The sequence below is a fragment of the Necropsobacter rosorum genome, assembly GCF_964241405.1.
Classification (GTDB): domain Bacteria; phylum Pseudomonadota; class Gammaproteobacteria; order Enterobacterales; family Pasteurellaceae; genus Necropsobacter; species Necropsobacter rosorum.
In genome coordinates, this window is sequence record NZ_CAXSXF010000004.1 from 1 (window position 1) to 187,020 (window position 187,020).

Annotated in this window: 188 protein-coding genes, 9 tRNA genes, 2 pseudogenes and 2 riboswitches; of the genes and pseudogenes, 56 read left to right on the top strand and 143 right to left on the bottom strand. The window is 47.4% G+C overall.

Annotation, left to right across the window (positions count from 1 at the left end; translation table 11 throughout):
* Positions 1 to 161: 161 nt before the first annotated feature.
* From murI to gmk, 5 genes are all read right to left on the bottom strand, one after another.
* Complete coding sequence (gene murI / locus ACESOH_RS08185; RefSeq protein ID WP_373100687.1) at positions 162 to 974, bottom strand: glutamate racemase; 813 nt, start codon at positions 972 to 974, stop codon at positions 162 to 164.
* 57 nt (positions 975 to 1,031) lie between these two features.
* Positions 1,032 to 3,113 carry an ATP-dependent DNA helicase RecG gene (gene recG, locus ACESOH_RS08190; protein WP_373100688.1) on the bottom strand — a complete coding sequence of 694 codons (2,082 nt, stop codon included), beginning with the start codon at positions 3,111 to 3,113 and terminating at the stop codon, positions 1,032 to 1,034.
* A complete protein-coding gene (gene spoT, locus ACESOH_RS08195) occupies positions 3,114 to 5,237 on the bottom strand; it encodes a bifunctional GTP diphosphokinase/guanosine-3',5'-bis pyrophosphate 3'-pyrophosphohydrolase (RefSeq protein ID WP_032093699.1) in 2,124 nt (707 codons plus the stop codon).
* 76 nt (positions 5,238 to 5,313) lie between these two features.
* The gene (gene rpoZ / locus ACESOH_RS08200; protein WP_373100689.1) at positions 5,314 to 5,580 is read right to left on the bottom strand and encodes a DNA-directed RNA polymerase subunit omega; all 267 of its coding nucleotides are present in this window, start codon (positions 5,578 to 5,580) and stop codon (positions 5,314 to 5,316) included.
* A 65-nt stretch (positions 5,581 to 5,645) separates the two neighbouring features.
* Positions 5,646 to 6,272, bottom strand: a complete 627-nt coding sequence (gmk, locus tag ACESOH_RS08205; RefSeq protein WP_032093697.1) for a guanylate kinase — start codon at positions 6,270 to 6,272, stop codon at positions 5,646 to 5,648.
* A gap of 313 nt (positions 6,273 to 6,585) precedes the next feature.
* Here gmk and gap point away from each other — a divergent pair, with 313 nt between their 5' ends.
* The 4 genes from gap (at position 6,586) to nrdG (ending at position 12,821) form a co-directional block, all read left to right on the top strand.
* Positions 6,586 to 7,590: a type I glyceraldehyde-3-phosphate dehydrogenase gene (gap, locus tag ACESOH_RS08210; protein ID WP_032093696.1), complete on the top strand. Its 1,005-nt coding sequence runs from the start codon at positions 6,586 to 6,588 to the stop codon at positions 7,588 to 7,590.
* Positions 7,591 to 7,895: 305 nt separating this feature from the next.
* Positions 7,896 to 9,692: an AMP-dependent synthetase/ligase gene (locus tag ACESOH_RS08215; RefSeq protein WP_373100690.1), complete on the top strand. Its 1,797-nt coding sequence runs from the start codon at positions 7,896 to 7,898 to the stop codon at positions 9,690 to 9,692.
* Positions 9,693 to 9,959: 267 nt separating this feature from the next.
* The gene (gene nrdD, locus ACESOH_RS08220) at positions 9,960 to 12,083 is read left to right on the top strand and encodes an anaerobic ribonucleoside-triphosphate reductase (protein ID WP_373100691.1); all 2,124 of its coding nucleotides are present in this window, start codon (positions 9,960 to 9,962) and stop codon (positions 12,081 to 12,083) included.
* 249 nt (positions 12,084 to 12,332) lie between these two features.
* The gene (nrdG, locus tag ACESOH_RS08225; protein WP_373100692.1) at positions 12,333 to 12,821 is read left to right on the top strand and encodes an anaerobic ribonucleoside-triphosphate reductase-activating protein; all 489 of its coding nucleotides are present in this window, start codon (positions 12,333 to 12,335) and stop codon (positions 12,819 to 12,821) included.
* On the opposite strand, the gene ACESOH_RS08230 is transcribed toward nrdG, so the two are convergent.
* The 3 genes from ACESOH_RS08230 to ACESOH_RS08240 are packed head-to-tail and all read right to left on the bottom strand — an operon-like array spanning position 12,810 to position 14,778.
* On the bottom strand, positions 12,810 to 13,598 hold the full coding sequence (locus tag ACESOH_RS08230) for a TatD family hydrolase (protein ID WP_373100906.1): 789 nt from the start codon (positions 13,596 to 13,598) through the stop codon (positions 12,810 to 12,812). The genes nrdG and ACESOH_RS08230 overlap by 12 nt on opposite strands.
* Positions 13,599 to 13,600: 2 nt before the next feature.
* Positions 13,601 to 14,221 (bottom strand): NUDIX hydrolase N-terminal domain-containing protein, encoded by a 621-nt coding sequence (locus ACESOH_RS08235; protein ID WP_373100693.1) that lies wholly within the window; start codon positions 14,219 to 14,221, stop codon positions 13,601 to 13,603.
* A gap of 44 nt (positions 14,222 to 14,265) precedes the next feature.
* Positions 14,266 to 14,778, bottom strand: coding sequence for a peptidylprolyl isomerase (locus ACESOH_RS08240; protein WP_032093691.1), 513 nt, complete (start codon positions 14,776 to 14,778; stop codon positions 14,266 to 14,268).
* Positions 14,779 to 14,905: 127 nt separating this feature from the next.
* Here ACESOH_RS08240 and cysS point away from each other — a divergent pair, with 127 nt between their 5' ends.
* Positions 14,906 to 16,285 (top strand): cysteine--tRNA ligase, encoded by a 1,380-nt coding sequence (cysS, locus tag ACESOH_RS08245; protein ID WP_373100694.1) that lies wholly within the window; start codon positions 14,906 to 14,908, stop codon positions 16,283 to 16,285.
* A gap of 42 nt (positions 16,286 to 16,327) precedes the next feature.
* Here the strand turns inward: cysS and recC are convergent, their stop codons facing one another.
* The 20 genes from recC to ACESOH_RS08345 all read right to left on the bottom strand — a co-directional run bounded on the left by recC (position 16,328) and on the right by ACESOH_RS08345 (position 30,825).
* On the bottom strand, positions 16,328 to 19,738 hold the full coding sequence (recC, locus tag ACESOH_RS08250) for an exodeoxyribonuclease V subunit gamma (RefSeq protein ID WP_373100695.1): 3,411 nt from the start codon (positions 19,736 to 19,738) through the stop codon (positions 16,328 to 16,330).
* Between the two features lie 12 nt (positions 19,739 to 19,750).
* Positions 19,751 to 20,056, bottom strand: a complete 306-nt coding sequence (locus tag ACESOH_RS08255) for a DUF5374 domain-containing protein (protein ID WP_373100696.1) — start codon at positions 20,054 to 20,056, stop codon at positions 19,751 to 19,753.
* On the bottom strand, positions 20,037 to 20,714 hold the full coding sequence (locus ACESOH_RS08260) for a DUF2572 family protein (protein ID WP_373100697.1): 678 nt from the start codon (positions 20,712 to 20,714) through the stop codon (positions 20,037 to 20,039). Before ACESOH_RS08260 ends, ACESOH_RS08255 begins: the two co-directional genes overlap by 20 nt.
* Positions 20,714 to 21,433, bottom strand: a complete 720-nt coding sequence (locus ACESOH_RS08265) for a hypothetical protein (RefSeq protein WP_373100698.1) — start codon at positions 21,431 to 21,433, stop codon at positions 20,714 to 20,716. The genes ACESOH_RS08260 and ACESOH_RS08265 overlap by 1 nt, the downstream gene beginning before the upstream one ends.
* A gap of 3 nt (positions 21,434 to 21,436) precedes the next feature.
* The gene (locus ACESOH_RS08270) at positions 21,437 to 21,961 is read right to left on the bottom strand and encodes a prepilin-type N-terminal cleavage/methylation domain-containing protein (RefSeq protein WP_373100699.1); all 525 of its coding nucleotides are present in this window, start codon (positions 21,959 to 21,961) and stop codon (positions 21,437 to 21,439) included.
* A 177-nt stretch (positions 21,962 to 22,138) separates the two neighbouring features.
* Positions 22,139 to 22,213 (bottom strand) — tRNA-Lys (locus ACESOH_RS08275).
* Between the two features lie 32 nt (positions 22,214 to 22,245).
* Positions 22,246 to 22,321 (bottom strand) — tRNA-Lys (locus ACESOH_RS08280).
* A 31-nt stretch (positions 22,322 to 22,352) separates the two neighbouring features.
* A tRNA-Lys gene (locus ACESOH_RS08285) sits at positions 22,353 to 22,428 on the bottom strand.
* 31 nt (positions 22,429 to 22,459) lie between these two features.
* Positions 22,460 to 22,535 (bottom strand) — tRNA-Lys (locus tag ACESOH_RS08290).
* Positions 22,536 to 22,566: 31 nt separating this feature from the next.
* Positions 22,567 to 22,642: transfer RNA gene (locus ACESOH_RS08295), tRNA-Lys, on the bottom strand.
* 189 nt (positions 22,643 to 22,831) lie between these two features.
* Positions 22,832 to 23,302: a peptidoglycan-associated lipoprotein Pal gene (gene pal / locus ACESOH_RS08300; RefSeq protein ID WP_032093685.1), complete on the bottom strand. Its 471-nt coding sequence runs from the start codon at positions 23,300 to 23,302 to the stop codon at positions 22,832 to 22,834.
* Positions 23,303 to 23,313: 11 nt separating this feature from the next.
* Entirely contained in the window at positions 23,314 to 24,600 is a 1,287-nt protein-coding gene (gene tolB / locus ACESOH_RS08305; protein ID WP_444335312.1) for a Tol-Pal system beta propeller repeat protein TolB, read from the bottom strand.
* A gap of 56 nt (positions 24,601 to 24,656) precedes the next feature.
* Positions 24,657 to 25,847 carry a cell envelope integrity protein TolA gene (gene tolA, locus ACESOH_RS08310; protein ID WP_373100701.1) on the bottom strand — a complete coding sequence of 397 codons (1,191 nt, stop codon included), beginning with the start codon at positions 25,845 to 25,847 and terminating at the stop codon, positions 24,657 to 24,659.
* Positions 25,848 to 25,863: 16 nt separating this feature from the next.
* Positions 25,864 to 26,286: a colicin uptake protein TolR gene (gene tolR / locus ACESOH_RS08315; protein WP_032093682.1), complete on the bottom strand. Its 423-nt coding sequence runs from the start codon at positions 26,284 to 26,286 to the stop codon at positions 25,864 to 25,866.
* A 65-nt stretch (positions 26,287 to 26,351) separates the two neighbouring features.
* On the bottom strand, positions 26,352 to 27,041 hold the full coding sequence (gene tolQ / locus ACESOH_RS08320; protein ID WP_032093681.1) for a protein TolQ: 690 nt from the start codon (positions 27,039 to 27,041) through the stop codon (positions 26,352 to 26,354).
* Between the two features lie 33 nt (positions 27,042 to 27,074).
* The gene (ybgC, locus tag ACESOH_RS08325) at positions 27,075 to 27,476 is read right to left on the bottom strand and encodes a tol-pal system-associated acyl-CoA thioesterase (RefSeq protein ID WP_373100702.1); all 402 of its coding nucleotides are present in this window, start codon (positions 27,474 to 27,476) and stop codon (positions 27,075 to 27,077) included.
* Between the two features lie 235 nt (positions 27,477 to 27,711).
* Positions 27,712 to 27,996 carry a cyd operon protein YbgE gene (gene ybgE, locus ACESOH_RS08330; protein WP_373100703.1) on the bottom strand — a complete coding sequence of 95 codons (285 nt, stop codon included), beginning with the start codon at positions 27,994 to 27,996 and terminating at the stop codon, positions 27,712 to 27,714.
* Positions 27,997 to 28,000: 4 nt separating this feature from the next.
* Complete coding sequence (locus tag ACESOH_RS08335; protein WP_098042115.1) at positions 28,001 to 28,099, bottom strand: cytochrome bd oxidase small subunit, CydX/CbdX family; 99 nt, start codon at positions 28,097 to 28,099, stop codon at positions 28,001 to 28,003.
* Positions 28,100 to 28,110: 11 nt separating this feature from the next.
* On the bottom strand, positions 28,111 to 29,247 hold the full coding sequence (gene cydB / locus ACESOH_RS08340; RefSeq protein WP_032093678.1) for a cytochrome d ubiquinol oxidase subunit II: 1,137 nt from the start codon (positions 29,245 to 29,247) through the stop codon (positions 28,111 to 28,113).
* Between the two features lie 12 nt (positions 29,248 to 29,259).
* Positions 29,260 to 30,825, bottom strand: a complete 1,566-nt coding sequence (locus ACESOH_RS08345) for a cytochrome ubiquinol oxidase subunit I (RefSeq protein WP_032093677.1) — start codon at positions 30,823 to 30,825, stop codon at positions 29,260 to 29,262.
* A 459-nt stretch (positions 30,826 to 31,284) separates the two neighbouring features.
* Between ACESOH_RS08345 and ACESOH_RS08350 the strand changes: the two genes are divergently transcribed.
* A complete protein-coding gene (locus tag ACESOH_RS08350) occupies positions 31,285 to 31,602 on the top strand; it encodes a DUF5339 domain-containing protein (protein ID WP_032093676.1) in 318 nt (105 codons plus the stop codon).
* A gap of 69 nt (positions 31,603 to 31,671) precedes the next feature.
* Here the strand turns inward: ACESOH_RS08350 and hpt are convergent, their stop codons facing one another.
* A complete protein-coding gene (hpt, locus tag ACESOH_RS08355; RefSeq protein ID WP_032093675.1) occupies positions 31,672 to 32,211 on the bottom strand; it encodes a hypoxanthine phosphoribosyltransferase in 540 nt (179 codons plus the stop codon).
* 250 nt (positions 32,212 to 32,461) lie between these two features.
* Entirely contained in the window at positions 32,462 to 33,817 is a 1,356-nt protein-coding gene (gene pmbA, locus ACESOH_RS08360) for a metalloprotease PmbA (RefSeq protein WP_373100704.1), read from the bottom strand.
* 116 nt (positions 33,818 to 33,933) lie between these two features.
* Here pmbA and yjgA point away from each other — a divergent pair, with 116 nt between their 5' ends.
* Positions 33,934 to 34,464 carry a ribosome biogenesis factor YjgA gene (gene yjgA / locus ACESOH_RS08365; protein WP_373100705.1) on the top strand — a complete coding sequence of 177 codons (531 nt, stop codon included), beginning with the start codon at positions 33,934 to 33,936 and terminating at the stop codon, positions 34,462 to 34,464.
* A gap of 38 nt (positions 34,465 to 34,502) precedes the next feature.
* Here yjgA and hflC read toward each other — a convergent pair whose 3' ends face one another.
* The 23 genes from hflC to ACESOH_RS08480 form a co-directional block, all read right to left on the bottom strand.
* A complete protein-coding gene (hflC, locus tag ACESOH_RS08370) occupies positions 34,503 to 35,399 on the bottom strand; it encodes a protease modulator HflC (protein WP_373100706.1) in 897 nt (298 codons plus the stop codon).
* The gene (hflK, locus tag ACESOH_RS08375; protein WP_373100707.1) at positions 35,399 to 36,631 is read right to left on the bottom strand and encodes an FtsH protease activity modulator HflK; all 1,233 of its coding nucleotides are present in this window, start codon (positions 36,629 to 36,631) and stop codon (positions 35,399 to 35,401) included. The genes hflC and hflK overlap by 1 nt, the downstream gene beginning before the upstream one ends.
* 111 nt (positions 36,632 to 36,742) lie before the next feature.
* Positions 36,743 to 37,459, bottom strand: coding sequence for a 4'-phosphopantetheinyl transferase family protein (locus ACESOH_RS08380; RefSeq protein ID WP_373100708.1), 717 nt, complete (start codon positions 37,457 to 37,459; stop codon positions 36,743 to 36,745).
* 39 nt (positions 37,460 to 37,498) lie between these two features.
* Positions 37,499 to 37,765: a hypothetical protein gene (locus tag ACESOH_RS08385; RefSeq protein WP_373100709.1), complete on the bottom strand. Its 267-nt coding sequence runs from the start codon at positions 37,763 to 37,765 to the stop codon at positions 37,499 to 37,501.
* 76 nt (positions 37,766 to 37,841) lie between these two features.
* Entirely contained in the window at positions 37,842 to 39,725 is a 1,884-nt protein-coding gene (gene htpG / locus ACESOH_RS08390) for a molecular chaperone HtpG (protein ID WP_032093669.1), read from the bottom strand.
* 197 nt (positions 39,726 to 39,922) lie between these two features.
* Positions 39,923 to 40,492 carry an opacity family porin gene (locus ACESOH_RS08395; protein WP_032093668.1) on the bottom strand — a complete coding sequence of 190 codons (570 nt, stop codon included), beginning with the start codon at positions 40,490 to 40,492 and terminating at the stop codon, positions 39,923 to 39,925.
* A 66-nt stretch (positions 40,493 to 40,558) separates the two neighbouring features.
* A complete protein-coding gene (locus tag ACESOH_RS08400) occupies positions 40,559 to 41,065 on the bottom strand; it encodes a SprT family zinc-dependent metalloprotease (RefSeq protein ID WP_373100710.1) in 507 nt (168 codons plus the stop codon).
* A 46-nt stretch (positions 41,066 to 41,111) separates the two neighbouring features.
* The gene (gene metK / locus ACESOH_RS08405; protein ID WP_373100711.1) at positions 41,112 to 42,266 is read right to left on the bottom strand and encodes a methionine adenosyltransferase; all 1,155 of its coding nucleotides are present in this window, start codon (positions 42,264 to 42,266) and stop codon (positions 41,112 to 41,114) included.
* Between the two features lie 231 nt (positions 42,267 to 42,497).
* A complete protein-coding gene (gene ndk, locus ACESOH_RS08410) occupies positions 42,498 to 42,923 on the bottom strand; it encodes a nucleoside-diphosphate kinase (RefSeq protein ID WP_373100712.1) in 426 nt (141 codons plus the stop codon).
* A gap of 21 nt (positions 42,924 to 42,944) precedes the next feature.
* The gene (gene pepB, locus ACESOH_RS08415; protein ID WP_373100713.1) at positions 42,945 to 44,249 is read right to left on the bottom strand and encodes an aminopeptidase PepB; all 1,305 of its coding nucleotides are present in this window, start codon (positions 44,247 to 44,249) and stop codon (positions 42,945 to 42,947) included.
* 100 nt (positions 44,250 to 44,349) lie between these two features.
* On the bottom strand, positions 44,350 to 45,408 hold the full coding sequence (gene rfbB / locus ACESOH_RS08420; RefSeq protein ID WP_373100714.1) for a dTDP-glucose 4,6-dehydratase: 1,059 nt from the start codon (positions 45,406 to 45,408) through the stop codon (positions 44,350 to 44,352).
* A gap of 39 nt (positions 45,409 to 45,447) precedes the next feature.
* Positions 45,448 to 47,955 (bottom strand): YfhO family protein, encoded by a 2,508-nt coding sequence (locus tag ACESOH_RS08425; protein ID WP_373100715.1) that lies wholly within the window; start codon positions 47,953 to 47,955, stop codon positions 45,448 to 45,450.
* Between the two features lie 53 nt (positions 47,956 to 48,008).
* Positions 48,009 to 48,926 carry a glycosyltransferase family 2 protein gene (locus tag ACESOH_RS08430; RefSeq protein WP_373100716.1) on the bottom strand — a complete coding sequence of 306 codons (918 nt, stop codon included), beginning with the start codon at positions 48,924 to 48,926 and terminating at the stop codon, positions 48,009 to 48,011.
* A 2-nt stretch (positions 48,927 to 48,928) separates the two neighbouring features.
* Positions 48,929 to 49,285 (bottom strand): GtrA family protein, encoded by a 357-nt coding sequence (locus ACESOH_RS08435; RefSeq protein ID WP_373100717.1) that lies wholly within the window; start codon positions 49,283 to 49,285, stop codon positions 48,929 to 48,931.
* An 8-nt stretch (positions 49,286 to 49,293) separates the two neighbouring features.
* Positions 49,294 to 50,709 carry an undecaprenyl-phosphate galactose phosphotransferase WbaP gene (gene wbaP, locus ACESOH_RS08440; protein WP_373100718.1) on the bottom strand — a complete coding sequence of 472 codons (1,416 nt, stop codon included), beginning with the start codon at positions 50,707 to 50,709 and terminating at the stop codon, positions 49,294 to 49,296.
* 16 nt (positions 50,710 to 50,725) lie between these two features.
* Positions 50,726 to 51,829 (bottom strand): UDP-galactopyranose mutase, encoded by a 1,104-nt coding sequence (gene glf / locus ACESOH_RS08445; RefSeq protein ID WP_373100719.1) that lies wholly within the window; start codon positions 51,827 to 51,829, stop codon positions 50,726 to 50,728.
* A gap of 4 nt (positions 51,830 to 51,833) precedes the next feature.
* Positions 51,834 to 52,880 carry an NAD-dependent epimerase/dehydratase family protein gene (locus ACESOH_RS08450; RefSeq protein WP_373100720.1) on the bottom strand — a complete coding sequence of 349 codons (1,047 nt, stop codon included), beginning with the start codon at positions 52,878 to 52,880 and terminating at the stop codon, positions 51,834 to 51,836.
* Positions 52,880 to 53,608: an IspD/TarI family cytidylyltransferase gene (locus ACESOH_RS08455; RefSeq protein WP_373100722.1), complete on the bottom strand. Its 729-nt coding sequence runs from the start codon at positions 53,606 to 53,608 to the stop codon at positions 52,880 to 52,882. Before ACESOH_RS08455 ends, ACESOH_RS08450 begins: the two co-directional genes overlap by 1 nt.
* A gap of 21 nt (positions 53,609 to 53,629) precedes the next feature.
* Complete coding sequence (locus tag ACESOH_RS08460) at positions 53,630 to 55,078, bottom strand: flippase (protein ID WP_373100723.1); 1,449 nt, start codon at positions 55,076 to 55,078, stop codon at positions 53,630 to 53,632.
* The gene (locus ACESOH_RS08465) at positions 55,075 to 55,986 is read right to left on the bottom strand and encodes a hypothetical protein (protein ID WP_373100724.1); all 912 of its coding nucleotides are present in this window, start codon (positions 55,984 to 55,986) and stop codon (positions 55,075 to 55,077) included. Before ACESOH_RS08465 ends, ACESOH_RS08460 begins: the two co-directional genes overlap by 4 nt.
* A 266-nt stretch (positions 55,987 to 56,252) precedes the next feature.
* Positions 56,253 to 57,140: a LicD family protein gene (locus ACESOH_RS08470; protein ID WP_373100725.1), complete on the bottom strand. Its 888-nt coding sequence runs from the start codon at positions 57,138 to 57,140 to the stop codon at positions 56,253 to 56,255.
* Between the two features lie 15 nt (positions 57,141 to 57,155).
* Positions 57,156 to 57,959 (bottom strand): DUF4422 domain-containing protein, encoded by an 804-nt coding sequence (locus tag ACESOH_RS08475; RefSeq protein WP_373100726.1) that lies wholly within the window; start codon positions 57,957 to 57,959, stop codon positions 57,156 to 57,158.
* Positions 57,952 to 59,079: an LPS O-antigen chain length determinant protein WzzB gene (locus ACESOH_RS08480; RefSeq protein ID WP_373100908.1), complete on the bottom strand. Its 1,128-nt coding sequence runs from the start codon at positions 59,077 to 59,079 to the stop codon at positions 57,952 to 57,954. Before ACESOH_RS08480 ends, ACESOH_RS08475 begins: the two co-directional genes overlap by 8 nt.
* Positions 59,080 to 59,304: 225 nt before the next feature.
* Between ACESOH_RS08480 and infA the strand changes: the two genes are divergently transcribed.
* Positions 59,305 to 59,523 carry a translation initiation factor IF-1 gene (infA, locus tag ACESOH_RS08485; RefSeq protein WP_032093655.1) on the top strand — a complete coding sequence of 73 codons (219 nt, stop codon included), beginning with the start codon at positions 59,305 to 59,307 and terminating at the stop codon, positions 59,521 to 59,523.
* Between the two features lie 62 nt (positions 59,524 to 59,585).
* Here the strand turns inward: infA and lnt are convergent, their stop codons facing one another.
* From lnt to galT, 5 genes are all read right to left on the bottom strand, one after another.
* Positions 59,586 to 61,124, bottom strand: coding sequence for an apolipoprotein N-acyltransferase (gene lnt / locus ACESOH_RS08490; protein ID WP_373100727.1), 1,539 nt, complete (start codon positions 61,122 to 61,124; stop codon positions 59,586 to 59,588).
* Positions 61,121 to 62,023 (bottom strand): CNNM family magnesium/cobalt transport protein CorC, encoded by a 903-nt coding sequence (gene corC, locus ACESOH_RS08495; RefSeq protein ID WP_373100728.1) that lies wholly within the window; start codon positions 62,021 to 62,023, stop codon positions 61,121 to 61,123. Before corC ends, lnt begins: the two co-directional genes overlap by 4 nt.
* A 111-nt stretch (positions 62,024 to 62,134) precedes the next feature.
* Complete coding sequence (gene galM, locus ACESOH_RS08500) at positions 62,135 to 63,163, bottom strand: galactose-1-epimerase (RefSeq protein ID WP_373100730.1); 1,029 nt, start codon at positions 63,161 to 63,163, stop codon at positions 62,135 to 62,137.
* Positions 63,157 to 64,314 (bottom strand): galactokinase, encoded by a 1,158-nt coding sequence (gene galK / locus ACESOH_RS08505; protein WP_373100731.1) that lies wholly within the window; start codon positions 64,312 to 64,314, stop codon positions 63,157 to 63,159. The genes galM and galK overlap by 7 nt, the downstream gene beginning before the upstream one ends.
* 149 nt (positions 64,315 to 64,463) lie before the next feature.
* On the bottom strand, positions 64,464 to 65,510 hold the full coding sequence (galT, locus tag ACESOH_RS08510) for a galactose-1-phosphate uridylyltransferase (RefSeq protein ID WP_373100732.1): 1,047 nt from the start codon (positions 65,508 to 65,510) through the stop codon (positions 64,464 to 64,466).
* Between the two features lie 210 nt (positions 65,511 to 65,720).
* Between galT and ACESOH_RS08515 the strand changes: the two genes are divergently transcribed.
* From ACESOH_RS08515 to mglC, 4 genes are all read left to right on the top strand, one after another.
* Entirely contained in the window at positions 65,721 to 66,722 is a 1,002-nt protein-coding gene (locus tag ACESOH_RS08515; RefSeq protein ID WP_032093649.1) for a substrate-binding domain-containing protein, read from the top strand.
* A 171-nt stretch (positions 66,723 to 66,893) separates the two neighbouring features.
* The gene (gene mglB, locus ACESOH_RS08520; protein WP_032093648.1) at positions 66,894 to 67,886 is read left to right on the top strand and encodes a galactose/glucose ABC transporter substrate-binding protein MglB; all 993 of its coding nucleotides are present in this window, start codon (positions 66,894 to 66,896) and stop codon (positions 67,884 to 67,886) included.
* Between the two features lie 51 nt (positions 67,887 to 67,937).
* Positions 67,938 to 69,458: a galactose/methyl galactoside ABC transporter ATP-binding protein MglA gene (mglA, locus tag ACESOH_RS08525; RefSeq protein ID WP_373100734.1), complete on the top strand. Its 1,521-nt coding sequence runs from the start codon at positions 67,938 to 67,940 to the stop codon at positions 69,456 to 69,458.
* A gap of 24 nt (positions 69,459 to 69,482) precedes the next feature.
* The gene (gene mglC, locus ACESOH_RS08530) at positions 69,483 to 70,490 is read left to right on the top strand and encodes a galactose/methyl galactoside ABC transporter permease MglC (RefSeq protein WP_373100735.1); all 1,008 of its coding nucleotides are present in this window, start codon (positions 69,483 to 69,485) and stop codon (positions 70,488 to 70,490) included.
* A gap of 122 nt (positions 70,491 to 70,612) precedes the next feature.
* On the opposite strand, the gene bamC is transcribed toward mglC, so the two are convergent.
* Both bamC and dapA read right to left on the bottom strand, forming a co-directional pair.
* Positions 70,613 to 71,617 (bottom strand): NlpB/DapX family lipoprotein, encoded by a 1,005-nt coding sequence (bamC, locus tag ACESOH_RS08535; RefSeq protein WP_373100737.1) that lies wholly within the window; start codon positions 71,615 to 71,617, stop codon positions 70,613 to 70,615.
* Positions 71,618 to 71,755: 138 nt separating this feature from the next.
* Positions 71,756 to 72,652: a 4-hydroxy-tetrahydrodipicolinate synthase gene (gene dapA, locus ACESOH_RS08540; RefSeq protein ID WP_373100738.1), complete on the bottom strand. Its 897-nt coding sequence runs from the start codon at positions 72,650 to 72,652 to the stop codon at positions 71,756 to 71,758.
* Positions 72,653 to 72,791: 139 nt separating this feature from the next.
* Between dapA and bcp the strand changes: the two genes are divergently transcribed.
* The gene (bcp, locus tag ACESOH_RS08545; protein WP_373100739.1) at positions 72,792 to 73,271 is read left to right on the top strand and encodes a thioredoxin-dependent thiol peroxidase; all 480 of its coding nucleotides are present in this window, start codon (positions 72,792 to 72,794) and stop codon (positions 73,269 to 73,271) included.
* Between the two features lie 70 nt (positions 73,272 to 73,341).
* On the opposite strand, the gene ACESOH_RS08550 is transcribed toward bcp, so the two are convergent.
* Positions 73,342 to 74,967, bottom strand: coding sequence for a phosphoethanolamine transferase (locus ACESOH_RS08550; RefSeq protein ID WP_373100740.1), 1,626 nt, complete (start codon positions 74,965 to 74,967; stop codon positions 73,342 to 73,344).
* A gap of 192 nt (positions 74,968 to 75,159) precedes the next feature.
* On the bottom strand, positions 75,160 to 77,010 hold the full coding sequence (typA, locus tag ACESOH_RS08555; RefSeq protein WP_373100742.1) for a translational GTPase TypA: 1,851 nt from the start codon (positions 77,008 to 77,010) through the stop codon (positions 75,160 to 75,162).
* Positions 77,011 to 77,089: 79 nt separating this feature from the next.
* On the opposite strand from typA, the gene ACESOH_RS08560 reads away from it, so the two are divergent.
* Together ACESOH_RS08560 and glnA are read left to right on the top strand one after the other, a co-directional pair.
* Complete coding sequence (locus ACESOH_RS08560) at positions 77,090 to 77,221, top strand: hypothetical protein (protein WP_373100744.1); 132 nt, start codon at positions 77,090 to 77,092, stop codon at positions 77,219 to 77,221.
* Positions 77,222 to 77,364: 143 nt separating this feature from the next.
* Positions 77,365 to 78,783, top strand: a complete 1,419-nt coding sequence (gene glnA, locus ACESOH_RS08565; RefSeq protein WP_373100746.1) for a glutamate--ammonia ligase — start codon at positions 77,365 to 77,367, stop codon at positions 78,781 to 78,783.
* A gap of 95 nt (positions 78,784 to 78,878) precedes the next feature.
* Here the strand turns inward: glnA and cmoB are convergent, their stop codons facing one another.
* Positions 78,879 to 79,844, bottom strand: a complete 966-nt coding sequence (gene cmoB / locus ACESOH_RS08570; RefSeq protein ID WP_373100748.1) for a tRNA 5-methoxyuridine(34)/uridine 5-oxyacetic acid(34) synthase CmoB — start codon at positions 79,842 to 79,844, stop codon at positions 78,879 to 78,881.
* Positions 79,841 to 81,355 (bottom strand): sodium/proline symporter PutP, encoded by a 1,515-nt coding sequence (putP, locus tag ACESOH_RS08575; RefSeq protein ID WP_373100750.1) that lies wholly within the window; start codon positions 81,353 to 81,355, stop codon positions 79,841 to 79,843. The genes cmoB and putP overlap by 4 nt, the downstream gene beginning before the upstream one ends.
* 148 nt (positions 81,356 to 81,503) lie before the next feature.
* Between putP and rng the strand changes: the two genes are divergently transcribed.
* The 3 genes from rng to ACESOH_RS08590 all read left to right on the top strand — a co-directional run bounded on the left by rng (position 81,504) and on the right by ACESOH_RS08590 (position 85,914).
* Positions 81,504 to 82,979, top strand: coding sequence for a ribonuclease G (gene rng / locus ACESOH_RS08580; protein ID WP_032093638.1), 1,476 nt, complete (start codon positions 81,504 to 81,506; stop codon positions 82,977 to 82,979).
* Positions 82,980 to 83,184: 205 nt separating this feature from the next.
* A complete protein-coding gene (gene tldD, locus ACESOH_RS08585) occupies positions 83,185 to 84,633 on the top strand; it encodes a metalloprotease TldD (protein ID WP_373100752.1) in 1,449 nt (482 codons plus the stop codon).
* An 87-nt stretch (positions 84,634 to 84,720) separates the two neighbouring features.
* Positions 84,721 to 85,914, top strand: a complete 1,194-nt coding sequence (locus ACESOH_RS08590; protein ID WP_373100754.1) for an aspartate aminotransferase family protein — start codon at positions 84,721 to 84,723, stop codon at positions 85,912 to 85,914.
* A gap of 153 nt (positions 85,915 to 86,067) precedes the next feature.
* On the opposite strand, the gene fabB is transcribed toward ACESOH_RS08590, so the two are convergent.
* Positions 86,068 to 87,288, bottom strand: a complete 1,221-nt coding sequence (fabB, locus tag ACESOH_RS08595) for a beta-ketoacyl-ACP synthase I (protein ID WP_373100756.1) — start codon at positions 87,286 to 87,288, stop codon at positions 86,068 to 86,070.
* Between the two features lie 157 nt (positions 87,289 to 87,445).
* Here fabB and mnmC point away from each other — a divergent pair, with 157 nt between their 5' ends.
* Entirely contained in the window at positions 87,446 to 89,467 is a 2,022-nt protein-coding gene (mnmC, locus tag ACESOH_RS08600; RefSeq protein ID WP_373100758.1) for a bifunctional tRNA (5-methylaminomethyl-2-thiouridine)(34)-methyltransferase MnmC2/FAD-dependent 5-carboxymethylaminomethyl-2-thiouridine(34) oxidoreductase MnmC1, read from the top strand.
* Positions 89,468 to 89,522: 55 nt separating this feature from the next.
* Here the strand turns inward: mnmC and metG are convergent, their stop codons facing one another.
* Positions 89,523 to 91,565 (bottom strand): methionine--tRNA ligase, encoded by a 2,043-nt coding sequence (gene metG / locus ACESOH_RS08605; RefSeq protein WP_373100760.1) that lies wholly within the window; start codon positions 91,563 to 91,565, stop codon positions 89,523 to 89,525.
* A gap of 168 nt (positions 91,566 to 91,733) precedes the next feature.
* Between metG and apbC the strand changes: the two genes are divergently transcribed.
* Complete coding sequence (gene apbC, locus ACESOH_RS08610) at positions 91,734 to 92,858, top strand: iron-sulfur cluster carrier protein ApbC (RefSeq protein WP_373100762.1); 1,125 nt, start codon at positions 91,734 to 91,736, stop codon at positions 92,856 to 92,858.
* Positions 92,859 to 92,980: 122 nt separating this feature from the next.
* Here the strand turns inward: apbC and rpsO are convergent, their stop codons facing one another.
* The 5 genes from rpsO to garL all read right to left on the bottom strand — a co-directional run bounded on the left by rpsO (position 92,981) and on the right by garL (position 97,590).
* Positions 92,981 to 93,250 (bottom strand): 30S ribosomal protein S15, encoded by a 270-nt coding sequence (gene rpsO / locus ACESOH_RS08615; RefSeq protein WP_032093631.1) that lies wholly within the window; start codon positions 93,248 to 93,250, stop codon positions 92,981 to 92,983.
* A 139-nt stretch (positions 93,251 to 93,389) separates the two neighbouring features.
* Complete coding sequence (locus ACESOH_RS08620) at positions 93,390 to 94,541, bottom strand: CdaR family transcriptional regulator (RefSeq protein WP_373100765.1); 1,152 nt, start codon at positions 94,539 to 94,541, stop codon at positions 93,390 to 93,392.
* A 13-nt stretch (positions 94,542 to 94,554) separates the two neighbouring features.
* Complete coding sequence (locus ACESOH_RS08625; protein WP_373100909.1) at positions 94,555 to 95,703, bottom strand: glycerate kinase; 1,149 nt, start codon at positions 95,701 to 95,703, stop codon at positions 94,555 to 94,557.
* Between the two features lie 147 nt (positions 95,704 to 95,850).
* Positions 95,851 to 96,738, bottom strand: a complete 888-nt coding sequence (gene garR, locus ACESOH_RS08630; protein ID WP_373100767.1) for a 2-hydroxy-3-oxopropionate reductase — start codon at positions 96,736 to 96,738, stop codon at positions 95,851 to 95,853.
* 81 nt (positions 96,739 to 96,819) lie between these two features.
* Positions 96,820 to 97,590: a 2-dehydro-3-deoxyglucarate aldolase gene (gene garL / locus ACESOH_RS08635; RefSeq protein ID WP_373100769.1), complete on the bottom strand. Its 771-nt coding sequence runs from the start codon at positions 97,588 to 97,590 to the stop codon at positions 96,820 to 96,822.
* Positions 97,591 to 98,100: 510 nt separating this feature from the next.
* On the opposite strand from garL, the gene gudD reads away from it, so the two are divergent.
* The 3 genes from gudD (at position 98,101) to ACESOH_RS08650 (ending at position 101,393) form a co-directional block, all read left to right on the top strand.
* Positions 98,101 to 99,429 (top strand): glucarate dehydratase, encoded by a 1,329-nt coding sequence (gene gudD / locus ACESOH_RS08640; RefSeq protein ID WP_373100771.1) that lies wholly within the window; start codon positions 98,101 to 98,103, stop codon positions 99,427 to 99,429.
* A gap of 83 nt (positions 99,430 to 99,512) precedes the next feature.
* Positions 99,513 to 100,895, top strand: a complete 1,383-nt coding sequence (locus ACESOH_RS08645; RefSeq protein ID WP_373100773.1) for a GntP family permease — start codon at positions 99,513 to 99,515, stop codon at positions 100,893 to 100,895.
* A 39-nt stretch (positions 100,896 to 100,934) separates the two neighbouring features.
* Positions 100,935 to 101,393, top strand: a complete 459-nt coding sequence (locus tag ACESOH_RS08650; RefSeq protein WP_373100775.1) for an aldo/keto reductase — start codon at positions 100,935 to 100,937, stop codon at positions 101,391 to 101,393.
* Positions 101,394 to 101,553: 160 nt separating this feature from the next.
* Here ACESOH_RS08650 and ACESOH_RS08655 read toward each other — a convergent pair whose 3' ends face one another.
* Genes ACESOH_RS08655 through ACESOH_RS08705 form a run of 11 tightly spaced genes read right to left on the bottom strand, consistent with a single transcriptional unit; the run spans position 101,554 to position 111,760 of the window.
* Positions 101,554 to 102,036: an enoyl-CoA hydratase gene (locus ACESOH_RS08655; RefSeq protein ID WP_373100777.1), complete on the bottom strand. Its 483-nt coding sequence runs from the start codon at positions 102,034 to 102,036 to the stop codon at positions 101,554 to 101,556.
* The gene (locus ACESOH_RS08660; RefSeq protein WP_373100779.1) at positions 102,018 to 102,599 is read right to left on the bottom strand and encodes an HI_1402-related protein; all 582 of its coding nucleotides are present in this window, start codon (positions 102,597 to 102,599) and stop codon (positions 102,018 to 102,020) included. The genes ACESOH_RS08655 and ACESOH_RS08660 overlap by 19 nt, the downstream gene beginning before the upstream one ends.
* A 1-nt stretch (position 102,600) precedes the next feature.
* Positions 102,601 to 104,145 (bottom strand): tail fiber protein, encoded by a 1,545-nt coding sequence (locus tag ACESOH_RS08665; RefSeq protein ID WP_373100781.1) that lies wholly within the window; start codon positions 104,143 to 104,145, stop codon positions 102,601 to 102,603.
* Between the two features lie 38 nt (positions 104,146 to 104,183).
* Positions 104,184 to 104,750, bottom strand: a complete 567-nt coding sequence (locus ACESOH_RS08670; protein WP_373100783.1) for a phage tail protein — start codon at positions 104,748 to 104,750, stop codon at positions 104,184 to 104,186.
* Positions 104,743 to 105,849, bottom strand: a complete 1,107-nt coding sequence (locus tag ACESOH_RS08675; protein ID WP_373100785.1) for a baseplate assembly protein — start codon at positions 105,847 to 105,849, stop codon at positions 104,743 to 104,745. The genes ACESOH_RS08670 and ACESOH_RS08675 overlap by 8 nt, the downstream gene beginning before the upstream one ends.
* On the bottom strand, positions 105,846 to 106,211 hold the full coding sequence (locus ACESOH_RS08680; RefSeq protein WP_373100786.1) for a GPW/gp25 family protein: 366 nt from the start codon (positions 106,209 to 106,211) through the stop codon (positions 105,846 to 105,848). Before ACESOH_RS08680 ends, ACESOH_RS08675 begins: the two co-directional genes overlap by 4 nt.
* A gap of 57 nt (positions 106,212 to 106,268) precedes the next feature.
* Entirely contained in the window at positions 106,269 to 106,883 is a 615-nt protein-coding gene (locus ACESOH_RS08685) for a phage baseplate assembly protein V (RefSeq protein ID WP_373100788.1), read from the bottom strand.
* A 1-nt stretch (position 106,884) separates the two neighbouring features.
* Positions 106,885 to 107,934, bottom strand: a complete 1,050-nt coding sequence (locus ACESOH_RS08690) for a phage late control D family protein (protein ID WP_373100789.1) — start codon at positions 107,932 to 107,934, stop codon at positions 106,885 to 106,887.
* Complete coding sequence (locus ACESOH_RS08695; RefSeq protein WP_032092057.1) at positions 107,924 to 108,157, bottom strand: tail protein X; 234 nt, start codon at positions 108,155 to 108,157, stop codon at positions 107,924 to 107,926. The genes ACESOH_RS08690 and ACESOH_RS08695 overlap by 11 nt, the downstream gene beginning before the upstream one ends.
* Entirely contained in the window at positions 108,138 to 109,076 is a 939-nt protein-coding gene (locus ACESOH_RS08700) for a phage tail protein (RefSeq protein WP_373100790.1), read from the bottom strand. The genes ACESOH_RS08695 and ACESOH_RS08700 overlap by 20 nt, the downstream gene beginning before the upstream one ends.
* Entirely contained in the window at positions 109,076 to 111,760 is a 2,685-nt protein-coding gene (locus tag ACESOH_RS08705) for a phage tail tape measure protein (protein ID WP_373100791.1), read from the bottom strand. The genes ACESOH_RS08700 and ACESOH_RS08705 overlap by 1 nt, the downstream gene beginning before the upstream one ends.
* Before the next feature lie 44 nt (positions 111,761 to 111,804).
* On the opposite strand from ACESOH_RS08705, the gene ACESOH_RS08710 reads away from it, so the two are divergent.
* Entirely contained in the window at positions 111,805 to 112,131 is a 327-nt protein-coding gene (locus tag ACESOH_RS08710; RefSeq protein ID WP_032092054.1) for a hypothetical protein, read from the top strand.
* A 12-nt stretch (positions 112,132 to 112,143) separates the two neighbouring features.
* On the opposite strand, the gene ACESOH_RS08715 is transcribed toward ACESOH_RS08710, so the two are convergent.
* The 33 genes from ACESOH_RS08715 to ACESOH_RS08875 form a co-directional block, all read right to left on the bottom strand.
* Positions 112,144 to 112,266: a GpE family phage tail protein gene (locus ACESOH_RS08715; RefSeq protein WP_084703371.1), complete on the bottom strand. Its 123-nt coding sequence runs from the start codon at positions 112,264 to 112,266 to the stop codon at positions 112,144 to 112,146.
* Positions 112,267 to 112,292: 26 nt separating this feature from the next.
* Positions 112,293 to 112,547: a phage tail assembly protein gene (locus tag ACESOH_RS08720; protein ID WP_032092053.1), complete on the bottom strand. Its 255-nt coding sequence runs from the start codon at positions 112,545 to 112,547 to the stop codon at positions 112,293 to 112,295.
* A gap of 89 nt (positions 112,548 to 112,636) precedes the next feature.
* Positions 112,637 to 113,155: a phage major tail tube protein gene (locus ACESOH_RS08725; RefSeq protein WP_373100793.1), complete on the bottom strand. Its 519-nt coding sequence runs from the start codon at positions 113,153 to 113,155 to the stop codon at positions 112,637 to 112,639.
* 10 nt (positions 113,156 to 113,165) lie between these two features.
* Positions 113,166 to 114,548 carry a phage tail sheath family protein gene (locus tag ACESOH_RS08730; RefSeq protein ID WP_373100795.1) on the bottom strand — a complete coding sequence of 461 codons (1,383 nt, stop codon included), beginning with the start codon at positions 114,546 to 114,548 and terminating at the stop codon, positions 113,166 to 113,168.
* A 9-nt stretch (positions 114,549 to 114,557) separates the two neighbouring features.
* Positions 114,558 to 115,043 carry a Gp37 family protein gene (locus ACESOH_RS08735; protein ID WP_373100796.1) on the bottom strand — a complete coding sequence of 162 codons (486 nt, stop codon included), beginning with the start codon at positions 115,041 to 115,043 and terminating at the stop codon, positions 114,558 to 114,560.
* A gap of 1 nt (position 115,044) precedes the next feature.
* On the bottom strand, positions 115,045 to 115,479 hold the full coding sequence (locus tag ACESOH_RS08740) for a DUF1320 domain-containing protein (RefSeq protein ID WP_373100797.1): 435 nt from the start codon (positions 115,477 to 115,479) through the stop codon (positions 115,045 to 115,047).
* Complete coding sequence (locus ACESOH_RS08745; RefSeq protein ID WP_373100798.1) at positions 115,479 to 115,820, bottom strand: DUF7210 family protein; 342 nt, start codon at positions 115,818 to 115,820, stop codon at positions 115,479 to 115,481. The genes ACESOH_RS08740 and ACESOH_RS08745 overlap by 1 nt, the downstream gene beginning before the upstream one ends.
* 65 nt (positions 115,821 to 115,885) lie before the next feature.
* Complete coding sequence (locus tag ACESOH_RS08750; protein ID WP_373100800.1) at positions 115,886 to 116,812, bottom strand: hypothetical protein; 927 nt, start codon at positions 116,810 to 116,812, stop codon at positions 115,886 to 115,888.
* Positions 116,813 to 116,824: 12 nt separating this feature from the next.
* Entirely contained in the window at positions 116,825 to 117,937 is a 1,113-nt protein-coding gene (locus ACESOH_RS08755) for a peptidase (protein ID WP_373100801.1), read from the bottom strand.
* A 252-nt stretch (positions 117,938 to 118,189) separates the two neighbouring features.
* The gene (locus ACESOH_RS08760) at positions 118,190 to 118,684 is read right to left on the bottom strand and encodes a phage virion morphogenesis protein (protein ID WP_373100802.1); all 495 of its coding nucleotides are present in this window, start codon (positions 118,682 to 118,684) and stop codon (positions 118,190 to 118,192) included.
* A 124-nt stretch (positions 118,685 to 118,808) separates the two neighbouring features.
* Entirely contained in the window at positions 118,809 to 120,080 is a 1,272-nt protein-coding gene (locus ACESOH_RS08765; RefSeq protein WP_373100910.1) for a phage head morphogenesis protein, read from the bottom strand.
* Positions 120,080 to 121,504 (bottom strand): DUF935 domain-containing protein, encoded by a 1,425-nt coding sequence (locus ACESOH_RS08770; protein WP_373100803.1) that lies wholly within the window; start codon positions 121,502 to 121,504, stop codon positions 120,080 to 120,082. The genes ACESOH_RS08765 and ACESOH_RS08770 overlap by 1 nt, the downstream gene beginning before the upstream one ends.
* Entirely contained in the window at positions 121,504 to 123,060 is a 1,557-nt protein-coding gene (locus ACESOH_RS08775; RefSeq protein WP_373100804.1) for a terminase large subunit domain-containing protein, read from the bottom strand. The genes ACESOH_RS08770 and ACESOH_RS08775 overlap by 1 nt, the downstream gene beginning before the upstream one ends.
* On the bottom strand, positions 123,061 to 123,630 hold the full coding sequence (locus ACESOH_RS08780; RefSeq protein ID WP_373100805.1) for a DUF3486 family protein: 570 nt from the start codon (positions 123,628 to 123,630) through the stop codon (positions 123,061 to 123,063). It lies immediately after the preceding gene.
* Positions 123,631 to 123,652: 22 nt separating this feature from the next.
* Positions 123,653 to 123,943 carry a VpaChn25_0724 family phage protein gene (locus tag ACESOH_RS08785; RefSeq protein WP_373100806.1) on the bottom strand — a complete coding sequence of 97 codons (291 nt, stop codon included), beginning with the start codon at positions 123,941 to 123,943 and terminating at the stop codon, positions 123,653 to 123,655.
* A gap of 2 nt (positions 123,944 to 123,945) precedes the next feature.
* Positions 123,946 to 124,272, bottom strand: coding sequence for a DUF2730 family protein (locus ACESOH_RS08790; protein ID WP_032092040.1), 327 nt, complete (start codon positions 124,270 to 124,272; stop codon positions 123,946 to 123,948).
* Complete coding sequence (locus ACESOH_RS08795) at positions 124,269 to 124,400, bottom strand: hypothetical protein (protein WP_373100807.1); 132 nt, start codon at positions 124,398 to 124,400, stop codon at positions 124,269 to 124,271. Before ACESOH_RS08795 ends, ACESOH_RS08790 begins: the two co-directional genes overlap by 4 nt.
* Complete coding sequence (locus tag ACESOH_RS08800) at positions 124,390 to 124,641, bottom strand: DUF2681 domain-containing protein (RefSeq protein ID WP_373100808.1); 252 nt, start codon at positions 124,639 to 124,641, stop codon at positions 124,390 to 124,392. Before ACESOH_RS08800 ends, ACESOH_RS08795 begins: the two co-directional genes overlap by 11 nt.
* A complete protein-coding gene (locus ACESOH_RS08805) occupies positions 124,634 to 124,861 on the bottom strand; it encodes a DUF2644 domain-containing protein (RefSeq protein WP_373100809.1) in 228 nt (75 codons plus the stop codon). Before ACESOH_RS08805 ends, ACESOH_RS08800 begins: the two co-directional genes overlap by 8 nt.
* Positions 124,862 to 125,000: 139 nt before the next feature.
* Positions 125,001 to 125,549, bottom strand: coding sequence for an N-acetylmuramoyl-L-alanine amidase (locus ACESOH_RS08810; RefSeq protein ID WP_373100811.1), 549 nt, complete (start codon positions 125,547 to 125,549; stop codon positions 125,001 to 125,003).
* A gap of 150 nt (positions 125,550 to 125,699) precedes the next feature.
* Positions 125,700 to 126,080: a Mor transcription activator family protein gene (locus tag ACESOH_RS08815; protein WP_373100812.1), complete on the bottom strand. Its 381-nt coding sequence runs from the start codon at positions 126,078 to 126,080 to the stop codon at positions 125,700 to 125,702.
* Between the two features lie 150 nt (positions 126,081 to 126,230).
* Entirely contained in the window at positions 126,231 to 126,689 is a 459-nt protein-coding gene (locus ACESOH_RS08820; RefSeq protein WP_373100814.1) for a gp16 family protein, read from the bottom strand.
* A gap of 68 nt (positions 126,690 to 126,757) precedes the next feature.
* Positions 126,758 to 127,024 carry a hypothetical protein gene (locus ACESOH_RS08825; protein WP_032092033.1) on the bottom strand — a complete coding sequence of 89 codons (267 nt, stop codon included), beginning with the start codon at positions 127,022 to 127,024 and terminating at the stop codon, positions 126,758 to 126,760.
* Between the two features lie 10 nt (positions 127,025 to 127,034).
* Positions 127,035 to 127,202: a hypothetical protein gene (locus ACESOH_RS08830; protein WP_373100816.1), complete on the bottom strand. Its 168-nt coding sequence runs from the start codon at positions 127,200 to 127,202 to the stop codon at positions 127,035 to 127,037.
* Positions 127,199 to 127,363 carry a hypothetical protein gene (locus ACESOH_RS08835; RefSeq protein WP_373100817.1) on the bottom strand — a complete coding sequence of 55 codons (165 nt, stop codon included), beginning with the start codon at positions 127,361 to 127,363 and terminating at the stop codon, positions 127,199 to 127,201. The genes ACESOH_RS08830 and ACESOH_RS08835 overlap by 4 nt, the downstream gene beginning before the upstream one ends.
* Before the next feature lie 10 nt (positions 127,364 to 127,373).
* Positions 127,374 to 127,571, bottom strand: a complete 198-nt coding sequence (locus tag ACESOH_RS08840) for an ANR family transcriptional regulator (protein ID WP_032092032.1) — start codon at positions 127,569 to 127,571, stop codon at positions 127,374 to 127,376.
* A 147-nt stretch (positions 127,572 to 127,718) separates the two neighbouring features.
* Positions 127,719 to 128,240 (bottom strand): host-nuclease inhibitor Gam family protein, encoded by a 522-nt coding sequence (locus ACESOH_RS08845; protein WP_373100818.1) that lies wholly within the window; start codon positions 128,238 to 128,240, stop codon positions 127,719 to 127,721.
* The gene (locus tag ACESOH_RS08850; protein WP_373100820.1) at positions 128,233 to 128,481 is read right to left on the bottom strand and encodes a hypothetical protein; all 249 of its coding nucleotides are present in this window, start codon (positions 128,479 to 128,481) and stop codon (positions 128,233 to 128,235) included. Before ACESOH_RS08850 ends, ACESOH_RS08845 begins: the two co-directional genes overlap by 8 nt.
* A 20-nt stretch (positions 128,482 to 128,501) precedes the next feature.
* On the bottom strand, positions 128,502 to 128,825 hold the full coding sequence (locus tag ACESOH_RS08855; protein ID WP_373100822.1) for an HI_1482 family protein: 324 nt from the start codon (positions 128,823 to 128,825) through the stop codon (positions 128,502 to 128,504).
* The gene (locus ACESOH_RS08860) at positions 128,825 to 129,742 is read right to left on the bottom strand and encodes an AAA family ATPase (RefSeq protein ID WP_373100824.1); all 918 of its coding nucleotides are present in this window, start codon (positions 129,740 to 129,742) and stop codon (positions 128,825 to 128,827) included. Before ACESOH_RS08860 ends, ACESOH_RS08855 begins: the two co-directional genes overlap by 1 nt.
* 305 nt (positions 129,743 to 130,047) lie before the next feature.
* Entirely contained in the window at positions 130,048 to 130,365 is a 318-nt protein-coding gene (locus ACESOH_RS08865) for a hypothetical protein (RefSeq protein ID WP_032092028.1), read from the bottom strand.
* A 36-nt stretch (positions 130,366 to 130,401) separates the two neighbouring features.
* Positions 130,402 to 132,423: a transposase domain-containing protein gene (locus tag ACESOH_RS08870; protein ID WP_373100826.1), complete on the bottom strand. Its 2,022-nt coding sequence runs from the start codon at positions 132,421 to 132,423 to the stop codon at positions 130,402 to 130,404.
* A gap of 11 nt (positions 132,424 to 132,434) precedes the next feature.
* Positions 132,435 to 132,644 carry a helix-turn-helix domain-containing protein gene (locus ACESOH_RS08875; RefSeq protein WP_373100828.1) on the bottom strand — a complete coding sequence of 70 codons (210 nt, stop codon included), beginning with the start codon at positions 132,642 to 132,644 and terminating at the stop codon, positions 132,435 to 132,437.
* 151 nt (positions 132,645 to 132,795) lie between these two features.
* On the opposite strand from ACESOH_RS08875, the gene ACESOH_RS08880 reads away from it, so the two are divergent.
* The 3 genes from ACESOH_RS08880 to garD all read left to right on the top strand — a co-directional run bounded on the left by ACESOH_RS08880 (position 132,796) and on the right by garD (position 135,989).
* On the top strand, positions 132,796 to 133,527 hold the full coding sequence (locus ACESOH_RS08880; RefSeq protein WP_373100830.1) for an XRE family transcriptional regulator: 732 nt from the start codon (positions 132,796 to 132,798) through the stop codon (positions 133,525 to 133,527).
* Between the two features lie 236 nt (positions 133,528 to 133,763).
* The gene (locus tag ACESOH_RS08885) at positions 133,764 to 134,234 is read left to right on the top strand and encodes an aldo/keto reductase (protein WP_373100911.1); all 471 of its coding nucleotides are present in this window, start codon (positions 133,764 to 133,766) and stop codon (positions 134,232 to 134,234) included.
* Between the two features lie 201 nt (positions 134,235 to 134,435).
* A complete protein-coding gene (garD, locus tag ACESOH_RS08890; protein ID WP_373100831.1) occupies positions 134,436 to 135,989 on the top strand; it encodes a galactarate dehydratase in 1,554 nt (517 codons plus the stop codon).
* A gap of 141 nt (positions 135,990 to 136,130) precedes the next feature.
* On the opposite strand, the gene ruvB is transcribed toward garD, so the two are convergent.
* The 7 genes and pseudogenes from ruvB to aspS all read right to left on the bottom strand — a co-directional run bounded on the left by ruvB (position 136,131) and on the right by aspS (position 142,185).
* A complete protein-coding gene (gene ruvB, locus ACESOH_RS08895) occupies positions 136,131 to 137,159 on the bottom strand; it encodes a Holliday junction branch migration DNA helicase RuvB (RefSeq protein ID WP_373100833.1) in 1,029 nt (342 codons plus the stop codon).
* 13 nt (positions 137,160 to 137,172) lie between these two features.
* Entirely contained in the window at positions 137,173 to 137,787 is a 615-nt protein-coding gene (gene ruvA, locus ACESOH_RS08900; protein ID WP_032093626.1) for a Holliday junction branch migration protein RuvA, read from the bottom strand.
* 72 nt (positions 137,788 to 137,859) lie between these two features.
* Complete coding sequence (gene ruvC, locus ACESOH_RS08905; protein WP_032093625.1) at positions 137,860 to 138,432, bottom strand: crossover junction endodeoxyribonuclease RuvC; 573 nt, start codon at positions 138,430 to 138,432, stop codon at positions 137,860 to 137,862.
* Positions 138,433 to 138,478: 46 nt separating this feature from the next.
* Positions 138,479 to 138,949 (bottom strand): ACP-like domain-containing protein, encoded by a 471-nt coding sequence (locus ACESOH_RS08910; RefSeq protein WP_373100836.1) that lies wholly within the window; start codon positions 138,947 to 138,949, stop codon positions 138,479 to 138,481.
* 26 nt (positions 138,950 to 138,975) lie between these two features.
* Positions 138,976 to 139,716 (bottom strand): YebC/PmpR family DNA-binding transcriptional regulator, encoded by a 741-nt coding sequence (locus ACESOH_RS08915; RefSeq protein ID WP_373100838.1) that lies wholly within the window; start codon positions 139,714 to 139,716, stop codon positions 138,976 to 138,978.
* A gap of 120 nt (positions 139,717 to 139,836) precedes the next feature.
* A pseudogene (gene nudB / locus ACESOH_RS08920) lies at positions 139,837 to 140,265 on the bottom strand (dihydroneopterin triphosphate diphosphatase); the annotation flags it as partial.
* A 153-nt stretch (positions 140,266 to 140,418) separates the two neighbouring features.
* The gene (gene aspS, locus ACESOH_RS08925; protein WP_373100839.1) at positions 140,419 to 142,185 is read right to left on the bottom strand and encodes an aspartate--tRNA ligase; all 1,767 of its coding nucleotides are present in this window, start codon (positions 142,183 to 142,185) and stop codon (positions 140,419 to 140,421) included.
* A gap of 200 nt (positions 142,186 to 142,385) precedes the next feature.
* Between aspS and ACESOH_RS08930 the strand changes: the two genes are divergently transcribed.
* From ACESOH_RS08930 to priC, 6 genes are all read left to right on the top strand, one after another.
* Entirely contained in the window at positions 142,386 to 142,895 is a 510-nt protein-coding gene (locus ACESOH_RS08930) for an isoprenylcysteine carboxyl methyltransferase family protein (protein ID WP_373100841.1), read from the top strand.
* Between the two features lie 69 nt (positions 142,896 to 142,964).
* On the top strand, positions 142,965 to 143,690 hold the full coding sequence (gene cmoA / locus ACESOH_RS08935) for a carboxy-S-adenosyl-L-methionine synthase CmoA (protein ID WP_373100842.1): 726 nt from the start codon (positions 142,965 to 142,967) through the stop codon (positions 143,688 to 143,690).
* 122 nt (positions 143,691 to 143,812) lie between these two features.
* Positions 143,813 to 144,220, top strand: a complete 408-nt coding sequence (gloA, locus tag ACESOH_RS08940) for a lactoylglutathione lyase (protein WP_032093620.1) — start codon at positions 143,813 to 143,815, stop codon at positions 144,218 to 144,220.
* A gap of 113 nt (positions 144,221 to 144,333) precedes the next feature.
* On the top strand, positions 144,334 to 144,987 hold the full coding sequence (gene rnt / locus ACESOH_RS08945; RefSeq protein WP_373100843.1) for a ribonuclease T: 654 nt from the start codon (positions 144,334 to 144,336) through the stop codon (positions 144,985 to 144,987).
* Positions 144,988 to 145,103: 116 nt separating this feature from the next.
* A complete protein-coding gene (locus tag ACESOH_RS08950; RefSeq protein ID WP_032093619.1) occupies positions 145,104 to 146,462 on the top strand; it encodes a Na+/H+ antiporter family protein in 1,359 nt (452 codons plus the stop codon).
* Between the two features lie 40 nt (positions 146,463 to 146,502).
* Entirely contained in the window at positions 146,503 to 147,060 is a 558-nt protein-coding gene (priC, locus tag ACESOH_RS08955) for a primosomal replication protein PriC (RefSeq protein WP_373100844.1), read from the top strand.
* Between the two features lie 72 nt (positions 147,061 to 147,132).
* Here the strand turns inward: priC and ACESOH_RS08960 are convergent.
* Together ACESOH_RS08960 and rne are read right to left on the bottom strand one after the other, a co-directional pair.
* Positions 147,133 to 147,222, bottom strand: a tRNA-Ser gene (locus ACESOH_RS08960).
* 167 nt (positions 147,223 to 147,389) lie between these two features.
* Positions 147,390 to 150,284: a ribonuclease E gene (gene rne, locus ACESOH_RS08965; protein WP_373100845.1), complete on the bottom strand. Its 2,895-nt coding sequence runs from the start codon at positions 150,282 to 150,284 to the stop codon at positions 147,390 to 147,392.
* Positions 150,285 to 150,690: 406 nt separating this feature from the next.
* Between rne and rluC the strand changes: the two genes are divergently transcribed.
* Positions 150,691 to 151,662: a 23S rRNA pseudouridine(955/2504/2580) synthase RluC gene (gene rluC / locus ACESOH_RS08970; protein ID WP_373100846.1), complete on the top strand. Its 972-nt coding sequence runs from the start codon at positions 150,691 to 150,693 to the stop codon at positions 151,660 to 151,662.
* A 68-nt stretch (positions 151,663 to 151,730) separates the two neighbouring features.
* Here the strand turns inward: rluC and trxA are convergent, their stop codons facing one another.
* From trxA to ACESOH_RS08985, 3 genes are all read right to left on the bottom strand, one after another.
* Complete coding sequence (gene trxA / locus ACESOH_RS08975; RefSeq protein ID WP_032093615.1) at positions 151,731 to 152,054, bottom strand: thioredoxin TrxA; 324 nt, start codon at positions 152,052 to 152,054, stop codon at positions 151,731 to 151,733.
* Between the two features lie 120 nt (positions 152,055 to 152,174).
* On the bottom strand, positions 152,175 to 153,170 hold the full coding sequence (locus ACESOH_RS08980; RefSeq protein ID WP_373100847.1) for a 2-hydroxyacid dehydrogenase: 996 nt from the start codon (positions 153,168 to 153,170) through the stop codon (positions 152,175 to 152,177).
* A 35-nt stretch (positions 153,171 to 153,205) separates the two neighbouring features.
* The gene (locus ACESOH_RS08985; RefSeq protein ID WP_373100849.1) at positions 153,206 to 154,318 is read right to left on the bottom strand and encodes a methionine biosynthesis PLP-dependent protein; all 1,113 of its coding nucleotides are present in this window, start codon (positions 154,316 to 154,318) and stop codon (positions 153,206 to 153,208) included.
* A gap of 303 nt (positions 154,319 to 154,621) precedes the next feature.
* Here ACESOH_RS08985 and ACESOH_RS08990 point away from each other — a divergent pair.
* From ACESOH_RS08990 to ACESOH_RS09000, 3 genes are all read left to right on the top strand, one after another.
* Positions 154,622 to 154,697, top strand: a tRNA-Gly gene (locus ACESOH_RS08990).
* Between the two features lie 11 nt (positions 154,698 to 154,708).
* Positions 154,709 to 154,782, top strand: a tRNA-Cys gene (locus ACESOH_RS08995).
* A 27-nt stretch (positions 154,783 to 154,809) separates the two neighbouring features.
* Positions 154,810 to 154,896, top strand: a tRNA-Leu gene (locus ACESOH_RS09000).
* 144 nt (positions 154,897 to 155,040) lie between these two features.
* Here ACESOH_RS09000 and ACESOH_RS09005 read toward each other — a convergent pair.
* Positions 155,041 to 155,850, bottom strand: coding sequence for an HI_1241 family integral membrane domain (locus ACESOH_RS09005; RefSeq protein ID WP_373100850.1), 810 nt, complete (start codon positions 155,848 to 155,850; stop codon positions 155,041 to 155,043).
* Between the two features lie 156 nt (positions 155,851 to 156,006).
* Between ACESOH_RS09005 and ACESOH_RS09010 the strand changes: the two genes are divergently transcribed.
* From ACESOH_RS09010 to purA, 4 genes are all read left to right on the top strand, one after another.
* Complete coding sequence (locus tag ACESOH_RS09010) at positions 156,007 to 156,678, top strand: trimeric intracellular cation channel family protein (RefSeq protein WP_373100852.1); 672 nt, start codon at positions 156,007 to 156,009, stop codon at positions 156,676 to 156,678.
* Between the two features lie 8 nt (positions 156,679 to 156,686).
* Entirely contained in the window at positions 156,687 to 157,946 is a 1,260-nt protein-coding gene (gene proA, locus ACESOH_RS09015; protein WP_373100854.1) for a glutamate-5-semialdehyde dehydrogenase, read from the top strand.
* 171 nt (positions 157,947 to 158,117) lie between these two features.
* A complete protein-coding gene (gene lysC / locus ACESOH_RS09020; RefSeq protein ID WP_373100855.1) occupies positions 158,118 to 159,473 on the top strand; it encodes a lysine-sensitive aspartokinase 3 in 1,356 nt (451 codons plus the stop codon).
* Between the two features lie 149 nt (positions 159,474 to 159,622).
* The gene (gene purA, locus ACESOH_RS09025) at positions 159,623 to 160,921 is read left to right on the top strand and encodes an adenylosuccinate synthase (RefSeq protein ID WP_032093608.1); all 1,299 of its coding nucleotides are present in this window, start codon (positions 159,623 to 159,625) and stop codon (positions 160,919 to 160,921) included.
* 105 nt (positions 160,922 to 161,026) lie between these two features.
* Here the strand turns inward: purA and efp are convergent, their stop codons facing one another.
* Entirely contained in the window at positions 161,027 to 161,593 is a 567-nt protein-coding gene (gene efp / locus ACESOH_RS09030) for an elongation factor P (protein ID WP_032093607.1), read from the bottom strand.
* A gap of 34 nt (positions 161,594 to 161,627) precedes the next feature.
* Here efp and epmB point away from each other — a divergent pair, with 34 nt between their 5' ends.
* The 3 genes from epmB to ACESOH_RS09045 all read left to right on the top strand — a co-directional run bounded on the left by epmB (position 161,628) and on the right by ACESOH_RS09045 (position 164,500).
* Positions 161,628 to 162,641, top strand: coding sequence for an EF-P beta-lysylation protein EpmB (gene epmB, locus ACESOH_RS09035; protein ID WP_373100858.1), 1,014 nt, complete (start codon positions 161,628 to 161,630; stop codon positions 162,639 to 162,641).
* A 92-nt stretch (positions 162,642 to 162,733) separates the two neighbouring features.
* A complete protein-coding gene (gene oapA / locus ACESOH_RS09040) occupies positions 162,734 to 164,035 on the top strand; it encodes an opacity-associated protein OapA (protein WP_373100859.1) in 1,302 nt (433 codons plus the stop codon).
* Between the two features lie 75 nt (positions 164,036 to 164,110).
* On the top strand, positions 164,111 to 164,500 hold the full coding sequence (locus tag ACESOH_RS09045) for a hypothetical protein (protein WP_373100861.1): 390 nt from the start codon (positions 164,111 to 164,113) through the stop codon (positions 164,498 to 164,500).
* Between the two features lie 40 nt (positions 164,501 to 164,540).
* Here ACESOH_RS09045 and rdgC read toward each other — a convergent pair whose 3' ends face one another.
* Positions 164,541 to 165,449: a recombination-associated protein RdgC gene (rdgC, locus tag ACESOH_RS09050; protein ID WP_373100863.1), complete on the bottom strand. Its 909-nt coding sequence runs from the start codon at positions 165,447 to 165,449 to the stop codon at positions 164,541 to 164,543.
* A gap of 76 nt (positions 165,450 to 165,525) precedes the next feature.
* Here rdgC and proC point away from each other — a divergent pair, with 76 nt between their 5' ends.
* Genes proC through xerD form a run of 3 tightly spaced genes read left to right on the top strand, consistent with a single transcriptional unit; the run spans position 165,526 to position 168,397 of the window.
* The gene (gene proC / locus ACESOH_RS09055; RefSeq protein ID WP_373100864.1) at positions 165,526 to 166,341 is read left to right on the top strand and encodes a pyrroline-5-carboxylate reductase; all 816 of its coding nucleotides are present in this window, start codon (positions 165,526 to 165,528) and stop codon (positions 166,339 to 166,341) included.
* Positions 166,341 to 167,507 carry a 3-phenylpropionate MFS transporter gene (locus ACESOH_RS09060; protein WP_373100866.1) on the top strand — a complete coding sequence of 389 codons (1,167 nt, stop codon included), beginning with the start codon at positions 166,341 to 166,343 and terminating at the stop codon, positions 167,505 to 167,507. The genes proC and ACESOH_RS09060 overlap by 1 nt, the downstream gene beginning before the upstream one ends.
* A complete protein-coding gene (gene xerD, locus ACESOH_RS09065) occupies positions 167,504 to 168,397 on the top strand; it encodes a site-specific tyrosine recombinase XerD (protein ID WP_373100868.1) in 894 nt (297 codons plus the stop codon). The genes ACESOH_RS09060 and xerD overlap by 4 nt, the downstream gene beginning before the upstream one ends.
* Positions 168,398 to 168,401: 4 nt before the next feature.
* Here the strand turns inward: xerD and ACESOH_RS09070 are convergent, their stop codons facing one another.
* The 12 genes from ACESOH_RS09070 to ACESOH_RS09125 all read right to left on the bottom strand — a co-directional run bounded on the left by ACESOH_RS09070 (position 168,402) and on the right by ACESOH_RS09125 (position 177,715).
* The gene (locus ACESOH_RS09070; RefSeq protein ID WP_032093599.1) at positions 168,402 to 169,043 is read right to left on the bottom strand and encodes a 7-carboxy-7-deazaguanine synthase QueE; all 642 of its coding nucleotides are present in this window, start codon (positions 169,041 to 169,043) and stop codon (positions 168,402 to 168,404) included.
* Positions 169,033 to 169,461 carry a 6-carboxytetrahydropterin synthase QueD gene (gene queD / locus ACESOH_RS09075; RefSeq protein ID WP_373100869.1) on the bottom strand — a complete coding sequence of 143 codons (429 nt, stop codon included), beginning with the start codon at positions 169,459 to 169,461 and terminating at the stop codon, positions 169,033 to 169,035. The genes ACESOH_RS09070 and queD overlap by 11 nt, the downstream gene beginning before the upstream one ends.
* Entirely contained in the window at positions 169,454 to 170,140 is a 687-nt protein-coding gene (queC, locus tag ACESOH_RS09080; RefSeq protein ID WP_032093597.1) for a 7-cyano-7-deazaguanine synthase QueC, read from the bottom strand. Before queC ends, queD begins: the two co-directional genes overlap by 8 nt.
* A 1-nt stretch (position 170,141) precedes the next feature.
* Positions 170,142 to 170,186: riboswitch (PreQ1 riboswitch) on the bottom strand.
* Between the two features lie 89 nt (positions 170,187 to 170,275).
* Complete coding sequence (gene raiA / locus ACESOH_RS09085; RefSeq protein WP_032093596.1) at positions 170,276 to 170,599, bottom strand: ribosome-associated translation inhibitor RaiA; 324 nt, start codon at positions 170,597 to 170,599, stop codon at positions 170,276 to 170,278.
* Between the two features lie 269 nt (positions 170,600 to 170,868).
* Complete coding sequence (locus ACESOH_RS09090) at positions 170,869 to 172,236, bottom strand: alanine/glycine:cation symporter family protein (RefSeq protein WP_373100870.1); 1,368 nt, start codon at positions 172,234 to 172,236, stop codon at positions 170,869 to 170,871.
* A 106-nt stretch (positions 172,237 to 172,342) separates the two neighbouring features.
* Positions 172,343 to 172,462, bottom strand: a riboswitch (glycine riboswitch).
* A 280-nt stretch (positions 172,463 to 172,742) separates the two neighbouring features.
* Positions 172,743 to 173,009: a GNAT family N-acetyltransferase gene (locus ACESOH_RS09095; protein ID WP_032093594.1), complete on the bottom strand. Its 267-nt coding sequence runs from the start codon at positions 173,007 to 173,009 to the stop codon at positions 172,743 to 172,745.
* On the bottom strand, positions 173,009 to 173,215 hold the full coding sequence (gene yacG, locus ACESOH_RS09100) for a DNA gyrase inhibitor YacG (RefSeq protein WP_032093593.1): 207 nt from the start codon (positions 173,213 to 173,215) through the stop codon (positions 173,009 to 173,011). The genes ACESOH_RS09095 and yacG overlap by 1 nt, the downstream gene beginning before the upstream one ends.
* A complete protein-coding gene (gene coaE / locus ACESOH_RS09105; RefSeq protein WP_373100871.1) occupies positions 173,208 to 173,828 on the bottom strand; it encodes a dephospho-CoA kinase in 621 nt (206 codons plus the stop codon). Before coaE ends, yacG begins: the two co-directional genes overlap by 8 nt.
* A gap of 59 nt (positions 173,829 to 173,887) precedes the next feature.
* Entirely contained in the window at positions 173,888 to 174,652 is a 765-nt protein-coding gene (locus ACESOH_RS09110; protein ID WP_373100872.1) for a prepilin peptidase, read from the bottom strand.
* Positions 174,649 to 175,872, bottom strand: coding sequence for a type II secretion system F family protein (locus tag ACESOH_RS09115; protein ID WP_373100873.1), 1,224 nt, complete (start codon positions 175,870 to 175,872; stop codon positions 174,649 to 174,651). The genes ACESOH_RS09110 and ACESOH_RS09115 overlap by 4 nt, the downstream gene beginning before the upstream one ends.
* Entirely contained in the window at positions 175,859 to 177,274 is a 1,416-nt protein-coding gene (locus ACESOH_RS09120) for a GspE/PulE family protein (RefSeq protein WP_373100874.1), read from the bottom strand. Before ACESOH_RS09120 ends, ACESOH_RS09115 begins: the two co-directional genes overlap by 14 nt.
* Before the next feature lie 12 nt (positions 177,275 to 177,286).
* Positions 177,287 to 177,715 (bottom strand): pilin, encoded by a 429-nt coding sequence (locus ACESOH_RS09125; protein ID WP_373100875.1) that lies wholly within the window; start codon positions 177,713 to 177,715, stop codon positions 177,287 to 177,289.
* Between the two features lie 122 nt (positions 177,716 to 177,837).
* On the opposite strand from ACESOH_RS09125, the gene ampD reads away from it, so the two are divergent.
* The 7 genes and pseudogenes from ampD (at position 177,838) to tadA (ending at position 183,340) form a co-directional block, all read left to right on the top strand.
* Positions 177,838 to 178,395 carry a 1,6-anhydro-N-acetylmuramyl-L-alanine amidase AmpD gene (gene ampD / locus ACESOH_RS09130; RefSeq protein WP_373100876.1) on the top strand — a complete coding sequence of 186 codons (558 nt, stop codon included), beginning with the start codon at positions 177,838 to 177,840 and terminating at the stop codon, positions 178,393 to 178,395.
* A 558-nt stretch (positions 178,396 to 178,953) separates the two neighbouring features.
* A pseudogene (rppH, locus tag ACESOH_RS09135) lies at positions 178,954 to 179,422 on the top strand (RNA pyrophosphohydrolase); the annotation flags it as partial.
* A gap of 129 nt (positions 179,423 to 179,551) precedes the next feature.
* Positions 179,552 to 180,343 (top strand): sulfite exporter TauE/SafE family protein, encoded by a 792-nt coding sequence (locus ACESOH_RS09140; RefSeq protein ID WP_032093586.1) that lies wholly within the window; start codon positions 179,552 to 179,554, stop codon positions 180,341 to 180,343.
* Positions 180,344 to 180,364: 21 nt separating this feature from the next.
* Positions 180,365 to 181,168, top strand: a complete 804-nt coding sequence (lgt, locus tag ACESOH_RS09145) for a prolipoprotein diacylglyceryl transferase (protein WP_373100877.1) — start codon at positions 180,365 to 180,367, stop codon at positions 181,166 to 181,168.
* 4 nt (positions 181,169 to 181,172) lie between these two features.
* Positions 181,173 to 182,024, top strand: a complete 852-nt coding sequence (locus ACESOH_RS09150) for a thymidylate synthase (protein ID WP_032093584.1) — start codon at positions 181,173 to 181,175, stop codon at positions 182,022 to 182,024.
* A gap of 3 nt (positions 182,025 to 182,027) precedes the next feature.
* Positions 182,028 to 182,840: a tetratricopeptide repeat protein gene (locus ACESOH_RS09155; RefSeq protein WP_373100878.1), complete on the top strand. Its 813-nt coding sequence runs from the start codon at positions 182,028 to 182,030 to the stop codon at positions 182,838 to 182,840.
* A gap of 26 nt (positions 182,841 to 182,866) precedes the next feature.
* Complete coding sequence (tadA, locus tag ACESOH_RS09160) at positions 182,867 to 183,340, top strand: tRNA adenosine(34) deaminase TadA (RefSeq protein WP_373100912.1); 474 nt, start codon at positions 182,867 to 182,869, stop codon at positions 183,338 to 183,340.
* Positions 183,341 to 183,381: 41 nt separating this feature from the next.
* Here tadA and grpE read toward each other — a convergent pair whose 3' ends face one another.
* Entirely contained in the window at positions 183,382 to 183,978 is a 597-nt protein-coding gene (grpE, locus tag ACESOH_RS09165) for a nucleotide exchange factor GrpE (protein WP_373100879.1), read from the bottom strand.
* Positions 183,979 to 184,132: 154 nt separating this feature from the next.
* Between grpE and ACESOH_RS09170 the strand changes: the two genes are divergently transcribed.
* Positions 184,133 to 185,050, top strand: a complete 918-nt coding sequence (locus ACESOH_RS09170) for an NAD(+) kinase (RefSeq protein WP_032093580.1) — start codon at positions 184,133 to 184,135, stop codon at positions 185,048 to 185,050.
* Positions 185,051 to 185,127: 77 nt separating this feature from the next.
* Positions 185,128 to 186,804, top strand: coding sequence for a DNA repair protein RecN (gene recN, locus ACESOH_RS09175; RefSeq protein ID WP_373100880.1), 1,677 nt, complete (start codon positions 185,128 to 185,130; stop codon positions 186,802 to 186,804).
* The last annotated feature ends 216 nt before the right edge of the window (positions 186,805 to 187,020 follow it).

Below are 187,020 nucleotides of genomic sequence, written 5' to 3' on the forward strand. Positions count from 1 at the left end.
AAAAAGAACGACGCGAGTCAAAATTCATATTATTTACAACGTCGCGTCGTTGTGTGTGGCGTATTATAGGGATTTCACTCACCATTGCAAGCGGTTTTTGGAAAAATTCTTATTTTTTTAATTAAGCGGCGGTTTTTTATACGCCGATGCGATACGGACTGTTATCGCTCATCATGTTCCAATAAACGCAGCTCCGTAAATCCCCACAACGAAAGGGCTTGCCGGAATGTGGCTTCATATTGAAAACTCCGGGTACAAAAAATTAAATTCTGGGTTTCGCTGATTGGTCTGACGGTGGTATGAATATCCAACAGTTTTTTGACTCTCAACGCAATGGCTTTGCCCGGATCGATAAAATATTTCACTTGCGGCAGGCAGATTTGAATTTCGTCTTTAATGAGCGGAAAGTGAGTACAGCCCAGAATCACCGTATCTAAATCCGCCAGCTCCCGCCAGATTTTCAACTCCGCATTCACCGCCAGTAAATCCACCGATGCGCCGCGCAATTTTTGTTCCGCAATTTCGGCCAAGACCGTGCTGCCCAGTTTTTCAACCCGACAATGCGCTGCATAATGCTCTATTAATTCATTAACATACTGACGCTTTACGGTGCCTTTGGTCGCCAGCAGACCGATATGCTTACTGACGGATATTTCAGCGGCGGGCTTAATAGCCGGCACCGTACCGACAATGGGAATGGCAAAGTGGCTTCTTAATGTGGGCAACACGACCGTACTCGCCGTATTGCAGGCGATGACGATAAGATCCAGAGGATACTGCCGGTCGATTTTTTGACAGATAGCCAGCGTGCGTTCGATAATCACCTCTTCAGGCTTCTCGGAATAAGGAAACCCAGCATTATCAAAACAATAGAGATACTGACAATCCGGTAACAGATGTTTGACTTCTTTATAGACGCTAAATCCGCCGACACCGGAATCAAAAAACAGAATAGTAGGTTTCAGGCTCATCATACTCTTTAAATCCCAAAAACGTTTCAATTTATTACCGCACTTTTCATCCGTATATTATCAGGCATTGGAGTAAATCGCCCGATTATTCAACCAGCGCCGAATCAGCTGATCCGCAATAGCCGGATGACGTTTCATCAGCTCGCGGGCATAATGCTGAACCTGCGGGATCATTTTCCGATCTCGCATTAAATTCGCCACTTTAAACTCCGCAATGCCCGTTTGTTTCGTGCCCAGTACTTCGCCCGGCCCCCGAATCGCCAGATCCTGCTCTGAAATATAAAACCCGTCCTGACTTTCGCGCAGAACTTGCAGGCGTTTTTGCGAAATTTTGCCCAGCGGCGGTTTATACATCAGCACGCAAAAGGAAGCCGTACTGCCGCGGCCGACCCGCCCACGCAGCTGATGCAACTGAGACAATCCCAGCCGCTCGGCATTTTCAATAATCATCAGACTGGCATTCGGTACATCCACCCCCACTTCAATCACCGTGGTGGCCACCAGCAAATCTAATTCAGCCTGCTTAAACCGCTGCATAACGGCCTGCTTTTCCGCCGCTTTCATCCGGCCGTGCACAAGTCCGATCCGTAAGTGCGGTAAACTTTTCCGCAGATCCTCCGCCGTGGCTTCCGCCGCCTGCGCCTCCAGCGCTTCGCTTTCATCAATCAGCGTACACACCCAGTAAGCCTGACGCTTTTCGTTAACGCAGGCATGGTGCACGCGGGCAACAATTTCCGCACGGCGTTCTTCGGACACCGCAATGGTCGTCACCGGCGTACGCCCCGGCGGCAGCTGGTCAATAACGGAAGTATCCAGATCCGCATAGACGGTCATCGCCAACGTGCGGGGAATCGGGGTTGCGGTCATAATTAACTGGTGCGGATAAAAGCCGGTTCGTTCGCCTTTTTCGCGCAGCATTAAACGTTGATGCACGCCGAACCGGTGCTGTTCGTCAATGATTACCAGCGCCAAATCGGCAAAGCTGACATCCTGCTGAAATAACGCATGAGTGCCGACAATCATGCTGACTGTGCCGCAGCCGATTTGAGCTAACGCTTCCTGACGGGCTTTGCCTTTCACTTTGCCGGCCAGCCAGCCGACTTCAATCCCTAACGGCTCAAACCAATTGCGGAAGTTCGCAGCGTGTTGTTCGGCCAGAATCTCGGTCGGCGCCATCAGCGCAACCTGTTTACCGTTGTCAATCGCCAGCAGCGCCGCCATTGCGGCGACCAGCGTTTTGCCGGAGCCGACATCGCCCTGCACCAAACGCATCATCGGATAATCCTTGCCCAAATCCTGTTCGATTTCCGCACCGACGCGGCGTTGCGCATCGGTCGGCCGAAACGATAATCGGGCTAAAAACCGCTCGGTTAAATCCGTTTGCCGCGGCAGCGGTCTCGCCGAAAACTGTTGCATTCCCGACCGCACTTTCTGCATAGCCAAATTGTGTGCCAGCAATTCTTCAAAAATCAAGCGCTGTTGCGCGGGATGTTTGCCTTCTTCCAGCAGCGATAAGGTAATATCCGGCGGCGGGCGGTGCAAAAGGCGAAGCGCCTCTTTCAAGCTGAAAGGATACGGATTAAACCCGTCGGGCAGAATTTCCGTCACCTGAATGGTATCCAGTAATGCCAGCGCCTGATCCGTTAATTTGCGCAAGGTGGGCTGTTTTAACCCTTCCGTCGTGGAATAAATCGGCGTGAGCGTTTCCTCCAGCACAAGCGGTGCCTTATCGCGCACGATCCGATATTCGGGATGATGAATTTCCGCCATAAAACGCCCGCGTTTTACTTCGCCGAAAGCCTGCACTCTGGCGCCGGGCTGGAAACTGTTACGCATCGCCGCATTAAAATTAAAAAAGCGCAAGGTGATTTTCGCACTGCCGTCAGACAGCGTGACCACTAAAATCGGGCGGCGGCCAAATTGTACCGTACAGGTTTGCACCATTCCCTCAATGGTGGCATAGCGGTCAGGGCGTAAATCCGCAATGGGAGTAATACGGGTGCGATCCTCATAGCGAATCGGAAGGTGAAAAAGCAGATCCTGAAGATTATCAATCCCGATACGGCTTAGCTTTTCGGCTATAGCAGCTCCCACGCCGGACAAGGAGGTCAGCGGCACGGCATCCAGTATCCGGGTATCCATTTAGCTGTTAGTGTTGCGTGCTATACTCACAAAGCCCGGAATGGTTTTAATGCGGCGGATAATGCTGGCCAGATGATGAGTATTTTTGGTGGTTAATAACACCACGATTTGGTACAGACGCCCGTCCTGCTCTTCTGTCCAAATACTGTGGATATTGCTGTTCAGTGCGGAAATGGCCGAGGTCAGATTCGGCAACGCGCCCTGCTGATTAATCATTTCAATGCGTAATTCCGCCTCAAATTCCATCTTGTTATCGCTTTGTTCCCATGTCACCGGCGTATAATGTTCGGGATTGTCCTTACGCTTTTTCAGGTTCATACAGCATTCATGGTGAATAACCAATCCCTTACCGGGGCTGGCATAAGCCACGATCGGATCACCGGGAACCGGATGGCAGCATTGTGCAAATGTGGTCAGCAGTCCTTCGCTGCTTTTGATTTCCAGCAGATTGTTATTATTCGTCAGTTCACCGTCGGTGTCGATTTCTATCGCCTCTCCCAATAAACGGTAGGCAATCACCGCACTCATTTGATTGCCCAGCCCGATTTCGGTCAGCAGCGCGTCGAAATTATCCAATTTTAGTTCCGCCAGTAATTCGTTAATCCGCAGCGGGTCAATATCGCTTAGTTTTTTCGGCAGCAACGCGTTGATTAACTGTCGTCTGCCCAGCACGACGGCGGTATCGGCGCGTAAATCTTTCAGAGCGTGGCGAATATTGGTGCGCGCCTTTGCCGTCACCACAAAATTCAGCCAGCCGGCATTCGGCTGCGCGGTGGCCGAGGTGATAATTTCAATGGTCTGCCCCGATTGCAATGCCTGTGATAACGGATAAGGCTTGCGATCCACATTTGCCGCCACGCAAGAGCTGCCGATATCGGAATGCACGGCATAAGCGAAATCCACCGGGGTGGCGCCGACCGGCAATTCCACAATACGCCCTTTCGGCGTAAATACATAAATTTCTTTCGGGAAAAATTCCGATTTAACGCTTTCGATAAATTCAAAGGAATTGCCCACGCTTTGCTGCAATTCGATCAGGCTCTGCAACCAGCGCTGCGCGCGGATCTGTGCGGTGGTACTGTCGTTTTTGCCGCCCTGTTTATAGGCCCAATGGGCGGCCACCCCCATTTCCGCCATTTGATCCATTTCTTCGGTACGAATCTGGACTTCCACCGGCACGCCGTGCGGCCCGATCATGGAGGTATGCAAGGATTGATAACCGTTTGCTTTCGGCACTGCAATATAATCTTTTACTCTGCCGGGACGCGGTTTATACAAACCGTGCATTTGCCCTAGCACGCGGTAGCAGGTGTCCACATCTTTGACTATTGCGCGGAACGCATAAATATCCATAATGGAATGGAACTGCTGATCTTTCAGGCGCATTTTCTGATAAATCGCATAAAGGTGTTTTTCCCGTCCGAAAACCCGTGCCTCAATGCCCATATCATCCAGCCGACCTTTGATTTCATCGGCAATCCGTTGGATCATATCCTTACGGTTTCCGCGCGCAATCTGAATAACCTTTTGCAGCACCGCATAACGCTGCGGATACATGGCTTCGAAGCCCAGATCTTCCAGTTCATTTTTAATATGTTCGATACCGAGACGGTGCGCGAGAGGGGCGTAAATTTCAAGGGTTTCTTTGGCAATGCGGCGGCGTTTATCCGGCCGCAGCGCACTGAGCGTGCGCATATTATGCGTGCGGTCGGCCAGTTTTATCAGCACCACGCGAATATCGCGCGTCATGGCCAGAATCATCTTGCGGAAATTTTCCGCCTCCGCTTCTTTGCGGGTGCGGAATTTCAGTTTGTCCAGTTTGGACACGCCCTCGACAATCTCGGCGACACTGGTGCCGAATTCAGCTTTCAGCTGTTGTTCCGTATATGGCGTATCCTCAATTACATCATGCAGCAAAGCGGCCATTACCGCCTCGTGATCCAGTCGCATTTCGGCGATAATCGACGCCACCGCCACCGGATGCGTAATGTAAGGCTCGCCGCTTGAGCGTGTTTGTCCTTCGTGCGCATCTCTGGCGATAATAAATGCACGTTTTACCCATTCAATCTGCTCTGCCGGCAAATAGCCCTGAATGATTCGCTCTAAACTTTCAAATAAATACAAAGGACACCTGACTTTTCATTAAGATCCAACAATAATTGTCTGATAAATTAAAGAAAAACTGACCGCACTTTTCGCCTTATTCGGACAGCAAAGAAACCGCGTGCAGTTCCGCCGACTCCTGTTCCAATGCCTCATGACGGTCTTGCGCATTCATAATCTCGTTGTTGATCAGACCTTTTTCGATCTCACGCAATGCAATGACCGTCGGTTTATCGTTATCTTCCGGCACCAACGGTTCACGCACATGCAGTTGCAATTGTCTTGCACGGCGCGCCGCGGTTAAAATCAAATCAAAACGGTTGCCGATTTTCTCAACCGCATCCTGCACTGTTACACGAGCCATAAATTACTCCACCAATAGTTAATCTGTAAAAATAAAAAAGGGTGATTATGATACTAAAACGCCGCTTATTTTGCCAGTAATTGATGCAGCAAGGCGCTATTTTGTGTCCGCTGATAATCAAGGGTCAGCCGTTCTGCGCGCAGAATATGGCCCAAATCGTCCAGCGCCCGCTCAAAGTTCTCATTAATAATGACATAATCATATTCATGGTAATGGGACATTTCATCCACCGCCTGCGCCATGCGCGCCGCGATCACCGTCTCGCTGTCCTGCCCGCGCCCGATTAAACGGCGTTCCAGCTCCTGTATGGACGGCGGCAGGATAAAAATACTTTTGACCGCCGGCAGCTTTGCCCGGATTTGCTGCGCGCCCTGCCAGTCGATATCAAGAAACACATCGATACCGCGCGCCAGATTTTGCTCAATCGCCGGCAACGATGTGCCGTAATAATTATCGCCGAACACTTTGGCGTATTCTAAAAATAAATCCTGTTCGATCAGCGCTTCAAATTCAGGCACCGAAACGAAATGATAATGCACCCCGTCGATCTCACCCGGACGCGGGTTGCGGGTAGTATGTGATACCGACACCATCATGCCGGTGTCGTTATCCCGCGCCAGCAGCGCCGAAATTAAAGAGGATTTGCCCGCCCCGCTCGGCGCCGAAATAATATACAGATTGCCCTTACTCATCATACTCATCCTTTTCAACTAGCAATAATGCCGCTCATTATGCCGTTAAATCAGTAAAAAATCAGCAAAAGTGCGGTGCTTTTTTAGCAAATTTATAACAAATCGCATTTTATTTTTGAATCACTTAGCCGAACCCGGAATAATTTTGACATAGATCACAAAAAGGTTATCTGTTATAGTTTTCCACCGAGTGCGGTTTCATCACCAAAAGAAACCGTGCTATAATCTGCAACCGACGGATAGCGGGGTCAGGCTTCACGGCATCCTGCGAAACGTAAGAATTTGTTTAACTTAAATTATAGGTGAAAATCTTATGGCAATTAAAATTGGTATCAATGGTTTCGGCCGTATCGGTCGTATCGTATTCCGTGCTGCGCAAGCCCGCGACGACATCGAAGTTGTAGGTATCAACGACTTAATCGACGTAGAATACATGGCTTACATGTTAAAATACGATTCTACCCACGGCCGTTTCGATGGCACCGTTGAAGTGAAAGACGGTCATCTGGTGGTAAACGGTAAGTCTATCCGCGTTACTTCCGAACGTGATCCGGCCAACCTGAAATGGAACGAAATCGGTGTGGATATTGCCGTTGAAGCAACCGGTTTATTCTTAACTGACGAAACCGCGCGCAAACATATCACTGCCGGTGCGAAAAAAGTGGTTTTAACCGGCCCGTCTAAAGATGCTACACCAATGTTCGTTAACGGTGTTAACTTTGATGCGTATAAAGGTCAGGATATCGTCTCCAACGCATCTTGTACCACAAACTGCTTAGCGCCTTTAGCGAAAGTCATTCACGAAAAATTCGGTATTAAAGACGGCTTAATGACAACCGTTCACGCAACAACCGCAACGCAAAAAACCGTTGACGGCCCGTCTGCCAAAGACTGGCGCGGTGGTCGTGGCGCATCACAAAACATCATCCCGTCTTCCACCGGTGCGGCGAAAGCGGTCGGTAAAGTATTACCGGCATTAAACGGCAAATTAACCGGTATGGCGTTCCGTGTACCAACCACTAACGTTTCTGTAGTTGACTTAACCGTTAACCTTGAAAAACCGGCGACTTACGCTGAAATCTGTGCGGAAATCAAACGCGCTTCCGAAAACGAATTAAAAGGCGTGTTAGGCTACACTGAAGACGCCGTCGTTTCGACCGACTTCAACGGCTGCGCATTAACTTCCGTCTTCGATGCGGCGGCAGGTATCGCATTAACCGACAGCTTCGTTAAACTAGTTTCCTGGTACGACAACGAAACCGGTTATTCCAACAAAGTATTAGACTTAGTCGCACATATCTACAATTATAAAGGTTAATAAAAACCGTTGAATATCCAACCGCCCTTTTCGGGCGGTTTTTTTATCCTCAACGCAATAGGTTTAGCCTGTCATCCCGTCATTTCGTGGTATTGCGGCAATACCGTTTTTTTAAGAAAACGTGAACAGCTGTATTGTATTGAAAAATGTTAGCGACCTCACAAAATCTATCATTTCCTTACTTTTTTTAATTTTTCTACTGGCATTTTACATTGTTAGCCATTATATTAGCGCACAACTGTTCGCTTAAATCATTAAGATGGTCAATACCGAATAAAATTATTGTCAAAGGAAGCAAAGAAAACATGGCGCAACTTGATTTTCACTTCATTAACCGCATTCATCATCAGGCAGAAACCTTAGCAAATCGAACCGCACTTCGTTATCATGAACATAACGGCTGGAAAGCAATTAGCTGGTCGGCATTCCGGCAGCAAATCGACGAACTGTCGCGGGCCTTGCTGGCCAATCATATCGGCATACAGGATAAAATCGGGATATTCGCGCACAATATGCCGCGCTGGACGATCGCCGATATCGGCGCCTTGCAGATTCGCGCGGTCAGCGTACCGATTTACGCCACCAATACCGCTCAGCAGGCCAAATTTATTATCAATGACGCGGATATTAAAATTTTATTCGTCGGCGATCAGGAACAATATACCCACGCGCTGGACATTGCCGAACAATGCCCTCAGTTGCAGCGCATTGTCGCCATGAAAGACAGCATCGACTTGCAGGATCACGCTATCGCCTGTTACTGGCGGGATTTTATTGCCGACGGCTCTCAACGCAATCAGCCCGAACTGGCCTCCCGTCTGGCAAATAAACAGATGAGCGACCTATTTACCCTGATTTACACCTCCGGCACCACCGGCGAGCCGAAAGGCGTGATGCTGGATTATGCCAACCTCGCCCATCAGCTACAGGCGCATGATAATGCTCTGCAAAACATAGACACAACGGATATTTCACTGTCGTTTTTACCGTTTTCCCATATTTTCGAACGGGCATGGGTCGCCTATGTGCTGCATCGCGGTGCGGTGAACTGCTATATCGAAGACACCAATCAGGTGCGTTCCGCATTAACGGAAATCCGCCCGACACTAATGTGCGCAGTGCCGCGTTTTTATGAAAAGATCTACACCGCGATCCACGATAAAGTTCAGCAGGCACCTTTTTTCCGCCGTCTGATTTTCACTTGGGCGATGAATATCGGTCATCGCTGTTTTCAGCTAAAAAGCCGGAAACAAGCGATTCCGTTTCTGCTGCACCAACAATTTCGGCTGGCCGATAAGCTGGTGCTGAGCAAACTGCGTAATCTGCTGGGCGGGCGCATTCGTATGATGCCGTGCGGCGGTGCCAAACTGGAACCGTCTATCGGCCTGTTTTTCCAAAGTATCGGCATCAATATCAAACTGGGCTACGGCATGACGGAAACCACGGCAACGGTTTCCTGCTGGCAGGATGCGCATATCGAACCGAATTCCATCGGCGAACCGATGCCCGGTTGTGAAGTGAAAATCGGCGCCGATAACGAAATTCTGGTGCGCGGCGGCATGGTGATGCGGGGCTATTACAAAAAACCGACCGAAACCGCTAACGCCTTCACAGCCGACGGCTTTCTGAAAACCGGTGATGCCGGTCAGTTTGATGCGCAGGGCAATCTGTACATTACCGATCGCATTAAGGAATTAATGAAAACCTCCAACGGTAAATATATCGCGCCGCAGTATATTGAAGGTAAAATCGGCAAGGATAAATTTATTGAGCAAATCGCCGTGATCGCCGATGCGAAAAAATATGTATCGGCATTGATCGTGCCGTGTTTCGCCTCGCTGGAAGAATATGCCAAACAACTGAATATCAAATATCAGGATCGTATTGAACTGGTGAAACATTCCGCTATTATTCAGCTGTTTGAAAAGCGCATTAACGAGCTGCAAAAAGAGCTGCCGAGCTTTGAGCAAGTGAAAAAATTCACCCTGCTGCCGCAGGCATTCACCACCGCCATGAACGAAATCACGCCGACGCTGAAACTGCGGCGCAAAGTCATTTTGCAGCGTTATAAAGAACAAATTGAAGCCATGTATAAATCCTAGTCTCGAAAGTGCGGTGAAAATCACCGCACTTTTTTGTATATTTTTTCATCGCTGATGCAAAAACTATGATCGAAATCACAAAACACAAATTTTAATTGAGAATAATTCTCACAAACAATCCGAGATTTCCCTAATAAAACCAATTACTAACCCCCGTTTTGCCGAAAAAAACAGCGAAAAACCACAATATATAGTGATTGAAATTAAAATAATATCTATATATAGTGTATCGCACGATTCACAGGCAGAACACGCAGAGGAAGTTTTATGGGAACATTTTTTGTCATTAAGCGTGACGGTTCACGCATCGGATTCGAAATCCAGCGCATCATTAACGCGATAAAAAAAGCGGCCTTAGCCGTCGGCATTAACGACGACCGCTACTGTTACAGCATCGGTCAGCAGGTATGCGATGAAATTTTCGCCCATCATCAGCAGGAAATCGACATCAGCCGGATTCAGCAAATCGTTGAAAATCATCTGATGTCAAGCCAATATCCGCAAATTGCCCGCGCCTATATCGAATACCGCCACGACCGCGATCTGGCGCGGGAAAAGCGCAGCAATCTCACCAAAGAAATCGAAGGGCTGATTGAGCAGAGCAATGTCGAACTGCTCAATGAAAATGCCAATAAAGACGCCAAAGTCATTCCGACTCAACGGGATTTGCTGGCCGGTATCGTCGCCAAACATTACGCCAAGCGTTATATTCTGCCGCGTGATGTGGTCGCCGCCCACGAAAAAGGGGAAATTCATTATCATGATCTGGATTATGCGCCATTCTTCCCGATGTTCAACTGCATGCTGGTGGATTTAAAAGGCATGCTGACCAGCGGGTTTAAAATGGGCAATGCGGAAATCGAACCGCCGAAATCCATCGGTACCGCAACCGCCGTGACGGCACAAATTATCGCGCAGGTTGCCAGCCATATTTACGGCGGCACCACCATCAACCGGATTGACGAAGTGCTGGCGCCTTATGTTCAGCTCAGCTACGAAAAACACTTAAAAACCGCCGCACTTTGGCACATTCCGCAGGCGGAGGCTTATGCCAAAGCATTAATTGAAAAAGAATGCTTTGACGCCTTCCAGTCTCTGGAATATGAGGTCAACACGCTGCATACCTCAAATGGTCAGACACCGTTCGTTACCCTCGGTTTCGGGCTGGGTACCAGCTGGCAGGAACGCCTGATTCAGCAATCCATTCTGCGCAACCGTATCCGCGGCTTAGGCAAAAACCATAAAACGCCGGTATTCCCGAAACTGGTGTTTACCATTAAAAACGGCGTAAATCACCGTCCGGATGATCCGAATTACGATATCAAACAGCTGGCGCTGGAATGCGCTTCAAAACGCATGTATCCGGACATTTTAAACTATGATCAGGTCGTCAAAGTCACCGGTTCTTTCAAAGCGCCGATGGGCTGCCGCAGTTTCCTCGGCGCTTACGCAGAAAACGGCGAATATATGCACGACGGGCGCAATAATCTGGGCGTGGTCAGCCTTAATCTGCCGCGCATTGCGTTAGAAGCCGACGGCGATGAGCAGCGTTTCTACGCGATACTGGAACAGCGTTTAGCGCTGGCGAAAAAAGCGCTGATGACCCGCATTGCGCGGCTGGAAAATACCAAAGCCCGGGTCGCACCGATTTTGTATATGGAAGGCGCTTGCGGCGTGCGTCTGAAAGCCGACGACAATGTGGCGCAAATTTTCAAAAACGGACGCGCCTCAATTTCACTGGGCTATATCGGCATTCACGAAACCATCAATGCGCTTTATCATCGCCATATTTATGATGATGAACAGCTGCGTCAAAAAGGGCTGCAAATCGTCGAACGCCTGAGCGAAGCGACCAAACAATGGCGCGCCGAAACCGGTTATGCGTTCAGTTTATATTCCACCCCGAGCGAAAACCTGTGCGATCGTTTCTGCCGGCTGGATACCCGCCAATTCGGCATTATCGACGGTGTTACGGACAAGGGATATTACACCAACAGTTATCACTTGGATGTGGAGAAAAAAGTCAACCCTTACGACAAACTGGATTTTGAAATGCCTTATCCGGCATTGGCCAGCGGCGGGTTTATCTGTTACGGCGAATACCCGAATATCCAGCATAATCTGAAAGCGCTGGAAGATGTATGGGATTACAGCTATGAGCGCGTGCCTTATTACGGCACCAATACGCCGATCGACGAATGCTACGAATGCGGGTTTACCGGCGAATTCGAGTGTACCAGCAAAGGCTTTACCTGCCCGAAATGCGGCAATCACGACAGTGAAAAAGTCTCGGTCACCCGCCGGGTATGCGGTTATCTGGGCAGCCCGGATGCCAGACCGTTTAACGCCGGCAAACAGGAAGAAGTCAAACGCCGGGTTAAACATATGTAATGCGCCGTCGCGTTGAACCGAGCAGCAGAAAAACGAAACGAGCGCCGTTTTTCTGCCGCCTTGCGGATAACAAGGCCGGCTTTGACACAACAGGCATGATTATGGCGTCACGCACTCTCTCTTTATATGCTACGGGTACGGCTTGAGACGGATTTGCCACACTAGACCGAAAAAATGAAAAAAATTCACCGCACTTTAAACCTGACAGAAACGCTATTCGGCGATTTCTGATCACTGACACGAAAAACAATGAATTATTTACAATATTACCCCGTCGATATCGTCAACGGTGAAGGCACGCGCTGCACCTTGTTCGTCAGCGGTTGCACGCACCGCTGTAAAGGCTGTTACAACCAAAAAAGCTGGTCTTTTTCCGCCGGGGTATTGTTTGATCAGGCGATGGAAGATCAAATCATCAACGATTTACAGGACACCCGCATTAAGCGCCAGGGGCTCAGCCTGTCCGGCGGTGATCCGCTGCATCCGAACAATATTCCGCCCCTGCTAAAACTGGTGCAACGCGTAAAACGCGAATGTCCGGGTAAAGATATTTGGCTGTGGACGGGTTATAAACTGGACGAACTCAATGCACAACAGAAAACCATGCTGCCGTATATCGACGTGCTGATCGACGGCAAATTCATTCAGGCGCAGGCCGATCCGGCGCTGATCTGGCGCGGTTCCGCCAATCAGGTGATCCATCGCTTTAGCGCGGACAGCATCCAATCAGGCGAATAATGCCAGACTGTTTTGCCACAGTGCCTGCGCAATAATATCAGCCGATTCGGAACGCAGTCGGCAAAGCGCATCGAAAGTATCGACAATCCGCTCCGGACGGTTAGGCCGGCCCTGAAAGCCGAATACCGGCATATCGGGGCTGTCGGTTTCCAACAGCAAAGCATCAAGCGGTAATTTTGCGATCGTCCGGCGGGTTTTATTGGCGCGCTGATAAGTAATCACGCCGCCGACACCGATCCGATAACCGAGATCGACAAACCGTTTCGCCTGCGCATAACTGCCGGCAAAACCGTGCACCACACCGCATTTCGGTAAATCCGCCCGTTTTAAAAAGACAGACAACTGATCATGCGCTTTTCGTGAATGCAGACTGACCGGCAGCGCATATCGTTTGGCAAGGCTTAATTGGGCGGCGAAAAAATCCTGCTGTTTTTGCCATAACGCTGGCGTCAATAATTCCGCTTTTCCCCGCTCCAGCCCGATTTCCGCCACCGCCGTACAGGCCGGCGCACGCTGTGCCAACCGTTGCTCCAGACAGGTCAGATCCGCTTCGGTATGCTGCGCAATATACAGCGGATGCAACCCCAGCCCGTAATACAGCCGTTCGGGATAAAATGCGGTCATTTTTGCCAGCGTTTCAAAATCCTGCGCCATCACCGCAACTATCAGTATTTTCTGCACGCCCGCCTGCGCCGCATTGTCCATCAAACGGGACAACGGCTCGCCGCTCATGCGCAGCAAATAATCCAAATGGGTGTGTGTATCAAAAAACGGCATCATCAGTCAAACAAGGTTTTCCAGTCCGGCGCAAAGTGGGCATCAAAACACATTTTCACCTGCGCGGCATTATTCTTTTCCGTACACAGCGGCGGCAAGGCGTGCAACGAAAAATAGCCGCGGTCGATAGTCTCGTTATTCGGCCGGAATTCGCCGCCAAGTGCGGTACAATAAACAAACGTTTTGCACACTTTGTGCGCCATTTTCGGCAGATTATGCTTATCCCGATCCAAAATGGCGATAATAAACTCCGCCGACACATCCAAGCCCGCTTCTTCCTTGACTTCCTTAAGCGTATTTTCTTTAATCGACAGATCCACATCCACCCAGCCGCCGGGCAACGACCACAAACCGTTTTCTTCCTGTACCAGTAAAATCTTATCCTGTTGGAAAATCGCCGCTCGCGTGTCCAGTTTCGGGGTTTGAAAACCGGTTTCATTACAAAACAGGTCATTCACTTTCTGCGCCGAAAGCCCGGATTTATAACGAATCATTTCGGCGCTGATTTCACGAATACGCTGAAAACGCTCAATGTCGAATTTATTCGGTGAATAATACAGACCGGCCTGTGCCAGACTTTGCAGTTCCACCGCCCATTGCAGCCAACGCTCATCCTGTTGCATATACCCTCCCAATAAAAAAGCGGGCTTTCAGCCCGCCGAACCGATTAGTCTTCCAGGGTGACGGATTCGATCACCACATCATCCTGCGGTACATCCTGGTGGAAACCCTGATTGCCGGTTTTTACGCCTTTAATTTTATCCACTACGTCCATGCCGTCAACCACTTCGCCGAACACCGCATAGCCCCATTCCTGCACCACGGTTTTGCCGAACATATCTTTGGCGCGGTAATCTAAAAAGGTATTATCCGCCACATTAATAAAAAACTGCGCGGTGGCGGAATGCGGATCGGAAGTGCGCGCCATGGCGATGGTGCCGCGCTTGTTGCTTAAACCGTTGCTCGCTTCGTTTTGAATCGGCGCGTCGGTGGCTTTTTCGCGCATGCCCGCTTCCATACCGCCGCCCTGAATCATAAACCCGTCAATTACGCGGTGAAAAATCGTGTTATTATAAAACCCTTTTTTGCAGTAATTTTCAAAATTCGCCGCGGTCAACGGGGCTTTTTCATGATTTAATTTAATGCGGATATTGCCGAAGTTGGTATGTAATGTAATCATTTTCTTATTCCTGTCAAATATAAAGGGGTTTATTATTCCATAAAAGGCCAATAAGTGCTATAAATTACGCCTTAAAGTGCGGTCGGTTTTATCCGCATTTTTATGATATTTTCACGAGAACAACCTAATGCTAAAAATTTTTAATACCTTAACCCGAGAAAAAGAAATTTTTAAACCTATCCGCGACAACCATGTGGGGATGTATGTGTGCGGCGTCACCGTTTATGATTTATGTCATATCGGACACGGACGCACGTTTGTTTGTTTCGATGTGATCGCACGTTACCTGCGTTATCTGGGCTATCACCTGACTTATGTGCGCAATATTACCGATGTGGATGACAAAATCATCAAACGCGCGCTGGAAAACCACGAAACCTGCGAGCAATTGGTGGATCGTATGGTGGTCGAAATGTATCGGGATTTTGATGCGCTGAATATTCTGCGTCCGGATTCGGAGCCGCGCGCCACTCATCATATTGCGGAAATTATTGACCTGGTGGACACCTTAATTCGCCGCGGGCATGCCTATGTGGCGCAAAACGGCGATGTGATGTTCGATGTGGAAAGTTTCCGCCAATACGGCAGACTGTCCCGTCAGGATCTATCCCAGCTACAGGCCGGCGCGCGGGTGGAAATTTCCGCAATCAAGAAAAATCCGATGGATTTCGTGTTATGGAAAATGTCCAAACCGCACGAACCGAGCTGGCAATCGCCGTGGGGCGCGGGGCGTCCGGGCTGGCATATTGAATGTTCGGCGATGAACTGCAAGCAGCTGGGCGCACATTTCGATATTCACGGCGGCGGTTCGGATTTAATGTTCCCGCACCATGAAAACGAAATCGCCCAATCCTGCTGTGCGCACGACGGCAAGTACGTCAATTACTGGATCCATTCCGGTATGATTATGGTGGACAAAGAAAAGATGTCCAAATCGCTGGGTAATTTCTTTACCATTCGCGATGTGCTGCAACATTATGATGCGGAAAGCGTGCGCTACTTCCTGTTAACCGCCCATTACCGCAGCCAGCTGAATTACAGCGAAGAGAATCTGAATCTGGCCCATGGTGCGCTGGAGCGCTTATACACGGCGCTGCGCGGCACCGACCGAAGCGCGGTTGCCTGCGGCGGTGAGAATTTTATCGCCGCCTTTAAAGAGGCTATGGACGACGATTTCAACACGCCGAACGCCATTTCCGTCTTATTTGAGATGGCGCGTGAAATTAATAAACTGAAAACTCACGATATGGCGCAAGCCGACGGCCTGGCCGCCCGTATGCGCGAACTGGCCGACGTGCTGGGGCTGCTGACACAGGATCCTGAGCATTTTCTGCAATCCGGCTCTGATGTCGACGATGTGGCGAAAATCGATGCGCTGATTAAACAGCGTAATGACGCCCGCGCGATAAAAGACTGGGCGGCGGCGGATGCGGCGCGTAACCAACTGAGCGCGATGGGCATCATCCTGGAAGACGGCCCGAACGGCACAGTCTGGCGGAAACAGTAACCTCAAACGGCACGTCTTCTCGTGCCGTTTGCATTTTCTCGCCTATTTTTGCATGCTATCGGTCATCAGCGCAAACCATGCCTGCATGCGCCGGTTCATTTCCCGAATCTGCGCCTCATCCGGCGGCGTGCGGGCAAATACCCGCTGCCAGTAGCGATCCGGCGGCGCATAATCACTGCCGGCGATAAGACCGTCCAGTTTCTGGGCGCAGGCTTCTAGATCCACCGCACTTTCCGCTTTAAACGCGCTGGTTTTATCGATGCGCAATATATTCAGATAACTGTTAATCGCAGTCGTTATCACCGGCAGCGGTTGGCATTGACCGCGCAGATAATCTTCCACATAGACGGTCAATTGCTCAAGTGCGGTGGTTTTTTCCACTGTTTTGAAGGTCACCTTTTCTTTTTTAGCGTAATAAACCGCCGGCGCCGCATTATCCTGCACCGCACATTGCAGCAGATAATAAATCCAGTTTTCGATTACATCCTGATCTCTGATCGCACTACCGACCCGCCAGCGCACGCGTTGCAGCATGCCGTTTTGCTGTGCGTATAAATGATCCAAATCGCCGTATAAACGGACATTTCCGTGCCGACAGTGAATATACAATTCTACCGATTGGCTGTGATAATCGCGCGTCAGGTAATCGGCCACACTGTCTTTTAGCTCCCGAATATCCCGTTGCAGTTGTTTTTCATACACCTGCGCAAAACTGCCGCGCGGCATGATGCCTTTGATCATCAGCGCGGCAAAAAACGCCTCTTGCGCCGCTTCATCGCAATAAAGCAATTGCTCATTGATATAATACTGATCCAGATTATTCAGGCTGAAATTTTCACTGTCCGCAATCAACGGATTGTCATACTCGAAACTCACCCCCAACCGTTGTTGCAGAAAAAATTTCAGCGGATGGCGGACAAATGCGATCAGATCGGGCAAGGCGATTTCACTCACCGGCTCCGGCGCCAGCGGCTGAATAAAATCCGGGATATCGGCATGCGGCGGGCGTTTTGCCAACGGCAACCATTTGCGCGCAAAAGTGCGGTCGTTACCGCGAAAGTTTTGTTCGCTGAAAGCGGTCATACTGTGTTGTTTTACCAGCAATGCGCGCCACGCCTGCGGGGTTTTCTCCGCCGTCTCAGGAGCTTCAGCAGTCAGGTTTTCCGTCACATAATCCAATAACTGGCTGACCAGTACGGAGGGCTCTTTCGGTTGATCGTCCACCACCGAACGCCCGACATAGCTGATATAAAGATAACGCTGCGCCGATAATAACGCTTCTAAAAACAGGTAACGATCATCATCCCGGCGGAAACGATCACCTTTCTGATGATGATACTGCATTAAATCAAAACTGTTCGGCGCATGCTGGCGCGGATAATCCCCCTCGTTCATACCGAGCAGACACACCACCTTAAACGGAATGGAACGCATCGGCAACAGGGTACAGAAATTAACCTTTCCGCCCAGAAATCTAAGGCTGTTCGGACTGTCCTGCAAATACCCGCTCAGCACCTCGGCAACCACGTCGGCACCGAGCGGATCATCAAATTTTGCCGCCTGCAGCTGTTCGGTGAAGTGCTGAATACGTTCTTTCAGATACCATAGCGTTTCGCCATTTTGCTCGTCTGCGGCAAAAAATGCGTCGGTCAGCGCCAGCAAATGCTGATGCCATTGTAAGACATGATGCGTTTCCGCCAGCACCTGCCTCCATTGGTACAAACTGTCGATAAACTCCGCCAGATAACCCGCCAGCCGCCCGTTCAGCCCATAGCAATTATCCAGCCCCAGACTATCCTGCCAGATACCGTTTTCTTCCCGCATGGCATAACCGAGCAGCATGCGCTCCAGCCCGGCCAGCCAAGCGTTGTAGTTATGCTGCGCACTATCCGTATATTTATCCAGACCGAAACGAATGCCCGCTTCGGCCACCCAATGATGGATCAGCGCCAAATCCTCCGTTTCAATGTGAAAACGCGCACGCACGGCGGGAATATCCAGCAAAGCCAGCACTTCTTCCGCACCGAACTGGCTTTCTTTGACATTCAGCAGACTGATAAAACCGGACACTAACACATCGTTTTCTGCTAACTTATTATCGGAAATGGAAAAAGGGATATAATCCGCTTCCTGACCGAACACGGCGCGGATATACGGCGTATAGTGATCAATATCGGCCACCATCACCACAATATCCTTCGGCGTAAGGCTTGCATCCTGCATAAACAGATGCAGCAAATAATCATGCAACGCCTCCACTTCCCGCATGGCGCTGTAACAGGCATGAAAACTCAGAGAATGATCCTGCGCCGAATAATGCAACGGCTGCCCTCCGTTCGGCTCTAAATTCAGGATACGCGCCTGAATCTGCGCCAACAGATTCGTTTCCGCCGGTTCCGCATAGGCACTGATTTCATTGCACTGCAACTCGGTGAGCAAATATAAAAAATCGCGTCCCAGTTTTCCCCACGAAGACAGCAAAGGATGGCCGATCTGTAAGATCTCATTATCGTAAGTATATTCGACGGCATGATTTGCCAGCAGGCAAGCCTGCTGTGCCGAAAGCAGCGGCCGGGTATGCTTATCCGCATAGGCGGTGCGGTGGCGCATTTGTAATTTCTGCCAATAGGACGGATCGATAATATCGCCCCAATATTCCCGACAGCCGTTATTAAAAAATAAATGCACGTCACAATAGGCGCTGATCCCATGCAGCGTATCCAGATAGGTTTTCGGCAGCGCAGAAATTCCAAACACAAAAATCCGTGCCGGCAGTTTCTGCGGTGCGCCCTGCGCTAATAAAGTCAAAAAGCGCTGATGTAAGCGTGCGCGATGCCAGAGTTGATCCGAACCGTTTTCCGTGCTGATTTCGTCCGTCAAGGCGCGCCATAATGTACCCTGCCACTGCACATGTCGGGTGATTTGGGCAAATAACGGTGCATTACCGTCTTTGAGCTGTTGTGCGATCTGTCTGCCGACGGCTGGATCATCGCCCTGCTCCCATGCGGTTATCCACTCCGGACGATACACTAAATACTGGTCGAATAAATCGGCAATCTTATGTGCCAGCTGATACAGTTTTTGCTGCTCCGCCTGCGCGGAAGAGGCCAGATAATTGCGCAACGGCTGAAAATCCGGGCGGGATAAATAGGCGGGAATCAACCGCATCAGCCGCCAGGTCATACTTTCCTTTTCAAACTGGCTTTGCGGTGCGACATCCGGCAAATTCTCCGCATATTGACGCCAGATAAAGGTTGCCGGCATCGGAAACTGTAAATTCGCGGCAATGCCCTGTTTTTCCGCAATCTGCCATTGCAGCCATTGCGCCATCCCCGGACTTTGTACCAGAATCGTTTCCGCCTGCAAAGGATCATTTAACGGCTGTCGCTGCATTAAATGAATGAGAATCTCTTTCTGAATATCCAGTTGATTGGAATAATAAACGGTAAACACGCCTGTTCCTTTTTATAACACGATTTCGCCCGCAGGATAACGCACGCTCACTTGCGCCGGCGAACAACTAATGCGGAACGTTAGCTGATTTTGCTCAACGCGTGGCTGGCAGGCTAGGCCTAAAAATAACCGTTGCCGCTGATTTTCTGCAATCTGTATCGCCTGATAACGTTGATAAATATTTACCGCACTTTGGCGCTGCGTGGCAATCCATTGATTAACGGACAGAAAAATACCACTAAACAAGGTTAAAGTCACTAACAGCGAAAGCAAATTCATGCCCTTGTAATTCACCGTACTATTGAGGTTCAACATCATACCAGCTTTTCTCCGCCAGCCGCCATCGGCTGTATTGTCTAAGGATATTAGTCACTGTCGTTTTATTATAGGTAATCTGCACCTGTTCATCTTTATAGAAATTGCCGCCCGTAATCAGCGTACCGCTGATTTTTCCTTTGCCCGTAATAGTGAGATCGCCCTGCGCAACAATCACCGCATTAATATTGCCGTTCAGCGCCCATTCGGTTTGCTGCGGGCCGAACCAATAAAGCGCATCTTGGTTTGCCCGCGGCAAGGACTGCGGCGGCGGGCTGAGCTCGGCGGCAAATAAGGGGATCAGGTTCTCTGTGAGATATTGCCCGAACGCGGCGGGATTCAGCGCCTTTTTTGGCGCTTGTTGAAACAATGACAGCCGCTCACACCAGACAAAATGAAAAGTGCGGTCGTTTTTTGCCGGATTTTCAAAGCGGATACGCCGGGTTTTATCATCGTTGTCCAACGGCAGATTGTAGCATTCGGCATGTGCCTGCTGATGAGCGATATGCTGCAAGGCAATATGTTCCTGCACATAAATCTTACGCTGCGCCAATAACGCGGAATGCAGCCGTAACATCTCATCATCAAATAGCATAAACATCACCAAAAACGCGCTAAGCAGCATCAGCAGCGTTAATGTCATGATGCCGCGATACGGCATTAGTCCGCCTCCTGATTAATAAGCGGCACGATAATGCCGGTTGCATAATGAATCGTCGGCCGCTGCTTTAACCTTCCCGTCAGCTGCACTTCCACCGCTTTCCCGGCAATCAGCCAGTTAAACCACAAATGGGTAATCTCAATTTCGGTATCGTCCAGCAGATCCACCCAACCGCCGCTGTTACAGGCAGGCTGTTGTATATAACTGCGGCACTGCGCCTGACCGCAATCTTGCTGTACCGTATTTTTATAGGTCAGACGGGTTTCCAGCATTTTATCGTGCAGACGATAACCGAACAGTTCGCGTTCAATTTCGCGGGCGCTGTTTCGCCCCTCTGCCATACAAAGGCCGGATTTATAACTGCTGCCGATACAGCCCGTCGCATCCAAATCATAGAAAAACAGGATACAACTGTTTTGCCTTTCGCCGTCTGCCTGCGCAATGACGACACTGCGGCCGCGCTCATCCTGCTCGAATAACGTCAGATTATTGCGCACTAATTTTTCCGATACGGCGCGGAATCCGGCGCGGCGCAAATCTTTGCCGATAAGCTGCACCGCACGCTGCAATTCGCTTTGCAAATGCAGGTGTAATAAAACCTCCTGATTTTGCCGCCGGGTTTGCGCGTAAAACTGAATAATCACCAGCAGTAGCAATGAAGACAGCGAAAGGGACAATATCAGCCCCGTCAGGCTATGTCCGCGATATAAACATGCCATATTTTATGTCTCATCATTCACACAGGCGCTGAGAGCCTGATTGTTTTTCAGCTTCAGGCTGCCAATATTAAAAAACGAAAATAGGGTTCGGCGCTCTCCGGCCTGCAGCACCATACAGGCGGTTGAGATAGTATTACGAATGCCGTTTAAACGGGTGATTTCTTTCGGGTAATAGGATTTGCTGATCAACATGGTTTTACCGGCATAAGACGGATAATAAAATTGAGCCGAAAGCTGTGACGAACAGCTCTGTGGTGAGAAACAATCGCAAATCTGTTCGTTTTTAATCTGCGCAGTGATACACCAACGATGTTGCAACTGATCCCGATTGGCAATCAGCAGCCAAATCTCATTGGAATTTTCAACCCGAGCCTGAATATAGCGCAAAAACAAATACAGTTTACGCTGTTCTTTTTCCAATATCGCCTGATCGCTGCCTTGCTGCCAGACAGGCAAGGCCAATAACATCATGCTGCTGATAATCAGCAATACGGTCAACATTTCCAATAACGTAAAGCCTTTCGCCATGGGGTTGTTTTTCCTCTTCAAAAACCCAGTGTTTTAAGACCGCACTTTAACGGCGAAAACATCCTTTGACGATAAAATCAACACATTTCCGGAATGCAGATCGCAAAAATAAAAAAATTGGATAGAAAAAGATTAGAAACAAAAAATAGTTTTAGCTAACAATATAAGCAGGAAAGTTGGTGGGTCGTGAAGGATTCGAACCTTCGACCAACGGATTAAGAGTCCGCTGCTCTACCACTAAGCTAACGACCCGTAAATATATTTCAGGGAATGTTATGTTAAAGTGGTGGGTCGTGAAGGATTCGAACCTTCGACCAACGGATTAAAAGTCCGCTGCTCTACCGACTGAGCTAACGACCCGCAAACATATTTAAGGAATACTACCGTTAATTGGTGGGTCGTGAAGGATTCGAACCTTCGACCAACGGATTAAAAGTCCGCTGCTCTACCGACTGAGCTAACGACCCGCAAACATATTTAAGGAATACTACCGTTAATTGGTGGGTCGTGAAGGATTCGAACCTTCGACCAACGGATTAAAAGTCCGCTGCTCTACCGACTGAGCTAACGACCCGTAAATATATTTAAGGAGTGTTACGTTGAAGTGGTGGGTCGTGAAGGATTCGAACCTTCGACCAACGGATTAAAAGTCCGCTGCTCTACCGACTGAGCTAACGACCCACGAACATATCATCGCGTAACGGAGGCTTATAATACTGGTTTTATTTTAATAATCAATAAAAATCTTTAATTTTTTATTCGTTTGAATGAATACTCACCATATATTCTAAGAAACCGGCGATTTTTGCGCATATAAAAACCGGGTCGGTTCGGACCCGGTTTTCATACTAAAAAAGGAATGCGTAAAAATTAGTATGCTAACACTGCACGACGGTTTTTCGCATAAGCCGCTTCGTCATGACCTAACTCAGCCGGTTTTTCTTCACCGTAAGAAACTGTTGAAACCTGACCAGCTTGAACACCTTTAGCTGATAAGAAGTTTTTAACAGCATCTGCACGACGTTGACCTAATGCAATGTTGTATTCCGGTGTACCGCGTTCGTCAGTATTACCTTCAACTAACACTTTAGATGCAGGAGTTGCATTTAAGTATGCAGCGTGAGCATCCAAGATTTGTTCGTATTCGCCTTCGATGTTGTATTTATCGAAACCGAAATAAACGGTGTTGTAACGTTGCTGTAAATCCTGAACGGAGTAACCGCCGAATGTTTGAGCATTTGCATCAGCGCCAGCGCCTGCGCTTTCATTTTTTGATGAACTACAAGCTGCTAATACTGCTACAGAGCCAGCTACTACTAATAATTTTGCAAAGTTTTTCATTAACTTTTCTCCTAGTTTTTACTCAAATATGGTGACCAAGCTGGAAATTTAACTTGTCCATCACTTCCTGGTAGACGGGCTTTGAATCGACCGTCAGCAGAAACCAATTGTAGCACCTTTCCTAAGCCTTGTGTAGAGCTATAAATAATCATAATTCCGTTCGGCGAAATGCTCGGACTTTCATCCAGAAAAGTAGAACTTAACATCTCGGTTGAGCCTGTCGCTAAGTCTTTTTTCACAATATGATCACCTGAAATCATAATTAACGTACTACCGTCGGCGGAAATTTGCCCGCTATAACTGCGGCCGCCCGAGCTGACCAATGAAGCGCCACCACCTGACGCACTCATACGGTAAACCTGCGGCGATCCGCTTCTGTCGGAAGTGAACACGATTGACTGTCCGTCCGGAGACCAGCCCGGCTCGGTATTATTACCGGCACCGCTCGTCAACTGAGAAACCTGTCCACTGCCTAAATTCATCACATAAATATTTAATACGCCGTCTTTAGAAGAGGCAAACGCCAGTCTTGAACCGTCCGGCGAAAATGCCGGTGCGCCGTTATGTCCTTCAAAAGAAGCCGCCACTTTGCGTGCGCCGGAACGCAGATCATGCACCACCAGCTGCGCTTTTTTCTTTTCGAATGAGACATAAGCCAGTTTGCTGCCGTCCGGCGACCATGCCGGTGACATCAACGGCTGGGAACTTTGCGTTACGATAAACTGATTATGTCCGTCATAGTCCGCCACGCGTACCTGATAAGGCTGAGAACCGCCGTTTTTCTGCACGACATAAGCGATCTTGGTTCTGAATGCGCCGCGAATCGCGGTGAGTTTTTCGAACACTTCATCACTGACCGTATGCGCCCCTAATCGGATCGCATTAGCCGGCACGGCATACTGGTTCTGACTTAACACGGTTCCTGCCGTTCCCGATGCGCCGATGGTATCGACCAGCTGATAAGCAATGCTATAACCGTTTCCGTTCGGGGTTACCTGACCGACGACAATGGCATCAATACCTAAAGATGACCACGCCTCCGGCGTCACTTCGGAGGCCGCACTCGGTTGCTGCGGCATGCGGCTTACCGGAATGGGATTAAATTTACCGCTGTTGCGTAAATCCGCAGAAATAATATCGGCAATATCTGCCGGTGCGGAGCCGGAACCGTTCCATTTAAACGGAACGACGGCTATAGGACGCGCACTGTCAACGCCCTCATCAATCACAATACGGACTTCATCATCGGCAAACGCTGGATTCGCCAATAACAGAAACAGCATTGCCAATAAACTCATTATACGTTTCATGTCGTTTTCCTCAGGTTAAACTTACTTTCCTAAAACCATACCAGTTATTTAATATCAAAATCAATAATCGGGGCTTTATATTTACTATAGATCGCATCGGACGGCGCCGCCGGCACTTTTTTGGTTCTGGCCACCGCACTTAATGCCGCAGTGCAGATATCATCCGGCCCGGAGACTTTCTGATAACCGGAAATCGTGCCGTCGCGCTCCAGCTGGATTTTAATCCGGCAAACTTTACCGGCAAATCCCGGATCTTTTAAGAAACGACGCTGAATTTCTTTTTTAATCACACCGGCATACTGATCACCGACTTTACCGCCGTCGCCGCTGCCTAATCCGGCACCGCGCCCCTGACTGCCCTGCCGGTTGGCATTACCGCCCACCGAGGCACTGCCGCCGCCGATATCGCCGCCGTTCAGGAAATCATCCAATGCGGCCTGCTCAGAGTGGCGTTTTGCAGTGGCCGCATCGGCTTTCGCCTTGGCCTCGGCCTTCGCTTTTGCTTCGGCATCCGCTTTCGCCTTAGCCGCCGCTTTGGCGTCTGCTTCGGCTTTTGCCTTGGCTTGTGCATCAGCTTTGGCTTTTGCCTTCGCTTCGGCTTCCGCTTTTGCTTTGGCGGCTTTTTCCGCTTTCGCTTTTGCCTCCGCTTCAGCTTTCTGCGCCGCTTCCGCCGCCGCTTTGGCTTTAGCTTCTTCTTCCGCTTGTTTTGCCGCAGCCGCCAACCGTTTGGCTTCCGCCTCAGCTTTCAGTTTCGCCGCTTCAGCCGCTTGTTTTGCTTTGGCTTCTTCAGCATCTTTCTGCTTTTGCAGCGCCTCTAATCTGGCTTTTTCTTCCTGCTGTTTTTTCTGTTGTTCGGCAAGCTGTTTCTGGCGTTCCTGCTCTTTTTGCAGCGCTTGCTGTTTCTGATACTCCAGCTGTTTTTGGCGCTCCAGTTCCTGTTGGCGCTGTTGTTCTTCAAGCTGTTTCTGCTTATCCTGTTGTTCGTCTATGGGTTCCGGTTGTTTCGCTTTATCCGTATCGCCTTTTTTCTGTTGCTGCAAGCGCCCCCACTCCTGCGCGGCGGATCCGGTATCCACCATAACGGCGCCGATTACCTCGCCCTCACCTTCGCCGCCGCCCATAATCTCGACATTGTGATAGAAAGAACCTAATATCAACAAACCAAACAAGATAATGTGCAGTATGATAGAAACGATAACTGCATCGATACCTTTATTCTGTCGATTATTGCGCACAATTATACCTACTTAGTTAAATCGGGTTAGTCATTAATCCGACGGATTTAATGCCTGCAAGATGAAGCAGGTTCAGCGCTTTGATGACTTCCTCATAAGGCACATCTTTCGCCCCGCCCACTAAAAACATCGTGTTGTTATCTTTGTCATATTCCTGTTTAGTCAGTTGAGTGACCATTTCTTCCGTCAGCCCCTCACTGCGCTCTCCGCCCACGGAAAGCGTATATTGACCAATTCCCGATACTTCCAGAATCACCGGCACTTTATCTTCATTCGATACGTTCTGACTGTCAACGGCATCCGGCAGTTCAACCTGTACGCTCTGGCTGATAATCGGCGCGGTTGCCATAAAAATCAGCACCAGAACTAATAATACATCTAAAAAAGGCACGATATTAATTTCGGATTTAATATCGCGACGTCTGCGACGATAAGACATAATTGCCTCTAAAAAAACGTTTCTAAAACCGACCGCACTTTGGCGCGGTCAACATGGAACCTGAATTAATTGTGGTGATTCCGACCGAACACCTGACGATGCAAAATGGTGGTAAATTCATCAATGAAATTACCGTAATTCTGTTCGAGCTTATTAACGCGTAAACTCAGGCGGTTATAGGCCATCACTGCCGGAATGGCGGCGAACAAACCGATTGCGGTGGCAATCAGCGCTTCGGCAATCCCCGGGGCGACCATTTGCAGGGTTGCCTGCTTGGCGCCACTTAAGCCCATAAACGCATGCATAATCCCCCATACCGTACCGAACAGACCGATATACGGGCTGATTGAGGCGACGGTGGCCAAAAACGGAACGCGGGTTTCCAAATCTTCCACTTCGCGGTTCATCGCCAGATTCATTGCGCGCGAACTGCCCTGAATAATGGATTCCGGCGAATCGGGATTCGCCTGTTTTAAGCGGGAGAATTCTTTAAAACCGACATAAAAAATCTGTTCGCTGCCGGATAAACCGTCACGGCGGTTGGATAATCCTTCATACAGTTTGTGCAGATCTTCACCCGACCAGAAACGGTCTTCAAAGGCGGAGGATTCTTTCAGCGCCTTGGTCAATACACGGCTGCGCTGAATAATGATCGCCCAAGAGGCAATTGAAAACGAGACTAAAATTAAAATTACAATTTGAACAACAATACTTGCTTTTAGAAACAGTTCTAAAAAGTTCAATTCAGTAGTCATTAGATAACTCCGAGAAATTAATATACCTAAACGTCAGTGAATCCGAAACGCAGACTTGATCTCAACAGGAATAGCCGTCGGTTTCATTTTACCCAGATCAACACAAGCCACTTTTACCGTGGCTTTGCATAAAATCACATCCTCTCTTCTTAATAATTGTGTAAACAAAATCGTCGCACCTTTCACCTCGGTGACATCGGTGTCCACCCTCAGCAAATCATCCAGCCTTGCCGGCAAACAATAATCAATCTGCATTGATTTGACCACAAATGCGATATTCCGTTCATGTAATAATGTCTGCTGGGAGAAGTTCAACCCGCGTAAATATTCCGTCCGCGCGCGTTCAAAAAAATGCAGATAACGCGCATGATACACCACGCCGCCGGCGTCGGTATCTTCGTAGTACACCCGTACCGGGAACGAAAATATCTTCATTTCAGCATTCAACCTTCAGATAATCAACACTATTTTTTATAAGGAAGAAAATTTGCGTATTTTAGAGCGACTGGCTCGGATTAGCAAGCGATAAAGTGCGGTCGGAAATAATTATTTTTTATAAAAATTAAACAATTTTTATCATCGGCCGACGGCTGAAACCCAAATGTTCGGCACGCTGATGCGGGCGGCAAATGAAAATGAAAGAGCGGGCAATATCACCCGCTCTGAGAGATTATATCAGGTTATTAAACAGCGCAATCAGTGCGATTACATAGCCGCACAGCGGGAAAAACACGCATTTCCATACCACGGAACGGATTTCAAATCCGATGCCGTGAATCCATAAAATCATGGTTGTCCAGATTAACGCCATGACCCAAAACGGTGACGCCACTCTCAGCTGAGAGGCAAACTCATTGATATTAAAGAAAAAGAATAGCGTAACTATCACCGCAAGTATAAAGGAAAGGGCTCGCCAGGAGCCCTTATTTAGCTGTTGATACAGTGCATTGATCATTGACTTACTCGTCAAATTTACCTGTTTTTTCAATACCGATCGTAATCACGGCACTGATCATAACGGCGAACAAAACACCCACTACCCACAAAACATAAAACATAATTTATCTCCTTAGTATAATGAGTTTTTGTTTTCTTCAATGAAATCACTGTCAAGACGACCGAACATCTTCATATATGCCCAAATCGTATAAGCCAGTAAAATCACCACGAACACCAGTGCCAAGCCGAGCATCAGCGTCAGCGTCAATTCGCTTGAAGTCGCATCCCACATCAGTAAACTCATTTCAGGATGTGTGATTGACGGCATCACGAACGGGAACATTGAAATACCGCAGGTCAGAATAATACCGGCCATAGTTAATGATGAGAACAGGAATGCCAGTCCGCAACGATTAGCCTTCGAAGCCAGAATATTCAGCAATGCGCCGCCTATAGCCAATGCCGGGAAGATAAACAGTATCGGTGCGGCTTTATAATTATCGAACCATGCTCCGGTCTGAGTGATGACTTCTTTGCCGAGCGGTGAAGACGGTGCGTTGTGATCAAGCACGCTGGTCACCACAAAACCGTCTTTGAAATACAGCCAAATCCCCGCCAGCACGAATGTGATTAAGGTGGCGAATGCGCCGACCTGTGTCACCACACGGGCGCGCTCACGCAATTCAGATGTGGTTTTCATCTGTAACCATGCGCCGCCATGTGTCGTTAACATAGCTAAGCTAATCACGCCGCAAAGCAAAGCGAACGGATTTAATAACGCAAAGAAGGAACCGGTGTAAGTCACCTGCATTAAGTCGTTGAATTCAAAGGGTACGCCCTGTAATAAATTACCGAATGCCACGCCGAATACCAACGACGGCACAAAACCGCCTAAGAATAAACCCCAATCCCATGCCTTACGCCATGTCGGATTGTTGATTTTTGCACGGTATTCAAAGCCGACCGGGCGGAAGAATAAGGCGGCAAGCACCAGAATCATCGCAATATAGAACCCGGAAAAAGAGGTGGCATAGACGATCGGCCAGGCTGCAAACATTGCGCCGCCGGCGGTTAATAACCAGACTTGGTTACCGTCCCAGTGTGGTGCAATCGAGTTGATCATAATGCGTTTTTCCACTTCTTTTTTACCCGCAAAAGGCAATAAAGTGATGACGCCCATATCAAATCCATCAGTTACTGCAAATCCAATAAGCAATACACCGACTAAAATCCACCAAACAAAACGTAGAAATTCATAATCAATCATATGCGCTCCTGCTTATTTAGATGATTGTTCAAAATAGTAACGGCCGGTTTTTAACGAACTTGGGCCAAGGCGACCATATTTGAACATTAAGTACATTTCGACGACAAGGAATACGGTGTACAAGGCACAAATTAAGCCGATAGAGAACCACAGATCGCCCGTCGTTAAATGCGATGCGGCCACGCCGACCGGCAACACGTCATAAATCGCCCATGGCTGACGGCCATATTCCGCCAAGAACCAACCGCTTTCAATCGCAATCCACGGCAACGGCATCCCCCATAATAACGCTTTCAGTAACAGCGGACTGCGTCCCACGGTTTTACGCACATTTTGTACGAATGCCGCAAGCATCAGGAGTAAAATCAAACCGCCGGCAGCCATCATGACACGGAATGACCAGAAAGTCGGCCCGACGTTCGGAATGGTATCGGCTGCGGCCGCTTTGATTTGCTCGTCGGTAGCATCAACAACATTGTCCGTATAGCGTTTAAGCAATAAACCGAAACCGAGATCATTTTTAACCGCACTAAACTGTGCTTTTGAAGCTTCGCTGACCTGACCTTGCGCTTTTTTCTCCGCTTTTAACTGCTGTAATAAGCCGTAAGCCATCATTCCGTTGCGTACACGCTCTTCATTGCGGGCTTGTAAATCAACTAAACCTGCGAACTGTTTATCTATAGAACGGGTGACAATTAACCCCGCCGCATAAGGAATCTGAATGGCGAAATCGTTTTTCCGTTCCGCTTGGTTTGGAATAACCAGCATGTTCCATGCCGCAGGCGCCGGCTGAGTATGCCATTCGCCTTCCATCGCCGCCAGTTTCACCGGCTGAGTCTGACCGATTTCATAACCGGACTCATCACCCATGATCAGCACAGAAATAACCGAGATGATGCCGAAGACGGAAGCGACAGAAAAAGAACGTTTGGCAAAGCCGATATCGCGTCCTTTTAAAATATAGTATGCGCTGATCCCCAATACGAAGAACGCACCGGATACATAACCGGCCGATAAGGTGTGTAAGAATTTACTTTGTGCCACCGGATTTAACCACAACTCCATAAAGCTGGTCATTTCCATACGCATGGTTTCAAAGTTAAACTCAGAACCGATCGGATTTTGCATCCAGCCGTTCGCAACTAAAATCCACATTGCGGATAAGTTTGAACCGAAAGCCACACAATATGTCGTTAACAAATGTTTGCCTTTTGATAAACGATCCCAGCCAAAGAAGAACAACCCGACGAAAGTTGACTCTAAGAAAAATGCTAACAATGCTTCAATCGCCAGCGGTGCGCCGAAGATATCACCGACATAATGAGAATAATATGACCAGTTGGTACCGAACTGGAATTCCATTGTAATACCAGTGGTCACCCCCAGAGCAAAGTTAATACCAAATAACTTACCCCAGAATTTTGTCATATCTTTATACACTTCTTTGCCTGTCGCTACATAAAGCGTTTCCATTATCACCAGAATAAAGGATAATCCCAGCGTTAACGGCACAAACAAAAAGTGATATAACGCAGTTAATGCAAACTGCAATCTAGAGAGTTCAACAACGTCTAACATCTCAACTCCTTGTAAATGCTACAAGTTCTTCACAAATGATTACCATGTAATCACCCCATACGCTTAAAAGAATGTTCCCTAAGCAAGCTCCATTGAATTACCTTTATAATTATTACTACAACATAAAATTCACACTATTTTTACAGCCAGTAATTAATTATTCTCATAGGTACCCCAAGACAGGGATGTATTCTACTACTAAAGATAAGGATAAAAAACCGTAAAAATGCAATACTGATCACATTTTTGTATTTAAATCAAAAATAATAATAAATAGGTATAATTCTATCTATTGATATAAGTCAAATTACATATTTTATTAACATTTTTACAACATTTATTGTGTACATGATCACAAGACGGAATAAAAAATCAACCAGTACTAGACATCGCGCGGATATTCTGATAACTTTCGTTGCGTTTGATTTTTAGTATTTAAAAATTAATAAAGGGGTTTTAATGAAAACAACAATAAAATTCGTGCTGACGGCTTTTTTTGCAGCCGCAACCTTGACCGGTGTTTCCGTCTCAGCACAAGCTCAGCCGACAGAAAAACAAACAGAAATTCAGGCATTACCGCAGCAATGTGAAAAGTTATTCAAAGAAACGGAAAATCTGATTGCCGAAGCGGAAAAACAACCGGGAACCCACACGCAGTTACGCAAAATCAAAAGCAAACTGAATCAAAGCAAACAGCAAATCCTTGAAATGGAACTGGCGACTCAAATCAGAAGCTGTGATATCGGATTGGCAAAACTCACTTCAAAACAGCAATAATATCATCCGCACTAAAAAGGCTTGTTATAATATAAAACAAGCCTTTCGTTTATCTGAAGCCATATCGGCCTATTCATCCAGCACGACTTTTCCGATATAGCCCAGATTACGGTGGCGCTGCGCATAATCAATGCCGTAACCCACCACAAACTCATCGGGAATAGAAAACCCGACCCAATCCACCGGCACTTCCACCTCGCGCCGCGAAGGTTTATCCAGCAGCGTACAGATTGCCAATGATGCCGGCTCGCGCAGCTTTAAAATCTCACGCACTTTTTGTAGCGTATAGCCCGTATCAATAATGTCTTCCACAATTAAAACATGTTCATGTTTAATATCACCGTCCAGATCCTTGCTGATCTTCACATCATGATTGCTGGTCATCCCGGAGCCGTAACTGGCGGTCGTCATAAATTCAATTTCCACCGGCAGCTGCATTTCACGCACCAAATCCGCCATAAACATAAAAGAGCCGCGCAGCAGACCGACGATAATCACTTTCTCCGCCCGTTTATGTTGATAGAATTGGGTGATCTCACGCCCCAATTCCTGAATCCGGGTTTGTACCTCTTGCTGCGGAATTAAAATGTCAACATGGTGTTTCTTCATACATATACCTTTATCAGTAAGTTATCTTTGCGCTGCGAATAAGTGCCGCGTATTGTAGCAAAAAAAAAAGCTGAAGTATAAACTCCAGCTTTTCAAATACCCTAACGAATTTACTTTCTACTCTACTTTTGTTTGGAGTATCTTAAAAACGACCTCTACCCAATCATTTTTAATCGCAATACTTAACAAACGCGGTCATTGTAGCAAAATCGATTTTAATGTCAATAAGAATTATTCTCATTTATAAAATTTAATTGCCCGATACTTTCATCGCCTCCAGCAATACCGAGCCGGTCTGAATGTTAGATCGCGTTTCAATATCATCGGCGACCGCCACGATATTACGCAGCATATCCGTCAATTGACCGGCAATGGTAATTTCCGCCACCGGATACTGAATCTCACCGTTTTCTACCCAAAAGCCGCCGGCTCCGCGGGAGTAATCGCCGGTCACCGGATTCACGCCCTGTCCCATTAACTCCGTCACCAGCAAACCGCGCCCCATGCGGCGTAAAAGTGCGGTCAATCCTCCGCTTAAATTCGGTTTAACCAGCCAGTTGTGAATCCCACCGGCATGGCCGGTAGTTTGCATCCCCAGTTTTCTTGCGCTGTAACTGGTTAATAAATAGGTTTGCAGAATACCGCGAGCAATAATCTCGCGCGCAACCGTTCTGACCCCTTCGCTGTCAAACGGGGAAGATGCCAGCTGACCGATTAAATGCGGCCGCTCACTGAGCTGAAACCAATCCGGTAAAATTTGGCTGCCCAACCGATCGAGCAAAAAACTGGCTTTACGGTACAAACTGCCGCCGCTGATCGCCGCCGCCAAATGACCGAATAAGCCGGTCGCCACATCATTTAAAAATATCACCGGCACGGTCTGCGTTGCGATTTTTTGTGGCTGCAGACGCGCCAACGTTTTCTGCGCGCACCGTGCGCCTACCCAATCGGGGGTTTCCAGCTTCCGCATATCCCGCGCCACCGTATATTCATAATCCCGCTCCAGTTGATCTTCATGCCCGGCGATCATCGAACAGGACAAAGAATAACGGCTCGACAGATAACTTTGCAGCATCCCGTAGCTGTTGCCATAAACCCGGACACCGGTGTGAGAATTAAACGCCGCGCCCTCACTGTTTACGATCCGCTTATCATAATCCAGCGCGGCCTGTTCTGTTTGCAGCGCCAGCTCTACCGCACGCGCCACATCAATATCCGCATGATGATAAAGCGCCAAATCCGGCGCCTCAAATGCCATTAATTCCCGTTCCGCCAGACCGGCACACGCATCGGCGGACGTATATCGTGCGATAGCCAGCGCCGCTTCCACCGCACGTTTAATCGCATCACGGCTTAAATCCGAGGTTGAGGCATTGCCTTTTTGCTGACCCAAATACACCGAAATGCCCAGCGCACCATCATTGTTAAACTCGACGTTTTCAATTTCCTGCAAACGGGCGGAAACAGATAATCCGCTGACTTTCGTTACCGACACTTCCGCGCCGGCACCGGCCTTTTGCGCTGCATCCAGCGCATAGACGACCGCCTCGCGCAGCGCCTGTTCCTGCTGCTTTAAAAGTGCGGTCGGATTTTGTTGATTTTCCATACTAAAACCTTGGTATTAAACATGTTGCGCATTTTAGCTTATTTTACGTCATCTCGCTAATACGGACGAAATTATGCTAAACTAACCGCGTTTTTAGTTTAATGCAGGATGTAATTATGTCAAAACGCAAAAAAGACGTCTTTGATTGGGAAGCAGAACAGGAAGAGATAATCTGGGTCAGCAAAAGCGAAATCAAGCGGGATGCCGAAGCGTTAAAAAAGCTGGGCGAAAAACTGGTGAATTTAACTCAGACCAATTTAACTAAAATCCCGCTGGACGATAGCCTGTCGGAGGCGATAGATCTTGCCCGCCGTTTACAGAAAGAAGCCAAACGCCGGCAGCTGCAATATATCGGGAAACTGTTGCGCAATACTGATGTTGCCCCGATTCAGGACGCGCTGGATAAAATCGAAAACCGGCATAATCATCAACAGGCCATGCTGCATAACTTGGAACAGCTGCGCGATGAATTGATTGCCAAAGGCGACGACGCACTGACACGGCTGCTCGCCGATTACCCGCAGGCGGATCGCCAGCATTTACGTCATCTGCTGCGCGCGGCACAGAAAGAAAACGAACAGCACAAAGCGCCGAAAGCCTACCGGGAAATTTATCAGTATTTAAAAACATTAATCTTAACGGAATAAAAAAACAGGGTGAGCATCAACGTTCACCCTGTTTTTTCTTAGTTTAGCGATTTACCCGGCGCCTGCATAAAGCGGAAAAAGTCGCTGTCCGGTTTTAAAATCATCATATTATCCGGTTTGGCAAAGCTGTTTTCATAGGCTTTCATACTGCGCACGAAGCTGTAAAACTCCGACTCCCCGCTAAACGCCTCGGCATACAGTTTAGCCGCCGCGGCATCACCGTTGCCGCGTAATTCCTGCGCGGTTTTATTCGCATTGGCAAGGATCAAGGTGACTTTACGATCCACATCGGCCTGAATAAATGCCGCTTTTTCTTTCCCCTGAGAACGGTGTTCGCGCGCCACCGCATCACGTTCGGCACGCATGCGCTGATAAATGGAAGACGACACTTCATCCGGCAGATTAATCTGTTTCACCCGCACGTCAATGACTTCAATACCCAGTTCCGAGGTACTGTCCTGCCCGTTATTCAAGGCTTTTTTCGCACCGGCCATTAACTCGCCGCGTGTTCCGGAAACAATATCCTTGATCGTGCGGGAACCGATTTCGGAACGCAGGCGGTCGTTAACTTTACGACGCAGCAAATTCGACGCCTGCGTATAATCCCCACCGCCGGTTGCGGTAAAGAAACGACCGAAATCGCTCACCCGCCATTTCACATAGGAATCCACCAGCAAATCCTTTTTCTCGACGGTTACGAAACGATCGGCCTGTCCGTCTAAGGTACGAATACGGGCGTCCAGCACCGTAATGCTGTCGATAAACGGAATTTTAAAATGCAGTCCCGGGTTATACACCACCACTTTATTATCCGCATCCCGCTGCACTTTGCCGAAACGCAGCATAATGCCGCGGGTGCCTTCATCTACGATCACAATGCTTGAATAAATCACGGCGATCAGAACAATAATGACCGGAGTTAAAAATTTACGCATTAATTAAATCTCCCTTGACGATTTTCCGGATTGTGCGAGGTATTTGACGAATGATTATTTTCCGCATAAACCGGCTTGGAATTCACCGCACTTTGCTGAGCGTCGTTTTTCGGCTTCTCGGTCGATACGGCATTGGCCTGTTTGCCGGTTAAAATCTGTTCCAGCGGCAATACGGTCAGATTGTTACCGTTATTGCCGTCCAGCATCACTTTCGGCGTATTGGCCATGACTTTTTCCATGGTTTGAATATACAGGCGTTCACGCAATAAATCCGGCGCCGCTTTAAACTCCGGCAATAAACGGCGGAAACGTTCCACTTCCCCCTGCGCATTCAGCACGATTTGATCTTTATATGCCGTCGCTTCTTCAATAATGCGCTGCGCGTCACCACGGGCGATAGGTTCCTGCTCACGGGCATAGGCCTCCGCTTCACGGATATAACGCTGTTCGTCTTCCTGCGCCTTGATGGCGTCATCAAAGGCCGCTTTAACCTCTTCCGGCGGACGCGCGAACTGGAAGTTCACATCTAAAATATCCAGCCCCATATTGTAAGGCTGAATAATATCCTTCAGCGCTTTCCAGGTATTTTCACGCACAATCGCCCGCCCGGTGGTTAAAATATCGTCCATCGACATATGCCCGATAACATACCGCAGCGCACTGTCCGTAGCCTGATTCAGGCTATCATCCGCATTGCTGACGCTGAACAGGTATTTAGCGGGGTCCTGCACACGGTATTGCACCGTCATTTCCACTTTCACCATATTTTCATCCTGCGTCAGCATAGAACCCTGCGTTCTCAGCTCTTTGACCTGCTCCACATTGACCGGCACCACGCGATCCACAAAGGTCGGTTTCCAGTTCAGACCGGGCTGAACGATAGAATGCAGCTGACCGAAACGCAGCACCACGCCGCGTTCCGCTTCTTTGACTGTGTACAATCCGCTGACACCCCACAAAATAAGACCGGCGGCAACCGCAACCGGCAACAGTTTGCCCGCATTAAACGACGGTTTTTTACTGCCGCCGTTTTTATTATTACCGCCCCCCAGTTTTTTCAGCAGATTGCTGAACACCTCTTCGAGATCGGGTGGCGACTGCTGATTATCCTGCGCCGAATTATCCCCCCAATCCGGTTTTTGCTTACCGTCATTCGGCTGATTATTCTCCGGCTTTTTTCCGTTACTGCCTGGCTTACCCCAAGGATCTTGATCTGAACCGTTAAAGGACATGCTTCTCTCCATTTGTCAAAAAATTGTTACACAGTCTAAACAAAATATCACACTAAGTCTAATGAAAGTCTTGATTATGTAGGGGCGATTTTACGATTTTAAAGCGCCGGTTCAATAATTTACCGAATAGATTAACGGATGTTGCAGTTTTTCCGCCGCTAAGCCCTCGCCATCCCAACGAAAGCATTGCAAGGCGGCGAAGCCGAAGTTAGTAAAAAAAGCCAGATAAAACGGAAACTGCGCGCTGAACAGCAGCTGCCCGCGCGGACAATAGGCCGAATGCAGTGATAAATTAAGCGGATCATGCCGCACTTCCGATAATTTTACGATCCCCACGCCCTGCGACTTCAGCACCGCTTCGCGCAAACACCAGATACGATAAAAACTGCCCGCCGCATCCTGCTGGCGCAAAAACCACTGTTGCTCGCACTCCGAGGCAAAATGACCTAAAAGTGCGGTGTAATTGCGCGCTTTTTGTGCATATTCGATATCAATGCCGACGACACTGTGCTGATGTTGGTCGCCAATCTGCAAAATAACCGCCACCCAATCGCCGCAATGGCTGATGTTAAAATCAATATGAGGGATTGGAAACTGCGGGCGACCGGCCGCGGTACGGTAAATCCGGCCTAAAAGTGCGGTATTAATTTGCGCTTTTTTTAACAGTTCCCACAACAGAAAATGCGCCACCCAGCGGCAACGATGACGTTGTCGCACACGGGGATTCCCGTTCGGCAGCAATAATAATTCGTCAGTGAATAAATCGGCGGGGATATCCTGTAGCGGATAAGGTTGTTGAATATTGCCGCAGGCAACAAATAATGTCATTGTCTCATCCCAAAAAACGCCGGAAAAAGCCGGTCGGTATTATTTTTTCCGCGACGCCAACTGCGCCAGACGCGAGCGGCAGATTTTTTCCTGTCCCGCGGCGGACAGCGTTTTCAGCCCGGCTTTGGTATTGTCAAAGCCGCGTGTTATTTCCGCCAGTTTCTCTGCCGGCAATGTGGATTGGGCTAAATTCCGTTCGATATGTGCAAAATAAATCTGACAACTTGGCGATAATTTTTCTGTTTGATAGCCGCGCATTGAACAGGCCGATAACAATAACAGCGTCACTAACAGAATGTTTTTCATAGGTTGTCCTTATAAAACGTGCAAAAAATAAGTGCTGCCGCCACAAGGGCGCGCAACACTTATATTCTATCTAAATTCACTCAGATAACAACCGGTTTACACGCTTAATAAACGCGGTCGGATTTTCCAACGCGCCGCGCTCCGCCAGCATCGCCTGCTCCAGCAACAATTCCACCCAGTCGGCGAATTCGTCCTGATCGGCAATATCGGCGGTTTTCTTCACCAGCGGATGCGTCGGATTCAGCTCAAAGGTATATTTCACCTCCGGCACGCTTTGTCCCGCCGCGGCAAACAGTTTCGCCATTTGCGTGGTCATTTGATCGTTATCGGTAGAAACGACCGCCGGCGTATCGGTCAGACGATGAGTCAGACGCACCGCTTTCACTCGGTCGCCAAGCAGCGTTTTCACCCGTTCCACAAACGAACCGAAGGCTTCATCCTGCGCTTTTTGCTGTTCTTCTTCCTTATCCGCCAGCTCGCCTAAATCCAGATCCGCTTTGGTGATCGGCTGCAACGGTTTGCCGTCGAATTCGGTGAGATAGCTTAACATCCATTCGTCAATCCGATCCGATAGCAATAACACTTCAATGTCTTTCTTGTTAAACAGTTCCAAGTGCGGGCTGTTTTTGGCCGCGATATAGCTGTCGGCGGTAATATAATAAATGCCTTTTTGTCCCGCTTTCATGCGCGCCACATATTCTTCCAGCGACACATTCTGCTCACTGCTGTCGTTTTTGCTGGAAGCGAAACGCAATAATTTGGCAATCGCATCTTTGTTGGCAAAATCTTCCGCCGGGCCTTCTTTCAATACCAAGCCGAATTCGTTCCAGAATTGCTGATATTTTTCCTTGTCGTCCTGCGCCAGTTTTTCCAGCATTTGCAGCGACCGTTTAGTCAACGCTTTACGCAGCGCCGCGGTGACTTTGTTATCTTGCAGGATTTCACGCGATACGTTTAACGGCAAATCGTTACTGTCGATCAACCCGCGCATAAAACGCAGATAATTCGGCATAAACTGTTCCGCATCGTCCATAATAAATACGCGCTGCACGTAGAGTTTCAGCCCGTGTTTGTGCTCACGGTTAAACAGATCCCAAGGCGCTTTCGACGGCACATACAACAGGCTGGTATATTCCTGATTGCCTTCCACTTTATTGTGCGTCCACAACAGCGGATCGGCAAAATCATGGCTCAGATGTTTGTAAAATTCTTTGTATTCGTCATCCGAAATATCGCCTTTCGCCCGCGTCCAAAGTGCCTGCGCTTTATTGATTTTCTCCCATTTGACGCCGGTTTCCTTGCCTTCCTCATCATGCTCTTTGCTCAGAATTTCCACCGGCAAGCCGATATGGTCGGAATATTTACCGATAATTTCGCGCAACCGCCATTCGTTAGCGAATTCTTTTTCGTCCTCGCGCAGATGCAATGTGATTTCCGTACCGCGCGTTTTTTTCTCAATATCCGCAACGGTGTAATCGCCTTCGCCGGCGGATTCCCACAATACGCCTTTATCGGCACTTTCACCGGCCGCGCGGGTTTTTACGCTGACTTTATCCGCCACAATAAAAGCGGAATAAAAACCGACCCCGAACTGCCCGATTAACTGGCTGTCTTTCGCTTGATCGCTGCCAAGTGCGGTCAAAAATTCTTTCGTTCCGGATTTCGCAATCGTACCCAAATGGTCAATCGCCTGTTCGCGGGTCATCCCGATACCGTTATCGCTGACGGTCAGCGTGCCTTTCGCTTCATCAAAGCTGATGCGCACTTTCAACTCGCCGTCGCCTTCGTATAATTCCGGTGCGGATAAGGCCTTAAAACGTAATTTATCCGCCGCATCCGACGCATTTGAGATCAATTCACGTAAGAAAATTTCTTTATTGGAATACAGCGAATGGATCATTAAATGTAACAGTTGTTTGACTTCCGATTGAAACCCGCGGGTTTCCTGATTTTTGCTCATAATAATTTCCTCTCTGACTGAATGTTTCCGTATATAAGAGCAAATACCGAGATTTCAAGCGCAATCACGCCGCTAATTGAGCAATTTTTGCGCTAACAGGAAAGTGATGGAAAAAAGAAAAGTGAAACGGAATAAAACGCGCTGAACGCAAAAGTGCGGTAATTTTTACCGCACTTTTCGCCGTTGAGGGAAAACAATCAGAATGTGTAGCGCAAACCGACTTTGGCACCATATTGATTGATTTTAACATCATTGACTTTGCCTAAACGGTTATACTCCACCGTCCCGGTCAACGCCCAGTTCGGCGCCAGCTGATAAGCCGCACCGGCAAAGGCACCGTAACCGAAGCGGGTTGAATCTTCGCTATAGGAATACACATTGCCGTTGCCGGCCCGATAAAATTCATCCACTTTAACCAGATTCGACGCTAAGCGAACCCCGATATACGGTTTCAGATCCGTATTTAAATTCAGATCATAAATGGCGGAAAAACCGAAACTGTGGATTTTCAGCTCACCGTTGCCTACCCCGCCATAACTGTATTCCGATTTACCGTAATGGGTATAGTCCGCGGCCAAACGCCAGTCCACAAATTTATACCCGACGATTACGCTCGGGGTAAACTTGCTTTTATTAATTTCTCCGTAATGCAAGCCGGAGGTTTTGATTTTAGAATAGCCTAAATCACCCTCAACATACCAGTTTGCCTGTGCCGTCGCCGCCACGCCCGACGCAGCAATAACGATAGCCAATAATGATTTTTTCATGTACTTACTCCTTTTGAACAGTCATTAAGCGTGAAGAAATATAGCATAGTCGGCCGGAGAATTCATCTAATTCTTTGTATTCACTAAGGATAGTTGCCGGCCGCATTTACGGCAAAAATACACCGCACTTTCCTTTTGCACTTTATTATGTCGTCTTAAGGTCAAATAATGGGTCTGGCAGGCGCATTGGTATGCAAAGGTTTTGCCCTGCACATTTTGCACGTTAAAGCGGTGGCTGGTCTGCGCCGGCAAATGGAAAATGTCCGTCATCACCGCGCGCCACTGCGCACCGTGCGGTTTTACCCGGCCGAAAACCTGATAGACGATAAGGTGCGCCAGCTCATGCCACACCACCTGAGCAATAAAGGCGTGCGGATTTTCCAGCAATAAGGTACGGTTCAGTCTGATTTCATTGTGTTCGGGATAGGCGACGCCCGCTTTTACTCCGCGCAGGCGATAGTTGACCGTCGGCACCGGAAAAGTGCGGTTAAAATGCTGTTCGGCAAGCTGTAAACCGGCGTTTAACTTACGCACAACCTGCATATTAAGCTGACGAAACTCGGCGGTTTGCATAAAAAACAACCGGCGCGCACGCTTGTCCGCGCCGGCAGCAACAAGGTTATTTTAATCCGGCGGCCGCACGCAGTTCTTGGGCGCGATCGGTTTTTTCCCACGGGAACTGCTCACGCCCGAAATGACCGTAAGCCGCGGTCTGGCGATAAATCGGCTGAATTAAATCCAGCATGTTGATTAAGCCGTAAGGACGCAAATCAAAAAATTCGCGCACTAATTTCACCAAGAGGGCTTCGCTCACTTTCGCCGTGCCGAAGGTTTCGATCATAATCGATGTCGGTTCGGCAACGCCGATGGCGTAAGACAACTGAATCTCGCAGCGCTGTGCTAAACCGGCCGCCACGATATTTTTCGCCACATAGCGCGCCGCATAAGCCGCAGAACGGTCGACTTTCGACGGATCTTTACCAGAAAACGCTCCGCCGCCGTGCCGTGCCGCCCCGCCGTAGGTATCGACAATAATTTTACGTCCGGTTAAACCGCAATCGCCCATCGGCCCGCCGATCACAAAACGCCCGGTCGGATTGATAAAAAATTTGGTTTCTTTAGACAGCCACTCACTCGGCAGCACCGGCTTGATGATTTCCTCCATCACGCCTTCATGCACAGTTTTCTGGCTGACGTCATCGCTGTGTTGGGTGGAAAGCACCACGGCATCCACACCGACGATGGTATTATTATCGTATTTCAACGTCAGCTGGCTTTTCGCATCCGGGCGCAGCCAGCTCAGCGTGCCGTTTTTGCGCACCTGTGCCTGCCGTTCCATCAAACGATGGGCGTAGGTAATTGCCGCCGGCATCAGCACATCCGTTTCATTGGTGGCGTAACCGAACATAATGCCCTGGTCGCCCGCGCCCTGCTCCAGCGGATTTCCGCGATCCACGCCCTGATTAATATCGGCGGACTGTTTACCGATGGCATTCAGCACCGCGCAGGAATGCCCGTCAAACCCCATATCGGAATGCTCGTAGCCGATGTCGCAAATCACCTGGCGGGTCAGGCTTTCAATATCCACCCACGCCGAGGTGGTAATTTCACCGCCCACCAGCGCCATACCGGTTTTCACATAGGTTTCGCAGGCAACGCGCGCTTTCGGATCCTGTTTTAGGATTTCGTCTAATACCGCATCGGAGATCTGATCGGCGATTTTATCCGGATGACCTTCCGATACGGATTCGGAAGTAAATAAATATGATGACATAAGATTCCTTTATTCGCTCTACATTTGGATGTTTTTCCGTCTGGACGGCTATAATACGCTTTTTGACTTAAAAGGCAAGCGCTATTTCGGAACGAACAGGCATGAGGAAAAACCGCAACCGACGTAAAGCATGTGCTTTTAACGGCAAACAAAACGCCGCACAATGCACTGATTATGCGGCGTTTGGCTGTTAAGCCGATGAAATACCGTTGCGCGCGGCGGCGACAGCCTTTAGCGCGGGCAGATCTCCGATTCCACAAAAAAATAGGCGATCTCACGTTCCGCACTTGGCAGGCTGTCGGAACCGTGCACCGAATTGCGGCTTTTACTCTGCGCAAACTCGCGGCGCAGCGTGCCTTCCTCCGCCATAGCCGGGTCCGTTGCGCCCATTAAAGTGCGGTAGTTTTTTACTGCGTTTTCCTTCTCCAGCACACTGACCAGCACCGGTGCGGAAATCATATATTCCACCAGATCGGCAAAAAAGCTTTTGCCCTCATGTTCGGCATAAAATCCTTCCGCCTGCGCTCTGGTTAAATGCACCATTTTCGCGGCAACGATTTTAAAGCCGTGCTGTTCTAATCTTGCCAGAATCCGACCGATAAGATTTCGCTCCACCGCATCCGGTTTAATAATGGATAATGTCCGTTCCTGCGCCATAAATGTCCCCCCGTTATTGCACTATCCGTTCGCTTTCACTAATAAAAAATTGGCCAAGGTTTGCACGCCGATACCGGTGGCGCCGGCCGCCCATAAATCGCCGGGCGCTTTACGATATGTCGCCGAACAATCAATATGCAGCCAGTGTTTCTGATACTGTTGAACAAAATAAGATAAAAAGGCGGTGGCCGTGCTCGCCCCCGCACCGACCGGCGCAGAACCGATATTCGCAATATCGGCGAAATTCGAGCTGATCTGCGAACGGTGAAATTCTTCAAACGGCAAACGCCAGAAAGGCTCCTGCACGGATTTCGCCGTTTCAAACAACTGCGCGACCAACTCATCATCCATGGAAAGCACCGAATGATAATCATTGCCCACCGCCACTTTCGCCGCGCCGGTCAAAGTCGCGCAATCGATAATCAACTGCGGGCGCTGTTTATCCGCTTCAATTAACCCGTCCGCCAGCACCAAACGCCCTTCCGCATCGGTATTCAATACTTCCGCGCGAATGCCGTTGGCATAAGTGATAATATCGCCCAGTTTCAGAGCATTGCCGCTGAGCATATTTTCCGCACAGCATAAATATAATTTCACCCGTCGCGCCAGCCCGCCGGCAATCGCCATGCCTAATGCGCCGGTCAACAACGCAGCGCCGCCCATATCGGTACGCATCGTGCTCATGGTCTCGCTTGACTTAATGCTGTAACCGCCGCTATCGAAAGTGATGCCCTTACCGACTAAACAGGCAAAAACCGGCGCATCGGGATCACCGCTCGGATTAAAATCCAGCTGCAACATCGCCGGTTTATTGGCTGAGGCTTTGCCCACCTGCCAGATGCCGTGATAGCCTTGTTTTTCCAATTCCTCAGCCGAAATAATCTCAAAAGACACCGTACTTTTATCGGCATATTCCGCCGCCTGCGCCTCAATAAACGCCGCCGCGCGCTGCGCTAATGCCTGCGGCGTCACCAATGAAGCCGGTAAGTTGATGATTTCACGCACAAAATCGCCGCATTGAATACGCGCCAACAACTCCGCCTGCGGTTCATCCGCCAAATGCGGAAACTCAATGGTGTAATCCTGTTTCGCGCTATAAAAGCCCTGATAAAACGCCCAACAATGCTCCAGCTCCCATTGTTCGCCAATCAGTTCGACTTCTTTAATCCCCTGCCCGCGCAGCTTACGCGCCGCCTTTTGAATTAAAGTGCGGTCATTTTTTTCATCGTTTTTTACATGAATCACCGCTTGATTATCGGCAAAACTCAACAACGCATTATTGCCCCAGCAATCCGGCGCCGGCGCAAAAGAAAGCAAAATGTTCATAATCCTATCCTATATATAAAACCGGTACAGCGGCACTATACCAGTTTTTTCAATTTGTGTCTTAATTGTTAATAAAAAATTAAATGGCGATTTTATCTCGTCATACCCGCTCACACTGATAAGAACCGTCTAATACACGACGCCACCATTTTTTATTCAGTAAATACCATTCAACGGTTTTACGGATTCCGCTTTCAAACGTATCTTGTGGTGCCCAGCCCAGCTCGGTTCTGAGCTTGGTGGCATCAAGGGCGTAATGGATATCGTGTCCCGGACGGTCGCTCACATAGGTAATCAGATCCTGATATCTCACTACGCCGGCTGGTTTATGCGGCATTAATTCTTCCAGCAAATGACAGATCGTATGCACAACCTCTATATTCGTTCTTTCATTATGACCACTAATATTATAAGTTTCACCAATCTGCCCGGCTGTCAGAACAACATATAATGCGCGAGCTACATCGTCCACAAACAGCCAGTCGCGAATTTGCATTCCGTTACCATAAACCGGTAAGGTTTTACCGTTTAACGCATTTAAAATCATTAATGGCACGAGTTTTTCCGGAAACTGATAAGCGCCGTAACAATTACAACAATGAGCCACTATCACAGGTAGCCCGTAAGTACGATGCCATGCACGCACCAAATGGTCGCTTGCCGCTTTAGAGGCGGAATAAGGACTGCTTGGCGCATAGGGCGAAAGTTCGGTGAACGCACCGACTGTAGAACCTAAATCACCATAAACTTCATCGGTGGAAATATGGTGAAAACGGAAAGCGGATTTTCTCTCCGCACTTAAGCCCGCCCAATAATCACGGACAGATTCCAGCAAAGTGTAAGTACCGACAATATTGGTTTGAACAAACTCCCCCGCACTATTGATGGAACGATCCACATGACTTTCCGCCGCCAAATGCATAACTGCATCAGGTTGATACTTTATAAAGATGCGTTCAAGTTCAGCACGATTGCAAATATCTACCTGCTCAAAATGATAACGCGGATTATCCGCAACAGAAGTCAGAGAAGATAAATTTCCGGCATAGGTCAATTTATCAACATTCACCACAATATCCTGCGTATGATTGATGATATATCGAATAACAGCGGAGCCGATAAAACCGGCTCCGCCGGTGATGAAAAATCGTCTAGGCATAATTAGCGATAATAAGATAATTTCTTTACAAAATGTAGACTAACTGTTTTCCTTACCCCTCTCTCGCTCCGAATGCCGCATGTAAAAAATAAAGATCATAAATAACAAGATGCCGATCGCACTTAAAATGGCGCCTATTTTTAATCCAGCTACAGAATAAGACATTTCAATAATATTTTTTTTCTCTTTTTGTACAGAAATAGCTGTCAAAGCATCAAAAACCTGCTCAGCTTGTATTTCTTTACCGTTAAGCTTTATTGTCCACTGCTTATCATATGGAACAGATAAAAATACTTTTCCCGAATTATTTTCAGACACTTCAAAACGAATATTATCACTAGCTACTTCTGTATTATAAACTTTATTAGCTAATTTTAATTCATCTGTAATTTGTTTCAATAACTCTAAATTTAAACTATAAATCTCTACTGTTTTGATGTCTTTAGCTTTAATATCTTTAGCTTCAAACATAATATGAGACTTTTCATTTTGAGATGATGGAAGTAACACAACTCTAGGTGAAAGCCATTTTGAATATCCTGTAATAGGGATTCCGTTAACTAATAATCTACCATTTAACGACTTTTTCGTATCAATATAAGCATAATTAACCCAGTTTTTTTGAGGAGTCAAGAGTTCAACTATCATTTTATTATTTTCATAATTAACAGAAGATTTAACTTTAATAAACAATTCAATATTACGATTTAACAAATAACTGTAAATCGTATTAATATTTAAAAATGGATTATCTGTTTTAAATTTAGGGGCTATATTTCCTACATTATAATTAAATGCTATTGGCAAATAATATGGATTACTATAAATAGAAAAATGTCTGTATTCTTTTTCCTTAGGCAGCATCAAATTTGATGCTATATTGGTATTGTCTAAAATCAATTTAACTGAAAAAAGAGCGTCCACAGGAAGTATTGAAGTATTAACAATGTTCATGTTTGGCCCCATGCGATTGTACCCTAATGCATGTAACATATTACGCTGCCGGTTATCAGGAGATGATGTATAAGAACTGAAAGTATTAAAACCAAATCCTAATCCTTCATTATAATTAGCCTGCAACTTATCTAGCTTTATTCTTCTAGTTTGTAACTTAGAAACTCTGAAAAAATCATTCTCATTAGAGAAGTTATTAACAGATTTTTCTACATCAGCAGTATATGAATACCAATGTTTTACATCCTGTTTTTGGGCCAAACTATGAAAATTACTAAATATTTCTATAATACAGAGTCCAAGGACTGCTATGCCGGCAAACCGCTTCTCACGATAGAAATAAATTGCCAAGAAACATAAGCAACAAAATGCAGTTGCATAAATTCGCTGTAAATCTCCTGCTTTGCTGATCAATTGAATAATTAATGTAATAACGAAAAATATAAAGCAACTCTTCAATACTTTTTGAAAATTAACTCCATCCCTATATGCTATTGATGCCAGCATAACTAAAGTAAAACCAACTAAATGAGAATATCTATACCAATAACTATCAACTTGTTTAAATAATGAGAAAAGAAAAATAAACGGACTCCAGTAAAGAGTCAGGATTACAAAGCCAAGTAAAAGTATATAATAAATATAATTTTTTTTCTTTTGTGTTAAGAAAGTTGTAATTAAACCTAAAATACCAATTAAAACCATGCTTGTTGATTCAATTGCAGGATAACCATAACGACTCTCAGCGCCCAATATAAGGCCAGAAAAAATAGTTAAAATATTCCCGGCAAACTCTGGTTTAAGAAGCCACCAATCAACGCCAGCTCGGCCATTCTGCATTTCAAGATATGTTGGAATAAAGAGAATTGAACTAATTAATAATGCTATGAAGATGCTCGCAACATATTGTAATGCCACAACAGTAAAATTCTTCCATGACTTATTCTGAGTTAAAGAATACTCATAAATAAAATAAAAACCACTGAATACTATATTAATTAAGGCAATATACCAGTTAAACAACATGGTTAACGCAGTTGTAATAACTAACATTAATGAGCTGTTTTTATTGGTTACTTTATAAACTCCAAGTAACATTAATGGTAATAAATAAACACCATCAAGCCACATGATATTACTTGCTTGGGCAAGATTATATTGCATAAACGCATAACTTAAAGAAAGAGCAATAGTGAGTACGACAGACAATTCCTTTACTCGTTGAGACAGAAATATTGCCATAAAAAAAGCAGATAATGATAATTTTAACACTACAAGTAAAGAAAAGAAAATATGTAGTTGTGATTTAGAAAAGAAATAGATTAATAAATTTAGTGGTGATGATAAATAATAAGAAAATACTGCTATCGGCGTTGAACCTAATTGTTTAGCAAATGAATACGAAATATTTGCCTTACCTTCAAGCACATCTTTAAAATAACAAAAAAAATCGAGATATTGTATATCCGCATCCATTACTGCCAAGGTATTCGTACCAAATGGTATAATTTTTTCAGAAAGCAAACATAAAACAGAAACTATAATACACAAAGAAAACGAAAACAACGTTTTCTTATTTAAAATACTATTCATAATAAAATTTCTCTATGGTTCTCACGATTTATAAATTATTATTCAATGGAAAATTATTTATTATTTTTCACAATATATCTAGGTCTTTGCTTACTCTCAGAATAAATACGCCCAATATACTCTCCTAGCACGCCAATTCCTATTAGTTGAACTCCGCCTAAAAACAGAATTGCCACCATGAGTGACGGATACCCCGGCACAGCATTTCCCCAAAGAAGCTTACCTAAAATCAGCATACTCCCGTATAAAAAACTGCAAGCGGAAATAAATAACCCAATGTATGTCCATAATCGGAGTGGGAATGTACTAAATGAAGTAATACCTTCTAAAGCAAAGTTCCAAAGCTTCCAGCCATTAAATTTTGTAGAGCCTGCTACTCGCTCTGCCCGGCTGTATTCAACTACTGATGTATCAAAACCAACCCAACTTAATATACCTTTCATAAATAACTGGCGTTCTGGTAGTTGTTTGATTGCCTCGACAACCCGACGACTCATTAAACGGAAGTCACCAACATTCTCTTCAATTTTAGGCTTCGAAATTTGATTATGTAATTTATAAAACCAAAGTGCGGTTTTACGTTTAAACCAAGAGTCGGTTTGGCGATCCACTCTTTTGGCTAAAACGACGTCATAACCTTTTTGATATTCTTTTATTAGTTCCGGAATAACTTCAATAGGATCTTGCAAATCGACATCAATGGGAATAACAACATCCCCAGTTGAAAATTCTAACCCTGCAAATAATGCTGGCTCTTTTCCAAAATTTCGAAAGAATTGTACTGCTTGTACTAATGGATCTGCCTCTGAAAGTGCGGTAATAATTTCTTCTGTTTTATCCGATGACCCGTCATTAATAAATACAATCTCAACATTATAATGTTGTAATTCAGTATAATTCCTTGTTCTTTTGTAAAAAATTGGAATTGCATCTTCTTCATTAAATACTGGAACTACAAGAGAAATTTTCATATTTAACCTTTAAAAACAATAAATTTTGAATATAGAAAACCACAAACTAAGCTAATACCGGAGAACCCTACTAACGTGACTAATGCGGGTAAATTAAAAGAATCCGATAATAAGCCCGTAATATAACTCAGCAATCCCATAAAGCAGGTATAACTTACAAATTTGAATGATGAGATTTGCTGTTTGAATGTAAACTTAGCATTCATAAAAAAAGAAAAAGTAACCGCTACTATAAAAGCGGCTAAATTACTATTAGCTTGCCCAATTGTGAACAAATAATACAAAATAGAAAAGACAATCCAATGAATTCCGGTATTTAAAATGCCTATTGAAAAATAGCGAGAAAACTGTTTAAACATAAGCCGACTCAATAAGCCCCATCCCGTTTTAAAACTACATTCACTGTTTTAAACAAAATTGCAATATCATTCCAAAGCGACCAGTTTTTTACATACCAAGAGTCAAAATAAACCCGGGTTTCATAATCCACATCATTTCGGCCACTCACTTGCCAAAGCCCTGTCATTCCCGGTTTTGCCATTAGGTAATAATCTACATCTTCTTGATAACGCTCGAGTTCATCTTTCACAATTGGTCGTGGACCAACTAAACTCATTTCACCTCTTAATACGTTAAAAAGCTGCGGTAGCTCATCTAAGCTGGTTTTACGAATAAAATGCCCTATTTTAGTAATATGGGGATCATTTTTTAATTTAAAATCCTTTTCCCATTCAGCGCGAGCCTCAGGATCATTTTTCAATAGCTCATCCAGAACCTCTTTTGAATTAACAACCATGGATCTAAATTTTAAACATTTAAACGTTTTACCATTTCTGCCTACTCTAGGATGCCCATATATTGCATCTCCACCGTCTTTTTTAACGGCAAAATAAAGATAAAGTAAAATAGGAGAAATAAGAATAATAATACTTAATGCGCCAAAAATATCCATTGTTCTTTTTAAGAATCGGGAAGTTCGTTTTGCTAAATTATTATTCACACGCAATAACATTACTTCATAGCTGAATAAAAATGACATATCGGTACTATATAGCGGTAATCCACGCAAAGTAGGGATAACAGAAACAGAACGATATTTTCTTGTTGAAAAATAGCGTAACCATGTATTGCGTAATTCGGTTTCATCTTCTTCAAGCGCAATAATAAATTGATCGGATTTTTTAGTAGATGACTTCCATAAATTATTATTTTCATTAAGAATAGGAATGTTAATATCTTTTAATATCTCATTCTGCTCGGATGAAATAAAATATTTCACATTAAATCCTAAATATGGCTCGCTTATTAAAGCATAATATGCATCTAGTGCATTTTGTCCTCCACCAATAATAACCGTATCGCGTAAATACATTCCTGATTTAATCAGGACTTTTTTCAGAAATACTCGCATAAGAGGGACAATAATAATGGCGATAACCCATGTCAATATCCATAAATACCGCGAAAGATACAACTTTGAAAATGCAACTGTCGCCAATTCAATAACGGCTAAAATAACAATAGTACGCAAAACTTCTTTTAATTCAAACCAAAACGGCTTTCGATAGGTATAATGTCGTAAGCGAACCCAGAACCATCCCATACCAATAAAAGACAGAATGATGTGAATTAAGAAACGCTCTTCTATTTGCTCTGTAGGCACGTAACGACTAAGTTCACCTGTCCATGCTTCAAGCAGATAAAAAGCAAGAACGATAGATAAACTCAGGCATATAAAATCAGTTAAGGCAAGGGCAAATTTACAAAAAAAGATTTTTTTCATTCATAATTCCCTATTATTAGGCAAAATGAGAATTTACACATTCTAAAGCTTCGGCAATAATATTATGCATATCAAAATATTTATACTGCGCCAAGCGACCACCAAAAATCACATTAGGTTTAGCATCAGCAAGTGCTTTATATTTCGCATAAAGTTCATTATTACGTTTATCATTAATTGGGTAATATGGCTCATCACCGTCTTCATATTCTTTTGAATGTTCACGAGTAATTACTGTTTTCGACTGCATGCCATATTCAAAATGCTTATGTTCAATAATGCGAGTGTAGGGCACTTCCGCTTCAGTATAGTTAACTACTGCATTACCTTGATAATTCGATATATCTAAAACTTCATTATCAAAATGTAAACTACGATATTCTAATTTACCGAATTGGTAACCGAAATATTCATCAATCATTCCTGTAAAAACAATTTTTTCTGCTAAGTTTTCATAGTACTCACGATCGGCAAAAAAATCTACACCCAATTTTACCTCTATGCCCTCCAGCATTTTTTCAAAAATACCTGTATATCCTCCAATCGGAATCCCTTGGTAAGTATCATAGAAGTAGTTATTATCATAAGTAAAACGCACAGGTAACCGTTTAATAATAAACGGTGGGAGCTCAGTACATTTACGACCCCATTGTTTTTCAGTATAACCTTTAATGAGTTTTTCATAAATATCACGGCCGACCAAAGAAATCGCCTGTTCTTCAAGGTTTTTTGGATCTGTAATATTTTCTTGAGCGATTTGCTCTTTAATTTTTGCCTCTGCTTCTTGTGGTGTAATAACTCCCCACATTTTATTAAAGGTCAGCATATTAAACGGCAAACTGTAAAGTTCGTTTTTATAACGTGCTACAGGCGAATTAGTAAAACGATTAAACTCTGCAAATTGCTGAATATAATCCCAAACGCTTTTATTACTGGTATGAAAAATATGCGCACCATATTTATGTACATTAATCCCCTCTATATTTTGGGTATAACAGTTACCGCCAATATGATCACGTTTTTCAATAACTAGGCATTTTTTGCCGCGTTTTGTGGCTTCATGGGCAAAAATTGAACCGAATAAACCGGCACCGATGATTAGGTAATCGTATTGTTTCATTTCATTATCCTTGTAATTCCCAGCTTTTTATCATTCGTCTAAACATGTTTTCCAAATCAACTGTCGGTTCCCAGCCCAATGCTTTAAGTTTATCTGAATTTAGCTTTAACTTCACATCAGGCGCATAGCCTAAACTACTCAAATTTTCAGGAATACGGACTTCCACTTTAATTTGATTGTTAGTGATTTTCTCAGCAATCATTTTGGCCATATTTAAAATAGTACTATGATTACGAGCAACGTTATAACTCTGTCCTTTCTCGGCTTTTTGTAAAAGCAAAAAAATACCATACACGGCATCCACAGTGTAGCAATAGTTGCCCTCAGACTGCCCTGTTGTATGCAAAATAATATCTGTTTTTTTGACCGCACTTTTTGCAAATTGGGCAAACACACGATTATCTGAGATCGGTACACCGGCCCCAAATGTTTGAGCAAGCCTTGCACTGCATATATTTAAATTATATTGTGCTGCATAAGCATTACATAATGCCTCGCAAACTCGTTTACTTTCAGGATAACAGCTACGCAGTTTGCTAAGATCGATATAACCCAATTTATCTTCAGTGACATTTTCATAATCATCTGAAACCTGGCCGTAATATTCCATGGAAGAAATATAGACCATCTTGCAACTTGGATTAGCTTTTACATATTCCAATAAATTTTTTGTACTCTCAAATGCTGTTAGTAACACACCTGTTGGATTTTCGATCATCTCTTTTGACGCTGTAATACTTGCCGTATGTACAATAAAATCAACCGATTGTTCAAAAGCCAGTGGTGATAGTAAGCTATTCGTGACAAACTTTAAATTCTCATCTGAAAAATCAGCAAAAACATCTTTCGCTTTTTCTAAATTGCGAACGCTTGCTAAGATTGTAATATTACTATCTAGTGTTTGATTCGCATACAACATACTTTTCACAATTAAAGAACCAACAAGCCCCGTTGCACCAGTGACCAGTACGGTTGAATGATTAAATACACCCGGTTTAAAAACTTTATCCGCAATAAAAGCAAGATCTTCTTGTAATACCAAATCTTTCATTATTTTTTCTCATCGCCACGTTTAAAGCCGTAGAGCTGTTCATCTTCTTCCAAAGAAAACATCGCTTTAGCCAAATAAAAATCCTCTTGAGTAGTAATCTTAATGTTTTCAGAACCACATTCAACAATATTAAGTTCTAATTCAGGAAAGTAATGTTTCACAATTGCGCAAGAATCCACAAAAGAGAAATTATTATCAGCAATAGCTTTTTGATGCGCTAATTTTAACAATTCCACATCAAATGTTTGCGGTGCTCGCGCCATATATGAAACATCACGTTTAAGCACACCATTAATTTTATTATCTTCTACCGAAACTAGTGTTTCTTTAGCTTTCACACAAGTAATGGCAATTTTTTTCGCTTTAGCCATGGCAATATTGTCTTTAATAAGCTGATTCGTAATAAATGGGCGAACTCCATCATGAATTAGTACGATACCATTATTAATTTCACTTAAACCATTATAAATAGACTGCTGCCCTGTCTCGCCACCAGCAACAACTTTTTTCACTTTAGTAATGCGATACTGCTCCAGCAAATCTTGAAGATATTGTTCCCAACCTCGCAATATTACGATAACTATTCCATCAATTTCATCACAATTTTCAAAGACTTCTAAAGTATGAATAATCACTGGTTTACCATAAATTTTTAAAAATTGTTTTGGTAATACTCTAGAATTCATACGCGACCCAGTTCCGCCCGCAAAAATAACAGCTGAATTCATAAATGTTTCTCCACTATTCAGTTACTTTGTTAATCTAGATTTAATTTGTAAAAGTAAAGATATTACTAGTTTCTCTTTCATCATAAGCAAGGATAAAAAATAAATCCCAAAGAATATAGTAGATGTTATAATAAACATTGCTATATATTCAGCCTTCATATTATATTTCACATAAAACGAAAGGAAAAGAGCCATGCAGATCGCTACCACAATCTTTATATAAGAAACTCCTCCAAATAATATTGATATGTATCTTTTTAAAGCACACACTTGAAAAAGTAATATTATTAGTTCAGTAACAACTATAGATAACGCTGTCCCAGAAGCTCCATATTTAGGAATTAAAATATAATTTAAAATTATATTAATAATAGCTCCTAAAACAACTGAATAACAAAGATATTTTTCTTTTCCTAATGGTATTAGCATCTGAATACCTGTCAAATTAGAAATTCCAACTATCAAAATAATTATTGATAGTATTTTTAATGGAATATTTGCTGCCAAGTAGTCGCTTCCTGCTAATATGAAAATAATAGATTCCGAAAAGAAGAAGGAAAAAAACACCAATGGTAATGATAATAAAAATACAAAATTCATAGATTTATTGATCACTCTATTAAATTCATCTTTCATATCATGTGCTACATAGTAGCTTAACCTAGGCAACAGCACTGCACCTAAAGTAGTCACTATACTTACCATCACATTCCGAACTCTATATGCAACATCATAATATCCAACTTCCTCATTATCCGTAATGATCCCCAATATTGCCACACTGACATAAACATAAAATGCCACAGCAATAGTAGTCATAAAAAATACAGCCATTGGCTTTATATGCTTTTTAAATTGATAATCAGTATAAATTTTTAAATTAATTAATCTCTTCAAATTAAAGAGATTAACAATCCCAGAACCAACAGTTGCCAAAATCATAATAAACGCATAAATAGTATAATCATCTTGCGATTTAATTAATGTAAATACTAAGATTAGAGATATCAGCTTAAAAACTATAGATCTTATTGCTATATACAAATACTGTTCTAATCCTTTATAAAGCCATTCAACGCCCAAAATAGTCAATATAATATTAAGACTAGAGATCCAAAATAGTCTACTTTCTACTTGAAAAGGTTCTATATATATAACGCAAACAGAAAATACTAAATACACAAATAATGTAATTGCTAAGTTTATACCTAAAATTTCTTGAACTGTTTTAGACAAAAGTTCTTTATTATCTCTAACTTTTGCGCAAGCTCTAATTCCATAATTAGCCACTCCGAAAGAGGCAAAAATGCTAAAATAAGATACTATAGCATAAGCAAAAGCAACTTTCCCTGTACCTTCTGGTAATAAAATTCTCGAAACATAAGGAAATGTTATTAATGGAAATAAAAAATTTGTTACAGTTAGTAATAAATTCATTAAGAAATTGAACTTAACACTTCTTATACTCATACTGTTTCCCTTATACACATATTATGAGCATATTTTCCAACATAAGATAATAAAAATATAAACGGATTAAAGTCAAGAGACATAATATGTGGATTTACTAGGAGATCTAACATCATAATACCTAATATAACACCATAATAAATATCATTTTCTTTAACTATTTTATCACCAACATATTTGAAACCAAATGCAATCATAGAAAATAAAACAATACCATAATCCATTAAAGCTCTAAAATATCCGGAATCTATAACAAATAAGGAGTTATATCCAGTTAAATCAAGTACATCAATATACTCTACCTTTTGACCTAATAAACTAATCCCATACTCAGAGAAGCCTTTATTTCCATAATATAACCTTCCACTTAGAATTTTATTTAGCTTATCCATCCATTCTATATCTGGATTATAATTTATTATCAAATATATAGATAACCCTGCTAATATAAAAAAACCAAAGGATGATAAGAACCCTAAAATTCGCCCTATAAAAAAGGTTCTATAACTTATATTTAAAATCTTAATTAATAATATAGAAAAAATAAAAAGATTTACTAAATAAAATATAGTTCGAGTATCTGTATATAGATATACCATAAGGTTGGAACAAAAAAATAATAATAACTCCAATAAGCTTAATTTGTTTCTTCTAATCGCTCCCCATACTATATACACATATAATGAAACATTAGCGATATAGGTTGGATACTTATATCCTAATGGTTCTCTAAACGATCCATCACTCCTATACATAGCATCCATTGATGAATATTCATAAAGTTGAAAGATAGAACTACAAATTGTAAATAATATACATATAAGAGTTGTGAATAAAAATGCCTTTAAAATATTATTAAAACTTATATACTTTGCAAAAAGAAAGAAAATAAATACTGATATTACCATTCTAGAATAGTAATAAGAAATCATAAATACTACTGTAATGATAATATCCAACAATGTAACTCTATTGAATTTATAGAATAGACATAAACATAAAAAAGAAGAGATATATAAAAACACCTTTATGCTATCGAGCCAGATCTTATATCCTTCTATAGAAACAATAAATTGAGAACTTGACAAATGAATAATAGCTATACATGTACAATAGAAAAACATGAATAGCCATAAAAATACTTTATATTTTTTTTGTTCTTTTAGGAATACGCTCATATAGTCAAGCCTAAAATAGAATGCTTTTCTCTTTTACTCTGATCAGGTATTCGCATATAATCCCCATACAATTTACCTAAATAGTATTTCTCATCTGAATATGTAGAAAAAAATTCTTTATCAAATTTTCTTTCTTTTAAAGTTATTAATTTTTCTCTAGAATAGATTTCTCCCCAAAAATGTTTTCTACCTGAAGGAATAACTACTGATTTTCCTTTTTTAGATGTCTTAAACATTCCAAAGACACTATCCATAAACTTAAACCACTTTGTATAGTGAATACAATTTATAATTGGAGCAAATATAGTCCTTGCTAAAATTTTTTTATAGTATCTTTTGTCTAATCCTAATTCTTCAAGCTGACCTTTTATTCTATGAGTTCTAATTGATGTACCAACATATAACAATCCTGTAGATAAAATCCCATGTATATATTTTAACAATATATTATCGGGCAAGTTATCTAGTATGAATATATCAATAGGCAGCCCAACTTTATCAGATTCTAAATCCTGGATAGTTCTATATTGAGTATTCTTTTTCATTAATCGGGGAAAGTGATAATAATAATTCTTATCACCTGGAATAATAAGTTCATATTTATCAGATAGTGAAGAGTCATTAAACAGAGAATAAAATCTATCAAATTCTTCTCTCTCCATATTTACATCAATATCATCATCCCAAGGAATAAAACCCTGATGCCTCACAGCTCCAAGCATACTTCCACCACCTAAAGAATAACGGATATTGTTACTAACGAGAAACTCATTCAAATCTCGCATCATATAAATTAATTCATTTTGAATTATTTCTCTTTTTTTATCATCAATTTCAATTAATTTATCGCTTTTTAACGTTTTATAGATAACATTAATACTCATGTATACTTATTTCCTTTAAAAACTCTTCTCATATTTCTTGCCAAAGAATTTCGCCATTAAAAATGCACTACCTTTCTTTAACCAATTAATCTTCTCCCCATAAACAAATGGAATGGCTTTTACTTTTAATTGGTTAGATTTTGAATACTGCTTCATCCATACGTTAAATAGCAATTCACTCACTCGACCATAAAAACGCGCATGAAAAGCTGAATATTGTTCCGCTGGAATACGTTTTTCTAATTCAAATAAAACCGGGAATAACCAACTACAATAATCATTGACTAATTCTTTCGACATAATGAACATATTAAACATATATCCGCCACGCTGTTTCATTACTTCATCAAAACTTGCTAAATATTCACCGCACTTTTCAGCAATAATATCGCGAGTGACATCTAAATGCTCCGCATGTAATGTGTTTGCATAATGCGAATAGAGGGTTTCAATATAATAATTACGACGTTTTGGCACAATCACATCATATTGTTCAAGCAGTTTTGAGGCTTCTTCAGTGGTTAAATATAAGGTTTCAAGTGGCTGATTACGGCGTGCCGAAGCGCTTTTTACACTAAAGAAACGACGATAATGGATAAGCCCTAAATAATCATTTGGTAAATTTTTCCATGCCCAGTAAAGCCCTGTTAATTCACAGAAACTCGCATTTTTGGCAGAAATATTTTCGCCCGTATCATCACCTTGATAGCCTAAATCCGGTTTACCAAGTTTCCCCACATGCAACGGTAAATACATGCTATCAGAAGGCATAAAATGCTGTTTATGAGTGGCGATGATAATTTTGATATCTTTATCCATTTTTATTACCAAACAGTGATTTAACCAAAACCCAAATAGAACCAATCAAACCGCCCAGCACTGCTCCAATTAAAAGTAACAGAATCCGTTTCGGCCAATCTCTCTTCACCGGATAATCCGGCGATGCCTGATAACTAAATGTATCTGCTTTTGCATCTTTTGTTTTTGCTAACAATGGTTCCAGTTCTTTTAGTAATTCCGTTACCTGATAATATCTTGGCGGGTAAATTACACCTTTCTCTTTAATAACATTAATCTGAGCTTTTAAATAGTTCTCACCAAGCATGAAAAGATAGGTGCCGTCACTTAATTTAGAATCGGATAACGGAATTTTAGTTTCTGACATGGCCACGGCTTGAAGCGCGGTATCATTGGCCAAACCGAAAGATTTTGAATAATCTTTTATTCCTGCTTCTTTTGCAATATTAAATGCATTATCCAGGTTTTCAAGCTGTACCGTTCTTTGAATGGTTAAATCTCTTTCAAATTTTGTCTTTTCATAGTTTAAATCTGAAACGATTTCATTAAAGTAAATTAGAAAATTATCTAATTCCTGCTGATATGCCGATTGATTGGTAAAAGCAATAAACTGTTGTAGCGTTTGTTGAGCGTCCTCAGGGGTTTCTGCGCTCAAACTGATTCTCCGCCCCACTAAGTCAGGCTCTTTTTTAGGATCCGGTTTCGTGATACTGATATCTTTGCTGATAAGATCCGAAAGAATGGTTCTTTGCGATTTTTCATCTTCCCCTTCAATCAATTTTTTATACAATTCGGATTGCATAAAAAACTCTCTGCGCTTATCCAAGGATTCTGACAATAAATTAAACTTTCCGAATAGTTCGCCTGCCAACGCAGCCGCATCAAACTCTTTACTTAAAATACGGGCATATTCTTTCCGTATATTAAAATAGTTGCCTAAATCAATGGTTTTCGGCGCAATCACTTCAGCTTTTGATGTCCATTGTTCCTTAGCGGTAAAAGCATAGATACCGGCAATCAGCATAAATACAAAAGCGGAAAGCACAATCCAGATTTTCTTATCCCATAATAATTTTATTAACGCAATAAGATCGATTTCCTCATCTCGCTTCTCATTCAAGGCAAGCTGATTTTTCTCCATCGCCACACTCCCACAGTTTAAACAATAAAAAATAATATCCGCGGTCATTCTAAAGGTTTTGTAGCGAAGAACCAAGCTATATATTTAAAATTTATATTACCGGGCACGATCCAGCGGCTCCCCGAAAGCAATTTGTTTGATAAAAAACTTTATGAATTCTCTTTTAAAGAGTATAATCCGCACGTTTTTTGTTTTGTATTATTAACCAACGATCCAGAGGAATGAATGGCAAAAGAAGATAGTATCGAGATGCAGGGCACTATTTTAGAAACCCTGCCGAACACGATGTTTCGTGTGGAGTTGGAAAACGGTCATGTTGTGACAGCTCATATTTCGGGGAAAATGCGTAAAAACTATATCCGTATTCTAACCGGTGATAAAGTGACTGTTGAAATGACACCTTATGATTTAAGCAAAGGTCGTATCATCTTCCGCAGCCGTTAATAGGTTCCCCTTAAGAAACACCAAGTTCGAGAACTTGGTGTTTTTCATTAAATTCGGCAAATTTACACCGCACTTTTCAGCCATCGGCGTTTTATCAGCAGCCCCATACCGCGCAATGCGACCAGCAGCACGCTTAACAGATACAGCGGCATGGCGCCGAATGCGGCATAGGGGGTTTTTCCCTGTGTCGGGGCGATTTTTTGCGTGAGCGTGGTTTCGATAAATTGCGGCGCCTGCGCCGTGATCTTGCCGCCGGCATCGATAAATACCGTGATGCCGGTGTTAGTCGCGCGGATTACCGGTTTGCCGGTTTCCAGTGCGCGCATACGCGCCATTTGCAAATGCTGCCACGGGCCGATACTGTCACCGAACCAAGCGTCATTGGAAACCGTCAGGATAAAATCGCTCTCGCTGCGCAAATTCTGCTGTAACTGGGCGCCGAAAATAATTTCATAACAAATCGCCGGAGTGAAACGGCGGTTTTTTGCCACGAGCGGCGGCTGAATTTTATCCCCGCTCTGAAACGCCGACATCGGTAGATTAAACACGCTGCCGAGCGGACGCAGCAGTGTTTCCAGCGGCACATATTCGCCGAAAGGCACCAGATGATGTTTGCTGTAACGGTTTGCGCTATCCGGGCGGTACGGATATTGCGCATTACCGACATTAATAATGGAATTCAATAACTTACCGTGACGTTCATCCTCATAAACGGTGCCGATAATCAGCTCGCTGCCCGCTTGCTGCGCGGCCTGCTGTAAGGTGTTGAAAAAAGGCTGAATTTCATTTTCCCACAGCGGTAACGCAGCTTCCGGCAAGATGATGAGATCGGTTTTTCCCAGTTGCTGATTAATTAATTTGCTGTAAATTTCAAAGGTTTGATAAACATAATCAGGATCCCACTTCAAATTCTGCTCGATATTGCCCTGAATCAGCGTTACCGTCAGCGCTTTATCCGCCGCATTTTTAACATAACTCAGCGAAGAGGACAGCCCGCTTAAAGCGCCGATCAGCAATAATAACAACAGGTTAGAGAGAACAACGGCTGCTTTGCGCGGTGCTTGCCATAAGGCACAAAGGATGTTGAACACGACCGCACTGACCCACATTACAAAAAAGGTCAGCCCTTCCACACCGAACAGCGGTGCCAGCCCGGCAAAAGGGCTGTCAATCTGGGTATAGCCGAATTGCAGCCACGGGAAACCGGTGAAAACCCAGCCGCGCAAAAACTCCGTAAAAGTCCAGATCACCGGGAAAATCGCCGCACTACGAACCTGAAAACGCCGCACCAGATAAACGAACAACAAGGGATATAACGATAAATAAGCCGCCAGCAGCAACACCAACAAATAGCTGAGCCACAACGGCGCGCCGCCGAATTGGTGAATACTGACATGCAGCCAGTTCACGCCGAAGGTGAAAAAGCTCATGCCCCACAGAAATGCGGCGCAAAGTGCGGTCTTTTTGCGTGCAGTTTTGGCGACCCACAACAAACCGAGTAACGAAAGATAGGCCAAACCCCAGAGATCAAAAGGGGAAAAGGCGAACACGCCTAATCCCCCGCTGATCAACGCGATAAGATAGATAACATAATTTTTCATGAATGATCGTCTGTGTTGTCTTCAGTTTTTTCCATTTCCGCCAGCTGCTCGTCCGGCACCGTGACTCTTAACTGAATAATGCGGCGACTGTCCGCCGAGGTGACTTTAAAATCTAACTTGCCGAGCGTAATTTCTTCCCCGCGTTTCGGCAGATAACCGAACGCCTGCATAACCAGCCCGCCGATGGTGTCCACTTCCTCATCGGCAAAATCGGTGCTGAACTGTTGATTGAAATCATCAATGTCGGTCAACGCGCGTACCGTATAAGTATGGCGCGACAGCTGACGGATATCCACCACGTCTTCTTCATCGAATTCGTCTTCAATATCGCCGACGATTTGCTCCAGAATATCTTCAATCGTCACCAAACCGGACACCGCACCGAACTCGTCCACCACAATCGCCATATGAAAACGTTCGGAACGAAAATCCTTCAGCATGCGATCCACCCGTTTACTTTCAGGCACAATCACCGCCGGGCGCAGCAACGGCAGCAAGTCAAATTGCTCCGCGTCGGAATGCAAAAAACGGAGCAAATCCTTGGCATGCAAAATACCGGCGATATTATCGCGATCGCCGCTGATCACCGGAAAGCGGGAATGGGCGCTTTCAATAATGGTTTGCAGACAAGAATCCTGATCCTGTGCGGTTTCGATAAAAATAATCTGCGAGCGCGGAATCATAATATCACGCACGCGCAACTCGGCGATTTCCATTACGCCTTCGATCATCTCACGCGTATCCAGATCGATCAGTTCATTTTGTTCGGAGTCTCGGATCACTTCCACCAGTTCATCACGATTTTTAAGTTCGCCCTGAAAAAAGCGGCCGAAAAGGGACTGAAAAAAGCTTTTTTTTGTGCTGTTTTCCGCTTGATGTGAATTTTCTTCGTTGTTCATACTTATTTAATACATTACCGTCGTATCGACAGGGGGAAATTATCATATTTTATCAGCGATAGCAAAATAAAAACGCCTGCGGATTCAGCGCAGGCCCTCTTATTTTAAGGCTTAACAGGAAAAGCAGAATCTGGTCCAATGACGGTATGGCCGTCCGGCCTTGCTTATCCCGCCGAAACGCCACCATTCCGGATGATTCGGCGTATCGGGCAGCGCTTGGGTTTCCAGGGCGATACCGGCATAATCCGCATAATGTCCGCCGTCGCGCCGCGGTGTGGCGCCGAGAAAATTACCGCTGTACACCTGTAATGCCGGCTGCGAGGTAAACACTTGCAATGTGGCGGAGCGGTCAAGTGCGGTCAGAATCGCACAAGGTTTGTCCGCTTGTCCGTTGAGCAGAAAAGCATGATCGTATCCCTTGGTGATATGCTGTTCTTCCTGCATAAAATCCAGTCCGATAGGCTTTTCCTCAGTAAAATCAAAACTGCTGTAGCGCACCGCTTTTAACGGCGCGTTCGGAATGCCGTCGCTATCCACCGGTAAAAAATAATCCGCGTTCAATTGCAGCGAGTGGGCGCGAATATCCATGCCGTTCTCCGCATCATTCAGATTAAAATAGGCATGGTTAGTCAGATTAAGCGGCGTATCCCGATCCGCAACGGCATCAAACTCGATCGACACCGCATTATCCTCGCTTAAACGGTAGGTTACGCCTACGCGGACATTGCCCGGAAAGCCCTGATCGCCGTGCGCTGAAAAATGGCAAAAACGCACGAAATTTTCACCGCACTTTTCCACTTGCCAGCGCCGCTGATCAAAACCGCGTCCGCCGTGCAGCTGATGTCGGCCCTGATTGGCGGTCAGCTTTACCGTCTCGCCGTTTAAACGAAAGCGCGCCCCGCCGATGCGATTGGCGTAACGCCCGATCGTCGCGCCCAGATAGGCCTGCTGTATCGGGTAATCCTGTAGCCGACAGCCCAGCAGCATTTCGCGCAATTGTCCGCCCACCGGCACCAGACAGGAAAGCCAGCTTGCGCCCCAGTCCATCAGGCGAATCTGCATGCCATGACGGTTGGTTAAACTAAAAACACGAAACGGCTGACCGTCCGGCGCCGTCGCTTGCGTATATTGTCTTAGCATACGGTAACTCCTTGCGAAGCCGTGCAGACATAAAAATCCTCCTTCAGCCCGGTTTGTTTTTCGTAATTATCGGCAATCATGTTGCGCACCGCCGCCACACAATCCGCCGGCGCCACCGCCACGATACAACCGCCGAAGCCGCCGCCAGTCATACGCGCTCCGCCGCGGTTGCCCAGTGCGGTCTGCGCCAGTTCCACCAGAAAATCAATTTCCGGTACGGTGATAGCGAAATCATCGCGCATAGAGGCATGCGATTGCGCCATTAATTCGCCCAAGCGGGATAAATCGCCCTGCCGCAACGCCTGTGCCGCCTCCAGTACCCGCTGATTTTCGCTAATCACATGTTTCGCCCGTTTTGCCGTTTCCGCATCCAGCGCCGCCAATTCCTTCTCTTTCTGCTTAAATTGTGCCAGCGACACATCACGCAGCGCCTTCACCCCGAAAAATGCCGCCGCCCGTTCGCATTGCCGGCGGCGGGTATTGTATTCGCCGCTGACCAGATCATGTTTCACATGCGAATTGATAATCATCACCGCCGCATTGTGCGGTATCGGGATCGGCGTGGTATCCAGCGAGCGGCAATCGATCAGCAATAAATGATCTTGCTGCCCCAACGCGGAAATCAGCTGATCCATATTGCCGCAATTGGCACCGACGAACTGATTTTCCGCCTGTTGCCCAATTAATGCGATTTCCGTATCGGTTAGCGGCAATGAGCCGAGCTGCTGGCAGAATTTGCCCACCGCCACTTCCAGCGAGGCGGAAGAACTCAGCCCGGCAGATAACGGCACATTGCCGCTGATTACCAAATCCGCGCCCTGACTAAATGTCGGACAGCGCTGCTGAATAAATTTCACCACGCCGCGCACATAGCCCGTCCATTTCTGTGCCGGGTTCGGCACAATTTCCTGATCCAGGCGGAATTCATCAAACTGATCAAAATCCGCCGCATACACTTTAAAAATATGGTCATTGCGTTTCGCACCGCTGATCGCCGTGCCGTAGTTAATGGCGCACGGCATCACAAAGCCATCGTTATAATCCGTATGTTCGCCGATAATATTCACCCGTCCCGGCGCGTAAACATGATGGGTTGAAGTGCGGTTAAATTTTTCACTGAATAAGCCTGTTGCGGTCTGCTGAGGATTCATTCTCTTTCTCCAAATAAACAGATTTTTCAAAGTGCGGTCTAAAACGCCGCCGTTTATGATTATTTTCCTCGGGAATCAATAAGATATTCGTACTTTACCGACGCCGGCGCAGCTCGCCTTTAGGGCTGATGCGCCTTTGCCACATCCTCTTATGATTGCTCTTTATAATGCGTTTCACTTAATTCCCGTAAGCGCGCCGCTGCCTGCTCCGCCGTTAAATCCCGCTGGCTTTCGCCCAGCATTTCGTATCCCACCATAAACTTACGCACCGTCGCCGAGCGCAGTAACGGCGGGTAAAAATGCGCGTGCAGCTGCCAGTGCGCATTCTCCTCACCATTAAACGGCGCGGCATGAAAGCCCATGGAATACGGAAAGGATACATTAAACAGATTGTCGTATTTGGTGGTCAGTTTTTTCAGCGCAACGGCCAGATCCTGCGTTTGCGCCGCCGTCATCTCGGTTAAGCGCTTAATCTGAGTTTTCGGCAGCAGCAGGGTTTCAAACGGCCAGACCGCCCAATAAGGCACCAGCGCGACCCAATGGTCGGTTTGCACGACGATGCGTTCGTTTAACGCCAGTTCGCGCTGTACATAATCCACTAACAGCACCGAACCGTGCCGGCGTAAATACTCACGCTGCGTCGCATCTTCACGCGCCACTTCGTTCGGTAAAAAACTGTTCGCCCAAATTTGACCGTGCGGGTGCGGATTCGAGCAGCCCATGGCGGCGCCTTTATTTTCAAAAATCTGTACCCATTGATATTTTTGTCCCAGCTCGTTTAACTGCTGTTGCCATACCCGAATCACTTCGCTGATCTCATCGACGCTAAGCAACGGCAAGGTTTTGCTGTGATCCGGCGAAAAGCACACCACCCGGCTTTCTCCCCGCGCCGGTGCGCTTCTGAACAGGGGATCGGCGCTTTCCGGCGGAGTTGGCGTGTCTTCCAGCAAGGCGGAAAAATCGTTTTTAAACACAAAAGGTTTATGGTAAACCGGATTTTGTTCGCCGCTGATGCGCCGGTTGCCCGGACAAAGATAACAGGCGGGATCGTAAGCCGGTTTTTGTTCTTCCGCCGTTTTTTCCTGCTGCCCTTGCCACGGCCGTTTTGCGCGGTGAGGCGAAACCAGCACCCATTGCGCCGTCAGCGGATTATAACGACGATGCGGATGTTCGGTCGGGATAAATGCTTCTGTCATAATCACCTCTCAAAAATGAAAACGGTTACAAAGAGATCGCTGCATAAGATAGCAGATAAAAAAAAATAAACCATTATCCAGATCACAAAATTGGTAAAAAGTCGGATTTTTTTGGCAGTTAACCCTGCTTTTTCAACGTAACCGCTTTCAATTTTATCGGTTTTATATATCATATAGGCAGCCTATTAACCTAAAATGCAGGAAAATGCTATGATTACGATTCGTGATGTGGCGGAACAGGCCGGCGTTTCCGTCGCCACCGTCTCCCGTGTATTGAATAATCATCCGTCATCCAGTAAAAAGGCGCGTCTGGCGGTACAAAGTGCGGTGGAAAAACTGGGTTATCGCCCGAATGCCAACGCACAGGCGCTTGCATTGCAGAATACGGACACCATCGGCGTGGTGGTGACGGACGTGACCGATCCCTTCTTTGCGATTCTGGTCAAAGCGGTGGATAAGGTCGCCGAGGAGCATCAGAAAACCATTTTAATCGGTATCGGCTATCACAATGCGGAAAAGGAACGCAAGGCTATCGACACCCTGCTGCGTAAGCGTTGCAGCTGTCTGGTGGTGCATTCCAAAGCCCTCAGTGATGATGAGCTGCGCGATTATCTGAGCAAAATTCCGGGCATGGTGATTATTAACCGTATCGTGCGCGGTTATGAGAAACGCTGCGTCAGTCTGGATAACCGCAAAGGCACCTTTTCGGCAACGGAAATGCTGATTGGGTTGGGGCATAAAAATATCGGTTACATCGGTTCCAACCATAAAATCACCGATGAAACGGAACGCATCGAGGGCTATCTGAGCGCCCTTCGGCATTATGCGCTGTCCGTCAAAGAACATATGATCACGCACAGCAGCCCTGATTTTGAAGGCGGCGAGGAGGCGATGATCAATCTGTTAAGTTATAATTCCGATCTGACTGCGGTGGTTGCCTATAACGACAGTATGGCGGCCGGTGCGATTTCCGTTTTGAGTGAAAATAATATCAATGTGCCGAAACAGTTTTCCATTATCGGTTTTGATGATATGCCGATTGCCAGATACCTTATTCCGAAACTCACTACTATTCGCTATCCTATTGATTTAATGGCGAGTTATGCCGCTAATCTGGCGTTAAGTTTAGTCGATAAAAGCATAAAAACGCCCGAACATATTCAGTTTAATCCCACATTAGTCAGACGTTTTTCCACTGGTAACTTCGCCTGAGGCGTGATCCGCATCACATTTTTCGGCATTGTTTTGTAATCGCTTTCATAAATGTGAGAGCGATCACAGTCTTCCTCCCGCTTTTCCTATATGCTCTAAACGCTGGTATGACCTGAGGCTCACAGCGTAATATCCATCAACTGATCATCAATGTACTCAAGGAGCGTTTTTATGAAAAAAACAGTATTAAGTGCGGTCGCTTTCGCCGTAGGTTTAAGCCTTGCCACCACTGCGGCACAAGCGGCAACCCGTATCGGTGTAACCATTTACAAATATGATGATAACTTTATGTCACTGATGCGTAAGGAAATCGATAAAGAGGCGAAACAGCTTAAAGACGTTGAACTGCTGATGAACGATTCACAAAATGCGCAATCCATTCAAAATGACCAGGTTGATGTATTACTTTCCCGCGGTGTCAAAGCATTAGCGATTAACCTTGTTGACCCGGCGGCCGCCCCGACGATTATCAATAAAGCCAAACCGGATGATATTCCGGTGGTGTTCTTTAATAAAGATCCGGGCGCCAAAGCCATCGGCAGCTATGACAACGCTTATTATGTGGGCACCGATCCGAAAGAATCCGGTCTGATTCAGGGCGATTTGATTGCGAAACACTGGAAAGCTAATCCGGCATACGATTTAAATAAAGACGGCAAAATTCAATATGTTCTGTTAAAAGGTGAACCGGGTCATCCCGATGCCGAAGCGCGTACCAAATACGTTATCGAGCAGTTAAACAGCCAAGGCATTCCAACCGAACAATTATTTATCGATACCGGCATGTGGGATGCGGCAATGGCCAAAGATAAAACCGATGCCTGGTTGTCCAGTTCCAAAGCCAACGATATCGAAGTGATTATCACCAATAACGACGGCATGGCGATGGGCGCGCTGGAAGCCACCAAAGCGCACGGTAAAAAACTGCCGATCTTCGGTGTAGACGCCTTGCCGGAAGTGCTGCAACTGATCAAAAAAGGCGAAATTGCCGGTACCGTGTTGAACGACGGTGTCAATCAGGCGAAAGCCGTAGTGCAGTTATCGGATAATCTGGCGCACGGAAAAGCCGCCACCGAAGGTACCGACTGGAAACTACAGGATCGCGTAGTGCGCATTCCTTATGTCGGCATCGATCAAGATAATTTAGCCGAGTTTTTAAAATAATAGTCGTAATCATCAGGGGAGATCCGTCTCCCCTTTTCTGTGAGGTTGGAGATGACAGTACACACTCAAACTCAAGACGGCGAAGTGCTGCTCACCATGACAAATGTCAGCAAATCCTTTCCCGGGGTGAAAGCGCTGGATCACGCCAATCTGACCGTGCGTTCGCATTCGGTTCACGCCCTGATGGGGGAAAACGGGGCGGGTAAATCCACATTATTAAAATGTCTATTCGGCATTTATGCCAAAGACGAAGGGGAAATTCTGTTCCTCAATCAACCCGTCAATTTTAAAACCTCGAAAGAAGCGCTTGAAAACGGGATCTCCATGGTGCATCAGGAACTGAATCTGGTGCGTCAGCGCAATGTAATGGATAACCTGTGGCTGGGTCGCTATCCGCTAAAAGGGCCGTTCGTCGATCACGCCAAAATGTACCGCGATACCAAAGCGATTTTCGACGAACTGGATATTAAAATCGATCCGAAAGAAAAGGTTGCCAATCTGTCCGTTTCCCAAATGCAGATGATCGAAATCGCCAAAGCCTTTTCTTATCATGCCAAAATCGTCATTATGGACGAACCGACCTCTTCCCTGTCGGAAAAGGAGGTGGATCATCTGTTTAAAATCATCGCCAAACTGAAACAGCGTGGCTGCGGCATTATTTATATTTCCCATAAAATGGATGAAATTTTCAAGATTTGCGATGAAATTACGATTCTGCGCGACGGCAAATGGATCAACACCGTGCCGGTTAAAGGTTCCACCATGGACGGCATTGTCGCTATGATGGTGGGACGCGAACTCACTCAGCGTTTCCCGGAAAAAACCAACGCCCCGAAAGAAGTGATTCTGGAAGTGGAACATCTGAGCGCCAAAAACCAGCCTTCCATTCAGGATGTCAGTTTTGAGCTGCGCAAAGGCGAAATTCTGGGCGTCGCCGGACTGGTCGGCGCGAAACGTACCGATATCGTGGAAACCATTTTCGGCGTGCGGGAACGCAGCGGCGGTACGGTTAAGCTGAACGGAAAAACCGTGAAAAATCACACCGCACTTGAAGCGATTAATAACGGTTTTGCCTTAGTCACTGAAGAACGCCGCTCCACCGGCATTTACGCCAATCTGAGCATCGAGTTCAACTCTTTGATTTCGAATATGAAATCCTATATCAGTTCATGGGGATTGCTGAGTAATAAAAAAATGAAAAGCGACACCCAATGGGTCATCGATGCGATGAATGTCAAAACGCCGTCCCATAAAACCACGATCGGTTCGCTGTCCGGCGGTAATCAGCAGAAAGTGGTTATCGGCCGCTGGCTGCTGACCCAGCCGGAAATTCTGATGCTAGACGAACCGACCCGCGGCATTGATGTCGGAGCAAAATATGAAATTTATCAGTTAATTATGCAGCTGGCGCAAAAAGACAAGGGAATTATTATGATCTCGTCCGAAATGCCGGAATTATTAGGCATTACCGATCGTATTTTAGTGATGAGCAACGGTAAGGTCGCCGGTATCGTGGAAACGGCGAAAACCTCGCAAGAGGAGATCTTGCAGCTTGCCGCCAAATATTTATAACAAGCGTTGAAAAGGAATAGCATTATGGCCGTTAAACCACATAAAACCTGGGATTTCTTTAAACAGAACGCGATTTATTTCGTGTTGTTAATCCTGCTTTTAATTATTATTTCGCAAGACCCGACGTTCCTGAACGTGATGAATTTCAGTAATATTCTGACTCAATCTTCCGTACGTCTGATTATCGCGCTGGGTATCGCCGGCCTACTGGTGGTACAGGGTACCGACTTATCCGCCGGTCGTCAGGTCGGTCTGGCCGCCGTGGTGTCCGCCACCATGCTGCAATCGATGGAAAATCTGAACCGCGTATTTCCGGAGCTGCCGGAATTGCCGATTCCCGTGGTGATTCTGGCGGTTTGTGCGGTCGGTGCCGTGATCGGTCTGCTCAACGGTTTCGTGATTGCCGTGCTGAACGTCACGCCGTTTATCGCCACTATGGGCACCATGATCATCGTCTATGGCATTAACTCGCTGTACTACGATGCGGTAGGTTCCTCGCCGATTGCCGGTTTTACCGAAAGTTTTTCCACCTTTGCGCAGGGCTTTTTCCGGCTCGGTTCCTTTAAGCTGTCGTATATTACCATTTATGCGGCTATCGCCACCGTGATTATGTGGATACTCTGGAACAAAACCCGTTTCGGTAAAAATATTTTCGCCATCGGCGGCAATCCTGAAGCGGCGCGTGTTTCCGGGGTAAATGTGGTGCGCAATCTGCTGGTGATCTACACCTTAGCCGGCGTGTTCTACGCCTTCGGCGGGATGCTGGAAGCCGGCCGTATCGGCAGTGCGACCAACAACTTAGGCTTTATGTATGAAATGGATGCCATTGCCGCCTGCGTGGTGGGCGGGGTTTCCTTTGCCGGCGGTGTCGGTACCATTATCGGGGTGGTTACCGGGGTATTGATCTTTACCGTAATCAACTACGGGCTGACCTATATCGGTGTCAACCCTTACTGGCAATACATCATCAAAGGCAGCATCATCATTCTGGCGGTCGCCATCGACTCGCTGAAATACGCGAAGAAAAAATAATTCTGCAATACGGTGGGAATTACCCCACCGTTTCAAGCATCACTTTTTACCGACTAAAAAAACTCACCAAAAAAAGACCGCACTTTAAGTCGTGCGGTCTTTTCGTTTGTTATGCTTTTACATTACTTGGCTAAAATATTTTGTATCGCCTGATAAATCGCCTGTGCCGGCGCGCCGGATAATGCGTTGCCGTCTTCATCGGAAATTACCACCGCACTTTGTTTGCCCAGCGCGCTCAGCTGCATCGAATATGCGCCTTTTTCCAGTTCCGGTCGCATCACGCCGAAACGCCGCCATTCATCGGCATCCAACGGTTTATATTTCAGTTCACGATAACCGCGACCGCCGTTTTCCGCTGTAATCTCAAAACCGAGTAATGGCAATGCGCCGCCCAATCTCGCCCAAGCCTGATTAAACGGTGCGCCCAGCGCCAGCGCCGTACGTCCGTTGTTATCGGTGGTTAATGCGGACTGAATCGGTGTCTGCACCGCATTATTCAAATCCTGCTGCTGTTTGCGGTATACGCTGTTCAGCTCGCCCACCAATTGATTTAAGCGATCCGAGGTATAGCGTTGCTTGTCGGTCACGCTCGGGGTGAAAATAATATTATCCCGTTTCATATCCAAGACAGAAATCGCCAGCGCGCTTGCATCACGGGTCGCCACCTGTTCGATCTGATAACGGATTTGGGTATCGCCCACATCGTCGGCCCGACCGGTCGGCGCCCAGTCGGTGACCAGCTGACCGTTCTGCGCGCTATAGGTAATGCCCTGCTCTTTCAGTAAACGTTCCACCTGTTTTAAATTATAGACTTCCTGTTTTTCCAGCGGATACACGATTAACGAACGCTCACCGTCAAACTGTGCGATCGAATTGTTGATCATGGCAATCGGCATTGTCGGCGGACGGATATCCACGCTTTGACTCGGTGTAACCTTAACCTGCGGCAGCTGATAGGTTTGATCCTGTTTCGGCAGCGTAACGCCGCCGCTTGCCAATGGCACAAACGCCGGCAGATCACGACCTTTCTCAGCGAAATTATCATTAGACTGCTGCTTGCTTTCGTTACTCACGGAACAAGCCGTCAGCGTCGTTAATATCGTCGCGGTAAGTAACCACTTTTTCATATAGGTATTCCTCGGGTTCAAATCAATGCGGGGATTCCCGCTGTTCCATGTTGTTTCGTCAGTGTTTGACAACAGATCAAACAAAAAGTTTAGGGTCTGCATTCATCCTGCAGACCCTAAACGAAAAATCAAACCGGTTTATAGCAGACCGGCGGTTTTTAAGGCATCCAGCACTTTCGGCTGCGCGCCGGCACTTAACGTGGTCAGCGGTAAACGCAGCACCGGTTCGGGAATTAAGCCCAGTTTATAGCACGCCCATTTAACCGGAATCGGATTCGATTCGATAAACAGATTTTTATGCAACGCCATCAGACGCTGATTAATCGCTTCCGCTTCCTCAAATTTACCGGCCAGCGCAAGATTACACATTTTCGCCATATCCGCCGCCGCCACATTATTGGTGACGGAAATCACGCCCTCGCCGCCGGCTTTCATGCTCTCCAGACCGGTGGCATCATCGCCACTTAATACGATAAATTCCTCACCGGCCAGCTGTTTGATTTTCGCCACCCGACTGACATCGCCGGTAGCTTCTTTAATCGCGACGATATTTTTCACTTCGGCCAGACGCCCCACGGTTTCCGGCTGCATATCACTGCCGGTACGCCCCGGCACATTATATAAAATCTGCGGTAAATCGGTACATTCGGCAATGGCCTTGAAATGCTGATACATGCCTTCCTGAGTCGGTTTATTATAATAAGGCACAACGGACAAACAACCGGCGACGCCGCTGTCATTCAACAGTTTGGTCATGGTGATTGCCTCGCTGGTGGCGTTCGCCCCGGCGCCGGCGATAACCGGAATCCGCCCGGCGGCAAATTCCACGGTTTTTAAGATGGTCTTGACATTTTCTTCAATGCTTAAGGTGGCGGATTCGCCCGTAGTGCCTACCGACACAATACCGTGCGTTCCTGCCGCCACATGATATTCAACCAATTTTTCCAATGCGTCGAAATCCACTTCGCCGTGATTGTCCATCGGGGTAACCATTGCGGTGATACTGCCGAAAAACAAAGGATTGCTCGCAGTCATAAAAACCTCCAGATTTATTTTTGTTATCGATGCCGAGTCTGCTTGAAAAAGTTTATTTAAGATCGCTAAAATAGCCTGAATTTGCAAGCGATTTTTTTCATTTTTTAGATATGGCACAAATTTTTTAAGGAGATTTTAAATGAACCGATTAAACGCCGGCGCACCCGCACCGCACTTTCAACTGCCGGATCAAAACAACACGCCGGTTTCGCTGACAGATTTTGCCGGTAAAAAAGTGCTGGTTTATTTTTACCCTAAAGCGCTGACGCCCGGCTGTACCACACAGGCCTGCGGATTGCGCGACAGCAAAAGCGAGCTGGATAAATTAGGCGTGGCGGTTGTGGGCATCAGCCCCGACAGTCCGTCAAAACTGGCCGCGTTTAGCGAGAAAAAAGCCTTAAATTTCACTCTGTTATCCGATGTGGATCATCACGTTGCCGAGCAGTTCGGCGTATGGGGCGAAAAGCAATTTATGGGGCGCACCTTCGACGGCATTCACCGCATCAGCTTTTTGATTGATGAACAGGGCAATATCGAGCAGGTTTTCGATAAATTCAAAACCCGCGATCATCATCAGGTGGTGCTGGATTATCTGTTACAAAAACAGCCGAAAAAATAACCGCACTTTCAGCGCCTCTACATCCCGCCCGGCCAAATTCCGCAGCCGGACGGGGCTTGAACTTGGTGCGTTAATGCCGTTTACAGGCCGCCAGAATATCCAGCTGCGGTTGGTAAACGGCGGTTTTTAAATTCATATCCATCATACCGATAACCGTACTGAATAAGTTATCGTGGGAAAACGGTTCGGTTTTCGCCCGCGCTCTGAGGCAATCCAGATCGACGCCCTCATTCTTTTGCCAGGTTTTTGAAAACCAGAAGATCATCGGCACTCGGGTTTGCTGTTCTGGTGCGATGGCGTAAGGCGCGCCGTGCAGATACATGCCGTTCTCACCGAGGGATTCGCCGTGATCGGACACATAATAGACCGCACTTTCCAGATCATCGCGGTGTTCCAGTTTGCCGATCACCGTATTTAAGAAATTATCAATATACAAAATCCCGTTGTCATAGGTATTCACCAGCTGTTCGTTACTGCAATTCTGAATCTGGTTGGTATCGCAGGTGGGCAGAAATTTGCGGAATGCCGGCGTATAACGTTCGTAATAGGTCGGCCCGTGGCTGCCGATGGTATGCAAAATCAGCACCGTATCTTTATTGGTTTCATTCAGGATTTTATCAAAATCCCGCAGCAACACTTCATCCAGACATTCGCCTTCGGTGCAGTATTCTTTCAGTGTCATATTCACCGTTTCATTCGGCACGCGCACACACACGCCCTTGCAGTCGCTGTTGTTATCCAGCCAGAAAATATTCACCCCCGCCCGTTGCAGCACATCCAGCAGATTATCCATTTTTTCCGCTTTGGAACCGTCGTACTGATCTTTGTTCAAAAAAGAAAACATACAAGGCACCGACACCGCCGTCGCCGTGCCGCAGCTGGTGACATGGTTGAAATTAATCACCTCATCGCCGCGCGCCGCCAGTTGCGGCGTGGTTTGCCGCGCATAACCGTTTAATCCCCAGTTTTGCGCGCGGGTGGTTTCGCCCACCACAATCACGGTGAAATGGCGGTAAGGATCCGGTTTTGCCTGCTGTGCGTCCAGCCCGATCCGCTCATACGGCCGGTTTGCATCGCGCAGGCGTTTGAGTTTATTCACGCCCGCCGTAATAAAGTTTGACGGCAAAATCAGGTTCACCACCGGTTTATTGTTGCGCACAAAGGCGGCGTAATCCTGAAAGAAAAATTTTGCGATGCCGACAATCACCAGCGCAGAAAGCACAATAGCGCCGAGCCGGAAACCGATTTCCGCAACGGTGCGGCGGTAATCCACCTTCACCGCCAGATACAACAACGCCGGCAGCAGCCCGAACAGCACAATCCACCCCACATACTGCCAGGTTACCATGCGCGCGCTTTCCGCCGGCGTGGTTTGCAGCACGTTTTCCAGCATATCCGTGGTGAAATACACATCCAGAAAAACTTCGCTGTACGCTATCGCCGCGCTGATAATCAGCAACAGCGGCATAATAATTTTATGCAGCAGCGGCAGCGCCAAGAGCTGAAAAACGGCATTCAGCGTGAAAAACACGAAAAACGGCACGGTCAGCAAGAAATAATCTTCCGGCTTACCGCTAAACGGATGAAGCGCCAGCACTTTGCTGTAAAAGGCGAAATTCAGTACCAAGGTAAAATACAGCGCTGTCAGCGCAATCAGCGCCGAGCTGGTTAAATGCAAACGTGGAAATCGAAACATAAAAATCCTGCTAAAATCGTTAGTGGTTACGCAGGCATTAGACGGACGGGCAAAATAAAAGTTCATGCCGGAAAAAGATATTTTCAGGCCGAAACCGTTTTAGGAATAAACAGTATGCGGGAGATAAAAATTCGGGATAAAAAAACACCGCACTTTTATGAAGTGCGGTGTTTTTTTTCATCGTTTTTACGCTTAATGCGTGCTGGTGCTGGTCGTGGTGCGGTTGGCGCGTTTGCGATCCATTTCCGTCAACAGTTTCTTACGGATACGGATGGAAACCGGCGTCACTTCCACCAGTTCATCGTCGTCGATAAACTCAATAGCCTGTTCAAGGGAGAACTTAATCGGCGTGGTCAGCTGAATCGCATCGTCCTTACCGGAGGCGCGCATATTGGTCAGCTTTTTACCTTGCAGACAGTTTACGGTCAGATCATTGGAACGGCTGTGAATGCCGATAATCTGCCCTTCATACACTTCAACCCCGTGGTCGATCATCAGTTTACCGCGTTCCTGCAATCCCCATAAGGCATAAGCCAGCGCTTTACCGGTGGCGTTTGAAATCAGCACGCCGTTTTTACGCTGTCCGATGTCGCCCGCTTTCACATCATCATAATGGCTGAAAGTGGAATACAGCAAACCGGTACCGGAAGTCATGGTCATAAATTCGTTGCGGAAGCCGATCAAACCGCGGCTTGGGATCACATATTCCAGTCGGGTACGACCTTTGCCGTCCGGAATCATGTCTTTCACTTCGCCTTTGCGGATACCCAGCGCTTCCATCACGGCGCCCTGATGTTGTTCCTCAATATCGATGGTCACCTGTTCGAACGGTTCCTGTTTGCGGCCGTTTTCTTCTTTATAAATCACTTTCGGACGGGATACCGCCAGCTCATAGCCTTCGCGGCGCATATTTTCGATCAACACGGAAAGGTGCAGTTCGCCGCGCCCGGACACCCGGAATTCATCCGGATTCTGGGTTTCTTCCACCCGCAGCGCCACATTGTGCACCAATTCTTTATTCAGGCGTTCCAGAATCTGACGGGAGGTAACGAATTTGCCCTCTTTACCGCAAAACGGCGAGGTATTCACACAGAAAAACATGGTGACCGTCGGTTCGTCCACAGTCAGCGCCGGCAGCGCTTCCACATTATTAATGTCACAAACGGTATCGGAAATATTCAGCTCGCCCAGACCGGTAATCGCCACAATATCGCCCGCCTGCGCCAGATCTTCTTCATAGCGTTGCAGACCGAGATGCCCCAGCACCTGACCGATTTTACCGTTACGGGTTTTGCCGGCGCTGTCGATAATGGTCACCGCCTGATTCGGTTTGACCGTGCCGCGTTTAATCCGCCCGATACCGATCACTCCCACATAATTATTGTAATCCAGTTGGGAAATCTGCATCTGGAACGGAGCGTTCAATTCGACTTGCGGCGGTGCGACATATTTAACAATCGCTTCAAACAACGGCGTCATATCCGCGGCCAGCGCCTCATGTTCCAAACCGGCAACGCCGTTAAGCGCGGAAGCGTAGATAATCGGGAAATCCAGTTGTTCGTCGGTGGCGCCCAGATTAACAAACAAATCGAAAACCTGATCCACCACCCAGTCCGGACGCGCGCCCGGGCGATCCACTTTATTGATCACCACAATCGGCTTTAAGCCGTGCGAAAAGGCTTTTTGCGTGACAAAACGGGTTTGCGGCATCGGGCCGTCAAAAGCGTCCACCACTAACAGTACGCTGTCCACCATCGAAAGCACACGCTCCACTTCGCCGCCGAAGTCCGCGTGTCCCGGGGTGTCCACGATATTAATACGATAACCGTTCCAGTTGATCGCGGTATTTTTGGCCAGAATCGTAATGCCGCGTTCTTTTTCCAAATCGTTGGAATCCATTACCCGTTCGTCGGTGTCGGTGCGGCTGGCTTCCAGCGTACCGGATTGTTGCAGAAGTTTATCCACCAGCGTCGTTTTACCGTGGTCAACGTGAGCGATAATTGCGATATTACGCAATTTATTAATATCAATTGTTTCTGTCATTTGATGATTCTTAATCTATTCAATAAAAGGGATTTTTGCAGCAACGGACAATGCACAATAAACGGGCATTATTCGAAAGGTGGCAGATTATACAACTTTTTCGATTGGCGGGCTATTAAATAATACGGCTCCACATGATACCGAACCGGGTATCAATTCAATAAAAGCGGCTTTAATTAAAATGGAAATAACAAAACAGCAATTAAATTAAACAAAATCACATAAAATAAATAATTTCATTGATTAATTTCAAATTAACACTTGTTTTTTATAAATGATATGTTATTTTTAGCAACGTGCTTTATAATACACAACGTCCGAATTTCACCCATCTTATTTATAGAGGATTATCTTATGTCAAAAGCAGCTGCTGTTGCGAATGTATTCAAACTGATTGAAGAAAACGACATCAAATTCGTTCTTCTGCGCTTTACCGATATCAAGGGCAAAGAACACGGCGTCTCACTGCCCGTCAGTCTGGTCGATGAAGACCTGTTTGAAGACGGTAAAATGTTCGACGGTTCATCCGTGGAAGGCTGGAAGGCCATCAATAAAGCGGATATGCTGTTAATGCCGATTGCCGAAACCGCGGTGGTCGATCCTTTCGCGCAAATCCCGACCTTATCCCTGCGCTGTAGCATTTATGAACCGAGCACCATGCAAAGTTACGATCGCGACCCGCGTTCAATCGCCACCCGCGCAGAAAACTATATGCGTTCCACCGGTATCGCCGACAACGTGTTCTTCGGCCCGGAACCGGAATTTTTCTTATTTGACGATGTGCGCTTCGAGGCGTCCATGAACGGTAATTCCTATGTGGTGGATGACATTGAAGCTGCCTGGAACACCAACAAACGCTATGAAGGCGGCAACAACGCTTACCGTCCGCTGAAAAAAGGCGGCTATTGCGCGGTGGCGCCGAATGACACGGCTCATGATCTGCGTTCCGAAATGTGTCTGCTGCTGGAAGAAATGGGCTTGGTTATCGAAGCGCATCACCATGAAGTCGCCACCGCAGGACAAAACGAAATCGCCACCCGTTTCAATTCGCTGACCTTAAAAGCCGACGAAACTCAGATTTATAAATATGTGGTGCAAAATGTTGCCGCCGAACACGGTAAAACCGCCTGCTTTATGCCGAAACCGATCACCGGCGACAACGGCTCGGGCATGCACTGCAATATGTCGCTGAGCAAAGACGGCAAAAATATCTTCCAGGGTGATAAATATGCCGGACTTTCCGAAACCGCGCTGTATTATATCGGCGGTATCATCAAACATGCCAAAGCGCTGAACGCGTTCACCAATCCGTCCACCAACTCCTACAAACGTTTGGTGCCGGGTTTTGAAGCGCCGGTATTACTGGCTTATTCCGCCAGCAACCGTTCCGCCTCAATCCGTATTCCGGCGGTTACCAGTCCGAAAGCGATCCGTATCGAAGCCCGCTTCCCGGATCCGCTGGCCAACCCGTATTTAGCGTTCTCGGCGCTGTTAATGGCGGGTCTGGACGGTATTATCAATAAAATTCATCCGGGCGATGCGATGGATAAAAATCTTTACGATCTGCCGCCGGAAGAACTGAAAGAAATCCCGGCGGTATCCAGTTCTCTGGAAGAAGCGCTGAACAGTCTGCAAAACGATTATGAATTCTTAATTCAGGGCGGCGTATTCAGCAAGGAATTTGTTGAGACCTTTATCGCCATGAAACGCAAAGAAGTGGAACGTCTGAATATGACACCGCACCCGGTGGAATTTGAGATGTACTACGCGTAATCGCCGTTAGCATCAGTTAATACAGACTTTGCACCCGCCAGCGGAACAACCGCTCAGGGTGCATTTTTTTGAGCCTGTTTCTGCCGTTGTCGGCATTATTTATTCGCCAAAATCACCGCTCTTTTCGGTGCGGGATAGCCTTCAATGGTTTTACCGTGATCCTGCGGATCAAGAAAATCAATCAGGCTTTCATTTTCCAGCCACTCGGTTTTGCGCTGCTCCTGCAGGCTCGTTACCGCCACATCAACACAGCGCACCTGCCGGAATCCCGCTTTTTCCAACCAGCGGATTAACGCCGCAACGGAAGGAATAAAATAAACGTTTTTCATTTTGGCATAACGATCCGCCGGCACCAGTACCGTATTGACATCGCCGTCCACCACCAGAGTTTCCAGCACCAGTTCGCCGCCGTTGCGCAGCTGATTTTTCAACTGGGTAAGATGCTCAAACGGCGATTTGCGATGATACAACACGCCCATGGAAAATACCGTATCGAATATCCCCAGCGGCTGCATCTGTTCAATACCCAGCGGAATCAGATTGGCACGGCGATCATTATTCAGTAATTTGCGCACCGCTTCAAACTGACACAGAAACAATTCCGTCGGATCAATACCTACCACGGTTTTGGCGCCCTCGCCGAGCATCCGCCACATATGATAACCGCTGCCGCAGCCCACATCCAGCACGATGCGATCCTGCAACGGCGCCAGATGGGGCAGAACGCGCTGCCATTTAAAATCCGAGCGCCATTCACAATCGATATGAATGCCGTGTAAATCGTACGGCCCTTTGCGCCACGGCATTAACTGTTTAAGATGATGAATAATCCGCTGCCGCTCACCCGCGGAAAGGGCAAAATCGCGCTCGGATCTGACCGCACTTTTCAGCTCAATCCGATCCGCCGTTAAGTGCGGTAGAAAATCAATCAGTTTTGCCCATTTGGCATAATCGCCGTGAGTCTGGCTTTCCCATTGTTTCAGTTGCTGCGGTAAGGTTTCCAGCCACGCGGATAGCTCTCCTACGGCGATTTGTTGATAAAACGGACGAAAATCAATCATAATGCCTCTTTATAAGCCTTTTTGGCCTGTTCGAAGGTGTTGATAACAGCCGCTTCCGGCGCGGCGGACAGTAACGATACGGCGATAATCGCAAGGCAGGCGGCGCCGAACCCCGGTATCATTTCATAGACGCCGTACCACGGACTTGTCGGCGCAATCACGCTTTTCCAGCCGAACACAGTCAGCGCCCCGACCAACATTCCCGCCAGCGCGGCAGAAGCGGTCATACGTTTCCAGAACAGAGAAAACAGCACCACCGGCCCGAATGCGCTGCCAAAGCCCGCCCAGGCAAACTGCACCAGTTGCAGCACTTTGCTGTGTTCATCCTGCGCGATCCAAATGGCGACGGCCGCAATCAGCAACACCATCGCCCGTCCCAGCCAGACCAGTTCTTTTTCCGATGCCTGCGGGCGAATAAAGCCTTTGTAAAAATCCTCGCTGATGGCGCTGGAGGAAATCAGCAGCTGGCAGCTCAGGGTACTCATCACCGCCGCCAGAATGGCGGACAGCAGCACGCCGGCAATCCAAGGATTAAACAGCAGTTTGGCCAATTCGATAAATACCTGTTCCGGTTCCTGATTCACCGTTGCCGCCGCCTGCGGCTGAGCGTAAAAATACGCGATACCGAAAAAACCGATGCCGATGGCGCCGACTAAACAGAGAATCATCCAGGTAATACTGATGCGGCGCGCATTAGTTAAGGATTTTACGCTGTCCGCCGCCATAAAACGCGCCAGAATATGCGGCTGCCCGAAATAGCCCAGCCCCCAGGCGGTCAGACTTAACAAGCCCAAAGTGGTCGTTTGGCCGAAGAGATCGGTGAAATCCTTGTGTGCCACGGATTCCGCCTGATTTAGCACCGCACTTAATGCGTCAATTCCGCCGAGGGCGACGATCACCATCACCGGCGTGAGAATCAAGGCAAAAATCATCAATGTGGCCTGAATCGTATCCGTCCAGCTGACCGCCAGAAAACCGCCGATAAACGTATAAGCAATGGTGGCGAATGCGCCGTACCAAAGTGCGGTGGAATATTGCACCGCAAACAGATTCTGAAACAATTTGGCGCCGGCCACCACACCGGAGGCGCAATAAATGGTGAAAAAAACCAGAATCACCGAGGCGGAAACGATTTTCAGCGTACTGCGACCGGCGCCGAAACGATGATGAAAATATTCCGGCAACGTCAACGCGTTATTGTTGATTTCGGTATAGACCCGCAGCCGCCCGGCCACAAACAGCCAGTTTAAATACGCGCCCAACGTTAGCCCGAGTGCGATCCAGCCTTCCACCAGTCCGGTCAGATAAACCGCGCCGGGCAATCCCATCAACAGCCAGCCGGACATATCCGACGCGCCCGCCGACATCGCGGTGACAAAGCTGCCTAAGCGGCGCCCGCCGAGAATATAATCGGACAGACTATTCGTGTAATAATATGCCAGTACCCCTATCAGCAACATCCCCAAAATATAAACCACAAAGGTAATCAGCGTCGGATCCAATCCCAACATCACGACCTCACAAAAGCTATTTAAACGCTATTTTATAGTATAAAAATTTGACAAAGGTCGCATTTTACCCTATTTGGTACTATTATTCTATTTTCCTTTTCGCTAGACTAACGTCCGGTAAATAATAAATTTTAATTCATTTTTAGTTATGGAATCTGTCGAATTATTGGTGAACGTAACGCCGAACGAAACCCGTATCGCGTTAGTGGACACAGGGATTTTAAAAGAAGTTCATATTGAGCGTCAGGCAAAACGGGGTATCGTAGGCAACATTTACAAAGGGCGGGTCACGCGCGTGCTACCGGGCATGCAATCGGCGTTTGTGGATATCGGCTTAGAAAAAGCGGCATTTTTGCACGCCTCGGATATCGTATCGCACACCGAATGTGTTGACGAAAACGAGAAAAAACAGTTTATCGTCAAAGATATCGCCGAATTGGTTCGCGAAGGTCAGGATATCGTGGTGCAGGTGGTGAAAGACCCGCTCGGCACCAAAGGCGCACGGCTGACTACCGATATCACCCTGCCCTCCCGCTATTTGGTGTTTATGCCGGAAAACAGTCATGTCGGCGTCTCGCAGCGGATTGAAAGCGAAGAAGAGCGCGGACGGTTAAAAGAGCTGGTATTGCCGCTTTGTGACGAACTGGGCGGCTTTATCATTCGCACTGCCGCCGAAGGGGCGACGGAAGACGATCTGAAACAGGATGCGGATTTTCTGAAACGCTTGTGGCGAAAAGTGATGGAACGCCGCGGCAAATACCCGACCCGTTCCATGTTATACGGCGAACTGGCGCTGACCCAACGGATTTTGCGGGATTTTATCGGCGCCGGTCTGGAAAAAATCCGCATCGACTCAAAACTGTGTTTTACCGAAGTCAGTCAGTTCACCGCGGAATTTATGCCGACCTTAACGGATAAACTGGTGCTGTATTCCGGCAGTCAGCCGCTGTTCGACGTTTATGGCGTCGAAGCCGCCATTCAGACCGCGCTGGATACCCGGGTAAATTTAAAATCCGGCGGGTATCTGATTATCGAACAGACCGAAGCGATGACCACCATTGATATTAATACCGGCGCATTCGTCGGTCACCGCAATCTGGAAGAAACCATCTTCAACACCAATATCGAAGCCACCAAGGCGATCGCGCAACAATTGCAACTGCGCAATCTGGGCGGCATTATCATCATTGATTTTATCGATATGCAAACCGAAGAACACCGCGCCCGCGTGCTGGAATCGTTGCAGGAGGCGCTGTCAAAAGATCGGGTAAAAACCAGTGTCAACGGCTTTACTCAACTCGGACTGGTGGAGATGACCCGTAAACGCACGCGGGAAAGTCTGGAACATGTATTATGCGGTGAATGCCCCGCCTGCAAAGGCCGCGGCCGGGTGAAAACGGTGGAAACCGTCTGTTACGAAATCATGCGCGAAATCATCCGCGTGCATCATTTATTTTCCAGCGAACAGTTTGTGGTGTATGCCTCAAGAGCGGTGGCGGATTATCTGATTAATGAGGAAAGTCACGGTCTGGTCGCGGAGCTGGAAGTGTTTATCGGCAAACAGATTCAAATCAAAACCGAAGTGTTCTATCATCAGGAACAGTTTGACGTGGTGGTAATGTAAGCATAAACGGTAAAAAACGTGCGAAAAAACGACCGCACTTTTTCTGCCGCCCGGCAAAATCAACCTGCCGCTCATCCGTTTTTGATGTTTTATCCCTTTGATTTTACTTAATTATTATTGCGATCAGCAAACCGAATCGGAAAATGTCGCCCTTCCCATGGGCGAATGCCGTGCGGCGGGCTGATCGCCAATCCATGAGAAAACTATGTTAAACAACGTCACCCAAAGCCTGCTTGGCCAAAGCAATTTATCTCTGCAAGATTTATCCAATATCTTTGATCGCCTTGCCCGGCGCCATATCGATTATGCGGATCTGTATTTTCAACTCAGTCAGGACGAAAACTGGGTGCTGGAAGACGGCATTATCAAAGAAGGCGGTTTCCATATCGATCGCGGCGTCGGCGTACGCGCCGTCAGCGGCGAAAAAACCGGTTTTGCCTATTCGGATCAAATCAATCTCGCCACGTTACAGCAATGCGCCGATGCGGTGAAAGGTATCGCGCCGGCACAAGCGGCTCAACCGCTCAGGGTACAGCGCTTTAATGCGGTTATACCGACCTTACGCTACGCCGCCTTAAACCCGCTGGACAGTCTGAGTAAAGCACAGAAAATTGAGTTGCTGCATTTAGTCGATCGCACCGCGCGGGCGGAAGACCCGCGCGTCACACAGGTGTCGGCGAGTTTAAGCGCCGTGTATGAAGAAATCCTCATCACTGCAACCGACGGTACGCTGGCGGCGGATATCCGCCCGTTGGTGCGGTTATCGGTGTCGGTGCTGGTGGAACAGGACGGCAAACGCGAGCGCGGCGGTGCCGGTGCCGGCGGACGTTTTGCGCTGGATTGGTTCCTACAGCCGTATCAGGGCGAAATCCGCGCGGTCTATTTCGCCAAACAGGCGGTTCGTCAGGCGCTGATTAATCTGAATGCGGTTCCCGCTCCGGCCGGCGCCATGCCGGTGATTTTAGGCGCAGGCTGGCCGGGCGTCTTATTGCACGAAGCGGTGGGACACGGTCTGGAAGGCGATTTCAACCGCAAACAAAGCTCATTATTCAGCGGAAAACTCGGCGAGCTGGTGACCTCGCCGCTGTGTACGATTGTTGACGACGGCACGCTGCCGGATCGCCGCGGTTCGCTTACCGTTGACGATGAAGGCGTGCCGAGCCGGCGCAATGTGCTGATTAAAGACGGTATTTTGCAAGGCTATATGCAGGATAAAATGAACGCGCGCCTGATGGGCATGCCGCCGACGGGCAACGGACGCCGCGAAAGCTATGCGCATCTGCCGATGCCGCGCATGACCAATACCTACATGCTGGCCGGCCAGAGCCGGTTTGACGATCTGATCGCCTCTGTCGATCGCGGCATTTTCGCACCGCACTTCGGCGGCGGGCAGGTGGATATTACCTCCGGCAAATTCGTGTTTTCCACCTCGGAGGCTTACTTAATCGAAAAGGGCAAAATCAGCAAACCGGTAAAAGGCGCAACCCTAATCGGCAGCGGCATCGAAGTGATGCAGAATGTGTCCATGGTGGCGGACAGCGTGGAGCTGGATCACGGTATCGGCGTTTGCGGCAAAGAAGGACAAAGCGTTCCGGTCGGTGTCGGTCAGCCGGCATTAAAAATTGACCGCATTACGGTGGGCGGTACCAACTAACGAATTTTTATTCATTAATTTGACTAAATATTCATTTAGGATTATGCTGAAAGCACATTTCTACTCATGCACTATAAGGACGGCAGAATGAATACCTATAGCAGACAAACCTTCGATCAGGTCATGATCCAGAATTACGCACCGGCCGATTTTATTCCGGTAAAAGGCAAAGGCTGCCGGGTATGGGATCAGGCCGGGCGCGAATATATTGATTTCACCAGCGGTATCGCGGTCAACGCGCTGGGCCACTGCCCTGACGAAATCGTCGCGGTATTGAAACAACAGGGCGAAACCCTCTGGCATTCCAGCAACTGGTTTACCAACGAACCGGCTCTGGCGCTGGCCGGCAAATTAACCGACAAAACCTTTGCCGAGCGCGTTATGTTTGTCAACTCCGGCGCCGAGGCCAACGAAGCGGCGCTAAAACTGGCACGCCGTTACGCCTTCGATCATTTCGGCGCGCAGAAAAGCAAAATTATTTCGTTCAAGCAGAGTTTCCACGGCCGCACCCTGTTTACCGTCAGCGTCGGCGGTCAGGCGAAATATTCCGACGGCTTCGGCCCGAAACCGGCGGATATCGTACATGTGCCGTTTAATGATCTGGCGGCAGTCAACGCCGTCATCGACGATCACACCTGCGCGGTGATCGTTGAGCCGATTCAGGGAGAAAGCGGCGTGCAGCCGGCAACTCCGGCATTTTTACAGGGCTTGCGCCGATTATGCGATGAAAATAACGCATTGCTGATTTTCGACGAAGTGCAAACCGGGCTGGGGCGCACCGGCCATTTCTACGCCTATATGAAATACGGCGTTACACCGGATATTTTAACTTCCGCCAAAGCACTGGCAAACGGCTTTCCTATCGGTGCGATGATGACGACCGACAACATCGCCGCCAGCTTTACGCCGGGCGTACACGGCACCACTTTCGGCGGCAATCCGCTGGCCTGTGCGGTTGCCGCAAAAGTTGTGGATATTCTCTCCGCGCCGGAATTTCTGGCCAATGTGAACCGCACTTCGGCGCAATTTATCGCTGCTCTTAACTCGCTTAATCAAAAATATGCCCGGTTTAAGCAAATTCGCGGTGAGGGATTACTCATCGGTACCGAACTGATCGACCGCTATCGGGGCAAGGCGGCGGATTTCGTGAAGAAAGCGGCGGATAACGGTTTGATGATATTAGTGGCAGGGCCGAACGTGCTGCGTTTCGCCCCGGCGCTGAATATTTCAGCGGAAGAATTAACCTTAGGCCTCGAACGACTGGAAGAGACTTTACGTTAACCGCCTCTTGAGCGATAAAAAGTGCGGTGGAAATTACGCCTGTTTTTCGCCTATCGCTCATGTTAATCCGTTTCCAGCGCACTGTTGTCTCATAAACCACAGGCGAAAAAAATGCGGCTAAAATGCCGCATTGTCTGTTTTGTGCGCAAATTATTATTTGCTGTAACGTCTGAATACCAGCGCGGCGTTGGTACCGCCGAAGCCGAAACTGTTTGACATAACCGTGCGCAAACCGGCATTTTCTTTCGTTTCGGTCACGATATTCATGCCCGCCGCCTGCTCGTCCAGCGTTTCGATATTGATACTCGGTGCGATAAAATCGTGTTCCAGCATCAACAAACTGTAAATCGCCTCATGGGCACCCGCCGCGCCTAAAGAGTGGCCGGTCATGGATTTGGTGGAGGAAAGCGGCGGCACGTTGTCGCCGAACACATTTTTAATCGCGCCCAGCTCTTTTACATCGCCGACCGGAGTAGAAGTACCGTGCACATTAATATAATCGATCGGCGTATCTACGGTTGCCATCGCCTGTTTCATGCAACGTTCCGCACCTTCACCGCTCGGCGCAACCATATCATAACCGTCGGAAGTCGCGCCGTAACCGACGATTTCCGCATAAATTTTGGCACCGCGTGCCAGCGCATGTTCCAGCTCTTCGACCACCACGACCGCACCGCCGCCGGCAATTACGAAGCCGTCGCGGTTGGCATCATATGCACGGGAGGCTTTGGTCGGGGTATCGTTATATTTCGTGGATACCGCGCCCATGGCGTCAAATTCAGTGGCGCATTCCCAAGACAATTCTTCCGCGCCGCCGGCAAACACAATATCCTGTTTACCCAGCTGAATTAATTCCAGCGCATTCCCGATACAATGCGCCGAGGTTGCGCAGGCGGAGCTGATACTGTAATTCACACCGCGGATTTTATATGGAGTGGCCAGACAGGCGGACACGCTGGAGGCCATGGTTTTAGTCACCGCATAAGGGCCGACCGCTTTAATGCCGCGCGGGCCGCGCACCGCATCGCAGGCAACCAGCTGATTATGCGCCGAACCGGTACCGGCGCCGATCACAAGACCAGTACGATCATTAGACACCTGCTCTGCGCTCAGCCCAGCATCTTCAATCGCTTCTTTCATAGCAAGGTAAGCATAGGCCGCGGCATCGCCCATAAAACGATACACTTTGCGATCAATGAATTCTGCAGGATTTAACTTAATGGTACCGGCGATGTGGCTGCGCATGCCCATTTCAATGAAAGAAGGTACCGCTTCAATACCTGATTTACCCGCTTTCAATGAGGCCAGCACCTCATCTTTATTATTGCCGATACTGGAGATTACACCGAAGCCCGTAATCACTGCTCTTTTCATAGATCATTTCCTTAATGTGTTTGACGGTTAAAAATAAGAACACGGTCGCTAACTTACTACGAAATGAAAATATTGCAAGTATTTCTTTGAAGGTTCGACCAATGCGGAAAATTCCGCTATTATAGCAAAAGAAATTTTTCCCACAAAGGACAGCGACATGCGCCTTCACGTTACTCCCGCCGAGATCTATTTTAATCAAACGAACACGCCGGTTTCCACCCGCTTCGACGATGTGTATTTTTCCAATCAGGACGGCTTGCAGGAAAGCCGTTATGTGTTTTTGCAGGGCAATCACCTTTGGTCGCGCTGGCAACAATGTCACCAACGGCATTTTGTCATCGCCGAAACCGGCTTCGGCACCGGCTTGAATTTTTTTGCTGCCACGGCGCTGTTTCGGCGCTTTCGCCGTGATTATCCGCACTCGCCGCTGACGCGCCTGTTTTTTATTTCCTTTGAAAAATATCCGCTGTCCGCCGCGCAGCTGGCCGAGATTCACCGCGCCTATCCGGAATTCAGCGAGCTGGCGCAACAGCTGCAACAGGACTGGCCGGAGCCGATCGCCGGCTGTTATCGCCTGCATTTTGCCGAAACTACGCTGGATGTGTGGTTCGGCGATATTGCCGATAACCTGCCGCAGCTGGGGGATTATATGTGCCAGCGCATCGACGCTTGGTTTCTTGACGGTTTTTCGCCGGCTAAAAATCCGCAAATGTGGAACGATGAGCTGTATCGCAACATGTACCGCTACACCAAACCGCAAGGCACCTTCGCCACCTTTACCGCCGCCGGTGCCGTGCGTAAAGGGCTGCAACAGGCAGGATTCGAGGTCAGCAAACGCAAGGGGTTCGGTCAAAAACGCGAATGTCTGCATGGCATTAAACCTCATGACGCCCCGGCGCCTACCATCAATACGCCTTGGTATCTGGCGCAGCCGGCGCATTTCGAGTCAAAGCCTGATGTTGCGGTAATCGGCGGCGGAATCGCCTCATTATTCACCGCACTTTCCCTGCTGCAGCGCGGCGCCCGCGTCACGCTCTATTGCGAGGACGAACAACCTGCGCTGAACGCCTCCGGCAATAAACAGGGCGCGTTTTACCCGCAGCTCAGCGATGACGATCTGCGCAATATTCGTTTTTATATCCACGCCTTCGCCTACGGACAACAGCAACTGCGCCGGGCGATTGCACAAGGCATTGCATTTGAACATCAGTTTTGCGGCGTGGCGCTGTGCGCCTACGATCAAAAAAGTGCGGTCAAATTAGGCAAAATTTCCGCCTGTGGCTGGCCGTCGACGTTATTCCGTTTACTCGATCAAAAGACCCTCAGCGAAACGGTGGGATTGCCCCTGCCGTGCGGCGGCGGTTTTATTGCGCAAGGCGGCTGGCTGGCGCCGCGTCAGTTTGTGCAGACGATGTTCGCCCATTTACAGCAGCAGGGGCTTATCATCAAAACTGCGCAAAAAATCACCGCACTTTCGCCGCTTTCCGGCGGCTGGCAGCTGACCAATGCCGATGGCGCACAGTTCACGCATTGCGTCGCGGTGCTGGCCAACGGCCATCGGCTGACTCAATTTTCTCAAACGGCAAAACTGCCACTTTATCCGGTACGCGGTCAGGTCAGCCAGATTCCCACCTCGGCGAATCTGCTGAAACTTAAAACGGTGTTGTGTTATGACGGCTATCTCACGCCGGCGGATCAGGCGAAAAGCAGTCATTGCATCGGCGCAAGCCATGTGCGCGATAATGCGGATCGCCGTTTCAGCCCGCAGGAACAACAGGAAAACCAGCACAAAATTCAGCGTAATCTGGCGCCGATGGATTGGGTGAACGAGGTGGATACTTCGGGCAATCTGGCGCGGGTCGGCGTGCGCTGTGCGGTGCGTGATCGCATTCCGATGGTGGGAAACGTGCCGGATTTTCAGCAACAAACCGCAGATTATCGGAATCTGTTTAACCTGCGCCGCCGCCGGCAAGGAATAAAACATGCGGCGAACTACCCGAATCTGTATCTGATAGGCGCGCTGGGCTCACGCGGATTAACCTCCGCTCCGCTATTAGGCGAAACGCTGGCCTCTTTGATTTACGGCGAACCCTTGCCGTTAAGTGAAGATATTATGCAGCATTTAAGCGCCAACCGCAGCTGGATGCGTAAATTACTGAAAGGCACGCCGATTAGCTGAAAAAAATCCCTTATCCTGCAACAGGATAAGGGATTATGACTCTGTTTGCGGCGGATTATTTCACCCGGCTGCCCGGCTGTGCGCCCGCATCCGCATCCAGCAGGAACAAATCGCTGCCGCCGCTACCGGCCGATAAAATCATCCCTTCGGAAACGCCGAATTTCATCTTGCGAGGTGCCAGATTCGCCACCATAATAACCAAACGTCCTTCCAGTTCCTGCGGTTTCGTATAAGCGGCTTTAATGCCGGAAAATACCTGACGGGTTTCAACGCCTAAATCCAGGCTAAACTTAAGCAGTTTATTACTTTCCGGCACCGCTTCGCATTTCAGCACTTTCGCCACCCGCAAATCCAGTTTGGCAAACTCCTCAATGCCGATAGTCGCTTCAAAAGGTTCAATCGGCGCCGAAACGGCGGTATTTTTGACCGCACTTTGGCTGACCTGTGCATTCTCCGCTTTTGATGCCTCGATCATGGTGTCGATTTGTTTCATCTCCAACCGCGCGAACAAGGCTTTAAACGGCGCGATTTGGTGCGCCAGCAACGGCGAGGTTAAATTATCCCAGCTCAGTTCCGTTTGCAGAAACGCCTCCGCCCGTTCCGCCAGTTGCGGCAGAATCGGTTTCAGATACCCGATAAGCAGGCGGAACAGCTGAATGCCCATGGAGCAAACTTGCTGTAATTCAGCCTCACGCTCTGCTTGTTTGGCGATGATCCACGGCGCTTTTTCATCCACATATTTATTCGCTTTATCGGTCAGCGCCATAATTTCGCGCACCGCTTTAGCATATTCGCGCTGTTCATAATAAGTCGCGATCTGTTCCGATTGTGCGGTAAATTCGGCAAATAATGCGTCATCTTCCAGTTTATCCGCCAATTGACCGTTAAACCGTTTGTGAATAAAACCGGCATTGCGGGAGGCCAGATTAACCAGTTTATTCACCAGATCCGTATTGACGCGCTGCACGAAATCTTGCAGATTCAAATCCAGATCATCAATCCGATTGCTCAGTTTGGCCGCATAATAATAACGCAGGCATTCCGGATCCAAATGTTTCAGATAAGTCGCCGCCTGAATAAAGGTGCCGCGCGATTTAGACATTTTCTCGCCGTTTACCGTCACATAACCGTGCACGAAAATATTGTTCGGCTTGCGCAGCCCCGCGCCTTCCAGCATCGCCGGCCAGAACAGGGAATGGAAATACATAATGTCTTTGCCGATAAAATGATAAAGCTCGGTTTCGCTATCCTGGCGCCAGAAACTGTCGAAATCAATACCGTCCTTTTTATCACAAAGGTTTTTAAACGACGCCATATAGCCGATCGGCGCATCCAGCCAGACGTAAAAATATTTATCCTGCGTATGCGGAATTTTAAACCCGAAATACGGCGCATCGCGGGAAATATCCCATTGCTGCAAGCCGGCATCGAACCATTCGCGCATTTTATTGGCCACTTCCTGCTGAAGCGTGCCGGAATTGATCCAGTCTTTCAGCATCGCTTCGAAACTTGGCAGGTCAAAGAAAAAATGTTCGCTTTCTTTTAATACCGGTGTGGCGCCGGAAACCGTCGAGCGCGGGTTAATCAGCTCCGTCGGGCTGTATGTGGCCGAACAGACCTCACAATTATCGCCGTACTGATCCGGCGATTTGCATTTCGGGCAGGTGCCTTTTACAAAGCGATCCGGCAAAAACATGCCTTTTTCCGGGTCAAACAACTGGGAAATGGTGCGGCTTTTAATAAAGCCGTTGGTTTTCAGCCGCTGATAAATGGTTTCGGATAAAATTTTATTTTCGTCGCTGTGAGTGGAATGATAATTATCAAAACTGATATTAAAGCCGGCAAAATCCGCCATATGGCTTTGCTGCACCTCGGCAATCAGCTGTTCCGGCGTAATGCCCATTTGATCCGCTTTCAGCATAATCGGCGTGCCGTGCGCATCGTCGGCGCAGACAAAATAAATTTCGTTGCCGCGCATGCGCTGAAAACGCACCCAGATATCCGCCTGAATATGTTCTAACATATGACCTAAATGAATCGGACCGTTGGCATAAGGCAATGCGCAGGTGACCAAAATTTTACGCGCCGGATTTGACATGATTTATCTACCTTTCTCCTCAAAAAAATCGGCCTAGATTTTACCTGATTCACGGTATTTTTTCCAGTTCAACCGCACTTTTCACAATTTTGACTTAACACGGCCGATTCGGCATGTTTAAATATAGCCGACGAATTTACCTCACCAGCTTTAAAGGAATAATAAGTTATGGCTATTTTCTTTTCTGACAATCTGACTGACACGCAAAAACAGCAGATTCAGTCGCTTTTCCAACAATTCCGGCACCCGACGCTGCACCAGGATCTGACGGCGTTAAACGCGGTAAAAAAAGTGGAAAAAGGCGGCACGATTTTACGGGTTGAAATCACCATGCCTTTTGCCTGGAATAGCGGATTTGCCCAATTACAGACCGCACTTTCCGAGCCGTTGCAGAAAATCAGTGACACCTCGCAAATTAAATGGCTGCTAAACTACCAAATCGCCACCTTAAAACGCGCCAATAATCACCCGGCGGTCAAAGGGGTCAAAAACATTATCGCGGTGACCTCCGGCAAAGGCGGGGTCGGCAAATCAACCATTGCGGTCAATCTGGCGCTGGCTTTGCAGGCACAAGGCGCGCATGTCGGCATTCTGGATGCGGATATTTACGGTCCGTCGATTCCGCATATGTTAGGGGTGGCCGATCAGCGTCCGACCTCACCGGACAACAAACATATCGATCCGATCCGGGCTTACGGCCTGCTCGCCAATTCCATCGGCTTTCTGATGGAGGCCGACAGCGCCACCATCTGGCGCGGCCCGATGGCAAGCAGCGCATTAAATCAGTTATTACAGGAAACCTTATGGGCGAAAGACGGCACCGAGCTGGATTATCTGGTCATTGATATGCCGCCGGGCACCGGCGATATTCAGCTGACCCTGTCGCAGCAAATTCCGGTGACCGGCGCGATTGTGGTCACCACGCCGCAGGATATTGCTTTAATCGATGCCATCAAAGGCGTCGCCATGTTCCAGCGGGTTGCCGTACCGGTATTGGGCATTGTGGAAAATATGTCGGTTCACATTTGCAGCCACTGCGGTCATCAGGAACCGATTTTCGGCACCGGCGGCGCGCAAAAAATGGCGGAAAAATATCAGGTCAACGTTTTATCCCAACAACCGCTGCATATCCGTTTGCGTGAAGATATGGATAACGGCACGCCGACCGTAGTGTCCGCACCGGACAGCGAAATCACCCGTTCCTTCCTGCAACTGGCGGAAAAGGTCGCCGCCGAACTCTACTGGCAGGGCGATGTCATTCCGGGTGAGATCATGTTTAAAGAAGTGAAATAAACCTCGCAAAAGTGCGGTTAATTTTCGATCAAAAATCACCGCACTTTCAGACAGGCAACAACGCATAACAAAAAAGCTCCCGTTTTCACGAGAGCTTTCGACTTTGGACTTACGCTCAATAATTAGCGACGTAAACCTAAACGTGCAATCGTAGAAGTGTAAAGTTCAAGATTGGTACGTTTTAAATAATCCAACAGTTTACGACGACGGGAAACCATGCGTAATAAACCACGGCGACCATGGTGGTCTTTTTTGTGCTCCGCAAAGTGAGCCTGTAAGTGGTTGATTTGTGCAGTTAATAACGCGATTTGCACTTCGGAAGAACCGGTATCTTTCGCATCACGACCGAATTCGGCAACAATTTCCGCTTTTTTTTCTGTACTTAGAGACATAATATAATCCTCATAATCGGGAAGTTAACGATACATCGTTCGCCGATCTCTAACTCAGCGACGACAAAGAAGTGTGAATTTTAACATTGAGCGGGGAAAAAGCAATGAGATATTATAAGAAATCATTGTATTAACATACTTATGACAATATATGTAATGCCATATAGAGCAAAAAACGATCATCTGTACTACTAAGATTTAACCCTGTTAAGTCAGCGATTTTATGTAAACGATACTCTAGTGTGTTGCGATGTATATATAAAGCCCTTGCGGTAGCTACCGTTTGCATATCGTTTTCGAACCAAGCTAAGAGAGTTTTCACTAAAACACCATTATTATCCATTAATTTTAATTTTTTAATCGGTCGTTCCAATTCCTCTCTTTGCCATCCTTCCTTTAATTGTTCCAATAACACAGGAAGAATTAAATCTTGATAATTATAAATTCTCTGCTTTGGTAATCGTGCTTTACCTATGCTTAATGTGGTTTTAGCGGTACGGTAAGACAAATAAATGGAGTTTTCACCGGTAAAATAATTTCCTAATGAAATACGCACATTTAACTTTGCGCTTTCATTCATACGTCCTACTAACTGTTTGATACGAGCCAACTGTTCTTCAACTTCCCAACGCCCAAAACTATTTAATGCTGGCTTTAAAATAATCAATTCCGTTAAAGATAACACAGCAACTAAATTATCTCTTTCCGGGATCTTTAAAAGCTGCTGTAAATTTTGCAACTCACTACGTGCATTTTCTATTCCCAATTGGCCACTATCCACTTCAATAATACAAGCAACCCGAGGAATAGATAAATCCACGCCTAACCGATTTGCCCATTCAACTAAACTTGGGGTAATAGTTTCACTATCGATTAAATTAAGTACTAACTCTTCTTTTAAACGAGTATCCTGTGCCAACATATTAAACAGACGAGCTTGCTCTAACATCATTTCGGCCGTCATCCGCACTAGCTTGCCAAATTCTTTCAAACTTGTGGGATTACCCGTTAATCCGATAACACCGACAATATTCCCTTCGACTCGCAGAGGTAAATTAATTCCGGGACGTACACCGTGCAAGCTATGAATTACCGCTTCATTAATATCAACAATACGACCTTGAGAAAGAACAAGTAAAGCGCCGTCATGGATTTCCCCTATACGATTAAGATCGCCGCTTGCAATAATTTTACCTTTTGAATCCATAATATTGATATTGCAATCAATAATATCCATCGTTCGCTGAACTATTTTTTGGGCAAGCTTTTCATCTAATAAGTAAACAGACATGATTTTCTCTACCCTAGTCCTTTTTATTAAGGATATTCATTCTTAATACCGCAGCAATATTACGCGCCGTAGCTTCTAAATTGATTTCCGCATCCCCAAAAGCTTCAGATAATGTACAAATCTTATTTAAGATACTAAATACGGCATCTAACCCATAATCGTATACCACTTGGATATCCTGTCCTAAGCTACCCGCAATGCCAATTACTGGTACATCATATTGTTTTGCAATATTAGCAACACCAACAGGTACTTTACCATTGATGCTTTGATGATCAATACGACCTTCTCCGGTAATTACTAAATCAGCATCTTTGATTTTATCTTCCAGATTCAAAAGATCGGTAATAATACCTATACCACTTTTCAGCTCACCATTTAATACTGCGGCAAATGCAGCCCCCAGCCCTCCGGCGGCACCTGCTCCCGGTAAATCTTTAACATCAATATTTAAATCCTGCTTGATGATTGAGGCAAAATGTGCTAACGCGGCATCCAATTGCTTCACCATTTGCGGGGATGCACCTTTTTGCGGTCCAAAAATAGCAGAAGCACCCGTTTCACCAATTAACGGATTAGTTACATCACAAGCAATATTAAAACGACATTCGGGCAAACGCGAATCAAGAGATGATATGTCAATTTTAGACAAACGAACCAACTCTGCACCACCGTAACCAATATTTTGATTATCAGCATCTAAAAGTTTTACCCCTAATGCTTGTAACATACCCGCTCCACCATCATTAGTAGCGCTTCCCCCCAAGCCGATAATGAAAGATCGCGCTCCTAAATCCAATGCAGACAAAATTAATTCACCAACCCCATAACTTGTCGTAATTAGCGGATTTCGTTTCTCTACTGGTACTTGTGCAAGACCACTGGCAGAAGCAACTTCAATAAATGCAGTAGATCTGTCATTGGATATGCCAAAAAACGCATTTAATGGTTGTCCTAATGCACCAGTGACAATCAATTCTATTTTTTCGCCCTTAGTTGCATCAATCATAGTATCTACCGTACCTTCACCACCATCAGCAACAGGTATTTTTATATATTCGGCATCAGGAAAAACTTGCTTAAATCCTTTTTCAATCGTATTAGCGACTTCCATCGCAGAAAGGCTCTCTTTATAAGAATCGGGTGCAATAACAATTTTCATATTTTTATTCTCTTTTATGATTTCTGATTCCATTTCAAATAATAATCAAAAAATATTTTTTAGAAAATTATTATCTGAAATGAAATAAGCTAAAAAACAGGGAGTAGAATAATTTATTCTGCCCCCTGGCTCTTATATCAATAATCTTTAAAAACGTTTAATCTCCGTATTAGTTAATCTTTCATAATAACGAGCCAATGCACTGTGATCCAGCTTGTCATCACCGGCAGAACGTAACGCCTGCATCATTTCCATAACAACTGAAGTTAACGGTAAATTTGCCCCGACACCATGTGATGTATCCAAAGCATTCGCCAAGTCTTTAATATGTAAGTCAATACGAAAACCCGGTTTAAAGTTACGATCCAGTACCATTGGCGCTTTAGCATCCAACACGGTACTACCGGCTAACCCACCACGAATTGCCTGATATACCAATTCAGGATCAACACCCGCTTTAGTCGCCAGCATAAATGCTTCTGACATTGCGGCAATGTTTAATGCAACAATAACTTGATTGGCTAACTTAGTCACATTTCCTGCACCAATTTCACCGGTATACACAACGGATCCGGCCATCGCTTTCATTACATCATAATATTTATCAAAGACCGCTTTTTTACCCCCAACCATAACAGACAAACTACCATCAATAGCTTTAGGTTCTCCCCCACTTACCGGTGCATCCAACATTTCAACGCCGTTTTTCTCTAATTCGGCATAGATTTCTCGACTTGCTAATGGTGCAATTGAACTCATATCAATAACGACTAAACCCGGTTTAGCGCCGTCTATAACCCCGTTTTCACCGAGAACGACAGCTTTTACATGAGGTGAATTAGGCAACATTGTGATAACTATATCTACCTGCGCGGCAACCTCTTTTGCTGTTGCCGCAGATGAGGCTCCCAAAGCGACCAGTTCATCAACTGCCGCTTTGTTTAAATCTGACACAACCAATGAATAACCCGCCTTAATTAAATTCTTACTCATTGGTTTACCCATAATACCCAGACCAATAAATCCGATTTTCATAACTTACCTCTCTACTGTTTTAAATAAATATTAATTGATACAGAAAAAATATTTTCTGCTGTTTAAATAATAAATAAAAAATTATGCTTTAAATTTATGACACAAAGCTCTAGTAGCCCCTTTGAACACGCCTAGATCACTGCCCACAGCAACAAATGTCGCGCCCCACTCAAGATAACGACGGGCATCTTCTTCTACCGGAGCCAAAATACCACATGCTTTACCATGTTTTTTTGCTGTTTCAAAAATATATTTAATCACTTTTAATGCTTCCGGATGATTTGGTTGACCAAGATAACCTAACGCAGCAGACAGATCGCCCGGGCCGACAAATACACAATCTACGCCCTCTACAGCTGCTATCTTTTCTACATTATCAACCCCTTTTTGGCTCTCAATTTGCACAATTACACTAATATTATCATTGATAACTTTAAAATAATCCGGCACCGTACCATAAGCATTACTTCTATGTGCCACTGAGACACCTCGAATACCGGCCGGAGGATAACGTGTAGCAGAAACAGCACGAATTGCATCATCTTCCGTTTCAACAAATGGAATTAAAAAATTATAAAAACCGATATCTAATAGTCGTTTAATCACTACAGGTTCATTTTGCGGAGGCCGTACAATCGGCATACTGTTACTGTCTTTTACCGCCATTAATTGCGGAATAAATGAAAGAACATCATTCGGTGCATGCTCACCATCAAATAATAACCAGTCAAATCCTGCTAACCCTAGAATCTCAGTAGTAATAGGGTTACCTAGTGCACTCCAACAACCGATTAGGGTTTCACCTTGCTGTAATTTCCGACGAAATTCATTAGGAATATATTTTTCGTTCATAACTATTTCCTTCAATACAGTTAATATAAAATTTGTGAAAAAGTCTAAATTGTTTCAATTTAAGGATCATTGTAATTACGCCTAAAAAGAACAATATAATTATTTATATATATATGCAAAAGCCCAATTCAGTTTATTAAATTCACATTACCTTATCGAAAATAACACCTATTAAGTTAATTTCTGGTGTTGAAAACAAGGCTCCAAAGCCTATTTTTGTGATCTTCCTCACATATTGTTATGCAAATGCATAAAGAAAATTCAAATTTCTCTTTTATCTTGTGATAAATCGTGAAACCCGAAAATATCTAGGTTCAATATAATGCGGTATATCAAACATCTTTATCAGGGCTAATAATGGCATCCTGCTGTAATTTATTATCCGGGATGAGAATTTGATCACAAACACTTAATAATGACTGATTAAGCATAAATCGAATGTACAAGTGCGGTAAAAAATGGATGAAAATCAACCGCTCTTTTCAAAATTCAAACAAAAGAGGTTACATTATGAGCACACCCATTATCACTGAAATGCAAATTATCCCGGTAGCTGGCCATGACAGCATGTTATTAAACTTAAGCGGCGCACATAGCCCTTACTTCACTCGTAATGTCATTATATTAAAAGACAACAGTGGGCACACTGGCGTAGGCGAAGTTCCCGGAGGTGAGAAAATTCGTCAAACTCTAGAGGATGCCAAACCGATCGTACTCGGTAAAACGCTTGGCGAATATAAAAACGTGATGGAAACCGTACGTCGTACGTTTCACGATCGTGACGCCGGTGGACGTGGGCTACAAACCTTTGACCTGCGCACCACAATCCATGTAATTACCGCAATTGAAGCTGCGATGTTGGATTTATTAGGTCAACACTTAGGCGTGACCGTAGCTTCACTTTTGGGAGATGGACAACAACGCGATGCGGTGGAAATGCTTGGTTACCTCTTCTTTATAGGCGATCGCAAAAAAACGACTCTTGCATACCAAAGTCAAGAAAATGATCCATGCGAATGGTATCGCATTCGCCATGAAGAAGCGATGACACCGGAATCAGTCGTCCGTTTAGCGGAAGCAGCATATGAAAAATATGGCTTTAATGACTTTAAATTAAAAGGCGGTGTATTGGATGGCTTTGAAGAAGCCGAAGCCATAACGGCGCTTGCTAAACGTTTCCCGGAAGCACGTATTACCCTAGACCCGAATGGTGCATGGTCATTAGATGAAGCTGTCAAAATCGGTAAACAATTAAAAGGCGTACTCGCTTACGCTGAAGATCCATGCGGTGCGGAACAAGGTTATTCCGGTCGTGAAGTTATGGCTGAATTCCGTCGTGCAACGGGACTTCCAACTGCAACAAATATGATTGCGACTGACTGGCGTCAAATGGGGCATACCATTTCATTGCAATCAGTAGATATTCCACTTGCTGATCCACACTTCTGGACTATGCAAGGGTCTGTTCGTGTAGCTCAAATGTGTAATGAATGGGGGCTAACATGGGGTTCACACTCAAATAACCATTTTGATATTTCATTAGCCATGTTTACGCATGTTGCAGCTGCCGCACCGGGCAACATTACAGCTATCGATACACATTGGATTTGGCAGGAAGGCAATCAACGCTTAACGAAAGAGCCGCTACAAATAAAAGGCGGTTTAGTTGAAGTACCTAAGAAACCAGGTTTAGGCATTGAGGTGGACATGGGACAAATCATGAAAGCTCACGAACTTTACAAAAACATGGGATTAGGCGCACGTGATGATGCTATGGCAATGCAATTTCTAATTCCGGGCTGGACATTCGATAATAAAAAACCTTGTCTGGTACGTTAAGGTTGTTCCGATACTGTGGCTAATCTCTATAGGTTTTACCACAGTTTTATTCATCAATTAAACGCCTTACTAAGGATAAAAACATGGAAGCAATAAGTATGTCACAAATGCTGCTCGGTTTAGCCGTTGGCATTATACTTCTTTTAGTTCTTGCAATGAAAACCCGTATTCACGTTTTTATTGCATTAATCTTAGCTGCATTAGCTACGGGTCTTATCGGCGGACAAGAATTTGCAGCAGTAATCAAATCAATAACTAAAGGTTTTGGTAGTACATTAGGAAGTACCGGTATTATTATCGGTGTCGGTGTAATGATGGGCGCAATTTTAGAAAAATCAGGTGCGGCTGAACAAATGGCGTTCTCAATTATCAAACTTATTGGTAAAGCAAAAGAAGAATGGGCACTCGCATTAACAGGATACGTCGTCGCAATCCCTGTTTTTGCAGACTCCGGCCTAATTATACTAACTCCTCTTGCAAAATCACTTTCCCGCATGACTGGTAAAAGTGTAATCGGCTTAGGTTTAGCAATGGCGACCGGTTTGCAATTAGCACACGTTTTTATCCCGCCGACACCGGGGCCATTAGCAGTGGCCGGGATCTTAGACGTGGATATGGGAGTAATGATTCTCTGGGGTATCATGTTAACAATCCCAACACTTGTTATGTCAACGCTCTATTCAAAATGGCTAGGTAAAAAAATCTACCAGATCCCAACCGAGGATGGTACAGATTTTGAACGCAAAGAATTCAAAGAGGAATATATCAAATCAATCGAAAACTTAGAACAAATCTATAAAGATAAAAACTTGCCGGGTGCATGCTTATCATTCGCTCCAATTATTATTCCTTTATTCTTGATTTTAGGTAACACAACCGTTGATTTCTTAAAAATTGAAAATACTTTTGCTGAATTCATTAAAGTTATTGGCCACCCAATTATTGCATTAATCATTGGTTTACTGATTGCAATTTATGGTTTGGGTCGTAGTCTAACGAAAGCGGAAACAAATAAAGCGATTGAAGATGGCGTAAAATCAACTGGCATGATTCTTTTCATTACCGGTGCCGGAGGTGCATTAGGCTATGTTGTGCGCGATGCGGGTATTGGTAACGCACTAGGCGAAGCTGTCTTAACTATCGGTATTCCCGGTATCTTAATTCCGTTCGTTATTGCTGCATTAATGCGTATCTCATTGGGTAGTGCAACTGTTGCACTCATCACAGCAGCAACCTTAACGGCACCACTAGTTCAACAATTAGGGCTAAATCCAACTCTAGTTGCAATGTCAACCTGTGCCGGCGCAGTATCATTCAGTTACTTTAATGATAGTGGGTTCTGGGTATTCAACGGACTATACGGATTAAAAGAAGTAAAAGACCAATTTATGGCCAAAACCATGGTATCATTCATTGGCTCCAGTTCCGCCCTCGCGTTAGTGTTAATTTTTGATATCTTTATTTAATTCGAAAAACTTTTAATACAATCTGCTGACATTTAACATATGTCGGCAGATCTTCTACTGGGAAAAATGATGAAATACATCACTCTAAAAAATAACGATAAACTTTGCAAGCTCGGTATGGGTAGCTGGTTTATCGGCGATAATCCGAACCGTCGCAAAGATGAAATCGCAGCCTTTCGGCTAGGTATTGAGAACGGTGTTAATCTCATTGATACGGCCGAAATGTACGGTAATGGACGTTCAGAACGTTTAATTGGCGAAGCGATTCGGCCCTATGCACGAAGTTCTCTATACATTGTTTCAAAAGTACTTCCCAATAACGCTAACGCGAATAATATGGAACGCGCTTGCGATAATTCACTGAAAAACCTCGGAACAGATTATCTTGATATGTATCTTTATCACTGGCGCGGTGCTACACCACTTGATGAAACGATAAAAGAATTAGAGCATCTTAAAATGTTGCCGACCGCGAATTTTGAGAAACGCAACCACTAAAAGTGAGAAATTTAAAGCCTTGCAAATTTCCCATTTTTAATGGTTTTGTTAAAATCCGCACGCCCTGCAGGGTAGGCGGCAGATGGCTATATGCAAGGTGCTTTGCGTAGCTGGTAACAACCGCATTGCAGTGTGGTTGTTATCGCCGTCTTTTTATTGTTTAACTTTGTGCAGGGTAAACCTCCATCTGATGTATCACAGCCAACTGATTTGGACTAAATCGCCAACCCTCCTCACAATTGTGAATTGCATTAAAACACCATTCGCTGCAAAAATATTTTGAGCGTTTTTGGTTGATGCCTAACGCAATACCTATTGCTCCCCACCAGTCATATTTTGCGCCCAAAGTGCGGTTAAAATAGGCTATGATTTGTTGTGCGCTGATGTTATCAAGCAGGATTAAGTCCCACTTGCCGTCTTTGATATTAATTTGTTTGCACCGCACGCCACCGTCTCTTGGGCTTGAGCTATAGCAATCGTAAATCGGGCGATAGTCGTATTCGCCCCAATTCTCTAGCTGTTCTACTGCAATCTCACAATGCGAATATTGTCCACGGGTAATTTTGCGGATTAGCCAATCACTAAATCGGTCATAAAGGCTGCCGCCGGCGCCTTTATAGAGCGCTAAATAGACAGTTGCCATGCATCCACCTCTTTTTCGATTTCGTCAAGCTGCGATAGTTCGGTCGCTGCCAGAATCCGATCTTCAAACGCCTGTCGCGCGCCGATTATTGCCCCAATGGTAACTGCAAATTGGCTCGATTTTTCAATTACTTTTGCGACTAACACATCAAACGGGATACCGCGCACTTGCGCAATCTGGCGCAGCATGGGTGTGTCAGCTTTCGGATCAGCCTGATAAGCCAAGGCTTCTTTTTCTTGGCGGTAAAATGAATCAATCTCTGTTTGCGGGTAGCCAGTTAATACTTCGGCTTTGATTACATCGGTTTTCGTCGCAAGCCGTGTAATTAACTGTGCCTTGCGTTGTTGTAAAAGTGCGGTTAAATCGACACTAATTTCGCGGTAAACAAATTCCCCGTTGACAAAACGCGTTAATCCGTTGTCTTTTGCACAGTATTGTCGATATTGAGCATCTGTTAATTTAGGCATATCTTTAAATGCTAAATCTGCGTACAGATGTGCAAAATCACTATCAATGAGCTCAAAGTGACCGTCATCATCTAACACATGCACAAAATAGGTCATATTAATATCCCTCCACAACAATATACATATCCATTGGTTCGTCAGCCCCTCCTTTAACGCGACATGAGTTAAGCCAGATTCTGTCTTTGTTATTACCTTGTTTTCTTAAGTTCCAACCGAAATTCCACTCGCCTGCTTCATTATGATATGCCGCTGATGTTGTTGAATTAGTCGAGCGCATACCCTGTGCCTGAATATTTATAATTTTGTTTGGCATTGCTGACCAAAGCTGTAAATAAATCTCTATCCCGCGCTCTTCGGCTTTGCCACCAATATTATGCTCTTCCCAGTTAAACCATAACATCCGAAAATGTTTCAAATGTAAAATTTGTATTATTCTACCATCCGGATAAGTAATAACTTGTCCTGTAATCTCTATATTTCGAGTTGTACCGTTATCCCAGATTGTATTTGTGCCTTTAATTGTCCGGCTGTAATTTTTACGCGTTACAAGCCGATTAATGCTCACGCCCAAATCTGTAATTCCATAGCCCGCGATAGTGGTCGGACGGCTGGTCACTTCGCTAAAGGACGGCCAGCGCGTCGCAGTCGCCGGTTTGTCTTTGAGTGTTGCCCAGTTATGGTCGGTAATGCCATAGCCGGCGATAGTAGTTGGCCGGCTGGTCACTTCACTAAATGACGGCCAGCGAGTCGCAGTCGCTGGTTTGTCTTTGAGTGTTGCCCAGTTGTGATCCGTAATTCCATAGCCCGCGATAGTAGTCGGACGGCTGGTCACTTCGCTAAATGATGGCCAGCGGGTCGCAGTCGCCGGCGCATTTGTAATCTGCGACCATGAATGGTTATGTGACGATGGCGGAAATGTTGAGGGCTTGCTTCGAATTTCGTTCCAGTCTGCCCCATCGATACGTAACCAAGATTTAATCTGATTATTATTGTGATGGGTCCGTAAATACATTTGGTTTTGATGTGTAAAAATAAGTTGAGCGTACGCAATACTAGACTTGAGTGACAAAACTGTACCATAAGAATATGCCCCAGCTGGCAGTTGTTCCCCTGTTTTGTTATGATATGACGCTACACTATTTCCACTTAATAACAAGCCATCTAACTGATTAGCATCTTTTCCGACATTATCTACTGTAATGCTATCTGTAATCCCATAGCCCGCCAATGTGGTTGCTGGCGATTGTTTTGCCGCTGCGGTTTTTTGCGCTTTATCCGCCGCTGTTTTTGCCTCCACGCCTTTATCATAAGCTATTTTTACTGCTTTCGGCGTTGCCGCTTTATCTTCCGCCGTGCTGTTTGTTGCCGAATCTAATTGCACAACACCTTGCTGGCTTGTCGAACTTTTTGGGAGTGCATGACTATGACCATTTTTATCTGCAACACTGGTGCTTTCTGCTGTTAAATCTTTGGGTTTAGATTTGCCCGTTAATAATTCAAGGGCTTTTTTAAGCCATAAAGTTCGGTTAGCAAGCTGTTTGATCGGCTTGTTTGTAATCCCGTTTTCACCCCCGAGTACAGGGTCGTTTTCTTCGATTTGGTAGATGCCGTCCCACTTTTCTTGTTCTTTTAAATTCGCCATAAAACATCCTTTAAATGTCGTTTAAACCTTGTTTTAACTTAGTTTGAACCATGGTTATAACTGCCGTTATAACGGGCTTTGTTGTTGTAACGCACCGGCACGGATTTATAATCCAGCACCGCCAAGGTGCACCGCGCGGGGGCAAAATTGCGTAATATTTTGCGCAGTTGTTGCCCTTGTTCATTTGTAATCGGTTGATTTAAGCGGATGGCGTAATATGCCCACTTGTCGCTTAGCGGAATGGTTTGCACAAACTTGTGTTCGTAGGTTCGTGCTTTTAGCCCTTCATCAATATCTACCTCACCAAAGCCTAAACGGCGTAACACTTCACGGATTGACCAAGGCGTGCCTTTATATCGGTGCAATTCGATGGCGACTTTGATTAAACTGCGTTTCGAGTTATCGTTTTCGGCTAAAAATGAACCGTCATAACCGGTGACACTCCATTTTTCGGCAAGCAAGGGGATGAATTCATCATCAAGCAGTTCGACGAGTGTCGTCATCACTTTGCTTTTATCCAACGCGTTCATTCGCCCGCTTAGATCTGCCAAGGCTTTATATTTGCTTTCGCGTTCGATGATGTCCGCATAAGTCAAATTAGCCATTGCTACGCTCCGGTGCGACTTCTACGTTAATGGCGGTGCAGTTTGCCCATTCGGTTTCACCTACAACGATTTTTGCCGGTGAAATCAAATTCACGTCATACACGCCTTCCACCCGCAACGCGCTGATAATGGCGGACGGCACAACATCAATGCCGAGTTTCTTGGTTTTGTCCGACAAATACAGCTGCAAGGCATCGCGGGCTTTGGTTTTAACGATGTCTTCGCGATAACCGTCTAATAATGTGAGTGTGGCGTTGATTTGATAATCACGCTTAGTCGGTGCAATCACTTCGACGGTGTCACATAACGGACGGCGACGTTCCGGGCTAACATATTGCTTCACATCATTCAGTAAGCGGCTATCCGGCAAGCCTGTTTTCGTGAGCACGGTAATGCGCACTAAACCGCCGCGTGGGTTAGATACATTCACGTCTGCAATGTCTTGTGATACGGCACGCACGTGATAATCATAAGCAGCAACGGAACCGCAACTGGTAAAGGCTTCAGGTGCGGCAAGAATACGCTTGCGGTAGTCGTCATCTTCTTCGCGTGCTAATCCGCCGCTTGGCACATCAATGTTAGCAACGGTGATTTCACCCGTAAAATTGACCGCACTTTTTAATGTTTTCACGCGTCCAAGCTCCCAACCATTGCCTGCCGTACCAGCTTTATTGCAAGCGGCCTCGATTTCAACATAAGAGATTAATGGCGTGATCACATCATCATTAAGAGTGATAAATTCAATTTCATCAGTGGCCGCTACTCGCGTGCCTTTAGGGATAAAAATAGACGGATGCTCACCTTTAACACTAAAGCGCAAAATCGTTCGTGCAGGTTTATCCAATAGACGATAACAACCGAAAGTTTCGCCACATAAATCCAAGGCTAAACCGGTCGCATATTGCGGAAAGGTCTGGCGAAAGGCTTCATTAATCCCTTGGCGGGCTAAACTTTCCCGAAAGGCGTACACATTAATCAACAAGCGTTCAATGTGTGCGGGCTGTAAGATTTTGCCCGTGCGTTTTTCATAGAGTGCTATCGCGTCCGTTAAAATAGCTTCGACGTTATCGTCAACGACTTTTATTTCATCTTTATTCATTGCGTAACCCTCGTGGCATAAATTTCACGATACACATCCTCGGTGAGTGACCAATAGATAATAAATTCAAAGTGTGGCGCTGTGCCTCTAACCTCTACTGAATCAATATTGATACGTTTTTCCCAACGCTGCAGGGCAAGGGTGATTTCGCGCACCATATTCGGAATGGCTACGTCTTCTGGTTGGTCGATGTATTGGAAGTGGTCGGAGCCAAAGTCAGGGCGTAACACATCGGAACCTTTAATCGTCAAAAGGATATGGTCAATACACTGATGAATATCATCAATGCCTTGCACCGTTTGGTTATCCAAACTAGGGGCAAGTTGCCAATGTGTTGTGAGGAGTGTGTTTTGTGTATTCATAGCCTTGATGATACAAGGCTATAGGAAAGGTTGCTTTTAAACTGGTTTAAAGAAAATTTACTCGGGAAGACCTGTTTTGCCACCGGAATCACCCGGGTGTTTGTGATTTTTCAGACTGATATTATCTGCTTTTACATCACCACCTTTCGTTTCTAGCGTACCATTAATCGTTGCAGTAGCACCACCGGCACCGTTTCCGGTCATACCTTTCATATAAGTTAGGGAACCGCTCACAAGCAAGTTTCCGGTGGTTTCGGTTTCCGGGCAATCAATGGTGACTTTAGAAGGCGATTTTATCAATACATCACCCACAGCCGACACTTCCACATTGCCGGAGGTGCGGTCGTGTTTAATCACTGTGCCGTTAGAAAACTTCTTCATCCAAATATTACTGTCACTTGTCGGCGTAGGATCTTGCGCGTTGTAGATTGCGCCTAACACGCACCCGCCTTCGCCGCGCGCGTCAAGGAGTAACGCGACTAATTCGCCCACGTCGGGCAGACAATAAAACTGATTGCCTCCCGCATTCGGCGTGAGATAAGAAAGCCATGCCGTTTCCAAATCTTCAAGCGCAGGAATTTTACACCGCACTTTATGACTTGCTGGGTCAACTGCGGAGACAATACCTTCCTGATAAGTTGCACCAAAATCATGTGTGGTTTGTGGTTTCATTTTAATTCTCAATTAAATTTGTTAAATCATCTGGGATAAATTCGAGCATTCGCACCTCAAGGCTTGTGGTGTAACCACCTCCGCGCACAATGCTATGACGGGATGATTTAATCAGATATTTGCCGCTAAAAATGCCTAGATTTCGTAATGCAAGCGTACTCCCGGCCACTAATTTCGGATTCCCGATTATCGTGATATTGCCCGCAGTTTGGTCGTCGTTTTGCTCCGCCAGTGCAGCATCCGCGCGTGCATCAATTTGTTCCTGAGTTTCACCACGAGTGACAACTTTTAGTGTATCACCGCTTGCAGTTTGCGCCTGCTTCATCTTTTCGCGCAAGGCTTTGGCTTTCTTGCGTTTCTTAATGACTTTTTTACCGTTGGCGTCATAACCACTCACATCCACTTCTTTGGCAGTATCTTTGATTCGGTCGCGTAAGCTGATAGATATAGTGTCTTTTTCTTCAAGCGTCACCACCGCTTCACTTTTACCCAATTCATCTTTGTCGGTAAAAACTAACTGATCGCCTACAATCTTGAAACTGTGATGATATTCACGGGCAAGGCGTGCCAAAAATTCAACGTCGCGCTCTAAATATTGCGTTGCTCGTTTAATTCGGATGCTTTTGATTGTGCCAACAACTTTCAGCTTTAATCGTCCGGCAATAATGCCGACGATTTGTTTTAGCGTAGTATTCTCATAGGCTTTTGGTTTCAGCGTGCGATTGGCTTTCGCAATACCCGTACTTAACGCTTTAATTTGAATATATGACGGACGATAACTATATTCCACCTCATCAATTTCAAATGCTCCAATATCAGTGAGTTGCTCACCCTTATATCCGATAGCCGCTTTCAGTTTATTTCCTTGGGTCGGATACCATTGCCGAATCCATTTGCCTTTTATGTCTTCAAAAGATATCGTCAGCTCGTCTGATTCGCCCTCAAGATTGTCGGTGTACATCAGCTCAATCAAATACGGTTCAATGTCTGCCGTGATGTTGGTTTTCTCATACATCATCGAAAAATCAGGCGTTGGGACATTATTGCTCATCGCTACCTCTTAACCATGGCGGCATGGATTCGTTGTTGGTCGGTTTAATGTTTAACACAGGGATATAAACGGTCGCGCCGGTAGGCAATACTTCGCACAGGCTAATGTGTGGGTTTGCGTTGATAATCCGCGCAAATTCCAGCGCGTTACCGTAGTAGTAATAGGCGAGGTTATCCCACCGTTCGCCTTGTTTTACGGTGTGTTTAAGTACGGTCTGTGTCATTCGTTACTTCCTCGTCTTCGCGTAGCACAATCCATGCCGTCATGGCGGCGACGGGTGTAGCGGCATTATCAATGCGTTCGTTAATGTCACTTAGTGCATTATCGGCGGGCGTAAACCAGTCATTCCAGTTCGCACCGTCGGATTGATTGCCAAATGTCAGGCTGTCTTTTATAATCATTAAATTGTCATAAATTCCGCCCATTTCTCGACTAAATTCGCCGACTGCTGGTAACACTTTACAAATACTGCCGAACAGTTCACTCATGTCGGTAAGTTCACCAAACTTGTCTAATGCACCGTCAAGATTACCCAACACATCCGGCAAATAAGCTAACGCCGCCGTCGGGTCATCGGTCAACTGGCGAACAATCGCGATGGTGTTTCTGACTTCATTCACAATTTGCCGGCCTTGGTTAAAGAGTTCTGCACCTTTTTGCACAGTTTCTTTCATATCAGACAGCACCTTTACCGCCCCATCCGGCAGAATTGAACCAAGTAATGAATTACTGCCTAAGTTCAATGCTGCGCCCAGCGGGTTATCGTCGATATCACCCACATATTCGCGCAGGTTGATTGTCATTTCACGAGCCAAGGCGTTGCCTAACTTATCCGTGAACAACGTTGCGGAATAAATATCGGTGATCACATAATTGCCTTTATATTTGCCCGCCCCCCAAATCAAGGCGAGAGCTTCTTGCTTGGCTTTGGCGGCAAGCAAGGCTTGATAGCGACTTTCCACCCCGCCAATTTTATGGTGCAGGCGAATGGCAAAAGACAATTCCGTCAGCTTTTCGCCCATTGCCTGTAAGCGTGGTTTGCCTTTCAGTACTGCGTGTTCGGCAAAATCTGCAGCATGGTTTTCAGAAAAATCCGTCAGGTTGACCGGCTCAAAGGCAATATTGCCTAACATAAAATACATCAGTATGCTCTCCGTCTATATTGATCTTCTTCACGTCTTATTGTTTCCACAATAAAACGGGCTAAATCCTGTTTACTGGCAAACAGTGCATCTTGCAATTGGCTTAAAAGACTGTCCGGATTTTGGTTGCCGTTTAGATGAATCGTCGGGTTAAAGTTCACCACAATACCGCCATTTTGCGTGGTTTCATTATGGGTAACGGCGTTTCTGTTTAGCGGTTGATAATCACTAAAAATTGACGAATTTTGACCGCTTGAGTTCGGATTAAAATCAGGCGTGCGGTAATCCGTCGGCTGATTGATGCCCAGTAGATTACCGATAAAATTCGCCCCAAATTTAATGTCATCCCACAGCGAACCGAAAAAGCCTTTTTTCTCGTTGAAAATCGGTTTAAAGGCGGTTTCAATACCGTTTAAAACGGGTTCGAATTTGACCGCACTTTTTGCCACAAGCGGCTCGACCGTTGGCATTTTTGGGGCTTTTATCGCAGGTGCAGCAACTGTTTTTGGTGCGGCTTTCTTGATCTTTTTCCCCATTTTATCGACCGCCTGTGTGGCTTGAAGGACATTTTCTGCAATCCCAATGGCAAGCCCTGAGACGATATTTTCGCCGTAGCCTTTAAACACCCGCGAAGGAGAATGAATATCCATTTCGCCAGTAAACCAACCTTTGATAGATTTACCTAAGCCGATAACCCATTCTTTCGCCCCATCCCACGCATTGCGAATACCATTGACTAAACCACTAATCAGGTTCGAACCAAATTCAGTAAACTTCGCAGGCAAATCAATCCCAAACCAAGAAAGCACGCCAGCAAAGGCTTGATAGAACAAGCCCAATGGTGACCAGTTGAGAATGGTAGCGGTGATGTTACCGATGCCTGAGTTGAAGACAGTGGTGATGTTTTCCCATACGCCACTAAAGAAAGTTGTGACCCCATTCCAAATATCAGAAATCACTTGTCCGCATTGAGTGGATTTTTCGCCAATCCATTGCCACATTTGGCTGAACTTTTCGCTGACCCAGTCCCAATTATCCCAAAGTAAATAGGCAAGCCCTGCAATGACGGCAACCGCAATGCCGATAGGGTTAGCGAGAAAGGCGCGACCGACAAAAATAATAGCCTTACCAACAAGCAATAATCCCTTGAGTAAGGCGCCGGCGAACATTTGCCCTAATCGAGCAGCAAATAAAATAGATTTACCTAACCAACCGATTAAATAACCAAAGCCATAGGCAAGTTTAAGCACAACAGGTAACAATAATTTTCCGATAAAGCCCGCAAGCCCCAAAATACCTTTGCTAACTAAGGCAATGATTGAACCGCCAAAAGACAATACTGACCATGCCATTTTGAACACTGAAATCACTTTCAATGTCCCCCAAGTTAAAAAACTTAACCCGCCGATGACCGCAGAAAAACCGGCAACCGCACCAACGGCATAAGTTCCCCATTTGGCAATTTCTCCCATTAAATCTGTATTGGTATTGATGAAGTCGGTAACGCTAATAATGATAGGTTGTAACCAACTAACAAAATCGTTGATCACAGGCAATACATAATTTCCAATGCCAATAGCGAGACTGGTAAAACTATTCGTCAATTTAGTTAATGACGCTTCAGTGGTCGCTGCTCGAGCATTAAACTCTTTATCCATACTGCCTAAATAGCGTAAATTGCCGTTCTCATCGGTTTCTTTCAGCTGTTTAAGGCTTTTTTCTAACAGTTCGGTATTGCCAGCAAGCACCGCCACATCATCAGCATATTCTCGCCCAAAGATGTCGACTAAAATCCCCATTGCCTGATCTTTCGGTAATTTCTCCACGCGTTTGACGAAATCAACAATCGCCCCTTCACTATCTTTAGCGATATTTTTCTTCAGCTGTTTGGCTGAAATACCCATTTTCTTTAATGCACCTTGAAAGGCTTTGCCGCCTTTTTCGGCGGTCATTAATTTGGTCAGCATTCCATTAATTGCCGTGCCTGCCACTTCAGGTGTTTTACCCAATGAGATAAAGGTATTAGAAAGTGCGGCTGCCGCATTTTCCGTTAAACCGAATTGCTTCGCCGTTCCACCTATTCGCCCTAGAGTGTTGACAATATCAGAGGCTTTTGCCGGGCTTGAGTTTGATAAATCATTAATGGCATCGCCAAGTTTACCAATTTCGCTAATGGGGATTTTGTACACATTAGCCAGTTTTGCCATAGCTTCACCGCTTTGGTCGGCTGACATATCAAAGGCGACAGACATTTTTGCGATAGTTGTGGTGAAAGCGGTAATATCTTCTTCTGCTACACCGAGCTGACCGCCTGAAGCGGCGATGGCTGCCAGTTCTTTCCCTGTCATTGGAATGGTGTTGGTGAGATCAAGCAAGTCTTTTGAGAGTTTCTTAAACCCATTGGGCGTTTTAAAATCCACGACTTTTTTCACATCCGCCATCGCACTTTCAAATTCAATAGCAGGCTTTGCCAATGCCACAACTGAACCACCTAATGCAGTCAGAGATGCCGCGCTACTTTTCATTCCAGCAATAGAAAGCTGATTTAACGTCGCCATTCGTTGTCCGATAGATTGCGTAGAATCGGTCAATGATTTCAGCGTATTTTTGATTTGGTTAATACCTGAGATCGCCCCACCGACTGCCGCACCAATGACTAAACTAATTGCAAGATTTGATGACATCGTTTATAGTCCTATTAAATTATTCAACTGTAAGGAGAACCACAATGTTAATGAAACTGATTGATGAAATAGTTGGCATAATTGGCGTCATTATTGGCTTCCTTTTGTTGGTAATTGGGGGCAGTGTGGCGTATTCTTATTACCCAACTATCACGACTGTAATTGGTGTCGTATTCGGTTTAGGATTACTTTCTCCAATTCTGCTCCCCATGCTTGATTTCTTAAATCGTGGGCTAAATAAGCTGTCAGCAAAAATGACTTCGGCTGATGAAATGCCCCAATGCCTGCAAGCGAAAAATCCACCGCTTGATAAAATCCAACAACGCTTATGGCGTTCCTTTAAAAATGGATACAACAACGCTCACAAATAACCACAAAGCCGCTTAAATAGCGGCTTTCGTGTAATTGGCTTTTATTTGCCGTTGGGCTTGCTTAAGCCAGCGTTCAAGGTCATTAAGGGTCATTTCTTCCAGGTCAGAATGCGGAAAACCAAACCAAAACGCCAAATCCGCTAATGCCGCATCAAGTTGGGTTATTTCAACTTTCCCTTCTGCATTTTTTCAACCACTTCCGCCGCACGCTTAAAGTCAGCAATATCCAATGCGTCAAGATCTTCAGGCACTAAACCGGTTAAGATGGCAAGTAAACTAATACTTTGTTCTGCATCGGTTTTTCCCGTCATTTTGCGAATATCTTTTACTTTAGGACGACGAATTTTTAACTCGGTGATTGGATTACCCTCACCATCTTGAATTGGAAAATCGAGGGCGACAATAACGTCAGACATAAAAAACTCCTTTGTGAGTATGTTGTTTAACTTTCACAAAGGAGTTTATAAAAGTGCGGTCAGTTTAGCTTTTAAACTGGTTTAAAGAATTATTGCCCGATGTTGGTGCGGTATTTTTGCAACACATCTTGCCCGTTGACACGGTAGATGTTGGCAAGCACGTCCACATGCAGGATTTCTTTGCCGCCAAGCAATTGCTTAATCGACATGATTTGGAACATATCAGAATGTTCTGTCGCTTCCTTGTTCTTAAAGCTGCCCCCGGTGGTTTTATTAAATGCAACGTTCATTATGGTGACAAGCGGTTCTTCCGCAACAAGTCCACGGGAATCGAACACCTGCAAGTTCGAACGTGCCATGAGCTGAACGTTTTTATACGGGTTATAGACTTTAGCCCGCACTTCCGGATAGAAACTATCCCAAATCACTTCGCCTTCCATGGCATTAAGCCCTGCCGGGAGTTTCACCGTGCCGTGCAACCCTAAGCCCTTATGTTCAATAAACTCAAACTCAATGTCGGGGAGTTTGAACTCTTTGGCTTTGCCTAAAAGTGAATTACCGTCAATATAAACGTTGGCATTCACAATTTGATTAATCGCTGTACTCATTTATTTCTCCTTAGCGTTGTGAAACCAAGTTCACAAGGTATTTACGGGTCATTACCGAACGGTTAGTTACGCGCTCACCTGGTAGTTTAGGAGTGTAGTCATACACCAGTGGAATATGACCTTGACTAAATTCGTTGACCAAGTCTTCATCATAGTCAAGACCTACGTTATAACCCACAATGGATTTTTGTGAACGCATGAAAGTATCAATCGTTTCAATGAAGCTATCAATTAAAGCGTCATCAATCGGAAGATCTATAAACTGTAATTCTGCTTGGCGAATAGACTCATCAATAATGTCGCCTGTACGTGAAGCCACTTCAAAGTTGCTGATGTGGGTAACTGTTGGGAAGTTAGATGAACGATTTCCCCAAAGGCGAAAACCAGTACCGAAACTGTTGAAAATCGTGGTAATACCCACCGCATTCAATTGGTTAGTTTCCGATTGTTTATCATCAACACGTGCTGTTAGTGGCACTTCCATACCAATCACACCAGATAATTCACGATTTGAAGTGCTAAACCAATAACCATGCTCCACATCCACTTTCATTCTTAAGCCAGCCGCGTGAGTGGCTAAACTTTCAAGCTCATTACTTGAACCGATTACATAAGGATAAAAATGGCGAACATTTTCACTACTTGCTGACGCATTAATTGTCCCCAATGGCCCACGACCTTGAATAGCTTTAGAAAGCGATGTGCCTTTTGGTAGCTGGATGTATGCTTTGGCATGAAGCCGATCTGCAAGTGTACTCAACGCCGCTGCGCAACTTGCGGCTTTGTCGAATTCCGGGCAAATCAGAATTTTTGCGTCCGCACCGAATAAGTTGAAGCCGTCCCGCAATAACTCAAACCCTTTACGTTTGCCGGAGACTGAATCAATGCCACCTTTGATGTCTTCTTCGGTAACCTTTGTCGGGTCAGCATAATCATAGGTCGCCTTTAACTCCTCATAGCGTGCGTTTAAGGTAATTTCACCGGTTTGCATATTAACAGCATAATCCGTGCCCTCAGTCAGCTCACGGTCTGCCGTCAAGGTTAAATTCAACAAACCTGCCTGTGCGGTTTGCGCACGCAACGTGTTGCTATCTTGCGTTAAGGCTTCGTCAGTGACGTTGGTTTTGTGTTTGGTCGGGTCTAATACGTTGACCACATACACTTTACCTGCCGCATAGCGTGCCAGCACGTCAAAGGCGTCAGGTAGGGTAAAGCCTTTATTTAAGATCACCCCAAACTTTGAAAAGTCTTTGGTGGTTTGGCATACAGTGAGTTCATTTACTGCGCCGATTGGGGCTGTGCCGACAATACCGATAATTGCGCCATCGACGGTACTTACAGCAACAGAACCGCCGTTTTCACGTTTTGTTTCTGTCCCATGATGAAATGCCATAGCTATCTCCTAAGGTTGATTGGGTTTAGGGTTATCCGCACGGCGATAAAGTGCGGTGGTAAATTTAGGTAAATCTTGCGGCTTGCGGTTTTCCACTTGCCAGGTTTCTGTTTGAATAATCAGTTGGTATTGCCAAAGCCCGGCGGCTTCGCCCGCAAATTCTTCACTTATCAAATGACAAGCGGTACAGTTTGTCGGTTTAAAACCGACCACGGCAAGGCGCACTTGGTCGAGCATATCCAATGCACCGGTATCATCATGTTGGCTTCTGGCAATCACCGTGAGGGCAACCAATACTTTGCGGCGTTGTTGGATAATGTCGGTACTATCAAGGCTTTCAAATTTAGAGCCGGCATACTGCACCAATACCGCACCGAACTCGTCAGTGAGGTTGTAGTGCTCCAAGTCATCAGGGAATAATTCGATGGAAAACCGTTGGGTTTCGGTTTCAATCTGCTGACGAATGCTTTCCAAAATGGGCAACGTGGCACTCATCTTAATACCCCGATAAGTCTAACTTTTGCGGTGCACGGGCTTTGAACTTCAGGGCGGGCGGCAGGTTGTCATCCTCGCTACCGTTAAGCTCAGTTAAGCCGAGGTGTAGCTTGCCATTTGAAATCCGTTCTAAATCTTTCAATGCCTGTGCATGGGTGTCTTTCACATTATCCGGAAAGCCTTTACCGTCCGGACGGCGTGAATACAGCCAGTGGCGAGCCAACTGTAAACAGATATTACGCACAAGGGTCGGCACTTGGGTTAACGGCAACACATAACGCGAGCGTAAATAGCCGTCCACGGTTTCCGTGGCGTATTCACAAGCCTTGTTCAAGACGATTTGGTCGGCTTCTTGTGCACGGGAGGTGTCGTTTGAAAGTGCAATGAGCGTACTTTCACTCATTACTTCCGTTAAATCTTGTGCCGAGATGTACATTACGCATCACCTGTTTCTTTTTGTGCCCTACGCTTTTTTTCCTCTGCGGCAAGACGCGCTTTTTCTTCCGCTTCCGCCTTCGCTTTGGCTTCAGCCTCGGTTTTAGCTTTTGCTTCTGCTTTAAGACGGGCTTTTTCTTCTGCGGCAAGACGGGCTTTTTCCGCTTCAGCTTCGGCCTGTTGGCGTTTTTCTTCATCTTCGTCTAATTGCACATAAAGCGAGATTTTTTCGGCTTCAGAATCAGTCAATTCGATTTTGTCACCCTGTTCATAGTGTTTGCCGTTGTGCAAAATTGCCATAGCCGCGGCAATTAAATAAGCTTTCTTTTGTGTTTCGGACATATCTATCTCCTAAAAGGTCAAAATCAACCGCACTTAAAACGGTTTAAATGCGGTTTGAATCGGGTTTAAATACAGCCTTTGATTAAGTAACCTGCTGCCTTACCCACGATGTACGGTTTGTGAATGTCGGTAGTGCGCACCAATTCAACTTTGCCGCCCACTTCGGTGTAGGTGTCCACATACAAGCCGTTTTTACGACGCACGGTATAACCGAATGACGGCTCATAGATGTTTTGTTTTTTCTCTTTAGACGGCGGGGCAACATACGCAATTACAATGGCTTTCGACCAAATATCTTTTAAATCACCGCTTTCTTCGTACACCGCTTCACCGATGATCACTTTGTCAATTTTAACTAAGCGGGCAAAGTCTTCCGGTGTTAATACTGCCGTGGAAACGTATTTGATTTTTTCCAACACTTTCGGATGTTCGCTTAACACTTCCCACACATCACCGGAAATTGCACACACGTTCGGTTTGCGACCTGTTGAGCGTTTAATTGCACGGATACCGGCTTTAATTACGCCGATAGGGTCGGAACCCGGGTCGGTAAATTGAGATGTGCCACTCAACGTGATTTTATTGGTTTGTTCGTAATTGGCTTCATTTAATGCCAAATCCGCACAATATTTTTCTCGACCTAATGCAATCACGTCTTGAGTTACGCCGGTAGCGTATTGACGCAACGGATACACATCTTCAGTTTCATTGACTTCGCGAATATCAATCGGATACTCGATGTCGTTTTCGTCCAACACCACGGTGATTGAACCGATGTCTTCAGGAGTCAAACGGTTAGATGCCGCACGCAATTCGCGTTTGGTGGTTTGCAAACGGAAAGCCAAACGACCGAATGTCGGGATTTTGCCGCCTTCTTTTTTGCTTTCGGCAATCGGGAATAACACTTCGGAAATCATATTGCCGTTGTAATAGCCTTGTGCAAGCTCGGTTAATACCGGGTCAACAACGCGTTGTTTTGATAAATCAGTCATTGATTTGCTCCTTTATTGAGTGATTGCGTTAAATGCGGCTGTGTAGCCTACATTGTGTTCTTTCATGTAAGCACGCACGCGTTTATCCATATCAATGGATTCTGCGCTTGTGCCTTCGGCATATTCCACCGTGCCGTCTTGCGCGCCTGCGGCTTTATCTTTGGTCGCCACTTCGCCAAATTCGACGATTTGCGGTTGTGCTTCCAAAAAGGCTTTGATTTTGCCGTGAAGGCTTTCGCCTTCGCCGAATTCAACCACACCGCCGGCGGCAGTGGTTGAGCCGTAATTCAATAAATCAATGGCGTGCTGTTTTGCCACCGGGGCAAGTTTGCCCGCTTTTACCAAACCTTCGGCAAAGTCGGCATTGTCGGCTTTGGCTTTGTTCAGTTCCGCTTCGGCTTTTTCCGCTTTCAACTGTTCGTTTTCTGCTTTCAATGCCGCAATTTCTTCAGCTGTCATTTCAGGTTCTCCTTGTGGTTCTGAAAGTTGATTTGAATCGTTATCCGGTTCATTAAAGCTCGGCACAGGAATCCCAGCTTCGTCTTGTTGGTTGAACCGTTTGTATTCGTTGCGAATAGATTCTTCCTGCACGCTTGCCACTAAGTAATCCGGCACGGCTTTGTCGGCTTCTTCCTGCCCGTGTTGCCCAATAATCCAATCGCGCAAACGTCGCCAAAGACTGGCTTCCGCCCAATCGGAAAAATCCACCACGCCTTGTTCGTTGTCGGCAAATTCGGGATTTCGTAAACCTTTTACAGCGGGCGGCATTGCGCCGAGGAATCCCACATGGCGCAAATAAAGATTGCCGGGACGCGGATTGTTCGGACTGTCGGCAAGATAGAAAGAGGAAGATACTTTTTTGAAACGCCCTTTTTCTACCATTTCCGCAAATTCAGGGTCGATTTGGTCGAATTCGGCTTTTAATACATCGCCGTCCAGTTCAAGGCGTTTTACCCAGCCATAAGCCGGTGCATTATGTTGCGGGTGTCCGATAACGGCGGGGGATTCGTGGTATTCGATGTTGTAAGCGTCAACGGCTTGTTGCAAATCGGCAGTGGTGATATCCACTACATTGCCGTTGGCGTCGGCGCGTTTACCTGCTTTAAAAATTTCGATTAGTTGCATGAATGAGCTATCCTCGTGTTAATTGGGGATAGCATAAGGGGAAATAGCGGGTTTGGATTTTAAAGTGCTTTAAAGATTTTGACGGGAAATTTACGTTAAATACAAATAACACTTTATCTTGAAATCTAAAACGCTTTAAATGCGGTTCAAATCGCTTAAATTCGATTTAAATTTTTTGAGACGATAAATCGTATTGTTTTATCTTTTAAACGCCATGGCACGAATTTGTGGCGTTATTTTGACTTTTAGCCTTTATTTTAGATTTTGCTCAATTTGACGTTGCAAAAGTGCGGTCGCTTTTTTCAATAATTTTTGTTCATCGGAAGAAGATACCCCCAACCAAGGACGTGCGGGGATCACGGCTTTTTTGGCAAACACATTGCTCTTACCAAATTTTAACCGCTTGGCTGACTTCGGTGTTATCGTGCCGCCGAACTGATGTAATCGGGCATATTTAGCGTCCGAACCGAACTCTAAACGGTTGTCATCGTAGTTATACGTGGTCTTTTGTGACAAATACCCGTCTTGTTTCAGGATTTTATTATTACCCTTAATTTGTTGGGTAATCGGCGAGAGGGGTTGCCATTCTTTACCCTGTGGATCGACTTCTGCTTCAAAACGTTGTTGATGAAGCTTTTTTAAGGTTTCGCCCAGCACACCATAGAGCTTACGGGGCTGTTTGAGTTGGCGGGCGATACGGTGGAGTTTTTGAATCGCTTGATTGTCGTCTAAAGTGATTTTTAGCATGGGTTTCTCTTGATTAAAAAATAACTTGGGCGTATATTGGTTATGCGGTGGGGGTTTCCTACTGGAAAGGTTGGCGGCAATGTTTCATCCGTCATTATCCTGTTCGAATCAGGCAAACCACCGCTTAATCCAAATCACCCCACAGCAATTCATAACTTTTTTTGAAATCATTCCATTCCACGTCACTTTTAATTGCACTTGCAGTGCGAACTAAATTCAATTTATGTGGCAGTTTCTTACCGCTTAACGCGTCTTTAAGTTTGATTTCATAGTCCATCTTCACCGCAACCTTGCCTTGTTCCGTTTCATACACGAATAATAGGGTCGGTTGTTTTTGTTGGTCGTCTAACAAAATCGCTTTCGGATGACGTAGCTTTTCCGGTAACTGCTCCCAAAACTCAACCGGCAAAGCAATGCCTTTGTTTTGTTTGCTGTCGCGCAGGGCGTGTAATACGTCTTCATCCCGTACGGCAATCACTGCACTCTGCGGGGCTTTATCCAAATCGTCTAATTTAGTGATCACTTTTTTCGGGATTACGCCGACATATTTCATATTGCCGCGCGCCATTTTTTGCGTGTTGACGGTATCCACCATGTCTTTCATTGCCCCATTAAGCAGCACCATGGCTTTCGGATTTTTCAATACATCATCAATCAGCAGACTGGCTAAGTGTGGTTCTGCCGTGGTCATTTTTTTCAGTAACAGCTTATCCACTTCCACATTGCGCGGCTGGATGATATTATCAAAATTATGCGGCACAAACCCCACATCATAACCTTTTGGCACTTTGACCATTCGGGGATTACCCGAGCGAGTGCCGACCAGTTTTTCTTCCCATTCAATTTCGGGTGAGGGGCTGACGGTTCTCCCCATATCTTTTAGATCATCTTCATCGTGGGCGGTCACGGTGCAGTGACACCCATAGGCTTTAATCGGGTAGTAATAACGCCAAAAAGGATCAGTTGCCGGTAAAATTGTGCCGTCAAGATCAATATGCTCTTGGCGTGGATGTGCGTTGTCGTGGTGGTGATATTCCCAATAAGGCATCACATCCGCCAAATCAAGGTGTTGTTGTAACCGACCTCGGTTATACGCGGCATAAACATTGGTGTCGTAAATAATACGGGTGCGCCAGTTTCTGCCGCCTTTGTAATCCCAACCGGTTTTTGCCACAATCTCGTCAAAACGTTGACGAAAACCTTCAAGCGTTTCGCCGTTTGCAATGGCATCATCTACCGCCTCACGAAAAGCCAATAGCACTTCGTTGCGATTTGCACCCGCAACCACAAAAAAGTAGTCGTGCTCTTCGCCCAATATATCAAGGTAGCTATTGGTGGGTAAATTGAGCTTTTTCTCAAAATACTTGACTTGGTTTTCAAAGGTAAATTTATTCATCATTTACGCTCATCTTCTACGGATTGCCGACCGGCAAATTGGGCGCACGTCGAACCCCATGCCAATAATTCGCCATATTCGGCAAAACTTAATTCAGGAATGAGACTGTCAAGTTGAGTGCGAAAATCTTCGAGACTTTCCGCTTGCCCGAGTTGGTCACGAATACCTTGCAACCAGTTTTCAACGTGAGCTTCACCTTCTACCTCCAACTGCTCACCAATAGTTTCAATCACACTTTTAGGGATAGGTTCGGCAAATTCAGCGGTATTTTTCACCGCACTTTTTTCTACCTGCATCACAATATCGCCTTCTTCAAAGCCATAAGTGCGCATTAGGTATTGTTCGGTAAACTGTACGCCTAGATTCGCCAACAAGCCGTCGCGTTCCGCTTGCAGTTTGTCAATGCTTTCCTGTTCGTACAACTCAAAGGTCGGCAGGGTTTCCACGCTGAAATTGAGTTCGCAAATCCATGCCAATAACTGATTGAATACACCTTCCACAAGACTTGCGTCATCATCGCGAATATCACGGGTAACTTCCAAACCTGCGGTGGCACTGGCGCGGTTGGCGTCCGCTTCCGTAGTTTGGTTTTGCCCCAGTAAAGCAATAGCGATTTCCGACTTGCAGTAACGCAAGAAATCATCAAACACTTGAGATGAGCCGCTTTTGCTTGCGCTTTCCAGCATATCAATGGAACTGTCGTCAGGAATGGCCGCCACGGCCGTGCCGAGCATTTCCTCCATAGACGTCAGCAACTCTTCTATTTCGTGCGTTTGCGCTTGCCGCGGGTGTTTGCCCACCAACCATGGCGAGCCGTATTTTTCCATAAATTCCAACCAGAATTTAAACCCGCCTTTCTTAAATGTTGCCGCCCAAAAACACATGGCAAGGTCGGCGCGTCCGTAAGGGTTCATATAGTCGGCTTGTTGAGTCGCAAACAGAAATTTTTTCTCCGGCACAAGGTCGCCGTTGCGATTGTCTTTAGTGCGCAACATCAAGCGGTTTTCATCATCAAAAACAAACCATTCTTGTGGCTTACCAACCACTGCAATAGGCAAGAGCAAGCCGTCTTGGCTTTCCCACATGATTTCCAATGCCTGATAGCCAAACAAAGCGGCATCTAGGATTTGATTAATAATTTGGCTCACCGGTAAGCGGTCGAAAAGTGCAGTTAAAATCTCGTCCGTTTTTTCATTGCCCGTCGGCGTAATGCGCCATTCAAGCCCTTTGATTGCCGCTTTTCTGCGACGTACGCAACCGCCCACATGGCTATCAGATAAAATTTCACGATAGGCAGAAATATCCTTACCCATTTTTTTCAGCACAGGATCAGGATTCGGCAAATAGTGCATAAATGACCAAAAGTCGATAGCCTTGGCGCGGGTGGCGATAACGCCGATTAAATTTTGTTTTTTCACTGTCATTATTGATATCCTTGGGTCATTTTACGACTGGCGCGCGGGTGACGCGAATAGGCTTTTACCGGCGACTGACTCAACTGACGACTTGCATAGTGCGCTAACAGCAATGCGATTGCCGTGTCACCGTGGCGTTTGCTTTTACCGTCCACACTTTTTGCCCGCTTATCCGGTATGCGCGGCACGCCTTTCACCACTTGGAATGAGCGCAGGTCGGCGAGAATGTCTGCGTCTTTCGGAATTGCTTCCAGTTCACCGTCCTCCAATGCCGCTTTAAACGGTGCGGTGTGTTCGCGATACCATTTTTCTGATAGCTGAACACAGTCAATAAGCGCACCGAACGCGTCACGGGCTGATTCAGCCAAATATCCGCCATTTCCACGTGCGTCAAACGCACCGCCCGAAAAGCGGGGAAGCCGTTTTAAAATAAACAATACGATTTGTTCTTGTTGTTTGTACGGCATATTGCCCAGCTCAACGATAAATTGAACCTGTTTTGTTAAGTTTTGCTGTTGCGCCAAAATCACAAACGAGGTCATATCTCCGCTGCGGGCAAAGTCTTCACCGAAAAAGTGCAGTAAGTTGGGCGATAGATTTTGCAAAAATGGAGCTAATGTTTTTTCGCACCAATCGTTCATTTCTTTATAACGGGTTGGTTCCGGCACAAGGCTGAAGCCGTCTTTCGCCTCAAAACGCACCACAGGCGTTTTCTCACTCATTTGACGTTCTATCAATGCACGGGAAAGCCATAAACCCGACCCGTTTTTTGGCACGCAGAAATATTCTTCTAATGCGTCTTCTTCACTCGCCGTATCATTGAGTAGATTATCAATCCACTCTTTTTCCTTCTCAGGCGACCACGTTTGTTTAGTTACTTGGCAAATGCGTTGATACAGTCCATCACGACACGCATCTTCAATAGTAATCGTATGCACAGAATAACGCTTGCGACCCGCTCGACTATCCGTAATAAGTTCATTAAATAGATTATCTACGCCGTTGTGAGTTGAAATAACTCGCACTTTTGCACCCCACATCGTCAACGCTAATGCGGCTTTAAGCACCTCTGCGAGGTATTCGTGGAATGCTGCTTCATCAATCACAACGACACCTTGCATACCACGCAAGTTTTTAGGATTCGATGAGAGCGCCTTAACTTTAAAACCTGAAGCGAAATAAATGACGTAGGTTAGAATGTCTTTATCTTCATCTTCAAAGACCTCTTCTTGAATTTCGCTCGCCGCATAATTAAAGGCTTTCGCCCACATGGCGACAGCATCGATATATTCACGCGCCATTTCCTTGTTGGAGCCAATGTAAAATACATCGGAACCACCATCAGATTTTCTCGTACTCGCAATCAAGGCATTATCAGCCGCTTCTGCCCATGTCAAACCGCAACGACGGGTTTTCTCCGCGATTTTTAGTTGGCTATCATCAGCAATCCAACGTTTTTGATAACCTAATAACAGCTCCATTGGATTAAACGCATGAATGGCATTAAGAAATGACTGGCATTCAGGGGATAATTCATTTAATGGTCTGTTATTTAATAATGCCATTTATGCAATACCTAAAATTTGTTCTTTAATGGTGCGAACAGTATCAGCAGATAAGCCCGCTTGGACGACCGCTTTTTCTGCAGTTTCTGCCGCTAATTGCGCCATTTCTTTGCGAATTGCTTGTTCACGTTTATGGGATAGACTTTCCGCCTGCTCCAAGCGTTGAACTGTGACCGCTAACATTGCTAACTCTTTCGGTTCGGCAATGCCCTTTTCGGCATATTGGGACGACATTTCAAAAGCGAGGTGTTTCACCAACTCAATTACCGTTTTGCCTATATCGCTTTGCGGCATGTCGCCAAATTGACGCGTCCATACTTCAGCCACTTCACGGGCTTGCCGTATTTTTGCGCCCACTTTTTCCATTCGGCTGGCATAACGATTGAGTCCCGTTTTGCTTAAACAGGCACTTTCCGGTAGCCCGCAATCACGGATTAAATCGTTAATCTCTTCCAAGATTTCCGCCTGTGAAAATTGTTTATCGCGCAACATCATCGCCAGTTGGGTTTTGATATTCGGCGGCAACAAATCCACTTTACTGGCGCGGCCGCGGGTGGTTTTATCCGTCATTTAAACCTCCTTCAAATGCGGTTTAAATTTTTGGCAACGGGCGTTTTACGCCGTCCACCACCGCTTCGCCGTTGGCGACATCCAGCCCGCGCTGGGTAATTTTGGCAATCATGAAACCGTTTTGCAGACGTTCGATCTGCACCAGACCCTGTTCTTCCAACCAGTTTAAATGCGTGCGCACCAAATCACGGCTGATATGATGGCCGTACATCGCCAGGCAATCGTCTAAAATGGATTCGTTGGCGTCATAACCGGCGTCCACAAGGGAGCGCAGAATCACTAAACGTTGGTCTTTAATAAAAATATCTCTCATCGTTACCCCTTAACACGCTCTTCAATGAGCAATGCGACTTGATGGCTTAGCGTAGAAAGGCGTGCATTGGTGGTATTGGTTTCGCCTTTGATTTCGGTCATTAAAATCTTTAATGCACTTAAATCTTCTTTAGTCGGCATATGTTCCAAGGTATCTTCTACTTTGGTTAAACGCTGTTCCACTTGGTCGATATTCTTGCGGATCTCATCAATTTCGCTCCGCTTCGGGTATTTGCTGTCCATCGACAGCTTCATGCCTGCCCAAACCGACCCCATCACGGTGGCAACCAAGCCCCAGTGCTTTTGGATAAACTCTAATAAGTCCATCATTTAACGGTTTCCTTCTTGCAGATTTTTTCGTAGGTCAGGTTATGGTTCAGCACCTGCCGTTTGGTTTCGTCGGTGTCTTTGCGGCTCGGATAAATCAGGCCGAAGGCGGAACAACCGCTAGTCTTCACGGAAATAACCTTTTGACTGCAACCGCTCATCAACAGACTTAGCAGACAAAGTGCGGTTAGTTTCGGCAATGTTTTTCGATGTATCAGCATTTTCCAACTCCTGTGCGGCGGCTGCCGCTTCACGTTTTACCAATTCGATTTCTTCCCGTTGCTTGCGGATTTTGGCAGCTTGCCGGCGGGTGTACACCATGCCGCCGATAATCAAGGCCAGCACCGCCCCGATGACGTATAGGTTAATCATTGTTTTCCCCTTTGCGGTTTATGGCGTTGGCAAACCCTTTGGTCGCCGCGCCGCCCGCGCTGAAAATAGCAAAGGTCATAAACAGTTCCGGCACATATGGGCGATTAAGCCATACGCAGAACACCAGAATACCCGCCATCAGCAGCGCGCCGAAGAATTGGATAAATGCCGTAGTTGATAAGCGTCCGTCGGCATTGGTAATCAGCTCTTTTAATGTCATTAGTAACTCCAGCGTAAGTAAAAGGCTTTTGCAGCAGTTGTACCACCATTAATAGATTTATTTTTCTTGGCGTTGTTACTCATACACCAACCCCGGGTAAAGCGGTTTTTATAATTGGGAAAACGCATTGAGGCACTCATCATTCCCCCTTAAACAAATGATCAACATTGATAACTTGTTCACTATCAAGCCAGCTCCACACATCAAAGCACGGACAATTTTTAATCCATTCATTCGGTGTGATTGTGCCGTCACCATTCAAATCAGGACTTAGATCACGATGTCCACAAATGCGAGCACTGGGATAGTTGGCTTCAAGCTGACGCAGCAATTTATGCAAGGCAAGCCATTGTTCGGTGGTATATTCGCCGTGATTGCGTTTATCTTTAGTGATACCACCGACCAAACAAATGCCAAGACTGTTGAGATTATGCCCCTTAACGTGTGCGCCGGTTTCCCCTTCTCGGCGACCAGTTTCGACGGTGCCGTCGGTGTCAATCACAAAGTGGTAGCCAATATGTTGCAAGTGCGAATTGAACTGTCTGGTATTGTAGGCCTGCCGTTTAAAGCCTCGCTGTTTATGCCATGCGTCGATACGCTGCGCGGCGGTTTGGGTTGCGGTGCGTAATTGTTTGCCGTTTTGGGTGGCTGAGCAGTGAATAACGATTTTGGCAATTTGGGATTTCACATAAACTCCTTAAAAATTCTTTAAATGGGTTTAAAAGACAGTTTAAAGAGTTTGCGATAGAAGATATTTTAAAGTCGTTTAAAGAACAGAGTGGGGAAATTTTGCTTATAAAAAAACGCCCTTTCGGGCGTATTTTTTCACGTTTAGCGATTAATTTTCTGCAAACATATCAAACTGCCGGCGGGCAATTTCTTCTTTGCGCATTTTCTTTACGATCTGATATACCCACTGCATTGATACTTTATATTTACGAGCCAGTTCACGGTGATTGAACCCGTTAAATTCCTGCCAAATTTTGCGATCTCGCTCATTAAGCAATAATATTAAATTACGCGGAATATAAATAACTTCGCCGCCCCATGCATGCGCGATTTTATGTGCGATCTCGATGCCGACCTGTTTAGCTTTTTCATTTGTCAACGTATCATTGGCTGACGCTGCTGATATTAATTCAGCTTCAATATGACGTGCTAAATCCGCTAGTATTTCCGGGGCTTTTTGTTCAAATGTTTCAATTTGATCACTTAACATAGTCCACCATTTTAAGCCAATTAATAATGGTTAAAATTATAGCGATTCTATTTCGTTTTATGTGATATTTTTTTGCTTAATAAAATGTCAAATAAACTTAATATAATGATTTTAAAAACAAAAATCGCCATTTCAGGCGATTAAAAAAGTTTATTCTATAGTTCTTTCCCGCCATTTCTTCAGGCGTTCCAGCACAATAGTTGCCACCCGATCATCTAAAGCACCAACATTAAGTACGATGGGTTGATTTCGACGTTCTAACATTGGATTTGCAACAGCTCGCACCCAAGCATTTAATGCGCGCTCGGTTCCATCTCGGATAATTCCCTCTTTGTACATTTCAATCCAAATTGCACGGATTTTATGGGCAATATTGCTTTTTACTACCGCACTTTTGCCACTTGGTGAATGGTGGCGACGGCTTGTTTTTTTAAATCCTTTAGCTTCCATTTCAGCTTGTACGCGCATTAATTCTGCGATGGTCATTTCCTTGCAAGATGTTTTGCCGGTTAATCGCTCCAGCATAGCGCGATAACTAAATTCATCCATTGATAGCTTTTGCTTAGCAATGTGGATCAGCTGTATTAGTTTGGGTTTGGTTTGATACATTGTTTTCTTCCTGTTAAAACACATTATTCAGCCCACTGAAACGGATTTAAGTGGGCTGTAAATGGGGTTTATAAGACAAGCATTCTTAAACAAATAAACTTTCTGACTTGTTTTATCTGTTCTGCCACGTCGTTCAAGCTACAGTTAACATAAGATAAAAACTCTTTCTCACTCATCTCTTCATCAAATTCGCTTAAAAAGTCTTTGATAGGCATATTTCTATAATCTAAAAGAGCTTGATAAAGCTCATTAAGCCGATCGCCACCTTCATCTAGTGCTAAAATAGCCAAAGAACCAGCTAATGAATTATTGCGAAAGAACTCTTGTTTTGTCATTGTTATCCCCTTATCTCACCAATCTCATTCTCAACCCCGGCAACTGATTTTGCACATTGCCCACATATACCGCTGCGTGTTGTGTTTGCCCTTGGCGTAGGGCGCGTAAGGCGTGAATCAGTTGTTTTGCTGCGTTTTCAAGCTGTTCATCTAAACGCGTTTTTTCTTGTGTTGTCATACTTCCTCCACTTCGACGACGTCATCAATTTCAGTGATGGTGTGCGGTAAGTTGTTTATGTTGAATGTGTTTAAATCACATTTATCTAATACTTGCTCATTGCTTTCAGATTCAACAACTGCTTCAACTAAGCAATAAAAACGGGCTATATATTTCGCCATTGTGTCCACCTTAAAATGGGTTTCTTAATACTCGGTCGCAAAATGCCGCGCGGCGTTTGCACCATTCTCTATTTTTCGGTCCGATAGCATTCAGTTCTGCCACCAGCCATTGTTCTTTTGCATCAAGCAATTCGCCTTTGCGCTCACTTTTTGCTGCTTTCTCGCTGTAATACTTAAAGCGATCAAACTTGTTGATGTTTTTGTTCATAAGGTTCTCCTGTGTAAAAACGCTTTATAAATGCGCCTTAAATCGGGTTTAAAGCGCATTGAAAAGGGCTTTAATCGTTAATAATGAGCCAAATCATACCGCTACCGGAAAGGGTAAAGCCTGTGATAATGAAGGTTTCAAACCACATTACGCCACCTCTTGTTCAAACGGCGTAATCACAAAATCTTCCACGCCCGTTTTAATGGTGACGCCTGCCACGGTTGCCGCTAATTCCGGCTCGTTTAACATGGCTTCTTTGTTCACCTCTTCTTTGGTGCGGATAAAGCGAACTAAACCCAAAGTGTGTAAACTTTCTAACACGCTGTCTGTGCCACGAATGCCCACTGATGGCGGGCGTTGTCGCCATTGCACTTCGCCTGTGTTGAACGTGCCGGTTTTGGTTTTGCCATTTAAGGTAAGTTCATCACGGTGGCTTTCGCACCACGCTTGCACGGCTTCCATCATCGGCTTGGTTTTGTCTTTTACTTCATTCATTAATGGCGCGTATTCTTCGGTGATTGCCGCTAAACGGTCGTTTTGTTCAATCGCTAGGCGTTCTAATTCGCGGTTTAAATCGCCAATTTCCTTGATTGCCGTTTCCACTTCATCGCGAGTTTGGTAACGCACTACAAAGGTATCGGTTTTAATTCGGGTTGCTTTTTTAGCCATGGTTTTCTCCTGTTGTTTTAGTTGTAAAATCTGCTAACACTTCACTGCCTTTGAGGTAAATCATTTCCCAAGTAGGATGGAAAAATGCTTGACCGCCGAAGTCTAATTTCACTTTGATTTTGCCGTTGCTAAATCCAATGATTTTTCCGCTGTCTTGACCGCACTTAATATTTAAGCCTTTTCGCAAGAATGGTAGATCATAGGTTTCCATGATGTATTTTCTTTGCCAGTTCATGCTCATTGTCTTTCTCCTGTAGTTGTTTAATGTAAATAACTGCGCCAAACGACTTTGATGCCTTCTACCATCATCTGGTATTCCACCCAATGTGCACCGTCATTGCCTTGAACGTAGGCAAGGGCCTGTCCGGTTTTTTCCAGTTTTTCGGTGATACTATTGGTATCGACCCGTACACGGGGTTTGATTTTGTCAAAGTCAATGCTTGCCACATGCAAGCCCATTTTGTTGAGGGTATAAACGCATTTTTGCGTTTGTGATAAATAGCCCAGTGCAATTTTGTTGCAACCGCCAAACACAGGGTGGGGTTGTGTGGCTAAAGTGCGGTTGATTTTTCGGGCGTTTCCCATTAATTTGCTCCTTTCATTTGTGCTTGAGCCTGTAAAATCAGGTCTAGGGTGATCACTGTGCTTTGTCCTTTGGCTGTCATCCCTGCAAGGCGTAAATACTGGGTTAAAGCGCGTAAGCCACCTGCACGGCCTCCGATGTCGTAAAGCGCCGTCATTAAATCTTTGTCAGCAGTATCCAAGCCCCAAGCCTGTGCAATGGCTTTAATATCGCCACGTGTCGAGGCTTTTACGCCGCAATTGTTGCCAATGCGAGACCATAACCGGGCGTATTCATGGGCTTGGTTCACGCCGCCCTGAATGCGGGTGTACACTTTGTCGTTGCCGATCAGCGCAAAGCCGGTTTCGGTCTCTTCTTGTATGATTCGGATCTCTTCAAGCGCGTCATAAGGCAAGTGGTCGCTTTCGTCGATAATCACTAAGCCTTGCGTACCTTTAAGTTTCTTGGTGATCATGCGTGATAAGCGGTCTTTGCGACGAGGTGCATCGTTAACGTCGAGTTCTAACGCCAGTTCATACAAAATATTGCTTAATGTCGCTCTGCTTGGGCTTGCCGTAATCATCCACACGTTGTGGTTGTTCTTCGCATACTCTTGGCAGGCTTTGGTTTTGCCTACGCCGCTTGCGCCGTAAACGGTGACCATGGTCGGCAGGATTTTTGCCATATCAAGCGAGGCAAACACCTTTTTCGCAGTCGGAATTTCAATAAAGTGCGGTGCTTCCACAAACACTTGTTCTTTCTTTTTGCGCGTGTCAAGCCAGTTGGCAAGCGCGCTTTCAATGTTGTCGATATTGCCTTTGTAAACGCCTTTTAAGTAGGTGCTCAACGCACCGGCGGAAATGCCGCTTTGCTGGGCAATATCGCGTTGGGTGAAAATTTGTTGTTCTAAAAGTGGTTTAATTTGGTCAATGAGTGTCATAATATTGTCCTTGTTTTCTTTTAAGGGTAGGTTTATATCTATGTCTAATTTCTCTTCATTCCTGAACATTGAACAAGATGAATTTGAAACACTAATCAACAAGTCAGCAAAACAATCATCCGCTCTATTTGAAGGACTTAATCCTAAAATCATGAAACGTTTATATCGCTTTTTATTTTTAAGCTGCTCAACCTCTATTCATCAGTTAGAAATAGATTGGCATCACTATCGCGGAACATTCATGAGCATTAAATCTGAACAAGAGCGAAACGATTACCTTAAGCAGCTATCAAAACATTTTGGCTTTAGGGGAGAGTTAATGATTTCCCTTTTACTCTATCTACAATGGCGTTTCGTAATGCGGCTTGATATTCTTGAAGAGTGCCTTTCATTGACAGACAACTTGATTCGAGATGAACAAGCTCTTCAGCCAATTCCCACTTTCTTGCTAGCGTTGACAAACATTCAGCGTGCCATTGATTTTCAGTTGCCCGACTGGCTTCCTGAGTTTGATGACCCCGCATTTTTTTCATCTTCTCTAAACCGATAAAAAAACGTGCTTGAAATTCATCATCAAAAGGGGAATCATCGGTTTGAATGGTTTTTATGTTTTCAGTTAACATAGTTTTATCCTCACTTAGCTCGGCTTTAAACCCGTTTTAAAGCCCTTTTTCTTTTTTAGCCATGGTTAAATAATTATTGATGCCTTGTTGGAACGGTGAGACTTGTTCATCCTCTTCCAATACGACTTCACGCTTGCGCAGGGTGCTGCCTTCTTGGTGGATCACTTCCCACATTTGCGGTTCGCTTGGGGTGTCGTCAAATTCCACTTCCGGCAAGTATTGCGCCGCTTGTTGCGCCGCCATTTCCTGTGCGGCAAGGGCGGCTTTTTTGGTGTGGCGCACAAATTCGCGTTCTTTACGCGAGTGGTCTTGGGCGGCATTGGTGTCGCCGAAGCCCGCCCGTTGTGTACAGGTCGCTTCCGCTAAATACGCACCGTCTAAGCTATACACCCACACTTTGTCGTGTAAGTTGTTCGGGTCAAACCGCACTACCACGTGTTTATGCGGCGTGCCGATTAAATCGTAGGCTTCGTAGCGGTTTTGCAGGCCGTTCACCTTGCCGCCCGCCTTCAATTCAAAGGTGCCGTTGGCTTTCAAGGTCACTTCTTCATGCAATGTCAGCAGATAACGCAATTGTTCCGGCGTGGCGATGCGTTTTTCCACTAAGGCGAAATCCCGCTCGAAGGCTTCGTTGAAACTTAATTTCCCTTGGCAGATTTCCGTTTCGCGGTTGATGCGCTCGTTAAACATCTGAATGCCTTCTTCCAGCGCCAAGATAAAATCCGCATAGGCGGCGCCCGCTTTATTGCCTTGGTAGTTGTCCGGCTTATCTAACGGGTTGTCGCCGGCGTGGAACCCGGCAAGGCTCGGGTGTTTGTCCACCAGCTCGCCCAAACCGCCGTGCGAAAACGCCCGTTCAATCGGCTTGGCCTGCCCGCGTCCGCGCCCGTAGCGCACCGTCGTCCAGTGCAGTTCGATACCCAAGGCAGGGATAATCCCTTGCACTTCGTCTTCGCGCACTTTAAAGCGGTAACGGTTTTTCACCCCGCCCGTCATTTTCTTGTTGGCGGCCGCTTTGGTGTTGTCAATGGTGAGGTGTTTCGGTATGCCGTATTTGCCCACCACATCCAACAGCGCCAGGCGGATCATGTTGGTGTTTTCCGTTTCATCGCAGCGGTAGGCAAGCACCTTGCGCGTGCGCACGTCCTGCCACAGCCAGGTTTTCGGACGGATAATGTGGCCGTTGTGCCATTCCACCCACACGTTGTGTTTGTAACCGTCGCCGTTCACCCATTCCATGGCGTCTATATCCGCCACGGTGCGAACCAATGCCGGGAAATAGCGGCTCATGGCGTATTCCCCTTCGCGCAAGTACACTTGGTGGGTTTTCGGGATTTCCCGTTCAATCTTGCGTTTAATACTTGACGGGCTTGGAATGTCCCACCCGTTCGCCTTGGCGGCGCGTTTCAACCGTTCGTAACAACTGCCGAATTGCGGGCGTTCGTTGCGGAAATAATCCGCTTTGAAAAATGCCCAGGCTTCTTCACTGAAGGCGGCTTCGCGGCTTTTGCTGTTACTGCCTTGCTCGCTCATCAACAGCGGCAACCACAGGCTGCGGTCGGCGTTTTTAATGTGATACCACCAGCGTTTTAATGATCCGACAGAAAGCGGTTTTTCCCCTTTTTCGGCACATTCGCGGTTATACTTACCGCACACCAGTTCAAAAGCGTCCAGCAGTTTCACGCCGGCATTCACCAATTCCGCCACGGCAAACATGGTACCCAGTTTCAACTTCGCCGCATTCTGCGCCTTGGCGGTGCCTTGTTCGTACTGCGCCCAAAGCAACTGCGCTTCGACCGGGGCTTTCGCCGGTGCGGGCGGGGTGGCTAAGGCGGGGAGTGTGTTGGCGGCGGTTTTACTCTGAATAACAACAATTTCAGCCTGAATTTGTTGCGGAAGATAATTCACATCATATTCAAAGGCTTTTGTACCCTGTCTTTTTCGTCTTGCCTGCGGATGTTGAATAAACAATTTATCTAAAAATTTTCTACATCCCCGTTCCGTATTTGGAGCACTCGGGCAATCAACTACTTCAGAAACTGTAACCCACGTTTTCATATATTCTCCAATTAACGGTTGGCATACCGAGAAGGCCAAATAATTTCAGGAGTTACACCGATTGCAGTTGCAATAATTCGTTCTCCTTTTGGATAACGGCGCTCTAAAGCATTATTTAATGTTCTAGAATTAAGTCCGGATTGACGTGATAACGCCGCCAGGGTTGTTCCTTTTTTCTTTAAAGCATAGATAATATCTATCCTTTCCCAATCATTAATCATTGCATTTGTTCCTTTTTCTGTTAAATTAAAAGGGTATTACAACGAATAACACTGCCGTGTTATTCAATGTAATATTATTATTGATCATAAAAAGGAACAGGTCAACATTTTTTGTTCCTTTTTATAAATTTCTTTATAGAAGGTAAAAACAATGGAAACCCTTGTGAACTCTAAAAAGGAACAAAAAGAACCTAAAAGCGGTCAAGTTCCTTTTCTATCATCAGGAAAAGGATCTTCTTTTAGTGAACGGTTGAGGGAATTGATCGGAAATAAGAGCGGTAGAGCATTTGCAAAAGAAGCTGGAATTTCTTATAGCACTCTGCATAACTATCTAACGGATACGAGCCTACCAACACTAGATAATTTAATCGCATTGGCAAACTATGCAGACGTAAGTGTGCAATGGCTGGCTACAGGGCAAGGAGATCCTAAATCTACAAAGGCAAATCAAGATATTAGTGGTGTGACAATGGTTAATAGCTTTTCTTCTATTAATGTTTCGGCAGGTTATGGCAGCTTTAATGAGGGCGTGACACAGCCCGACGGACAGGTGCCGTATTCGGCTGAACTGTTACATAAACTCGGCGTAAAACCGCGCCACGGCGCCGTTTTCTGGGCGGACGGTGTTTCAATGCGCCCGACCATTGACGACGGCGATCAGATGTTGGTGGATTTATCAAAGAAAGAGATTAAAGGCGATAAAATTTACTTGGTGCAAAACGGCGCCAGCGTGTGGGTGAAACGCCTAAAAATCAACTGGGACGGGCTGGAACTGATTTCAGATAACAAAGATGAATACCCGCCAATCCGCTTAACGCAAGCCGAGGCGGAAGATTTACAGGTTATCGGGCAAGTGGTGCACATCGGCAAAAATCTCACTTAAACCGGATTTAAACAAAATTTAAAGCCGCGTTTAAATTTCTCATTTCAAGTGGTTATTTCGCCATTTTCCGCCAAACCCCAAAATTTTTCCCATTTCATTATTCTTCTTTTTCTCAACAAATAAAAAAGGGGCTGACACTCTGCCAACCCCCGTTTTATCTGGTTCCTGCCAACATATTCCCGCTTATTTCAACCAAATCCCTATTTCTTTTTGTTTTTCTCATCTTTAGTGGTTGGATACATAAAACAAAAGGCAAAATTCGTGCCTGGGGTGTATCAAATTTTGATTTGGAAGACATGAAAGAATTACTTGGTAAATCCAATGGTAAAAATTGCCAGGTAAATCAAGTGCTTTTTCATTTAGGCTCCCGTGGTATTGAATATGCTCTAAAACCCTGGCAGGACAAACATACTATTCCAACTATGGCATACTGTCCACTTGCTCAGGCAGGAACGTTACAACGAAACCTTCTCAGCCATGTGGAAATCAATGCGATTGCGGATGAACTCCAGTGCACCGCACACCAGGTATTATTGTTATTTGTATTAGCCCAACCCAATATGATTGCGATACCTAAGGCAGGCCAAATACAACATATAAAAGATAATATCGCATGTCTATCAATGAATTTAACTAAAGATCAACTTGCTCGTTTAAATAAAGCCTTTCCGCCCCCAACTTCTCGAGTGCATTTAGATATTGTTTAGCGATAAAAGTGCGGTCTTTATTTCTTCAATTTATTGATTTGGGCGCACTTAATTTATATGACGTTTAATCAGCATAATGAACAATATTTTCCCATATTACCTTGTAAAAATTAGGCATTCTTCCAATGTTTTCAGATATTTTTTTAATTACATTTAAGTAAATTGTATTAATTTATATTGTTAAGAAATGGAGAGTTTTCTATGATATCGCAACAAAAACCACTTTACATTAAAGTACATCCGGCGGACAACGTTGCCATCATTGTTAACAGCAACGGTTTACCAGAGGGAACACAATTTGATGACGGATTAATCTCAATTGAACATATCCCTCAAGGTCATAAGATCGCTCTTATGAATATTCCCAAAAACGGGGAAATCATACGTTATGGTGAAGTAATTGGTTATGCTGTTAAAGATATCTTGCAAGGAGCTTGGATTGATGAATCACTGGTGACTTTACCTAAAGCGCCACCACTCGAAACGCTTCCAGTAGCAACACGTCAAGCCCCTAAATTAGAGCCTTTAAATGGTTATACCTTTGAAGGCTATCGTAATAAAGATGGCAGTGTAGGTACCAAAAATATGTTTGGAATCACTACGAGCGTGCATTGTGTAGCAGGTGTAGTAGATTATGTGGTGAATATTATTGAAAAAGAATTGCTACCCGACTATCCCAATGTTGACGGGGTTGTTGGTTTAAATCACTTATATGGCTGTGGCGTTGCGATTAATGCACCAGCCGCTATTGTGCCGATTCGCACTATTCATAATATCGCCCTAAATCCTAATTTTGGCGGTGAAATTATGATAATCGGATTAGGTTGTGAAAAATTACAACCGCAGCGTTTATTAGAAGGTACTGTTGACACCTATCCAATCAAACTCAAAGAAACCAGCATTACAAGCTTACAAGACGAACAATATGTCGGTTTTGAAGCAATGGTTAACGAAATACTAAAAACAGCTAAACAACATTTAGAAAAACTCAACCAACGCAAACGCGAAACTTGCCCTGTATCAGATTTAGTAGTCGGAGCTCAATGCGGTGGTTCAGATGCTTTCTCCGGTGTAACAGCAAACCCGGCTGTCGGCTTTGCGGCAGACCTGCTTGTACGTGCCGGGGCTACGTTCATGTTCTCTGAAGTAACGGAAGTCCGTGATGCCATACATTTACTTACTCCACGCGCTGAAACCATTGAAGTTGGAAAGAGATTGTTAGAAGAAATGAAATGGTATGACGATTATCTTGATATGGGTAAAACAGATCGTAGTGCCAACCCCTCTCCGGGCAATAAAAAAGGCGGTTTGGCAAATGTAGTAGAAAAAGCGCTAGGCTCTATCGCAAAATCAGGTTCAAGCAATATTGTAGAAGTGCTGTCACCCGGTCAGCGTCCGACGAAAAAAGGCTTAATTTACGCTGCGACACCTGCAAGTGACTTTATTTGCGGCACACAACAATTAGCTTCAGGTATCACGGTACAATTATTCACCACAGGTCGAGGAACCCCCTATGGTTTAAAAGCCGTACCTGTTATCAAACTTGCAACGCGTACAGACTTAGCAAACCGTTGGTTTGACCTAATGGATATTGACACCGGAACAATCGCAACAGGAAAAGAAACCATTGAGCAGGTAGGTTGGCGTATTTTCCACGAAATTATTGAAGTAGCAAGCGGACGCAAACAAACCTGGTCGGATAAATGGGGATTATATAATCAATTATCTGTTTTCAACCCTGCACCAGTGACCTGATATTTGCAATAAAACTATCAATAGAAACGAATAAAAGCGAGTTAACATTGATTCCAATAGTTCAACTCGCTTTAATAAAATTAATAAAAATATTCTGGACTTCACTTTTCTTAAGCATATTCGGTGTCATTCAATCTCTCATTACCTATTATCATTTCCCGTAAAATCAACTAACTTTTCCAACCCAAAATGCCGATAAGTTCTCGCGGTGGCGATGCGGCCGCGGGGGGTGCGTTGTAGGAAGCCCTGTTGGATTAAATAAGGTTCTAAGACATCTTCGATGGTATCACGTTCTTCGCCGATGGCGGCGGCCAGGTTATCCAGCCCGACCGGGCCGCCGTCGAAGCGTTCGATAATGGCATTGAGCAGCTTGCGATCCATAAAATCGAAGCCGGCGGGATCCACATCCAGCATAGATAAGGCGGATTGTGCGATGAGTGCGGAAATCACGCCGCCGTTTTTGACATCGGCATAATCACGCACCCGGCGCAGTAAGCGATTGGCGATTCGCGGCGTGCCGCGTGAACGGCAGGCGATTTCCTGTGCGGCGCCGAGCTCAAGGGTTAAATTGAGACATCCCGCACTGCGGCTGACAATCGCGGTTAAGTCTTCCACCGAGTAAAATTCCAGACGCTGTACAATACCGAAACGATCCCGCAGCGGTGATGTTAACGAGCCTGCGCGCGTGGTGGCGCCGATCAGGGTGAAGGGGGGTAAATCCAGCTTGATCGAGCGGGCGGCCGGGCCTTCGCCGATCATAATATCCAGCTGATAATCTTCCATCGCCGGGTACAGCACTTCTTCGATTGCCGGCGATAAACGATGAATTTCATCAATAAACAGCACATCGTGCGGTTCGAGATTGGTCAACATCGCCGCCAGATCGCCGGCTTTTTCCAGCACAGGCCCCGATGTAGTGCGGATATTCACTCCCATTTCATTGGCAACAATATTCGCCAACGTGGTTTTTCCCAGTCCCGGCGGGCCGAAAATCAGCAAGTGATCCAACGCATCCTGACGCAGTTTCGCCGCCTGAATAAAAATCGCCATCTGCTCACAAACCTGCGGCTGTCCCACATAATCGGTCAACAGTTTAGGGCGAATCGCACGATCAATATATTCTTCGTCCGTCTTTGCCGTCGCGCTGATAATTCTGTCTGCTTCAATCATAGTTATCTGTCTGTTACAACGCGGCTTTTAATGCCTCGCGGATTAATTGTTCGCTGTTCAACTCCGGTTTGGCGATTTTGTTCACCATTTTTTCCGCATCGTTTTGTTTATAACCCAAGGCGATCAAGGCGGCAACCGCGTCATCTACTTGTATATCGGACGCCGAGGCGTTTTTCGGCGCACTCGGCAGACGGCTGCTCTGCACAAAGAAATCCGCCTGCTGCATGCCGTTGAATTTGCCTTTTAATTCCACCAGCAACCGCTCCGCCGTTTTTTTACCCACGCCCGGAATTTTGGTCAGCCGGGATAACTCTTCCCGCTCAATCGCATAAGCGAATTCCGTGACGGACATCGCAGACAGGATGGCTAACGCCAGTTTCGGGCCGACGCCGTTGGTTTTAATCAGTTCGCGGAATAAAGTGCGGTCGTTTTTATGCGAGAATCCGAATAATAAATGGGCGTCTTCACGCACGGTTAAATGGGTAAATAATGTGACTTGCTGCCCGATTTCCGGCAGATTATAAAAACTGGTCATCGGCAGCAATAATTCATAGCCGACCCCTTGCACATCCAACAGAATTTCCGGCGGTTGCTTTTCAATCAGCAATCCTTTTAAACGACCGATCATAATGTGATTTACCTTCGATAAAAATTTTGCATAGCATAAAATAAAACTGGATAAATATCCAGTTTTTTAACGTCAGATTTTAAGCCGAAAGCGCCCGCGGCTGTAACGCGTGCCTAAAAGTGCGGTCAGTTTTTCCTGCGTTTCTGAGCTTTTCACGCTGTCCGCCACCCGCAGCGAATGCGGCATGCTGTGCGCATGGGTAATCGCAATGGCTAAGGCATCCGCCGCATCCGCCTGCGGCGTATCGGATAATTTCAGGATGCGGGTCACCATATCCTGCACCTGCGTTTTATCCGCCGATCCGATGCCGACTACGGTCTGCTTCACCAGCCGCGCGGCATATTCAAACACCGGCAGATCATGATTCACCGCCGCCACAATCGCGGTGCCGCGCGCCTGTCCGAGCTTTAACGCCGAGCTGGCGTTTTTAGCTAAAAACACTTCTTCGATCGCAAACATATCCGGTTGAAACTGCGTGATGATTTCCGTCACGCCGGCATAAATGCGTTTCAGCCGGGTCGGCAAATCTTCCGCCAATGTGCGGATCGCCCCGCTGCCGAGATAGTCCAGCTGTCGCCCCTGCTGGCGAATCACGCCGTAGCCGGTTACGCGCGAGCCGGGATCGATACCTAAAATAACCGTCATAAACCTGCCGCAAAAAATAAGCGAGCTATTGCCCGCTTATGTTTGATTATTTAACCGATTTCGGGGTGGCGCAGTATTTTACCAGAATCTCATCGGATTCTTTACCGTCCACATACAACATGTTGCCGTTGACTTTATCCACGTTATCCAGCGTAAAGTTATCGGCGACCCAAACAAATTTATCCGCGCTGATAAATCTTGCGCTCTCCTGATCGTTCGTATCACGCATAAAGCCGGAGGCCGACACATTCTGGCCTTTGAACACCACATCCGCCGCCACCGGTTCCTGACCTTCAAAACGATAGGTTACGATAACCGGCTCGTTACTGTCCGCACCGCAGGCGTATTCGACGGTTTTAGTCACGGTTTGTTGAGCGGGCTGCTCGGCTTTAGGCGCTTCTTGTACCTGCGCTTTCGGCGCGTCCTGAGGGGCTGCCGACGCCTGTTGCGGTTTGTCATCACAGCCGGCTAAGGCGACTGATAATCCGATTAATGCTAAAGATGAGATAAATTTCATTGGTTTCTCCTGAAAAATTCTGTCAATTAAAGCAATGCGGCGACTTCATCGCTGATTTCGCCGTTATGATAGACGTTCTGTACGTCATCGCAATCTTCCAGCATATCGATTAATCTTAATAATTTCGGTGCGGTTTCCGCATCCAGATCCACCGTCGTGGACGGGATCATGGTGACTTCCGCTTCCTGCACGTTAAAGCCCGCCGCTTCAATCGCATCACGCACGGCGCCTAATTCTTCCCACGCAGTATAAATTTCAAAACTGCCGTCTTCCTGTACCTGAATATCGTCGGCGCCGGCTTCGATAGCGGCTTCGGTCAATGCGTCTTCGTCACCGCTCGCAATTAAGATCAAGCCTTTTTTGCTGAACAAATAACCGACCGAACCTTCCGTGCCCAGATTGCCGCCGCATTTGGTAAAACTCGGACGCACCTGCGAAATGGTACGGTTGGCGTTATCACTTAGACACTCAACCATCACGGCAGTTCCGCCCGGGCCGTAACCTTCGTAAATTTTGGTTTCCATATTGGTGTCATCGCCGCCGCCGACACCGCGATCAATGGCGCGGTTAATGGTGTCGCGCGTCATGTTGCTGGCCAGCGCTTTATCAATCGCCGCACGCAAACGCGGATTTGATCCGGCATCGCCGCCGCCGATTTTGGCAGCGGTAACCAACTCACGGATTAATTTGGTGAAAATTTTACCGCGCTGTGCATCCTGTGCCGCTTTGCGGTGTTTAATATTGGCCCACTTACTATGTCCTGCCATGTTATTTTCCTTTTACGTTGCTGCGGTTTCGTCGCTTTGCCTCCGCAAACGACAAACCTTATTATCGTCGTTAAAGTGCGGTGAAAAAACCGATAAATTTTCAACCGCACTTTTATCTATTAAATATGTTCTAATCGCCTGTGCATTATTCGGGGATTTCGTCAACGCCGCCGCCTGTCGGGCGTCCAGCCATTGATAAGCTAAATGCTCGCTTAAGCGCGGTTCGCATTCCTGCGGCAGCGCCAATAAAAACGGATATTCCGTGCAATGTGTGACATGCGGCGCGTATTTATACCGAAAATGCGGAAAAATTTCAAATTTTATACGCGCGTTGCAATTGATGAGGCTTAGGTGTTGCGCCGCAATATCAATTCCCGTTTCTTCTTTCACTTCCCGCACCGCCGCCTGATAGGGCGACTCGCCACTCTCCAGCGAGCCGGTCACCGATTGCCAGAAGCTCGGATCGTCCCGGCGCTGCAACATTAACACCCGCCCGCTGTTTTGCGCGTAGATCACGGCAAGAATGGAATGAGGATTTTTATATTTCATCAGCGCTATCCGATTCGGGCATCACCGCCCCGCCCTGTTGCTACCCGACCGACAACGCATTACCTTTGCCAACAGCCTGTTTGCAAACGGATATGCGTTGCGCCGTCGGATAAACGGTAAAGGGCGCCGGTTAATCCGCCCGGTCGTTTAAGATTATTCGCTTTTTGCCACTGCGATCCCCAGTTCCGCCAATGCCTGCGGATTTGCAACGCTCGGCGCTTCCGTCATCAAACAGGCGGCGGCCGTGGTTTTCGGGAATGCGATCACATCGCGGATATTGTCCGTGCCGGTCAGCAGCATCACCAAGCGATCCAACCCGAAAGCCAGCCCCGCATGCGGCGGTGTGCCGAATTTGAGGGCATCCAGCAGAAAGCCGAATTTTTCACGCTGTTGCTGTTCGTCAATCCCCAGAATGCGGAACACGGTTTGCTGCATCGCCGGATCAAAAATCCGCACCGAACCGCCGCCCACTTCATAACCGTTGATCACCATATCATAGGCATTGGCCACCGCACCGGTCGGATCCGCTTCCAGCTGCTGCGGGCTAAAGGCTTTCGGCGAGGTGAACGGATGGTGCATCGCGGCAAGATTGCCCTCGTCATCGCGTTCAAACATCGGGAAGTCAATCACCCACAGCGGCTGCCATTCATCCAGACGGGTCAAGCCTAAATCACGGCCTAATTTCAAACGCAGCGCGCCCATCGCATCGGTCGCCACTTGCCATTTATCCGCGCCGAAGAACAATATATCGCCGCTTTGCGCCGAAGTGCGGTCTAAAATCGCTTTAATTTTTTCTTCGTTTAAGAATTTGGCAATCGGGCTTTGTATGCCGGCCAGACCGGCGCCCGCCTCGTTGACTTTCAGCCACGCCAGACCTTTGGCGCCGTAAATCCCGACAAATTGGGTATATTCGTCGATTTGTTTGCGTGTGATACTCGCCCCGTTCGGTACGCGGATAGCCGTCACGCGTCCGTTCGGATCCTGCGCCGGGCCGCTGAACACCTTGAAATCCACGTCGTTGACGATATCCGCCACATCCACCATTTCCAGCGGATTGCGCAGATCCGGCTTGTCCGAACCAAAACGCCGCATGGCTTCCTGCCAGGTCATCACCGGAAATTCGCCCAAATCCACGCCCAGAATATCCTGCCATAAGCCGTGGATCATCCGTTCCATGATCGCGCGCACTTCCGGCGCGGTTAAAAATGAGGTTTCCACATCGATTTGAGTAAATTCCGGCTGGCGGTCGGCGCGTAAATCTTCATCGCGGAAACATTTCACAATCTGATAATAGCGATCGAAACCGGACATCATCAGCAGCTGTTTAAACAATTGCGGCGATTGCGGCAAGGCATAGAATTTGCCCTTATGCACCCGACTCGGCACCAGATAATCGCGCGCGCCTTCCGGCGTGGCTTTGGTCAGCATCGGGGTTTCGATATCCAAAAAGCCGTTGGCATCCATAAAACGGCGCACAAACGCGGTAATCTTGGCGCGGGCTTTCAAACGCTGCGCCATTTCCGGACGGCGTAAATCCAGATAACGGTATTTCAGGCGCTGTTCTTCGGTATTATTCTGATTGAAATCCAGCGGCAGCGCCTCGGCGGCGTTATACACGGTCAGCGCTTTGGCCAGCACTTCCACCTCGCCGGTCGCCATATTTCGGTTGATTTGATTCGCCGGACGGGCGATCACCTCGCCGCTAATCTGAATACAAAACTCATTACGCAACGCACCGGCGGCATTCAGCGCGTCCGGGAAAGCCGGGTCAAAACAGACCTGCACAATGCCTTCGCGATCGCGCATATCAATAAAAATCAACCCGCCCAAATCGCGCCGTTTATGCACCCAGCCGCTTAAGGTCACGGCCTGCCCGATGTGTTCGCGGTTTAACGCACCGCAATAATGAGTTCGCATCATAGAATATTCCTTGAATAAAATGAGAGAAATTAACCGCCAGATTATAGCGAAAATCGGGTTAAAAAACACGATTTGTTTTCACCGCACTTTTCAGGCGTCCGTAATCGTTTTCTGCTCCGACCAATCCGTTTCGCATTGGATAAAAACACAATCACTGCTAACATTATTCGCGCTAAAAATTAATAATGCAAGGATATTTAATGTTAACTATCAATATGTTATTTGTAGCCATTTTGGCTATTCGGTTTTATTCGCTATCCATTTCCATCAAAAATGAAAAAAATCTCATCAAAAACGGCGCGCAGCAATACGGCAAGCGCAATTCCGCCCTGCTTTCCGCCGCCCACATCGTCTTTTATTTTGCGGCGATTATTGAGGCCAACCGCAATCAAATCGGCTTTGACGCCCTGTCTCAGCTCGGTCTGTTGCTGCTTATTTTCGCTTTTATCGCGCTGTTTTATGTGATCCGCCAGCTGAAGGAAATCTGGACGGTAAAAATCTATATTCTGCCCAATCATCGGATCAATCGCTCCTTTCTGTTTCGCTATGTGCGTCATCCCAATTATTTTTTAAATATTATTCCCGAATTAATCGGTCTGGCGCTGCTCTGCCATGCCAAATATACCGCGCTGTTCGGCCTGCCGCTTTACGGGGTGATCTTGTTTATCCGCATACGGCAGGAACAGCGCGCGATGGCGCATTTAGGCTGAAAATTTATTTGTCGGGCGGCAAAACTTCTTCTAAAATGACCGCACTTTTTCCCTGAATGATAGAACATCATGCCAAAAGATACGCTATTTTCGACCCCGATTGAAAAGCTGGGCGATTTTACTTTTGATGAAAACGTGGCGGAAGTGTTTCCCGACATGATCCAGCGCTCGGTACCCGGCTATGCCAATATTATCACCGCGATCGGCATGCTGGCCGCACGTTTCGTCACGCCGAACAGCCAAGTGTACGACTTGGGTTGCTCGCGGGGCGCGGCGACCCTTTCCGCCCGGCGCAATATTAAATACGCGAACGTCAACATTATCGGCGTGGATAATTCCCGCCCCATGGTGGAACGCGCCCGCCAGCATATCAACGCCTATCACAGCGATATTCCGGTGGAGATTTTGTGCGATGACATTCGCCGTATCCGCATTGAAAACGCCTCCATGGTGATTTTAAATTTCACCTTACAGTTTCTGCCGCCGGAAGACCGCCTGACGTTGCTGCAAAACATTTATCACGGGCTGAATCCGCAAGGCGTGCTGGTGCTGTCGGAAAAATTCCGTTTCGAGGACGACCGGATCAACGATCTGTTGATCGATCTGCATCATCAGTTCAAACGCGCTAACGGCTACAGCGAACTGGAAGTCAGCCAGAAACGCACCGCACTGGAAAACGTCATGCGCACCGACAGTATCGAACAGCATAAAGTGCGGTTAAAATCGGTGGGATTTTCTCACACCGAACTGTGGTTTCAGTGTTTTAATTTCGGTTCGATGATCGCTGTGAAATAACGCCGCCAGCGATTTGCCGCTGATTGAGCGCCCGTTTTGCCGCAATTAATGATTTTTTACCCCGGTTATGGCATAATCTCAGCGTTTTATTACTCTTTAAACGTATTAACGCGGAGGAAATGATGCGAATTTTACATACCATGTTACGCGTGGGCGATTTACAACGCGCAATCAACTTTTATCGTGACGTGCTGGGCATGCGCCTGCTGCGCACCAGCGAAAACCCCGAATACCGCTATTCACTGGCGTTTTTAGGCTATGGCGATGAGGAAACCTCCGCCGTGATCGAGCTGACCTATAACTGGGGCGTGAGCGAATACGAACTCGGTACGGCGTTCGGCCATATCGCTATCGGCGTGGACGATATTTATGCCACCTGTACAGCGGTGAAAGCCGCCGGCGGAAAAGTCACCCGCGAACCCGGCCCGGTTAAAGGCGGTTCTACCGTAATCGCTTTCGTCGAAGATCCGGACGGCTATAAAATCGAATTTATCGAAAATAAAAGCGCTCAGGCAGGATTAGGCAACTGATTTTACTGTTCACTGCGCAGGCGGGCTGAGCTTACCGCCTGCCGGCTATGATTTACGGGCGGAAATTTTCAATCCGCCTTAATATTTTTTATCCCACGCATTCGGAATTTATTATGACAACCACTCCCCCCGCCGAACCGACCAATTATAATCTGCTTAAAAATCGTTTCCGCGGCTACTTTCCCGTAATTATTGATGTGGAAACCGCCGGGTTCAATGCACGTACCGACGCGCTGCTGGAACTGGCGGCCATTACGCTGAAAATGGACGAAAACGGCCTATTGGCGCCCGATCAACAATGTCATTTCCATATTCAGCCGTTTGAAGGCGCCAACATTAATCCCGATTCCTTAAAATTCAACGGCATCGATATCGATAACCCCTTGCGCGGTGCGGTTTCGGAACATCTCGCCCTCGGCGAACTGTTTAAAATGGTGCGCCGCGCACAAAAAGACGCCGACTGCCAGCGTTCGATTATTGTGGCGCACAACGCGGCGTTCGATCAGGGCTTTCTGATGGCGGCGGCGGAACGTACGGGCATTAAGCGTAATCCTTTTCATCCGTTCGGCATGTTCGATACGGCGACCTTAAGCGGGCTGATGTTCGGGCAGACGGTGCTGGTTAAAGCCTGTCAGGCGGCGAAAATCCCCTTCGACAACAAACAGGCGCATTCCGCCCTGTATGATACGCAACGCACCGCGGAGCTGTTCTGTTATATGGTCAATCATTTAAAAAATCTCGGCGGTTTTCCCCATATTGCTGAATAAAATCAAACTGATTGAGTAAAAGTGCGGTGAGATTTATAAAAGTAATAGACAAAACTTTTATTTTTAGTAAATTGAACCACACTTTTCTCTCATTCATTCCATAAGGACGATACCTCATGTTATTCACTAATCCTGTCGTGATTTCTATCATTGTCTTGCTCGCCTTAAGTCTGCTGCGCATTAACGTGGTCATCGCGTTGATTATCGCCGCCTTAACCGCGGGGCTTTGCAGTGATTTGAATATCAGCGAAACCATAAAAAGTTTTACCGGCGGACTGGGCGGCGGCGCGGAAGTCGCCATGAATTACGCCATTCTGGGCGCTTTTGCGGTGGCGATCTCAAAATCCGGGATCACCGATCTGTTGGCGTTTAATGTGATCAAACGGCTCGGCCGGACGCCGACAAGCCGTTCCATGGCGGGCTTCAAATATTTTATCCTTGCGGTACTGCTGTTATTCTCGATTTCCTCACAAAACCTGCTGCCGGTGCATATTGCGTTTATTCCGATTGTGATCCCACCGCTGCTGTCCATCTTCAACAAATTGAAAATCGACCGCCGCGCGGTAGCCTGCGTACTGACCTTCGGTTTAACCGCCACTTATATGCTGTTGCCGGTGGGATTCGGGAAAATCTTTATTGAAAGCGTGCTGGTCAAAAATATCAATCAGGTGGGCGCGCCGCTGGGTTTGCAAACCTCGGTGGGCGAAGTTTCGCTGGCGATGACAATTCCGGTGATCGGAATGGTGCTGGGCTTATTAACCGCAGTATTCATCAGCTACCGCAAACCGCGCGAGTACGCCGCATCGCATCAAACGCTGACCACCGCCGAGATTGAACGGCATATCGCCAGCATCAAACCCTTTCATGTCACCGCCAGTCTGGTGGCGATTATTATCACCTTCGGGTTGCAGCTGATCACCAGTTCCACCATTATCGGCGGTTTGGCCGGTTTAATTATTTTCGCCCTGTGCGGTATTTTTAAATTAAAAGAAAGCAACGATATTTTCCAGCAGGGCCTGCGTCTGATGGCGATGATCGGTTTCGTGATGATCGCCGCCTCCGGTTTCGCTGCGGTGATTAACGCCACCGGCGGCGTCAATGTGTTGGTCGATACCTTCAGTCAGGGGCTGGGCGCCAATAATAAAGGATTGGCCGCTTTTTTAATGTTGCTGGTGGGGCTGTTCATTACCATGGGGATCGGCTCCTCATTTTCCACCGTACCGATTATTACCTCGATTTATGTGCCGCTGTGTTTATCGCTCGGCTTCTCGCCGTTGGCCACGGTGTCTATCGTCGGTGTGGCGGCGGCCTTGGGCGATGCGGGTTCGCCGGCGTCCGATTCGACGTTGGGGCCGACATCCGGGTTAAATATGGACGGTAAACATGATCACATCTGGGATTCCGTGGTGCCGACCTTTATCCATTACAATATTCCGCTGCTGGTTTTCGGCTGGATTGCGGCGATGTATCTTTAATCTTATACGGGCGTCACAACGGCGCCCGATTTATTAGGCTATGACAAAATCCGAACTTATCCGGCGTCTGCGACACACATTGACGCGGTTTTATGCTCAATATCATTTCGCGGAAGAGCGCAAAATCTTTGCCAAATTCGACCGCACTTTATTCAGTGAAGATTTTCAGTCTTTCGGTTTTTATGTACGGGAGCTGGAGCACACGCTGGCCAGCTTAGAAAAACTGCAAGGCAACGATGCGGCGCAATATCGGTTTTACAGTCACAAACTGCTGGCGCAATGCAATGCGCTTGCCGATGCGCTGACCCCCACATCCCGCCATCCAGCGACAATCGCAGAAACCAGCGCCTCCGCGCGGGAACGGCAAAAACAGCTAATCCACCAGCTGCCGCCGCGCGAACGACTGGAAAAATATTATGCCGCGCTACAGGCGCTGAACGAAAAACTTGAAAAACAGCACGCCGGCTATATGCGCACAACCGACCACAGTGCAAAACAATACTACTTACGGCAGACCGAAATCACCAAACAACGCCGTCTGCGCTGTCTGGAAGCGATTGAACTGCTGGAAGAGTATCTGGCGTTAAAACAAGACTGATTACCCGCAATCACAGCGAAACTGAATGAAAAAAGCCTGTCGGCTTATCCTGACAGGCTTTATTGAATTTGATGGCGGAGGAAGTGAGATTCGAACTCACGGAGGGCGTAAACCCTCGCCGGTTTTCAAGACCGGTGCCTTCAACCACTCGACCATTCCTCCGTGATTTAAGCGTGAGGAATAATACGTGCTTTACCCGGTTAAGTCAAGCGCGGAAAAACGCGTTTTGATTCAATTGCTTTTTTTTGCAACAACTTTTCAGCGCCGGAAAACGCGCATAAAAAATCCGAAAGCCAATCTTTCGGATTTTAGTTTAATTCAGTAACGGATTATTCCGCTTTCGCGCGGGTCGGTTCCGAATAAACATGACTGACGGCACTGTGATGCCCCGCCGAACCTTTGCCGTGGAAGTAATAGCGGGAATCCTGCCATTGTACAATCGGATAAGGCGCATGCTCGCTTTCTATGGCTGTCGCCGGCGTCATTGCCGCTTTGGTATGCGCCACGGCGGAAATCGTTCCGAGTTGACGACCATCAAAGTGATAAGTGCGGTCGCTTTCCGGCATCATTTCTACTGAAGCCGGTTCATTTTGCGGCGGTTCGGCCGGCGTCGTCGGCTGCGCCTCGGTTTGCACCACATTCAGGCGCTGTAACGATTCCTGCACTTTTTTCTCTACCGATTCATTGGCAGGCTGGGCAACGAAATTGGCCAACGGTTTCGACTCGTTTTGTGCCGCTTCGACCAATACTTCCGTGGCCGGCAACACCACCGCAACCTCTTCATCCTGCTGATTCTGCTGTTCCAGCAGTTCATCTACGGATAAAAACGAATTGTTTTTCGCCGCATTGACCTCTTTAATATTGATCCAGACTTTACCGCTTGCCAATTCCGGTGAAGCCACCGCGGCAAATAACGGCATCGGCGATTTCGCCTCAGAATTATTGCGGCGACGTTGTTTGCTGACCCGTAAATGGCGCGGCAGGCGACGCTGGCGATTATTATCGCGCCCGTCCCGACGTTTTTCTTTCTCGCCGCCGTCTTCCTCGGCAGTCTCAATAACCGGTGCTTCAACCTGTTCGCTCAATGTTTCCTCAAACGGCGTTTGTTCAGCGGTTATTTGCGCTGCCGGTTCAACCGGTTTTTCCGGTGACGGATTGTCATTGTCGCTGACCCGGACTTTTTTGCGTAAATCGCGACGCTGGCGACGCGGCTGATTCGCTGCCGGTTCGCGTTCCTCGTCGTTTACCGCGTTATTTTCCGCCGACTTAGGCTGAACCTCTTCCGCTGCCGGTGCTTTTTTCGTGCGTTTATTACGGTTCACCCGCACATTATCCGGCGCTTTTTCCGTATTACGTTCGCTGCGCTCAGTGCTTTCATCGTTGGTTTTACCGTCCGCCTTTTCATTACGGTTGCGGCGAGTGTTACGACGCTCCTGAGTGCGACGATTGCCGTTGCGGCCGCTTTTATTATTACGCGTTTCCTGCGGCTTTTGTTCCACCACTTCGGCGGCAAAAAGGCTTTTGATTTTCGCAATAATGCGCTCAAGTAATGACGGAGTTTCCTCCTTGTGTACGGTCGGCATCGGCGCCGGCGTATCGATGGCCAGAGAAACGGCGGCATTTTCCAGAATACTTTCCGTGGTCACCGCCGCCACTTCGGTATTACGGTTGACCAAGGATTCTTCCGCCGTAAAGCTGTCTTCCTCATTTTCGTGCAATTTTGCCAAATTGTAACTTAATTCGTTCACATCTTCGCCATCACGCACGCGGAACACGCTGAATTGCGGGGTCTGCATATTTTCACTCGGCGCCACCACAATATCCACATTATGCCGTTTTTCAATACTGCTAATCGCCCGGCGTTTTTCATTGAGCAGGTAAGAGGCGATTTGCACCGGCACAATGGTATGCACCTGCTTGCTGTTTTCTTTCAGCGCCTCTTCTTCCAGCAAACGCAGAATGGATAAGGACAGGGATTCGTTATCGCGGATTTTCCCTGTACCCTGACAGCGCGGACACACATGATGAGTCGATTCGCCCAGTGACGGACTTAAACGTTGACGGGACATTTCCAGCAAGCCGAAACGGGAAATCCGGCTGATCTGAATACGCGCCCGATCCTGACGTACCGCATCACGCATCCGGTTTTCCACTTCACGCTGGTGGCGAACCGGCGTCATATCAATAAAATCAATGACAATCAAACCGCCCAAATCGCGCAGACGCAACTGACGGGCGATTTCATCCGCCGCTTCCAGATTGGTATTCAACGCGGTTTCTTCAATATCGCCGCCGCGGGTGGAACGGGCGGAGTTAATATCGATTGCGGTTAAGGCTTCCGTCACGTCGATAACGATAGAACCGCCGGACGGCAGGCGCACTTCACGCTGGAAGGCGGATTCGATTTGCGATTCAATCTGATAATGACTGAACAGCGGCACTTCGCCCTGATACAGTTTGACCCGGTTAATAAAGTCCGGGCGCACCAGTTTAATATGCGCTTTGGCTTTTTCGTAAACTTTCGGACTGTCGATTAAAATTTCACCGATATCACGGCGCAGATAATCGCGGATTGCGCGCACGATAACATCGCTTTCCTGATGAATCAGAAACGGCGCGGCGCGGCTTTCGGAAGCCTGTTTAATGGCTTCCCAGTGATGCAGCAATACTTTTAAGTCCCATTGCAGTTCTTCCGGCGACTTACCGACACCGGCGGTACGCACGATAAGCCCGACGCCTTCCGGCACCTCCAGCGAGCTTAACGCATCTTTCAGTTCAAGACGCTCGTCGCCTTCAATGCGGCGGGAAATACCGCCGGCGCGCGGATTATTCGGCATAATCACCAGATAACTTCCCGCCAGCGATACAAAGGTGGTCAATGCCGCCCCTTTATTGCCGCGTTCTTCTTTGTTTACCTGTACGATCACTTCCTGCCCTTCGCGTAAAATATCGCGAATATTCGGACGTCCCTGATACACATAATCGGCCGGGAAATATTCGCGGGCGATTTCTTTCAGCGGAAGGAAACCGTGCCGTTCGGCACCGTAATCGACGAAAGCCGCCTCAAGGCTAGGTTCTACCCGCGTGATGCGACCTTTATAAATGTTGGCTTTTTTCTGTTCGTGACCCGGACTTTCAATATCCAGATCGAATAAACGCTGCCCGTCCACCAGAGCAACGCGCAACTCTTCTTTTTGAGTCGCGTTAATCAGCATTCTTTTCATTAAATTGTCTCTTATATTTTCATAATTCTTGATTAAAAATCACCGCACTTTGCTTCGCAATCGACCTCGTGTCTGTCGCGCCATGTCCGTCTCCCGACCGTCAGTCGCTGGGTGCATTGATTGCGTTACCGGAATCCACCGCAAAGTAATACGCCGATAAAACAAAATCGATTAATCATCATTCTGCAAGCTGTCGCTGTTTTTAATCAGGCTCACTGATTGAATCCGTGATGTCTTATGCCGTATGCCGCATTGCCGGATTCAATGATATCAAAGGCGTTTTTAAGCCGTTTTACTCACTTAAAAAGCCGCCTTATTATCTACCGACAAGGCTATTTTGGCAAGGTAATTCCTTCATTTTATGCTATGATACGCGGCAATTTTATGGCACATTCCGAAAAATCACATGAATCACGACAGCGAAGCAAAAACCATCAATCAAGGGGTCAGATTTCTGACCGTCACCGAGGACGAAGCCGGGCAGCGGGTGGATAATTATCTGACCGCAAAATTAAAAGGCGTACCGAAAAGCCTGATTTACCGCATTCTGCGCAAAGGCGAAGTGCGGGTCAACAAAGGCAGAGTCAAACCGGAATATAAATTACAGCGCGATGACAGCGTGCGCGTGCCGCCGCTGCGGGTTGCGGAAAAAGCACAGGCGCCGGTTTCCAAAAAATTAAATCAGGTTGCCCGATTGGAAAAGCAGATTATTTTTGAAGATGATTGTCTGCTGGTGCTGAATAAACCCTCGGGCCTTGCCGTACACGGCGGCAGCGGACTGAATTTCGGCGTGATCGAAGCCTTGCGCGCATTACGCCCGGAGGCGCGTTTTCTGGAGCTGGTACACCGTCTGGACAGAGATACTTCTGGCATTTTGCTGGTGGCGAAAAAGCGTTCTGCATTGCGCAATCTGCATCAGCAGCTGCGCGAAAAAACCGTGCAGAAAGACTATCTGGCGTTGGTGCGCGGGCAGTGGCAATCCCATTGTAAAACGATTAACGCCCCGCTGCTGAAAAACGAACTGGCCGGCGGCGAGCGTATTGTGCGGGTGGACGAACAGGGCAAACCGTCCGAAACCCGTTTCAGCATTGAAGAACGTTATGCCGGCGCCACGTTAATCAAAGCCTCGCCGGTTACCGGACGGACGCATCAGATCCGGGTACACTCGCAATATGCCGGTCATCCGATTGCGCTGGATAATAAATACGGCGACAAAGATTTCGATCAAAAAATGACCGCACTTGGGTTAAACCGTCTGTTTTTGCATGCCTATGCCATCCGTTTCGAGCATCCCAAATCGGCAGAAACCCTGCGTTTAACCGCCGCGCCGGACGAGTCGCTGAAAGCGCTGCTGACAATATTGCGCGCAACAAAATAGAACGCGCCGAATTCAGCACAAAAAAATCCCGCCCTCTTGGGCGGGATTCGATTATTTTAGTGAACCAATCAGATATTTTGATTCACGAAATTTGCCAACTGATTCTTCGGTAAGGCGCCGACCTGTGTTGCCGCCGCTTTGCCTTCTTTAAACAGGATCAGGGTCGGAATGCTGCGCACGCCGAATTTCGCCGGAGTTTCCTGATTTTCATCAATATTGATTTTCACCACTTTCACTTTTGCGCCGAATTCCGCCGCCAGCTCATCCAGAATCGGTGCCACCATACGGCACGGGCCGCACCACGGCGCCCAGAAATCCAATAATACCGGTACATCGGCTCTCAATACGTCCTGCTCAAATGTCGCATCTGTTGTATGTAATACTTCGCTCATTGTTATTTTCCTTTGTTGTAAACCATGTCTCGCATATGGTGACATTTTTGTTAAATTCAAGTGCGGTGATAATAACATAAAGATCACTTCATCCGCACTAATCGTTTTAATAGTCAAAGACTAAGAAGGCAGCACCGCATTGGCGCAAGGCTGACCGGTTTGTAACGTATAAATATTCGATAAGGTGACATCGGAAATGCTGATTAACGCCTCTTCCGTCAAAAACGCCTGATGGCCGGTCAGCAACACATTATGGCAGGCGGACAGACGACGGAAAATGTCATCCTGAATCACTTCATTGGATTTATCCTCAAAGAACAGTTCGCGTTCGTTTTCATACACATCCATTCCCAGCGATCCGATTTTACGCTGTTTCAGCGCATCGATCGCCGCCTGCGTATCAATCAGCGTGCCGCGGCTGGTATTAATAATCATCACGCCATCGCGCATTTTGGCGAACGCATCACGGTTCAATAAATGATAATTTTCCGGTGTTGCCGGGCAATGCAGAGTGATCACATGCGATTTGGCATACAATTCGTCAAGCTCGACATATTGCGCGCCCAGCGCTTCCGCCTGCGGGTTTTTAAACGGATCATAAGCCAGCAGCTGCATACCGAAGCCGTTCAGAATCCGCATCACCGCCACGCCGATTTTCCCCGTGCCGACAACCCCGGCGGTACGCCCGTGCATATTAAACCCGATTAATCCTTCCAGCGAAAAATTCGCTTCGCGGGTGCGCTGATAGGCGCGGTGAATGTGCCGATTGAGCGTCAGCATCAGCCCTACCGTGTGTTCGGCCACCGCTTCCGGCGAATATGCCGGCACGCGCACCACTTTCAGCCCCAGTTCCTGCGCCGCTTTTAAATCCACATTATTAAATCCCGCACAACGCAACGCCACCATTTTGACCCCGAGTGCGGCCAGTTTTTCCAGCACATTACGGCTGCCGTCGTCATTGACGAAAATGCACACCACATCGCAATGCTCCGCCATCTTCACCGTACTTTCATTCAGCATAAAATCAAAAAACTCAATGTCAAAACCGTATTTAACATTCACCAGTTCCAGATATTTGCGATCGTAACTTTTCGTACTATATACTGCGATTTTCATCTTTACCTCCACCATGCGCAAAAGTCAGCCGGATATTACGCCGTTAACTGTGCAAAAGCCTGTTGCAAATCCGCTTTAATATCCTCAACGTTTTCCAAACCGACGGAAAAACGCAACAGGCGGTTACAAACGCCGCGCGCAATACGTTCCGCTGCAGGAATATCCATATGGGTCTGGGTTGCCGGATAAGTAATGAAACTTTCCGTGCCACCAAGACTTTCCGCAAACGTAATCAATTTCAAGGCTTTCAAAAACGGATTGACCCAGTTTTCATCCTGCAGGCGGAACGACAGCATGCCGCCTTTATTCGGATAAAGCACATCTTTAATCTGCGGCTGGGCGCGTAAGAATTCCACCAGCGCTTTGGCATTTTTTTCATGCCGTTCCATACGCAGCGCCAGCGTTTTCATGCCGCGGATCGTCAGCCAGCTGTCGAACGGCGAAAGCACCGCCCCGGCACCGTTTTGAATATAGAATAAACGCTCGCCCAGTTCCTGCCCTTTCGCCACAATCAGCCCCACCAGCGCATCATTATGTCCGGCGAGATATTTAGTGCCGCTGTGAATCACAATATCCGCCCCGTGTTCAATAGGACGGAACAACACCGGCGTCAGGAACGTATTGTCCACAATCAATAATAAGTTATGTTTTTTCGCCAGCGCCGAAATTTGCGCCACATCGCATTCTTCCATCAGCGGATTGGACGGCGTTTCCACAAAAATCGCCTTGGTATGCGGCGTAATCGCCGCTTCAATCGCCTGTGGCGACGCCGTATCGACATAAACGGGTTTAACGCCGTGATTACGTTTATAGGCAAAATCCAACAACCGGTAAGTGCCGCCATAAACATCGCTGGATACGATCCACTCGTCCGGCGCAGTAAACAGCGACATCAACAACTGAATCGCCGCCATTCCGGAAGCGCAGGCAAAACCGCGATCGCCGCCTTCCAGTTTGGCGATGGTTTCTTCCAATACGGTGCGGGTCGGGTTTTTGGTGCGGGTATAATCATATCCCGTACTTTCGCCGATGCCGCGGTGGCCGTATGCGGTGGACAGAAAAATCGGCGTAGAAACCGCGCCGGTGCGTTCGTCTGTCCGGTTACCGGCCTGCGCTAATAAGGTATCTATCTGATATTGTTGGGTCATAATTCCTCACTAAAACAATTAAAAAATGCACCGCACTTTTGTGTAATAGACGCCGGTTTTAACCGGTGTGCGACGCATTTCGATCCGAAAAAAGAATGTCAACATTCTGGCACAAACTCGATCAGGATTAAAGCAGATTTTCGGCGCCGCCCGGAATTTGGCATGAATTCGCCTTCTCCGTTATCTTTGGCAGGGGTTGCAGTTTTTTTCAGCAGTTAAGTATTTTTTTTCATACCACCCGTTGACAGATTGTCAGAAGTCAGTAAAATGCACGCCACTGACAGCGAATGTGTTGCAGCGAAAGCGGGAATAGCTCAGTTGGTAGAGCACGACCTTGCCAAGGTCGGGGTCGCGAGTTCGAGCCTCGTTTCCCGCTCCAATTTACGCTACGGCGTGTTAGCAAAGCGGTTATGCACTGGATTGCAAATCCATGTAGCTCGGTTCGACTCCGGGACACGCCTCCATCATGCAACCGCAGTCAGAAACAACTCGCCCGAGTGGTGAAATCGGTAGACACAAGGGATTTAAAATCCCTCGGCTTTCGGGCTGTGGCGGTTCAAGTCCGCCCTCGGGCACCATTTCAAACAATTGATAATTCAATAAGATAGTCGCATAATGCGGCTTTTTTTATGCTTGTAATTCGGCTTGTTTTCAAGCGGAAAAAGGCACGACTCAATCCAGATAATTCACAGGCGAACGACAATTCGCCTGTGAAAGCCGCTTTAACCCACATACGAAAACCGTATCCATAACGGCAGGCTGGCGCTGATAAACAGCAGGATGAGTAAACTGTTGTAGTCTAAGCGGCGTTTTCGCATAATACATGCGCCCAGTATGGCGGCGATCAGTAAATGCAGGCAGAAGTAAAGAATTAAAGCCAATTCGTTGGCGAAAATCACCGCACTTGAATAGGCGTACGCCAGTAAAATCAATACCGTCAGCGCATTAAGCAGTAACAAGATCAACATGCCGAAAGGCAGTACGGTAAGCAAGCCCTGTAGGCGGTTTTTTGATATCACTAACATGATATTCGCCAAAATAACGCCGGTTAATCCTTGCGCCAGCGGATTGTATTGCATCATATCCCGCAGCGGCAGTTCGCTAAACATCAGCCAATAAGTGAGTATGCCTAACCCCGCCAGCAATGCGCCGAGTACTAACACCGAGCGGCGCATTTGCACATCCTGCGGTTGCTGCCAAATAGCCAGCGTCACGGCGATGCCGCACAGGCTCACAATATCCGTCAGCACATAGTGATAATTGGAAAACAGGCTTAATACGAGCCAAGCCGCCCAATAAAGCAGCAAATACAGGTTGACCTTAATCAGGCGGGCGCGCTGGCCGTTACAGATTTCGCCTTTGGCAAACACCAGCAGACACAGCAACTGCGCCATCAGCAGCGCCGGGCTTAAATGCGAAACGGCTTTCGCCTGCGGTTGTAAATACAGCGCAAACATATCCGCGCCGAATAACAGCAGCGGCGGAATTAACGATAAAACGGCGGTCAAGGGTTTTGATTGTGGTTCGGACATAAACATTTCCTGTACGGTACGATTCAGGCGCACATTATGCAGAAATTTAAAAGTGCGGTCAAAAATACCCCCGTTTCAGGCGTTCGCTTGTGGCATTTTTTATCATTCCTCTCTAAAATACGCAGAAAACGGACCGCACTTTTCATCAGGAGCATTATGCTGCTCAGTATTTTATATATTATCGGTATCACCGCCGAAGCGATTACCGGTGCGCTGGCCGCCGGACGGGAAAAAATGGATATTTTCGGCGTAATTATCATCGCCTCGATGACCGCAATCGGCGGCGGCTCGGTGCGTGATGTGCTGCTCGGACATTATCCGCTGGGCTGGGTTAAACATCCGCATTATTTTTTAATCGTGGCCGGCGCTGCGGTATTAACTGTCGTTATCGCCCCGCTGATTAAACATTTTATCCGCTATTTCCGTACCGTCTTTCTGGTGTTGGATGCGCTGGGTTTGATCGTATTTTCCATTATCGGCGCGCAAATCGCGCTGGATATGGGCCACGGCGCGACCATTGCCATTATCGCCGCCATTATCACCGGTGCATTCGGCGGGGTGCTGCGCGATCTGTTGTGCAACCGCATTCCGTTAGTCTTTCAGAAAGAACTTTACGCCAGCGTCGCATTGCTGGCCGCCAGTATTTACATCGGTTTACAGCAACTGAATATCAACCACAATCTGGTAATTATCGTCACGCTGGCCAGCGGTTTTATCATGCGCTTGCTGGCGATTTATTTCGAATGGGGTCTGCCGGTTTTCGATTATCAGGAAAATCCGATCGCTGCCAAAGAAAACGATGACAAATTACCGAAAAAAACCAAATAGGATCACAGATGACAGCATTAATTCAAATGGGCAAACAGGCTAAACAGGCGGCTTTCGTTTTAGCGCAATTATCGCAACAAGAAAAAAACAACGCCTTAAACCTGATTGCCGAAAAACTGGAAGCGCAGGCCGACGACATTCTCGCCGCCAATGCGCAGGATGTTGCGGCGGCCAAACAAAACGGGTTATCCGAGGCGCTGCTTGATCGTTTATTGTTAACCGAGCAACGTCTGAAAGCGATTGCCGGCGATGTCCGTCATGTGGTTTCGCTGGCGGATCCGGTCGGTAAAATTATCGACGGCGGTACGTTGGACAGCGGATTAAAAATCGAACGGGTGCGCGTGCCGTTAGGCGTAGTCGGTACCATTTACGAAGCGCGGCCGAACGTCACCATTGATACCGCCAGCCTGTGTTTAAAAACCGGCAATGCGGTTATTCTGCGCGGCGGCAAAGAAACCCGGCACAGTAATACCATTCTGGTTGAGGTGATACAACAGGCCTTACAGCAGGCGGGGCTGCCGAAATATGCGGTACAGGCGATCACCGATCCGGATCGCGAACTGGTCATGCAATTGCTCAAGCTGGATGCCTATGTGGATATGATTATTCCGCGCGGCGGCGCCAAACTGCACGCCTTTTGTAAACAGCACGCCACCATTCCGGTGATTATCGGCGGGGTCGGGGTGTGCCATATTTTCGTGGAACAAAGCGCCGATCTGCCGCGCGCTTTAGCCGTGATCGATAATGCCAAAACCCAGCGCCCGAGTACCTGTAACAGCGTGGAAACACTGCTGGTGCAACGCAGTATCGCGGCCGATTTTCTGCCCCGGCTTGCGGCTTATTTCAACGATAAGCAGGTAAAATTTCACGCCGATCCGACCGCACTTGCGATCTTACGACAGGCCGGTGCGACGGTTTCCCCGGTGCAGGAATCCGAGTTGCGTCAGGAATGGGGCTCGCCGGATTTAAACGTCGTGATTGTGCAGGATATCGAACAGGCTATCGCCCATATCGCCGAATACGGCACTCAGCATTCGGAAGCGATTCTGACCGCCTCACAGCAACTGGCGCGGCAATTTGTCAGTCAGGTGGATGCCGCTGCGGTGTATGTTAATGCCAGCACCCGGTTTACCGACGGCGGGCAATTCGGTCTGGGGGCGGAAGTGGCGGTCAGCACACAGAAATTACACGCCCGTGGCCCGATGGGATTAGAGGCGCTGACCGCTTATAAATGGGTCGGCAGCGGCGACTATCTGATACGCGCCTAATTGAAAATTATTCGATTAGCATGGTTAAAAAAGAAAATATTAAAACGTCATTTAACAGAATGGCGTTTTTCTTTTATTTTATAAAATAATATTTGACAATCTTTGTTTAAATCGTTATCTGTATTGTGGAACACAACATTACGTCTAATTAACCATTAAAGGAATTTACTTATGTCCCATCTTTCAGTCGCTAAATTCGGCGGCACCAGTGTCGCGAATTATTCCGCCATGCGTGCCTGCGCCGAAATTGTCATCGCCGATCCCGCCACCCGCGTCGTCGTACTTTCCGCCTCAGCCGGCGTAACCAATTTATTAGTCGCGCTGGCCAACGGTTGCGATACGCCGGAGCAGGCAAGATGCGTGGCGGAAGTCCGCCGCATTCAGGAAAATATCTTAAACGAATTACAGGATGCCTCCCAAGTGCGGCCTAAAATAGACGCAATTTTGAGCAATATCGAAAGCCTAGCCGAAGCCGCCAGTCTGGCAACCTCTCCGGCGCTCACGGACGAATTGATCTGTCAGGGCGAAATGATGTCCACCTTAATTTTCGTGCAGCTGCTGAAAGAGTTGAATACCAACGCCACTTGGGTGGATGTGCGCACGGTAGTCGCCACCAACAGCCATTTCGGCAAAGCCGCACCGAATGACGAACAAACCCGCAAAAACAGCGATAATATTTTAAAACCGTTGCTCGATCGCGGCGAGCTTGTGATCACGCAGGGATTTATCGGGCGCGATCCGCAAGGCAAAACCACCACGCTGGGACGTGGCGGCAGCGATTATTCCGCGGCGTTACTGGCGGAGGTTTTACATGCTAAGGATGTATTGATCTGGACGGATGTCGCCGGTATTTATACCACCGATCCGCGCATTGTGCCGGCCGCACGTCGTATCGATACCATGAGTTTTGCCGAAGCGGCGGAAATGGCGACCTTCGGCGCTAAAGTGCTGCACCCGGCCACGCTGCTGCCGGCGGTACGCAGCAATATTCCGGTGTATGTCGGTTCCAGCAAAGCGCCGCAGGACGGCGGCAGCTGGGTCACCCGCGATCCGCAGCCGCGCCCGTCATTCCGCGCCATTGCCCTGCGCCGCGATCAAACGCTTCTCACGCTGTCCAGCCTCAGCATGCTGCACGCGCAGGGATTTCTGGCCAATGTGTTCAGCATTCTGGCGAAACACAAAATTTCGGTGGATACCATCACCACCTCCGAAGTCAGCGTGGCACTGACGCTGGATAAAACCGGTTCCGCCTCTTCCGGCGCCAATATGCTGTCCGGCGAACTGCTGGCCGAATTAAGCGAAGTGTCCAGTGTGAAAGTGGATACCGGTCTGTCGCTGGTGGCGCTGGTCGGCAATGATCTGCATATTACCGCCGGGCTGGCGAAACGCATTTTCGGCACGCTGGAAACCTACAATCTCCGTATGATCAGCTACGGGGCAAGCAGCAACAATGTGTGTATGCTGGTTCAGAGCGAACAGGCCGACGATGTGGTGCGCGCACTGCATAAAAATCTGTTTGAAGAATAATCCCGAAAGAGCGGTAAAAACGACCGCTCTTTTTTATCAGCGGGAAAATGCGAAGAAAATAACGATTTGGATTGAGATTAACCGGATAAAATAGTAAAGTAATCAGCTGGTTATTCATGAATAAAAACTCAGCTTAAAAGGCGGAAGATATGGGAAAAAGTGTTGTTATCCTCGGCGCTCAGTGGGGCGATGAAGGTAAAGGAAAAATTGTCGATCTACTTACCGATCGCGTCAGCTATGTGGTGCGTTATCAGGGCGGTCATAATGCAGGGCATACGCTGATCATCAACGGTGAAAAAACCGTGCTGCGTTTGATTCCGTCCGGTATTCTGCGCCCGAACGTCACCTGCCTTATCGGTAACGGCGTGGTGCTTTCGCCGTCGGCATTGTTGCAGGAAATGGGCGAATTGGAAAGCCGCGGCATTAAGGTGCGCGAACGTTTATTGATTTCCGAAGCCTGCCCGTTAATCCTGCCTTATCACGTCGCCATGGATCATGCCCGTGAAGCGGCGCTGGGCAAGAAAGCTATCGGCACCACCGGTCGCGGGATCGGCCCGGCCTATGAAGATAAAGTGGCGCGCCGCGGTTTGCGGGTCGGCGATCTGTTTGATCGCGCCGCCTTTGCCGAAAAATTAAAAACCATTTTAGATTATTATAATTTCCAACTGGTCAACTATTACAACGTCGAACCGGTCGATTATCAAAAAACGCTGGATGACGTATTCGCCATCGCCGATATTATCACCGGCATGGTGGCTGATGTGACCACCATTTTGGATACCGCGCGTAAAAACGGCGACAATATTCTGTTTGAAGGCGCGCAAGGCACTATGTTGGATATCGATCAGGGCACTTATCCGTATGTGACCAGCTCCAACACCACTGCCGGCGGCGTATCGACCGGTTCCGGCTTCGGCCCACGCTATATCGGCTATGTATTGGGCATCGTAAAAGCCTACTGCACCCGCGTCGGCGGCGGCCCTTTCGCCACCGAATTATTCGACCAAGTCGGTGCGGAAATCGCGCGCAAGGGCAACGAATTCGGCGCCGTTACCGGACGTCCGCGTCGCTGCGGCTGGTTTGACGCGGTGGCGATTCGCCGTGCGATTCAGGTGAATTCCATTTCCGGATTCTGCATGACTAAACTGGATGTGCTGGACGGCTTTGACGAAGTCAAAATCTGCGTCGGCTATAAGCTGCCGAACGGGGATATTGTGGAATATGCGCCGCTGGCGGCAAAAGACTGGGAAGGCGTGGAGCCGGTGTATGAAACCCTGCCGGGCTGGAAAGAAAATACTTTCGGCATCACCGATGTCAACCAGCTTCCGCAAAACACCCGTAACTATATCAAACGGATCGAAGAAGTCACCGGCGTGCCGGTGGATATTCTTTCCACCGGCCCGGATCGGGTACAAACCATGATTTTACGCGATCCTTTTGCGGCTTAACCGGCATTGGAACAAATAAGGGCGATAATAGTCGCCCTTTATTCTGCTCGCAATCGCAGTCATAAAAAAACCGGCGGACGCCGGTTTTTGTCTGTTTTCATATCGTTATTTCACACGGGAAACATATTCGCCGGAGCGGGTATCCACTTTGATCACCTCGCCGATCTGTACGAATAAAGGCACTTTAACTACCGCACCGGTGCTTAATGTAGCCGGTTTGCCGCCGGTACCTGCGGTATCGCCTTTCAGGCCCGGATCCGTTTCAATCACTTCCAGTTCGACGAAATTCGGCGGAGTAATGGAAATCGGTGCGCCGTTCCATAAAGTGACAATGCAGTCCGCCTGATCCAATAACCATTTATCCGCATCACCGACCGCTTTTTTATCGGCGGAATATTGTTCGAACGTTTCCGGGTGCATAAAATACCAGAATGCGTCGTCTTTATAGGAATAGGTTAAGTTTAAATCCATCACGTCCGCCGCCTCCACGGAAGTCCCGGATTTAAAGTTGACGTCCAGCACCTTGCCTGAAATCAATTTACGGATACGGGTGCGGGTAAACGCCTGACCTTTGCCCGGTTTAACGAACTCATTTTCCACGATAACGCAAGGTTCGCCGTCCTGCATAAATTTTAGACCTGGTTTGAAATCACTGGTAGTATATGTAGCCATATTATCCTCAAGTAAAAGAGATTGTTTTTTTAAAGTGCGTATTTTAACCCAAAATCACCCGATTAGAGAAGAACAAAATTGGACGGATTATCTTGCCGGCGCCATTTCCGATCCGCACGCCTTATTAACCGCACTATCGTTACCGAGCGACACATTCGGGCCGGATATCGCCGCCCGCCGCCTGTTTCCGCTGCGCGTCCCGCTGCCTTTTGTGGCCAAAATGGAAAAGGGCAACCCGCAGGATCCGCTGTTTCTGCAGGCCATGTCATCACGGCAGGAATTTCTAAGTGCGGCAGGATTTTGCAAAGATCCGCTACAGGAACAGCAAACCGCCGCGCCGAATATTCTGCACAAATACCACAACCGTTTGCTGTTCATGGTTAAAAACAGCTGTGCGATTAACTGCCGCTATTGTTTCCGCCGCCATTTTCCTTATGCGCAAAACAAAGGCGATAAGTCAAGCTGGCTGAAAGCCATCGCTTATATTGCGGCGCATACCGAAATCGAAGAAGTGATTTTTTCCGGCGGTGATCCGCTGATGGCCAAAGATCACGAGCTGGAATGGCTGCTAAAACAGCTGGAAAATCTACCGCACTTACAGCGCTTGCGCATTCACACCCGCCTGCCGGTGGTGATTCCGCAACGAATTACCGAGCATTTTTGCCGCATACTGGCGCAAAGCCGTCTGCAAACGCTGCTGGTGACCCATATCAATCACCCGAACGAAATCGATCACCTTCTGGCGGAAGGCATGTTGCAGCTGAAACGGGCGGGTGTGACTCTGCTTAACCAATCGGTATTACTGAAAAACGTGAATGATAGCGCGCAGGTACTGAAACATCTGGGCGACAAACTGTTTGCCATCGGCATCCTGCCCTATTATCTGCATTTACTGGATAAAGTGGAAGGCGCCAGCCATTTTTATATTGAGGATCAGCAGGCAACAAAAATTTACACTGAATTACAAAGCCTCACATCCGGTTATCTGGTGCCGAAACTGGCGCGCGAAATTGCCGGCGAGCCGAATAAAACTTTGTATTCGGCATAGGAAAATCGTGAAAGATCCTTTAAAATAAACGCAATTTCGACCGCACTTTGTATAAGTGCCTCTCTTTTTACTGTTAGCATTAAGGTATAACCGTGACAACTGAACAAAACAAACCTGACACAGAGGTGAAAACCAATCCGGCACAAAACGAATTGGATCTCGAATTTAATCAAATTGAGCCGATTACGCCGAAAAAGCCGATGACCTCTGAACCCTCATTGTTAAACAAAGCGAAAGGTATCATGCAGTCTTTTACTCGGAAAGAAGCCCTGGCGGCGCAATTCAGCGCGCGTCAAGAACCGACAATCGGCACGACAAACACAAACGCCCAAAGCGGCTTGCCAAACGATGAGCAGACTGTGCCGCCCGCGGCGACACCGGCCGGCGACAACACGGTAACAAACGACAACAGCACGCCGGATGCCGCATCCCAGAATGCGCAATCCGCAGCCCCGGCGCCGGCAAGAAATCTGAAAAATCCGGAGAACTGGGCGATTTTACAGGCATTACCGCCGAAATACCGCCGGATTTTCATCGCCTTACTGGTCGCCGTTATTATTTTACTGATTGTATCCTGGTTAAAACCAAGCTCGGAAACCGTTCATTCCTTCGAACAATCGGCGACCAATATTCCGACCCAGTTCCAGTCTCTGGATCAAAGCCAGCCGTTAGAAAATACGCTGCTGGACAATATGAATAACGGGCAAAACGAACAGGTGGCCGATGTGCCGGCAATGAACGCCACCGATGCCAATGCACAGCGCGAAGAACAGGCCGCCGTAAACCCGGCGGAGCATAACGCGCCGCAAGCGACCGATACTCAGCCGGCGGCAACACAACCAACAGCCGTTCAGCCTGCACCGAATCCAGCGGCGACAGAAACTCACGCCGGCACCGAACCGATGGTTGCGCCAAAACCGGTTTCACCACAGCCGACCCGCAGCAGTGCGGTTCACGCCGAAGCCAGTAAACCGGTTCGTCATGAACCGACAACCGCCACCAAACCGGTTAAGCCGGTTCAGGCCGCCAAAGCCGGTGAAAGCAAAACCACGGCGACGGCCGGCAAACCTGAACGCAAAGGCGCGCCGGTGGTCGAAGCAAAAGCCGCCGGAGCCTCCGCCGCCAAACAAACGGCCGGTGCCACAACGGGTAAAACTTTAACCGTGCCACAGGGTGTCACCTTAATGCAGGTATTCCGCGACAACAACCTGAATATCGCCGATGTCAATGCGATGACCAAGGCAAACGGCGCCGGTAACGTATTAAGCAGCTTTAAACCGGGCGATAAAGTTCAGGTTTCGTTAAACGGTCAAGGCCGCGTCAGCGAACTGCGCCTGTCTAACGGCAGCCGTTTCGTACGCCAGTCAGACGGTAGCTATCAATATAAAAAATAATTTTAAGGTGGGAGTGTTCCCACCTTTTCATTGCATTTAAACGCTGTTTTTCAGCACACCATAAAAGGGGATGTCATGTTAAAAACGGGATTTTTATTGACTTTCATATTCGGGCTTGCGGCCTGCAGCCAGCCACTGATACCGCCTGCGCCATCCCAAAGCGCGCCGAAAGCGCCTGCAACGGTCGTGGAAAAAACCACACAGCCGGGCGGCAAAGCGACGCGTTATTTGTGCAAAGACAACAAAGTGGTGCGCATTATTCGCACACCGGGCAATAAGAAAAGAAAACTCACCTCAATTACGCTCACCTTTGAACAAAGCACCCAAAAGCTCACTCAGGCCATTTCCGAGAGCGGTCGCAAATTCACCAATATTCATTGGCATTGGACCGAACGCAGCGAATACAGCACCTTAACCAGTGCGGTGGGAGAGGTACTGGCCGAGCAGTGCGTAGAACAGCAATAAGCATCAAAAAGGACGCCGCGGCGTCCTGAAATTCGGTCGTTTACAACCGCACTTTTTCTCCGCCGAATTCATTCAGCAGGTTTTCGGTTAATTTCGCCAATATGCCGGTCATCAGCACAAAATCCGCATCAAAACGCTGAGCGATATCTTCTTTTAAAATATCCTCGTTTTTTTCACGGATCTGATCGGCGAATTTCAGGCGTTTTAAGCTGCAATCCTCATTCAGCACAAACGTCAGATGCGCTTCCCATTCCAAAGCCAGCTTGCTAATGTGTTTGCCCGCCTGCAACAGCGATAACATTTCATCCGTATCCAGTGCCTGCTGTTTACAGCGGATCACCGCATTGTCCTGACTGCCTTTCAGTTCGGCATCCTCCAGCACGGTCAGCCACTGCGGCATCGTCTCATTCGCCACCCAATCGCTCATCACCGAAGTCGGCTCATTGGCAAAACTTAACGGCACCACCGGCAGCGAGCCTAAGGATTTGCGCAATAACGCCAGCACATCTTCCGCCCGTTTGCCGGATGCGGCATCCACATAAATCAGGTTGTTTTCCGTATCGATCCACAGCGCGGTTTGCTGATGTTTACTGAATGCGCGCGGCAGCAGCGCAGACACCACATCGTCTTTTAACGCCTGTTTTTCCGTTTTCTTCAGTTTACGGTTTTCTTTCTGTTCCAGCGCATTGATCCGGCTGTCCAGTTCACGCTTAACCACATGCGCCGGCAGAATTTTCTCTTCTTTATGTGCCACCAGCAGAATCTGCTTGCCGACGGAAAAATGCAGCAATTCGCTGCCGCGCAACGGATTCGTCCAGCCGAATTTACTCATATCCGATTGGCTGCAGGCATAAAATTCGCATTGACTCAGTTGCTGCTGCAAACGCGTCGCCTCCCAGTCCAGTGTTTTTGTCAGCCGGTAAATCATTGCGTGTTTAAACCAAAACATAGTAGATCCTTATTATTATTCAGGTAAAATGTGTGCCTATATCGGTTTTCTATTGTAACTTATTCGGGATAAAAATATGCAACATAAATTAATCGCGTTTATCGGCGGCGGCAATATGGCGCAGGCGATTGTCTTCGGGCTGTTAAAAAAAGGTTATCCGGCGCAGCAAATTATCGTCTGCGATCCGAATCAGGACAGACGGGACATCTTTGCCGCTCAGGGCGTGCAGGTCAGCGATGACAATCTTGCGGCGGCCACCCGTGCGGAAGCGGTGTTATTAGCGGTGAAACCGCAGGTGATCGGCGCTGTCTGCGCGCCGTTAAGTGCGGTGAATTTTGCCGACAAATTATTAATTTCCATCGCCGCCGCGGTGCCGGTGGCACGTTTACAAGCGTTACTGCCCGGCGCACGGCATATTGTCCGCGTCATGCCGAATACACCGGCGTTCGTTTCCGCCGGCATGGCGGGGCTGTTTGCCGAACCGAATCTGCCGCAGCCGTTAAAAGCCTTTGCGCAGGAGTTATTAAACGCCGTCGGCGAAAGCTGCTGGGTGGAAAAAGAAAGCGATATGCACCTGATAACGGCGGCGTCCGGCAGCAGCCCGGCTTATTTTTTCCTGTTTATGGAAGCCATGCAGAACGCCTTAACGGAAATGGGACTGACAGAAACCGATGCGCGTCTGCTGGTTCAGCAATCCGCTTTCGGCGCGGCTAAAATGGCCGCTGAAAACCCGGCGCTGTCTTTCGCGCAGCTGCGGCAAAACGTCACCTCGAAAGGCGGCACCACAGCGGCGGCACTGGCCGTATTTACGCAGCACGATCTGGAACAGACCGTACGGCAGGCAATTCGGGCCTGTGTGCAACGTTCGCAAGAAATGGAAAAACTGTTTTAATGAAAATCTCTCCTTTTACCTGGCTGGCACTGAGCTTTTTCGGCTATTACTGCGCCTACGGCGTTTTCGTACCGTTTTTTCCCGTTTGGCTGAAATCGCAATCTTACGGCGCGGAAACTATCGGTTTAATTCTGGCGTCGTCTTATTTATTCCGTTTTATCGGCGGCATTTTCTTTTCCGCACTGGTCAAACGCGCCTCTCAGCTGCTCAACGCGCTACGCTATCTGGCGTGGCTGAGCTGTGCGGTGATGTTCGTTATCGCCTTTCTGGCGCAGACTTTCTGGCTGTTGTGCGGCGCAATCTGGCTGTTTGCCATGCTGAATGCGGCGGGCATGCCGCTTAGCGACACGCTGGCGTCCACCTGGCAGAAACAAATCCATCTGGATTACGGCAAGGCGCGTTTGATCGGCTCCGCGGCGTTTGTGGTCGGCGTAACCCTGTTCGGCTATCTTATCGGCATAAGCAGCGAGTATTATATTATCTGGATTTTAACCGCACTTTTAGGGCTGTATGCGGTTATGCAGATGAATTCGCCGCATACGCCGCCGCATGATGAAACGGAAAGTGCGGTCGAAAATACGGTCACTTTCGGGCAACTGCTGAAAAACCGTACCACCCTGCGCCTGCTGATTGCCATTTCGCTGATCCAAGGTTCCCATGCGGCTTATTACGCTTACAGCGTGCTGTACTGGACGGAATCGGGCATTTCGGTGCAAACCACCAGTTTGCTTTGGGGTTTAAGCGTGGTTGCAGAAATCGTGTTGTTTTTCTTTTCCACCAGATTATTCAAACACTGGAACGTCAGCCGCCTGTTTTATCTCTCCGCGCTGGCGGCGGCACTGCGCTGGGGCGTGCTGGGCTCAACGCAGGAACTGACGGTTATCGCCGCAGCACAGCTTTTGCACAGTCTGACCTATGCCGCCAGTCATTATGCCATGGTACGTTATATCACCACCCAGCCGCAAAATACGATCGCCAAATTGCAGGGATTATACAACGGCTTGTCCAGTTGTGCCGCGGTGGCGCTGCTGACAGCGTTATCCGGTGTGCTGTATCCGCTTTCGCCGTCACTCACCTTCGCGCTAATGAGCGGGGTGGCGCTTATGGCGCTGTTATTTATTCCGCCGAAAGTGGAAGCCTTTTTGCTCCGTAACGAGGCCTCATGAAAGATACGGCGTTGCTTGAACTGTTTCTGAACGAACTCTGGCTGGAAAAAGGTTTATCGGACAATACCGTGCAGTCTTACCGGCTGGATCTCAGCGCACTGTGTCGCTGGCTGGAAAAACACGCACTCAACCTGCTGACGCTGGATGCGGTGGATCTGCAAACCTTTCTCGGCGAAAGATTACAGCAGGGCTACAAAGCCACCAGCACGGCGCGCCTGTTAAGTGCGCTGCGTAAGCTGTTTCAATATTTATACCGCGAAGCATACCGCACCGATGATCCCAGTGCGGTATTAAGTTCGCCCAAATTACCGGGGCGGCTGCCGAAATATCTGACGGAACAGCAAGTGACGGATTTGCTGAATACGCCGAATATTGACGAACCGCTGGAGTTGCGCGACAAAGCTATGCTGGAGCTGCTGTATGCCACCGGCTTGCGGGTCAGCGAACTGGTGGCGCTGAATATCGACAGTATCAGTTTGAATCAGGGCGTCGTGCGGGTTATCGGTAAGGGCAATAAGGAACGCATTGTGCCGATGGGGGAAGAAGCGGCTTATTGGGTGCGCCAGTTCATCCTGTACGGACGGGCGGCTTTACTGGCCGGACAAAGTGCCGATACGCTGTTTCCAAGCCGTCGCGGCAATCAAATGACCCGCCAGACTTTCTGGCATCGCATAAAGCATTATGCGGTTCTGGCGGAAATCGACTGCGACGCGTTATCGCCGCATGTGCTGCGTCATGCATTCGCCACTCATCTGGTTAATCACGGCGCGGATTTGCGGGTGGTGCAAATGCTGCTCGGCCACAGCGATTTATCCACCACCCAGATCTATACCCATGTTGCCAAGGAACGGCTGAAACATCTGCACGAACGTTATCACCCGCGCGGCTAGCGCGTTATGCCATGCCGATTAATTTGTGCGTTTGCAGGCTCAACAACCAGCGGGGTTTACCGGCGCGCTGATTGAGCAAACCCAGTTGGCGCACGGTATGCAGCAGATTCATTTCGCCGTTAATGTCGCAAGGCGACAGATAATAATAGGTTGCCTGAATCCGCGCTTCTATTTCCGCACAGAACTCCAGCATTTCTCCGTCCGCGACAATCCGCACTTCATCGGCGAAAGCGATACAGCGCCGACGGTATCGTTCCCGATACTCCGCTTTCGGGCTCACCGCAATATAATCAATCTGCGGCGCAACCGGTTTTAACCCGTTGGTTTCCATGGCAAGAAAATAGCCCGCCAGTTTCAGGTGAGTCAAAAGTGCGGTTAATTTCGGCTGAATTGTCGGCTCGCCGCCGGTGATAATAATATTCTTGGCGGAAAACGACCGCACTTTGCGCATAATCTCGCTTAAGCGCATCCAGCGGAAACGGTTGAATTCCGTATCGCACCAGGAACAGGCCAAATTGCATTTGCCGAAACGGATAAACACGCAAGGCATGCCGGTATTGGCGCCCTCGCCCTGCAGACTTTCGAAAATTTCCACAACGGCATATTGCGGTTCATCCGCCGTCGGCAGGAGCTGATTAATTTTCATCGTACTGGCAAAAAGAAGTCGGCGTTTCCCACAGCCGGATCGCCGATACCGGCAGCCCCGCTTCCCGTTTCAGGCGCTGAAAAATAAACCGCGCCATTTCTTCCGCGGTGGTCCGCGTCGGCATCCCGAATGTTTTCGAGTCCAGCTCCTGCAACAGCGCGGCAATCCGGCATTCGCGCCGACTGGTGGTATCGTAAATAAAAGCATGATCCATCGGATCTAAAATCAGCGTTTTCACCACCGCTTTGAGATCGGTAAAATCCATCACCATGCCTTTCTTGGCACCCTGCGGGTGCAAATCGCCGCTCACTTCCACCTGCAGTTTATAGGTATGACCGTGCAGATTGCGGCACTTGCCGTCGTGCCCGTCCAGCAGATGCGCCATATCAAAACTGAATTCTTTCGAAACTTTAAACATTTTCCACCGCACTTTTCTGTTGCAAATATTCCTTCAGCCCTTTTTCGCGCAATACACAGCTCGGACATTCGCCGCAGCCGTGTTCGACGCCCTTATAGCAGGTATGCGTATGGGTTCTGATGTAATCCAGGGCGCCCAGCTCGTCGGCCAGCGCCCAGGTTTGCGCTTTGGTCAGATACATTAACGGCGTGCGCAGATTGAAATGATAATCCATGGCCAAATTCAGCGTGACATTCATGGATTTAATAAACACGTCACGACAATCGGGATAACCGCTGAAATCCGTTTCGCACACGCCGGTAATAATATCGCGGATGCCCTGCCCTTTGGCGTAAATCGCCGTATAAAGCAAAAACAGCGCATTGCGTCCGTCCACAAAGGTATTCGGCACGCCTTGTGGGCCCGGCTTGATCTCGGCGTTGTCCTGCATTAAGGCGTTGGTGGTAATGGATGAGATCACCGAGGTGTCGATCAAGGTTTGTTTAACGCCGAGATCCTGTGCAATCCAGGCGGCTTTTTCCAGTTCAATAGCATGACGCTGACCGTATCGGAAGGTGACGGTTTCTACCTGCCGGCGACCATAATCCGCAATGGCCTGTATCAGGCAGGTGGTGGAATCCTGTCCGCCGGAGAAAATGACAACCGCTTTGCGATCGCCCGTTTGAGTTGATAAAGACATAATTTTCCTAGTTTTTTTGCGTGGGAGGGTTGCGAACCACGAGACTATAACGTGCCGCCATTGTACCGTGAAAGCGGCGATTGTCCAACAAAAAAGCCCGTCATTACAGACGGGCCGAATTAACATGCCGCGTGATTATTCGGCAAAAGAGTCTTTTAAACGTTCATCGGCACGACGGGCTTCGCCTTTATGCTGCAATTTATTCAGTTGTTTTTCTAATTTTTCTTCGACTTCATTAATCGCTTTATACATATCTTCCGACTGACTGCTGGCGAACAGATCACCGAGCGGCGTGCCGATTGAGGCTTCAACCGAAAAACCTTGCGGAATTTTGTTTAAAATGAAATGCGGATTGATTAACTGAGTTTGCCATTTACCTAACTTAGCAAGTCTTTCTTCGACGTGAGCACGAATTGCAGGGGTGATATCCATTTGTTTACTTGTGATATTTAGAGTCATAGCATTTACCTCTTTGTTTTAATGAAGAGTATTTCTACTCCGTGAAATCCTTTAGTAACAAAATAGCGTCGTTATCCTGACTTTTCAAGCACTTTATGACGAATTCCGACGGAAAAAAGAAAAATTATGATCTGGGTGGAAAATCTGAAAAAAGATACTGTCTTTTGCCTTGAAAATTGCTATGATGATAAAGTTTTTTGCGCCGCAGGGTTGCTGATTATCGTCAGCAACCCTTTGTTTTAGTTTATCTTTTAAACAAGATTCAGCGATCAAGCCGGCTCGTCCTGCGCCATGTGGCGCAGTTTCAGACGGGCAAAATAATCCGCCGTTTCACTCACCACCACATGCCGCAATCCGACCAGTGCAATCAGGTTCGGAAACGCCATTAATCCGTTGACAATATCCGCCAGAATCCAGATTAATTCCAGATGAATGAAAGCGCCGCAGCCGACCAGCACGATAAATACGGTGCGGTAAAGTTTAATCCCCTTTACCCCGGCCAGATAAACAAAACAGCGCTCGCCGTAATAACACCAGCCCAAAATGGTGGTAAAGGCAAAAAACAGCAGCCCGACAGTCACGATCGTCGCACCGATACTGTTGCCTAATCCCTGCGAAAAAGCGTAATTGGTGACCGCCGCCCCCGCCATATCCGACTGCCACGCACCGGTTAACACCAGCACGATACCGGTCATCGAACAGACGATAATGGTATCCAGAAACGTGCCGGTCATGGAAATCAGCCCCTGACGCACCGGTTCCTGGGTTTGCGCTGCGGCCGCGGCAATTGGCGCACTGCCCAGCCCCGACTCGTTGGAAAAAATCCCGCGCGCCACACCGGATTGAATGGCTCTCATCACCGTATAACCCAAGGCACCGCCCAATGCCGCCTGCGGCTCAAAGGCGCTGTGAATAATCAGCGTAACCGCCGCCGGAACCTGCCGCCAGTTAAAAATAATGATCACCACCGCCGTCGCCACATACAGTACCGCCATAAACGGCACCAGCACGGAAGAGACGGTCGCAATACGTTTCACGCCGCCCAGAATAATCAGTCCGACCAACAGCGTCATCACCGCGGCACTCAGCGCCACCGGCACATGAAAGGTATCGTTCATCGCGTGCGTAATGGCCTGAATCTGCGGAAACGTACCGATACCGAAAAACGCCACCAGCACACCGAAAACGGCAAACAGTTTCGCCAGCCAGCCGATGCCCAGCCCGCGCTCAATATAATACATCGGGCCGCCCGCCATAAAGCCTTGTTTATCGCGCACGCGATATTTTACCGCCAGCAGACATTCGGCGTATTTGGTCGCCATCCCGAGCAGCGCCACCAGCCACATCCAGAACATAGCGCCCGGCCCGCCCGCTTGAATGGCGGTCGCCACGCCGACGATATTGCCGGTGCCGATAGTTGCCGCCAGTGCGGTGCAAAGCGCGGCGAAAGCGGAAACATCGCCTTTTTTCTGTCCGCGCTCTTTTTTAAATAAATAAACCAACGCCCGCGGCAGATGAATAATCTGAATAAAACCGAGACGCAACGTCAGATAAAGCCCGGTACCGGACAGCAAAATCAGCAGCGGCGGGCCCCAGATAAATGAATTGATCGATGATAATATCGTTTCCAGCGACATGTGAATTCCTCGTAAAAAATCGCGGTTTACAAGGAGGCGAAAAGATGTTTGGCGAATGAATAAAATAGAAATAACGCCGCAGCCGGCGCTAAAATCACCTGAATAGTCTCTTGCCCCTGTCCTTTTGCCTGAGCGTTTCAAAAACAGTCGAAAAAACGACCGCTCTTTTGCGCCTTCGGCGTCCATTTTGTGCCATCGCACAACGGATCTCTCCAAGGGTTCGTCCAGTAACAGTCCTCGCTAATCTATTAGCACCTGAAAGATTTTACCTCGTCGGTGCAGGGTCAATTCCCTACTCTCCAGCTACCTTCATCCGAACTTGTCTTTTATTGCAATAAATAAAAGTGCGGTGAATTTTAGCAGGATCAACGCCGAAGCTCAATAACCGCCGCCGGATTTATTCGGCCTGCCGCTTATACACGCTCATTTAGCGCCGGCCATACCGGCAAACAAAACGGGCCGATTATCGAAATCAGCCCGTCGTCATGTTAAAGAGAACAACACGCTCAGCGCGTTTCCTTTTGCCATTTTTTAGCAATATAGCTACAGCCGGGGATCAGGTTCAGCCGGCGGGCGGCAATAAAATCCCGCAGCGCACGGTATAATTGATCCGCCACGCCCTGCCCGCGTAAACTTTCCGAGACATAAGTATGGTTGGCGTTAATGGTGTTTTGATCCACAAAATAATAGGTCAGCTCGGCAATCCGACGGTTCTCGCCGTCGGTTAGAAAAAACACCCCGTCTTTTTCGCCCTGTTGATGCTGAATGTTCATCAATGTTTTCTCCAGTCTTCCCCAAAATTGTCGTCTGTCGCAAAATCCGCCGTATCGCACGGAATCGCCTTTTCCTCGCTTGCCCATTCGCCCAGATCAATCAGCTGACAGCGCTTGCTGCAAAAAGGACGGTACGGACTTTGTGCCGACCACACCACCGGTTTTCTGCAAATCGGGCAAGGCACTTCAAAACTATCGTCACTCATGTTCGGTTCCTGCCTGTTGTAAATAATAACGGTGTAATTCTAACACTTTTTGTTTGATTTCGGGTAACGATGCTGTGAAATCCCTGTTATTGTCAATCACATCATCAGCGACACACAAGCGCTCTGCGCGGCTGACTTGCGAGCGCATGATATTTTTAATCAGCGCCGCGTTATTTTTATCCCGCTTGGCGGCGCGTAACAGTTGCGTTTCCGGCGCCACATCCACCACCAGCACCCGATCACAAAGTGCGGTCAGATGATTTTCAATTAACAGCGGTACCACCCAAAGCACATACGGGTAGGTTTGCGCCCGTAACCGGCTCAGCATCGCCTGCCGAATCGCGGGATGCAATATCGAATTCAACCATTGCCGCGCCGCATCATCGGCGAAAATCCGCTCGCGCAGCGCGCCCCGGTTAAGTTCGCCCTGTTCGGTTAATATGTCCTCACCGAAATGCCGTACGATTTGCGGCAAAAGCGGCGTGCCTTTTGCCACCACTTCGCGCGCAATAACATCCGCATCCACCACCGGCACGCCCAGTTCGGCAAAAAAATCCGCCACCGTGCTTTTACCGCTGCCGATACCGCCCGTTAATCCTACAATATACGTCATTGTTTTTCCTTAATGCCGCAAGAGTTATCCCGCAGCGCCGATTGCAACACGCAAGCCGGTTAATGCCCGGAAAGGTGCGGGATAACCAGACAAACAACATGGCTATCATTGTGGCATATCCTGTCGAAATTGCCCATATAAAAGATAAAACAAAGTAATCCGGCGGCACATAAAAACGGCGCAAAGGGAATCAAGCGGGCATGTTTAGAGCGTAAACGCAAATACAGCCCATAGGCCAGTCCGCCGAGACAGGCAAGCAATACCACTAACGGCAGCTGTGAGAGCGGCACAAAACCGCCCAACCCCAGCATCAGCCAGTAATCGCCCCGCCCTAACGCCTCCTGCCGATAATAGCCTTTGGCCAGATGATAAATCAGATAAAAGCCGCTAAATCCGGCCATGGCACTGAGCAGGCTTTGTTCCACCGTCAACGGGGTCAGCCGCCCGTATGCGCCGGCAAGCGCTAATGCAAACAATAGCTGGCACAAGGCGGGCGGAATCAGACGGTATTGCCAGTCAATCAACGCGATCACAAACAGCAGACTGCAATATATCGCGATCCACAAGGCGAACAAAACCGGTTCAAAGGCGATAAAACAGCATAAAAACCACGCGCCGAAAGCGATTAAATAGGCGTAAAACGCACCGCACTTTTTAGCCTGTAAGACGGCATCGCGAGGGCAAAAGTGCGGCGGATTACGGCTGAAAATTTCCACATAATTGTGATAAACCTGCCTGACGGTATGCTCGGCAAAGGTGGAAACATAACGGAAAATCCGGGCGCCGACCAACATGCCGCACAATACCGCCGCCAGATAACTCATTGCAGCACCGCGCCCATATTAAATATCGGCAGATACATGCCGAGCATAATCATGCCGATAAGCCCGCCGATAATCACCATTAACAACGGCTCCAGCATCTGCGATAACAAATCGATCCGATGATCGAGACGCTGTTGATAATTCTCGGCAATATGTTGCAGCATCATCGTCAGATTGCCGCTTTGCTCCCCGATTCGCAGCATTTGTCTTGCCTGCGGCGGAAACAATCGACAGCCGAGACTCTGTGAAAATGCGTAGCCGCGGTTAATCCGTTGCAGCATATAATCCACCTCGGCGGTTAATACCGGATCGCCTTCCGGCCGATTATTCACCAGCCAGCTTTGTATCTTCGGCAAAAAGGATTGCAGCGCCTGATTCAGCGGAACACCGGCCTGCAGCATCAAATGCAGACTGCGGCTAAACGCCACCAGCCGGGATAAGCGGATAATCTCGCCCAACACCGGCATAGACGCCAGCAAGCGGTTTTTCCACAGATGCAGACGGCGGGAGCTTTTCAGGCGCAAACGCAGAAACAGCACCGACAAAACCGCCAGCAGCAGAAACTGAATAACATACTGACGCAAGCCGTCGGACAGATACATCAGCAGCGCCGTAAACGCAGGCAGCGCGGCATTGTGACCGACATACAGCTGTGCGAATTGCGGCACGATAAAAATCAACAATAACAGGGTTAATATCAGCGACACCGCCAATACCAACAACGGATAAAGCAGAATTTTCTGTAGCTTACGCTGCAGCGCCAAAGCACGGCCTTTGTGCCGGGCAATCTGTTGGCAGACCTGTGCCAGTTTGCCGCTCATTTCCCCGGCTTTGATCAGTTGGCGCTCCTGATAAGTGAAATAGCGCGCCTGATTATCCAGCGCCTGTGAAAAGCGCAGTCCGCGTTCAAGATCCGCAATTAATCCGTCCAGCCATTGATAAAGCGCCACGTTCGTACAGTGTTGACGCATAAGCTCCAGACTGTTTTTCAACGGCAGTGCGGCCTGCAGCAGTACCGCCAGCTGCATCGCCAGTTCGCTGATTTCCGCTTGTTGCGGTTTGCTTGACCATTGCCAGTTCGGCTGTAGCCTGATCTGTCGCAATCCCTGTCGGAACAAGGCTTGCCGTGCTTCATCGACGTTGGCCGCGACGATCTCGCCCCGTTGTTTTTGTCGTAAATGATCAATGCCTTGCCAGCGAAACTGTTTAAATCGATTCATCACCTTTACCCAGCACCCGTTCGACTTCAGTTAAATCCGTCAGTCCCGCATTGACTTTTTCCATTGCGCTGGCCGTCAAATCGGCAAAATCCGTCCGATATTCGGTCTGTTGCGCTGAAAAGTGCGGTTGTAAAAATTGATAAATGCCGATACGCCCTTTATATCCCTGATAACAATCACAATTTTCTGTTTGATGAGCAAGGCAACGTTTACGAACTAAACGCTGAGCAATCACCAGCAATAACGCGCTCTCAATTTCATGCTGGCGAATGCCCAGCTGCCGCAAGCGGGAAATCGCCGAAACCGCATTATTAGTATGCAATGTGGATAACACCAGATGCCCGGTCTGCGCCGCCCGTAACGCCATGGCAGCACTTTCCTCGTCGCGGATTTCCCCCAGCATGATAATATCGGGATCCTGTCGCAAAAAAGTACGCAGCAAACGGCTGAAATCCAGACCGATTTGCAAATTCACCTGTGTCTGAATAATGCCCGGCAATTCGATTTCGATGGGATCTTCGGCCGTCATAATATGTTTTTCCGACCGGTTCAGCCATTCCAGTGCGGTATAAAGCGTAATGCTTTTACCGCTGCCGGTCGGGCCGGTTACCAAAATCAGCCCCTGCGGCCGGGAGAGTGCCTGTTGCAGCGCAGCTTGCTGCGGCGGTGTCATACCGAGTTCGGCAAAACTCAGGTGTACGGGTTTGTTCTGCTGCAAGCGCAGCACCGCTTTTTCGCCCCGATTGGTCGGCAGCACGGATAAACGGAAATCCAGCCTGTCGGAAAAGGCGGTTTTAAACTGAAAGCGTCCGTCCTGCGGCAGGCGGTTTTCGCTGATATCCAGCTTCGCCAGTAATTTTAAACGGGAAATCAAACGATCCGCCAGCGCTGCCGCCACCGGCGCTTGTCGCTGTAAAACGCCGTCAATGCGAAACCGCACTTGCAGACCGCCGGATTGCGGTTCCAGATGAATATCGGAAGCCTTGCGGCGTAATCCGTGTTCGAAAATCCGTTCCAGCAGCGCGATCACCGGTTCATCGTTATGTGTTTCCTGAGCTGGCGCCACATCAACCTCCGTCGGGGCATAAAAAGCCGTTTGCGGCTCCTCCGCCACTGACGGAGCCAGCGCCTGCAACAGCGCTTTCAGCACAGCTGTTTCCAGTAATACCGGTTCGACAACCTTGCCGCGGATAAATGAAAAGGCTTCACAGGCGGCAAGGTTGGTCAGATTATCAATACCCAGCCACAGCGAATGCGCCTCTTCGCGTAAAGGTACGGCAAAATAGCGCAGCAGCAACGCCGCTTGCTGCCGGTTTTTGTTCCATAAGTGCGGTGCTATTTCGAACGGTTTTCCGTCCATGGCGACGACACTGCGCGCCGCGTCGGACTTATAGCCGGGCATATTTCCTCCCGATTAGCTGCAAGCGCCCGCCGGGAAAATCTCCGCCGGTGAGCAGGCCGCCTGCCAGGACACGCCTTGAGCGACATCGCCGTCCGGCGTTAGAATATAGGTGGTATCTGCCAGACTGTCGCGCCCGCTGACCGTAATGACACCGCTTTTTACCTCTATGGAAGCCACCCGGCCTTTATTTTCAAGCTTATGCTGAATCCCGTGGCTGCCGGCATGGCAGTTTTCTCTGCCGCCCTGATGATAAATACACAGCTCCACTTCCGAGCGATAGGGGGAGGAGGCTTGCAGCAATTCTGCAACCGCCGCTTTTTTGGTATAATTCTGATAAGACGGAATCGCAATTGTCGCCAGAATCGCCACAATTGCAATAACGATCATTAATTCGATAAGGGTAAATCCCTGCTCGATTTTTGCCGGATAGGAGATTTGCATAATGGTTTTCCTTATATGTGCCGTAGTTGTCATAAGCGGTGACAGGCAGTGTGCATAACAGAAAAACCGACGGCAAACGCACCGCACTTTTTTTTCGATCGGGATCGCAAAAATACATTTTTATGAGCCAAAAACCATCACACACCATTTCACACGGCTGGCTGACCGATGCCAGAAAACGGCCTTCGCCGCATTATGATCCGCGCCCGGATCCCAATGATATTTCTTTATTGGTGATTCATTACATCAGCCTGCCGCCGGAACAGTTCGGCGGCGGGTATATCGATGATTTTTTTCTCGGCCGGCTCGACCCTCAGGCTCATCCGTATTTTCGGGAAATTTCTCAGCTGCGCGTCTCGGCTCATTGTCTGATTGAGCGCACCGGGCGCGTAACTCAGTATGTCAGTTTTGCCGATCGCGCCTGGCATGCCGGCCAATCCTGTTTTCAGGGGCGGGAAAAATGCAATGATTTTGCCATCGGCATTGAGCTGGAAGGCAGTAATCAGCAACCCTTTACCGCAGCGCAGTACCGCGCACTCAGCGAGATAACCCGCCGCCTTATGGCGCAGTATCCGTTAATCAGTAAAGAACGCATTGTCGGGCATTGCGACATTGCTCCCGGGCGCAAAATCGATCCCGGCCAGTATTTCGACTGGGCGGACTATTTGTCGCGGCTTTAATCCTACCGCCCGAGCGTCCTGCTTAATAAACAACCACCTTTTTTATGCGGTTTTTCATATGCGGGGGAAATCCGCAATGAACAACTAACCAATTGATAAATATCAACATTTTAAAATCTGTTAGCCGAAAGGTTGAGGAATTGAAAAGTTACTCAGGGTTATCCCTGCGATCAGTCACACAGTTATCCACAGAAATTCTGAATAACTCACAGCCCGCCGTCTCAACCTCAAGCAACCAGACCGGGCGAGGGCAAACTGTTGTTTTTATCGACATAAAGCGCGCTAAAAAAGTGCGGTTCGAAATCCTCAAGGATCAAGTGATTAAAACAGCATAGATCGCGATTAGCCCGCAATAAGATCCTTGCATGCCAATGATCCTGCGCGGATCATGTTTAATCCGTTCGGCATTTATGCGCCGCCTATACACAGCGTTATCCACACCTTTTCGCACGGCCGGGTTTTGCGTTTAAAATCATGATTAGCAGTTGTTAAAAATGCCGGATTATGAAACAATTTAGCGCTATCAATATAATCAGACAAAAATTAAGGTGAGGGATAGTGATCGATTTCGATGGCTACCGTCCGAATGTGGGTATCGTGATTTGCAACCGCAAAGGACAAGTACTCTGGGCGAAAAGATACGGGCAGAATTCCTGGCAGTTTCCTCAAGGCGGCATTAACGATAATGAAAGTGCGGAGCAGGCGATGTACCGCGAACTGTTCGAAGAAGTGGGACTGAGCCCGAAAGATGTCAAAATTCTGTACGTCTCCAAGCAATGGCTGCGTTATAAACTGCCGAAGCGTTTATTGCGTTACGACAGCAAACCGATGTGCATCGGGCAGAAGCAGCGCTGGTTTCTGCTGCAGTTGATTTCGGACGACGCCAATATTAATGTGCAATCCAACAAATCGCCCGAATTTGACGGCTGGAGCTGGGTCAGTTTTTGGTATCCGGTTCGTCAGGTGGTGTCGTTCAAAAAAGACGTTTATCGTAAAGCGATGAAAGAATTCGCGGCCGTGTTGTTTGATCAGCATAAAGATCCGCTTGCCGGCAAAAGTCCGCTTTACCGTCACGAAACTAAACATGCGCAGCCGGCCAAAAAATCCGGTTCTGCCAAATATCAAAAACGTTCATCAAATAAAACAAGGGGTTAATATGTTGACCTTTTTTCTTATCTGTCTGGCGGTGGGATCGCTGGTCGGTTTTCTGGCCGGTTTATTCGGCATCGGCGGCGGTCTGGTCATTGTTCCAGTGCTGGTTTATCTGTTACCGATGGTGGGCGTGCCGGACAATGTGTTAATGTCCTCGGCACTCGGCACCTCTTTCGCCACTATCGTGATTACCGGTTTTTCCTCGGCTCAACGGCACCATAAACTCGGCAATGTCGTCTGGGATGCGGTCAAGATTCTGGCGCCGGTCATTATGCTGTCAACCTTTATTTCCGGTCTATTTATCGGCAAACTGGACAAAGACATCGCCAGTAAGATTTTCGCCTGTCTGGTGATTTATCTGGCGGTCAAAATGCTGTTATCCATTAAACCGAAAGCGGCGCACAAGCCGCTGACCACCACTTCATCGGTCATCGGCGGCGTATTGATCGGAATTGCCTCCAGCGCAGCCGGTATCGGCGGCGGCGGATTTATCGTGCCGTTTTTAAATTCACGCGGCATTGAAATGAAAAAAGCCATCGGTTCATCCGCTTTCTGCGGAATGCTGCTCGGCTTATCCGGCATGCTGAGTTTTATGGTCGGCGGCTGGAATGCGGCCAATATGCCGGCTTATTCCGTCGGTTATGTTTATCTGCCCGCCGTGATCGGCATTACGTTAACCTCATTTTTCACCTCGAAACTCGGCGCCACTACCACAACGAAATTACCGGTGCCGACCTTAAAACGTTATTTTGCATTACTGTTAATCGCCATCGCGATTGATATGATTATTCGATAATTATTTGTCAGAAGGAAATTTATGAATTCGGAATTTTTCGCTTTTCCCCAATTTGATCCGGTGATTTTCTCACTCGGCCCGGTCAGCCTGCGTTGGTACGGCATGATGTATTTAATCGGTTTTGTTTTCGCCCGCTGGCTGGCGGTGCGCCGCGCCAATCGCCCGGACAGCGGCTGGACGACGGAACAGGTGGACAATCTGCTGTTTAACGGCTTTTTGGGCGTTTTCCTCGGCGGGCGCATCGGTTATATTCTGTTTTATCAGTTCGACTACTTTGTGCAGGATCCCGCCTATCTGTTTCGTGTCTGGGAAGGCGGCATGTCGTTTCACGGCGGTTTAATCGGCGTGATCCTCGCCATGTACATTACCGCCCGGCTGCAAAAACGCGGCTTCTGGGCGACCGCTGATTTTGTTGCGCCGTTAATTCCGTTCGGTCTGGGTATGGGACGGCTCGGCAATTTTATCAACGATGAGCTGTGGGGACGTGTAACCGATGTGCCTTGGGCGGTGTTATTCCCGTCCGGCGGTTATCTGCCGCGCCACCCGTCGCAGCTCTATGAAGCGGTGCTGGAAGGGTTGCTGCTGTTTTTTATTCTGAACCGGTTCATCCAAAAACCGCGCCCGACAGGTTCGGTTGCCGGTTTATTTTTAACCTGTTACGGCCTGTTCCGGTTTATCGTCGAATTTTTCCGCGAACCGGATCCCCAACTGGGATTATTCTTCGGCCAGCAGATTTCCATGGGGCAGATTCTGTCCGCCCCGATGATTATTATCGGCCTCACGATTATCGCCATTTCCTATAAAAGTGCGGTCAAAAAAGGATAAGTTTATGCGTCAATATTTAGCATTGTGCCAGCGCATTATTGATGAAGGACGCTGGATCGAAAATCAGCGTACCGGCAAGCGCTGTCTGACCGTGATCGATGCGGATCTGACTTACAATGTGGCGGAAAATCAGTTTCCCCTGATCACCACCCGTAAAAGTTACTGGAAAGCCGCCATCGCCGAATTTCTGGGTTATCTGCGCGGCTACGACAATGCCGCCGATTTCCGCAAACTGGGCGCCAAAACCTGGGACGCCAATGCCAACGAAAACCTCGCTTGGCTGAATAATCCGCAGCGCAAAGGCGTTGACGATATGGGACGGGTTTACGGCGTGCAGGGACGCGCCTGGCGCAAACCGAACGGGGAATGCGTCGATCAGCTGCGTAAAATCGTTGATCATCTGACAAAAGGCATTGATGATCGCGGCGAAATCATGACCTTTTATAATCCGGGCGAAATTGATCTCGGCTGCCTGCGGCCGTGCATGCATACGCACACGTTTTCGCTGCTGGGCGATACCCTGTATTTAACCAGTTATCAGCGTTCCTGCGATGTGCCGCTGGGGCTGAATTTCAATCAGATTCAGGTCTTTACTTTTCTGGCGTTAATGGCACAAATCACCGGCAAAAAACCGGGGCTGGCGTTCCATAAAATCGTCAATGCCCATATTTATGAAGATCAGCTCGATTTAATGCGTGATGTGCAGTTAAAACGCGAACCGTTTGCGCTGCCGAAGCTGGAAATCAACCCGGACATTAAGACGTTGCAGGATTTGGAAACCTGGGTCACGCTGGATGATTTCAAGGTGAGCGGTTATCAGTGTCACGCCGCGATTAAATATCCGTTTTCGGTATAAACGATGAAAGCCGTTATCTCGCTGCTGTTCGCTATTATGCTGCCGGCATCGCAGGCCGCCTTGGCGGAAACCGCTTACGACAAACAAACACCGGCGGCGCTGTTGCAACAGGGTGCCGAACAAGGTAATGCCGAAGCGCAGGTTTATCTGGGCGAACAGTATGAAAACAAGCAGGATTATGCGAATGCCGCCTTCTGGTACGATAAAGCCGCACAGCAGAATTTGCCGGCGGGTTTATTCAACCTTGGCTATTTGTATGAAAAAGGTCAGGGAGTGGAGCAAAGTTATCACACCGCCGCCAAACTGTATAAACGGGCCGCAGAGCAACATTTTGCGCCGGCGCAATACCGTCTGGCTTATATGTACCTGAACGGGCAGGGGCTACGTCAGGATCTGAATATCGCGCAAACCTGGCTGGAGAGCGCGGCGGAACAGGGTTATGCGCAAGCGCAGTTCGATTTGGCGATGATGTATTACAAAGGGCTGAATCATCTCGCGCAGGATTACCGTCAGGCCAAGCACTGGTTCGAACAGGCCGCCGGACAAAATCATGCACCGGCGCAATTCAGCTTAGGCGTAATGTATCAAAACGGTATCGGTGTGGCGCAAAATACGCAGACCGCCGCCGATTGGTACGGCAAAGCCGCTTCCCAGCAACACGCGCCGGCCCAGCTGAACCTCGGTGCCTTATATGAACAGGGTAACGGCATCAAACAGGATCTGAAAAAAGCCAAAGCCCTTTACGGCGATGCCTGTGACAACGGCGATCAGCGCGGCTGCGATTATTACAAAGATCTGAACCAGAAAGGAATCTGAAAGTGCGGTCGGATTTTGATCAGAAAATGATGCGTTATGCGCTTTCTTTAGCGGATAAAGCCGAAGCCTTGGGCGAAATTCCCGTCGGCGCGGTATTGGTTGATGAACAGGGCGAAATCCTCGGCGAAGGCTGGAATTTATCCATTGTCAACTCCGATCCCACCGCCCATGCGGAAATCGTCGCCTTGCGCGATGCCGGACAAAAAGTGCAGAACTACCGTTTGTTAAATACCACCCTGTATGTCACCCTTGAACCCTGCACCATGTGCGCCGGCGCGATTTTACACAGCCGGATTAAACGCTTAGTGTTCGGGACGGCGGATTATAAAACCGGCGCGGTCGGTTCCCGCTTTCATTTTTTTGACGATTATAAAATGAATCACACGCTGGAAATTACCGGCGGGGTACTGGAAGCGGAATGCAGCCGCAAACTGAGTGAGTTTTTCCGCAAAAGACGCGAACAAAAAAAATCCGCCAAACAACACGCGGCGGATCGCTGAGCCAAAAGCAGGCGGAACACCGCCTGTATAAGTTAATCCCGTTATGCGGCAACCATGACCATTGCCGGGCGAATCACACGGCCGTTCAGCAAATAGCCTTTCTGTAATACGGTGGTAATCTGATTGCTGTCAAATCCTTCCGTCGGCTGCATGGAAATCGCCTGATGCAAATCCGGATTAAACGTCTCGCCGACCGCACCGACCGGTTCCACGCCGAAACGCGCAACGGTCGCCAGTAACCCTTTCAGCGTCAGCTCCACCCCGTCCATCAAGGCTTTCATGCTTTCATCTTCCAGATTGGCCGGCGTGGCTAAGGCGCGTTCTAAATTATCAATGGTTTCCAGCAGCTCTTTGGAAAATTTTTCCAGCGCGAATTTATGCGCTTTTTCCACATCCTGCTCCGCACGGCGGCGAATATTATCCATTTCCGCCCGGGTACGCAATAAAATGTCCTGTTCTTTTTTGGCGGTTTCCGCTAATTGTTCTTCCAGTTCCTGCACCCGGGCAATCGCCTCTTCCAGCGCGTCCTGTTCTTCAGTCGGTTCCTCGGCGACGGGCTGTTGTTCCGGTGCCGCCTCTTGGTTTTCCGTCTGCGTTTCCGCCTGTGGATTTTTGACTTTCTTTTCTTGTTCTGACATGCTCTGCTCCATTCATTAAAAGGTTTCGTCTATTGTAACATAAAAATTAACACTTTCCCCGCGCCGCGCTGGCAACTAAAAAGCTTTCTGTGTAATATAGGCACTAATTTTGTGAATTCAAGTGCGGTTATTTTTTGGCACAAATGGAACCACTATGTCCAACTATAATTTAATTGACAACGACGAATTACATATCTCCTTTCATACCATCGGTTTAGTGGGAAAACCGCGTAAAGATATCAATCTGCAAATGCACAAAAACCTGTTCCAGTGGCTATCGGAGCGGGGATATAACGTGCTGGTCGAAAAAGACATCGGCGAACGTCTGGATTTGCCTTTTCATCATCTGGCGGAACTTGATGAAATCGGCCGTCTGGCTCAGCTGGCGATTGTCATCGGCGGCGACGGCAATATGCTCGGGCGCGCCCGGATTCTGGCCAAATATGATATCGCGCTCATTGGGATCAACCGCGGCAATCTGGGATTTTTAACCGATATTGATCCGAAAAACGCCTATGCGCAACTGGAAGCCTGTCTGGAAAACGGTGAATTCTTTGTCGAAGAACGTTTTATACTGGAAGCGGCGGTCGAGCGCGGCAACAACATTATCGCGCGCAGTTACGCGGTGAATGAAGCAGTCATCCATCCGGCAAAAATCGCCCATATGATCGATTTTCATGTGTATATTAACGACAAACTGGCCTTTTCCCAGCGCTCCGACGGTTTGATTATTTCGACCCCGACCGGTTCGACCGCCTATTCTTTATCCGCCGGCGGGCCGATTCTGATGCCGCAGCTGAATGCGCTGTCACTGGTTCCGATGTTCCCGCATACCTTGTCTTCCCGTCCTTTGGTGATTGACGGCGATCAGAAAATTTCCATTCGCTTCGCCGAAGACAATACCTCGCAATTGGAAGTAGGCTGCGACAGCCAGATCGCACTGCCTTTTACCCCGGACGATGTGGTGCACGTTTATAAAAGCGAACATAAACTGCGTCTGTTACATTTAAAAAGTTACAATTATTACAAAGTGTTAAGTTCCAAACTCGGTTGGTTGAGAAACTCGGCCTAATATTTCGGCAAAAAACACTTTACTGTATATAAAAACAGTTATAAACTGATAAACATACAGTATAAGAGGATTTTGCCATGCTCACTCAGCTCACCGTCAATAATTTCGCTATCGTTCAACATCTGGATGTCGAGTTATCCGCCGGCATGTCGGTGATTACCGGCGAAACCGGCGCGGGTAAATCCATCGCCCTTGACGCCTTAGGTCTGTGTCTCGGACAGCGCACGGAAAACGGCATGCTGCGCGAAGGACAGGAACGCGCGGACATCTGCGCCGCCTTTCAAATCAGCGCTCAGCATCCCGCTCATCAATGGCTACAGGAACAGGAATTGCAGGATCAGGATAATCCCGAAAGTTGCATTCTGCGCCGCGTTATCAACGCCGACGGCCGCTCAAAAGCGTTTATCAACAGCACGCCGGTTTCCGCTGCGCAGCTGAAAGCTGTCGGGCAGTATCTGGTACACATCAACGGGCAGCACACCTCGCAGCGGCTTTTGAAAAGCGACTATCAGCTGCAACTGGTGGATAACTTCTGCGCGCATCCGCAATTACTGGCAAACATGCGTGAAAGTTACCGCACTTGGAAAACATTACAAGAGCAAATCGCTGCGTTCCGCCGGCACTGCGCAGAAAACGAAGCCAAAAAACAATTGCTGCAATATCAGGTGGAAGAATTGGATCTGTTCGGCTTAACAGAACATGAATATCCGGCGCTGGAAGAGCAGCATAAACGGCTGTCCAACAGCGAAGCGCTGATCTCGCTTTGCCAATCGACGCTGCAACTGTTAAGCGAAAATGAAAGCGTAAGCATTGATGCGCTGCTGCATCGCACCAATCAGTATATTGATGAACTGTGTGAACTGGATCCGCGCTATGCCGATGTACAAAGCATGTTACAGGAGGCGCTGATTCAGATTCAGGAAGCCACCTCGGAAGTTCAGCAGTTATCCGCCGATATTGAGCAGGATCCGGCCTCATTACAGGCGGTGGAACAGCGCATGAGCCAAGCGCTGCAACTTGCGCGCAAACACAATGTTATGCCGGAAGCCCTGGTCGGGCTGCATCAAAGTCTGAAGCAGGAATTAAACCAACTGACGGATTTTTCACAGCGCGAAGCAGAATTAAAACAGCAGGAACAGCTGGCCTACCGCGCCATGATTGAGGCGGCTGAAGCGCTCAGCAACAGCCGGCGACAGGGCGCTGAAAAACTGGCCGTCGCAGTCACCAATTCCATTAAACGGCTGGCCATGGAAAACGCCCGATTTTCCATTCGGTTTGAGCCGACGGAGCATCACATCGCCGCCAACGGTGCGGATAACCTGACCTTTATGCTGTGCGCCAATCTGGGGCAATCCGCCCAGCCATTGGCAAAAGTGGCCTCCGGCGGCGAATTATCCCGCGTCGCACTCGCCTTACAGGTGCTGACCTCGGATAAATCCGCCGTCTCGACGCTAGTTTTCGATGAAGTGGATACGGGGATCAGCGGCGCCACCGCCAGTGTGGTTGGTAAACTTTTGCGTAAACTGGGGCAGAAATGTCAGGTGCTTTGCGTGACGCATTTACCGCAGGTCGCCTGTTGCGGTCACCAGCATTTCTGGGTGGAAAAACAAACTACCGACGGTAAAACCGAGACAAAAATGACCGCACTTTCCGCTTCGCAGCGGGTAAAAGCGCTGGCAAAACTGCTGGGAGGCAGCAAGCTGACCGACAGCGCCCTGGCCAATGCGCAGGAAATGCTGGATTCGGTCAGCTGAAAAACCTCAATCAAGCAATAAATAGCATATTTCAGCCCGGCTGATTTGCCATCGCATCAAAAAACAGTCTGTGGTGGCAAAGATAAATTACGCGATATCCGGCATTCGGCATTCGGTATTCGGTGCTCGGTGTTCGGTGTTCGGTGTTCGGTGTTCGGTGTTCGGTGTTCGGTGTTCGGTGTTCGGTGTTCGGTGTTCGGTGTTCGGTGTTCGGTT

What these genes read in the sequence shown, in the direction of transcription:
- murI (WP_373100687.1), bottom strand. Translation starts at nt 974, where the DNA reads ATGATGAGCCTGAAACCTACTATTCTGTTTTTTGATTCCGGTGTCGGC.
- recG (WP_373100688.1), bottom strand. Translation starts at nt 3,113, where the DNA reads ATGGATACCCGGATACTGGATGCCGTGCCGCTGACCTCCTTGTCCGGC.
- rpoZ (WP_373100689.1), bottom strand. Translation starts at nt 5,580, where the DNA reads ATGGCTCGTGTAACAGTGCAGGATGCGGTTGAGAAAATCGGCAACCGT.
- gmk (WP_032093697.1), bottom strand. Translation starts at nt 6,272, where the DNA reads ATGAGTAAGGGCAATCTGTATATTATTTCGGCGCCGAGCGGGGCGGGC.
- gap (WP_032093696.1), top strand. Translation starts at nt 6,586, where the DNA reads ATGGCAATTAAAATTGGTATCAATGGTTTCGGCCGTATCGGTCGTATC.
- ACESOH_RS08215 (WP_373100690.1), top strand. Translation starts at nt 7,896, where the DNA reads ATGGCGCAACTTGATTTTCACTTCATTAACCGCATTCATCATCAGGCA.
- nrdD (WP_373100691.1), top strand. Translation starts at nt 9,960, where the DNA reads ATGGGAACATTTTTTGTCATTAAGCGTGACGGTTCACGCATCGGATTC.
- nrdG (WP_373100692.1), top strand. Translation starts at nt 12,333, where the DNA reads ATGAATTATTTACAATATTACCCCGTCGATATCGTCAACGGTGAAGGC.
- ACESOH_RS08230 (WP_373100906.1), bottom strand. Translation starts at nt 13,598, where the DNA reads ATGCCGTTTTTTGATACACACACCCATTTGGATTATTTGCTGCGCATG.
- ACESOH_RS08235 (WP_373100693.1), bottom strand. Translation starts at nt 14,221, where the DNA reads ATGCAACAGGATGAGCGTTGGCTGCAATGGGCGGTGGAACTGCAAAGT.
- ACESOH_RS08240 (WP_032093691.1), bottom strand. Translation starts at nt 14,778, where the DNA reads ATGATTACATTACATACCAACTTCGGCAATATCCGCATTAAATTAAAT.
- cysS (WP_373100694.1), top strand. Translation starts at nt 14,906, where the DNA reads ATGCTAAAAATTTTTAATACCTTAACCCGAGAAAAAGAAATTTTTAAA.
- ACESOH_RS08255 (WP_373100696.1), bottom strand. Translation starts at nt 20,056, where the DNA reads ATGATGTTGAACCTCAATAGTACGGTGAATTACAAGGGCATGAATTTG.
- ACESOH_RS08260 (WP_373100697.1), bottom strand. Translation starts at nt 20,714, where the DNA reads ATGCCGTATCGCGGCATCATGACATTAACGCTGCTGATGCTGCTTAGC.
- ACESOH_RS08265 (WP_373100698.1), bottom strand. Translation starts at nt 21,433, where the DNA reads ATGGCATGTTTATATCGCGGACATAGCCTGACGGGGCTGATATTGTCC.
- ACESOH_RS08270 (WP_373100699.1), bottom strand. Translation starts at nt 21,961, where the DNA reads ATGGCGAAAGGCTTTACGTTATTGGAAATGTTGACCGTATTGCTGATT.
- pal (WP_032093685.1), bottom strand. Translation starts at nt 23,302, where the DNA reads ATGAAAAACTTTGCAAAATTATTAGTAGTAGCTGGCTCTGTAGCAGTA.
- tolB (WP_444335312.1), bottom strand. Translation starts at nt 24,600, where the DNA reads ATGAGTTTATTGGCAATGCTGTTTCTGTTATTGGCGAATCCAGCGTTT.
- tolR (WP_032093682.1), bottom strand. Translation starts at nt 26,286, where the DNA reads ATGTCTTATCGTCGCAGACGTCGCGATATTAAATCCGAAATTAATATC.
- tolQ (WP_032093681.1), bottom strand. Translation starts at nt 27,041, where the DNA reads ATGACTACTGAATTGAACTTTTTAGAACTGTTTCTAAAAGCAAGTATT.
- ybgC (WP_373100702.1), bottom strand. Translation starts at nt 27,476, where the DNA reads ATGAAGATATTTTCGTTCCCGGTACGGGTGTACTACGAAGATACCGAC.
- ybgE (WP_373100703.1), bottom strand. Translation starts at nt 27,996, where the DNA reads ATGATCAATGCACTGTATCAACAGCTAAATAAGGGCTCCTGGCGAGCC.
- ACESOH_RS08335 (WP_098042115.1), bottom strand. Translation starts at nt 28,099, where the DNA reads ATGTTTTATGTTTTGTGGGTAGTGGGTGTTTTGTTCGCCGTTATGATC.
- cydB (WP_032093678.1), bottom strand. Translation starts at nt 29,247, where the DNA reads ATGATTGATTATGAATTTCTACGTTTTGTTTGGTGGATTTTAGTCGGT.
- ACESOH_RS08345 (WP_032093677.1), bottom strand. Translation starts at nt 30,825, where the DNA reads ATGTTAGACGTTGTTGAACTCTCTAGATTGCAGTTTGCATTAACTGCG.
- ACESOH_RS08350 (WP_032093676.1), top strand. Translation starts at nt 31,285, where the DNA reads ATGAAAACAACAATAAAATTCGTGCTGACGGCTTTTTTTGCAGCCGCA.
- hpt (WP_032093675.1), bottom strand. Translation starts at nt 32,211, where the DNA reads ATGAAGAAACACCATGTTGACATTTTAATTCCGCAGCAAGAGGTACAA.
- pmbA (WP_373100704.1), bottom strand. Translation starts at nt 33,817, where the DNA reads ATGGAAAATCAACAAAATCCGACCGCACTTTTAAAGCAGCAGGAACAG.
- yjgA (WP_373100705.1), top strand. Translation starts at nt 33,934, where the DNA reads ATGTCAAAACGCAAAAAAGACGTCTTTGATTGGGAAGCAGAACAGGAA.
- hflC (WP_373100706.1), bottom strand. Translation starts at nt 35,399, where the DNA reads ATGCGTAAATTTTTAACTCCGGTCATTATTGTTCTGATCGCCGTGATT.
- hflK (WP_373100707.1), bottom strand. Translation starts at nt 36,631, where the DNA reads ATGTCCTTTAACGGTTCAGATCAAGATCCTTGGGGTAAGCCAGGCAGT.
- ACESOH_RS08380 (WP_373100708.1), bottom strand. Translation starts at nt 37,459, where the DNA reads ATGACATTATTTGTTGCCTGCGGCAATATTCAACAACCTTATCCGCTA.
- ACESOH_RS08385 (WP_373100709.1), bottom strand. Translation starts at nt 37,765, where the DNA reads ATGAAAAACATTCTGTTAGTGACGCTGTTATTGTTATCGGCCTGTTCA.
- htpG (WP_032093669.1), bottom strand. Translation starts at nt 39,725, where the DNA reads ATGAGCAAAAATCAGGAAACCCGCGGGTTTCAATCGGAAGTCAAACAA.
- ACESOH_RS08395 (WP_032093668.1), bottom strand. Translation starts at nt 40,492, where the DNA reads ATGAAAAAATCATTATTGGCTATCGTTATTGCTGCGTCGGGCGTGGCG.
- ACESOH_RS08400 (WP_373100710.1), bottom strand. Translation starts at nt 41,065, where the DNA reads ATGCAAACCGCCGAGTTTCGTCAGCTTAATATGCAGGTTGTGCGTAAG.
- metK (WP_373100711.1), bottom strand. Translation starts at nt 42,266, where the DNA reads ATGTCATCATATTTATTTACTTCCGAATCCGTATCGGAAGGTCATCCG.
- ndk (WP_373100712.1), bottom strand. Translation starts at nt 42,923, where the DNA reads ATGGCGCAGGAACGGACATTATCCATTATTAAACCGGATGCGGTGGAG.
- pepB (WP_373100713.1), bottom strand. Translation starts at nt 44,249, where the DNA reads ATGAACATTTTGCTTTCTTTTGCGCCGGCGCCGGATTGCTGGGGCAAT.
- rfbB (WP_373100714.1), bottom strand. Translation starts at nt 45,408, where the DNA reads ATGCCTAGACGATTTTTCATCACCGGCGGAGCCGGTTTTATCGGCTCC.
- ACESOH_RS08425 (WP_373100715.1), bottom strand. Translation starts at nt 47,955, where the DNA reads ATGAATAGTATTTTAAATAAGAAAACGTTGTTTTCGTTTTCTTTGTGT.
- ACESOH_RS08430 (WP_373100716.1), bottom strand. Translation starts at nt 48,926, where the DNA reads ATGAAAATTTCTCTTGTAGTTCCAGTATTTAATGAAGAAGATGCAATT.
- ACESOH_RS08435 (WP_373100717.1), bottom strand. Translation starts at nt 49,285, where the DNA reads ATGTTTAAACAGTTTTCTCGCTATTTTTCAATAGGCATTTTAAATACC.
- wbaP (WP_373100718.1), bottom strand. Translation starts at nt 50,709, where the DNA reads ATGAAAAAAATCTTTTTTTGTAAATTTGCCCTTGCCTTAACTGATTTT.
- glf (WP_373100719.1), bottom strand. Translation starts at nt 51,829, where the DNA reads ATGAAACAATACGATTACCTAATCATCGGTGCCGGTTTATTCGGTTCA.
- ACESOH_RS08450 (WP_373100720.1), bottom strand. Translation starts at nt 52,880, where the DNA reads ATGAAAGATTTGGTATTACAAGAAGATCTTGCTTTTATTGCGGATAAA.
- ACESOH_RS08455 (WP_373100722.1), bottom strand. Translation starts at nt 53,608, where the DNA reads ATGAATTCAGCTGTTATTTTTGCGGGCGGAACTGGGTCGCGTATGAAT.
- ACESOH_RS08460 (WP_373100723.1), bottom strand. Translation starts at nt 55,078, where the DNA reads ATGAGTATAAGAAGTGTTAAGTTCAATTTCTTAATGAATTTATTACTA.
- ACESOH_RS08465 (WP_373100724.1), bottom strand. Translation starts at nt 55,986, where the DNA reads ATGGTAATATCAGTATTTATTTTCTTTCTTTTTGCAAAGTATATAAGT.
- ACESOH_RS08470 (WP_373100725.1), bottom strand. Translation starts at nt 57,140, where the DNA reads ATGAGTATTAATGTTATCTATAAAACGTTAAAAAGCGATAAATTAATT.
- ACESOH_RS08475 (WP_373100726.1), bottom strand. Translation starts at nt 57,959, where the DNA reads ATGGATAAAGATATCAAAATTATCATCGCCACTCATAAACAGCATTTT.
- ACESOH_RS08480 (WP_373100908.1), bottom strand. Translation starts at nt 59,079, where the DNA reads ATGGAGAAAAATCAGCTTGCCTTGAATGAGAAGCGAGATGAGGAAATC.
- infA (WP_032093655.1), top strand. Translation starts at nt 59,305, where the DNA reads ATGGCAAAAGAAGATAGTATCGAGATGCAGGGCACTATTTTAGAAACC.
- lnt (WP_373100727.1), bottom strand. Translation starts at nt 61,124, where the DNA reads ATGAAAAATTATGTTATCTATCTTATCGCGTTGATCAGCGGGGGATTA.
- corC (WP_373100728.1), bottom strand. Translation starts at nt 62,023, where the DNA reads ATGAACAACGAAGAAAATTCACATCAAGCGGAAAACAGCACAAAAAAA.
- galM (WP_373100730.1), bottom strand. Translation starts at nt 63,163, where the DNA reads ATGCTAAGACAATATACGCAAGCGACGGCGCCGGACGGTCAGCCGTTT.
- galK (WP_373100731.1), bottom strand. Translation starts at nt 64,314, where the DNA reads ATGAATCCTCAGCAGACCGCAACAGGCTTATTCAGTGAAAAATTTAAC.
- galT (WP_373100732.1), bottom strand. Translation starts at nt 65,510, where the DNA reads ATGACAGAAGCATTTATCCCGACCGAACATCCGCATCGTCGTTATAAT.
- ACESOH_RS08515 (WP_032093649.1), top strand. Translation starts at nt 65,721, where the DNA reads ATGATTACGATTCGTGATGTGGCGGAACAGGCCGGCGTTTCCGTCGCC.
- mglB (WP_032093648.1), top strand. Translation starts at nt 66,894, where the DNA reads ATGAAAAAAACAGTATTAAGTGCGGTCGCTTTCGCCGTAGGTTTAAGC.
- mglA (WP_373100734.1), top strand. Translation starts at nt 67,938, where the DNA reads ATGACAGTACACACTCAAACTCAAGACGGCGAAGTGCTGCTCACCATG.
- mglC (WP_373100735.1), top strand. Translation starts at nt 69,483, where the DNA reads ATGGCCGTTAAACCACATAAAACCTGGGATTTCTTTAAACAGAACGCG.
- bamC (WP_373100737.1), bottom strand. Translation starts at nt 71,617, where the DNA reads ATGAAAAAGTGGTTACTTACCGCGACGATATTAACGACGCTGACGGCT.
- dapA (WP_373100738.1), bottom strand. Translation starts at nt 72,652, where the DNA reads ATGACTGCGAGCAATCCTTTGTTTTTCGGCAGTATCACCGCAATGGTT.
- bcp (WP_373100739.1), top strand. Translation starts at nt 72,792, where the DNA reads ATGAACCGATTAAACGCCGGCGCACCCGCACCGCACTTTCAACTGCCG.
- ACESOH_RS08550 (WP_373100740.1), bottom strand. Translation starts at nt 74,967, where the DNA reads ATGTTTCGATTTCCACGTTTGCATTTAACCAGCTCGGCGCTGATTGCG.
- typA (WP_373100742.1), bottom strand. Translation starts at nt 77,010, where the DNA reads ATGACAGAAACAATTGATATTAATAAATTGCGTAATATCGCAATTATC.
- glnA (WP_373100746.1), top strand. Translation starts at nt 77,365, where the DNA reads ATGTCAAAAGCAGCTGCTGTTGCGAATGTATTCAAACTGATTGAAGAA.
- cmoB (WP_373100748.1), bottom strand. Translation starts at nt 79,844, where the DNA reads ATGATTGATTTTCGTCCGTTTTATCAACAAATCGCCGTAGGAGAGCTA.
- putP (WP_373100750.1), bottom strand. Translation starts at nt 81,355, where the DNA reads ATGTTGGGATTGGATCCGACGCTGATTACCTTTGTGGTTTATATTTTG.
- rng (WP_032093638.1), top strand. Translation starts at nt 81,504, where the DNA reads ATGGAATCTGTCGAATTATTGGTGAACGTAACGCCGAACGAAACCCGT.
- tldD (WP_373100752.1), top strand. Translation starts at nt 83,185, where the DNA reads ATGTTAAACAACGTCACCCAAAGCCTGCTTGGCCAAAGCAATTTATCT.
- ACESOH_RS08590 (WP_373100754.1), top strand. Translation starts at nt 84,721, where the DNA reads ATGAATACCTATAGCAGACAAACCTTCGATCAGGTCATGATCCAGAAT.
- fabB (WP_373100756.1), bottom strand. Translation starts at nt 87,288, where the DNA reads ATGAAAAGAGCAGTGATTACGGGCTTCGGTGTAATCTCCAGTATCGGC.
- mnmC (WP_373100758.1), top strand. Translation starts at nt 87,446, where the DNA reads ATGCGCCTTCACGTTACTCCCGCCGAGATCTATTTTAATCAAACGAAC.
- metG (WP_373100760.1), bottom strand. Translation starts at nt 91,565, where the DNA reads ATGTCAAATCCGGCGCGTAAAATTTTGGTCACCTGCGCATTGCCTTAT.
- apbC (WP_373100762.1), top strand. Translation starts at nt 91,734, where the DNA reads ATGGCTATTTTCTTTTCTGACAATCTGACTGACACGCAAAAACAGCAG.
- rpsO (WP_032093631.1), bottom strand. Translation starts at nt 93,250, where the DNA reads ATGTCTCTAAGTACAGAAAAAAAAGCGGAAATTGTTGCCGAATTCGGT.
- ACESOH_RS08620 (WP_373100765.1), bottom strand. Translation starts at nt 94,541, where the DNA reads ATGTCTGTTTACTTATTAGATGAAAAGCTTGCCCAAAAAATAGTTCAG.
- ACESOH_RS08625 (WP_373100909.1), bottom strand. Translation starts at nt 95,703, where the DNA reads ATGAAAATTGTTATTGCACCCGATTCTTATAAAGAGAGCCTTTCTGCG.
- garR (WP_373100767.1), bottom strand. Translation starts at nt 96,738, where the DNA reads ATGAAAATCGGATTTATTGGTCTGGGTATTATGGGTAAACCAATGAGT.
- garL (WP_373100769.1), bottom strand. Translation starts at nt 97,590, where the DNA reads ATGAACGAAAAATATATTCCTAATGAATTTCGTCGGAAATTACAGCAA.
- gudD (WP_373100771.1), top strand. Translation starts at nt 98,101, where the DNA reads ATGAGCACACCCATTATCACTGAAATGCAAATTATCCCGGTAGCTGGC.
- ACESOH_RS08645 (WP_373100773.1), top strand. Translation starts at nt 99,513, where the DNA reads ATGGAAGCAATAAGTATGTCACAAATGCTGCTCGGTTTAGCCGTTGGC.
- ACESOH_RS08650 (WP_373100775.1), top strand. Translation starts at nt 100,935, where the DNA reads ATGTCGGCAGATCTTCTACTGGGAAAAATGATGAAATACATCACTCTA.
- ACESOH_RS08655 (WP_373100777.1), bottom strand. Translation starts at nt 102,036, where the DNA reads ATGGCAACTGTCTATTTAGCGCTCTATAAAGGCGCCGGCGGCAGCCTT.
- ACESOH_RS08660 (WP_373100779.1), bottom strand. Translation starts at nt 102,599, where the DNA reads ATGACCTATTTTGTGCATGTGTTAGATGATGACGGTCACTTTGAGCTC.
- ACESOH_RS08665 (WP_373100781.1), bottom strand. Translation starts at nt 104,145, where the DNA reads ATGGCGAATTTAAAAGAACAAGAAAAGTGGGACGGCATCTACCAAATC.
- ACESOH_RS08670 (WP_373100783.1), bottom strand. Translation starts at nt 104,750, where the DNA reads ATGGCTAATTTGACTTATGCGGACATCATCGAACGCGAAAGCAAATAT.
- ACESOH_RS08675 (WP_373100785.1), bottom strand. Translation starts at nt 105,849, where the DNA reads ATGAATAAAGATGAAATAAAAGTCGTTGACGATAACGTCGAAGCTATT.
- ACESOH_RS08680 (WP_373100786.1), bottom strand. Translation starts at nt 106,211, where the DNA reads ATGAATACACAAAACACACTCCTCACAACACATTGGCAACTTGCCCCT.
- ACESOH_RS08685 (WP_373100788.1), bottom strand. Translation starts at nt 106,883, where the DNA reads ATGAAACCACAAACCACACATGATTTTGGTGCAACTTATCAGGAAGGT.
- ACESOH_RS08690 (WP_373100789.1), bottom strand. Translation starts at nt 107,934, where the DNA reads ATGAGCAATAATGTCCCAACGCCTGATTTTTCGATGATGTATGAGAAA.
- ACESOH_RS08695 (WP_032092057.1), bottom strand. Translation starts at nt 108,157, where the DNA reads ATGACACAGACCGTACTTAAACACACCGTAAAACAAGGCGAACGGTGG.
- ACESOH_RS08700 (WP_373100790.1), bottom strand. Translation starts at nt 109,076, where the DNA reads ATGTATTTTATGTTAGGCAATATTGCCTTTGAGCCGGTCAACCTGACG.
- ACESOH_RS08705 (WP_373100791.1), bottom strand. Translation starts at nt 111,760, where the DNA reads ATGTCATCAAATCTTGCAATTAGTTTAGTCATTGGTGCGGCAGTCGGT.
- ACESOH_RS08710 (WP_032092054.1), top strand. Translation starts at nt 111,805, where the DNA reads ATGTTAATGAAACTGATTGATGAAATAGTTGGCATAATTGGCGTCATT.
- ACESOH_RS08720 (WP_032092053.1), bottom strand. Translation starts at nt 112,547, where the DNA reads ATGTCTGACGTTATTGTCGCCCTCGATTTTCCAATTCAAGATGGTGAG.
- ACESOH_RS08725 (WP_373100793.1), bottom strand. Translation starts at nt 113,155, where the DNA reads ATGAGTACAGCGATTAATCAAATTGTGAATGCCAACGTTTATATTGAC.
- ACESOH_RS08730 (WP_373100795.1), bottom strand. Translation starts at nt 114,548, where the DNA reads ATGGCATTTCATCATGGGACAGAAACAAAACGTGAAAACGGCGGTTCT.
- ACESOH_RS08735 (WP_373100796.1), bottom strand. Translation starts at nt 115,043, where the DNA reads ATGAGTGCCACGTTGCCCATTTTGGAAAGCATTCGTCAGCAGATTGAA.
- ACESOH_RS08740 (WP_373100797.1), bottom strand. Translation starts at nt 115,479, where the DNA reads ATGTACATCTCGGCACAAGATTTAACGGAAGTAATGAGTGAAAGTACG.
- ACESOH_RS08745 (WP_373100798.1), bottom strand. Translation starts at nt 115,820, where the DNA reads ATGTCCGAAACACAAAAGAAAGCTTATTTAATTGCCGCGGCTATGGCA.
- ACESOH_RS08750 (WP_373100800.1), bottom strand. Translation starts at nt 116,812, where the DNA reads ATGACTGATTTATCAAAACAACGCGTTGTTGACCCGGTATTAACCGAG.
- ACESOH_RS08755 (WP_373100801.1), bottom strand. Translation starts at nt 117,937, where the DNA reads ATGCAACTAATCGAAATTTTTAAAGCAGGTAAACGCGCCGACGCCAAC.
- ACESOH_RS08760 (WP_373100802.1), bottom strand. Translation starts at nt 118,684, where the DNA reads ATGCTAAAAATCACTTTAGACGACAATCAAGCGATTCAAAAACTCCAC.
- ACESOH_RS08765 (WP_373100910.1), bottom strand. Translation starts at nt 120,080, where the DNA reads ATGAATAAATTTACCTTTGAAAACCAAGTCAAGTATTTTGAGAAAAAG.
- ACESOH_RS08770 (WP_373100803.1), bottom strand. Translation starts at nt 121,504, where the DNA reads ATGACAGTGAAAAAACAAAATTTAATCGGCGTTATCGCCACCCGCGCC.
- ACESOH_RS08775 (WP_373100804.1), bottom strand. Translation starts at nt 123,060, where the DNA reads ATGGCATTATTAAATAACAGACCATTAAATGAATTATCCCCTGAATGC.
- ACESOH_RS08780 (WP_373100805.1), bottom strand. Translation starts at nt 123,630, where the DNA reads ATGACGGATAAAACCACCCGCGGCCGCGCCAGTAAAGTGGATTTGTTG.
- ACESOH_RS08785 (WP_373100806.1), bottom strand. Translation starts at nt 123,943, where the DNA reads ATGAGAGATATTTTTATTAAAGACCAACGTTTAGTGATTCTGCGCTCC.
- ACESOH_RS08790 (WP_032092040.1), bottom strand. Translation starts at nt 124,272, where the DNA reads ATGATGGACTTATTAGAGTTTATCCAAAAGCACTGGGGCTTGGTTGCC.
- ACESOH_RS08800 (WP_373100808.1), bottom strand. Translation starts at nt 124,641, where the DNA reads ATGATTAACCTATACGTCATCGGGGCGGTGCTGGCCTTGATTATCGGC.
- ACESOH_RS08805 (WP_373100809.1), bottom strand. Translation starts at nt 124,861, where the DNA reads ATGACATTAAAAGAGCTGATTACCAATGCCGACGGACGCTTATCAACT.
- ACESOH_RS08815 (WP_373100812.1), bottom strand. Translation starts at nt 126,080, where the DNA reads ATGTTAAGTGATCAAATTGAAACATTTGAACAAAAAGCCCCGGAAATA.
- ACESOH_RS08820 (WP_373100814.1), bottom strand. Translation starts at nt 126,689, where the DNA reads ATGTATCAAACCAAACCCAAACTAATACAGCTGATCCACATTGCTAAG.
- ACESOH_RS08825 (WP_032092033.1), bottom strand. Translation starts at nt 127,024, where the DNA reads ATGACAAAACAAGAGTTCTTTCGCAATAATTCATTAGCTGGTTCTTTG.
- ACESOH_RS08830 (WP_373100816.1), bottom strand. Translation starts at nt 127,202, where the DNA reads ATGACAACACAAGAAAAAACGCGTTTAGATGAACAGCTTGAAAACGCA.
- ACESOH_RS08835 (WP_373100817.1), bottom strand. Translation starts at nt 127,363, where the DNA reads ATGGCGAAATATATAGCCCGTTTTTATTGCTTAGTTGAAGCAGTTGTT.
- ACESOH_RS08840 (WP_032092032.1), bottom strand. Translation starts at nt 127,571, where the DNA reads ATGAACAAAAACATCAACAAGTTTGATCGCTTTAAGTATTACAGCGAG.
- ACESOH_RS08845 (WP_373100818.1), bottom strand. Translation starts at nt 128,240, where the DNA reads ATGGCTAAAAAAGCAACCCGAATTAAAACCGATACCTTTGTAGTGCGT.
- ACESOH_RS08850 (WP_373100820.1), bottom strand. Translation starts at nt 128,481, where the DNA reads ATGAGCATGAACTGGCAAAGAAAATACATCATGGAAACCTATGATCTA.
- ACESOH_RS08855 (WP_373100822.1), bottom strand. Translation starts at nt 128,825, where the DNA reads ATGGGAAACGCCCGAAAAATCAACCGCACTTTAGCCACACAACCCCAC.
- ACESOH_RS08860 (WP_373100824.1), bottom strand. Translation starts at nt 129,742, where the DNA reads ATGACACTCATTGACCAAATTAAACCACTTTTAGAACAACAAATTTTC.
- ACESOH_RS08865 (WP_032092028.1), bottom strand. Translation starts at nt 130,365, where the DNA reads ATGTTAACTGAAAACATAAAAACCATTCAAACCGATGATTCCCCTTTT.
- ACESOH_RS08870 (WP_373100826.1), bottom strand. Translation starts at nt 132,423, where the DNA reads ATGAAAACGTGGGTTACAGTTTCTGAAGTAGTTGATTGCCCGAGTGCT.
- ACESOH_RS08875 (WP_373100828.1), bottom strand. Translation starts at nt 132,644, where the DNA reads ATGATTAATGATTGGGAAAGGATAGATATTATCTATGCTTTAAAGAAA.
- ACESOH_RS08880 (WP_373100830.1), top strand. Translation starts at nt 132,796, where the DNA reads ATGGAAACCCTTGTGAACTCTAAAAAGGAACAAAAAGAACCTAAAAGC.
- garD (WP_373100831.1), top strand. Translation starts at nt 134,436, where the DNA reads ATGATATCGCAACAAAAACCACTTTACATTAAAGTACATCCGGCGGAC.
- ruvB (WP_373100833.1), bottom strand. Translation starts at nt 137,159, where the DNA reads ATGATTGAAGCAGACAGAATTATCAGCGCGACGGCAAAGACGGACGAA.
- ruvA (WP_032093626.1), bottom strand. Translation starts at nt 137,787, where the DNA reads ATGATCGGTCGTTTAAAAGGATTGCTGATTGAAAAGCAACCGCCGGAA.
- ruvC (WP_032093625.1), bottom strand. Translation starts at nt 138,432, where the DNA reads ATGACGGTTATTTTAGGTATCGATCCCGGCTCGCGCGTAACCGGCTAC.
- ACESOH_RS08910 (WP_373100836.1), bottom strand. Translation starts at nt 138,949, where the DNA reads ATGAAATTTATCTCATCTTTAGCATTAATCGGATTATCAGTCGCCTTA.
- ACESOH_RS08915 (WP_373100838.1), bottom strand. Translation starts at nt 139,716, where the DNA reads ATGGCAGGACATAGTAAGTGGGCCAATATTAAACACCGCAAAGCGGCA.
- aspS (WP_373100839.1), bottom strand. Translation starts at nt 142,185, where the DNA reads ATGATGCGAACTCATTATTGCGGTGCGTTAAACCGCGAACACATCGGG.
- ACESOH_RS08930 (WP_373100841.1), top strand. Translation starts at nt 142,386, where the DNA reads ATGTTAACTATCAATATGTTATTTGTAGCCATTTTGGCTATTCGGTTT.
- cmoA (WP_373100842.1), top strand. Translation starts at nt 142,965, where the DNA reads ATGCCAAAAGATACGCTATTTTCGACCCCGATTGAAAAGCTGGGCGAT.
- gloA (WP_032093620.1), top strand. Translation starts at nt 143,813, where the DNA reads ATGCGAATTTTACATACCATGTTACGCGTGGGCGATTTACAACGCGCA.
- rnt (WP_373100843.1), top strand. Translation starts at nt 144,334, where the DNA reads ATGACAACCACTCCCCCCGCCGAACCGACCAATTATAATCTGCTTAAA.
- ACESOH_RS08950 (WP_032093619.1), top strand. Translation starts at nt 145,104, where the DNA reads ATGTTATTCACTAATCCTGTCGTGATTTCTATCATTGTCTTGCTCGCC.
- priC (WP_373100844.1), top strand. Translation starts at nt 146,503, where the DNA reads ATGACAAAATCCGAACTTATCCGGCGTCTGCGACACACATTGACGCGG.
- rne (WP_373100845.1), bottom strand. Translation starts at nt 150,284, where the DNA reads ATGAAAAGAATGCTGATTAACGCGACTCAAAAAGAAGAGTTGCGCGTT.
- rluC (WP_373100846.1), top strand. Translation starts at nt 150,691, where the DNA reads ATGAATCACGACAGCGAAGCAAAAACCATCAATCAAGGGGTCAGATTT.
- trxA (WP_032093615.1), bottom strand. Translation starts at nt 152,054, where the DNA reads ATGAGCGAAGTATTACATACAACAGATGCGACATTTGAGCAGGACGTA.
- ACESOH_RS08980 (WP_373100847.1), bottom strand. Translation starts at nt 153,170, where the DNA reads ATGAAAATCGCAGTATATAGTACGAAAAGTTACGATCGCAAATATCTG.
- ACESOH_RS08985 (WP_373100849.1), bottom strand. Translation starts at nt 154,318, where the DNA reads ATGACCCAACAATATCAGATAGATACCTTATTAGCGCAGGCCGGTAAC.
- ACESOH_RS09005 (WP_373100850.1), bottom strand. Translation starts at nt 155,850, where the DNA reads ATGTCCGAACCACAATCAAAACCCTTGACCGCCGTTTTATCGTTAATT.
- ACESOH_RS09010 (WP_373100852.1), top strand. Translation starts at nt 156,007, where the DNA reads ATGCTGCTCAGTATTTTATATATTATCGGTATCACCGCCGAAGCGATT.
- proA (WP_373100854.1), top strand. Translation starts at nt 156,687, where the DNA reads ATGACAGCATTAATTCAAATGGGCAAACAGGCTAAACAGGCGGCTTTC.
- lysC (WP_373100855.1), top strand. Translation starts at nt 158,118, where the DNA reads ATGTCCCATCTTTCAGTCGCTAAATTCGGCGGCACCAGTGTCGCGAAT.
- purA (WP_032093608.1), top strand. Translation starts at nt 159,623, where the DNA reads ATGGGAAAAAGTGTTGTTATCCTCGGCGCTCAGTGGGGCGATGAAGGT.
- efp (WP_032093607.1), bottom strand. Translation starts at nt 161,593, where the DNA reads ATGGCTACATATACTACCAGTGATTTCAAACCAGGTCTAAAATTTATG.
- ACESOH_RS09045 (WP_373100861.1), top strand. Translation starts at nt 164,111, where the DNA reads ATGTTAAAAACGGGATTTTTATTGACTTTCATATTCGGGCTTGCGGCC.
- rdgC (WP_373100863.1), bottom strand. Translation starts at nt 165,449, where the DNA reads ATGTTTTGGTTTAAACACGCAATGATTTACCGGCTGACAAAAACACTG.
- proC (WP_373100864.1), top strand. Translation starts at nt 165,526, where the DNA reads ATGCAACATAAATTAATCGCGTTTATCGGCGGCGGCAATATGGCGCAG.
- ACESOH_RS09060 (WP_373100866.1), top strand. Translation starts at nt 166,341, where the DNA reads ATGAAAATCTCTCCTTTTACCTGGCTGGCACTGAGCTTTTTCGGCTAT.
- xerD (WP_373100868.1), top strand. Translation starts at nt 167,504, where the DNA reads ATGAAAGATACGGCGTTGCTTGAACTGTTTCTGAACGAACTCTGGCTG.
- ACESOH_RS09070 (WP_032093599.1), bottom strand. Translation starts at nt 169,043, where the DNA reads ATGAAAATTAATCAGCTCCTGCCGACGGCGGATGAACCGCAATATGCC.
- queD (WP_373100869.1), bottom strand. Translation starts at nt 169,461, where the DNA reads ATGTTTAAAGTTTCGAAAGAATTCAGTTTTGATATGGCGCATCTGCTG.
- queC (WP_032093597.1), bottom strand. Translation starts at nt 170,140, where the DNA reads ATGTCTTTATCAACTCAAACGGGCGATCGCAAAGCGGTTGTCATTTTC.
- raiA (WP_032093596.1), bottom strand. Translation starts at nt 170,599, where the DNA reads ATGACTCTAAATATCACAAGTAAACAAATGGATATCACCCCTGCAATT.
- ACESOH_RS09090 (WP_373100870.1), bottom strand. Translation starts at nt 172,236, where the DNA reads ATGTCGCTGGAAACGATATTATCATCGATCAATTCATTTATCTGGGGC.
- ACESOH_RS09095 (WP_032093594.1), bottom strand. Translation starts at nt 173,009, where the DNA reads ATGAACATTCAGCATCAACAGGGCGAAAAAGACGGGGTGTTTTTTCTA.
- yacG (WP_032093593.1), bottom strand. Translation starts at nt 173,215, where the DNA reads ATGAGTGACGATAGTTTTGAAGTGCCTTGCCCGATTTGCAGAAAACCG.
- coaE (WP_373100871.1), bottom strand. Translation starts at nt 173,828, where the DNA reads ATGACGTATATTGTAGGATTAACGGGCGGTATCGGCAGCGGTAAAAGC.
- ACESOH_RS09110 (WP_373100872.1), bottom strand. Translation starts at nt 174,652, where the DNA reads ATGAGTTATCTGGCGGCGGTATTGTGCGGCATGTTGGTCGGCGCCCGG.
- ACESOH_RS09115 (WP_373100873.1), bottom strand. Translation starts at nt 175,872, where the DNA reads ATGAATCGATTTAAACAGTTTCGCTGGCAAGGCATTGATCATTTACGA.
- ACESOH_RS09120 (WP_373100874.1), bottom strand. Translation starts at nt 177,274, where the DNA reads ATGCCCGGCTATAAGTCCGACGCGGCGCGCAGTGTCGTCGCCATGGAC.
- ACESOH_RS09125 (WP_373100875.1), bottom strand. Translation starts at nt 177,715, where the DNA reads ATGCAAATCTCCTATCCGGCAAAAATCGAGCAGGGATTTACCCTTATC.
- ampD (WP_373100876.1), top strand. Translation starts at nt 177,838, where the DNA reads ATGAGCCAAAAACCATCACACACCATTTCACACGGCTGGCTGACCGAT.
- ACESOH_RS09140 (WP_032093586.1), top strand. Translation starts at nt 179,552, where the DNA reads ATGTTGACCTTTTTTCTTATCTGTCTGGCGGTGGGATCGCTGGTCGGT.
- lgt (WP_373100877.1), top strand. Translation starts at nt 180,365, where the DNA reads ATGAATTCGGAATTTTTCGCTTTTCCCCAATTTGATCCGGTGATTTTC.
- ACESOH_RS09150 (WP_032093584.1), top strand. Translation starts at nt 181,173, where the DNA reads ATGCGTCAATATTTAGCATTGTGCCAGCGCATTATTGATGAAGGACGC.
- ACESOH_RS09155 (WP_373100878.1), top strand. Translation starts at nt 182,028, where the DNA reads ATGAAAGCCGTTATCTCGCTGCTGTTCGCTATTATGCTGCCGGCATCG.
- tadA (WP_373100912.1), top strand. Translation starts at nt 182,867, where the DNA reads ATGATGCGTTATGCGCTTTCTTTAGCGGATAAAGCCGAAGCCTTGGGC.
- grpE (WP_373100879.1), bottom strand. Translation starts at nt 183,978, where the DNA reads ATGTCAGAACAAGAAAAGAAAGTCAAAAATCCACAGGCGGAAACGCAG.
- ACESOH_RS09170 (WP_032093580.1), top strand. Translation starts at nt 184,133, where the DNA reads ATGTCCAACTATAATTTAATTGACAACGACGAATTACATATCTCCTTT.
- recN (WP_373100880.1), top strand. Translation starts at nt 185,128, where the DNA reads ATGCTCACTCAGCTCACCGTCAATAATTTCGCTATCGTTCAACATCTG.